We start from the raw sequence: 225,444 nt of genomic DNA, 5'->3' as shown, positions 1-225,444 counted from the left end.
TGAGTGACACGGCGGGACCCTCGACTCGTCAGGCGCTGCGGCTGGTGCCGCTGGAGACGGAACGCGTCGCAATCCGGCCGGAGGCGCCATAGGGCGACACCGCCGCGATCTGCTCGCGGATCGCCTGCATGACGGCCTCGATCCGGCGATTGCTGGCCTCGATCGCCGCGCGCAGCCGCACCAGATTTTCGTCCATCGCCGCGCGCAGCTTCAGGATCCGCTCCAAGAGTTGCTCGCGCAGGATACGATCCGGGACATGCAGGCTGGTTGTGCCCGCGGCGCATTCGGCAACGGTCCGTTCGAACACCTCGGCCAGGCGGTTCTTCTCGTCGACCTGCTTCAGACGCGAGGCCGGCAGGCCCTTGGCGAGCTCCACATTCTCCTCAGCGACAAGCGCGGTCAACGTGTCGATCAGCGTGATCAGAGACTTGATCCGAACGTCGCCGTTCGCGCTGCTCGTCCTGGTGGCTTGGCTCTTGGCTTGAGCTACAGTCATGATCATCGCCTTCTTCTAATTATGCCGTTTGCCGCGGCCGGACTGCGCATTGCGCAAGTAGGCGCCGATCGCGTTTGTTCTGACGGTGGCCTGCCTGATCTCGTCCTCGACTTCGCCACGCTGTTCCAACAGGCCGCGCCGGGTCGCTTCGACGTCGTCGATCAGCGCAAGCAGCTGCTTGCGGTCGCCCCCCTTGACGGTCTCGGCTCGCGTCACCAGCCGGCGCAACCGGCGCAACAGCACTTCTCCGGCCTCCCTGGCTTCTTCGCTCCGCATGGCTCACCTCATCGCCGAGATCAGCGTGTCGTACATCTTGTTGACAGTGGAGATGACCTGGGACGCCGCCGAATAGGCCTGTTGCGCCGAGATCATGCTGGAGAACTGGCTGCTGGTGTCGGTGGTCGAGGACTCCAGCTCGCTGCCGAAGATCGTGCCCGCGCCGTTCTCGCCGGATCCCTGCAACGCGGCATTGCCCGACGTCACCGTCGCCGAATAGATACCGTCGCTGGAGGCAGAGAGCCCGTTGGGAGCGGCGAAGGTCGCCACCGCGATCTTGTAGATCGCGATAGTCTGGCCGTTGGAATAGGTGGCGTTGACCAGGCCGTCATCGCCGATCGCGATGCTGGACAGCTTGCCGTAGGACAGGCCGTCGGAATCGATGCTGGTGACGTTCACGGACGGCGTGGTCTCGCCGGAGGCATATTGGGTCAGCCCATCGGTCTTGCCGACGGTGCCGAGATCCATGGTGACGGTGCTGCTGGCTGCGCCATCGGTCCAGCCTGTGATCGAGACGGTCGCCGGGCTGGGGCTGGTGCTGGCGAGCGAGCCGTCGCTGTTGAAGGTGATGTCGATGGAGCCCGAGGCCGTGCCCGTCGCGGTGGTGGTATCCGAGGTCGAGGTTGGGTTGGCGAAGCTCGCGTTCCAGGTGTTGGTTCCGGTTTTCGTCCAGGTGATCTGCATCGAGTTCGCGGCACCGAGCGAATTGTAGACCGTCATCGAGCTGGTATAGGCATCGCCGGTCGCCGCATCCGACGGCAAATTGGCCGCGACCGTGGTCTTGGTGGTCGCACTGCCGCTGGTCGATGCGACCTGGGTGTTGATCGCCTCGAGATTGCTCGCCGACTCACTGCCGACGACGTTGCCGTCGGCGTCGGTGCGCCATCCCTCGAGATAATAGCCGTTGTTCTGGAGATAGCCGGCATTGTCGGTCGTGAAGGCACCGTTGCGGGTGTAGGCGACGGTGCCGCCCGACGTGGCGCTGGTCACCACGAAAAAGCCGGAGCCCTGGATCGCGACGTCGGTGGCGTTGGAGGTCGCAGCCAGCAGGCCTTGCTGGGTGATGTTGGCGCGGCCCGAGACGGTGACGCCACCCGAGGCATAGGAAGTCGTGTTGCTCGACGCCGTGACGAGCGCGTCAAACATTCCGGACGTCGTCTTGTAGGCGGTCGTGTCGGAATTGGCGATGTTGTCGCTGATCATCGACAGGGACTGACTCTGCGCACTGAGCGCCGAGATCGCCGAGGATAATGCGCCGCTGAGACTCATGATAAAACTCCGGAAGAAATCAGGATGTGACGCCGATGATGTTGGCGGCGCTGACCGAAACGCCGTTCACGGTCAACGACGGTGTCGAGGTCGAGGTGTCGATGCCGGTTACCGTGCCGGTGACGGTCGTGTAGTTCAGGACCGAATTTCCGGAGGAGTTCGTCGCGGTCACCGAGATCGTGTACTGACCGCCGTCGGAGAGCTGGCTGCCGCTGAAATCCTTGCCGTCCCAGGTAAAGCTGTTCGATCCGGCATTCCGGGTACCGGTACCGGTCCACACCGTGTTGCCGGAGGAGTCCTTGACGCTGATCGAAACATCCGAGGCGGCCGACGACAGCGAGTAACCGAACGTCGCCGAGCCATTGCTCAACGTCGATGTGTCCGTCTTCGCCTCGACGGTGTGGCCGATGTAGTTCACGGAATTCAGCGTCACGAGGCTCGAGAACGAACTCGCAAGCGAATTGAGGTTGGTGTTGATCGACTGCTGGGAGGTGAAATTCGCGTAGGAGGTGAGCTGATTGACGAGGTCGGTGGTCGAGGTCGCATCCAGCGGATTCTGGTTCTGGAGCTCACTGACGAGCAGGCTCAGGAAATCGCTGGATGTCAGCGTCGAATTGGACGACGTGCTCGACGACGACGTCGTCGTTGTCGTCGCGGTCGACGCAGAACTCGTTGCGGAAACGGTCATCAGAAGCTCCGGCTTTCCTGCGCTCCCGGCGACTGCGTGTCGATCGGCGGCGCTTGAAATCTGTGTGCTGATGAAACGGGTGGCCGCGTGGATTCAGGCGCGGATTCACGCGCGCGAAAGCGTCATTCGACACGGCAAAATCTGCCGCGTGTGCACGTGCCGGAGGAGCGATGATCTCAAGCTGGTCTATGGTCGCAAAGCTGCGTGCCATTCGCTCGCAGAAAAGCAATCGCATATGAACGCGCACGACCATGACGATGTGAGAGCTTCAACGCCCCAGGCGCCAGCGCGATCGTCTTGTTACAGGGGAGGCGAGGAACGATACGAAGGATGGAAAGGAAGCGTTCAGCTCTCTGCCGTCTCGCCTTCGGTGCGCGGCTCGGCCGTATCGCTCTTCATCTTCATTGCCGTTGCGACGATGCGGTCGGCGAGGCCCGCTGGCGCGCGCACAGCAGGTGCGGCAAGCGCAAGTCGCAAGGCGCGCGCCTCTTCCAGCACGGCCTGCGCAGCTGGCGATTGCGCAAGCAACTCTTCTGCGGGCAAGCGCCGGCCGTCGGGCCAGAGGGAGACATCCTCGCCCAGCCGATTGATCAATTCCTCAAACTCGGTGACGTCCATCGCCCGCCGATCCCGCCTCGATCTGGCCGTCATAAAGCATTGCGGGCGAGGCGGAAACCGGATTTCAGCGGATTCCGGCGCCAAAAGCGCCCGCAGCACTACGGAAATCGGCGAAACGACCGGTCCCGACACCGCTCCTCGCCTTGCGAAGCAACAGGTCGCTTCAGCCCGTCCGGGCCGAATCGGCCTTGCTGCTCCGCAACGTGGCGTCAACGGACTCCCACGCCTCCCGCAGCTCGGTCAGCCCGGCGATGATCCGCCGAAAGCTCTCGCGGGCATGCGGCCGGCCGTAAGACTTGAGGCTCGCCAGGATCAGAGCGTTGTAAGTCTGGAACATCCGTTCCGCCACCACCCCACCCTTGGCGAAATCGAGATTGTGGCTCAGCCCGCGCAGGATCGCCGTCGCCTTCATCAGGTGCTCGTGTCCCTCCTCGAAGCGCCGTCCCTCCTGGGCGTTCAGCGACTTCTGGAGGGAGGTGATCGCGCCGCCAAGCAGCATCGAGACCGCCTTGAGCGGCGGCACGCTCGTTGCCGCCCCCCGATAGGCCTGGTTGGCCATGTACGCCATCGGATTATGCATCATCAGTTACTCGAGCTGGAATTGAGCAGGGCCTTGAGATAGTTGAGCGTGCTATTGGCGCTCTCGATCGCCGCCTGGTACTTCGCGTATTGCGTCTCCAGCTGCGACTTCAGCGTCGACGCTGCGCTGTTGATGTCGTCGACCTTCTGTTGGAGCTCATCGTCGCGGGTCGTCAGACTGGTAATCTGCGTTTGCAGCACGCCGCTCGACGACGAGTAGTCCTTTGCGAGCCGATAGAGCTGCGTTGCGATGCCCGAGGTCGACGTCACCGCGATCGACTGCGAGGTCGAGCCGCTATAGGTGAAGGCCATGCCAGCGTAGATCGAGCCGGAAGCGCCGATGATCGTGGTACCGCTGACCGTGAACAGCGACGAGTCGCCGCCGACCGACGCCGACGTGAGGTTGCCGTCGGAATCGACCGCCAGATCAAGGGTGAAGGATTGCGGCGACGTTCCGGTATTGACGACGCTGAGCTGGCTCGACGACGTCGTCGTCTGCGCCGACAACAGCTTGGTCACGCCGCTGAGATTCGTGCTCAGGATATCCGACAGCGTGCTGGTATCCAGTTCGAGTTCATTGCTCTCGTTGAAGGACAGGCCGAGATCGGCCATGGTCAGGCCGCCCACAGTCGAGTTCAGTGCATTCTGAAGAGCGTCCATGATGTTGCGCATGGTTCCGTCGCCGAACAGCACCGCGCTCGAGTCCGCGGTTCCGTCGGTTGCGGTTTTCTGCTGTGCGATCACCTCGTCGCGAAAAGCGTTGTAGTTGGTGACGAACGTCTCCAGCGTCGACTGGATCTGGCTGGTGTCAGTTTCGATGCTGATGTTCAGTGTCGCTCCGTCCGGCGTCTCCTGGAGCAGGCTGAAGGTGACCCCGCTCAGGACGTCCGAGATGTCGTTGGTGTTGCGGGTCATCGCGATGCCGTCGAGCGTGAATTCGGCGGCCTGCGCCGCCTGGAGCTCGTCGGTGAAGCTCCCCGAATTGTCAGTCACACCGAGCTTGTTGAGAATATCGTCCCCTGACGTGCTCGAATAGGTGATGTCGGCGGCATCCTCCGTGCCCGTCAGCACCATCTGGAACGAGGTGCTGGAGACCTGCACGATCGAGGCCTGGACATTGGTCGTCGAGGTCTGGGCATTGATGGTATCGACGATGTCCTGAAGCGACATCGTGCTGGTGATGGTGACATCGGACGTGCTGCCGCCCTCCAGGCCGATGGAAAACGTGCCGGAGTATCCGAGTTCGTCGGTCTGACTGGATTGCGACGCGCCGGAAACCTTCTGCGCGGTGGCCAGCTGGCTGATCGTCAGCGTATGGTCGCCGATCGCCGCCCCGCTCTTGAGCGTCATGGACAGCGCCGACGAGGCGCTCACGTCGCCGGTGGAACTGATGCTCGCCGCGCGCGTCGCAAATGCGCTGGTGGACAGCGAATTGACCACCGCGGTGGAAAGCGACGCCAGGCCCGAAGATAGCGTCTTCAGATCGGTTTGCAGCGTCTGATAGGCCGATATCTTGGCTTCATTGTTCGTGATCGTGGTCGAGATCGTGTCCGCCTGCGCGGTCTTCGCGTCGACGGCGGACTGGATCAGCGCCGTCCAATCGATGCTGCTCGAATTTGTGGTGCCGCTCGTCGTGATCGACACGCCCGAGGAAGTCGTGCTTGTGCTGCTGGTGCTGGAGCTGACGCTGGCCACTTGGATTAGTCGTCCCTGAAAGAGAGGACCGGGCCGGCATCATGCCGGCCCGGTCAGTTGATCATCAGCCCAGCAACTTGAGCAGATACTGCGGCATCTGATTGGCAGCGGCCAGCGCCGAGACGGCAGCCTGGGTCTTCACTTCCGCGGAGGACAGCTTGGACTGCTCGGCCGCGATATCGACGTCCTTGATCGCCGAGTTCGCAGACTGGAGATTCTGTGTCTGGGTCGAGATCGAATCCGACGAGAAGTTGAACCGCGATTCCTGGGCACCGATCGAGGCGCGCGCGGCGGAGACCGTGTCGATCGCGGTATCGAGGGCGTCGAGCGCCGAGGTCGCGCCGGACTGGGTGCTGACGTCGAGCGAAGTGACCGCGAGCGACGATGCCGTCAGGCTGGTCAGCTTGATGTCGATGGTGTCGGAGCCGTCCGAGCCGACCAGCACGGACACGCCGGACGAGAACACGCTGGATCCGTCGAGCAGGCTCTGGCTGGAATAGCGGGTGCCGGTCGCGATCGAGTCGATTTCGGAGTTGAGCTGCGAGAATTCCGACTGGATGTAGGCGCGGCTCGAATCGGTCGTGGTGCCCGAGGCGGATTCGGAGGCCAGCGACTTCATGCGCGCGAGAATGTCGGAAATGTTCGAGGCGCCGCCGTCAGCTGTCTGCAGGATCGCGGTCGCCTGCGAGGCGTTGGTGGCGGCCTGCTGCAACGTGGTCACATCCGAGGAAATGCGGGTGGAGATCGCAAGGCCGGCGGCGTCATCGGATGCCGAGGTGATGCGCGAACCGCTCGACAGCTTCGAGAGCGAGCTGCTCTCCTGCGCGGAGTTGATGTTGAGATAGCGGACCGCGGCGTTAGCGGCGGTGTTGGTATTGATTGCGGGCATTGGAAGCTCCTGTGCTGATGGGCAAGCGTGCCGCATCGTTGAAATCGACTTACGACGACGCGGACCGCAGCCCCGTCCGTTCGCTCAAACGGCGGAGTGCAATCAGATCAGGCGCGAAAACTTCTGCGCGGCGAATTTTATGGTTAGCAATCGGTAAACGCAGTGCGGATGTCGCGTTCATGTTTTCGCAGCAACTGGCGAAGCTGCTGGCGTCCGCGCTTGAGCAGCGACTCGACGGCCGCCACCGTGGTGTCCATCACCTGGGCGATCTCGCCGTTGCTCATGTTCTCATGGTACGAAAAGATCACCGCGATGCGCTGCTGCTCGGGCAGGCGCTGCATCGCAAGCTCCAGCATACCGTTCAACTCGTTGCGCTCGATGATCTCGACGGCGCCGGGCTGACCGTCGGCAACCTCGGGCACGGTATCGACGTTTTCGTTGCGCGGCTTGCGGCGCAGGTCGATGCAGCGGTTGGAGATGACCCGGTAGAGCCAGGTCGAGAATTTCGCGCGGCCATGCTGCCAACGGCCGCGATGGCTCCAGATCTTGAGCATGGTGTCCTGCACCACGTCTTCGGCATCCGCCGCGTTGCCGACGATGCGTAGCGCAATCGCGTAAGCGCGGTCGATGTGACGCTCGACCAGCATACGGAATGCGACTTCGTCGCCGATGGCGAGCCTGTCGATGAGCTCGCTGTCCTCGTCATAAACGACATCGTCCGCGACCGGTGCGCTGTCCGGTGCGAGCGGCACCGACGGCGCTACGTGTACGATCGCATCATCAGGCATCGTCGTCGTGATCTCGACCTCGGCGGGAGCCCAGACATCAGCAGCGTAACTCATCCCGCAACCTCCAACCCGCAACGCCGGCGGCGCACATGCCACACGGCTTCCAGGCGTTGAACGCGACACCAAAACAATCCAGGCGGAAAAATTTTGTTGTTTTTCAAGATGTTAGCCGGTCACTTTTGCCGGGTATCGGGCAATAATTGCCGACTGCGCGATGGTCCTTCGCGTCAAGCCTGCAATCATCACATCGTCTCGCGCCATGGCTGATCATTCATCCTGAACAGATGTACTCGTGAGAAAACGCTGACATTACGCGGCACTAGGTGATCGGGCGCGACACGCGCAGAGCACGCGAGGAAGCGATTGTTTCCGGGTGTGAACGAACGCGAGACGATCTCTGCACCCGGCAATTTTTTCCGAATCACCTTTTCGAACCTAGCTGTTTTTTTGAATCTGTCAGTCACGACGAACGCGATTTTGAATCGTGCGTGAACTTTTTTCGCATCGATTACGCCTGACACCACGTGCGCGCACGTTAATCGTCAGGGTGGACGGGGAATTGTCGCATGAAGATCGCAACGGCCGGGCTTGAGCCCCGCGCTCAAATTGTTTCTGCCTGGTCATTCGATGTTTTCGATACGTTTCTGCTTCGCGCCTGCACGACGCCCGATGGCGTATTTGAAAGGACTTGCGAGCTTTCCGGCATTTCACGAATTTTGCCGAATGTTTCCGCGAGTTTCGTTCAGCATCGCATTCAGGCCGAATTGCGTGCACGCCGGACCGCGAAGGAGAGGCGTGGTACGAGCGAAGTGCATATCGGCGAAATCTATTCCTATTTTCCGTTCAAGCTGTTCGGTCTCTCGCGAGATGACTTGAACGACCTGATCGAATCGGAGTTCGCCGCCGAGCTGGAGCTATGTCGCGCCAATCCCGACATGATCAGGCAATATCTGGACATGAAGCGCGCCGGCCATCGCGTCGGCTTCATCTCCGACACGTATTGGGACTCCGGTCGACTGGCGCGGCTGCTGCGGGCCTGCCGTCCGGGACTGACGTGGGACTTCCTCTACGCGTCCTGCGATCATGGCAGCAGCAAGAGCGAGGCGCTGTTTGCGACGTATCTGTCGGAGCAAGGCATCGATGCCGCCGCTTCCTTTCACGTCGGCGACAACGAGAAGGCCGATATCAGGGGCGCGCGGCGGCATGGCATTCGCCCGCGCTACTATCCGCAGTCAACGGCACAGCTCGCCTCCAGGCTTCAGCGCGAGACCGCGCTGTTCGAGCTGCTGTGCGCGGGAGCGCCGTCACGGCTCGATCACGGCTCACGCACATTGCGGCGGATGGTCGCCACACGCAGCGCCGAGAAATCTCCTGCCTTCCATTTGGGCCTTACCATCCTCGGCCCGGCCATGACCGCCTTCGACGCCTTCGTGGCGCGGCGCTGCGAGGACGTTGCAGGGCCCGGCCGCAGGGTCGCGCTCGGCTTTCTCGGCCGCGACGGATTTCTGTCGCACCGGATCTGGCAGGAGTTGCACAGTGACACGGCGGCCTATCTCGAGATCAACCGCCGCGTCAGCCTGATCGCCTCGGCCGACACGATGCAGCCGCTGGTCGACCTCCTCAGCAAGGTCTTCAGGATCGACGCGCCGACCTTCGGCGATGTGGTGAAGCTCATGCCGCCGAAGGTCGCGGCGTTCTTCGCCGGCTTTCCCGGCGGTATCGCCTCCGGGGAAGAGCTCGCCGAGGCGCTTCCCGGCCTGATGGATCCCGACGAAATCGTGGAGCTCGCCGCAGGCCTGCGGGCCCGGCTGCTCGCCTATCTGCGCCAGGCCATCCCCGGCTTCGACGACTGCACCGACCTCGTGCTCGCCGATCTCGGCTATTCCGGCAGCGTGCAGAAGGCGCTGCGACGCATCTTCGACCTCGAAGGCATCGAGATGCGCCTGCACGGCGCCTACCTGATGTCGCTCGACGACGCCTTCGACGACATCGCCGAGCGCGACAGCGCGGAGGGCTTCGTCTCCGACCTCGTCGTCACCCCCCATATCAAGCGCATGCTGATCCGCAACGTCGCGGTGCTGGAGCAGATCTGCTGCTCACCCGATGGTTCAGTGCGGGATTACGATGGCGGCGCGGCGCTGCACGAGATCAATCCGCGGCCTGCAAGCCAGATTGCGTTGGCCGCCGAGATCCAGACCGGTGCCCTTGCCTTTGCGGAAAGCGCCGAAGACGTTGCGCTCGACCATGGCCTCGATCCCTATGCGGCGACCGATGTCGCTTCACGCTGGTGTGCGGCGACGCTGGCCCGGCTTCTGCTGCTGCCCGACGAGGACGAACTCGCGCTGCTCGGCGGATTGAAGCATGACGTCAATCTCGGCACGCACGCACTGGCGCCGATGCTCGACGGCGAATTCGTCCGCCGTCAGGTCACGGCGCGCGGCCTCTCTGCCGCCTGTGCATCGGTCGCGCCACCGATGTGGCTGGCGGGCAGCTTTGCCTTGATGTCTCCGTCCCACGCTTATCTCTATACGTTGTTCGGCGCCAACCGCCTGCCAGCCGACGTCTTCGAGGAGAGTCCCTCCGGCACCGTCCAGGTCGGGTTGTTCCGCGGCAATGACGAGGCCACGCTCGAAACGGTGAGCGTCCATCGCACCGGCCTCGGCGAGCTGCGCGTCCGCATTCCGCTCTCGCGCACCATGGGCATCACCATGATCGCGCTGCCGCTGCCGAAATTCGCCGCCGAAGGCCTCCTGCACGGCGTGACCATCCAGACCGCCGACGTCATCCGTGACGCGGCCGAGAGTCAGGACGTGATCGGCATCGCGGCGGAAAGCCTGGTCTATGCCGGAATTCAGAGGAATGGCGACCATTATCGCGCCGAGAGCGAGGACGGCTGCCTGCTGATCCCGGTCGCCAAGATGACTGACGATATCGCGATCTACTCCGTCGCAATCACGTCGCTCGGCTCCAGCCCCAAATAGTGCGCCTGATCGCCCGGCCCGGATCGTTCAAGTCCTGGGATGGGACCGGGGGTACGGAATTGACGGGCAGGACGCACGAAAACCTGGATCGGCTGCTGCAATCCGGCGGCATCAGGCTTGGACGAGCCCAGCGCGACCGCCTGGACTGGCTGGCCGGACAGTACGGCGCGCCGACGTTCGACGATGTCTCGGACACCGGGCGAAAAGGCGTCATCATCCTCAGGGAGCCGCCGAGTGGCGCGGCGGCCGAACTGTTCTACCGTTCGCTCTCGCCCGGCTGTGCCGTCGTCATTCCAACAAGCGAGAATCCGGGCTTCGACTTCCTCAAGTCCAAGCTGACCGAGTTCGGCACCGTCGGCCCATGCGGCGCGGACGGCCCGCATGAGCTGTGGTGGGGCGGCATCGGCTGGTCGAAGTTCCTCACCGCGGCTGACACCTCCATTGTCCGTCCGCGGATCGTCTCCTGCCATCCGCGGGGCGGCGACGCGACCGCGGCCATTTCGCTGCGAAACTCGCTCGAGCGACTTGCTCTTGCCTGCCACATCGAGCCGATCGACACAGAGTTCAGCGACCGTGTCCTCTGCTTCGAGAAGGCCGAGTTCATGGTGCGGATGTGGAACAAGTACCGCGAGCCGCTGCTGTTCGTCGAAGCCGGCGCCATGCTGCGCGAGGCGCCGCTGTTGCCGTCGTTTCTCGGCTGCGATGTCGCGCTCCACAAATGGAACCGCTGGGAGATGTCGGCACGCACCCTCTATCTCGGCCGCACCGAACGCGCCGAGATGCTGTTGCGCGCCTGGCAACAGCTCGCCGCGTCTTATCCCGCGATCTGGGAAGGCTATCTGCTCGACCAGGCCTGGAGCCTGACGTCATCGCATGTGCCGCTCGACACGGTGTGGCTGCCGCGGTCCTATCATGCGCTGAAGGGCGACCTCGGCGCGATGCGCGCCACGGTTCTGCATGACCAGCAAACGACGACGCTGGAGCTCGGGCCGGATCCGGCCTTCGGCGGCATCGTTCGCACGGCCCGTCGCGCCAGCCGGACCGGCGCCCGTGATGCCTTCATGGTGATGACCTCGAATGCCCAAACTGCGAACGGCGTGGCCGTGATCCTGCGCGACATTGCGGCCAGCGACGCCGGCGCGGTGGCCGCCACCGTGGAAGCCCTGACCGGCGCCTATACCGCCAATTGCGGCGGCTACGGCCGGCTCGAACTGTCGCTCTGCGCCTGGCAGGACGATGTCGGCGCCGCACGCGATGCCGCGGCCCTGGCGCGCTACCGCATCCTGGAGATCGCGCCGGGACAGCGCATCGCCAACGATTTCTTCGCTCACCAAGCGGCAGACGACGCAGTCATGACCGCCCGCCATCTCTTTCCCTGACGGACATCACAAGATGCTCAAGACCATCATCCTCCTCACTGACACCGTGCAACAGCAGCAGCCGCTGGCCAATCTGCTCCGCGAGCACAATCGCGACCTCGCTTTCTGTTCGGCACTGCGTGCCCAGGACCTCGGCGCCATCGAGCCGGAGGTGCTGAGCGAAGCGCGGCTGGTGTCCTTTGCCGCCGATGTCGCCGTCCCCGAAAAGCTCCTGCTCCGGCTCGGCTATGGCGCCTACAAATTCTACGCTTTGCCGATGCAATATCCGGGTCTGCCGCCGGCACCCGACGAGAGCGATGACGATCCGCGCTGCTACTCCGTGATCGCACAATCGATGACGATCTGGCCCGATTTCAAGAAAGTGGTCGGCCTGGAAACCGTGACAATCCCGGACGGCACCGTGCCCGCCGAGCGCGAGCGCCTGGTGTTCTCCCGCCTTGCGCATCTGTTCTGGCAGATGTCGGGCATGATCGCCGGCGAGGCCACGGATCTCCCGGGGATCATCGGGGCCGGCGAGAGCCAGCGGCCGACGCTCGCGATGATGAACTGAGTTATCGCGCAGAACGTCTCAGCTGCGCCGACAGAGCATCGCGATGCTCGGGCGCGGCTATCGCGATCAAGCGGCGCGCACGCTCGGCAAGACCGCAGCCGCGCAGCTCGGCAATGCCCCATTCGGTCACGATGGCATCGACATCGGCACGCGGCGTCGTCACGGTCTCGACATGCGTGACGATCCGGCTCGTGCGATCGGACGCCGTTGCCGGCAGCGCGATGATCGCCCGGCCTCCGCGCGATGCATTGGCCCCGCGTACGAAATCGAGCTGCCCGCCGATCGCCCCGATGGTCACGCCATTCAGCGTCTCGGAATTCACGCTGCCGTCGAGCCCGACCTGAAGCGCCGAGTTGATCGCGACCAGCCGGTTGACCCGCGCCAGCACGCCCTGGCCGTGCGTGTAGGACGTCGGCCGCACCGCCACAGCCTTGTTCTCGTGCACGAAGCGGTAAAGCCGCTGCGTGCCGATCACCTGATTGGTGATGGTGATGCCGGCATCGATCTCCTTCTCCGCATTCGTCACCGCGCCGCGCTCGATCAGCTCGACGACAGCGTCGTTGATCAGGCCGGAATGGATGCCCAGATTGCGCACATGGGACAGCGAGGAGAGTATCGCGTCAGGAATGCGCCCCACGCCGAACTGGAGTGTGCTGCCATCCGCAATCAGACCCGCAGCATGCGCGGCGATGCGCCGCGAGACATCGTCGAGCGGCGGCGATGCCAATTCGACCGGCGGACGGCGGGCCAGCACGCGCACATGGATCGGCACGTCCTCGGGCCATTCCGCACCGAACGTAAAGGGCGCATCCGGATTGATCTCGGCGACGACGAGGCGCGCGCGACGCGCGGCATCGATGACATAGTCGTTGGAGAGGCTGGCGCTGAGCCGTCCCCGGGCCTCCGCAAGCTGCACGAGGACGACATCCGCACTGTGGCGACCCGCCGCGAAGTCGGCACAGAAGGCGCTGTAATTGCTCGGGATCATTTCGAGCCGCCCCGCTTTCGCGAGCCGCCGCGCATTGCCGATCACGCCGTAGCTGAGAAACGACACGTTCGCCGCGCTCGCCGCCGAGAACGTCTCCGAGAACACCGGCCCGACTATCATGCGGAAGGGTGGAAGCTGTGCCGCCTGCGCCATCAGCGCTTCGGTCAGGGTGACGGGCTCTGCCGTCGCTTGCCCGCACACGACGAGATCGCCCTCGCGGATCAGGCCGGAGAAGTCGATCGGCGCATCCTCCGACATCGCCGCCTCAGTCCAGCGGCGCGAGGCGCGCGGAAGATTCGCCGAGCAGCGTGCGCAGCTCCGTCTTCACGATCTTGCCATAGCTGTTCTTCGGCAGTTCGCCGGCGAGGTAGTAGTGCTTCGGCCGCTTGAAGCGGGCGATCCAGGCGTTACACATCTGGTCGAGCTCATCCCGCGTGACCGCCCTGCCCGCAACGGGAACGACAATCGCCACGACCTCCTCACCCCAATCCGGATGCGGCCGGCCAATCACCGAGACTTCGGCGACGGCGTCATGCCGCAGCAGCACTTCCTCGACCTCGCGCGGATAGATGTTGGTGCCGCCGGAGATGATGACGTCCTTGGAGCGATCCTTCAGCGTCAGGAACCCATCGGTATCGAACGCGCCCATGTCGCCTGTGTAGAGCCAGCCGCCGCGCAGCGTGCTCGCGGTCGCATCCGGGTTCTGCCAATAGCCGGACATCACGGTATCGCCGCGCACGATGATCTCGCCGATCTCACCAGGTGCAACGTCCTGCCCCGCTTCGTCCACGGTGCGTACTTGCACGACGCCTTGCGCGATGCCGACCGAGGCCAAACGCTCCTCGTGGCGCCGATGCCCGGCATCGGCGTGCATGGATCTCGACAGGTACGTGATGGTCATCGGCGTTTCGCCCTGACCGTAGATCTGTACAAGCTTTGGTCCGAACACGGCGAGCGCCGCGCTGAAATCGGCGACATACATCGGGCCGCCGCCATAGATGATGGTCTTCAGTCCTGGTGCGGTCGCGCCTGCCGCTTCCGCGGCGACCGTCAAGCGCCGCACCATGGTCGGCGCGGCGAAGAAGGAAATGCCGTTTCGCTTCGCCGTCAGCTCCAGGATCTCTTCCGGCTCGAAACGGCCGCTCTCCGGAATGATCTGCGCGCCCATGCCGACCACATGCGGCACCATGTAGAGGCCGGAGCCGTGCGACATCGGCGCGGCGTGGAGCAGCGCCTCCCCGGGGACGACCGGATTGATCTCGGCGAGATAGGTCAGCGACATCGCAAGCAGGTTGCGATGGCTCAGCACTGCCCCCTTGGGCCGGCCGGTGGTACCGCTGGTGTAGAAGATCCAGGCGGGATCGGTGATCGCGACATCGGCGATGGCGATGCCGTCGGCCATCTCCAAGGCGCGATGCTCGGCCGAACCGATCTCGACAATGCGCGGCTTGACTGCCGCGATCGACAACGCTTCTGACGCGACGCTCGCCATGTCCTCGGTCACGAAGACGACTGCCGCACCCGAATTGTCGAGAATGAACGCGACCTCGCGTGGATGCAGCTTCGCGTTGATGGGAACGACCACCAGCCCGGCGTGCCAGCAGGCATAGAGGCAGGCGACATAGTCAGGCACGTTCTTCATCAGCAAGGCGACGCGGTCGCCTTTGATCAAACCAAAGCGCTGCTGCAACGACGCGGCCAGCGAGGCCACCGTCGCGGCGAGCCGGCCGTATTCGGCAACCAGCGTCAACCCCTTGAACAGCGCCGGCGCGGACGCATCCGCTTTGGCGGCGCGCAGGAGATGGTGAGCGAGGTTCATGGCGATCCTCCCCGAGCCCTCCGCCTAGTACGACTTCGCCAGTCCCAGCACCTTTTCCGCGATGAAGCTGAGCGCGAGCTGCGGGCTGACCGGCGCGATGCGCGGGATCAGACTTTCACGCAAATAACGTTCGACGTGAAACTCCTTGGCATAGCCGAAGCCGCCATGAGTCATCACTGACTGCTCGCAAGCCTGGAAGCCGGCTTCGCCCGCGAGATATTTTGCGGCGTTGGCTGCGGCCCCGCACGGCATGCCCTTGTCATACTGCCAGGCAGCCGACATCACCATCAGCCAGGCGGCTTCCAGCTCGACCCAGTTCACCGCCAGCGGATGCTGGATGCCCTGGTTCTTGCCGATCGGACGGTTGAACACGACGCGCGTCTTGGCGTATTCGCTTGCGCGCGACAGCGCGACCTTGCCGAGACCCACCGCTTCCGCCGCGATCAGGATGCGCTCGGGGTTCATGCCTTCGAGAATGTACTGAAAACCCTTGCCCTCTTCGCCGATGCGGTCCTCCATCGGGATCTCGAAATCCTCGAAGAACAGCTCGTTGGAATCGACGATCTTGCGGCCCATCTTCTCGATCTCGTGGACCTTGATCTTCTTGCGGTCGAAATCCGTATAGAACAGGCTGAGACCGCGGGTCGGCGAGCGCACCTCCTCCAGCGGCGTGGTGCGCGCCAGCAGCAGGATTTTGTGCGCGACCTGTGCCGTGGAGATCCACACCTTCTGGCCGTTGACGATGTAGCGATCGTTCTTGGCGACCGCGCGGGTCTTGAGCTGCGTGGTGTTGAGGCCGGTGTTGGGTTCGGTGACGGCGAAGCACGCCTTCTCGCGGCCCTCGACCATCGGCGGAAGCATGCGCTTGCGCTGCTCCTCGGAGCCGAACACCACGACGGGATTGAGTCCAAACACGTTGATGTGCACCGCGGAGGCGCCGGACATGCCGGCACCGGATTCCGCGATGGTGCGCATCATGATGGCGGCCTCGGTAATGCCGAGGCCGGAGCCGCCATATTCCTCCGGCACGCAGATGCCGAGCCAGCCGGCATCTGCCATTGCCTTGTGGAAGTCGTGCGGGAAGCCGCCGTCATGGTCCTTCTTGAGCCAATAGGCGTCAGGAAAGTCCTCGCAAACTTTGGCGATGGCGTCGCGAATGGCTTCCTGCTGATCAGTGAGCGCGAAATCCATGTCTTGATCTCCGTATTGAGAGCCGCGAGAGCTCCGATCCTAGCGCCCCATCTGCGAGGGCAGCCAGAGAATGATGGAGGGAAACGCCACCAGGATCGCGATCGCGATCAGGTGCGCGATGAAATGCGGGAAGGTGCCGTGGAACACTTCGGCGACCGGCCGCTTGGCATAGCGGGCGACGATGAAGCAGTTCAGCCCGACCGGCGGCGTGATCATGCCGACCTCGGCGGTGACGATCTTGATGACACCGAACCAGATCGGATCGAAGCCGAGGGTCTTGATCAGCGGCAGCACGATCGGCACGGTCAGCACCAGGATCGCGATCTGGTCCATGAAGGACCCGAGCACGATATAGCCGAAAAGGATCAGCGCGATGATGACCCAGCGCGAGGTCGGCAGGCTGCCGACCCAGGCGACGAGGTCCTGCGTGACATGCGTGAGCGTGAAGAAGTAACCGAAGATCGAGGCGCCTACGAGGATGGTCGCGATCATGCAGGTACCGTGACAGGCGCTGAGCAGCGCGCGGTAGAGAGTAGCCGGGGTTACCCTGCGCTTGGCGATGGCCAGCAGCAGTGCCCCCGCAGCCCCCAACGCTGACGCTTCGGTCGGCGTCGCAATGCCGAGATAGATGGTGCCGGTGACGAGCGAGAACAGCAGCACCATCGGGCCGACCTGCCACAGCAGCGAGAGTTTCTCGCGCCAGGATACCGGTTCGACGCGCGGGGCCCTCGAAGGATCCTGCCAGACCAGAAAAGAGATCGTCGCCATGATGGTCGCGGTCACGAGCACCGCCGGAAGAATGCCGCCGATCAACAATTGCCCGATGTTGACTTCCGCAAGCAGACCAAAGATCACCAGCGCCACGCTTGGCGGAATCAGCATGGCGAGCGTGCCCGAGATGGCGACGACGCCGGCGGCCATCTTCGGCTCATAACCCTGCTTGATCATCGCAGGAAGGCTCGTCGACGACAGCGTCGCCGCAGATGCCGTAGAGGTACCACAGATCGCCCCGAAGCCGGCGCCCGCCAGAGCGGTCGCCATGCCGAGGCCGCCGGGAACACGACCGATCCAGGCCGACGCCGTCTTGAACATATCGTCGGCGACGCCGGACAACAGGACAAGCTCCGCCATCAACAGGAACATCGGGATCGTGATCAGCTCATAGGACGAGACCGTCGAGAGCGGTGCCGTCTGGAGAATGCCGAAGAGCGTTCCCGTGCCGCCAACCATCAGAAGGCCGACCGAGCCGGCGAAGCCCATGGCGAAGCCGACCGGCGTTCCGATCGCGAGCAGCAGAAACAGCAGGCCGAGTACGAGAATGAGTATCATTTCAGGCTGCTCTTATTCGAAGCTGCGGGTTTCGTCGGTCAGAGGCGGCAATGGGAACAGATCACGCCCAGAGGCGAGACTGAGCACATTGCCCACGAGTTGCAGCGCCAGCCGAAGCACCAGCACGCAGCAGCCGAACGGGACCAGCGCCGCGGAAATCCAGGTCGGCCACGGAATAGCGCCGGCGAGCACGTCGTGCTGCTCGTAGTTCTCCAACGCGCGCTCGAACCCGACCTTCGAGATCAGGATGAAGACGAACAGCCCCGTGAGCGCGGTAACCATTTCCGACAGACGCCGCCCGGCTGGCGACGCGCGCGACAGCAGGATGTCTACGCCGACATGCGCATGCACACGCAAGGTATCCGACAGCGTCAGGAAGAACACGCCGGCCATCAGATAAAGGCCGATCAGGTCGTAGGTGAACGAGAGCGGACTATTCAGGAGGTAGCGCATGAAAACGTCGGCCACCACCAGTGCCATGATCGCGAACAGAGAGATGGCCGCGATCACCGTGAGCGCGCGTTCCAGCACGCCGAGAACATCTGTTGCCCGCTTGATCACCTCTGGTGCCCCCTTTACTTGGCGAGTTACTTGGCACCGCCGGCGGCGAGCAGGCCTTCGAACTCCTTCAGCGCGGCGGATGCCTGCTTGCCGCGGCTGTCGAGACCAGCCGCCCATTCCTGACTGACGCCCTTCAGCTTGTCCTTCATCTCGGCGCGCGTGGCATCCGGCAGCGGATCGAAGCTGACGCCCTGGTCCTTGAGATGCTTCGTGGTCACTTCGCCTTCCTTGTCGACGTCGGCGCAGGCCTTCGGCGTAATCGCCTCCGAGGCTTCGTTCATCGCCTTCTTCACATCGTCGGGCAGCTTGTCCCAGACCGACTGGTTGATGGAATAGGCGACGATGAAGCTGCCGAAGCTGACGCCTTCGGTGGCGTGCTTGACCAGCTTGTCGAGACCGTAGGACACGACGCTGTCCAGCGGAAACAGCAGACCGTCCATCGTGCCGCGCGACAGAGATTCATAGGCATCAGGCGCAGCCATGCGTACCGGCACGGCGTTGAGCGCACGCAGCGTCAGGTCCTGCGCGCCGCCCGTGGTGCGCAGCTTCAGGCCCTGCATGTCCTTGATGGTCTCGACCTTCGACTTGACGGTCCACACCTGGTAGGGCGGCAGCACCACGGCCATCAGCAGCTTGATCTTGTTCGGCGCGTATTCCTGCTTGGCGAGAATGCCTTCACGCGCGGCCTTCCAATAAGCGAGCGTGCCCTGGCAGCTGGTCGCGAACGCGCCCGGCAATTGCGCGACTTCCGACAGCGGCATCTTGTCGGAGACATAGGACGGCCCGATGTAGCCGATATCGACCACGCCGGACTGCGTCAGCCGCAACATGTCGGCCGCCTTGCCGATCTGCTGGTTCGGATAATAGGTGAAGGTCACCGCACCATTGGTGCGCTTGGTGACGTCGTCCATCCAGGGCTTGAGCATCAAGCGGACGAGATAGTGGCCGGCGGGGAAGCTGTCGGCGACCTTGAGCTCCAGCGCCTGCGCCGGAAGCGTCGAGACCGGCAGCGAAAGAGCGAGCACTGCGGCGGCCCAGATCAGGTTCTTCTTCATTTCGTTCTCCTTGACGCGTCCCCACGCCGAAGGCGGCAGCGAAGCGCTGCAACACCGTCCGGCCCTCACTCCACTTCTTGCTTGAGTAAAATGTACATATACGTGAATTTATCTGTCAAGTATATGAACTGTGCATAGGCCTATGCGTCGTATCCGTAGCCATCAGAATTGACACGCAGCTTTTATGAATTCTAACTCCACGCATATGAATTCATCTAACGAGGCCTCATGGGACCGCTCGCCGGCTTCACCATTCTCGACCTGACCTCGGTACTGATGGGCCCTTACGGCACTCAGGTGCTGGCGGACATGGGCGCCGGCGTCATCAAGGTGGAGAGCCCCGAGGGCGACATCGTTCGCCAGATCGGTCCCGGCCGCACGCCCGGCATGGGCGGGATGTTCCACAATGCCAACCGCGGCAAGCGCAGCATCGTGCTCGATCTCAAGAAGCCGGAGGGGCGCAACGCGCTGCTGCGGCTGGCCAAGTGCGCCAACGCGCTCGTCTACAATGTGCGCCCGCAGGCGATGGCGCGACTCGGCCTCGACTACGAGACGCTTCGCTCGGTCAATCCCGCGCTCGTCTATGTCGGCGCCTTCGGCTACGGCCAGTCCGGCCCCTATGCCGCAAAGCCCGCTTACGACGATCTGATCCAGGGCGCGGCCACCATCCCCACGCTGCTCGCGGCCGCCGGCGACGGTACGCCGCGCTACGTGCCCGTCACCATCGCCGACCGCATCGTCGGCCTGATGATGGTCAACGCGATCATGGGCGGACTGATGCACCAGCAACGCACCGGCACCGGGCAGCGCATCGACGTGCCGATGTTCGAGTCCATGACAGAGTTTGTGCTGGTCGATCATCTCGGCGGTCTCACCTATGACCCGCCGCTCGACCATGGCGGCTACGCCCGCCTGCTCTCACGCTATCGAAAACCCTACAAAACAAGCGACGGCTATCTCTGCGTCCTCATCTACAACGACAAGCACTGGCGCAGCTTCTTCGAGGCGATCGAGCGGCCGGAGTTCCTGCAGCAGCCGCGCTTTGCCAACCACGCCGCGCGCACCAGGCATATCGACGAGATCTACGAGGAGATCGGCCAGATCTTCGCGACGCGCACCACCGCGGAATGGCGCGAGCTGCTGGAGCGCGCCGACATTCCCGTGATGCCGATGCACACGCTGGAGACGATCCTCGAGGACCCGCACCTCAAGGCGATCGACTTCTTCAGGACGGTGGATCATCCCGTGGAAGGCCGCATCCGCCAGATGCGCGTGCCCTCGACCTGGAGCGTGACCCAACCGGAACCGGCCGGCCCAGCGCCCACGCTCGGCCAGCACGGCCGCGACATTTTGCGCGAGGCCGGCTTCTCTCCGGACGAGATCGAACATCTCGCAGAGCAAAAGGCAGTTCACCTGGCCGCACCGCCCTAACGGCAGCGCGGGCCAAAATCGCAGAACACAGGGAGGAAACCGCGATGGCCGGACTTTATTTCGAGGACTTTTCCGTGGGCCAGGAGTTCAGGCATCCGCTGACCCGGACCGTCACGGAGATGGACAACACCATGTTCAGCCTGCTGACGCTCAATCCGCAGCCGCTGCATATCGACGCACATTTCTCCGCCCAAACGGAGTTCGGCCAGCGCATTTTCAACAGCCTTTACACCCTCGGCATCATGATCGGCATGACGGTCTATGATACCACCATGGGAACCACCGTCGCCAATCTCGGCATGACCGACGTGACTTTTCCGAAACCGGTCTTCCATGGCGACACCTTGCGGGCGACGACCAAGGTGCTTTCGTTGAGGGAATCCAAATCGCGCCCGAAAGCGGGCATCGTCGAGTTCGAGCACCACGCCTTGAACCAGAACGACGAGGTCGTCGGCAAATGCCGCCGTATGGCGATGATGCACAAGAGGCCGGTCTGATGCGTTCGATGCTGTTCGTGCCGGGGGATTCCCCGCGCAAATTCGAGAAGGCGAGCGAAGGCAATGCCGACGCGCTGATCATCGATCTCGAGGATTCCGTCGTCACCGAGAAGAAAGCGGAGGCGCGCGGGCTGACGCTGGCGATGCTGAAGGGCCGCAGCAAGCCGCATCAGCTCTATGTTCGCGTCAACGCGCTTGACACCGGTATGACGCTGACCGATCTCGCCGCGGTGGTGCCGGGCAAGCCCGACGGCATCGTGCTGCCGAAATCGCAAGGCGGCGACGATGTGCGCCAGATCGCAACCTGGCTCGAGGCTTTGGAAGCGGCGGCCGGCATCACAGTCGGCACGACGCGCATCGTCTGTGTCGCGACGGAGACCGCCAGCTCGATCTTCGGCCTTGGCAGCTACAAGGGCTGCTCCCCTCGCCTCGCCGGCCTGATGTGGGGCGCGGAGGATCTTTCGGCTTCGCTCGGCGCCACCGAAAAAGCGTCAGGCGGCGTATTCCACAGCCCCTATCGCCTCGCGCGCGATCTCTGCCTGATGGCGGCGGCTGCGGCGGAAGTCGCACCGATCGACACGGTCTATACCGACATCGACAACCTCACAGGGCTCGAGCAAGAGACGCGCGCGGCGCGGCGCGACGGGTTTTCGGCGAAGGCGCTGATCCATCCCAAACATGTCGACGTCGTCAACGCGGCGTTCGCGCCGACCGAAGCCGAACGCACATGGGCGGAGAAGGTGATCGCGGCGTTCGCAAGCAATCCGAACTCCGGCACGCTGCGGCTCGACGGCCAGATGATCGACAAGCCGCATCTTCGCGCCGCGAAGAAAATCCTCGGCCAGAACTAGATCGGAACGCCGCCACCATGATCGTTCGCCAAGCCGCCAACGTCCTGGAGATCATGGAATTCTTCGCGCAAACGAAGAAGCCGGCGACGCTTGCCGAGATCGCCGAGCATTTCGGCTGGCCGCGCTCGTCGACCTTCAACCTGCTCGCAACGCTGTCGGAGAAGGGCTATCTCTACGAGCCGCGACCGCGCGCCGGCTTCTATCCGACGCCGCGGTGGCTGGCGATGGCGCGGATGATCTCCGAGGTCGAACCGCTGCCGCCATGGACGCACACGCTGGTGGCCGACCTCTCGGCGGAAACCGGCGAGACCGCGTCGATCGTGGCGCCGGCCGGCGTGATGGCGGTGTTCATCGACGTCGTCGAGTCCCAGGCCGCAATCCGCTATTTCGCCACCATCGGCCACCGCGTGCCGATCCACGCCACCGCGAGCGGCCGCGCGCTGCTGCTGCAATATTCGCCGGAAGAACGCGACTCCGTCTATCGCAAGATCGAATTCAAGCAGTACGGCCCCTCGACGCCGATCAGCATCGAGGCGGTCGAGACCGAGCTGCGCAACTCGATCGCGCGCGGCTATTGCCAGAGCTTTGCCGACTACAGCCGCGACCTCGCCGGTGCGGCGATCCCGCTGCCTATCGGAGATCGCAGGCTCTCGGTCGTCGTCGCAGGGCCGGAATTCCGGATCGGGCCGAAGGTGGCGGAGGTAGCGGCGCTGATCGCCCGGACGGTCGATCGGCTGCGGCCGAAGGCGGCAGCGTAGATTACACGATCTTGATCGACATATCCGGCAGGCCCTCGAGCTTGCAGAGCAGTACGTCGCCCTTCACCACCGGGCCGACATTTTCCGGCGTGCCGGAATAGATGATGTCGCCGGCCTTCAGCTCGAACGCTTCCGACAGCTTTGCGATCTGCTCGGCGACGCTCCAGATCATCTTGCTGAGATCCGAACTCTGCTTCACGGCCCCGTTGATCGCGAGCGAAATGGCACCCTTCTCGAAATGGCCGGTCTTGCTCGCCGGGTGGATCGGACCGATCACCGCGGCATGATCAAAGCTCTTGCCGATCTCCCACGGTTTCTTCTCCGCGGCCATGCCGTTCTGGAGGTCGCGCCGGGTCATGTCGAGGCCGAGCGCGTAGCCGTAGACGTGGTCGAGCGCCTTGTCGGCCGGAATATTGGAGCCGCCGGATTTCAGCGCGGCGACCAGCTCGACCTCGTGGTGATAGTTCTTGGTCAGCGACGGATAGGGATGATCGGCGACTTCGCCGACCGCGACGTTCTGGATCGCATCCGTCGGCTTCTGGAAGAAGAACGGCGGCTCGCGGTTCGGATCCGAACCGCGCTCGATCGCGTGCGCGGCGTAGTTACGGCCGATGCAGTAGATGCGGCGGACCTGGAACACCTGGGTCTCGCCGACGATCGGGATCGAAACCATCGGCACCGGGAAGATCGGCCGCGGGGCTGCCTGCGCCGCAGCCGGCGCCACCTCCGTGAGGCTCGCTGCGGTCATCGCAGCTGCAGCCGTGAGCACGCTGCGTCGCGTGGTCGTTGTCATGGCTTCACTCCCTGATATTTGCCGTTTCTTGTCGAACGGTAGTCATAGAGCCAAACGACGGGCGGGCCAATGACCCGCCCTGTACGTCTTAAGTCGCGACGCGATCGAAGAACGCGCGAACCTTCTGCGCACAGACGTCCGGATCCGTCGCGGCGACGTGATAGGAATCCCCGGGCAGCACTTCCAGCTTCGAGCCCGGAATCATCTCCTGCCATGCCTTCACGGAGGCGACGTCGCCGAGGCCCGAGCCGGTGGTGGTGATCACCAGCGTCGGACGTTTGATCGACGGAAGCTCACCTGTGACATCGACCGTCGGCACCATTTGCAGAAACGCTTCCAGCGTCGAGGCCTTGGTCTTCGACATCAGCTTGATCCACCAGTCCAGCGCCGCCGGCGGCAGCGACGAGCCGAGCCGGCCGGCCGTGGTCTCGCGCACCCAAGGCTCGACGCCCTGCTCACGGATCTGCTTGCGCCAGGTCGGTGCCCGCTCGTTGAACGAGGTTAGCGAAGCCGGCGCGCCGACCGCGGCGACAGCGATCACGCGATCCGGGTGCTTGGCCGTGAGGTGCATCGCCAGCGTGCCGCCAATCTTGCCACCGACCAGGAAGACCCGATCGAGCTTCAGCGCATCCAGCATGCGGATGATGTCATCGCCGAGACCAGCAAAACGATAGACGTAGTCGCCCTGCATCGGCGTCGAATCGCCATAGCCGCGCAAATCGGGGCGCACCACCAGATGATGCGTGGCGAAGTAGGGCACCCAGCGCCGGAACGCCTCGCCGCTTTCGGCGAGGCCGTGCAGCATCACGACCGGCGGCTTGGTGTCCCAGGGCAACAAATAATCGTCGATGCGAACCGCAAGTTCGCAATCGTCGCTGACACCGATCTTCCGCAGTCCGCTAGCCATCAGATACACCTCGTTCCACCGCCATCGACATTGATGCAGGTACCAGTAATGAAGGATGCGCGGTCTGAACAGAGGAACGCGACGATGCCGGACACCTCGTGCGGCTGCCCGACGCGGCCGAGCGGAACCGAGGCGATGGCCGCGGCATTGGTCGCGCCCTGATCCTGCCCCGCGATCGCCGCGCCCTGGGAGATGAGACTGTCCCAGCGGTCGGTCTGCACGGGGCCCGGATTGACGCCGGTCACCAGCACGTTGTCCGGCGCGCATTCCTCTGCCAGCGCCAGCGTGAAGTTCAGCAGCGCCGCGTTGACCGCGCCGCCCGCCATGTAGGCCGCGCGCGGCTGATGTCCGCTGCGGCCGATGATATTAATCACGCGGCCCCAGCGCCGGTCGCGCATCTCCGGCAGCACGTTGCGCGCGCAGCGCATGTAGCCGAGCAGTTTCAGCTCGATCGACTTGGCCCAGGTCGCGTCCGGCGTCTCCGCGATCCGGCCCATCGGCGACGCGCCGGCGTTGTTGACGAGGATGTCGATGCGACCGAAGGCTTCGCGCGCGGTCGCCATGGCGCGGGCGATGTCGTCGGGCTTGGTCATGTCGCCGGCACAGGCGATCACACGCCGGCCGGTGTCCCGCGACATCTCCGCGGCTGCCGCGGCAAGCCGCTCGGCGTCGCGCGCGACGACGACGACATGCGCCTGCTCGCGCGCGAGCTCGGCGGCAATGGCCCGGCCGATGCCGATGCTGCCGCCGGTGACGACGGCAACCTTGCCGCCCAGATTGAGATCCATGACGCGGCCCTAATCCACGGTGGCGCCGGAGGCCTTGACGAGCTTGCCCCACTTCGCGGTTTCGTCGGTCATGAATTGCCCGAAGGCGTCGCCGACAACCGTGCCGGGCTCGGCACCAAGTTCGGCAAGCCGCTTCTTCACATCAGGCATCTTCAGGATGACCTCAAGCTCACTGCTGAGCTTCGCAAGTGCCGGCTGGGCCGTCTTCGCTGGTGCCACCAATCCGAACCAGGACGAGGCCTCGAAGCCGGGGATGGTTTCCGCGACTGTCGGCACGTCGGGCAAGGCGTCGGCGCGCTTCGCGCTGGCGACCGCGATCGCGTTGATGGCCTTGCCCTGAACCTGCGGCAGCACCGCGGGCATGTTGTCGAACATGAACGGGATCTGCCCCGCAAGCAGGTCGTTCATCGCCGGCGCCGCGCCGCGATAGGGCACGTGGACGATATCCACGCCGGCCATGCTCTTGAGCAGCTCGCCGGCGAGATGATTGGTCGAACCGATGCCGGATGAGCCGAAATTCAGCGAGCCCGGCTTGGCCTTGGCCAGCGCGATCAACTCGCCCACGTTCCTGGCCTGCACTGACGGATTGACGACCAGCACGATCGGCACCGAGGCGATCAGCGCCACCGGCGCAAAGGCCTTGGCCGGATCGAACGGCAGCTTCTTGTAGAGGGAGCCGTTGATGGTCAGCGGCGGCGGCGCGGTCAGCAGCAAGGTGTAGCCATCGGCCTCGGCGCTCGCGACCGTCTCCGCGCCGATATTGCCGCCGGCGCCGCCGCGGTTCTCCACCAGGAAGGTCTGGCCGTTCCGCTCGGTCAGCTTCTGCGCGACGATCCGGGCGATGATGTCGTTGGACCCGCCGGCCGGGAACGGCACGATGATCTTGACGGGGCGGGAGGGGTAGTCCTGCGCTAGAGCTGCGCCGGAAAACAGAACGGCCGCGCAGGCGGCCAGAAAGGTGCGTCGCATAACCCCGCGCATGGGCACTTCCTTGATGTTTGTCTTGTTGTTGATTGCATCATTACGCCGTCAGCAATGGCCTCAACTCTCCGGTATCGTCAAGCCGCTCAAGATCGCCGATCTGCGCGATCAGCCTCTCGGTCTTGCACCGCCCTGCATTGATGCGGTCAGGTCTCGCGTCCTCGCGGACACGCCTTCGTTCTCAGTTAGTATCTTGGGAACGCGGAGCGCCGAAAACCTGTAAAAATGGCTGAACCGGTGGCTATTCCTGCGTCAAACCTACGACCACCGCCGCTAGCATGGAACTTGCATAAATTCTGGGCGACATGGACGCCGCATGAACCTCATCAGTCTCGATATCCGCATGCTCCGGTCGCTGATCTCGGTGGTCGAGACCGGCAGCATCACCGAGACCGCGCGACGGCTGGGCCGCACCCAGCCGGCGATCACGCTGCAATTGCAACGGCTGGAGGAGCTCACCGGCAAGCAATTGTTCGAGCATGCCGGCCGAAGGCTGATGCTGACCGAGGACGGCACCACGGTCCTCACCTACGCCAAATCCATCCTGCGGTTGCATGATGAGCTGATTTCGCAGCTTGCGTCGCAGGAGATCGAGGGCCAGGTCGTGCTCGGCACGCCCGATCTCTACGCGGCCTTCATGCTGCCGTCGATCCTCAGCGTGTTCCGGAAATCGTTCCCGCGCATCCAGGTCGAGCTCAACTGCGCGCTGTCGACGCCGCTCGTCGGACTCGTCAAGCGCGGCGACGTCGATATTGCGCTCGTCACCCGCATGAACGATTTCACCGGCGGCCAGGTGGTGCGGCGCGAGCAGCTGGTCTGGATGACCGGCGAGCAATCCGCCGCGCACCAGGAACGCCCGATCCCGCTCGCGCTATTGCCGCCCGGCAACATCTATCGCGACTACGCGATCGATACGCTGGAGCGCGCGAACCTGCGCTGGCGTATTGCCTGCGTCAGCGAGAGCGTCGGCGGGCTGCAGGCCGCAGCCTTCGCCGGCATGGCTGTGACCGTACTTGGCCGCAGCGCCCTGGTGCCGGCGATGCGCGAGGTCGGCCCTAACGAGGGCCTGCCGCCGCTGCCGAAGGTCGAGCTGCTGCTGTACAAATCCAGCGGCGCCACCTCGAAGGCCGCAACCGCGCTGCACGATTATCTCGCGCACTACCTCCGTCTCGACGAAGAGCTCAGCGGCCGTGGCGCGCCGATCGACCTTGGCTAGGCTCGAAAGATCGAAAACAACCCCATGCACAGTAGAACGGCCCTTGATTGCAAAGGGCTTTTTCGCGCGCCGGCGCTCTCTCCTCCAACTAACGCAACGCCACCTGCGGCCAGAACTTCGACCAGGGCTGGGCCTGCTCGAACGCGGCAGCGATGCGGAAGATGGTGGGCTCGTCGAGCCACGGCGCGATGATCTGAAGACCGATCGGAAGGCCGTCGCGATCGAAGCCGCAAGGCAGCGTCGCCGCCGGAAGGCCGGCGAGGTTGATCGGCCAGGTGAAGGGCGACCAGCCGAGGTGCGGATCGACCTTGTTGCCGTCGATCGTGTCCACGCCGATCCGGCCGGCCTCGAATGCGGTCACCGCGACCGTTGGCGTCACCAGCGCATCGACGCGCTCGAACAGTTTTACGAACGCGCTGCGCGCCTGGCCGCGCCGGTAGCCGGCCTCGACATAATCCGTACCGCTGTAGTTGCGGCCGGCGGTGACCACGTCGCGATAATCGGCTTCGGAACTGGCGAGATCGGCCTTGGTCTTGCTCGCGACGGCCGCCGCCTGCTCGGTGAAGGCAATCGGCTTCAGCGTATGCTCCAGAATGCCGGGATCGAGGCCCGGACCATCCATGGTGACCTCTGCACCGCAGGTGTCGAGAATGGCGAGCGCCTTGCCGAACGCCGCAAGCACGTCGGGGCTCACGGCGGCGTAGCCGAGATCGGCGCTGGCGCCGATGCGAATGCCGTTCAACGGTGCGGGGTTGGTATCGAAGCGGCGCGGCGACACCGGCAGGCTGGCGGGATCGCGCAGATCATAGGCAGCGATGATCTCCAGCGTCAGCGCGGCATCCGCGACAGTGCGCGTGATCGGCCCGGTGTGTGCGAGCGAGGCCCAGGACGGCGGCGAAAAACCGGGCGAGCGCGGCACCAGGCCGAACGTCGGCTTCAGCCCGAACACGCCGCAGAAGGAGGCGGGAACACGGATCGAGCCGACGCCGTCGGTGCCGATAGCGATCGGCCCACAGCCGGCGGCAACGCCCGCAGCCGCGCCGCCGCTCGATCCGCCGCTGGTGCGACCCTGATGCCAGGGGTTGCGCGTGGTGCCGGTGACGGGGCTGTCGGCCGTCAGCTTGTAGCCAGACTCGCAGGTCGTGGTCTTGCAGGTGATGATCGCGCCGGCCGCCTTCAGCGCCGACACGACAGCGGCATCGGCCTCGGGCACGAACGCCCTGTTCATCGGCGAACCGCCATAGGCCGGCACGCCCGCGACGAACACGAGATCCTTGATCGTGACAGGCACACCTGCGAGCGGCCCCTTGGCCTCGCCCGCTTTCATCTCCTTGGTGACGCGATCGGCCTCCACCCGCGCCTGCTCGTACATCGGCGTCACCACCGCGTTGCAAGCCTCGTTCGTCGCTTGAAGCGCAACGATGGTGTCGTCGACGACATCGCGCGGTGTGAACGCCTTGCGCCGGTAGCCGGCCATGATCTCGGTTGCAGAAAGCGCGCCGAGGCCAGTCGGCGCCGGCGGAAAGGCCGTTCGGCCGGAACCATCAGTCATCATCAACCCTAAAGAGCTAGCTGAGTGCCGCGTCGATGGCGCGCTTGGCCATGACGGTAACGAGATGCGCGCGGTAGTCGGCTTCGGCGTGGATATCGGAGGTAAGACCCTCCGTGTCGATCCTGATCACCGCAACCGCGGATGGATCGAAATTCGCCGACAGCGCCGCCTCCATCGGCGGCACCCGGAACACGCCCGACCCCGCGCCAGTCACCGCGACGCGGACCTCATCGGCGAATTTCGCGACGAACACGCCGACCAGCGCATAGCGCGACGCCGGCGCCTTGAATTTCGCGTATCCCGCCTTGAGCGGCACCGGAAACCGGATTGCGGTGATGATCTCGCCGGGCGCGAGCGCGGTCTCGAACAGTCCGAGAAAGAACTTGTCAGCTGCGATCTCGCGCGTGCTGGTGACGATGGTGGCGCCAAGACCGAGCACGCCGGCCGGATAGTCCGCGGCCGGATCGTTGTTGGCGACGGAGCCGCCGATGGTGCCCCGGCTGCGCACGGCGGGATCTCCGATCATGGAGGCCAGCGCGGCCAGCCCGGGGATCTTGGTCTGGACCAGCTTCGAGGCGGCGACCACCGCATGCGGCGTCATTGCACCGATTGTGATGCTAGCTCCCTCGTCGATGATGCCCTTCAGGTTTCCGAGCTTCGAAAGATCGACCAGCGCAACGGGACTGGCCAGCCGCTGCTTCAGCGTCGGGATCAAGGTCATGCCGCCGGCAACGAGCTTGCTGTCCTCGATAGAGGTCAGCAGCTTGGCCGCGTCGGGAATTTCGCTCGGCTGATGATAGGCAAACGATTTCATGGATGTCCTCCCTATTCCGCCGCGACCGGCAGCGACGCGTTTTGCAGCAGGCGCCAGATCCGGTTCGGCGTCGCCGGCATGTCGACATGGGTGACGCCCAGATGCGACAGCGCATCGACCACCGCGTTGATGACGGCGGCCGGCGAGCCGATGGTGCCGACCTCGCCGCAGCCCTTCACGCCCATCGGGGTGTGCGTGCACAGCGTGGAATGGGTCGCGACCTTCATCATCGGCATATGGTCGGCGCGCGGCATGCAATAATCCATCAGCGAGCCCGACAGCAACTGGCCAGAGCCCTCGTCATAGACCGCGTTCTCGAACAGCGCCTGACCGACACCCTGCACGATACCGCCGTGCAACTGGCCTTCCACGATCATCGGGTTGATGACCGTGCCAACGTCATCGACGGCCGTGTAGTTGACCAGCGTCACCGTGCCGGTTTCCGGATCGACCTCGACCTCGGCGATGTGGCAGCCACCAGGATAGGTGAAGTTGACTGGATCGTAATAGGCCTGCTCCTCAAGCCCCGGCTCCAACACCTCGAGCGGATAATTATGCGGCACGTAGGCGGCGCCCGCGATTTCCTCGAACGACTTCGTGCGATCCGTGCCCGCGACCGAGAAGTTTCCGGCCTCGAACTGGATGTCGACTTCGGCCGCCTCGAGCAGATGGGCGGCGATCTTCTTGCCCTTCGCGATCACCTTGTCCGTCGCCTTCGACAGCGCGGCACCGCCGACCACCAGCGAGCGCGAACCATACGTACCCATGCCGAACTGCACGCGATCGGTGTCGCCGAACACGATGTCGACATTCTCAAAGGACACGCCGAGCTTCTCTGAGACGATCTGCGCGAACGTCGTCTCATGGCCCTGACCGTGATTGTGGGTGCCGATCATGACCGTCACCTGGCCGGTCGGATGCACGCGCACCGTGGCGCTTTCATAGAGCCCGCCCCGGGCGCCCAGCCGCCCCGCGAAACGCGACGGCGCGAGGCCGCAGGCCTCGACATAGGTCGAATAGCCGAGCCCGCGGAATTTGCCCTTGCTGGCCGAAGCGGCCTTGCGCACGCCGAAATTCTTGACGTCGGCCGCAACCAGCGCGCCGTCGAGGCACCCCATCGGATCACCGGAATCGTACTGCACCAGCACCGGCGTCTGGTACGGATAGGCTTCCTTCGGGATCATGTTGCGGCGACGGATCTCGACGCGGTCGATGCCCATCTCGCTGGCAGCGACGTCGACCATACGCTCCAGCACGAAGGTCGCCTCGGGCCGGCCGGCGCCGCGATAGGCGTCGACAGGCACGGTGTTGGTGAACACGACCTTCACATTGCAGTAGATCGCGGGCGTGGTGTAGACGCCGCCGAGCAGCGGCGCGTAAAGGTTGGTCGGGATATTCGGTCCGAACGTCGAGAGATAGCCGCCCATATTGGCGAGCGTGTTGACGCGAAAGGCGAGAAACTTTCCGGTCTCGTCGAGCGCGAGCTCGGCCTCGGTGACGTGATCGCGGCCGTGGCGATCGGAGACGTAGCCCTCCGAGCGGCTCGCCACCCATTTGATCGGCCGCTTGACGCGCTTGGCCGCCCAGGTAATCACGGCCTCCTCGCCGTAGTGGAACTGCTTGACGCCAAAGCCGCCGCCGACATCGGGCGCAACCACGCGCAGCTTGTGCTGCGGGATGTTCAGCACCAGCGCGCCCATCAGGAAACGCACGACGTGGGGGAACTGGCTGGTGGTCCACAGCGTGAAGCGATCCGTGCCGGGCTCGTATTCCGCGATCGCCGCACGCGGCTCCATCGGGTTGCCTATCAGGCGATTGTTGACGAGGCTCAGCCTGGCGACATGCGCAGCCTTGCGGAACGCGGTCTCGACTGCGGCCTTGTCGCCGAGCTCCCAGTCGCAGCAGATGTTGTTCGGCACGTCATCGAACAATTGCGGTGCGCCGGGCCTGACGGCTTCGAGCACGCCGACCACGGACGGCAGCACCTCGTAGTCGATGGTCAGCAACTCGGCCGCCGCATTCGCCTGCTCCGGCGTCTCCGCGATCACGAAGGCCACCATGTCGCCGACGAAGCGCACCTTGCCCTGCGCCAGCATCGGGAACGGCGGCTCCTTCATCGGCACGCCCTTGGCATCCGAGATGCCCCAGCCACAGGGCAACGAGCCCAGCTTGTCCGCCGCGGCGTCCTCTCCGGTCAGGACCGCGATGACACCAGGCGATGCCAGCGCCGCGCTCTTGTCGACGCCGCGCAACACCGCGTGCCCGTGCGGCGAACGCACGAATACGCCTGCGGTCATGCCGGGGCGCTTGATGTCGGAAACGTAATTGCCGCGGCCGGTCAGGAAGCGCTGGTCCTCCTTGCGCTTCGGTGAGGCGCCGATGCCGATCACATTGCTCATGGTCACTCTCCCTTGGCGGCGTTCATGGCGGCAGCGCCGGCCAAGACCGAGACGACGATATTCTGGTAGCCGGTGCAGCGGCAGATGTTGCCTTCGAGGCCGTGACGGACGTCGGCCTCGGTCAGGTCCGGCTTCTCCGCGGCAAGCGCGACGGCTGTCATGAGCATGCCGGGCGTACAGAAACCGCATTGCAGGCCGTGATGCTCGCGGAACGCCTCCTGCATCGGATGCATCTGGTTCGAACCGGGCGCGCCCTGCAGGCCTTCGATGGTGAGCAGCGTCGCGCCGTCGAGCGCGGGTGCCAGCAGCGTGCAGCTCTTCACGGGAAGACCGTCCAGATGCACCACGCAGGCGCCGCACTGGCTGGTATCGCATCCGATATGCGTGCCGGTGAGGTTGAGCTGCTCGCGCAGCAGCTCGGCGACGAGCGTCGCCGGCTCGACATCGACAGTGGTTGGCCGGCCGTTGAGTGTGAAGGATATCTGCACGGTCATACTCCTGTGCGCGACGGGTCTTAGGCGAGTGGAAGCGCGCTGTCGGTAGCCCATGTGGCCATCACGACATCGCCGACGGTGAAGGGATCCGCGAAGAAGGTCTTTTCCGGCACATAGGCCACGAACTCGTCGTCCGGCACGGTGTCGAGCATGACCTTGACGAAATAGCCCTGGTATTCGATCGCGAGCACGCGGCTCGGCAGCGAATTGGTGCAGCCGGGCGGCAGTTCCCGGCCGGGCCGGACCAGCGCGACGTCGTCGCGGCGCACGGCGATATCGACCTTGTCGCCGACACTCACCGTGGAACGCGCCTGCAGCGGCACCTCGATGCCATCAGGCGCGGCCTGCGCCAGCGTGAAGCTCGCGCCGTTGACCTTTTCGACCCGTCCCGACAGCACGTTCTGGCCGCCCATGAATTCGGCGACGTAACGGTCGTGCGGATGCGCGTAGACGTCGCGTGCGGCACCCGCCTGCTTGATCTTGCCCTGCTCCATCACCACCACGAGATCGGCCAGCGCGATCGCTTCGAGCTGGGTGTGGGTGACATGGATGAAGGTGATGCCGAGCTCCTGCTGCATCCGGCGCAATTCCTGGCGCATCTGGACGCGGAGCTGCTCGTCCAGTGCCGACAGCGGTTCGTCGAGCAGCAGCACGCGCGGCTCGGTGATCGCGGCGCGTGCCAGCGCCACGCGCTGCTGCTGGCCGCCCGACAGCTGCGCCGGAAGACGGTCGGCGAAGTGCGTCAGCCGGACCTTCTCGATCATGGCATCGGCCGCTCGCAGCCGGTCGGCCTTGGACATGCCGCGCACGCGCAGGGCAAAGGCGATGTTGTCGCGCACGGTGAGATGCGGGAACAGCGCGTAGGACTGGAACATCATCGCGGTCCGGCGCTGCACCGGCGCAAGCCCGACGACGTTCTGGCCGCCGATCACGATCTCGCCGGCGGTCGGGTCCTCGTGGCCGGCAATCATGCGCAGGATCGTGGTCTTGCCGCAGCCGGACGGGCCGATGAAGCAGCAATAGGCACCGTCGGCGATCTTCAAATTGACGCCGTCGACCACATTGGTGACGCCGTCAAAGCTCTTGCAGACGCCTGCCAGTTCGATATCGCCCCGATCGCTCTTCATATTCCCAGCTCAGCCCTTTGCACTGCTGCCGCGCTTCTTCTGGATCAGCACGATGCTGCCCAGGCTCGCGCCGATCACGACGAAGGAGACAATGGTCGTCACCGTGCCGAGCGCGTAGAGCGATGGCGAGGTGACATTCAGCGTCATGCTCCAGATTTCGAGCGGCAGCGTGTTCAGCGAGCCCGCCGTCTGCAGGCTGCGCGCGAATTCGTCATAGGAGAGCGTGAACCCGAACAGCGCGACCGCGACGAGGCCGGGCGCGAGCACCGGGATCATGACCAGCCAGATCGACTGCCAGCGGCTGGCGCCGAGATCATAGGCGGCTTCCTCCCAGACGTGGTTGAAGCGCGACATCACCGCGAACATTACCAGCACACCGAACGGCAGCGTCCAGGACAGCTGGGCGCCGAGTGCCGAGGTGTACCAGCTCGCATTCAGCCCGAGCGCCTGGAACAGAAGTCCCGTCCCGAGACCGAGCACGAGGCCGGGCGCCACCAGGCTGCCGATCATCATGTAGAAGACGAAAGTGTCGCCGCGAAATCGTTTGCGGAAGCCGAGACCGGCGAGGAACGAGACCACCACGGTGATGACCGTGACGATGACAGCGAGCTTGATCGAGCGATCGAACGAGCCCTTGACGTCGCCGGTCCGCACTTGCGTGAAGAGGTCGACGAACCAGTGCAGCGAGTGGCCCTTCATCGGGAACACCAGGCCGCCGCGGATGTCCTGGAACGACAGGACGTAGATGCAGAACATCGGGCCATAGAGCGCGATCACGTAGAGCGAGAACAGCGTCGCCAGCACGTAGAACGTCCAGGGACGTCCACCCTTGCTCGGCGCGATCGCCTTGGTGGTCGCGGGCGCGACCGTCTCGGGCATGTCGGCAGCCACCGCGCTCATCGCGTGATCTCCTGCCGGATATCGACGGTGCGCAGGATCAGCGACACGATCGCGACCAGCACCAGCGTCAGCAACACCGCGCTTGCCGCCGCGGTCGGATATTGCAGCACGCCGACGTCCTCGTAGAAGGCGCTGACCACCGAGGCCGAGCCGCCGCCGGACATCACCTTGACCACGAAGAAATCGCCCATCACGATCGAGACCACGAAGATGGTGCCGAGCGCGATTCCGCTCTTGGACATCGGCACAACGACCAGGCGCATGATGTCGAAACGGCTGGCACCCGCATCGATCGCAGCCTCGATCAGCTTCTTGTCGATCCGGGCCATCGAATTGAAGATCGGCACGATCATGAAGATCGTGAGCTGGTGGACATAGGCGATGACGACCGCAAGATCAGAGAACAGCAATACTTCGAGCGGCTGACGGATCACGCCCGTTCCCAGCAGCGCCTGGTTGATCAGGCCTTCCTTGCCGAGCAGCGGGATCCAGGAAATCATCCGGATGATGTTGGAGGTCCAGAACGGCACGGTGCACAGCAGAAACAGGCCGATCGCGAGCAGCTGGTTACGGACGTGGAACACCAGGAAGTAGGCGACGAAGAAGCCGACGATCAGGGTGAAGACCCAGGTCAGCACCGTGAACTTGATGGTCGCCAGATACAGCTTCAGCGTCAGCGCCGAATGCAGCACATCGACGTAGCTCGCCAGCGTGAAGTCGAGCGTCAGCCCGCCAAAGCCGTCAGTGGTGAAGAAGCTCGCCGCCAGCACGACCAGGATCGGCGCCACGAAGAACGGCACGAGCACCAGCACCAGCGGCGAGACGTAGAGCCAGCCGGCAAGATTGGCGCGTGGTGGAGTTTGAGCTGGACTTGGCTGCATATCGGCAATCGCCTCAAAGTCGGTCTTCTCGCACCGGCGCGTGACGGCGCCGGTGCCTCGCAACGTCAGGGAGAGCAGGTTTCACGCCACCTTGAAGTCGTTCCAGCGCTTGTTCATGTAGGCGGCTTCGTCCATCAGCGTGTTCCAGCACGAGATGTTCTTGACGCGATCGAGGAACGAACCGCCATCGCGCTTGGTGCCGGCCTTCTCCATCGGCACGCCGTAGGGATCGTTGATCACCGCGGGCGCCGGCTTGCCGTCGTACCAGAAGTCCCATTCGGCAGCGGTGAGGAATTTCTTGGCCGTCGACGGCACCGGACTGTAGTAGCCGTAGCGGCCGACGAAGCCGCCCTGCCAGCCGGACAGATACCAGTTGAGATATTCGTAGGCGGCATCTAACTTCTTGCCGGAGAGGTGCTTCATCAGGCCCATGCCGTTACACCAGCCACGATAGCCTTCCTTGCCGTTCTTGACGTTGACCGGCGCGTAGACGCAGGGGATTTCCTTCACGCGCACCGCCGCAACCGCCGGCGACCACATCGACTGGATCACCACTTCGCCTGCGGCCATCAGCTGCACCGACTGGTCGAAGGTGGTCCAGGTCGCGCGGAACTGGCCCTGCTTCTTCAGCTCGATCAGCTTGTTGCAGGTGAAGTCGATCTCCTCCTTGGTCATGTTGCCCTTGTTGCCGTACTTGATCAGACCGGCGCTTTCGAAGCACAGCGCAGCGTCCATGATGCCGATCGCGGGCACGTCGAGGATCGCGGCCTTGCCCTTGAATTTCGGGTCGATCAGATCCTTCCATTCGGTCACTTCATGACCGACGAGATCGGGCCGATAGCCGATCGAGTCGGCGTTGTAGACCTGCGGCAGAAATGTCGCCCATTCGGTGACGCCGTCGTGCAGGTCGGTGGAATCAGGCTTGGAGATGTACATCGCCTCGTAGGGCGAGATGCCCTGGCGCGGGATCTTGTGGCCGTCGATCTCGCCCTTGGTGAAGATCGGCAGGATGTTGTCGAACTCCTTGATCTTCTTGACTTCGATGCCCTGGATGACGGAACGCTTGGCGGCGAGCTTGGCCTGCCAGCCCTCGAGGTCGGCGATGTCGACCGTATTAGGCTGACTTATGAAGCGGTTGATGGCGGCGGAGGTGTCGAGGTTCTGCATCGTCACCTTGAAGCCGAGATCCTTGGCCGCCTGGTCACCAATCGCCTTCACCACCGAGTAGGAGACGCCGACATGGCGCAGCTCGATGTCCTTGATCTCCTGCGCCCAGATGGTCGGGAAACCGCGGATCGCATCCGATCCGACAGCTGCGCCCGCAGCGGCTGCCGCACCCTTCAACAGCGTGCGCCGGCTCAGCTTTTTCTCACGCCTAGCTTCCGTTCCCGCCGGATCGAAAGTGGACGTCCCCTTAGCCCCATCAGACATGGCAACCCTCGTTGGTTACGATGAACGTTCGCACCGGTCGCCATTGACCGGCTGCGATGTGATCAATTGCCCGCGAGGCTAGGGGCGGGATCTTGCGAAGTAAAATTGGAAGTAAAAATCCGCCGTATAAACGCGGCTAATGGTTCGCGGTGCTGCATTTGGTTTTGGCAGCATCGCATAAGAAGACGTCAGGACGTGTATGCAAGGCGGCGCGCGGGCCTGCGCAGGCCCGCTCACGCGGCAGGCGTGATCAAGATCATGATGCGGATTGCCGCAAGTTTGTGCGCGGCGTGCGCCCGCGACGAAGCAGCGCGCCCGTCCGATCTCAGGATTTCAGCGCGGCGTGCGCCGTCTCCGGCGCCTTCAGCGTCGCGATGATCGTGATGATCGAGAGCGCGACGATGTAGACCGACACCGGCCAGTACGAACCGGCCCATGCCAGCAGCGCGGTTGCGATCAGCGGCGAGAAGCCGCCGCTCAGCGCGGCCGCGACATTGGCGCCCAGCGATGCGCCGCTATAGCGCACCTGGGTACGGAACAGTTCCGGCATGAACGCCGCCTTCGGTCCGAACAGCAGCGCATGCGTCAGCGTCATCGTCACGACGAGCGCGAAAATGATCAGCGCCGGTTCTTTTGTATCGAGGAACCAGAACAGCGGAAACGCCAGCGCCACGGAGAACACGCCGCCGGCGAGATAAAGCGCCTTGCGGCCGAAGATGTCGGAGAGCCAGCCGGCGAGCGGCAGCGTCGCGAACTCGACGACCGCGGCATAGACCACCGCATCCAGGATCACCTGGCGCGGCAGGCCGAGCTTGGTCGTGGCATAGACCACGGTGAAGACGGTGAGGAGATAGGCGAGCCCCACTTCCGACACCGTGATGCCGATCGCGAGCAAGAAGCTGCGCCAGTCGCGGCGGAGCACTTCCAGCGCCGGCTGCGCCAGCACTTCCCTGCGCTCGACCACCTCCTTGAAATGCGGCGTCTCCGCGAGCTTCAGCCGCACGATGAAGCCGACGCCGACCAGCAGGATGCTGATCAGGAACGGCACACGCCAGCCCCAGCTCAAGAAATCCGCCTCGGGCAACTTCGTCATGAGCGCGAAAATGCCGGTCGACGCGGCGACGCCGACCGGAAAGCCGATCTGCACCAGGCTGCCGTAAAAGCCGCGCCGGTTGCCGGCGTGCTCGATCACCATGACCACCGCGCCGCTCCATTCGCCACCAAGCCCGATGCCCTGGACGAAGCGCAGCACGATGAGCAGGATCGGGGCCCAGACGCCGATCTGGCTGTAGGTCGGCAGGCAACCGATCAGGAAGGTGCCGAGCCCCATCGCGATCATGGTCGCGACCAGCATCTTCTTGCGGCCGAGCCGGTCGCCGTAATGCCCGATGATCGCGCCGCCGATCGGCCGCGCGACGAAGCCGACGGCATAGGTGGAGAACGCCGCCAGCGTGCCGACGAAAGGATCGAAGCTCGGGAAGAACAGCTTGTTCAGCACCAGCGCGGCCGCCGTGCCGTAGATCAGGAAATCGTACCATTCGATCGCGGTGCCGAGCGCGCTCGCCCACACCACATGCGCCGTCGTCGATTTTTCCGCCGCTGCGGACACGCCCGTTGCTGCCGTCATGCCCTGCCCCACGAATTCCTGAAAGCATCATGGCCAATCGTCATGACGGTTGCAATCTGTGGCGGTGCCATCTCTCACAGGATAACTCCGCGAGATTTTGCGCGCCGCTGCTTCAGCACCCGTCATTGCGAGCGCAGCGAGTCAATCCAGACTCTCTCCGCCGAGACAGTCTGGAATCCTCGTCGCATCAGCGCAAAATGGCTGCGCAATTTTGTCGCGAGCTCCTCGCAATGACGGATGTTGAGGCAGTTGCGGCTCCCGGCCGTCCCGTCTGCAAGGAGGAACCCGTCAAGCTCATAATTCGTCATTGACAAACTCATTCGCCAATATCTAATTTACCGTCAGAACAACCGGCCGCGCCAGGCGGCCCATAAAAGAGAGGGAACGACAATGAGAGGGCTTCTGGCCTGCGCCATGTTCGCGGCCACGACTTCGGCTGCGATGACTTCAGCCGCGACCGCGCAAGTCTCCGACGACGCTGTGCGGATCGGCGTGCTGACGGATCTGTCGAGCTGGGGCCGCGACAACAGCGGGCCGGGCTCGGTCGAGGCCGCGAAGATGGCGGTGGAGGAGTTCGGCCCGACCGTGCTCGGCAAGCCGATCGAGATCATCAGCGCCGACCACCAGATGAAGACCGACGTCGGCGTGCAGATCGCCCGCGGCTGGTTCGACAACGGCAAGGTCGACGCGGTCGTCGACATCCCCAATTCCGGCATCGCGATCGCTATCCACAACATGGTGCGCGAGCGCAACAAGATTGCGCTGCTCTCCGGCCCCGGCGCGAGCTCGCTGACCGACGAGCTGTGCAGCCCGAACACCGTGCACTTCACCTACGACACCTATGCCCTGTCGAAGGTGACGGCCTCAGCCGTGATCAAGGAAGGCGGCAAGTCCTGGTATTTCATCACCGCGGACTATGCCTTCGGCCAGCAACTCGAGAAGGACGCCACGCGCTTCATCAACGAGATGGGCGGCAAGGTGCTCGGCGGCGTGAAGCATCCGACCAACACGGCTGACTTCTCCTCCTTCGCACTGCAGGCGCAGAGCTCGAAATCCGACGTCGTCGCCTTCGCCAATGCCGGCCAGGACACCGATAACGCCATCAAGCAGTCCGGCGAGTTCGGCCTCGTCCAGGGCGGCCAGAAGCTGGTCGGCCTGCTGATGTTCGACACCGACGTGCACGCGATCGGCCTGAAGGCCGCGCAGGGCACCTACATGACCACGGCGTCGTACTGGAACATGGACGAGGCGACGCGCGCCTGGTCGAAGAAGTTCTACGAGCGCACCAAGGTGATGCCGACCATGATCCAGACCGGCGTCTACGGCTCGGTGCTGCATTATCTCAAGGGCATCAAGGCCGCCGGCACCGACGATCCCGCCAAGGTGATGGCCAAGATGCGCGAGCTGCCGATCGAGGACGTCTTCGTCCATGGCGGCAAATTGCGCGAGGACGGCCGCGTCATCCGCGACATGTATCTGGCCAAGGTGAAGACGCCCGAGCAGTCCAAGGAGCCCTGGGATTATCTGGAGATCGTCAAGACCGTGAAGGGCGAGGACGCCTTCCGCCCGGTCTCCGAATCCAAATGTCCGCTGCTGAAGAAGTGAGGTTGACATGACCGGCCACGCGCACAACGCAAGCGAAACATACGAGTGCGACGTGCTCGTGGCCGGATCGGGTTGCTCCGGCATGTCGGCCGCGATCACCGCGCGCTATCGCGGCCTCGACGTGCTGATCGTCGAGAAGGAGCCGCGCTTCGGCGGCACCACTGCGCGCTCCGGCGGCTGGCTGTGGATTCCCGGCACCTCGCTGGCGAAGGCCTACGGCATCGAGGAAGGGCCCGAGCAGGCCCGCACCTATCTGCGCCACGAAGCCGGCAACAATTTCGACGCCGCGCGCGTCGATGCGTTCCTGAGTGCCGGTCCTGAAGCGGTCGATTTCTTCACCAGCAAGACCGCGCTGCGCTTCGACATGCCACTGGTGTTTCCCGACTATCACGCCGAGGCCCCCGGCGGCGCGCAAGGCGGCCGCTCGATGGTGACCCGGCCGTTCGACGGCCGCGAGCTCGGCGACCAGATCAAGACGCTCGGCATGCCGCTGCCCGAGCTCACCGTGTTCGGCATGATGCTCGGAAGCGGCAAGGAGATCATCCACTTCATGCGCGTGACGAAGTCGCTGAATTCGGCGGTCTATGTCGCCAAGCGGCTGTCGCGCCATTTGATGGATGTGCTGCGCTATGGCCGCGGCATGACGCTCACCAACGGCAACGCGCTGGCGGGACGCCTCGCAAAATCCGCCCAGGACCTGAAGATTCCGATGTGGCTGTCCTCGCCGGTGCGCGAGTTGACCGTCGAGAACGGCACCGTCACCGGCGCGATCGTCTCGCGCGAAGGCCGTGACGTCCGCATCCGTGCGCGCGCGGGCGTCGTGCTCGCCTGCGGCGGCTTTCCGCATGACGTCGAGCGCCGCAGAAAAATGTTTCCACACGCGCCCACCGGCGTTGAGCATTTCTCACCGGGACCGACCGGCAATACCGGCGACGGCCTGCGCCTGGCTGAGAGCGCCGGCGGACACGTCGAGAATCGGCTGCCGAACGCGGCGGCGTGGGTGCCGGTGTCGCTGACCACGCGCAAGGACGGTTCAAAGGGCGTGATGCCGCATTTCATCGACCGCGCCAAGCCGGGCGTGATCGCGGTGATGCGCGACGGCAGGCGCTTTGCCAATGAGGGCAATTCCTACCACGACTTTGTCCAGGCCATGATCAAGGCCGCAACGCCCGGCGAGGAGATCGCGGCCTATCTCGTCTGCGATCACCCGACGCTGCGCAAGTACGGCCTCGGCTGCGTGCCGCCGTTCCCGATGCCGCTGGGTCATCACCTCGATACCGGCTACCTCATGCGCGGCGACACGCTGGAGGCGCTGGCGGCCAAGGCCGGCATCGATGCGACTGCGTTCATTGAGACTGTCAAGCAGTTCAATGCGACCGCACCGCTAGGACACGACGCCGCCTTCGGCAAGGGCTCGAAGGCCTACAACCGCTACCAGGGCGACGCCATGCACGGCCCCAATCCCTGCATTGCGCCGATCGAGAACGGCCCGTTCTACGCCATCAAGATGGTGATCGGCGATCTCGGCACCTATGCCGGCATCGTCACCGACGAGCACGCCCGCGCGCTGGATGCGGAAGGCCGGGTGATTCCCGGGCTCTATGCCGCCGGCAACGACATGGCGAGCATCATGGGCGGCAATTATCCCGGGGCCGGCATCACGCTTGGGCCGGCGCTGACCTTCGGCTACATTGCCGGCCGTCATCTCGCCGACAGCGCCGCCAAGCGCGACGCGGCGTAAGCGAAGCGCACCGGAGGCGCATGAAGAGAGAGAGTCGCGGCATCCAGTCGATCGAGGTCGGCGGAGAATTGCTCCGCGCGCTCGCCAGAAGCGGCGAGCCGATGATGCTGCGCGATCTCGCCCGCGAGGCCGGCATGACACCGGCCAAGGCACATCCTTATCTGGCCAGTTTCTCCCGCATCGGGCTGATCGAGCAGGACGAGACCACCGGCCGCTACGAGATCGGCGTGCTGGCGCTGGAGCTCGGCCTGATCAGCCTGCGCCGGCTCTCGGGCGTGCGCATTGCGCAGCCCAAAATCGCGGCGCTCGCGAGCCAGATCGGACATGCGGTCTCGCTGGCAGTCTGGGGCACGCATGGCCCGACTGTGGTGCAGCTGGAGGAGCCCGGCCAGCCCATGCACATCGTGATGCGCGCCGGCTCGGTGATGGCGCTGCTGGAGACCGCGACCGGCCGCGCCTTCGCGGCGTTCCTGCCGGAGAAGACGATCAACGCCGCACTCGAGAGCGGCCTCGATCGCCACGGCGTCGGCTACAATCCGAAGCGCGCGGTGAAAGGCGCGAAAGTCGCCGAGATGCTGGCCGAGGTCCGCAAGCACGGCCTCGCCCGCGCGCTCGGCGATCCCCTGCCCGGCGTCAACGCATTCTCCGCGCCTGTGTTCGACCATGCCGGCCATGTCGCGCTGGTTATCACCGCGATGGGACCGGAAGGCACGTTCGACGCCCGCTGGGACAGCCCGATCGCCCATGCCCTGCGCGACTGCGCCGGCGGCATCTCGAAGCGGCTCGGTTACGGCATGACGATCGCGGCGGAGTGAGGCGCGCCTAGATGGGCGATATCAGGACCTGCTCCGCGGAAATCGAGCCGCTGTCGACGACGAGCGCGATCGCACCGCCGGTCAGGGGCAGATCGCCACTATCGTGCACGCTGAACAGCTTCTTGCCGTCGACATAGGCTTCGATGCCGGTGCCGGCCACACGCAGCTCGACCTTGTATTTACGATCGAGCTCCCAGGCGAACCGCTCGCCGGCGAGCACGATCTCGTCGTGCACGCGCTTGACCAGGCGCACGCGCCCACCCTCGGCGCGATCGAACATCAGGGCATAATAGCGCTCACGTCCCTGCACGCGCGCGGCGAGGCCCCAGGCGTTCGCCAGCAGCGGCATGATCTCCGAGGTCACCCGATAATCCTTCCAGTCGCGCGTGCCCTGCGCGACGAAACCAAGCCCATCGCCATTGGTGGCGCGCAGGCCTTCCCACCGCGTCTGGAACTGGCTGACATTGTTGACCCAGGCGTGCTTCCACATTGTGCTGAGATTGTCGTCCGGCCGCTTCAGCACGGTGTCGGCCGCGCCGCTCCAGGTCAGGTAGTCCAGATAGAGCGTGCCATCAACGCCGAGCGGATCGTGCGTCACGATCTCGACGCCGATCTCGAAGATCGGATAGGCGTTGGTCTCCGGTACCTGCCAGCTCAGCACGGCCTGGCTGCCGCCCGCGAGCTCCTGCGCATCGCCATAGATCTGGACTAGCTCGTCGCGCTCGTCATAGACGCTCGCGAAGAGGCGCACTGCGACGGCGCCGCTGTCCGTTTCCGACTCCAACCGGCACTCGACGCGCTGCCCGGAATACAGCGTCGGGCAGGACACCAGCTGGTAGGTCGGCATCGTGAACACCTCCTTGTCGAAGAAGGTGGGGCTGGCGACGCGTGCGACGCGGCCGGGCGCAAGGCGGCGGAAGTCGATCGCAAGGCTGCGCTCGCCATTGCGGCTGTGACCGGCGACGTTGCTGAGCTGCACCTCGTGCAGGCGGGCCGGCGCTCCGCCCTTGGCATGGAAGCCCTGCAGGCTGCCCGGAAAATTGAAGTTGAAACGCGCGCCATTCTTGGCGACGGCCAATGCGGGCGCGCCCGCGAGCACCAGTCCCGCCGCGACCAGCGACTGCGTCTCGATCACAGCATCGGTGATCGCGGCCCCGCCGTCGGCGGTCGAGACGTACATGCGGTCGGCGATCGGCGTGCGGAAATCCGGTCCGGCGTCGAGGCCGGCCAATCCAGTGCGGATGCCGAACAGGCAGCCGACGTTGCCGGCGTTGCAGTCCGTATCCCAGCCGGCCGTGTTGGCGATCCGCATCGCTTCCTGAAAGCTGTTCTCGCCATAGAGCACAGCCAGAATGATCAGCGCGTGGTTGGGGACGACATGGCAGTTGCCGAGGAATTTGTCGTAGCCATAGCGCCCGGCGATCAGCGCACGGGTGCGCTCCCAGTCATTGCTGTTGTCGCCGGCATGCCAGTCGCGAACGTCGTTGACGACGCGCCGGATCAGCGAATCCTTCGGCACGAAACCGAGGCCGACGTCGATCAGCTTCTGCACGTCACGCTCGACGAAGGCCTGCGCTTCCATCGCCGCGAGCAGCTTTGCGGCATGTACGGACACGCCGTCATGGCTGACGCGCCCGGCCTGCTCGGCGAGATAGGCGGCCTGCTCGGGATTGCCCGGGCTCACCATCGCCCAGCCGTCGATGAAGATCTGCGCGCCGATCTGCTCGGCCACGGTTTGGCCGTTCAGCTCGATCGAACCGCTCTGCGGCGCGGGAATGCCGGACTTCAGCCGGAGATAGGCGGTGTGCTCGGTGGAATTGCCGATGCCGCCCCACCACAGGATGGCACGCTCCTCGACGATATAATTCAGCCAGGCCTGACCGACCTGCTTCGCCGTCAGGCGCTTCGGGTAGCCGTTGTCGGAGAGCGCGCGGGGAAACGCAAACGTGCCGGAGACGTCGTCGTCGGTGACGACGAGATGATGCGAACGCAAGGCGACGTCGCGGCGTTCGTTGACATAGTAGTTGATCGGCCCGAGCTCCTTCATGATGCGCTCATAGGTCCAGCCCTCAAAAGGCCGGCCGAGATAGACGCCGATGAGCTTGCCGAGCACGCCGGCATAGACGCGCTCCGCGTAGTCATGAGGAATAGCCGCCACCTGTTTACTCCCATATCCAATTCTTGGCTCGCCGGTCAGACCGACGAGCGCTTCATGATCTCGAATTTCAGCTCATGGCTCCTGCCTGGCGCCTCGAGCCCGCCCGGCTGCAACCGCTTGACCAACGTCTCCGCGGCGAGCGCGCCGAGATCAAACTCCGGCTGCCGCACCGTGGTGAGCCCGAGCAGTTTTGCGACCGGGATGTCGTCGAAGCCGGCGATTGCGATGTCATTCGGAATTGACAGACCGGCACCACGCGCCGCCTCCATCGCACCAAGCGCCAGCACGTCGCTCGCACCGAACACGGCAGTCGGGCGATCGCCCTTTCGTTCGAGCAGACGTCTCATCGCACGCGCACCTGATTCTTCAGAGTATGCGCTGTCGGTGATGAAATCCGGCGATAGCCCAGCCTCCCGCATCACGGCGCCGTAACCATGTGCGCGCCGCTGACTCGGACCGAATTCGGCCTGGATCATGGCGATGCGCCGATGCCCGCGCGCGATCAAAAACCGAGTCATCTCGGCGGCGGCTTCCGCGTTGTCGATATAGACGCTGTCGATCGCGAGCGGCCCGTCCGGCTTGTGCTGGCTTTCCAGCCGCACCAGCGGAATGCCCTTGCGCGCGAGCACGGCAAGCTGCGGCACCCGCAGATGAAAGAACGTCGCGACGACGCCGTCGGCGCGTCCCTGCAACAGCCAGTCGATGGCGCGAGCCTCGCCGTCCGGCCGGCCATCAGTGTCGAAGATCAGGACGTCATAGCCGGCCGGCGCCGCGACCGTCTGCAGCCCACGCACAAGGCCCGGATAGAACGGATTGGTGATGTCAGGGATGACGCAAGCCAGCGTCATGGTCCGCGCGCTGCGCAGCATGCGCGCCGGATGGTTCGGCTGATAGCCCAGTTCCTGCGCGACCTGGAGAATGCGCGTGCGCGTCGCAGGCGGAACGGACGGCGTCTCCGTCTTGTTCAGGACGAGCGACACCGCTGCCTGCGAAACGCCGGCCGCGAGCGCGATATCCTTCTGCGTGGGGCGGGCCGGCGTCGGTCGGTCGCGCCCCTTCCCCCGCTTCGTCCTCGTTGTTGACGTCGCCATTAGGCCTAGTTATACGTATTACTAAGGGAAAATCAACAATCGTCAACAGTACCGAGGAAACCGAGGTTCATCGCCATGACCATGACCCGACGCCAGCTTGTTGCCTCCATTCCCGCCGCAGCCCTTGTGGCAGGCTTGCCGCGGGGCGCCCTCTCCGAGGAGGGACGCAAGGTCGTGACGTTCTGGTTCGGCCAGGCGAACTCGGATGGTCAGGCCGCGCTGCGCAACGATCTGGTCGAGGCCTTCAACGCCTCGCAGGACAAATATCTGCTTCAGCTCGAGGTGAAGGGCGCCGCCGTCAACAATCTGCTGAAGGTCGCCCTCGTCGCCGGCAACGGCCCGGACATCGTACAGACCGCCGGTCCCGCCTATCTCACCGCGATCGCGAATGCCGGGCAGGTGCTGCCGCTCGACGATTTCGCCGAGAAGTACAAATGGAAGGATCGCTTCCTCGCGCCGCTGCTCAACACCAGCGTCTACGGCGGCAAGCTCTATGCGCTGCCGCGCGACTACGAATCGATGCACCTGTTCTACAACAAGGAACTGTTCAAGCAGCACGGCTGGAAGTTGCCGACCAACCGGCAGGAGATGGAAGAGGTCGCCGACGCCGCGCTCGCCAAGGGCATCATCCCCTTCGGCGCCGGCAATGCCGACTGGAAGGGCGTGAACGAGTGGCTGATGACGGTGTTCTTCAACAACGTCGCCGGCCCCGATAATGTCCGCAAGGCGCTCGCCGGCGAATTGCCCTGGACCGCGCCGCCCTTTGTCGAGGCCGTCGAGCTGTCAAAGGCCTGGTACAACAAGGGTTATTTCGGCAAGAACTACTTCTCGCTGACGATCGAGCAGAGCTTCCTCCAGGTCGTCAACGCCAAGGCGGCGATGGCGTTCAGCGGCACCTGGTCGTTCGGTACCAAATCCTACGGCATGTCGAAGCCCGACACGGTGATGGACGTGATGCCGACGCCGACGCTTGGCTCGGCCTTCACGGGATCGCTGGTGCACCTGGCCTGCGGCGCGACGCTGTCGATCGCCAAGACATCGCAGAATGCGGAAGGCGCGGCCGCCGTGTTCGAGTTCATGCTGACGCGCAAGTTCTACGAGACCATGAACCGCGACTGGCCCGGAAAATGGGCCCTGCCGGTCAAGGACCTGCCGCCGGACATGCTCAAGGGCATCGGCTATCCGCTGTTCGAGAAGACCATCGCCAATTTGCACGAAGCCTTCAGCAGGGGGCAGTACGGCTTCACCACCTGGACGTTCTGGCCGGGTGCGACCAACTCCTACTTGATCGAGGGCATCGAGCAGGTCTGGCTCAACAAGATCACACCGGATGCTTACCTGACGCGGATGCAGACGCTGTTCGCCCAGGAAGCGAAGGACGGCAAGGTGCCGCCGCTGCCGCCGCGGACGGCCTGACCTCAAGATGTGGTTGTTCGCGCTCCCGGCGCTGCTGATCAATATCTGCATCATCCTGGTGCCCGCCGTGCTGACATTCACGGCGGCGTTCTTCATGTGGGATGGTGTCGGCAAGCCGGCGTGGGCAGGCCTCGCCAACTTCCAGAACATGTTCGCCGATCCCGTGTTCTGGTCCGCGCTGACCAACAATTTCATTTGGACGGCGATCTTTCTCACCGTGCCGGTCTGCCTTGCCCTGGTGATGGCCGCGGCACTGCTGATGGCGCCGAAGCACGCATCGTCGTGCAGTCCATCATCTTCCTGCCGCGCATCATCGCGGTTGCAGTTACGGGGCGCATCTTCCAGGGCATGATCTTCAGCCCGGCCACCGGCATCGTCGCCTGGTTGAACGAGCGCGGCTTTTCGATCTCCGATCCCCTCGCCGACCCCGATCGTTCGCTCTATGCGGTCGCGGCCGTCGACATCTGGCACTGGTGGGGCTTTCTTGCGGTCGTGTTCCTGTCGGCGATGCGGCAGATCAGCGTCGACCAGATCGAAGCGGCGCGGCTCGACGGCGCGGGCTTCCTTGCGCTGTTCCGCTACGTGTTGATTCCGGGCATTCGCCCGACGCTCACACTCATGCTGATCCTGACCGTGATCTGGTCGTTCCAGGTGTTCGAGTTCATCTTCATCGTCACCCGCGGCGGCCCGGCCTATGGCAGCGAGGTGCTGGCGACGTTTGCTTATCGTCACGCCTTCTTCGAGGGCGACGTTGGCCAGGCCGCTGCCGCCGCCTGCGTCATGAGTTTGTTCGGCCTCTGCGCGACCGGTGTCTATCTCTGGCTCCAGATCACCGACGACGCGCAATCGACATGATCGGGGATCGCTGGAGCAGGACATTCAGCCTCGGGCTGATCGGCGTCGCATCGTTCAGCTCGCTGCTGCCGATCGTGCTCGCCGTGATGAACGCGCTGAAGACGACCGCCGAGATCGGCAGCAACCCGCTCGCGCTGCCGACCCAGTTGCACTGGGAGAACTTCTCCTCGGCCTGGCGCAACGCCCAGCTCGGGCCGAGCCTGCTGCACAGCGCCGAGGTCGCAAGCCTCACCATTTTGATGGTCTGCGTCACCGCGACGCCCTGCGCCTATGTGCTGGCGCGGCAGAAGGGTAAGGTCTGGCGCTTCATCACCTTCTACTTCATGGCCACGATCACCGTGCCCGTGCAGCTCTACCTCTATCCGCTCTATTTCATGTTCGCCAAGCTCGGCCTGGTCAATTCGATCCCCGCCGTGGCGCTGATCTACACCGCGATGTTCTCGCCGTTCGCGATTTTCCTGCTGCGCACCTATGCGCTGGCGATTCCCGTTGCGCTCGAAGAAGCAGCGCAAGTCGATGGCGCAAAACCGTGGCAGATATTCTGGTACGTGATCCTCCCGATGATGCGGCCGGGGCTGTTGACAGTCGCGATCATCGTCGGCCTGAACGCCTGGAACGAGTTCGTCATCGCCGTGACGTTCCTCCAGAACGACAGCAACGTCACGGCGATCGTGCGCTTCTACAATCTGACCGGCCAGTATTCGACCGACTGGGGCGAGATGCTGTCTGCCGCCGTCATCATCGTGCTGCCGATCGTCGTGATCTTCGTCCTGCTCCAGCGCCAGTTCATCGACGGCATGACGTCGGGCGCGGTGAAGTCGTAACGCTTGCTACTTGTCCTTCACCGGCACCGTGTAGTTCAGGATCAGGCGGCCGCCATCGGGATAGATGGTCTGCCCGGTGATGTAGGACGCATCGTCACTGGCGAGGAACGCGACAACGGAGGCCACCTCGCTCGGCTCGCCGCCACGGCCGGCCGGCGTGCGTGACATCACGGTTTTGCGGGCATCCTCCGAGGTGTAGATCGAGGATGCCACCATATCGGTCAGAATCGTGCCCGGCCCGACCGCGACGACGCGGATGTTGTGCGGGGCAAGCGCGACCGCGGCGACCGAGGTCAGCTGCTTCATGCCGCCCTTCGACATGGCGTAGGTCGCCAGCGCCGGGATCGCCAGCAGCGCGTTGACCGAGGACATGTTGATGATGACGCCGCCACCGCCCTGCGCGATCATCTGCCTAGCCGCCGCCTGGACGCCGAAGAACGCGCCCTTCAGGTTGATGCCGATGATTTCGTCGAATTCTTCCTCGGAGATCTCCAGGATGTCCCGGTTGCGGGCGACGCCGGCATTGTTGACCATGATGTCGATCCGGCCGAACTCTTTCACGGCGGTTGCGACGAGTTGATCCACGTCGGCGCGCCTGGCGACATTGCCGACCACGGTACGCAAGGCGTCCGGCCGCCCGAGTTCGGCGGCCGTTGCAGCCAGACCATCGGCATCGACATCCGAGATGACGACCTTGACGCCGTCATCGAGGAATCGCTTTGCACAAGCCTTGCCGATGCCGCGCGCCGCGCCGGTGATGGCGGCGACCTTGCCGGATAGTTTCATGGGTCTCACTCCAGAAGTGCTGCTTGGCGGCCATCCCGGATCAGACTCCGGTTCAGGCCGCCGCAAAGCCGAGATGAGCACGGAACCGGTTTTTGATAAAGACGGCATCGCGCGAGGGCAGCGAACGCGGCGGATTTTCCGCCAGAACTTTGATGACAAAGAGCCGCGGTCCATCGGCCGGTCCTGCGATCTCGGTCGCGAGACGTTTCACCTCCTCGAGCGTCCGCACGGTGCCGGTTGCGGCAAGGCCGCAAGCAACCGCGATCCCCGTGAGATCGACTCCACGACCGGTGTGGCTCGCCTGCATCCCGGTCTCGCCAAAATGCTGGTTGTCGATCACGACAATGTCGAGGTTGCGCGGACGCGCGACGCCGATGGTGGCGAGGCCACCGAGCCCCATCAATTGCTCGCCGTCGCCGGTCAGAGCGAGGACGCGCTTGGCGGGCTGCGCCCGGGCCAGGCCAAGCCCGATCAGCGCGGCGCCGCCCATGGCGCCCCAGAGATAGAAATTGCCGTCGTGGTCGCCGACGGAATGAAGGTCATAGGTGGGCGAGCCGAGACCGGAGACGACCAGCGTATCCTTGCGATCCCGAAGGAGAGCCGCGACGGCGGCACGGCGATCGAGTTGAGAGGCATTCGACATCGACATCACCATTTCTTCTTGCCGATCAGGCGCTGCCCGATCAGGACCGCGATCTGCTGGTCGGAATCGTAGGCGAGCGCTGCGGCCGCTTCGACCGTCTCGACCAGATCCTCCGCCGTCTCCGCACGCATCACCTTCAAGCCGATCGCCTCCAGCGAGGGCTGCGTCGCCCGGCTCATCGGGACCTGCCAGGGGTTGAACTCGGCCCATTCGCCGCGCATCGTCACCAGCATCAAGAGCGGAAAGCGGCCGATCGCCGACAGCGACAGCATGTTGATGCAATTGCCAACCCCGCTCGACTGCATCAGCAGCACGCTGCGCTGGCCGCCGAGCCAGGCGCCCGCGGCAATGGCGATGCCCTCCTCTTCCGTGGTCAGCACGTTGGTGGTGACGTCGCGGTCGGCCGAGAACATGCGGATGAGCTGGCTGTGGCCGGCGTCGGGGACGTAGGACATCTGCCTGACGTCGGCGGCCTTCAGGATGCGATAGAGCTCGGACGGCCAGTCGATTTCGGGGTTGGGCTTGGGGCTATGCACCGCGTGTCTCCGTGAATTTCGAGCGGCACGCTACCGATGTTCGGGCGCGAAAGCGCTGACCGTCTGGGACGATCAGATATCGAGGAATTGTATAGCTGGCTTTTCGCTGTCGGTTGCGGACCGGCAGCGCGGTGCGCATTGCTGCGCCCTCTCCCCTTGCGGGAGAGGGCATCACCGCAGGTTGACACACACTCACTCGGTGAGGGGTTGCCTCCGCGCACTCACGCGCCTCTATATTCGCGGAGCGATACCCCTCATCCGGCGCTTCGCGCCACCTTCTCCCGCAAGGGGAGAAGGGAAGAGGCACTGCCGCTCGGGCTACTTAGTTCGCCGCAGACCTCGCCGCGGCCGGCATGTAGATCTGCGCGTAGCCTTCCTTGATCGCCGACGTAATGCGATCGAGGCGGCGATCGATGTGCTTCTCCAGCACCGAGACGCAGGCCTCTTCGTTCCGCGCCTTCAGCCCTTCGATCACGGCGCGGTGCTCGGCTTGCGTGTTGGAGCGGTTGATGCTGTCCATGTCGATCCAGCGCACGAAGCGGATGCGGGCGTTGACGTTGCGCAGCACGCGCAGCATCTCGGCATTGTTCGACATCCCCATCAGCCGCTCGTGAAAGGTCTCGTCCAGCTCGACAAGTTCCACGGACGAGCGCTCGCCGGGATCGGGGCCGGTGGCTTCGAGAAATTTCAGCAGCGCGTCGATGTCCTCGTCCTTGGCGCGCTTGATGGCGAGGCGGATCGAGGCCACCTCGATCGACTTGCGCAGCTCGTAGAGATCGAAGATCTCGTGCGCGTCGAGCTCGCGGCAGAAGAAGCCCTTGCCCGGCGTGAAGCGCAGGAAACCTTCGGTGTTGAGACGATTGAGCGCTTCGCGCAGCGGCGTGCGGCTGACGCCAAGCCTTTTGGCGAGCTCGCCCTCGTTGAGCCGCTCGCCCGGCTTGAACTCATAGCTCACGGCCATCGCCTTGAGCTGTTCATAGACGCGATCGACGATACTATCGGAGGCCAGTTCCACGTTGCTCTTCATCAACTGCATTCATGCCCGAACACAGTTCAATATACTGGGGCTATCGAGGCGATTGCAATGCAAACGACAGTTGGGGGTCGTTTGTTCAGAGCTTTGCGACTGGACGTCAGGCGAAGGCGCGCGGGCGCAGTCCAGCATGAAACCAGGTGATCATGGAATAGATGTCGTAGACAGGCAACCCGACTTCGGCCTGCAGGGCTGCCGCATAAGGCGGCATGTTGGTGCATTCGAGGACGATGGCACCGACGTCAGGGTTCTTGGCGACAAGCTGCTTGCCGGCCTCCACCACGTCACGCTCGGCCTGGGCGACGTCCATGTCGTCCTTCTCCGCCTTGATCAGGACGCGGAAGAATTCCTTGCCGTGCTCGGTGCCGACCAGCGGCGTATCGAGCGGCACACCGGCACCTTCGAGATGGGCCGGCGTCAGGGTCGAGCCCGACACCGTGACGAGGCCGACGCGCTTGCCGGGCGGCAAGGTCGCCTGCACCCACGGCACCTGCATCAGCGACGAGGTCGCGACGGGAACGCCGACGGCGGCCGCGATCTCCTTCTGGAATAGCGAGAGAAAACCGCAATTGGTGGTGATGGCCTCGGCCCCGAGCCGCACCAGATCCCTGGCCGCATCGATGAAATCAGGCAGCAGGCCAGCCGCGCCCTTCAGCACCACCTTCTCCGGCGATGCGCCGCTCACCACGCGATACAGCACCGGGAACGGCCAGGTCGTGCCATTGCCCATATCGCCGGGAATGCGGGGAAAGCGCGCTTCCAGCATCAGGATGCCGAGCGGCGCGCCATAGATGGCCTTGCCGCCACGGGCGATGCGAGAGGACGAATTGGCTGGAGTGGTCATGGTGCGATCTCAGAGGAAGCGAGTGGGCGCGAACGGCGCGAGCGGAATTTCCGGCTGCTTGTCGCTCAGAAGCTGCGCGACAAGACGGCCGGTGCGGGCCGAGCCAACCAGGCCGATATGGCCGTGGCCGAAGGCATAGATGATGTCGCGCGAGGCCCGCGCATGGCCGATGCAGGGCAATCCGTCCGGCATGCTCGGACGATGGCCGAACCAGGTCTTGATGCGCGAGGCCGGAATGTCCTTCGGCAGTTTCGGGAACATGCTGAGAAGATGATTGCGCAGAATCTCGGCGCGCTTCCAGTTCGGCGCGGCCTCGAGGCCTGCGATCTCGACCGTGCCGGCGGCGCGCAGGCCCTTGTCGGTCCAGTTTACCACCATCTTCGCATCGGACGCCATCATCGAGCTGCGCGGCCCGGACTCAGGGTTCTCGATCATCACGTGATAGCCGCGCTCGGTCTCGAGCGGCAGCGGATCGCCGACCGACGCGGTGAGCCGCCTTGAATGCGCGCCGGCGGCGACGACGGCGGCATCGCAGGGAATCTCGCCGGTCTCGGTGATGACGGCAACGAGCTTGTTGCCGTTCAGCTTGAGACCGGTCGCCCTGGCGCGTACGAGTTTGACACCGCTCGCCAGCGCATGATTGGCGAGCGCCGCGACGTAAGCGCCGGGATCGCGGCAGCGCCCGGCCTCCTCGACCACCACGCCAAACGTGTAGCGCGGATGCAGATCGGGTTCACGCTGACGCATCTCGTCGGCGTTGAGCTCCAGCCATTCGACGCCGACCTTCTTGCGCAGGCGCCAGCCGAGGTCGTTGTCGAAATTGCCGCGCGACGGGAACACATGCATCACGCCGTTGCGCTCGACCAGCTCAGGAACGCCCGCCTCTTCCGCAAGCTTCCGGTGCAGCAGCGGCGCGTCCTTCAGGAGATCGCGCAGCGCGAAGACCGTCTTCGCGACCCGCGCCTCGGTCCAGCCGGAGAGCAGGTACTTGATCAGCCAGGGCAGCGCCTTCGGCAAGTAAGACCAGCGGATCGCCAGCGGCCCGAGCGGGTCCATCAGATAGCCCGGCACCTTCTTCCAGATGCCCGGCTCGGCCGGCGGGATCACCGAATGCGAGGACAGCCAGCCGGCATTGCCGTAGCTTGCCGCCTGTTCGCCACCGGGCTCACCCGGATCGATCAGCGTGACGCGATGACCATCGCGCAGCGCCTCGATGGCGCTGATCACGCCGACCGCGCCGGCTCCGATGATGGCGACGTGGCGGCCCTGCTGCATCGCTTACGCCTTCACCGCGGGCGTGAAATCCTTGCCGACCGAGATCGCGCGTGGATCAATGATGCAATGGAGGATCGACGGCTTGCCCGAGGCGAGCGCACGTTCGAACGCCGGCGCGAACTCCTCGGTACGCTCGACGCGTTCGCCATGACCGCCGAACGCCTTGGCATACATCGCGAAGTCAGGGTTCTTGAGCTGGGTCCCGACCACGCGGCCGGGATAGTCGCGCTCCTGGTGCATACGGATGGTGCCGTATTGCGAATTGTCGACGACGATGACGACCAGCGGCACGTCGTATTGCACAGCGGTCGCGAACTCCTGGCCGTTCATCAGGAAGCAGCCGTCGCCGGCAAACGCGATGACGGTGCGATCCGGAAATTGCCGTTTCGCGAGCACCGCCGCCGGACGCCATAGCCCATCGAGCCCGAGGTCGGCGCAAGCTGCGAGGCAAAGCTGTGGAAGCGGTGATGGCGATGGATCCAGCCGGCGTAGTTGCCGGCGCCGTTGCAGACGATCGCGTCCTTCGGCAAGCGATCGCGCAGCCACGTCATGACCTGGCCATACTGGAACGTGCCCGGCAATTCGCGCGCCTTGTCGGTCCAGGCGAGGTAATCGGCATGCGCCTTGGCGGCCTCGCCCTTCCAGGCGACAGCGCCTGAAGGCTTCAGCGTCTCGACGGCGGCGGCGAAGGCGGCGGGGCTCGCCTGGATCGCCAGTTCCGGCTGATAGACGCGGCCGAGCTCTTCCGAGCCCGGATGCACATGGATCAGCTTCTGCCGCGGCGTCGGAATGTCGAACAGCGTGTAGGACGAGGACGGCATCTCCGACATGCGCCCGCCGATGAGAAGAATGACATCGGCGTTGTCGATGCGCACCTTCAGGCCCGGGCTCGGCCCGATGCCGAGATCGCCGGCATAATGCGAATGGTCGGCGTCGATCAGCGACGCCCGGCGGAACGAGGTCGCGACCGGCAGGTCGAAGCGCTCGGCGAAGCGCGCGATGCTCCTGGTGGCTTCATCGGTCCAGCGCGAGCCGCCGAGAATGACGAGTGGCGCCTTGGCGCTTGCGAGCATCGCACCGACGCGCTCGACATCGGAAGGCGCCGGCCAGCTCACCGCCGGCTCGATGCGCATGGCGTCGGCAACAGCCGCGGTCTCGGTCAGCATGTTCTCCGGCAGCGCGATCACGACCGGACCGGGACGGCCCTGCATGGCAACGCGGAAGGCGCGCGCGACCAGCTCCGGGATACGATCGGGACGATCGATCTCGACCGCCCATTTCGCCATGGTGCCGAACACCGCCTTGTAGTCGAGCTCCTGGAACGCCTCGCGCTCGCGCATGCCGGTGTCGACCTGGCCGACGAACAGGATCATCGGGGTCGAATCCTGCATCGCGATGTGGACGCCATGGCTGGCATTGGTGGCGCCGGGGCCGCGGGTGACGAAGCAGACGCCGGGGCGACCGGTGAGTTTGCCATAGGCTTCCGCCATCATCGCGGCGCCGCCTTCGGCGCGGCAGATCACGACGTCGATCGGGCTGTCATGCAGCGCATCGAGCGCCGCCAGATAGCTTTCGCCCGGCACGCAGGTGACGCGGTCGACGCCCTGGGCGACCAGCTGATCGATCAGGATCTGGCCCCCGGTGCGGGTGTTACGAATGGTCATGACAGCTCCCTGCAGGCTTTGGCGATGCGCATCACGGCTTCGCGCAAGTTTTGTTCCGAGGTGGCGTAGGACAGGCGGAAATAAGGTGCAAGGCCGAAACAGCTGCCCGGCACCACGGCCACGTCATGCCTCTCCAGCAGAAAGCGGCAGAACGCGGCATCGCTGTCGATCGTGACGCCATCCGGCGTGCGGCGGCCGATCAGGCCGGCGCAGCTCGCATAGGTATAGAACGCGCCTTCCGGCCGGCGGCAGATGACGCCGTCGATCGCGTTGAGCGCGTCGACCACGATGTCGCGGCGACGCTGGAATGCGGCGCGGCGTTCGACCAGCAGATCCTGCGGCCCGGTCAGCGCGGCAATCGCGGCGGCCTGGCTCACCGAGCAGGGGTTGGTCGTGCTCTGGCTCTGCACCACGGCCATCGCTGCGATCAATTCGCGCGGGCCGCCGCCATAGCCGACGCGCCAGCCGGTCATGGCATAGGCCTTGGACACGCCATTCACCGTCAGCGTGCGCGATTTCAGGCTCGGCTCCAGCGCCGCCGCTGTCACGAACGGCATGCCGTCATAGATCAGGTGCTCGTAGATGTCGTCGGCGATCAGCCAGACATGCGGATGGCGCTTGAGCACATCCAGGATCGGGCGCAGCTGCGCCGCGGAGTAGGCCGCACCGGTCGGATTGGACGGCGCGTTCAGCAGCAGCCAGCGCGTCTTCGGCGTGATCGCGCGCTCGAGATCGGCGGCATCGAGGCGAAAGCCGTTGTCCTCGCGGCAGAGCACGTCGACCGGCGTGCCGTCGGCAATGCGCACCATGTCGGCATAGCTGGTCCAATAGGGCGCGGCGAGGATGACCTCGTCGCCGGGGCTGAGCGTTGCCATGAAGGCGTTGTGGATTACCTGTTTGGCGCCCGCACCGGCGGTAATCTCGTCGGCGGCGTAGACGAGATCGTTCTCGCGCCGGAATTTCTGCGCGATGGCGGCCTTCAATTCCGGCGTGCCGTCCAGAATGGTGTATTTGGTCTGGCCGGCGCGAATGGCGCGCATCGCGGCGTCCTTGACATGGTCGGGCGTATCGAAATCAGGCTCGCCTGCGCCGAGCACGATCACCGGCCGTCCCTCGCGCTTCAGCCGTTGCGCGACCGCGCCGATCTTGAGGATCTCGGAGACGCCGATCGCGCCGATGCGCCGGGCGGGGCGGAAGGTCGATGCGGGAGCCTGGACAGTCACGGCCGAGCCTTTACTTGCGCGCGGCGATCGCGATCACTTCGATGAGGAAGGCGGGATCGGCGAGCTCGACCTTGCCGCAGGCGCGGGTCGGGGTATCGCCCGGCACGACCCAGCCATCATAGACCGCGTTCATGGCGTCGAAATCCTCCATGGTCTTGAGCCAGACCTGCACGCTGAGCAGGCGCGACTTGTCGGTGCCGGCGCGCGCCAGCATGTCGTCAACCTTCGCCAGCGCCTCCTTGGTCTGCTGGGTGATGTCGGCGGTCTTGGTGTCAGCCACTTGTCCTGCGAGGAAAACGAGATCGCCGAACACTGAAGCGCGGCTGCGGCGGGCGTTCTGGTCGATGCGGGTGATGTCAGACATGGAATGACCTTATTCTTTACTTGCCGGTGGCGATGATGCGGCGGCAGTGATCGAGCGCCGCGCCGATGAGATTGTCGCTCGCCTCGGGCGTGCGGAACGCCGAATGCGCCGACAGCGTCACATTCGGCAGCTTTGTCACGGGGTGTCCTGCCGGCAGCGGCTCGATGGTGAAGACGTCGAGGCCGGCATGGGCGATGTGCCCAGAGCGCAGCGCGTCGAGCATCGCATCCTCGTCGACGACCGCGCCCCGCGCGGTGTTGATCAGGATGCTCCCCTTGCGCATCTGCGCGATGCGCTCGCGCGACAAAAAGCCTTTGGTCTCGTCGGTGAGCAGCAGATGCAGCGAGACGACGTGGCTGTCGGCCAGCAGTTTCTCCAGCGGAACGAATTCGACGCCGGGATGCGTCTTCGGCGTCCTGTTCCAGGCGATCACCTTCATGCCGCAGCCCGCCGCCATCCGCGCGGCTTCCGCCGCGATGCCGCCGAAGCCGATCAGGCCGAGCGTCTTTCCGGTGAGCTGCATCGCGTCACGGCGCAGCCAGTTGCCCTCGCGCATGGCGCGATCCATCTCACCAAAATTTCGGGCGGAGGCCCACATCAGCGCGATCGCGCATTCTGCTACCGCCGTGTCGCCATAGCCCTTGATGGTATGGACGGCGATGCCGCGCTCAGCGAGCTCTTCCGGATTCATGTAGCTGCGTGCGCCGGTGCCGAGGAAGACGACATGCTTCAGCTTCGCGCACTTCTCGGCGATCGCTGATGGCACCGCGGTGTGGTCGACGATCATGATCTCGGCATCGCCGAGCAGGCCAGGCAGATCATCGGGCTTGATGGAGGGGTTGCGATTGATGCTGACCGGCAGCTTCTGCGAGGCCAGCAACTTGTCGGTCACCGCCGCCAGGGTCTGGTTCGCATCGACGAATAGGGCGCGCACAGGCCTCTCCTTCAGATCACTTCCATATTGCGTTCAGTCTTGTATTCAGAGTTGAATGCGATTTACAACCCCTCACCGTGGGGAATTTTGCGCAATCCTGCCAAGATAATTGGGCTCATCTCTGCCTTGCCGCACAAATGGTCAGCAAATCGAAATACCGTATTGCATTTTACTCTGAATACAGAAATAGTCCAGAGGCCGGACACGATCCGACCCAAATTCCAGGAGGCAACAAGCCATGAATCGCAGGGATGCACTCACCACCGTCGCGCTGGCAGGCGCCGCGATTGCCGCCGCGAGCAGCGCAGCCAAGGCCGACACCGCACCGACCTCCACGCTCGACCGCATCAAGAAGAATGGCGTGCTGCGCGTTGCCGTCATCGTGGGCCAGGAGCCCTACTTCCATAAGGATCTCGCCACCGGCACATGGTCCGGCGCCTGCATCGACATGGCCAACGACATCGCCAGCAAGCTCGGGGCCAAGGTCGAGACGCTGGAATCGACCTGGGGCAACCAGATCCTGGACCTGCAGGCCGACAAGGTCGACCTCGCCTTTGCCGTGAACCCGACGCCAGAGCGCGCGCTGGTCATCGACTTCTCGACACCGATCCTGGTGCACTCCTTCACCGTCATCACCAAGAAGGGCTTTGCCAAGCCGCAGACCTGGGCCGAGCTGAACAAGCCCGAGGTCAAGATCGCCGTCGACATCGGGTCCACGCACGAGACGATCGCGCGCCGCTACTGCCCGAAGGCGACCATCCTCGGCTTCAAGAACCGCGACGAGGCCATCCTTGCCGTCGCCACCGGCCGCGCCGACTGCAACGTCTCGCTGGCGGTGCTCTCGGTCTCGACCCTGAAGAAGAATCCGAACCTCGGTGACCTCGCCATCCCGCGCCCGCTGCTGACGCTGCCGACCAACATGGGCATCCGCGCCGAGAGCGACCGTCGCTACAAGGACTTCCTCAGCGCCTGGGCCGATTACAACCGTGCGATGGGCCAGACCCGCGAATGGATGCTGAAGGGTTTCCAGGCAGTCGGGCTCACCCCCGACGATCTCCCGCCAGAAGTGCAGTTCTGACGGCCATCCGACGATGTATGTCTGGGAGTTCGCGGCGCTCAAGCCGTATTGGGGCCTGATCTGGCAAGGGCTCCTGGTCACCTTGTTCTACACGGTGACCACGGTGGCCGCGGGCCTCACGATCGGACTGGTCGTCGGCATCCTGCGTACGACGGCACCGCGCTGGGTCTCGGTGCCGCTGCGTCTCTACATCGAGGTGTTCCGCTGCACGCCGCTGCTCGTGCAGTTGGTCTGGATGTACTACGCCCTGCCTGTTCTGATCGGCGTCGACATGTCGCCGGCGATGGCCTGCTTCATCGCGCTGTCGCTCTATGCCGGCTCGTTCTACGCCGAGATTTTTCGTGGCGGCATCGAGGCGGTCGATGTCGGCCAATGGGAGGCCGGACGCGCCATCGGCATGCGGCGTGGCAAGATCTTCCGCCGCATCGTGCTGCCGCAGGCCACCCAGGTGATGATCCCCTCCTTCATCAACCAGACCATCATGCAGTTGAAAAACACCTCGCTGGTGTCGGTGGTCGCGGTCGGCGACCTGCTTTACCAAGGCTCGGTGATCACGGCGACGAGCTACAAGCCGCTCGAGGTCTACACCACGATCGCCGTGCTCTATTTCGTCGTGCTGTTCCCGCTGACGCTGGTCGCCGACCGGGTCGAGCTCAGGATGGGAGCGCACCGATGAGCGCCCTGATCGCGGACAACATCCACAAGGCATTCGGCGACCATAAGGTGCTCAAGGGCGTCTCGCTCTCGGTCGCGCGCGGCGAGGTCGTCACCCTGATCGGCGCCTCCGGCTCCGGCAAGTCGACTTTCCTGCGCTGCCTGAACCTGCTCGAAATGCCGCAACAGGGCGAGCTTGCGATCGGATCGCATAGGTTTGCGTTCGGCAAAGGCCCTCGCGCGCCAAAGGACGCGCAACTGGCGCAACTGCGCGAACATGTCGGCATGGTGTTCCAGCACTTCAATCTGTTCCCGCACATGTCGGTGCTCGCCAATGTCACCGAAGGGCCGGTGCAGGTGAAGGGCATGGCGCGCGCCGACGCCGACGCGCTCGGCCGCGACCTACTCGCCAAGGTCGGCCTCGCCGACAAGGCCGATGCCTTTCCGAGCCGCCTGTCCGGCGGCCAGAAGCAGCGCGTCGCGATCGCCCGCGCGCTGGCGATGAAGCCCGAGGTGATGCTGTTCGACGAACCGACCTCGGCGCTCGATCCCGAACTCGTCGGTGAAGTGCTCGCCGTCATCCGCAGCCTCGCCGCCGAAGGCATGACCATGGTGCTGGTCACGCACGAGATGGCCTTCGCGGCCGACGTCTCCACCCGCGTCGGTTTCATGAACGACGGCATCATGGCCGAGATCGGCACGCCGGAAGAGACCATCCGCCAGCCGCGCAGCGAACGGCTGAAGGCGTTCCTGGCCCGGTTTCACGAGACGCATTAGGGGCGTTCGCGCTACCGCACGGTCAGCCGGCTACAAGCGGAAGATATCGCCCAGACTGGTGGCAAACATCACCGGCCCACGCCGGCTGCTGGAAAATGCCGCGGCGCTCAGCGGGCCGCCAAAACATGCGCCGGTGTCCAAATTCAATCGATTGGCCCGCAGATCGGGGCGCCCGGATGTCACCGGCGTATGCCCGTGCACGACGAGCAGCCCGTGATCGTCGGCGGACGAGAGGAAGGGCTCCCTGATCCAGAGCAGATCCTCCTGCGACTGAAGAGACAGCGGCACGCCGGGACGAATGCCGGCATGGACGAACAGGCGATGCCGGTCCTTGTGCACCAACGGAAGCCGTCGAAGCCATGCCAGGTGCTCGGCAGGCAAATCGCTGGGATCATCGGCGCCGTAGCTTTCGAGGGTCCGCTCGCCGCCATTCCCCCACCAGCTCATCAGATCGCGATCCGCGCGATGCCTGCCCGCAGCGCGGATCAGCATCTCCTCATGATTGCCGCGCAGGCAGATGAAACGACCCTCCTGATCCGACTGCCGACCGATAAGGAAATCCACGACCTGACGGCTGTCGGGGCCCCTGTCGATATAATCGCCGACAAAAATGAACCGAGCGCCCTCTTCCCGGCACGCAAGATCGCATACTGCAAGCAGCGTGAGCAGTTCGTCGAAGCATCCGTGAATATCGCCAATGGCGAACGTAAATGAATGCGCCAGGGTTCACTCCACGCGCGGCTTGATCAGACGTTCTGCGGATTCGCGGCAGTCTGGGCTAACCCGCAAGCTGCATCAGCAATGCCCTGAACTTGCCGAGATCGAGCATGCACGCATCGTGCATTCCATACCCCGCAAAGCTGGCGGCGAAGAAGCGAAGGTCGAAATCTTTCGGCTCCACGATCTCGTCGACGATGTTCAATAGCTTCCTGCTGCGCGGGTTGTGGTTCGCGATCAGAAAAATCACTTCAGGCCGACCGGAAACGATGGCACGGCTGTAGTTCGCATGCTTGTTGAAACCGACGAGCTTCAGCTGCAGCAGTTGATCGAATTGGTCCGCAATCGTCTTGTTGAGACCTTCACGCTTGACAGGATTGGCCAGGATGCCTTCGAGATCCGCGATGTGCTTTGCGATACCGGCGGCGCCATCGTAGGATCCCGTACCGTACTTCATCTCGACGAGAACCGGCTTGCACTTGGTCTCGTCCTTGCGCAGACCGCTCGGCCATTTGAGCCCAACCATGTCGAGCTTGGCCCCCTGATCGCGGTCGGCGAACTCGATGTCCGTGATGAAGTATTCGGTGTCGTTGGATATGACGGACCTGTTGTTCTCCCACGCGGCAAGTTGCTGAAACTCGCGCTCGGATTTCCGTTTCGTCGCGAAGTGCGCGTTCATCGTTTCCTTGAGTTTCGGCAGCACCGCCACCCAGTTCGAACAATCTCCGGCTGCTTGAATGGTGGCAGCAGGCAAAGCAACGACTTCCTCCTCAAAATAGCTGGCGTCAAACTTCGCAGCGTACCCGTTGGCCTGTTCCGAAATGTGCAGGATGCTTCCGCCGCGATAGTAGACGTTGATGTAGTGACCGCGAAGCGCCAGCATCAGCGTGTCGTCGCTTTGGATCTTCTTCGTCAGTTCGGACAGCAGTCCTCCGTCCTGCAGATCCCTGATGAATTTGTCGGAGATTGCGCTTCCCATTTTTACTCCCCCTTTGCGGTCTCAAAAACAATTGCCTTAGACATCCCACCACTCGCCGTCCGCGCGGCGGGTGACGTTGTCGAAATAGTCGGAGAAACGATCGCCGTGGAACGTGTGGATGGGCACGAGCCGCTCCGGATTGAGCGCGCTTGCCAGTCGTTTGAGGTCGGCGATGCTGGCGTGCCCCGACGTGTGGACGACCGCGAGCGGGATCCCGCGCTCCAGCAGATCGTCCTTGAGTTTCGCACCGGGGCCGGCCTGCAAATATCCGTCCCATTGGGACCAGATCGCTCTCGCGTTGTCCCATAAATGACCGAGGTCGAGATCGCGCGCCATTGCGGGCCGAAACAGCATGACAGCCTTGTCGGCGATCTCCGCGATATGCTCGCGAAAGATGCGCGCCGACTTGTAGGGTTCGAGAAGATCGAAGCGCTGGTTCCTGGCTATGTGGCGCCGTTGGTATTCCGGGACGTAGACCGACAGGTTCGGCCAACCGATATCGGGGAGGTTCGGATTGCCGGTGGCCCTCAGGATCTCCATCGCATAGAGATCAAGCAGTAGCGTTCGTCCCGTCCGCTTGCAGGCACGGTAGATGCTGACCAGCCGGTCGATGTTCTGCGCCGATGCCGAGATCAATACAAATCCCGGCCGGCCGAAGCTCTCGGCCAGCCTGGCCTCGATTGCATCTTCGTTCTCGAAACGGTCGTGCTCGTTCAAACGACCAAGGCTCGAGCCTTCCATCAGCATCGTGTCGATGCGTTCGGGCGGCTTGCTCACCAATCGCTCGAACAACGCTGCCTTTCGACCGTGAGCGCGGATATCGCCGCTATAGAACAGATGACGCCCACAAGCCTCGATCTGGAGGGCGTAAGCGTCGTAGGCCGAATGGTCGACGAGATACGGCGTAATCCGGAAGGGGCCGATCTGCAGGACAGTCCGGTCGCTGAGGTGCTGCGAGACGCTCGGGACGAAGGAGTTCGGTACGAATGGGGCGGCCGCGCTCAAGATGCGCGCCGTTGCCGCTCCCATGACCACCGGAATCCCCGGCCTGCACACCGGCAGCAACCCCCAGTGATCGCCATGCCCGTGCGAGATGACAATCGCGTTCAAGCCCGGATGGTCGCTGCGCAGCCCTTCCACGTCAGGCAGCAGAGCGTCCGAGACGTCGGCGGCGTCGAGAGGCAAGCCCAGATCGAGCAGTATCCTTTGGCCGCCTGCTTCCAGCTCGATGCAGGACCCGCCAATTTGTTGCGCGCCGCGATGTATCCGCGCGCGGAAAGCGCCCGACGATTCACTTTGCATCTGCGGGTCCCCGAATTCGGCCTAGCGAAGCGGCCGCAGATGAAACTGGCTCTCGCGCCTGTCCCGCTGCCCCGGCGCGTGCCGATCGAAGCCCCGTTCGGGAGAATTGGAGTTGTCGTGGTCGTTCAGTGGTCCAGGATTCATTGGGCAACAACTCCGAGATTGGCAATCATCTCTCTATATTCAAACGAGGGCCCGAGAAATTGCGCCTTTAGACCAAAAAAAATCCTACGTTGCCCTCGCGCAACACTTCGAAGCCCCAGTCTGGTTTCCTCGAACTCAGGTTCATCGGCAATCGCCGGCCAAAGGCAGCATCATTTGCCGGCCCGTTGCACCCACCCCGTCGCAATTGCGCTCGCCCAGGTCAGCATACCCTTGGTGCGCGCCAGTGCGGCCATGGCCGTGGTGTCATACGGCACGTAACGGAGCGTCGCGGACCAACCTGCTCTGCCGCCCTCCAGGATCGCGTAGCACGCATGCGGCGTGCCGACCTCGACCACGTAGGGCACAGGCAGCTTCCCGTCGTAGCCGGGCAATCCCACACTGCCGGGATTGACGACCAGCCGGCCATCCCCCAGCCGCACCACGCGCGGAATGTGCGTGTGGGCGCACAGGATGATCTCGGCGTCGATCCCCTCCGCCCCAGCCTCGATGAAATCGATCCTGCTCGGATGCGCGCAGCCGTCGTCGGCGATGTGGTCGAGCCAGAACGCGGCATCATCGCCTGGCGATCCGTGGCACAGGAACACCCGCTCTCGATATGTAAGCGTGGACGGCATGCTGGCCATCCAGTCGAAGTGCCTGCGCCCGAGCTCGCGAAAATCGCTGCGTGTCGAGCCGCCGGCCTGCCAGAGCTCCACAAGGATTCGATCCTGATCGCCCCTGATTGACGGAAAGCCTCGCTCCATCAGCAGATCGGCGGTCCGGGCCGCTTCGAGCGGGCCGCTGACATGGTCACCCAGGTTCACGATATCAATGATTCCAAGCGCGGCTATGTCCGCAAGAACGGCTTCAAGTGCCGGACGATTTCCGTGAACGTCCGCGATGGCAGCAAATCTCATATGGCCCTCCCCATTCGGAATGGCCGATCGGTTTCGCTATGCGGGAGAATGCAGGACTGACAGGTCTCTTTGGTAGAGTCTTTTCAGTCAGGTCTCTTTAGCTGCATTTGGTAAAGCGCCCGCAAGCTGAGGATCAAATCGGCGCTGACAGAAAGAATACACAATCGAGTTGGCCGATCAAGCGACGCGAGTACGAACTGTCACGGCAATGCCGGCGTGACCTCGGGAAAATAACGCGCTACGCTTCCCGGACAAGAACAAGAGGAAACGCCAATCGTGTACGACTACATCATCGTGGGCGGCGGCTCGGCGGGGTCCGTGCTGGCCCACCGGCTCTCCGCGAAGAGCGCCAACAAGGTCCTGCTGTGCGAGGCCGGACAGGACACGCCGCCGGGCAACGAGCCGGCCGAGATCAGGGACAGCTATCCGGGCACCGCCTATTTCGACCCGCGCTTCCACTGGACCGAGCTCAAGGTCACGACCCAGGTCGTCAGCCACAACAATCCGAACGAAAGCCGGCCGCCCCTGCGCAAATACGAGCAGGCGCGCGTACTGGGTGGCGGCTCGTCGATCAACGGCCAGATGGCCAATCGCGGCGCACCGACCGACTACGACGAATGGAACGCGCGTGGTGCCGAGGGCTGGACCTGGAACGACGTGCTGCCCTTCTTCAAGAAGGTCGAGCGCGACCTCGATTTCGATGGGCCCTATCACGGCAAGGACGGCAGAATTCCGGTACGCAGAATTCCGCGAGAGCACTGGACACGGCATTCGCAGGCCTTCGCCGAGGCCTTCCAGCAGGCCGGCCATCAGTTCCTGCCGGACCAGAACGGCGAGTTCGTCGACGGCTTCTTCCCGGTGACGCACTCCAACCAGGCCGAGCAGCGCGTCTCGGCCGCGATGGGCTATCTCGATCGTGACACGCGCAAGCGCGCCAATTTGACAATCTCCACCAACACGCAAGTTCGAGAACTGCTGTTCGAAGGCACGCAATGCGTCGGCGTGAAGGCCATCGTGGATGGTCGCGAGCAGGAATTCCGCGGCCGCGAAATCATCCTCTCCAGCGGCGCGATTCATTCGCCGGCGCATCTGCTGCGTGCCGGCATCGGCCCGGTCGGTCACCTCAAGGATATGGGAATTCCCGTCCTGATGGGGCTGGCGGGCGTCGGCCAGCGCCTGATGGATCATCCCTCGATCTCGCTGTCGTCCTTTGTCCGCCGCGGCGCCCGCATGAACGAGCATACCAGGCGCCACATGCAACTCGGCCTGCGCTACTCGTCGGAGCTGCCGGGCGTGCCCAGGGGCGACATGTTCGTCGTCCTGCTCAGCAAGTCGGCCTGGCACGCGGTGGGAGAGCAGATCGGCTCACTGCTCACCTTCGTCAACAAGACCTATTCCGAGACCGGACAGGTCAAGCTCGCCTCGCGCGATCCTGCTGCCGAGCCGATCGTCGAGTTCAACCTGTTGTCCGACCGGCGCGACCTCGATCGCCTGATGAGCGGCTTCCGCAAGATGGCGGCAGTGCAGATGAGCGACGTGGTCAAGGCGGTGACGGACAAGCCGTTCCCGGCCTCCTATACCGACCGCGTGCGCAAGATCGGCGTGGTCAACAACACCAACAGGATCCTGACGAAGATCGCCGCGACCCTGATGGACGGACCGGCGGCGCTGCGTCACTACATGATCGACAATTTCGTGGTCGAAGGCTTTACCTTCGACGACGTCATCAACGACGACGAAGCGCTGGAAGCCTTCGTGCGCAAGGCGACCATCGGCGTGTGGCACGCCTCGTGTTCATGCCGCATGGGCCGCGCCGATGATCCGATGGCGGTGGTCGATAATCAAGGCCGCGTCAAGGGCATCCAGGGCCTGCGCGTCGTCGACGCCTCGATCTTCCCGGTGGTGCCATGCGCCAACACCAATTTTCCGGTGCTGATGTCGGCGGAGAAGATCGCTGCAGCGATGATGCAGTGAACGCGAACGACGGCCGGGCGGATGGTGGAATCAATGGAATCCACCACCCACCCGGCACGTGAGGACAACGACGGCTAAGCCAGCGCGATCATCCAGCGTGCGTTGCGCGAGACGAATGCCGAGGCCTATACGGACAATATCCTCAAAAGGGTCGACCACAGCTTCAGTCCGGGTGCCGTTCTGGAAATGGCCATGCCAACATTGCAAGCTCTATGACGCGGCGAAGCTCGCTTATTGTCGCGCCAGCCTGCGGCAGATTCATGATTGCATGCAACACACCGAGGTAGTGCCACGCCAAACCGTCGATGTCAGCCGTCGACGCCAGTTCTCTATTTGCGACCGCCTCGCGTAAGATGCCGTCGAGGACCGCGCGCTGCCGCGTAAGCCCCCGCCGCGCGACCGACTGCCCTGCTGGAGGCAGGTCGACCATCTCAGCGCACGACCGGGCCAGCATGCATCCAGCGGGCCGAGCCGCCCTGCCTTCTCTGGGCAGGAATTCGTGCAACAGCGCCTCGAGCTGTTGGCGCTTCGTATCACCTCGAACGGAGTTCATCCGCCGCACGACGCGCTCGACATAAGTCGAAAGGACTTCCTCGAACAGACCGTCCTTGTCTCGAAATCGCTTGTACAGGCTGGACCGCGACAGACCCATCGCCGTTGCCAGTTGATCGATCGATGAGGCCGAATAGCCGTGCCGCCAAAACACATCCATCGCGGAATTGATCACGGCATCGTCATCGAATTGGGGTTTTCCGCTCATCGTATTTCCGCTTGACATCTTGGAACGATCGTTCCAACTATCTTGAACCGATCGTTCCAAAATACGGAAGGTTATCCGGATGTTCAACCCCTCCAAGCATAGCGCCGGCCGTCCACGCATTGCGGTCGCGGGAGCCACAGGTCGCGTGGGCTCCGCTTTGATCTCGAAACTGGTCACCGAACCGTTCGACGTTGTGGCGTTGACCCGCACGTCGGACGCTGAACGTCTGCCGTCCGGAGTTTCCCTTGCGACCGTGGACTTCGATGCGCCATCAACTTTGGACAATGCGATGCGCGGGGTTGACCGTCTGTTCCTCGCCCACGGAACGTCGCCCCGGCAAGTCGCCAACGAAATTGCGTTGATCGACGCAGCCGTGGCTGAAGGTGTAAGCCACATCGTTAAATTGTCCGTTTTGGGACCACCGTCTCGGCTACATCCGTTCGACTGGCATGCGCAGATTGAGGCGCATCTTGCGACCTGCGACATAGGCTTCACTGTTTTGCGTCCATCGAGTTTCGTCGATATCCTGGCGCGGGCTGGCGCTCCAGTTGCCCAGGACACGTGGGGCGGGGCAGCGGGCAATGGATTGGTCAATTTGATTGACACACGCGATGTGGCAGACTCGGCTTTCGCCGCCCTTCTCGACGACGCGCACGTAACTTCTCAGCGCGCCTATCATCTGACCGGGCCGAAAGCGGTAAGCATGCCTGAGATAGCAAACGAGCTTTCTGGATTGCTTGAACGCGTGGTCACATATCAGCATCGAAGCCCTGCGGAGCATCGTGAGAAGCTGCTCGCGTCGGGGCTTAACGAATTTGTCGCCGACCTGCTGCTCGGTCTGGACCGCCTTTTCTACGAATCGGTGCTCGCAGAAACCACCTCAACTGTTCGCTCGTTGACGGGCCATGCTCCGCGCCCTGTAACCGATTGGCTAAGCGACAACATCTCGGTATTTCAAAAATAGCTGCGTCGCCAACCGCCACACGTTCGGCGCGCTGTTCGATCGCGACCTCAGCGAGCCCAGGGTGCTGGCAAGGAGTCGGACGCAGATCGTGGAGATGATTTTGGCGTGGCTGGCGGCGCAAGGGCACCGAGACGGTGAAGCTGTCGGTCTCCTCCGCCTTCACCACGCACCGGCTGATGCCGCGCGTCGACAAGCTGCAGCGGCAGTTTCCAAAAGTGGATCTGCGCTTCCAGCTCATCTCCGGCGCATTGCGCGGTCCGGTGGAGAATATCGACCTCGGCATGCGTTTTCGCGATCGCGACGAGTCGTCGTCGGGCGGGACGCTGGTCATGAAGGAAGTCACAGATGCAAAGCGAGATCGCCGCGATCGACCGGCTCTATCCGAAGCTCGGCGCGATGGCGGCGTGTTATTGAGCGGGAGTGAGCTTCAAGAGAGGCCGTTATGCCCGGGCTTGTCCCGGCCATGACGCTATTGAAGCTTCCGCGACTCTCACCGCACCACCGTCACCGATGCTCGATCGCCCGGATCGCACCGCGCAGCTCGGCGAGGCCCCGGAGGCGGCCGATCGCGGTGTAGCCGGGATTGGTGCGCTTGGTGGCGGCGAGATCGTCCAGCATGCGGTGACCGTGATCGGGGCGGAAGACGATTCTCTTGTCGGGCGAACGCCGCGCGTTCTCCTTCAAGAGCGCCTTGAGCACCGCGACCATGTCGACGTCGCCGTCGAGATGATCGGACTCGTAGAACGACAGGCCGTCTGCCTCGCGCTTGGTCGCGCGCAGATGCGCAAAGGCGATGCGCGGACCGAAGCGCTCCGCCATCGCGGGCAGATTGTTCTCAGGCCGCACGCCGAGCGATCCCGTGCACAAGCAAATGCCGTTGGCCTTCGACGGCACCGCATCGAACAGCGCCTGATAATCATCGGCGCTGGACGCGATCCGCGGCAGACCGAACAACGGGCGCGGCGGATCGTCGGGATGCAGCGTCAGCGACACGCCGAGCTGCTCGGCGACGGGTGCAACGCGGCCCAGGAACTCGGCGAGATGCTGCCGCAGGATCTTCGGCGTGATCTCGCGATAGGTCTCCAGCCGGTCACGGAATTGCGGGATCGTCATCGGTTCGGTGGTCGAGCCCGGCAGCGCGCTGGCGATCACCATGACGAGATAGTCGATATCCGCCTGGCTCATCTGATCGAACAGCTTCTTCGCGCGCGCCTGCTGCTCGGGCGAATAGTCCTGCACGGCGGCGGGCCGCTTCAGGATATGCAGCTCGAACGCCGCAAAGCGGTCCTGGTCGAAGCGCATCGCGCGGGCGCCGTTCGGCAGCTCCCATTCCAGATCGGTGCGGCACCAGTCGACCACCGGCATGAAATTGTAGCAGATGATCTTGATGCCTGAGGCGGCCACCGCCTCCAGGCTCGCGATCCACGCCTCGATCGACTGCGTCGCCTTGCCGCCGAGACGCTTGACGTCGTCGGGGATCGGAATCGATTCCACCACCGACCAGGTCAATTGCGAACGGCCGGGCTGGCCGTTCTCGATGAAGTTCTTGCGCTCCTCGACCGCCTTGCGCGTCCAGGCCTCGCCGATCGGCACCTGATGCAGCGCCGAGACGATATCGCTCGCCCCGGCCTGCCTGACATCGTCGAGCGAGACGGGATCATCGGGCCCGTACCAACGCCAACCTTCCAGCATCATGGATGTCTCCGATCAATTCGCGGTCAGCACGACCTTGACGCTCTGCGAGCGGTCGAGCGCCAGCCGCAGCGCGTCCGGCGCCGTGGACAGCGGCCGTTCAGCCGTGACCAGCGACAGCACGTCGACGCTGCCGGCGCCGATCAGCTCCACCGCCGTCATGAATTCGAGCCCGAAGCGGAACGAGCCGCGCAGGTCGATCTCCTTCGCCATCACCGCATTGGCCGGCACCGGAATCTGGCCGCCCGGCAGATTGCCGATCTGCACCACGATGCCGCCGCGCCTCACAATCCCGATCGCACTCGCAAGGCCCGCAGCCGTGCCCGAGACTTCGAACGCGACATCGTAAGGACGCGATGCGGCCTGCGCCTTCAGACCCTCCTCGCCTGCCGAGACGTTCTCGACATGAGAAGCCCCAAGCCGCGTCGCAAAGGCGAGCGGCGCCGGCGCGATATCCGCCACCGTGATATCGGTCATGCCGGCGCGGTGCGCGGCGAGCATGGTCAGAAGCCCGATCGGGCCGGCACCGAAGATGATGCCGCGCTTGCCCTCGATATTGCCGGCGCGGGCGACCGCGTGCAGGCAGACCGCGAGCGGCTCGGCCAGCGCTGCGGCCTGATAGGACACGTGGTTCGGGATCTTCACGCACTGCGCGGGGATCGCGTCGAAGTAGTTGGCGAACCCGCCCTGCATGTGCGGCGTCTTCGATGCCGAGCCCATGAAGTAGATGTTCTCGCAGAGATTGGGCCTTCCCTCGCGGCAGGCGACGCAATGGCCGCACCAGCGCGAGGGGTTGACGGCGACGCGGTCGCCGACTTTCAGGTTCGCTGCGGAGCCCGATATCTCCACGACTTCGCCGGAGATCTCGTGGCCGAGCACCAGCGGCGACTTCACCACGAAATCGCCGGTGCGGGCATGACGGAAGTAATGCATGTCCGAACCGCAGATGCCGCCAGCACCGAAGCGGATACGCACCATGCCGTCGGCGAGCTTGTCGAGCGGATGCTCGATCATGCGGAGATCTTCGGGGCCGAACAGTGTTGCGGCGAGAGAGGTCGAGGTCATTTGGAAAGTCCCATGTATTTCGGCAGCCAGAGGGTGAGTTCGGGAATGTAGGTGATTGCGATCAGCGCGAGCATCAGCGGCACCAGCCAGGGCAGGATCGCGACCGTCGTGCGCTCGACCGAGAGCTTGGCCACGCGGGCAAGCACGAACAGCACCATGCCGAGCGGCGGATGCAGCAGGCCGATCATCAGGTTCAGCGTCATGATCAGACCGAAATGAATCGGATCGATGCCGAGCTTGAGCACGATCGGCAGCAGGATCGGCACCAGAATGGTGATCGCCGCCGTGGTGTCGATGAAGCAGCCGACGAACAGGATCAGGACGTTGACCATCGCAAGGAACACCCATTTGTTGTGGGTGATGCTGAGCATCCAGTCCGACAGCATCTGCGCTGCCTGCGACACCGTGAGCAGCCAGGCGAAGATCGAGGCGGCCGTGACGATGAACAGAACCGAAGCGGTGGTCTCGATGGTGTCGAAGGTCGCCTTCGCCACCGTCTTCAGCGTCATGGTGCGGTAGCGGACGAGGCCGAGGAACAGCGACCAGATTACGGCGGCAACGGCAGCCTCCGTCGGGGTGAACCAGCCCAGCGTCATGCCACCGATCAGGATCACCGGCGCCATCAGCGCCATCACCGCCGAGAAGTCGAAATACCAGTCGATGATCAGCAGCGTGCCGAGGCCGATGACCACCGCCATGTTGACCGACATGCCGGCAAGCACCATCAGCCAGATCGCCATCGGGAAAGCCAGCACGATGGCGATCTCGAGGCCAGCGGAGCCGAGTTGCGGCCAGGAGAACGCCGTGTCACTGCCCCATTTGTTCTTGCGGGCGAAATAGGTCACGGTCCCCATCATCAGCAGCGTCATGACGATGCCCGGGATGACGCCGGCCAGGAACAGTGCGCCGATCGATACGTTCGCCATCATGCCGTAGATCACGAAGGGCAGCGACGGCGGAATGATGGGTCCAAGCGTCGCGGAGGCCGCGGTGACACCGACGGAAAACTCCGTGGAGTAGCCGTGGTCCTTCATCGCCTTGATCTCGATGGTGCCGAGACCGGCGGCATCCGCGATCGCGGTGCCGGACATGCCGGAGAAGATCACCGAGCCGATGATGTTGACGTGGCCGAGACCGCCGCGCATCCAGCCGACCAGCGCGACCGCGAATTTGTAGATGCGGCCGGTAACGCCGGCGATGTTCATGAGATTGCCGGCCAGGATGAAGAACGGCACGGCGAGCAGCGGAAAGCTCTCGACGCCGGCGATCATGCGCTGCGCCAGCGTGACATCGGGCGTCACGCCGCTGACCAGGATGTAGAGCAGCGACGACGCGGCCATGGCAATCGCCACGGGAACGCCGAGCAGCATCAGGATGAGGAACCCTCCAAGCAACAGCAGCATGACTTTATCCTTCAAAACCGTCGTAGGCGCCGGGACGTTCGAGGATCGAGTAACCCTGTCGCAGATGTTGAACCGCCACCTGCACCGATCGCGCGAACATCAGCACGAAGCCGGCCAGCACGGCATAGTAGACGTAGTCCTTGGGAAGATTGATCGTCGTCATCGACTCGTCGCCGATGATCTGGATGTAGACCCAGACCAGCTTGATGGCGTAGCCGAAGAAGGCGATCCGGATCAGATCGATCACGGTCGAGAGCACCCGCGCCGCGAGGTGCGGCACATAGCGATAGATCAGGTCGACCTGGATGTGCCGCGACAGCCGCACGCACATCGAGGAGCCGATGAAGACGACGCCGATCAGGCAGTAGGTCGCGATCTCCTCGGTCCAGGCATAGCTGTCATTGAGTACGTAGCGGGTGAAGAACTGGAGGAAGACGGCAAGCGCCATCACCCAGAAAATCGCCAGCGCCACCCAGTCCTCGAAGGCATAGACCCCGAGATCGACCTTCGGCGCCGACTCCTCCTCGAAGGTATGGGCAATCTCGTCCGCGGTGATCTGCCGGTGCGTTTCGGCGGGGGACATGGGGGGACTCCTCAAGCGTCTCGATCGTCTTTCCGGGGCGGCTCGACGAGCCGAACCCGGAATCTCGATTTTAGTCTTGCTGCACCACCTCGCTCCGCCCTCATCCTGAGGAGCTTGCGAAGCAAGCGTCTCGAAGGATGGCCCCGGGCGACACCTGAGTGACACCCGGGCCTTCATGGTTCGAGACGCGCTTCGCGCTCCTCACCATGAGGGTCTCGCAGCGAGACCGGCGCCAGTTATTTCACCGCCTGGATGCGTTCCCAGTCGGCCTTGCGATAGCCGAAGGTCTCGAACGGAACGTTCTTCAGCACGATGTCGCGGAACTCGTTCTTGTCGACCTCGGTCACGGTCAGGCCCTTCTCCTTGAAGAAGGCGACGAGCTTGGCCTCGTTCTGCTTGATCTCCGCGGTCGCCTTGGCGGCGGCTTCCTGCGCGACGTCGGTGAATATCTTCTTGTCCTCGTCGCTGAGCTTCTTCCAGAGCGCGCCCGCCACCACCGTGTTGAGGTGGTCGACGATGTGTCCGGTCAGCACGATGTGCTTCTGCACCTCGTAGAACTTCTTGGCCTCGATCGTGGTCAGCGGGTTCTCCTGCGCCTCGACGGTGCCGTTCTGGAGGGCGAGATAGACTTCGGCGAACGCGATCGGCGCGGTGTTGGCGCCGCAGGCGCGCGGCATCGCGAGGTAAGCCGGAACGTCGGGCACGCGCATCTTCAGGCCCTTGAGGTCGGCGCAGGTCTTGATCGGCTTGTTCGACGAGGTCTGGCGCACGCCGTAATAGGTCACGGCGACGATGTGGTGCCCGCTCTTGTCCTCATACCCCTTGGCGAGCTCCCTAAAGATGTCGCTCTTGGTATAAGCGAGGAGGTGGTCGGCATCGCGGAAAGTGTAGGGATAGTAGGTCACGCCGATCGGCGGGAAGCTCTTGGCCGCGAAGCTCGAGCCGGAGATGATGATATCGACCGAACCGAGCGAGAGGCCCTGGTTGATGTCGGCTTCCTTGCCGAGCTGCGAGGCCGGATAGACGTCGACCGTGTAGCGCCCGTTGGTGCGCTTGCCGATCTCCTGCGCGGCCCAGACCGAGGCGGTGTGGAACGGCTCCGAGGTCTCGTAGACATGGGCCCATTTGAGCTTGGTCTGTGCCATACCGGGATTGGCCGTTGCAAACATCGCCGCGACCGAAGTCGCCAGTACCATCGTCATCTTCTTCAACACTGACTTATCCTCCACTGACTAAAGTCTGCTTCTTGTTCGCCCGCTCCGAAGCGGAGACGGGCCGCCCAATCTCATCGTCGCCGCGCGCTGCCGCCTTTGGCCTGCGTCTTCGGCGCTCTCGCCGGCTTTGCCTGATTTGCCTGATTTTCCGCCGTCCGGACTCGCCCCGCGGGCGATCCTGCTGCGCTCTCGACGCCGAAATTCTGCGCGAAACGCTCCTGAGAGCACACCAGATGAGCGCGCATGGCATCGCGCGCGGCGTCCGGATCATGCGCCGCAATGGCGTCGCGCACGGCGCGATGCTCGTCGAGCGCAGTACGCCACGTGCCCGGGCTCTCGAAATAATGCGCAAGCTGCGCGAAATAGGGATTGAGACGCTGGTCGAACAGCTCGCCGACCACGCGCACCAGAACCGCATTGCCGAGGCTTCCGGCGATCGCGACGTGAAACGCACGGTCATGGACCATCGAGGCTTCGCCGGGATGCGCGACATTCTCCATCGCGTCGAGGGCGGCGTCGATGCGGGCGACATCGTCCTTCGTCGCTACGCGCGCGGCCTGCTCGGCAATGGCGCTTTCGAGAAATTCGCGGGCTCGCAGCAGCTCGAACGGGCCCTCGATGACCGCGGCGGCGGGCACGGCCATCGCCGGGGCAGCAGGCTCGATCACGTAGATGCCCGAACCGACGCGGATACGGACGCGGCACTCGACTTCGAGCGCGATCAGGGCTTCGCGCACCGTCGGCCGCGACACCTTGAGCTGCTCGGCGAGTTCGCGCTCGGTCGGCAAGCGGCTGCCGACCGCGTACTCGCCGCTGTCGATCAGGCTTCGCAATTGATCGGCGACCTGGCGATAGAGCCGTCTCGCCTCCACAGCTTCCAGCGGCACGCTGGTCCTCCCCGATAGAGCGCACCGGGTTCATCCCGGCGGCCCGCCAATTTTGGAAAATTGGTCTTACCAATTGACCGGAGCATTGACCGAGGATGGAGGCCATGTCAAGCAGCGGCCAAAGCAACAGGGAGAGACGACCATGCGGCTCGGCCGCGCCCAACTCGACCGGCTGCCGCCGGCCATCCGCCGTCCCGCCTATGACCGGTCGCGCGTCACGCCCGGCATCGTGCATCTTGGTCTCGGCGCGTTTCATCGCGCCCATCAGGCCGTCGTCATCGACGATTGCCTCGCCGCAGGCAGCATGTCCTGGGGCATCGTCGGCGCGAGCCTGCGCAGTCCGGAGACGCGCGACGCCCTCGCCCCGCAGGATCATCTTTATACGGTCGCGATACGTGCCGCCGAAGGCACCGAGCACCGCGTCGTCGGCGCGCTGCTCGACAGCGTCGTCGCGCGCGAGAAGCCGGCCGCGCTGGTCGAGCGGATGGCCGACCCCGCCATTCGCATCGTCTCGCTGACGGTCACCGAGAAGGGCTATTGCCACACGCCGCAGACCGGTGATCTCGACGAGCGGCATCCTGATGTCGTGCATGATCTCAACAATATCGACGCGCCGCGCTCGGCGCCCGGCTTCATCGTGGCTGCGCTGGCGCGCCGGCGGGCGCAGGGGCTGGCGCCGTTCACCGTGCTGAGCTGCGACAACCTCGCCGCCAACGGCCACACCGTGCAGCGGATCGTGACGCAGTTCGCGGCGCTTCGCTCCAGGGACCTCGGCAAGTGGATCGCTGATGGCACCGCCTTCCCCTCGACCATGGTCGACCGCATCGTGCCGGAAACAACCGATGCCGACCGTGACGCGGTGTCGTCCGCGCTCGGCCTGCGCGACGCATGGCCGGTGATGACCGAGCCGTTCACGCAATGGGTGGTCGAGGATCGTTTCACGGCAGGCCGGCCCGATCTCGCCGCAGCGGGCGTCGAGCTCGTCACCGACGTCAAGCCGTTCGAGTTGATGAAGCTGCGGCTGCTCAATGCCAGTCACTCCGCGCTGGCCTATCTCGGCTATCTCGCGGGATACAAGACCATCGCCGACACCATGGTCGATCCGCATTTCGCGCGCCTCGCCGCGCAGGTGATGGAAGAGGCAGCGGTGACGCTGACGATGCCATCAGGCACTGATCTTTCCGCCTATCGCGCCTCGCTGCTGAAGCGGTTCGCCAATCCGGCGCTGCATCACCGCACCTGGCAGATCGCGATGGACGGCTCGCAGAAGCTGCCGCAGCGCCTGCTCGGCGCGATGCAGGATCGCCTGCACAAGAACCTGCCGATCGCAACGCATGCGCTCGCAGTAGCCGGCTGGATGCGCTACGTCACCGCGCTCGACGAGCAGGGCCGCGCCATCGACGTGCGCGATCCGCTCGCCGGCGAGTTCGCGGCGCAGGCGCGCGAAGCAGGCCCCGTCGCTGAACGACTCGCGCCAGCACTGCTCGGCGTCGAAAAAGTATTCGGACCACTGGGCGCCGAGCCGCGCCTGCGCGAGGCCGTCACCACGGCGCTCGGCCAACTCTATGCAAAGGGTGCGCGGCAGGCGGTGGAGACGCTCGTCGCGGCGTGACTACAAAGCAGGCAGCCATGCTGCACTGCGGTCAAAACGAACGCAAAATCGAACGGAAGTCGCGCTTGATTTTTGCCTGTCATTGCCTCACCCGGGAGCCATGGCAGACGACAGCAAGGTCATCGCCGCGAACGCGGCCTTCTACGCCGCCTTTTCGAGGGGCGACTTCGACGGCATGGAACAGATGTGGGCAGATGACGACGCCATCTCCTGCATCCATCCCGGCTGGCCGGCGATCATCGGCCGCGCCACCGTGATCGGAAGCTGGCGCGATATCCTGCAAAATCCGGAGCGACCGCAGATCGTTTGTGCCGAACCGCAGGCCATCGTCGACGGCGACAGCGCCCGTGTGCTCTGCATCGAGATCGTCGACGGCACCGCCTTGGCCGCCGCGAACCATTTTCGCCGCGTCGGCGACGGTTGGCGCCTGGTTCACCATCAGTCGAGCCCGATTGCGCAGATTGTCGAGCAGGCAGAGGACGATAGAACGAGTCACCGCGTCCATTGACCGCGCCAGGCCCGGCGGCACGTTCTACTGTGCATGGGGTTGTTTTTCGCTTTTTGTTTGGACCCCGAGTTCCGACAGATCATTCAGCACCACCCGCGCCTCGCTGAAATCATCGTCCCGGAAGAACATGCTGCGGGTGATGAGAACCGGAATATTCGCGCGTGAGGCCGCGATCAGGCCATTGGCGGAATCCTCGATCGCGATGCAGTCCGATGCATCCAGCTTCAGCCGCGCCAGGACTTCCAGATAGACGTCCGGCGCCGGCTTCTTGTGGCGGACATCCTCGCCGGCAACAATCGCATCAAAATGCGCGGCCCAGCGGCTCCCCAGCGCCCGCGACAGCAGCGCATCGATATTGCCGTGCGACGTCGTGGTCGCAATCGCAAGCCGCTGGCCGCGCGCTTTCGCGGCTGTGAGGAGATCCGTCACGCCCGGCCGCAACGGGCAGCAGCCGGTCTCGATCAGCTCGGCATAATGCGCGGTCTTGATGCGATGGAGCGCGGCGATGTCCGCGTCCGACAATGGCAAGGCGATCCGCCGCCCGTCCTGGTAGGCGCGGATGCGCTCCTTGCCGCCGGTGACCCGCAGCAGCTCCCTGTAGATCGCACGGTCCCAGTGCCAATCGAGGCCGCGGCGGATGAACGCTTCGTTGAAGGCCTGCCGATGCAGTTCCTCGGTTTCCGCCAGGGTGCCGTCGACATCGAAGATCAGGGCGGCAGCGCGCCGGATCAGCTCTGCGGCGCTGGACCGCGCGATGGTGGCCGCCCTGACCTGCATGATCGACGCTCCGCCCATGACGTCCCTGTGACGGGCGACCATCGCTTGCGCTGGCGGGCGAGTAAAATCGCAATATCTTTTGCCGGACCCAAAAATCCCTTATGAGCGGAAGCGCGCGGTGATGCGGTTGGAACCTTCATCGGCACGGGAGACGCATGCGGCTGTTCATCCTTGGCCTTGGCTATAGTGCCCGGCACTTCGTCCGCAAGTTCGGCGGCACCTTCTCGCACGTCGCCGGCACGGTGCGCGATCCCGCCAGGCGGGACGAGCTTTCCGGCATCGAGCTGCATGCCTTTTCCGGCGACCCCACGCGCGAGACGATTGGACACCTCCGCAACGCCGACGTCCTTGTCGTGTCGATCCCGCCCGGCAGCACGGGCGATCCCGCCATCGCGGCGTTTGGCGACGCGTTGGCGGCTGGCCGCCGCAAGGTCATCTATCTCTCGACCATCGGCGTCTATGGCGATCACGCCGGCGGATGGGTCGACGAGAGCACGCCGCCACAGGCCATTCTCGACCGCACGCGGATGCGGCTGACGGCCGAGCAGGCCTGGACCGACACGACGCGTGGCGATGCCGCGATCCTGCGGCTCGCGGGCATCTACGGCCCCGGCCGCAACGCGCTGGCGACGCTGCGCGCTGGCACGGCCCGGCGGATCATCAAGCCCGGCCAGGTCTTCAACCGCATCCATGTCGACGACATTGCAAGCGCGATCATGGCCGCGATACGCCATCAGGGTGGCGGCACGTGGAACGTCTGCGACGATGAGCCAGCGCCGCCCCAGGACGTGATCACCTACGCCGCGGGGCTCATCGGCATCGCCCCGCCGGAAGAAGAAGCGTTCGCGACGGCCGAGATGTCGGCAATGGCGCGCAGCTTCTATTCCAGCAGCGCCCGCGTCTCCAACGCGAGATTGAAGAACGAGCTCGGCGTCACGCTCGACTACCCGACCTATCGGCACGGTCTCGACGCGCTGTTGCGCGCCGGAGAGGGACGATAGGGTTCCGGCATCTCCGGCGCGTCCCAGACATGCCCTGCCCGCGCTTGACTTCGTTCTCGCGCGGACGTGATCTAGGCATCGCGCGAGCCACTCGCATAACGAGCTCGCCTTGGGAGGATGCAATGAACAAGACGATCGTCATGATCGCGGCGGCGGCTGCCGTCATCACGTTCGCTACAGCGCGCGCCGCCCCGCTGCCCGAAGCCAGTCCCGACGACGCCGGTTTTTCGAAGCAGGGTCTCACCCGGCTCGACGATTTCTTCGCCCGCGAGACCGCCGCAAAGCGCGTTCCGGGCGCGGTCGTCGCGGTGGCGCGCGACGGCAAGCTCGTCCACTACAAGGCCTACGGCATGCTCGATCCGGACAAGGGCACGCCGATGCCCGTCGACGCGATCTTTGCACTGGCCTCGATGACCAAGCCGATGGCGGCAGTTGCTGGCCTCACTTTGATGGAGAAAGGCCGGCTGCCGCTCCAGACCAAGCTCTCCGACTACTATCCGGGCTTCGCCGACATGAAGGTCGGCGTGACCCAGGCCGACGGTTCGCTCAAGCTCGAGCCGCAGGCTTCGCCGATCTTCATCCACGATCTCTACCGGCATACGTCCGGATTGATGTATGGCGGCCGCCCGGACAGCTCCAGCCCGGTGGCGCGGCAATATCCCGACGGCATCGCGCCCGCGGTGGAAGGCGACACCCAGGCTTTCATCGACCGCATCACGAGGCTGCCGCTGGCGCATCAGCCCTCGACGGAGTTCGAGTACGGTTTTTCGATCGACGTGCTCGGCGCCGTGGTCGAGAAGGTGAGCGAGCAGAAGCTCGGCGAGTATCTCGCCAGCAATGTGTGGCAGCCACTCGGCATGAAGGACGCGACCTTCCATCCCACCGACGCGCAGCGCCCGCGGCTCGCCCGTCCGTTCCCCAGCGATCCGCTGACCGGCAAGCCGCAAGCCATCAAGCTGCTGGACACGCCGACCAAGTTCGATTGCGGCGGCGCCTGTTCGTTTGCGACGGTCGGCGACTACATCCGCTTCGGACAGATGCTGCTCAACGGCGGCGAGCTCGACGGCCAGCGCATCCTCTCCCCGAAAACCGTGCATCACATGACGACCAACCACCTTGGTCCCGAGATCAAGAACAACGTGGCGACCATCGAGCCGCATCGCGCCGGCTTCGGCTTTGGCCTGTCGGTCGCGGTCCGCACCAGCGAAGGCCTGTCGTCAGTTCCCGGCAATCCCGGCGAGTTCACCTGGAATGGTGCGTTCGGAACGCAGTTCTTCTGCGATCCGAAGGAACGTCTCGTGGTGGTGGTGGGAACCGCGGCGCCGGGCGAGCTGCGCAAATACTATCGCGAGCAGGTCCAGGACATCGTCTACGGCGCGATGGTGAAGTGAGACTCGCACCCTGAAATGAAGAGGGCGGCCGCTCGGGCCGCCCTGCGAAATTCGGCGTCAGCAATTCGGCGTCAGTTCAGGACGCCGTACTTCTTGAACCAGGCCTCCGCCTGCTTCCAGGCATCTTCCGCCGCATCCTTGCGGTAGCTGCCGCGGTAGTCGGCATGGAAGCCGTGCGGCGCTTCCGGATAGATCTTGAACTCGGCCGTCTTCTTGTTCTCCGCGAGCGCCGCTTTCATCTGCTCGACCTGGGCGACGGGAATGCCGGTGTCGGCGCCGCCATAGAGGCCGAGCACCGGCGCCTTCATTTCGGGAGCCAGTTGCATCGGGCTCTTCGGCCACAGCGGATTGGCGGGGTCGACCACCGTTCCGTAGAAGGCGACGCCCGCCTTGAGCGCGCAGCTATGGGCGGCATATTCCCAGACGGTGCGCCCGCCGCGGCAGAAGCCGATGATGCCGAGCCTGGCGGTGTCGCCGCCTTGCGATCCTGCCCAGGCCACGGTCGCGTCGAGGTCGGACAGCAACTCGGCGTCCGGCTTGGCATTGACGACCGGCAGCAGGTCCTTGATCTCGCCGATCTTGGTGAGATCGACGCCCTTGCGGAAGTAATAGTCGGGTGCGATCGCGAATGCGCCGAGCTTGGCCAGGCGCCGCGTCACGTCCTTGATGTATTCGTGCAGGCCGAAGATCTCCATCGCCACGATGATCACGGGCGCCTTGGTGTTGCCGGCCGGGCGGGCGAAGTAGACGGGCATCTCTTCGGAGCCGACCTTGATCTTGGCTTCGCCAGCCTGGAGGCCGCTGGTGTCGGTCGCGATCGCCTCGGCGCGGACCGGTCCGGCCGCGAGCGTGTAGCCGGCGGCAACGGCCGCGGTGGCGCTCATGAATCCGCGGCGCGAGACCGGAGCGACTTTCGTCAGCCCGACGACGTCGGATGTCATGGTGGTTTCAATGCTCATCGGTCTATCCTTCCTGATGCTTGGCCCTGTTCCTTCAGGCGACGCATTCGCCAATGATTGCAGGCCAAACGCAAATCACCAGCCTGCGAGCGCATGCCCTGACGCGAAGCACGCCAGAGCTGATCGGCGAACGACGATCTGAAGCCCGTTGCCGACGGCGATGCGATACCCGGGATCGGTGAGGCATGGCGGTCCTCGTTGCCTGGCCCGATCGTGCTTTGGATTTAACCGTCTAGGTACATCGCAGCGCAACATCCATTAACCGAAAATGGCGGTTCTCCCGTCGTCATTCGCGTTACCCGAGTTGCAGGCACCTCACCCGTCCGCGCGATTCGAAACATCATGCGGCAACAAATGGGCTCCGCAGTGGCTGCTGCGACACATCATGTTGCTCGGATACCGCGCGCTATCGGAATCTTGCACACGAACCCCGGTCATTTGACTGAAATTTTCAGAAGAGTTGAGCCGTACTATTTACTCGAACTTTCTTTGTGACGCTCTAGTTCCACATCCGAACCTTCGATCTCCAGAACGGAGAAGCGTCTTCCAAGCGCGGCCAGTCGTCCCGTTTCGAGTGAAGCATCGCTCGACAGCTTCATTCTCGCCCGCCCGGATCGCACGACCAAAGACCCAATTGAATATGGCTTTATCCGATCCGGACTTGAGATGATTTTAGCTCGCGAAGCGATTGAATTATTGGGGCAGATGGCCCGCATCCTGTGGTTCGAAGGCACCAAGCATGGCCTGCGCGACCGCGAATGGATGGCCCTGCGCTTCCTCTCCCGCGCCAACCGTTTCTCGCGGACGCCCTCGGCGCTCGCGAGCTATGTCGGCACCACGCGCGGCACCGCCTCTTTCATCATCGGCGAACTCGAACGGCTCGGTTATATCGAGCGCAAGCGCTCCGCCACGGACAAGCGCTCGGTGTTGCTCAGCGTCACGCAGCAGGGCAAGAAGTTCCTGGTGCGCGACCCCGTCAACGTGCTCGTCGAGGCGATCGCCGTTCTCGACGACGACGGCAAGACCCGCTTTCGCGACACACTCCGGCACGTGTTGGATCAGTCGGACGCGGCGGAGCAGCGGCACCATACTGATGTTTGCAAGCGATGCATCTTCCTGCGCGAAGATCGTACCGCTGCGGACGGCAAGGCGACGGTCGATTTCAGCTGCCGCCTGTTCCGCGCACCGATCGCGGAGCCGGAAATCGACCTGCTATGTACCAGCTTCGAGCATCACCGCCAGTAGAAGGCTCCCCTCGTCAGGGCGCTGCCTTGCGTGACGAGTAGATGACGCCGCCGCTGGCTTCCACTACCAGACGGCCGTTCTCGCTTCTGATCTCCTCGATGCGGCCAAGGCCGGGCACCTGCTGTCCCAGCACGGCCTCTATGACGCCGTTCGGACTTTGCAGGATCGCAATCCCCTCATAGGCCTGGCGAACCGACCAGCCCTTGATCACCTTGCGCGGCGCCGTCATGCGCTCGGATGGAGCCACCGAACCCGTGGTCTCGGGCGCGGTGACCGAGGCCATCACCGGCATCGGCTGCTGCGGTTGTGTGGCCACGGGCGTCGGAGCCTGGGCCTGCGCCTGCGCGAGCTTGTCGAGCTTCACCGTCGAGGACGAGCTCACTCGTTCGATACGATCCAGGTTCTCGGCGAAACGGCCAAAACGGTCGTTGGTCGCCTTGCTCGATTGATCGACCGCGGTGCGCAGGCCGTCGAGATTTTCGGACACGCCCGAGACTTGCTTACGCAGCTGCGCGACGGTCTCGCGCAGATTCCTGATCTCCGTATTGGCCGCGACGTTGTTCTGGGCGGGCTGCGTGGTGAGATAGGCGATCACACCGGTGCAGGCGCAGACAACGAGAATAGCGGCCACCGCCAATGTCGCGAGCGGCGCGACCCAGGTCGGACGGGGCGGCGGCGGCTTGGCCACGATCGTCGCGGGCTTCATCACGACCGGCGCAGGCTTGGGTATCGCCATCTTGTCGAGGCGCGCCTTTGCACGAATACGCTTCAGACCCTCGAGCGCTTCCTTCGCCAGGGTTTCATCGCTCGCCGCAGCCGACGCTCGCCTCGAGCTCGCAGCAGGCTTGGTCGCTCGCGCCGCATTGTCCTTGTTATCGCGCGCTTCCGAAGCCGGCTTCGCTGCCGCGGAAACATCAGCGGTCTCGCTGGGACGAGCTTGTCCATCGGACAACATGTGAAAATGCTCCGTTCGGTTCGGTCTATCGAACGGTGAAGCTAGTTGCCGAAGCTTGCCTGAAACGTGCGCACCGAAAACCTCTCATCACGCGCAATGCGACGCGACATGAGTCCAAAGCGTCATGCACGTGGCGATAGTGCGACTCGAAAGACACACACTCGCCAAGATTTCGCCAAGCTGGAGTCGCGACTCCGTACATGAGTCGAATTGTCGCATGTGGATAAACAGACCCGAGAGTCAATTCGGGGTTGAAAACCCCTCCATGCACGTCACTGGCGGCACTACCCAAAATAGCTGTGATTATACGGAGATGCGGAACTTTACGACCGCCAAGGTGCAAAACTAGTTCGGATTTCAAATCAACTGATGCGATTGAATATACAAAGAAACAACCCGAAACGAATCAACAGCATCAAACACACATAGCAATCGCTTTGTTGCGCGCGCTTGATCGGAAATCGGCAATTGTTACGGTCCTATTCAAGTGATTCTCGCCAGTTGGCGAGGGGATCGACAGAGTTCAGTAGCGTTCGAATAAGCAACTTGGCGCAACTGTTCTAGGTCGCTGTCTCAATCCGCTCCGCGAGGTGATCCGTAAGACACCCGCCGGGCCTCACAGTAAGCGTTCAGTATCGAGTCGAAGTAGCAGGCCTGTGCAAGCAGGCACTGAATGCGTAGGGCTGCCCGCGAATATCGAAGCCATAATAACGGTACGCGGGAAAGGAATGTCGTCAAACAGCATCGTTGCCGAGCCGGGGCATCACAACAACCAGCCGGCCGCAACAAGTGCGAAACAGGGGCGAAGACTGATGTATATTATCGTTGATGATCGCGAGAGCGTCACGAACAGCTACGTTGCAGGGCTTGTTCGCGAAGGCGTATCGTCGATCGGATTCTCATCCGGAGAATTCTGGGAATGGCTGCAATCTGCGAGTGAATCGGATCTGGCGGCGGTCGACGCGTTCCTCCTCGGGGATTGCGATTCCCGCGGAAGCCTGCCGCGGGCGATGCGCAAGCGCTCTTCGGCTCCCATCATCGCCATGAGCAGCCAGAAAATGCTCAAGAACACGCTTGAGCTGTTCGAATCAGGCGTCGACGACGTCGTGCACGTGCCGATTCACCTGCGCGAGATCCTCGCCCGAACGGCCGCCATCGCGCGCCGCCGGGTAGGAGAGCTGCCGAGGCCCTGCGAGACCAGGATCCAGGTCTTCTTCAACGGACGCGACCCCGAGATCGCGGGCCACGCCCTCACCCTGCCCCGCCGCGAGCTGCGCATTCTCGAATATATGGTCAGCAACCACGGCAAGTGGATCACCAAGACGCAGATCTTCAACGCGGTCTATGGCATCTTCGAGTCGACCTTCGACGAGAGCGTGATCGAGAGCCACGTCAGCAAGCTGCGCAAGAAACTCCGCGACCGCCTCGGCTTCGATGCGATCGTGGCCCGACGCTACGTCGGATACCGCATCAACATCCCGGCTGGCGAGACCATCGATGTGCCAATGCAGGACCTCGACGAAGTCGGCATCCTCCTGAACAGGGCGCATGCCGCGCCGACGGCGTACCCGGCCGGAAACTGACGCGGCAGGGCACCGACACGAACTGACAACAACGGCCTCTGCGGAGTACCCTTCGCAGAGGCCGTTGCACGTTCAGCAGCAGACACGGCAGAACACCGCTACCGCCCTGTCGCGGTAGCCGCCACGGCTCCAGAGACTCGTCCTGACGCGTCTTGAAGCGAACCGGTATCCGCCTCGCTCGAAAGCGCTTCAGGGCTTCTGCTGGAATTCTTCCTTCGAAACGTAGTTGAAGTCCTCGATCAAAACGTCCTGGACGACGTCGGCCTGCATCCGCTCGTTCACGCGCTGCTTGATGGCAGTCGTGAGGATGGAGAGGTCGTAGCGGGCGAGCTTTCTGAAATCGAGGCGATCGTCAGCATAGATCCTGCGGAAGGCCTCGTCGACGACGAACGGCTCCGGCGGAACGCTGAGCTGGTGCATGGTCCGCGCCTCGACGGTGTAGACGAAGCGCGCCACGATATAACCCTGCACACCGCCGCCCTCGACCATGGGCACGCTCAGCGCGCGTGTTTTCTGGTACTGAAGTCCGTCGAGAAATTCGTCCTTTGCCGGCAGCAGGGTGCGTTTTCCTTCCAATAGGCCACGCCATAGCTCGTGCCCGCGGTGAGGATGCATACCCAGAGCCCGGCCAGCACGAGTCTGATCATTTTCCGTCCTGCGTTGTACGACCCGTGTAGGTACCGTCCGATTCGGCGTCCTTGATCGCCCTGACGATGATGGTCGCGACCTCGCGCACCGCATCGTAATGCATTTCGAGGATGGAACGATTTCGCTCGAGCTTCTCGCGCAGCCGCTGTATCTCCTCGGTGATCTCGACCTCGCTGCCGAGATGCATCCGCGCCCGCATCAGGCGGACGAATTCGAGCATGCTGCGGCTCTTCCGCGCGCTGAAGTCGTCGAAATCGACCTTCTTGCCCGTCGCGAGTGCGGCCGTCTCCTCCTCGACGATGCTCTCGAGCCGGCGGATCGCCGCCAGCAGGCCGCGCATCTCGTCGAATCTCGCCCCGTCGGCGCCATCGATCTCCGCCTCTTTGCCGACATTCGGCAGCAGCACGGGCAGCAACGCATCACTCGATGCGGCCTCCGTCGTCATCGCCTCGGTATCCCCGACCGGCTGCTCCATCATCACGGCCGCCGCGCCTTCTAGTGCCTGCATTGGAAATTCACCCCTCAACTTCTGTCGCCCATTTCCGGATCATGATCCGACCTTGCCCGTAACATCCGGACCCGCCGGATGCGCAGCGGCGAGCTGCTTGGCAATGCCGATGCCCTTGCCCTTCGCGAGCTGAGCACCAAGCTGTTCCGCCAGCATCGACTTCCAGACGCCGCCGGCCGTGCCCTTGCCGAAGACCTCCTCCGATTCCTTCGGCAGCATGGTCTCGACGAAGGTCTGCAGGATGAACGCCTCGAACTTCCGGTACACCTCTCCGGACGCCGGTGCCTTGATCACCTGCACGGGCGGCCCGTTGACCGCACCCGACTGCGCTTCGGCAAGCTTCGCCGCGGCTTGATCGCCGGTCGCTGCCTTGGCTTTGCCGACCTCGGCATCCATCGTGGCGGCGAAATCGGTGTCGGATGATTTCAGCGCATCGAGCTTCGCAGTCGCTGCGCGCTGCGTCACGGGATCGGCGGCATCGAGGACGTCGAGGACGAGGTCGGGCGTCGCTGTCACGATCATGTCTTGTTCCGGTTGGCTGGCCGCAGCGTCCACTCGCGCACGGCAGGGCTTATTCCCGTCATCTCCTCGAGCGAGCGCTTCTCCGCGTCGCGAAGCTTGTCGGCGAGCGCCGCCTTCGCGACCTGCTCGAGCTGTTTCACACGACGGCTCTCCGAGCGGACCTGGTCGAGCTGCTGCGATGCCTGCGCCTGAACCGCGCGCGCACCAACGCTCGTCCTGTTCAGGCGGCGTGCGATCGATTCGCTCGACGAGCCCGCCGGCGGATTCCCCTCGTTCAGCGTACCGACCAGCCATTCCTGCTCGTCCTGCAAGCTGCGCTCCTGCTGCCGCAATTGCGCCAGCTGCCACTCGGACAGCCGGAGCTGGAGCTTCACGAGCGAGACCATCCGGCCGAGCTTGTCCGCGCGCGACGTCATGGCCGTCACTCCGCCAGCCACGACGAGACGCCGAGCATGAATTGCGTCAATAACTCGTCGCTGGTGAGGTAGATCAGCAGGAATCCACCAAACAGCACGAAGGGCACCGAGATGAAATAGACCGGAATTGCCGGCGTCAGCTTGTTGATCAGGCCGACCGCCAGGTTGACGATGACCGAGTAGACGATGAAGGGGCTGGTGATGCGCAGCGTCAGAACGAACGCCTCCGACAGGCGACTGACGAGCAGATCGAGCGCCATGCTTCCGCCGAGCCTGCTGCCGGGATGCCAGACGTCATATGAGTTCATCAGCCCCCGCAGGACCTGCCAGTGCTGGTCGGTGATGAAGAACAGGGTGGTGACGGACGCCATGATCAGCGGCACCAGGGCCGGCGCCGGATCGGTGTCGCCGACCGGCGTACCCGGGATGTTGCTGAGCCCGATCGCGCTCGCCATCACGGTCGCCATGGTCTGGAGCGCGAGGAAGAACACACGCCCACCAAGCCCGATGACGCTACCGACCACGATTTCGGAGCAGATCAGGAGCGCGAGCGTCAGCGGCGCAGCGTTGTCCGTGAGAGGTTTCAGGATTGCGATCAGGATCGGCGTCAGCGCGAACGTCGTGACGAGCGCGACGAACAGGCGGATCTGCGCCGGAACGTTGACGCTGGAATAGCCGGGCACGAGCATCAGGCAGGCACCGATGCGACAGAACACGATGAACGTCACCAGCACGCTGTCGGCAAGGCCGCTGATCACGATATCGCTCCGAGAGCTCTGATCTCGGCGCTGCGCGCGACCTCGACATGCGACAGGATCGGCAAGGTCGGGAACACCCGCTCCAGGATCATCCGGACATAGGGGCGGGCTTCGGGCGTCACCGCCAGAACGACACTGGTGCCGTTCTCGGTAAACTTGCGGATCGCAGCACTGGCCTCGGTGGCGAACTGTTCGATCAGGCGCGGATCGGCGTCGAATTCGACGACGTCGCCCTTGGCGTCGCGCTTCAAGCTCTGGTGGAACGCCAGGTCCCAGCGGTTGCCGAGACGGATGACATTCAGCACACCGTTGTCGGAGAGATCGCCGCAGATCTGCTGCGCAAGACGCGTCCGCACGTGCTCTGCGACCTGCTCGGACCGCCGCACATGGGGAGCGATCTCAGCAATGGCCTCGAGGATCAGATGAAGGTTGCGGATCGACACGCGCTCGGCCAGCAGGATCTTCAGGATCGCCAACAGACCCGAATAGGAGATCTGCGAGGGGCAGAGATCCTCGATCAGGCGCTTGTATTCGGGATCAAGCCGGTCGAGCAGCCCGCGCATGTCCTTGTAGGACAATAGCTGCGAGAGATTCGCCCGGATCACTTCGCTGAGATGCGTGAGCAGCACCGACAGGTTGTCGACCGGCTTGCAGCCCTGGCGCTTGACCTCGTCGGTGAAGGCCTCCGTCACCCAAAGCGCCTTCATGCCGAAAGCAGGCTCAATCACCTCTTCGCCGGGCACGTCGGGCTTGCCGTCCTTGTCGACGAGCACCAGCACCTCGCCGAGCCGCAGCTCGCCATGGGCGATGCGCGTGTCGTGGATCCGGATCTGATATCCCTTGGGATCCATCGACAGATTGTCGGTCAGCTTGATCTCGGGAATGACAAAGCCATACTGCTTGGCGAACTTCTTGCGGATCTTGCTGACCCGATGCGCAAGCTCGTTACGCGAGCCCAGGAGATGGACCGAAAGATGACCGCCGAGCGCCAGTTCGATCTCCGCGGTCTTGAGCGATTCCTTGACCGATTCCTTTGCATCGGCCTGGGCGCGCTCGTCGGCTTTGCGCGCATGCTCCTTCTTCTCCCGCGCCGCCTGCCGCCTCGGCAGCGAGTAACCGACGAAGGCCATGACGCCGCCCAGCAGCACGAACGGCGCCATCGGCAGCCCCGGCATCAAGGCGAGCACGAACATCATCAACGACGCCGCCGACACCGCGCGCGGATAGCCGCCGAGCTGCCGCAGCACGGCCTGCTCCGCCGACCCCCTGGTGCCGCCCTTGGAGACCAGAAGGCCCGCCGACAGCGACACGATCAGTGCCGGCATCTGCGTTACGAGGCCGTCGCCGACGGAGAGTTTGGTGTAGACGTCGGCGGCGCGCGACAGCGTCAGACCGTGATGCGTGACGCCGATGATGATGCCGCCGAAGATGTTGATCGCGGTGATGATCAGGCCGGCGATGGCATCGCCGCGGACGAATTTCGAGGCACCGTCCATCGCGCCGAAAAAGGAGCTTTCCTCTTCGAGCTCCCGGCGCCGGCGCTGGGCTTCCTTGTCGTCGATCAGGCCCGCGGACAGGTCCGCGTCGATCGCCATCTGCTTGCCGGGAATCGCATCCAGGGTGAAGCGGGCGCCGACTTCGGCGATACGCGTCGCACCCTTGGTGATCACGACGAAGTTCACCGTGACCAGGATCGCGAAGATGATCAGACCAATGACGAAGTCGCCGCCCATGACGAACTTCGAGAAGCCGGCAACGACGTGGCCCGCGGCGGTTTCCCCCTCCCCGCCTCGCGACAGGATCAGGCGTGTCGTCGCGACGTTGAGCGCCAGACGCAGGATCGTTGCGATCAGCAGCACGGTCGGAAAGGCGGAGAAATCGAGCGGCCGCTGGATCCACAACGCGACCATCAGGATCAACGCCGACAACGCGATCGAGACCGCGAGGCCGAGATCGATCAGGATCGGCGGTATGGGCAGGAACAGGATCGTGAGCATGGCCACGATCCCGCCGGCGAAAAAGGCATCCGCCCCGAAGCGGCGCGGGCTTGGCAGGCTAGCAGCTAACGTATCGGCCATGGTTCACCGGCAGAGGGTCCGACCCGCAATCTGCCGTGCAAAGCTTACGCGAGGGTGGTGGCCGATGACCTGAAGGATCAGAAGCCGCGCTCGATATGCGAATAGACCATCTCGGTGAAGGTCGAGAGATGCGCGCCGATGAAGGAGCCGGAGACGGCGACGACCACGAGAATGACGATGATCTTCGGGACGAAGGTCAGCGTCACTTCCTGAATCTGGGTCAGGGCCTGGATCAGCGCAATGAGGGTGCCGACCAGCATCGCCGCTCCGACCGCGGGGCCGGAGGCGACGATGATGGTCCAGATCGCAGCCTGGACGATGTCGAGGGCATCCCTCTCGTTCATGACTGGCTGATCGTGAGCCCGGGCCCGACCGCCACCTTCGTGCCGTCCTGGAGGGTCGCGACGGAGCCGTCGCTGTTGATGGAGATCGAAACGACCTTGCCGGAGAAAGTTTTCCCGGTCGAGTCGGTGAAGCTGACCGTCTTTCCGATCAGCCCGTCGGCCTGCGACAGCGACTGCGAGGACAGTAGCGCATCCAGCTTGGTATTGGTCTGCATCGCCTGCTCGACCGTCGAGAGCTGGGCGAACTGGCTCATATATTGCGACGTATCCATCGGATTGGTCGGATCCTGATTCTTCATCTCGGCGACGAGGAGCTGAAGAAACGTATTGTAATCCACGGAGTTGCTCGCCGTGGTCGTGGTGGAGCCGGTCGAACTGGACTTGTTGGTGCTATCGGTTGCGCTGGTGACGTTCATATTGCCTCTCCGCTGTCAGGCAGCCTCGAATGGGATTTCGGCGGTGGCGCCGGCCAGGTCGGCCAGAATTGCCTCCTCAACCGGAAACAGCGCCCGGATCCGCTTGAGCGCCTCGAAATACCGGGTCGTCTTGACCAGTTCGTCGATCGCGGCGAGCCCGTCGAGCATCTCGCGGCTCTCGCAAACCGCGAGCAGCGCCGCATGATGCTCGCCATAGAGCGCGGCCGCGGCGACAACGTCCGTCGGATTCATCAGCATGAGCTGGACGATGAAGTAGAGCTGCCGCAGCGCCGTGGTGGCGTCCGAGGCCTGCATGACCTGCCCTTCGAGCAGGAACATCACGTCGTTGACGAGCTCGACGGAGACCTTGCGGTCCACGCGCAGCACCGCGCCGTTGATGTAGATGCGTTCGCCGGCCCGCAGGGATATCTTCATTAAAGCGCGTCTCGGATCAGGCGGTTGATTTCGATCAGCTGCACCACGTCGTTCGACCTCTCCTCGCGAAGCCGATCGGCTTCCTTGACCACCCAAAGGCCAATCGAGATGATGTCGGCACGCAGCTTCTCCGGAAGTCCGTTCTCCGGATGCGCGAGATCTTCGATGAAGATCGTCCACAGCCGCCGCACGTAGAGCAGGCTCTCGACCAGGTCCTCGAAGCTGAAGCGCCCCTTCTGGAGCCGCTCGAGCCGGTCGATGCCGAGGCTGAGCGCCTGCCGCTCGCGGCCCCGCGCCTCATAGCCGCTATCGTCGACAACCGATCCATAGGCTTCAAACGTCATCAGAACCACTCTGCGCAGGAGACCGAACAACACGACAAAGGTTACGAGCCTTACGAATGGAGCCGAGGCTCAGAGATAGTTGACTAGGCTGATCTGCTGGAGCTGCGAGGTGAGCGCGAGCGCCGTCTTGATCTGGGTCTGCAGGGTATTGACCCGGACCGAGGCCTCGGTCGGGTCGACCGCCTCCATCTTGACGATCTGATTGTTCAGAATGTCCTGCTGAATCTTGAGCTTTTCGGTGGCGCCGGTGACCCGCTGCTGGACCGTGCCGACGCTGCCGCCGAGCGTAGCGAGGTCGGTGATGGCGTTACCGACGAGGCCGATGGCCTTGTCCACGACGACCTGGAACGTCGCCTGGTCCAGGTTCGCGTTCCCGAGATCGGCCATCATGGTGTAGGCCTCGGCGAGCTTGCGGAAGCCGGTCTGGTTGGCGCTCACGGAGGTATCGGCGATCTCCGTCGTGGAGATGCGGCTCTGCATGACCTGGTCGGTGGCCGTTGACCAATTGGTGTTCCATGCCGGGCTCGCGAACTCGGCATCAAACGTGGTGTTGAGGAAGGTCTGCATCTGGGCCGGCGTGATGGTGCTCACGGCCGGCGAAGACTGCGAAAAGCCGAATGCCGCGAGGAAATCCGCATCCACCTGATTTTTGCTGGCCGAGCCCGCGGTGTAGGCCGTGATCGGCGTGTTCTGCGTGTTGATGCCCGAGAAAAGATACGAGCCGTTATAGGAGACGTTCAGCGCGCCGATCAGATCCTGCAGGTTGGAGGACGCAGGCGGCAGGATGATCCGCCCGCCACCGTCGGTACTGCGGGCCGCGATCAGGTCCTTGAGAAAATCCGTAGCGGTCGAGCCGAGCTGGGTGATGCGGCTCTGCGTTATGTCCAGCCGTCCGGAGACGAGCCCGTTGGTATCGACGAGCTGATCGGCGAAGCTCAGGTCTGCCCGCAGGGTGACGTCGCTTCCCGTCGTGGCACCAAGCTGGAGGCCGACATCGGCGAAGCGGCCGGTGGTGGCTTCCTTGGAGGCCTTGCTCAACGCGGCCTGATTGTTCGTGATCGAGGACCTCAACGACGAAGACAACATCAAGGTCGAGATGTAGTTGGCGCTCATCATGACTTAATTCCCCACGGCGGCCAGCAGGCTCTGCAACATTTGGTCGACGGTCGAGATGATCTTCGACGACGCCGAGTAGGTACGTTCGACCTGGAGCATCAAGGACATCTCGTCGTCCATGTTGACGCCGCTGACGTTCGACAGCGCCGCGTTGCTGCGGTCGAGCAGCGTGTTCTGGTAGGTGGCGTTATCGTCCGCGGCCTTGCGCTGGTTCTCGATCCAGCTGGTCGACGACGCCGCATAGTCGATCAGGTTGCCGTTCGGCTTGCCTTGCGTTGTTGCGTCGAACGGCTGCGATGCGTCCATGCCGCCGATGAGCTGCTGCAGCCGGGTCGAGAAACCGCCGCTGCCGGCGGTGTTGTATTGGTATGCGACGTTGCCGCTGATCGCGCCATCGCGCAGGAGATTGGGGTTGCCGCCCTGCGCCGGATCGACCGATGCGGCGACACTGATCAGGCCGGCAAGGCCGACCGAGACGGTGGCGCTCGCGGGCATCGCCGGCGCTCCCGGATAGGTGAAAAGACCGGGCACGTCCGGCAGCGCCGCACCGGACTGGTCGACCTCCTTGAAGGTTTCGACCAGGCCGCGCGCAATTTCGTCGAGCTGGCTCTGATACGTCACCGTGGCGTTGTCGCGCAGCTCGGAGAGACCCGCGAGCTTGCCGGTCTTGATCGGCATCACGGAATTGGCGCCGGTGACCGGGACGCCGTCGATATAGACGGCGTTGCCGGTGGTCCCGGGCGAGTAGATGTTGGTCGCGGCGAAGCTGACCGAGCGCGCCTGCTTGTCGAACAGCACGACGCCGCTGTCGGTATAGAGCGCCGCGTCGCCGTTGGCGCGAAGCGTCATCGAGACGCCAACCTCCTGCGACAGCTTCGAGACGATGGTGTCGCGCTGGTCGAGATAATCGGTGACGTCGTCACCGGTGATCGTTCCCTTCACGATCGCGTTGTTGACCTTGTCGAACTGGGTGAGCAGCTGATTGATATTCGCGACCGAGGTCGCCATGTCGGCGTCCGCTCCCTCGCGCACCGTCTGCACGGTCTTGGTGGCTTGGTTGAGCGCCGTCGCCATGTCCTTGGCGGAGGTGACCGCCGCCTGTGCCAGCGTGGTGTTGTCCGGGGCGTTGGCATATTGCTGGAGCGCCTGCTTCAGCTTGTTGAGCTGGGCGGTCGGCGACTGCCCGGTTTCGGGATCGTCCACGGTCGAGGCGGATATCGTCTGAAGACCGTTCAGGATCGCATTCTGCTTGGCGGACGCAGACGTCGCGATCAAGACGTTGTTGTAGAGACCGGAGCTCGCGGCGCGCTGGATGGCCGCCACGTAGACGCCGGCCCCGGGAAGATTGTCCAGCACCGCGATCTTGCGCGAATAGCCGGCAGCGCTGGCGCCGGCGATGTTGCGCGAGATGGTCGACGACTGGATGCCCGACGCCATGAGCGACGCGCGAGCGGAGTCGAGAGCAGCGGTGAGGGACATGATCTACTCTTGAGCGGGATGAACGTTGAAGGATTCAGCGCTTCAGGTTGACGACGACGTCGAGCAGGTCGGCGCCGGTCTGGAACGATTTCGAGTTGGCGGTGAAGCCGCGCTGCGCCTCGATCATCCCGGTGAGTTCGTCCGCGAGGTCGACGTTGGAGTCTTCCAGCGAGCCGGACTGAATCGTGCCGAGCCCGCCAGTGCCGGCATTTCCTGCTTGCGCATTGCCCGAGTTCTGGTTGGTCGAATAGACGTTACCCGGCTCTGGCGTCAGATTGTCGGGGCTCGCGACATCGGCGAGCATGAGCGTATACAGAGTCAGCTGCTGCCCGTTCTTGAGAACGGCGGTCACGTGGCCCGCCTCATCAACATCGACCTTGTCGATGGCCGAAGGCGTGCTGCCGTTGACGGTCGCCTTGAAGCTGAAGTCAGTACCGACTTGTGTCATGTTCGACAGGTCCATGGTCAACGCCGCACCGCCGGGGACGTTCACGGTGAGACCTGTCGGGCTCGCCGCGTCCAGCGCGCCCTTACCGGTTGCTGTGGTGTCGAAGGTGAAAGTGGTGGCGGGGGCGAGCGAGGTACCGGTCGCGGAGTCATAGACCTGGACCTGCCAGGTGTCCAAGCCCGCCGCCGTCGCGGTGTGGGACATATAGACGTCGAGCGTCACGGCCTGGCCGATATTGTTGTAGGCCACGATCGAGCTCTTTGATGAATATGCGCCTGGGCCGGGCGGACCGGCAATGACGGCCGCTTTCGGGTCAAGGTTGCCGGTCGTGAGCGTCCCCGCCGTCGACGGCACGGGCACTTGCGAGACCTGGGCGATGTTCACGATCTGCATTCCCGCCAGGCTGTTCTGCGAGAAATTGGTCACTAGGCCCGGCTGACCGAGCAGGTAGTAGCCGGCAGCATTGACCAGATTGCCCTGACTGTCGGGCACGAACGAGCCGGCGCGCGTCAGGTACTGCTGTGTGTTGGTTGCGTTCGATACCACGAAGAAGCCGTTACCCTGAACGGAGAGGTCCGTGCTCGACGTGGTGAACTGCGTATGCCCGGCGTCGCTGATGGCGTAGCGGACGGTCGTCTCGACAGCGCCGGAATCGTAATTGCCCGAGCCACTCTTCAGGATGAGCGAGGAGAATTCGGTCGAAGCCCGCTTGTAGCCGGTGGTGTTGACGTTCGCGATATTGTCCGAGACCGTCGACAGCTTGTTGGACTGCGCGGCCATCCCGGAAACGCCGGTGCGCATAATGCCGTAGAGGCTCATCGAGAGGGCTCCTTTGGAAGGTTGTAGTTACAATGAGGGTTCTTGCTTGCGCGGGGCTGATGGTTTGGAACCATGCACAACTTCATGTGGTCACGTCGTTTTCGGCTGACAGAACGAGCGCGCCTTGTCGGTCCAGGCGCCGAAGCCGCTCGAGACGAGATGCGCAACGATGTGGCAGACGTAGCGTTTCTGCGCTGGCTGGTTGTTCGGGCCTGCGTTGTAGCGGGCGACTGCCATCGTCCAGCTTCCCTCGCGCTGCTTGAGCTCTTTCAGGAAGCGCGCGGCATATTCCACGTTCTTGGCGGGATCGAACATCGCCCGCACCGACGCGAACTTGTCGCCGTGATAATAGTGGTTGATCTGCATGCAGCCGAGATCGATCAGCTTGATCCCCTTGCTCCGCATCGACTCGAAATTCGCGATCGCGTCGTTCATGTCCTTGGCGAACACGGTCTGGCCGTCGGCACCGAGCGCATAGGGATAGAGTGCACCGCGCCGCCCGGTCTCGGTGAGGCCGACGGCATAGAGAATGCCGAGCGGAATCCCGTGCTGCTGGGACGCACGCGCCATCTCGCGCTCGCAGGGGCGTGCATTGTCGGTCGCCGCTGCCGCAGCGCCCGCGTTACAGATAAACAGGGCCGCGACGAATCTGCGGGCCCACGTCCTGGTCATGACGCGTCTCCTGGTTGGACTGGGGCTCCTGCCGGGCCTGCCTCGCACCGCCGTCCGATTGGCCGGACGAATTGCTCGCGCCATCGAACGAGCCTTGCGACTGTGACGACGGTTGCTGCTGCTGGCCCGCGAGCTGCGGCTGCGACTGCCCGGAACCGCTCTGGAATCCGTCCAGCGAACCGTGCTGGACCGGAGCGACGTCGGCGACATAGCCTGCGGAGTGCATGAGATCGCGGATCGAGTCGCGCTGCTGATCCAGCATCAGGCTGGTGTCCTTGCGCTCGGCCGCGAGGTGGACGGAAACCTCCGAGCCAACCAGGCGAAGCCGGACGGTGACATTTCCGAGCGACGGCGGCTCGAGATTGATGGTCAGTATCTTCAGCGGCTCAGGCGCGTTGGTCTGCGACGTGGCGAGATCTGCAGCGGCCGACGCCGTCGGCGCGGACGATTCCTTGAGCTCGGTGACGACCGCGTTGGCGATCTGCTGCGTGGGGCCGAACTGCGCCGGCGGCAGATGGGTTTCCTGCTGGACCACGGTGACCTTGGTCGTCTCGGGCAAGGTATCCCGTGCCGAGGCTTTGACAGCGCGCTCGACATTGGCGGTAACGGCTTCGAAACCCTGCGTCGCGGGCATTGCTTTTGACGAAACCTCGTTGTCCGGCAGCGCGGTTGCCGGCGCCTGCGCAGCCGCGGTCGATGGGCGCGCACCCGGCGCGGAATCGGCGGTGGCAACCTTCGCCATGCCTGTCGCCTGAACCTCACGCGTCGGCGTCGACGAGCGTGCGTCGCGCGCGGGCGCGTCTTTCCTGTCCGCGCCCGTCGATTGCGTCTGCGGCTTCGCCACCGGTATGGCGGCCAGCTCCTGCCCGACAATCGCGGGAATGCTCGACCTGTTCGAAACGTCCGCCTTCGGGGCGGAGTCGACCGGACCTGGCGTTTGCGACGCTTCGTCGACCTTCTGGTCGGACGATTTATGACCGGTTTTGGGCTCGTCGGCGGTCTCGGTGCGCTCGTTCACCGTCTCGTCGTTCGTCTTGTCCTTCCCGGTCGGGTGCGCCAGGCGCGTCCGCAAGGATGCCGCCTTCACGCCCGTGTCGCCGCCGTCGTCCTTCAGCGCCCGCTTCGCGAGGTTCGAGACGGTGTGGAGCAGATCGTTGAACGATGAATCCGCCGACGACTTCGCTCCGGCGCTCTTGCCGGATCGCGACGTGCCACGAATATTGAGGCCTTCGGCCAACCCCGAAAAGACCTGTCCCGAGGTTCCACTGAGCTTCGTCATGGACGGCGATCCTTGGTGAGGCGTTCGAGTTCGCCCAACTGCTTCTGCGCGCGGGCGAGTGTCGCGGTCGACGACGCGAGATCGAGACGCGCCGGCGTGACCGGAGGCTTGTCGGCTGTGGCGGCGGATCCACCCGCGAACGGCTTGCGCATGTCGAGCGCAAGCTGGACCGTTGCATTCAGCAGAGGAATATCGCGCTCGGGCAGCTTCGACCGGTCGAGCGCCTTCAGCTCGGCGAGGCCACCGTCGTACTCGTCGGTGAGCACCCGCGCGACCCCGCGGAAGAAATGCGCACGCTCGCGATCCGCGGAAGCATCGGCGCTGAGCACCAGCGCGCGCTCGCCGGCAAGCTCGGTCACGGCCAGCCGTCCACGCAGCATCGCGCTGCGCGCGATCGCGAAATAGAGCTTGAGGCGGCTGGCGCGGTCGATCTGCTCCAGCAGGGTGACGATCCGCGCAAAGCGGCGCTCGTCGAGCGCGAGGCTCGATTGCGTCAGGCCCGAAGAAAAGCGCTGCCAGAAGTCCCCGGCATAGACCGAGTTGCGGTAATGGCGGATATAGGCAAGCGTCAAGAACTCGAACTTGTCGAAATCCTCGGCCTGCCCGATCAGCAGGATCTCGCGCCGCAGTGCCGCCTCCTCCACCAGCGTACCCGGCAACAGCAGGCGCGCATCGTCCAGGCGCTCGATCGCGAGCGTTGCCTCGGAGCGTGCGAACAGCGCGCCCTGGACCAGCGCCACCTGTCCACCCAGGCCCGACGGCAGCGTGCGCGGCTTGACGTCCTTGAGCAGCTCGCGCGCCTCGTCCTGGCGGCCCTCGACATAGGCGAGCGCACCATTGAACAGCCGCTCGTCGACGTTCGGCTTGGGCAGCTTGCGGACCAGCTGTGGTCCGCCGCCGCTGAGCAAATAGATGACGACGGCCTGGCCGTTCTGCGCATTGCTCCACACGCTGGCGTCGGCGGCGAGAAATTTCTCGCCGATCTGCCGGATCAGCGCGACGTGGCCGCTATGCGCCGCCATGTCGCCATTGGCTATGCCGTCCTGAACCGCCTGCAATGTGCGCACCAGCTCATACGGCTCGCCCGCGCCTGGCGCCGGAGCCGGGGCTGGGGCCGGATCGGCGAATGCACGGACTGCCGTGAGCGGCAGCAACAACAGCAGTGCGGCACGGCGGAGCAGCCTGATCAAGGGCGCTTCTCCCGGATCAGGATTTCAATCCGGCGATTCTGCGCGGCGGCCGGATCGTTCTGCAGCTTCGGCCGCCGATCGGCGTAACCTTCGACATGCTCGATCCGCTGTGCATCGACGCCGGAGCGGACCAGCATGTAATAGGCCATCTGCGCGCGGGCGGTCGACAGCCGCCAATTGTCGTAATTCTCCGACTTGTACGGCCGATTATCGGTGTGACCGCGGACGATGATCATGCCGGGATGCTTCGCCAGCAGCGGCCCGATCTTGTCGATCACGCGGATGAGCTCGGGCCGCGGTTCGGCCGAGCCGACCGCGAACATGCCGAAGCTCGCGTCGTCGGTCAGGCTGATCAGAAGACCTTCCTCGACCTGACGCACCTCGGCCACCGGTCCCGCGCCGGCCTTGATGTCCGACAGTGCATCCGCGATCGCGGACTGAAGCTGCTTGACGGTCGGCTGCTGGGTCTGCGCGGAGTCGCGCTGTTCGGACTCCTTCGCCGCATCGCCGGGACGCGACTGCGTGGCGGCATTGGCCTGGGCGCCGGCTTGAGCGCCCGGCTGCGCGTTCGCCTGGGCACTGCCGTCGCGTTGAGCCTGCGACGGCGCAGGTCCCGGCGGCAGCAGGGGCGACAGGTTTGCTGACGACGCATCGGCGTTCTGAGCCACGCTTCCGCCGGCATCGTCCTGCGTGGCGCGGCGAGCCTGCGGCTCGCCCTGCCCCGTTCCGGACGCGTTGTCGCGCGCGGAAGCGTTCGGCTTCGGCTCGCTGTCGACGAAACGGTCCGCGTCCTTGGACGTCTGCGGCGCCAGCTTCCAATAGCCGGGGTCGAACGGGTCGCGATAGGCATCGCCTCCCTTGAGACCTTCCTCTTCGGCAGAGGTCAGCGCGCCGGCGCGACGCTGGCCCGAGGCCTGGTTCGCGCTGTTCGAGATCTCCGCAAGGGTCGCATAGGGATCGCGGAACAGGATCTTCTCTTCGTAGGAGGCCGGCTTCTCGGCCGTCGGGGAATCGCCGCGACGCTCCTCGTTCGGCCCGGCCGGCTGGCGCTTGCCATCCTGGCCTTCGGTCGTGGACGGCTCCTTCTTGGTGAGATCCTTGAGGCCCTTCGGGGCGGGCGCGTTCTCCGCGAGCTTGATCGGATTGAAATAGCTCGCAACCACCTGCTTCTGGTCCTGGTTGAGCGCATTCAGCAACCACATGACCAGGAAGAACGCCATCATCGCGGTCATGAAGTCCGCATAAGCGATCTTCCAGACGCCGCCGTGATGCGGCTCCTCGGCGAAGGCGCTGCGCCGGCGGATGATCACCAGCTCTTGCTTGACCTCATTCATGGCGGGCTACCGGCGCGCCTCGTTCAGGCGTTCGCTCCAGGCCGAGATCTGCGTCTCGATCACGGTCTGGTCGGCCACGACCCGAACCTCGAACGTCTCAGCGGCCTCGTACTGGATGCCCGTTCGCCTGCTGGCCTCGAGTTGCGTCCGCACGAGGTCGAGCAGTTCGCCCGGACCGGTGACCTTGAACACCGGCACCGGCGAATTGCCGGTCAGAGCCGCAATCTGTTCGACCAGCGATTCGATCGCCTTGTCGCGGACCGCGTCAGCGAGGAAGGGCAGCAAGATCCGTGCGACGGAGCTCGCGATGTTGGTCTCGATTTCGCGGCAGGCCGTCTCGAACCCGTTGACGATCGCGACCGCCTGCTGGTCGGACCATTTGGAACGCTCCTCGCCGAGCCGGATCGCGCTGCGGACGCGCTCCTCGGCAACCCTGGAATCGCCTTCCGCGATGCCGGCGGCATGGCCGCGACGATAGGCATCTTCGAGAAGGTTGGCTGACGGAGCTTCCGCCTCTGGCGCTGGAGGCTGCGCTTGAGCCTGACGCTGCGGCTGGGCCTGAGGCTGCGGCTGAGGCTCACGCCGGACCTCCTTCGGCCTTGTCAGCACGTCCTGTACCTTCGGCGGCGGCGGTGGCGCCTTGGCCCGACCGTTGGCGTCGAACTGCGTCAGAAGTTTTCCGATAGCCGCGTTCATGCCGCCTCCTCGCGTCGCATCCAGTCTTTAAGGATCGCTGCCGCCTGCGCCTGATCGAGCCGGACAATCTGCTCCAGCCGCTTCTGCGGTGTTCGTTGCATCTTGCCTTCGAGGTCCTCCACGAGGTTGAGCTCGGGGTCCTGACTGTCGCCCAAGGCAAGGGCCGCCGCAGCTTCAAGCTCCGCGGCCTCGGCCGCCTCGGTCTGCTCCTGCTGGGCACGGTGGGTGAGGATGCCATTGACCGCGGGACGTAGGCCGAACCAGACCAGCATCGACGCAACCGCTAGGATCGTCACAGCGTTGATGACGCTGCCGAGCTGCTTGTTGATCATCTCGACGAAGCTGATCGGCGGCACCGGGGCCAGTTCGCGCGAGCCTTCGATGAAGTCGACGGCCGTGACCTGGATCTGGTCGCCGCGCGTCTTGTCCAGCCCGCCGGCCGTCGCCGCGAGCTGGCTGATCTCGGCGAGCTTGCTGTCGACGATGGCCTGGTTGCTCTTGTCGCCGAGATCGGCGACGAGCCGGGTGCGATTGACCAGGACCGCGATGAAGAGCTTCTTGACGGAATAGCCGTCGCTTACCGTCGTCGTGGTCTTGGATGACACCTCGAAATTGGTGACGTCCTCGCGGCGGGTCTTGTCCTCGCTGGAATTCTTGGTGCCGCCGGAATTCACCTGCTGGTCCGGCAGATTCTGCTGCACCGTGGTCGGCGTGGAGCGATCCGCGTTTTGTGACTTCTCGTTTTCGCGGACGTTGCGGACCGAGCGCTCGGCGCGGCTTTCCGGATCGTAGACGGTCTCGTTCGTCTGCCGCTTGTCGGTGGAGAGCTGCGATGCGACGCTGACCTCGAAATTGTCGAGGCCCAGATACGGCGTCAGCGCCTTGCGGATGTTCTCCTGCACCATGCCGCCGACCGTCTTCTGAAGGCTTGCCATCTTGGTCGGAGCGGCAGTGGCCTCGTCCTCCTCGGCGAGCAGCATCGAACCATCGGCATCCAGCACCGTTACCTTGTCTTTGCTCATGCCCGGAATGGCCGCGGCAACGAGGTGGCGGATCGACTGGGCCGTTCGCGCCTCGATCGCACCGTCAGTGCGCAGCACGACCGACGCCGAGGGCGGTTGCTGCGTCGCGCGGAACGAGCCGCGCACCGGCAGCACGATATGGACCCGCGCCGCCTTCACGCCCTTCATCAGTTGCACCGTGCGCGCGATCTCGCCTTCGAGCGCCCGGAGCTTGGTGACCTCCTGCATGAACGAGGTCAGGCCGAGCGAGCCAATCTTGTCGAACAGCTCGTAGCCGGAATTGGCGCTGGTCGGCAGCCCCTTCTCGGCCAGCAGCATTCGCGCCTGCATGGTCTGACTCGGGCGCACCGAGACTGCGTCGCCGGCCGTATTGACGTCGAAAGTGATGTTCTGCTCGCGCAAAGCAGCGCCCATGCGCGTCACGTCTTCGCGGCTGAGGCCCGTGTAGAGCGTCTCGAACTCAGGCCGACTCAGATAGTACGCGCCGCCGACGACGGTGACGAGAACGGCGAAGCCAATCAGTCCCAAGGCCATCAGGCGTCGCGGCCCAAGCTCCAGCAGATTATTGAGCAGTTGCTGTACCTGCGCACGACTGAGCAGCATATGACCTCATACCAATGCGAACGTATGCGACACTCCGCTGCCAACCTTGTCTGAAGGTTGCGCGCAAACGCGAATGTGGCAGTTCGCAGGCGAGGCGTTGTAATTTTACAAGAATCTTATTGACGCGATTGGTCCGGCAGCGACACGTGGTCGTGCGAGCGCAAGGCAGCGCGATCGGCTGCGGCGTGTCGTATGGGGCCTGGCGTCAGGAGATCGAATACGGGCACATCATGTGCCGTCACATCCGCCGTTCACGGCGGGGCCGTGCTCCCAAGGGAGCACGGTCGTTCTCAAGGCCGACGCTTACTTGAACAGCGAGAGGATGCTCTGGCTGTTCTGGTTGGCGATCGAGAGCGCCTGCACGCCGAGCTGCTGCTGGGTCTGGAGAGCCTGAAGGCGGGTCGATTCCGCATTCATGTCAGCGTCGACGAGCTGACCGATACCGCGGTCCACCGAATCCATCAGGGTCTTGACGAACTCGGCGTTGGTCGAGATGCGGTTCTTGACGGCGCCGAGATCGGCGGCGGCGGAGGCCACCGAGTTCAGCACAGTGGTGACCTGCGCGATGTAGCCGTCGAGCGTGGTCATGTCGGCCGGAACGTTGTCCTGCAGCGCGGAGATGTCGATCGTGTCGATCGATGCAGTGCCGCTCACCTTGTCCAGAATACCTGTGTTTCCGGCCGTGTTGTAGAGCGTGTAGTTCGCGATCGTCAGGGTGATCGTTCCGACAGTGGGCGTGCCGCCCACGCGCGAGAACGACGACACCAGGTCGACGGTGCCCGTCGCTGCGGTCGCGCTCAGCCAGTTCACGCCGTTGAAGGTCGCCGCATCGGCGGTGGCCTTCATCTGCTGCTGGATCTGGGTGATGTCGGCCTGGATCTTGACGCGATCGATACCGGCGGTCTTGGCTTCCACCAGCAGCGCCTGGAGCTTGGTCAGGCCGCCGGTCTTGTCGCCCACAACCGAGGTCAGAGCGGTGTATTCCGTATCGACGGTCGCGGCCGACAGACCGAGCGAGTCGGAGACGGCGGAGAGCGCGGCGTTGTCGGCGCGCATCGAGGTTGCGATCGACCAGTAGGCCGCGTTGTCCGACGCCGTCGAGACGCGCATGCCGGTCGAGATCCGGTTCTGCGTGGTCGCGAGCTGCGAACTGATGCCCCGGAGGGTCTGCAGCGCGGTCATTGCAGACGAGTTGGTGAGCAGACTAGAACTCATTTTTTTGACGTCCCCTTGAAACAGATTGAAATTTGGGACATACCGGGCTTGCACCGGTACGACAGGGCGGCCTCATGCCTTTGGGCGGCAGAAAAAGCAGGCCCAACCTGTCGTGCGGCGACAATAACGCACGTAGGCTGTGCGAGGCTTGCGGCTTTGTGACCGGACCACAACAGATTGAGCCGGGCCGAGCTCATGGCCCGCCCGCGCGTACATCATAAAAATGAAAAGGCCGCGCTTCGCGGGAAGCGCGGCCCTCCTCAGATGGTTTTGAGACTTAGCGGAACAGCGACAGGATGCTCTGGCTGTTCTGGTTGGCGATCGAGAGCGCCTGGACGCCGAGCTGCTGCTGGGTCTGGAGCGCCTGCAGGCGGGTGGATTCCGCGTTCATGTCGGCGTCGACGAGCTGTCCGATACCGCGATCAACCGAGTCCATCAGGGTCTTGACGAACTCGGTGTTGGTCGAAATGCGGTTCTTGACGGCGCCGAGGTCGGCGGCAGCGCTGGCGACCGTGTTGATCGCAGTGGTGACCTGCGCGATGTAGCCATCGAGCGTGGTCATGTCGGCCGGGACGGTGTCCTGCAGCGCGGAGATGTCGATCGTGTCGATCGACGCCGTGCCGCTCACCTTATCCAGGATACCGGTGTTGCCGGCGCTGTTGTAGAGCGTGTAGTTCGCGATCGTCAGGGTGATCTTGCCGACGGTGGGCGTGCCGCCGACACGCGAGAACGACGACACCAGGTCGACGGTACCCGTCGCGGCGGTCGCGCTCAGCCAGTTCACGCCGTTGAAGGTCGCCGCATCGGCGGTGGCCTTCATCTGCTGCTGTATCTGGGTGATGTCGGACTGGATCTTGACACGATCGATACCGGCGGTCTTGGCTTCGACCAGCAGCGCCTGGAGCTTGGTCAGGCCGCCGGTCTTGTCGCCGACGACCGAGGTCAGAGCGGTATATTCGGTGTCCACGGTCGCGGCCGACAGACCGAGCGAGTCGGAGACGGCGGAGAGCGCAGCGTTGTCGGCGCGCATCGAGGTTGCGATCGACCAGTAGGCAGCGTTGTCCGAAGCGGTCGAAACACGCATGCCGGTCGAGATCCGGTTCTGCGTGGTAGAGAGCTGCGAGCTGATGGACCGCAGGGTCTGGAGCGCGGTCATGGCAGACGAGTTGGTGAGAAGGCTAGAACCCATTTTGATGTCCCTTTGAAGCTTGATTTGAGTTGGGGACATACCGGACTTGCACCGGTACGACAGGGCGGCATCATGCCTTTGGGCGGCGCGAATGCGGTTAGGCCCAACCTGTCGTAGCAGCCAGGTTAGCGCGTGAAGCTTGTGCGAGGCTTGTGGCTCTGTGGCCCGGCTGCAACAGGGCAGGCGAAATTGCGGCGGGCGCGCCGCGCCACGCCAAACGAAAGGGCCGCGCTTCGCGAGAAGCGCGGCCCCTCCCCAGATTGTCGTGAGGCTTAGCGGAACAGCGACAGGATGCTCTGGCTGCTGTTGTTGGCGATCGAGAGCGCCTGCACGCCGAGCTGCTGCTGAACCTGGAGCGCCGCCAGACGGGTGGACTCCTGGTTCATGTCGGCATCGACGAGCTGGCCGATACCGCGATCAACCGAGTCCATCAGCGACTTCACGAAGTCCGTGTTGGTCGAGATGCGGTTCTTGACGGCGCCGAGGTCGGCGGCAGCGCTGGCGACCGTGTTGATCGCAGCGGTGACCTGCGCGATGTAGCCATCGAGCTTGGTCATGTCGGCCGGAACGCTGTCCTGCAGCGCGGAGATGTCGATCGTGTCGACCGAATCAGTACCGCTCACCTTGTCCAGGATACCGGTGTTGCCGGCGCTGTTGTAGAGCGTGTAGTTGGCGATCGTCAGGGTGATCTTGCCTACGGTAGGCGTGCCGCCGACGCGCGAGTACGACGACACCAGGTCGACGGTACCCGTCGCGGCGGTCGCACTCAGCCAGTTCACGCCGTTGAAGGTTGCCGCATCGGCGGTGCTCTTCATCTGCTGCTGGATCTGCGTGACGTCGGACTGGATCTTGACACGGTCGATACCGGCGGTCTTGGCTTCGACCAGCAGCGCCTGGAGCTTGGTCAAGCCACCGTTCTTGTCGCCGACGACCGTGGTCAGAGCGGTGTATTCCGTGTCGACGGTCGCGGCCGACAGACCGAGCGAGTCGGAGACGGCGGAGAGCGCGGCGTTGTCGGCGCGCATCGACGTTGCGATCGACCAGTAGGCGGCGTTGTCCGAAGCGGTGGAGACACGCTGGCCGGTCGAGATCCGGTTCTGCGTGGTGGAGAGCTGCGAGCTGACAGACCGCAGGGTCTGGAGCGCGGTCATGGCGGTCGAGTTCGTAAGCAGGCTTGACATTGCGAATGTCCCTTTATGTACGCGTTACATTTTCACGAGGGGACATACCGGGCTTTCACCGGTACGGAGGGGCGGCATCATGCCTTTGGACTGATGTGGGTGGGGTCCAACCCGCCGTGCCGCATTGCTAGCACGTCGAATCTTGCGCGCGGATTAAGATCGGCTTGAATTACGCTGTAATATCAGATGGTTAACATTACCCAACGCTAACCATGCCGCGGTACTTCCCGCTAACCATAAGCAGCCGGCCGGCCGTCGATCCTACGAGAACGAGCGCACCAGGCCCGAGGCCAGCAGATTCCAGCCGTCGATCAGCACGAAGAACAGCATCTTGAACGGCAGCGCGAGGATCGTCGGCGGCATCATCATCATGCCCATCGACATCGTCAGCGTCGCCACGATCATGTCGATGACGAGGAACGGCAGCATGATCAGGAACCCGATCTCGAACGAGCGCCTGAGCTCGGAGATCATGAAGGCCGGGATGATGACGCGTAGATCGATGCGCTTGTCGTCGAACTTCTTCCGAAAGCTCTCTGCGGCCAGGGACTCGAAGGTCTGGAGATCCTTGTCGCGAACGTGAGCCAGCATGAAATCGCGGAACGGATCGGTGATCTTCACGTAAGCCTCTTCCTCCGAGATCTCGTTCTTCATCAGAGGCTGGACGCCGGTTTCCCAGGCGCGATCGAAGGTCGGAGCCATCACGTAGAAGGTCATGAACAGCGCAAGGCTGATCAGAACGAGATTGGCCGGCGTGGTCTGCAGGCCGAGACCGGAGCGCAGGAACGACAGCGCCACCGCAAATCGCGTGAAGCTCGTCACCATGATGAGCAGACCCGGCGCCACCGACAGCACCGTGATCAGCGCCATCAGCTGGATGATGCGGCCGCTGGTCGAACCGTTTCCGGGCGGCAGAAGCGAGTTGAGGTCCGGAATCTGGGCCAGCGCCACTTCGGGCAGGACGACCAGAATCAACGCGAGCAGCAGGACTTTCACTCTCACTGAATCACCAGCGTCTCAATGATCAATTCGCGGACCTTGCCCGACGAGCGGATGTTGGCGCGTTCGGCGAGGTCGTCGCGCAGATGCTGCAGCCCGCGCGATCCCTCGAATTGGCCAACCGTCGCCGACCGCAGATAGGTCACGATGTCCTCGCTGATGTGGGCGGCCAGGATGCCTGCGTCCTCGTCACTCATGCTGTCGGTCACCATGGAAGCTTCGACACGGGCCCAGTTGTTGGCCGGCGCGGCGAGATTGGTCACGATCGGGGACAGCTTCCTCAGCCGCGCGCTGCCGGCGTAGCTCGAGGCAAGGGGCGGCGGCGGCGCGGTCTTCTTCGCGTCCGCGACGCGCTCGGCAGCCGCAAACAGATGCAGGCCGGCAAGCGTACCCGCGCCGATCGCGACGAGGGTCAGCGCCAGAATGGCCGCAATCAGACGCATCACGTCCCCTGCCCTCGCGAAGCGGCCCGACGGCTGCGAATCTCAGAATGGTGCCACGGCGTCATAGATCCGATGTCCCCATCCAGGCTGCTGCACGTCAGACAGATTTCCGCGACCACCGTAGGAGACGCGCGCTTCGGCGATCTTCTCGTAGGAGATCGTGTTGGTGCGCGAGATATCGCGCGGACGCACGATGCCGCCGACATTGAGCACGCGCATCTCGGTATTGACCTTGAATTCCTGCGACCCGCTGATCATCATATTGCCGTTCGGCAAGACGTCGGTGACGATTGCGGCGATCGACAGCTTGATGTCCTCGGTGCGATCGATCTGGCCGTTGCCCTTGATCTGCGTATTGGTGTTGAGATTGGCGCTGGTCGAGCCTTTGTCCTGCCATCCGGCGACGTCCATCAGCCAGTCGAGGCCGAACTTGATCTGCGAATCGCGCGAGCGGTCGGTCTTATTGTCCAGCTTGGCCTTGTCCTGCATCGAGATGATCACCGTCACGACGTCGCCGGTACGACGGGCGCGAGGATCGCGGTAAAGGTCGGTGCCGTCGTCCCAGGTGGAACGGTAGCTGACGGGCGAGCGCAGCCGCGGCGTCACCGGGATCGGATCGGCCTGCGTCCTCAGGCCGGTGCCCACGGGTGACAGGCGCGGACCAGTCAGGACATCTGCGGGATCGCCAACGCATCCGGCAAGCATCAGCAGCGACAGGATGAGGATGAGATACTTCATCTATTTGGTCTTTCCGTCGTCCACGCGACGCATTCCGCCGAGCAGGTCGGCAAGGTGCGCCGCGCGCGCCGTCTCCATCTCGTTGAAGATCGCGCTCGAATTCCTCGGGCTGAGCTTGGCGAGCACGGCTGCGGCGGTCTCGTCCGCCATGCCGGCGATCTGGGTCGCCGCGGCGTCCGGCTTCATGCGCGAATAGATCTCGACGACCTGCGCCTCGGCCTTTTTCAGGAAATCGTCGCGCAGCGCCATCCACTTCTCGTATTCGGCGCGTTTGGCCTCGACCTCGGCGATCCGTTCGCGAAGCAGGGTCTCGGCCTTTTCCAGCTCCTTGAGCTGCCAGGCCAGTCTCGCATCGACGGCTGGGTCGGCGACGTTGCTGCAGAACAGGGCAGCGTCGCTGTCCGCAGGCGCAGCCGCCTGCGCGGGCTTCGGCGGGACCGGGACGCTGGCGGGCTTGGCCGTGCGCACAGGCGCGGCTGCGGGCACAGGGGCCTGTGCACGCGTTTCGGACGCCGGCACCGCGCCGGTGATCGCAGGTCCGGAGTCTTCAGCCGCCCACGCCGTCGCCCGGATCGACGCGTTGTCACCTGGTACCGGCGTGACCGGCGAGGACGGCTTTTGCGGTCCGGCCGCGCGGGCACGCGCGAAGGACAGCAGGTTGAGCGGCTTGGTCGGCTTGGCCTCGTCCAGCGCGAGCACGGGCGAAGCGCTCGCGAGCGCAGACACAGCGATCAGGAGGAGGAGTTTGGCTTTGTGATCCAGCTTCAGCATCGGGCCGCGTGCGATTCTCGGTCAAGACCAGAGCATTGAGCGACCAAGCTTGCTCGACGCTTGCGCATCATTGCACGATGACGTCGGCCTGGAGCGCGCCGGCCGTCTTGATCGCCTGGAGGATCGCGATGATGCCGGACGGCTTCAGGCCGATCTGGTTCAGTCCACGCACCAGGCGCTGGAGATCGACGCCGCTCAGAATCGCCACCTGCGATCCGGCCTCGTTGGCTTCGACGACGGTCTGGGGAACGACCACGGTCTGGCCCTGCGAGAACGGTGCCGGCTGTGACACCACGGGAAGCTCGGTGACACGAACCGTCAGATTGCCGTGCGTCACGGCGACGGTCGAGATGCGTACGTCACGCCCGATCACCACCGTGCCGGTGCGCTCGTTGATCACCACCCGCGCCGGCGTGTCCGGCTCGACCGTCAGCTCGCCGATTTCAGCCAGAAAACGGACCGGGCCGATATGGCGCGGCTTCGACAGCACTATGGTGCGGAAATCGCGTTCGAATGCGATCTGCGCGCGATAGCGGCCGCCGGCGAAGCGATTGATGGCATCGAGGATGCGCGTCGCGGTGACGAAATCGGGGTTCTTGAGCTCCAGCACCAGGAATTCCATCTCGTGGAGGCTTCCCTGCACCTCGCGCTCGACCAGCGCACCGTTCGGGATGCGCCCCGCGGTCGGCGTGCCCTGGCTGACGTTCTGAGCCTGGCCGCCGACGCTGTAGCCCGCGACCGTGACCGCGCCCTGCGCCACCGCGTAGACCGCTCCGTCTGCCGCGCGCAGCGAGGTCATCACCAGCGTGCCCCCGAGCAGCGACGTCGCATCGCCAAGGGACGACACGGTCACGTCCATGCGCTCACCCGCCCCTATCGAGGGCTGCAGGTCCGCGGTCACCATCACGGCCGCGACGTTGCGCGTGCGCAGCGTGGTCGGACGCGGGGGATTGTTGGTGCTCGTGGTCTCGTTCCTGACATTGATGCCCATGTTCTCCAGCATCGACTGCAGGGATTGCTCCGTGAACGGAGCGTTGCGGAGCGTGTCGCCGGTGCCGTTCAGGCCGATGACGAGGCCGTAGCCCACGATCTGGTTTTCACGCAGTCCCTTGATGTCCGCGATGTCCTTGATACGGACTGCGGCCTGGGCGCTGGCGGCAAAGACGAGGAGGACGAGCGCAAGCAGGACTCTGGTCATGATCCGTCCACGACCTTGACGGTGCCGTCCGGCTGGACGACGCCCCTGATGATCACGCCGGTGTCCGTGTTTCGGATCGGGATGAGCGCGCCGGGCGCGCCCGACTGCATGGCCGAGCCGTAGGTCACGATAGACAGGCCGCTATCCTCGACCACAACCTTGACCATGGCACCGCGCGCGACAGTCCAGGGGTCCTCCACCGAATTGCTCGGGATCGGCTGACCCGGCAGCAGCGTGCGCCGTGCCATGCGTCCGACCAGGACCTGGCGTCCTTCGATGAACATGGCGACGCCAAGCGCGTTCGGCGCGAAGGCGCGTTCCGTGATCATGTCGTCCCGGATCAGCTCGCCGGCGCGGATCGACACGGCCGGCACGGGAAGCCGCTTCTCCTCGGCCGCAGCAAGGCGCGCCGAGACCAGAACCAGCAGCACGGCGGCCAACCCGCGCACCATCAAGCCCACCCTGTTCAACATCGAGACACCGGAACTAGCGCATGCCCTTCGAGACCGTCTGGGCCATTTCATCCGAGGCCTGGATGACCTTGGCGTTCATTTCGTAGGCGCGCTGCGCCGAGATCAACTCGGTGATTTCCTTGACCGGATCGACGTTCGAGGCTTCGAGATATTTCTGGTTGATCTTGCCGTAACCGGAATCGCCCGGGAGTCCGACGACTGGCGTGCCGGACGCCGTGGTCTCGCGATAGAGATTGCTGCCCAGCGGCTCGAGGCCCGCCTCGTTGGCGAAATTGGCGAGGTTGAGCTGGCCGATCTGCCGCGCATTGATTTCGGTGTCCAGCTTGGCGAACACCTGTCCGGTCTGGTTGACCGTGACCTCGACGGTTCCCTGCGGCACCGTGATGGCGGGATCCAGCAGATAGCCGTCGATCGTGACGAGCTGGCCGTTAGCGTTGGTGTTGAACGAACCTGCGCGGGTGTATTGCACTTCGTTGTTCGGGCCGAGCACCTGAAACCAGCCCCGGCCGTTGATGGCCATGTCGTAAGGGTTGCCGGTCTGCGTCAGCGCGCCCTGAATGTGAAGCTTGCGGATGGCCGCCGACTTGACGCCAAGTCCGAGATTGGCGCCTTCCGGAATCGGCGACGAGCCGTTGACGTTCGTGACGCCCTGCATGCGATCCATCTGATAGAACAGATCGGTGAACTCCGCACGAGCCCGCTTGTACGACGTCGAGTTGATGTTCGCGATGTTGTTCGCAATAACTTCGATGTTGGTCTGCTGGGCATTCATGCCCGTGGCCGCAATGGCGAGCGATTTCACAGTGTCATTCCCTCAGGTCAAATCGACATACGAACGACTTCTTGGTAGGCCTGCACGACCTTGTCGCGAACCGCGACCGCCGTCTGCAAGGCCTGCTCGGCGGACATCAGCGCCTCCACGACGCGACGCGTCGATTCCTTGCCCTGCATCGCCGAGATTGACGCCGCTTCGCCCGCCTTCAGCGTTCCGATCGCGTCCGTCGTCACCTGCTTCATCACCGATTCGAATCCGACGTCGTCGGTGGACTGGATCGCGGTCGGCGCGGCGGGCGCGATGGCCTGCGCCTCGGTTGCGCGGGACGCCGCATGGCCCGCGGAAATCGCCGTGGATGAAATTGCCTCAAGCATTGTCAGCTCCTCAGCAGGTCGATGGTCATGCCCAGCATCGACCTCACCTGTTTCACGACCTGTAGATTGGCTTCATAGGACCGGTTGACTTCCCGCATGTCGGCCATCTCGATCATCATGTTGACGTTCGGCAGCTTGACGTAGCCGGCCTTGTCGGCGGCGGGATGCCCAGGATCGTACTCGACGCGGTACGGCGTGGTATCGACGCCGATCTCCTTGACTTTCGCGAGCTGCGCGCCCGAGGCGCGATCCAGCGCGGCGTCGAACGTGATGGTCTTGCGTTGATAGGGGTCGGCGCCGGCAGTGCGCCCCGTCGACGTCGCGTTGGCGAGGTTTTCCGAAACGATGCGCATGCGCGTCGACTGCGATTCGAGCCCGGAGCTCGCGACCGTCAATGACGCTTGCAGGGAGTCCAGCATTTCAATCCACCTCAGCTCTTCGCGCTCGACAGCAGCATGCGGTGAAACGACCGCACGATCGCCGAGTTCATCGAGTAGTCACGACTGACGTCGCTACCCTTGATCATCTCCTGCTCGAGACTGACCGAGTTGCCGGAGTGAACCACATCCCAGCTGTCCTTCTTCCCGGTCTTCCGCGTGTCGGTCTCGGCCGCAGACAATTGCATGTGCGAGGGCGACGTCGTCGCAAGCCTGACCGGCGTGTTGTCGAGCACCTTGTTGAAGGGCTCGACGTCGCGCGCCTTGAAGCCCGGCGTATTGGCGTTGGCAACGTTGGTGGCAATGGTCGACTGGCGGAGCTCGAGATACCGCGCCTGCGACGATGCGAGTTCGAAGAGATACAGCGGTCCCACGACAGCCCCATTCTGGTCCATTGGTAGAGAAGCTTAGGGGCGCAAGCTTTCGTCAGGCTGATGGAGCGGACGCAGTCCTCGGAAATCTACTGAACGTTCTCGGGCCGCGGCGCCTGCTTGGACTGCAGGAAATAGATGAGCTCGGCGACGGGCCGGAAGAATTCCGCGGGAATCACCTGGTCGACCTGCACCGCTTCATAGAGCGCGCGCGCGAGTGCCTTGTTCTCGATCACCGGGATCCGGTTTTTCTCGGCGACCTCGCGGATCTTCAGCGCGAGCACGTCCATGCCCTTGGCGACGACGACCGGCGCCGCGTTTTCCTCGCGCTTGTAGCGCAGCGCGATCGCAAAGTGCGTCGGGTTCGCGATCACCAGCGTCGCGCGCGAGGCGGAGGCGATCATCCGCTGGCGCGAACGATCGCGCGCCAGCGAGCGCAGGCGCGCCTTGATCAGCGGATCTCCTTCCGCCTGCTTGTGCTCGTCCTTGATCTCCTGCTTGGTCATGCGCAGCTCGCGCCGCCAGTGGAAGCGCGCCCAGGCGAGATCGATCGCGACCAGGACGATCGTGGCGATGCAGATCGCCGAGACGATCCGCATCGCGATGTTGAGAATCATTTCCGGAAGCGCGACCGGGTCGGTATACATCGCCTCGAACGCCTTTGCTTCGGACGAGCGGAGCACGAACGCGACGACGACGGTCACCGAGGCGAGCTTGAACAGCGACTTTGCGAACTCGACGAGGCCCTGCGTTCCGAACAGCCGGCTCCAGCCGCTGGCAGGAGAGATTCGCGAAAGATCCGGCATGATGCGCTGGAGCACCAGAGTGGGCGCGTTCTGCAGCAGCGACGCCGCCAGCCCGAACGCGACCAGGACGACGACCAGGGGAACCAGAAATCGAAACGCCTCGAGTCCCACCACGGTGAGGAGATTCAGCGCGTCCGCCCCGTTGCTGAGGGGGAAGCCGTCGGGATCGTCGAGAAGGCTTTTCAGCGTCGGCGTCAGCTGTTGTACGCCCTGGCTGATCAGGAACATCTGAATCACCATCAGCGCCGCCATCGACGCGAAGATGGACGCCTCCCGAGAGACCGGAATTTTGCCCTCTTCGAGCGCATCGCGGACTTTCTTCTCGGTCGGCTCTTCTGTTTTGCTCTCCTGGTCGGATTCTGCCATGCCGGTTCAGCGGTCAGCGGAAGACCAGCTCATCCTCCTGCTCGGGGTTGAGCTCGATTTCGCCCTTTTCCGCCAGGTCGAGCGCGAGGTCGGTGATGACACGCCGCGCCTCCAGCACGTCGCGCTGGTTCGACGGCTCGCCGATGGCGAGTTCGTGCTCCACGACGCGACGGACGCGCGAGGCGACCGAGGACAGGATCAGTTCGCGGAAGTGCTTGTCGGTCCCCTTCAGCGCGACGACGATGCGATCGGTCGGCACCTGGTCGAAGATCATGGTGCGCGCCTTCGGCGTCAGGTGGATCACGTCGTCGAAGGTGAACAGCAGTTCCTTGAGAACTTCGGCCGATTTCGGCCGCTTCTCAGAGAGGCTCTTCAGCATGTCCTCGATGTGGCCGCGCTCCATCTTGTTGATGATGTCGGCGACGCGGGCATAGGTGTCCGCGCCGAGGTTGCGGGCGAAATTCAGCGTCAGGTCTTCGTGCAGCGTCTTCTCGAGCACCTTCATCGCATCGTCGACGATCGGCTTGAGGCTGAGCACGCGCCGCATCAGCTCGTTGCGCAGGCTCGACGGCAGCTGGCTCATCACCTTGGCCGCGCAGGCCGGCTTGACCTTGGACAGGATGAGCGCCGCGGTCTGCGGATGCTCCTTGGAAAGGTAGGTCGCGAGCGAATTTTCAGACACCGACGAGACGCGATCCCACACCGACCGGCTCGAATTGCCGAGCAGGTCCGACATGATCGCCGAGACCTGGTCGGCCGGAAGCACGTCGCCGAGCACGGCCTCGAGCCCGCCGATCGTACCGAGGATGTTGGCGCCCATCGAGAACTGCTGGGCGAACTCCTCGACGATCCCCTCCAGTTCCTGTGCCGTGATCGGCCGCAGCTCGGCTGCGGCCTTGGTGACGATCCGGATATCCTGCGGCTCGAACTGCTGAAGCACGCTCGCGGCCGCCTGACGGCCCATGGCCAGCAGGAGCGCCGCGACCTTGTCCGTTCCGCGCAACGTGGCAACGCCTCGCTGCTTGATGGGAGCGATGCCGACCTGTGCCGCCATGGTCAGGTATCACCCTGCCCCAGCGGCCCGACGATCTCGGTGAGCGAAACGCCGAAGCGGGAATTGTCCTCTTCGACCACGACCACCTCGCCGCGGGCAACCACGCGGCCGTTGACCACGACGTCAACGGGCTCGCCGACGCGGTGATCCAGCGGCACCACGGCGCCGCGGCCCAGCTTCATCAGGTTCGCCACCGGAATGGTGGCCGAACCGAGCACCACCTGCATGGTGACGGGAATGCGCAGGATCGCATCGACGTTGGCGAACTTGCCGGTCTCCTCCGCGGTGCGCGCGGCAATTTCCGCCAACCGCTCCAGCGGAGACGTTTCGGCATCTTCCGTTGCAGATGCAGCTTCATAGTCGAAGGATTGCGCCATTTGGTCTCGCCTCTTGGTATTTCCGGTCCCGGTGCGTCTCAGCGCCCCGGTCGTGCGTGTTCGATCCGTCTCGGTTTCAATGCTTGTTCGCTTCAGGACCGCTCACGGTCGCGGCGGATTGGAGCCCGCTCCGCGCATCGAGCGCGGCGATCGCCTCGTGGGCCTGATCGATCTTCGTGCTCAGCACGTTGGCGAGCCGGCCCAGATTTGCAGTCGAATCGTGCGCCGCGGTGATGACCGTATCGAAGGCGCCCGCCGTCTCTTGGACGATGGTCGAGAACTCGCCCTGGTAACTGCGCAGCCGTGCCAATTCGCGGTGCATCTTCGTCACCCTCATGCTGGTGAAGGCCAGCGCAATCAGCAGCACGGCATCAACGAGATAGGATATCATCGACGAACTCCCTCTTCTGGTCGACCGGATCCGCCACCTGCATGGCGTAATAGCCATCAAGCTGGCCGATCTGACACCAGAACAGCACCTGGTTGTTGCTCTCGAGCCGCGCCAGCGTGCGCGGCGTGGCTTCGAGCTCGATCACCTGTCCGACATGGAACTTCACGACGTCGTCGAGGGATATCATCTTCTCGTCGAGCACCGCGCTCAGCGTGACCTCGGTCCGGTGAACCTCGCTCTCCATCTGCTCGCGCCAGCGCGGATCGGCCGCACGGCCATCGCTGACGACGACGTGTGCGAGCTTCTGCCTGAGCGGATTGAGCGCGGAGTGCGGAATGATGAGGAACATCTGGCCGCCGCGGTAGAGCGCCTGCAGCATGATGTTCGCGCAAATCGACATGTTGCCGCTGCGGCCGATCGCGAGCGATGCCATGGCGGTCTCGACCCGCTCGACGCGGAAGGTGACGTTGGACGTGCCGGCGAAGGCGGATTGCAGCGCCTTGGCGAACCGTTCGAACAGCGCCTGGACCAGGCGGATCTCGATGTTCGAGAACGTGCGCTCGACATCGAGCGGCGGCTCGGCGCCGTCGGACCCGAACATCGCCTCGACCATCGTGAACACGAAATCGCGGTCGAGCATGATGATGATACGGGAGTCCCACTGCTCGGCATAGAGCACGGCCGCGACCGCGTTGGCCTCGTAGTCCTTGATGATGTCACCGACGCGATCATTGGTGATGCCGTTGACGGAGAAGTAGCAGGGCGTTCCGGCGATCGGCTGAAGACTGTCGGTACAGGATGCCGCCATGCGATCGAAGATCACATTGAGCATCGGCATGCGCTCGATCGAGATGCCGGCCGCATCCAGCAGGTAGTTCGGCAGCTGCTTCCGTTGATCGACGTCGACGTTTTCCATCATCATGCGCGGGCAGCCTTCGGTTCAGCATCGGTCACGACGGCCTTGGGACCCGCAATCGTCTCGTTCTCGACGACGTCGATTGAGGGACGCTCGTTGCTCGAGATCATCTTGCGGCCGTGCTCGACCGCGATCTGCGGCATGGCGCCGTTCATGAAGGCCAGCAGCGTCTGCTTGACGATGATGTAGGGCCGGCAGCGCTTCTCGCGTGTCATCTTGATCTTGATCGCGAAGGGCGAAATGATGCCGTAAGACAGGAAGATGCCGGCGAAGGTGCCGACAAGCGCCGCACCGATGAAGCCGCCGAGCAACTTCGGCGACTGGTCGAGCGCGCCCATCGCCTTGATGACGCCGAGCACCGCGGCGACGATGCCGAGCGCCGGCAGCGCTTCGGACACCGTCACCAGCGAATGGTAGGGCGCCAGCTTGCTCTTCACGATGGTGTGGATCTCCTCGTCCATCAGCGCTTCGATTTCGTGAGTGCGCGCGTTGCCCATGATGATGAGGCGGACATAGTCGCAGATGAACTGGAGGAGCGAGGGGTCGCCGAGCACGCTCGGGAACGCCTTGAAGATCTCGGAGGACGCGGGATCGTCGATATGCGCCTCGACCTCGTTGCGGCCCTTGCCGCGCAGCTCGCGCATCAGGGCGTGGAGGGCTCCCAGCAGGTCGAGATAATAGCGCTCGCCCGGCACGGCACCGGTGACGGCCTGGACGCAAGCAAGCCCGGTATCAACGACCGTCTTCCATGGATTGGCCATGATGAAGGTGCCGGCCGCGGTCCCCATGATGATCACGAATTCCCACGGCTGCATCAGCACGCCAAGATGCCCGCCCATGGCGGCAAATCCGCCAAGCAGCGCCGCTACCGTGATGACAACCCCCACGAAACTGCCCAACGCGCCGCTCCATCGTCGATCCCATCGGGAATACCTATTCGGCGACGCTTGCGCGAGGCTGGCTTGCCGTTCGTCAGCTTCGCGCAAGCAATTCACGGCAGCTTGGGATGGTGTCGCAAGTGCGGCCAGAGAGGCGCGGGTCATGCTATCCACCATCGCGGACTACACCAGACTGACCAAGGACATGGGTAAGTCGCTGACGCAGGTCGCGACGGAGCCGGATGTCAGCCGCGAGACGGATTACTTCCTGAGCCATATCGGCAACGTGAAGACCGTCGACGATTTCCTGAAGGACTATCGCCTCTATTCCTACGCGATGAAGGCCTATGGCCTCAGCGACATGACCTATGCCAAGGCGTTCATGCGCAAGGTTCTGACCGAGGGCGTCTCGGACAAGGATGCCTTCGCCAACAAGCTGTCCGACACCCGCTACCGGCAATTCACCACCGCCTTCAATTTCGCCGCCCTCGGCGACAAGGCGACCCAGGCGACCGCGGCGACGACCGGCACGGCGACCCAATACGTCACGCAGACGATGGAGGAGAAGGCCGGCGACCAGAACGAGGGTCTGCGGCTGGCGCTCTATTTCACCCGCAAGGCCTCCACCATCACCACCGCCTATCAGATCCTCGCCGACAAGGCGCTGACCCAGGTGGTCCAGACCGCAATGGGCTGGTCGTCGACGATCAGCTCGTCCGACATCGATGCCCAGGCCAAGATGATCACGAACAAGATCGATCTCACCGATTTCCAGGACCCGGCCAAGGTCGACAAGTTCGTGCAGCGCTTTGCGGCGATGTGGGACGCGACCCAGGCCCAGAGCGACACCTCGACCAACCCCGCGCTGGTCCTGATTGCCGGCGCGTCGTCGACGTCGGTCAGCCTGGACACCGACATGCTAACGAAGCTTCAGTCCATCCGGCTCGGAAAGTAACTCATGCAATCGGCTCTCTATGTGGGATTGTCGGCGCAGGTCGCCCTCGAAAAGCGCCTCCAGACGATCGCCAACAACGTCGCCAACGTCAACACGGCGGCATTCCGCACCGACGTGGTGAAGTTCGAGACCGTTCTGTCCAAGGCGGGCGCGAACCCGGTCGCCTTCTCCTCGCCCGGCGACAACATCATTTCGCGCGAAGTCGGCAGCATTACCGAGAGCGGCAACCCGCTCGACGTCGCGGTGGTCGGACAGGGCTGGATCGCCTTCGCCGGCCCGAACGGCACCGTCTATACGCGCGACGGCCGCCTCCAGATCGCCCCCAACGGCGATCTTCAGACGGTGTCCGGCTTTCCCGTCATCGATGCCGGGGGCGCGCAGATCACGCTCGACCCGAACGGCGGACCGGTCGCGATCGCGCGCAGCGGTGCGATCACCCAGGACAACAACGAGATCGGCTCCATCGGACTGTTCAACATTCCCGCCGACGCCAATCTCGAGCGTTACGGCAATTCCGGCGTCACGCCGGACCGGCCCGCGACCGCCATCGCCGACTTCTCACGCGACGGCTTCAAGCAGGGCTATGTCGAGGGCTCCGGCGCCAATCCGATGATGGAATTGACGAAGCTGATCGCAGCCTCGCGCGCCTTCGACGGCACCAATTCGATGATCGAGGGCACCGAGAGCTCGCTCCAGAATGCAATCCGGACGCTGGGCGAGCCCGGCAAGTAAAGTGCGCCTCGCGCGCAATGAGGGTGGACAGTTTCCTTGAACGCTCTTCGGCAACTCGAGTGGGCGCTGCTGGAGCTTCAGCAGAGCACTCCCCTGGCAAGCGTCAGCGGCGCGATCTCCGAGATCGCGCCGACGCATTTCCGCGTTTCCGGCCTGTCGCGCTTCGTCAGGCTTGGCGAACTGATCGGCGTCAACTCCGGCGGCAAGCCCCAGATCGGCGAAGTGATCAGGATCGACAGCGAGGGCATCGTCGCCAAGCCGTTCGACCGGCAATTCGCCGGCGGCCTCGGCTCGGTCGCCTACCGGATGCCGCCCCTGTCCTTCGCGCCCGATCCGAGCTGGAAGGGCCGCGTCATCAACGCGCTCGGCGCGCCGCTGGACGGACAGGGTCCCCTCACGCCCGGGTCCCGGCCGGTGTCGGCGGAGGCCGAGGCGCCATCGGCGATGAAGCGCGCACGCGTCCACAAGCCGCTGCGGACCGGCGTACGCGTCATCGACCTGTTTGCCCCGATCTGCGCCGGCCAGCGCGTCGGCATATTTGCCGGCTCCGGGGTCGGCAAATCGACGCTGCTGGCGATGCTGGCGCGCAGCCAGGGCTTCGACACCGTCGTGCTGGCGCTCGTCGGCGAGCGCGGCCGCGAGGTGCGCGAATTCATCGAGGACGTGCTCGGGGCCAACCGCAGCCGCGCCATCACCATCGTATCGACGGGAGATGAAAGCCCGATGATGCGGCGGCTGGCGCCGAAGACCGCCATGGCGGTCGCCGAATATTTCCGCGACCGGGGCGAATCGGTCCTGCTCGTGGTCGATTCGATCACCCGCTTCGCCCACGCCGCCCGCGAGGTCGCGCTCGCCGCCGGCGAGCCTGCGGTCGCGCGCGGCTATGCGCCGACGGTCTTCACCGACCTGCCGCGCCTTCTGGAGCGCGCCGGGCCCGGCGAAGAGGGATCCGGGACGATCACCGGCATTTTCTCCGTGCTGGTCGACGGCGACGACCACAACGAGCCGATCGCGGACACCATCCGCAGCACTCTCGATGGCCACATCGTGCTCTCCCGGCACATCGCCGACCAGGCGCGCTATCCGGCCGTGGACGTCCTGGCCTCGGTCTCCCGCCTCGCTCACAACGTCTGGGACCCCGAGGAGCGCGAATTGGTGAGCAAGCTGCGCACCATGATGTCCAAATACGAGGACACGCGCGACCTTCGGCTGATGGGCGGATATCAGGCGGGGCGTGATTCGGGGCTCGACCAGGCCGTCGATCTGGTCCCGCGAATCTACAGCGCGATGCGGCAGGACGCCTCGGCGCCGCCCAGCGCCGATCCATTCCGCGAGCTCCGGGACATGCTCAAGGGCGACTAGGTCGTGGACTCATAAGCTCGGAGCCAAAGTCTCGTTGATGCCAGCAGAACAGCGGCGAGGAAGTTTCTAGCGAGTTTGTCGAAGCGCGTAGCGACGCGGCGGAAGTGTTTGAGTTTGCAGAAGAAGCGCTCGATCATATTGCGCTGGCGATAAAGACCCGGATCGACCGAGCGCTGAACTTTACGGTCCCGCTGGGTCGGGATGTGCGCCTCGCTGCCGCGCTGGCGAACCAGTTCGACGATGGCCTGAGCGTCGTAGCCGCGATCGGCAATGAGCGCGCGGGCCGGCGGCAGTCCCTCAAGCAGGGCTGCCACGGCGGCCTTGTCAGATGCCTGTCCGGCGGAGAGCACGATCCGCAATGGAAGGCCATTCTCATCCACGACGGCGTTGATCTTGGTGCTCAGTCCTCCACGAGAACGGCCAATGGCGTGATCCGGGCCCCCTTTTTACCGCCGGCTGCATGCTGGTGAGCGCGAATGATCGAAGAGTCTATGAGGTGCAGGGATCCGGGTGATTGCGCCGCAAGTGTCTCGAAAATCCGCAGCCAGACGCCAGCCTTCGACCAGCGGTTATAACGATTATAGGCGGTCGTATAAGGCCCGTAGCGACTGGGCAGATCGCGCCAGGGCGAGCCCGTCCTCAAAACATAAAAGATCGCATTGATGATGCGTCGGTCGTCCACCCGTGCCACGCCCCGCGGTTTGTTGGGCAGCAGCGGTGCGATCAAACGCCACTCGGTCTCCGAAACATCGTACCGGGCCATGATCAAGGTCCTCCTGGGACCTTGAATCACGACAAACCCAAACGCTCAATGGTTATGGGTACAGAACCTAGCCGGACGGGGCGGCGGCGCGGCCCCCGCCCGTGGTCGCAGCCTTGCTGATTATCGCGATAGTTGACCACGCGCGCCGCCCGCGTCCTGGGCCTGCGCGCCCATCGCCGCCGGCCGTTTCCACCGCCGGCGCATCAACCGCTCGGTGGAGTAGCGCGCGGCCAGGTCGCATCCGGTCGAACCGACCCATCCCGCCGCCGTTGCGGTGGCAACCGTGACGTGCAATCCTAACGAGTTCCCTTGGCGATTCCCTGAAGGATCGCGGAAGTTGTGGATGACGCGCCGATGAGCGCCATCGTCATGCACAAGCTTCCATCAGTTTGCATCAACGTCGGACAGCAACGCGCTGTGCAATCAAACCGTCGCACAATTGCGTGCAAATAGCTTGTTGCGCTGCATATTGCGATCACCATCATGTGTCCCGAAGAGCGCGATTGTCTTGAACGTTACACTCGTCTGCAGCGACATCCAGTCTCGGAGAGCGTCTCTACTTGATTTTGTTGAGAAGCTCATTCATCGTTTCAACGGTACATAAGAAACGTCTGCGTGTGACTTGAACTCAGGGGCTTCGGGTGAACAACTCCGATCCATCGTCCGATCGTGGCGGCAACTCGGGCTTTCGTTCGACGACGCAACGACTGGCATGCCAACGGCGGCATCGCTTTTCGCCCCGCACCTTGCAGTGCCCATCAGTCCAGGTCGGATGCCGAGTAGTCCGTGCTTTCGCGCGAGAATCGGGCACGGCGGACGCGTCGGGCATTGCGGGTAGTAGGGCTTCTCGCGAAAGATTCGTGCACAACGGCGGAAGGCGACTTCGGGGCGCCGCAGACGTGATTCCCGGGGCGAGGTAGGAATTCATGCCGTTGGCACGTGAAGCTGTCGAGCTGCTGGTTCAGGCGGCGAGAGCTTGGTATTTCGAAGGCAACCAGCATGGACTGCGCGACCGGGAATGGATGGCGTTGCGTTTTCTCGGCCGCGCCAACAGATTCTCGCGCACCCCCTCGGCACTCGCCGGCTTCATCGGCGCGACCAGGGCGACGGCATCGCAGATCGTGAAGACGCTGGAGGGCAAGTCCTTCCTGGTGCGAAAGCCATCGCACGAGGACAAGCGCTCCGTGGTGCTCCACGTCACGGCGCAAGGCGAGAAATGCCTGAGCCAGCACGACCCGATCAACCACGTGGTGAACGCAGTCACGGCGCTCGGAACCGACGAGTGCATCAGGCTCCGCGACTCGCTCCGCGAGATCCTCAACCACCTCGACACGGCGCACCAGCGACTCGATGCCAGCATCTGCCGCGATTGCATGTTTCTCGCCGAACGCAGTCCAGCTACTGGCAAGGGACGCTCCACCGCGGAATTCATGTGCCGACTGTATCGCGCGCCTGTCTCGCTCGAGGAGACCGAACTGCTTTGCACGAGCTTCGAGCGCACCCGCGACCGCCCGAAGATCGAGGGGCATCTCGACCGCGCGCGTGTGGCGAGCCAGGGCTAGAGCGAAGATCCGCGCCGTGACGAAACCGCAACTTCCGCGCGGATGGCGGCGCCAGAGCTTACGCAAAATTTCACGACGATATCGTTCCTTGAAACGCGTATAGGCGTCCGCGTCCTCATCGTCGTTGCTGTGCAAGTTGCGAGCGCAATGACGGAGCAAAGTGCACCGCGCCGCTCACTCTCGCGTCCCGGACAAGCTGCAACGCGTATGCCGCGTGGAGGACGCGCGTGAACGCGCTTATGGCGTTGCGGCGCTGCGTCCGGGGCACGAAAAGCGAGTGAGGCCGCACTCTCTCAACTTCGTCATTGCGAGCGCAGCGAAGTAATCCAGAGTCTTTCCGCGGAGGGATTCTGGATTGCCTCGCTGTGCTCGCAATGACGGAGCTTGGAGCCACGGCTGCGTCTCCAAATACCACTGTCTTTCCCCGCCACCGGGTCTCGCCTTCGGCGAGCCCGATGACAGGCTCCGGCGGGGGATCGAGTACGCCGCGGCCTCTCGACTCCATCACGATCGCCTCGGGGCTACTGGATCGTCCGGTCAAGCCGGACGATGACAGCGAGTGTGTGGTTGCAGACACGACTTCGCAGCCTCGCGGCTGATCTCGCCCGAGCTCTGCTTGATCTCTCCACCCCTCCAATCCAGGAGGGCGCAGGGAAGACCGGGTGCCGGCGTGCACCCGCGGTCTGCTGCGCGAAAGGTAGCGCAAAGAGACCGCACAGCAGCATACAGGTGTCGCCGATCACTCGGCCTTCCCTGCGCGATGGTCGGACGGCTTATGCCGTGCTCTCCCGGGAGCCGAGTTCCCTCTGGCCTCCCTCGCCCCGCGAATTGACGATGCCGTCCGCCCGGTTGGGCTCGCGCACATCTCCGCTGAAGGCTTGACCGTAGCAACGACGGCCAGGACCACACGGTTTTGCCGTACGCATCAGCGCCGCTCGTCCGCACGCGGCCACGGGCTCACAGGGACTACCCGCCCTGCCCGCACCTCTCGCGCACGACGCTGCCGCGTCCACCGCAGGCCCGGCTCGCATATCGTGACGACGTACGATCGCCCCTCAAGGATGAGCCGGGATGGGCGCCATATACGATAATTCCGAATTTCGATAAAGCGGAATATTTTTGCAAGAAAGGGGTGACCGAGAGTTTGGGCGTTTTGCCCGTCGGGCAGCGCAAGGCCTAGTAGCGCTCCATCCGGTCTGCGAATCTTCAACCAACAAAAAAACACCCGGCGGTTTCCCGCCGGGTGTTCGATTCCAGTCTTGCGACAGGTGTTACCAGTTGCGCTGAGCGCGGAGGAGCAGGGTGATGCTGTCCTGATCCTTCAGCTCGTACACGGCAGCCGGCTTGGCGGTCGCGCCGGATCCGGAGTAGCCGACAGTGCCGGCGTACTTCTGGTCGAGGTGCGTCCAGTTCAGGTCGGCCGAGAACGTCAGGTTCTTGACCGGGGTCCAGCGGGTGATCAGGCCGATCTGGCCGATGGCGAAGTCCGGGTTACACGAGGTAACGCCAGCCTGAGCCACACCCGTGACGAACACGCCGCCGACGCCGCAAAGTGCGTTCTTGGCGAGCGAGCCGTACTGAGCCTGAGCGTAGGCACCGTACAGCGCGGTGTTCCAGTAGGGATCCCAGTTGTGGGTGTAAGCACCGCGGAAGCCCCAGGTCTTGACGGTCTCCTGCGAGCTGCCCGTGATGTACACGGTATCAGGAGCATTGGCGAAGCCGACGCTCTGGTAGGCAACGCCCGAGCTGCCGAACATCGAGTAGGAGCTGCCCGCCAGGTTCTGGAAGTTGTAGCGGGTCGCACCGTCGGTGTAGACGGCCGACACGTTGATCACGTCACCCGCACCGGTCGGGATGTTCTTGATCGACAGAGCGAGCTGAACCGCCCAACCCCACTTGTCGTCGGGGTGGCCAGTGGCTTCGTTCGCGCCGTAGTAGGCAACGTGGTTGTCATGCGCGGCAACCGACGCCTGGAAGAGACCCCAAGCCTGGTCGACACGAACCATACCAACGAGGTTCGGCGAGCGCGTGCCGCCAATCGCGTTGGTGCCGTAGCTGCCACCGATCATGCCACCAGCGGTCGCGCCGGTGAGGTTCTGGTTGCCAGCCTGATAATAGGCCGAGGTATCTTCAGCCGAGAAAGCTGCCGTCACGCCCTGACCGAAATCAGCGGTGTAGGTGAACTGGGTGACGCCAGTGACCGTGCCGCTGCCGCCGACGAGACCGTCGAAGTTGTTGCCGGGATAGTTGGTCCAGGGCGCGTCGAACTGCGACACGGCCTTACCCATGGTGAAGCCAGCGAACTGGATGAAGGCGTAGTACACGCCGAGCGAACCGGCCGAGGTGTTGCCGTCGGTGCCGTTGATCGAAGAACCAACCAGCGCCGGGGTCGCACCCGAGGTGTTGAGGCCGAGCGAGCCGGTGTAGACGGTGCCACCGGTGGCGGAGCCCGAACCCTGATAACCGCCGGAGGTCCAGGAGAACACGCCGTCGAAGAAGGTACGGACGACGCCGTATTCGGTCGCGGTGCGCGTGTCGATGTTGAGGTCTTCACGAGCGCGCATGGTGTAGTAGTTGCTCAGGCGGTTGTGCGCACCGGCGGGGGAGCCGTTGGCAGCGCCGTAGACGCTGTTGGTGCCCAGCGCGACTTCAGCGCGCAGGTAACCACCCAGCTTGATGCAGGTGTCGGTGCCCGGGATGTAGTAGAAGCCGGCGCCGTACAGCGAGCAGATCTTCACGTATTCGACCGCTTTGGCCTTCACGGGAAGATCGGCTGCGAACGCACCGGAGGCGGCCATCAGGCCGGCTGCCGAGCCGAGAAGAAGCGTCTTCGTAAACTTCATTAGTAAACCTCCAGGTCGGTTCAGGGGGCTCGGCTCCTCGTCGGAGGCCGCTTTACCCACTTCAATTTCCGTTCAATTCAGGCCCGCACTGAAAGTCCGGACTGAAACGACAGTGAGGTGCCCCCCCTCCGTCGTGGCTTCACGTATAGTTTATAAAAACAATCGCCTCAATTCATTGATTTAATGAAGCGTAACTTCCGGGGGAGTTGTTGCTGGAGGGCAACAGGGAGGCCCGCAATGCCAGATAAGCCTGTGGCTTAAAAGTAAAAAGCCCTCAGGGGGCATCCCGAGGGCTTTCTTGGAGGTCTCACATTACTGGCTCATTGAGACGGTCAAGAGCAGCAAAGATTGAGTGGAGCGAGACATAATTTAATTAATTGATTTTTGCAAGCACTAAACAACCGGGCCGTTACCGTCGCGCGGTATCCGCTACTATCGTCGGTGCGCGATACCCGAGACGCCTCCCAGATATCCCATTAAAAGAATGATCCAGGGGAAACGGGGGAGCCACATGATCGAGAAAAAACTCGACAGGGCGATTACGGACTTCATCTGGAATGTCGTCGAGATTCACTCTCAGATGGAGAACATCCACACCAGCTGGGCCGGACTGCTGGGCATTACCGAGCCGCAGTGGCTGATCCTGATGGCCATCACCGAGCTGGACCAGGGCGGAGGCGTCGCCGGCATCGATATCGCAAACAAGCTGCGGGTCCACCCGGCCTTCGTCACCAACCAGACCAAGGCCCTCGAGAAAGCCGGCTTCCTGTCGCGGCGGCCGGGCGCAGACGACGCGCGCTTCGTCCTGATGTCGCTGACGGCAAAGGCGACGGCGGAGATCGAGAAACTGTCCAAGCGAAAGCTCGCCTTGAACTCGACCATGTTCAACGAGGTCGACGAGAAGACCCTGGCCGATCTGAACATTGCGCTCGCAACGATTGCCAAGAATGCCCGGCTGGCCGCACGTTTGCTGGCCATCGACGTTTCGTGATCCGCTGACGCCGGGGCGCAGGCTGCGGAAGGTGCTCGGCCTGCATGGTTCGAGACCCGCGTTTCGAAGGATGGGCCGCAGGCAAGCTATATGCGCTGGCCCCGCCGATTAAAGGCAAGTCACGGGATCAAGCTGGCGGACGATTCCAAGCTTGTTGGCGAGCCATTCGAAAATGACATCGTCCACGGCGACGAAGTTCTCGACCTCGCCCAGCGGGTGCGGGATGCAGTTCGGCACGACGGTCGAGCAATCGGCTTCGGCCTGCCGATAGAAGGCTTGCAGCTCGAGAGCATCCTCCTCCGAGACCATCGAACGAGTCCCGGCGACCACGAGCAGCGGGCAAGGGATTCGGTGCGACGGCAACGACGAACCCGCCGGGGTCCCGTCACGAACGCCCGGCTGAGCGCCGATCATCCAGCGCAGCGATGCGCGGCGCATGATCGGCGCCACGATGCCGCCGTCGCACACGGCGGCAGCCGTCCTGCGATCCAGCAAGGCAAGGCCGGACGCATGACTGGCGGCCGCCCCTTCGCCATAGACCGCGATCCGCCGCGAATCGACGTCCGGGCGAGCCTCCAGATAGTCCAGCCAGCATTGAAGAACATGCTCCGGCTTGACCGGGCGGCGAACGGACGAATGGCCGGCATCGATGAACAGGAGCGACATGTTCCGGCGACGTGAGGCCGGCAACAGCCTGCTCATCATCGAGCCGAGGGTGACGTCCTCGTCACTGACGCAGATCACCACGGGCGCGGAAGGCCCGTCACGGAACGCCGGCAGAAAGTAGCCGGCAAGCGAGCCTTGATCGAACCCATCGATCTTCACGCGCTCGATCGCCGGACCGGCGTCCTCCTCGAGGCCTTTCAGGTTGATTCCGACCTTGTCTGCGAGGTCGGTACTCGCGGGGTCTCCGGGACAGGACACGTTTCTCGCGACTTCAAGAGCCGTCAGCGAGCACAGCCACGCTTCCCGCGCCACCTGAATGGAGCCGTCTCCGCGCGCGGATTCGGCGAACGCCCGGTACTCGTCCGCGATCCTCGACCAGTCCGAAACCCACAGATTCCTGTGCGACTCGCGCACGAGCTCTGCGACGGACAGACCTTCGAAAAATTCGGATGCGCGTTTCCGCAAATCTGAAAGGCTACGACCGGCGCCGTCGCAGGAGCCGTGAGGCCAATGATCACCTTCCATTTCAGTCCCCGAACGGCGAGGTCGCAGACCCCGCGTTCGATCCACCTTCTGGCGTAACGAGATCAGGCCCGACGATCGCCCCATCTTCGCCTTGCTCGGCGAAGGCATTGCGCGAAACGGTCTGTATTGCAAGCGAGCCGGCTTCGATTGAAACTCCAAGCCGACTCAACTCAATCGTCACGTCCCCGCTCCGTTGCTGATCCACAGTCATTCATGCGCCCACTCTGCCACTTTTGCGCCGCCGGCTTTGTAGTTTTTTGTTGCGGTTGACGGCGAAAAAATACTTCATTTGCCGGCGGATGAGGCATCCTTGTGTAGGCCGTCACTGTGAATGCGCGATAACGCAAGGAATGCGGCGAATCGCCGCTTCATCGATGCGGAATGTCGATCTGGCGAGAAAAAATCGCGAAGCGAATCCTCAGTGCCGCTCATCTGTCCGCGCGGAACGTGACGATGTACGATAGCACCTCTCAGCGCGTCCGAATGAGATAAATCCGAATTTCTGCCAACCGGAAGCGTCTGTGCACGCAGGGCCGTGGCATGGGTGGAGCCCAGCGAAATAAGGGGCTCCCACCGCCCTTATGGACCTCCCCGCATCACGCTCTGTTTTAATCCGGGTCACGGAATATTCGGGGCTTCCTTGTATGCATTATCCCAGTTGCCATCCAGGGGCAGTTCGCTTTAGATGCCGGCAATTCGCCCCTGGATGACGGCCGGGGCCCAAAAAATCAGCACAATTTCTCAAAGGGACGAAACATGGCGCGCAACATCCTGATTCTCGGGGCTTCCTACGGCTCGCTGCTGGGCACGAAGCTCCTGATGGCGGGGCACAACGTGACCCTGGTCTGCCGCGCCAAGACCGCGGAGCTGATCAATCGCGATGGTACCGAGGTGCGCATCAAGTTGCGCGATGAAGCCGTGCACCGCGCCATCTTCTCGCGCGACCTGCCCGGCAAGCTCGACGCCGTGACGCCGGTCGATGTCGACCTGTCCCGTTACGACATGGTCGGCCTTGCGATGCAGGAGCCGCAATACACCAACCACACGGTCCGCGTTCTCATGATCAAGATCGCCGCGGCGAAGCTGCCGTGCCTGTCGATCATGAACATGCCGCCACTGCCCTATCTGAAGCGAATCCCGTCGCTCGCAGGCATGGACCTCGAAGAGGCCTACACCAATGCGCAGGTGTGGGAGCGGTTCGAGCCGGGGCTGGTGACGCTGTGCTCGCCCGACCCGCAGGCATTCCGTCCGCCGGAGGAGGCCGCGAACGTGCTCCATGTCGGCCTGCCCACCAACTTCAAGGCATCGGTATTCGCCGACGAGAAGCACAACAAGGTGCTGCGTGAGCTCGAAGCCGATATCGACGCGGTGACGCTCGACGGCCACGACGTGCCGGTGAAGCTGAAAGTTTTCGACTCGCTGTTCGTGCCGCTGGCGAAATGGTCGATGCTCCTCACCGGCAACTACCGCTGCATCACGCCGCACGAGCCGCAATCGATCCGCGACGCCGTGCACGGCGATCTCAAGCGCTCGCAGACGATCTACGAGCATGTCGACGCGATCGCCCGGCGGCTCGGCGCCGATCCGCAGGACCAGGTGCCGTTCGCCAAATACGCCAAGGCCGCCGAAAGCCTGCTCAAGCCGTCATCGGCCGCGCGCGCGGTCGCGAGCGGCGCGCCCTTCATCGAGCGCGTCGACCTGCTGGTGAAGCTGATCTCGCATCAGCTCGGCGTGCCCAATGCCGAGATCGACCGCACGGTCGAGACCGTGGACCTGAAGCTGAACGAGAAGATCGTGCAAGGCGGATCGGGCGCGCAGTAGCGCGAGCTCCGTTCCTGGCGAAAAGCGCCGGCGCTCACGCGCTGAGGAACGATTGAATCCAGATCAGGCCGGTGACCGCGACCAGCGTGACCGCGCCGATCCGCGTCACGATCTCGGGGTGCCCAAGCCGGCGCGCGCCGCGGCCGAGTGTTGCGCCCAGTGTGATCCACGCCGCCCCGGCCGTGAGGATCTGAAGCGCGATCACCCCGAGCCACGGCAGCAGTTCGAGCGGCCCGACCTGGAGCGGCAGAAGCAGGAAGGCGAAGACCAGCGCCTTCGGGTTCAACAGGGTCGTCAGCAGCACCTGGCCGAACGTCACCGCAGCACCGTCACGCAGCTCGCGTGTATTGACGCGCCAGAGCATGACGGCGAGGCACAGGATGTAGATCGTCACCGCGACGCGGAGCACGATAGCCGCAAGCGGAATATCGCTGACGATGGGACCGAGCGCCGTCCGCAGCAGCACAATCGACAGCAGATAGCCACACAGCTCCGCCGCAAGCAGGTGAAGCGAGCGCGCGACGCCGATCCCTGCGCCCGATGTCGCGAGCAAGGTGTTGGTCGGCCCAGGCAATGCCAGCAGGAAATAGGTCGCCGCCAAGAAGGTGAGAAAACTCATACGATCAGATAGCAGGCTCCCGGCCGACCGCCTTTGATCTGTGTCATGCGACGAGGCCGCAGACAGTTCCCGGTGTGACGCGCAAGCAACGCGCCATGCGTTGCTCTTCCGCCCGCGCTTCGATCACGCGAACGTGTCGCGTGCGCGCGACTGCTGCGCTCCATCGCAAATATCACGACTGCGTGAGACGAATGCATGTTGCTCGTCATATCTCGACGCGAGGCAACGCGAAAACGGCGTGTTCGCGCGCGAATTGAACAGGGCGCGCGTGACTGAGCTTCGTCGCGGGCGAGAATCAAGTCTCACGCCTCGGGCGTGATCCTGCATTTGCGCAAGCGCCGCATGCGTGCGTGGCAGGCGCGTTGTGTTGCCTCCCGGAAACACGCGAGCAACATGCGCCTGCCGAATGATCCCTCGACGCAACGTGATCTGGATGCCGTTCCGCGGCGGATGAATTGCAGAGCCGGAGTTCGGCAGCCAGCAAAAACACCGAAGAAGCCCAAGACCGACAAACAAGAACAACAAGAATGGACCAGGCGATGCTGAGCGTCGTCCGCGCGGTTGAGGCAGGCGCGACGACGATGAAGGGCGTGATCGACGCCACCGGACTGTCCCGTCTCAAGATCGAGCGTGCGCTGGGCGCGCTGGAGAAGCAGAAGCTGCTGGTCCGCGACAGCCAGGGTTTTCGCGCGACCGGCCTGCCGAAGACGGCGCCCAATACGAGGCAATGCGGATCGTGCAACGCCTGCTGCGATGTTCTGGAGGTGGCCGCCGTCGACAAGCCGGTGAACCAGCTCTGCCAGCATTGGCAGACGGGCACCGGCTGCACCATCTACGACCGCCGTCCGCAGATGTGCAGGTCGTTCGTCTGCGCCTGGCTGCAGGGCCATCTCGACGACGAGTGGTTTCCGGCAACATCGGGCATCATCGTGCATTTCAGCCAGGACGCGGTCAACGTCACCGTCGACGATCACTGCCCAGACCGCTGGCGCGAGGAGCCGTATTTCAGCAAGCTCGCCGAATGGTCGCTGAACGGGATCAGGCGAATCGGCAATCGCGGCTACGCGACCCTCATCGTAACAGGCGCCAACAGGTTCCTGCTGCTCGGACGCACCGTCGTTCCAGAGCCGACGCTGTTCGGCACCGCGTTCCTGCCGCTCACGGCCGACACGTTCCGGTTCTGGAAGGCGACGTCGCAGGACCATCTGCAGCGGCTGCACGAGCGCATCGCCGAAATCGAACGGATCAGGCAGGAGTTCGGGTCCTGCGTCATCCCCGGGAACGAGGACGACGATCCGCAAGCCCCCTACCGGCCCGCGCTTCTACGGTTGTCTGGTCAGGCCTGAATGCCACGGTGGGCAACGCGTCCTGATTCGCGCTGTTGTGCTCGACGCGCCCCGGCCGGGTTGATAAGCCCCTGTCCGCGAATGATGGGGCCTTGAGTCGGGACATGACGGTTGCGATCGAGATGGGGCAGACCACGGCGGGCGCCGTGGCGGCCATGGACCTCGAGGAACTGCTGGCGACCCGCCTCCTGGTGCAGGGCAATTCGGGCTCCGGAAAATCGCATCTGCTGCGGCGGCTGATGGAGCAGAGCGCGCCCTGGGTGCAGCAGGCCATCATCGACCCCGAAGGCGATTTCGTCACGCTGGCCGAGCGTTTCGGCCATCTGGTGATCGAGGCCGAGGATCACACCGAGCGCGGCCTTCAGGTCGCCGGCGAGCGCGCCCGGCTGCATCGCGTCTCCACCGTGCTCAATCTCGAGGGTCTCGACGCCGAGAACCAGATGCGGCGCGCGGCGGCCTTCCTCGGCGGCCTGTTCGACGTCGACCGCGACCATTGGTATCCGATGCTGGTGGTGGTGGACGAGGCGCAGCTGTTCGCGCCGGCCGTCGCAGGCGAAGTGTCGGACGAAGCGCGAAAGCTGTCGCTCGGCGCGATGACCAATCTGATGTGCCGCGGCCGCAAGCGCGGGCTCGCCGGCATCATCGCGACCCAGCGCCTCGCCAAGCTCGCCAAGAACGTCGCGGCGGAAGCCTCCAACTTCCTGATGGGCCGCACCTTCCTCGACATCGACATGGCGCGCGCCGCCGACCTGCTCGGCATGGAGCGGCGGCAGGCGGAAGCGTTTCGCGATCTCGAGCGCGGACAGTTCATGGCGCTGGGACCTGCGCTGTCGCGCCGTCCGCTGCGTTTGCATATCGGCCCGACCGACACCCATGCGCGCAACTCGACGCCGCGGCTGATGCCGCTGCCGGAGGCGCTCGAGGACATGCGCGCCGTGATCCTGGCCGCGCCGCCGCCCGATGCCAGCCGGCCGCAGCGCCGGCCCGCGCCGGATCTGCTCGAACAGCTCCGCGCCGCGAAGGCGGCCGCGCCGGAGATCGAGCCCGCGGTGGTTGAAGTGCCTGTAAGTGCCGAGGAGCTCGCCGAGCGACGCGAGCGGGTGGATCGGACGCTCCGTGCGGTGCTCGCCGAGCCCGATGCCGGCTTCCGCGCCGTCGGCGTGCTCTACCAGGAGTTCGTGGTCCGCTGCCGCATCGAGGGTCTCGGCTCGGCGGTGCCCGACCTCACCGAATTCCGCCGCATGCTGACACGCGCGCGCGCCGGGCTCGGCGCCGAGCATGCCGAGGACGACGCCTGGCAGGACGTCTCGCTGCGCGCATCGATCCTGCCCGACGACATGCAGGGCGTGTTCATGATGATCGCGCGCGCGGCGAAGGAAGGCTGGCCCTGCCCCGGCGATGCCGCGATCGCCCGCGCCTACGGCTCGCACTCGCTGCGCCGGGCGCAGCGTTTGCTCGGCTACATGGAGGAGCAGGGGCTGATCGTCTGCCAGCTCGATGGCGCAGGCCGCAGGTTCGTGACGCTGGTGGAGCTCGCCTGGGCCACTGCGCCGGGCGATCCCAATGGCGACGATCTGCCGGCGGAGCCGGCCCAAAGCAGCGCTTCGGCCTAGAGCATGTTGTTTTTTACCGGAATCGGGATTCCCAGGGGAGCCGATTTCTGATTCAAAGTTCATGCTGGAGGACGGAGGCCAGCATGGATGACGCGACCCTATTCGGAAGACCTTCGTGAACGGGCTCTGGCGCGGGCTGACGCAGGGGAGACGGTTCGCTCGATTGCAGAGGCGCTTGAGATCAGCCCGTCCTGTGTAACGAAGTGGAAGAATCTGAGGCGGGAGACTGGAGGCGTTTCGCCTGGCAAGATTGGTGGTCACAAGAAGCCGGTTCTATCCGGTGCCCATGCCGACTGGCTACGCAAGCGCGTTCTCTCTGGGCCATTCACCTTACGGAAGCTGACACAGGAGTTGGCAGCACGCGGGATCAAGACAGATGTGCGGGCCGTGTGGACGTTTGTGCATGCCGAAGGGCTGAGCTTCAAAAAAAACGATCCTGCCGGCCGAACAAGATCGCCCCGATATCGCTCGTAAACGGACGCGCTGGAAGGCCCATCAAGGCAAGATTGACGCTTCACGCCTGATCTTTATCGATGAGACCTGGATCAAGACCAACATGGCACCACTGCGCGGCTGGGGTCCGAGTGGACAGCGGCTCCAGGCATCCGCGCCTTTCGGTCATTGGAAGACCATGACTTTCATTGCAGCGCTGCGGCACGACCAGATCAGCGCACCTTGGGTCATCGACGGCCCCATCAATGGGGAACTCTTCACCCTCTATGTCGAGAAGGTTCTGGTGCCAACGCTGGCAAAAGGCGAGGTCGTCATCCTCGATAATCTCGGCAGTCACAAAGGCAAGTCCGCCCGCAATGCCATCCGCGCCGCCGGAGCGCATCTGCTCTTCCTGCCGCCCTACAGTCCCGACCTCAATCCGATCGAACAGGTCTTCGCCAAGCTCAAACATCTGATGCGAGCTGCAGAGCCGCGTGACGTCGAGGCAACCTGGCGCAAGGTCGGTGAACTGCTCGACCTCTTCTCCGCGCAGGAATGCGCCAACTATCTCAAAAATTCAGGCTATGTTTCCGTATAAAAACAGCACGCTCTAGAACACCCCGGCCACCGTCAGACGGAACGTCAGCGGCTCGACCGGGTGCAGCACGTAGTCCATCACGCCGTTCTGGCAGACCGATGCCGGCGCGACGCCGCCGGTGCAGAGATTGTACAGCGTGTCGGTCTTGAGCAGCGAACCGTAGGCGTAGGTGATCTGGTTCGCCTTCGTGTTGAAGAGATTGAGCACGTCGAGCTGGATGCGCCAGCCGTTGTCGATGCGATAGCCGAGGCGGCCGTTGAAGATGCTGGTCGCGGACGAGCGAAACGCATTGTCTTCCGTCAGCGGGCTCGACGCCAGATAGCGCCAGCGCAAGGACCCGAACCAGCCGGTCTTCTCGCCGAGCGTGACACCGGCCGAGGCCACCATCGCCGGCGCATTCGGGATGTAATTGCCGGGCGCATTGCCGATCTGCGCTTCCGGATAGCCGGCCAGCGAGGCGTAGATCTCTCCCTGCTCGCTGTCGGTGCCGCGAAAGCGCGCATGCGTCATGGCGAGATCGGCGTCGATGTCGATCCACGATCGCGGGCGATAATGGCTGGACCATTCGAAACCATAGCGGCGGCTGGCGCGGGTCGCCGAGGTGTCGCCGGCATCACCTGAGAACAGGATCTCGGAATCCTGGTCGAGGATAAACAGGCTGAGCGAGCTGTCGAGGCCGGGAACGATTTTGCTGCGGACGCCGACCTCCGCGCCACGCGTGCGCACCAGCAGCGGCGACGGAGTCAGCCTTGTGGAGGGATCGCTCGGGTCTTCCGTCGTGGTCGCGCCGCGCGCGTCGTTGGAATGCATGCCGGTGCCGGCGCCGAGAAAGAATTCGGTCTGGTTAAAGGGGCCGAGCACCATCCGGAATTTCGGGCTGCCGAGCGCGGCGTCGGCACGGCCGGAATTGCCGACGTTGAACAGCGAGGTGACATCGGCGGCGTAGTAATCGCCGCGGAAGCCGATCGTGGTCCTGAGCCAGTCGGTCCAGCGCACGGTGTTTTCGGCATAGAGGCCGACGCTGCCCTCGCCGACCTTGTCGCTGCGGATGTTGGCGAGGACGCCGCGCTGGAACGTATTGGTCAGCGCGAGATCGATCGCGTCATAGCGCGATTGCAGGCCGATCGTGGTCTGCATCGGGAACCCTGCGAGCGAGCCGTTCAGCGTGCGCGAGATGTTGGCACCTAGCATCAGGCGGTCGTCGTGCTGGTGAAACTGATCGCCGAACACGGGATCGCTGAGATAGTAGGTAAAATTGTTGAAGAGATCGAGCTGGCTCTTCACGACATAGGCGTTGGCCTTCCACGAGCCGAGATCGTCGCTCTGCGCGACGCGGGCCGAGAGCGCGAAGCGGTTGGTGTTGCCGCCATCGCTCGGATCTTCCGAGCCGAAGCGGTCGAGCAGGCCGCTAGTGATCGCGCGCTGCGGCACCTGGTCAGTCGAATTCCATTTATTGACATAGGCCATGCCGGTGATGGAGACTCCATCGGTCGCAGTACCCTGGCTGTAGCGCACGAGGCCGTTGAGCTTTCGAACGTTGTCCGGATTGTCCCAGGGACCGTTATAGGTACCGAGTTCGCCGGCGACGAGCAGCGAGCCATCGCCGACTTTCGCGGAGTCCATGCCGAGCAGGCGGCGATAGCCAAAGCTGCCGGCGGTCAACTGCGCGAGACCCTTTTCGGTTCGGTCGATCAGGCCGATACGCACGCTGCCGACGGAGGCGAAGTCTCCCTCGTCGGCGAAATACGGCCCCTTGCGCACGTCCATCGCGGCGACGGTTTCCGGAATCAGCCAGTTCAGATCGGCATAGCCCTGGCCGTGCGCGTGGGTCCGCATGTTGACGGGGACGTCGTCGACCGTGATCGCGAGATCGGTGCCGTGATCGAGATTATAGCCGCGCAGAAAATACTGGTTGGCTTTGCCCTCGCCGGAATGCTGGGTCACGATCAGCCCCGGCACGGCTTCGAGCGCCTCGCCCGGCCGGGTGAAGGGACGCGCGTTGACCGCCTCGCCGGAGACGGTGAGCTCGCTCGCCATGCCGGGCGCGCCTTTCGCGCCGGAGGCTACGCCGGCGACATCCGCTGGCGGCGTTGGCGCCGCCCGAGCGACGCTGCTGCCGTCCGCCGCCGGTTTGCCGGCGCGTCGCGGCACAGGCGGCTTCTTGTGACGCGGCGTCTCGCCGCCAGTGACCTGGATCGGGGGCAGCTCGCGCGAGGCACCGTTGCTCTGCGCGAAGGCCCTGTCGCAATCCGCGAGAAGGACGAAGGCCGGGAGTGCCGTCAGCGCGCCGCAGCGACGACCGAGATCAGGCCGCCTCGGTCGCATCGGTGCATTCCAGGACCCTTGGCGCGGCGCGGTGCCGATCGCCTGCAAACACACGGCGATAGAGCATGACCGAGACGAGCCAGGCGACAACGAACAGCGCAATCACGGCGAAGCCGACATTCGCAAGCGACTCGTTCAGGTGATCGACCAGCGTCCACACGCCGCCGGACAGGCCGAGGCGATCCGCGATCAGGCCAAGCGCCTCGATGCCGCCGATCAACAGCGCCACCGCGACGGAGGCGCCGGTGATGGTGAGGTTGTACCAGAGCTTTCGCAAGGGATCGACGAAGGCCCAGCGATAGGCGCTGACCATCAGCGCGGAATCGGCGGTGTCGACCAGCGCCATGCCGGCCGCGAACAGCGCGGGAAAGACCAGGATATCGGCGAACGAAGCGCCGCGCGCGGCTTCACCGGCGGAGATGCTGAGCAGGCCGATCTCGGTCGCGGTATCGAAACCGAGCCCGAACAGAAATCCCAGCGGATACATGTGCCGCGGCTTTGTCACCAGACGGAACATGGGGCCGAGCAGCCGTGCGAGGAAGCCGCGGCTGGCAAGTAGCGTTTCGAGGCCTTCCGGGTCGTGAACGCCCTGCTGGCGCGCGAGGCGAAATGCCCGCCACAGGCTGACGAAGATGGCGAGATTGATGGCCGCGATCACCAGCAGGAACAGCGCCGACACCGAGGTGCCGATGAAGCCGCCGATTTCCCGCAGCAGGCTGTCGCCGCCGAAGCTCACCACGCCCAGCGCAAGCAGCATGGTCGCGACCACGACCACGGTGGAATGCCCGAGCGCGAAATAAAGGCCAACGCTGCGCGGCGCGCCGCCCGCCTGCATCAGCTTGCGAACGACATTGTCGATGGCGGCGATGTGGTCGGCATCGACGGCGTGGCGCAGGCCGAACACCCAGGCGAGCAGCGCGGTCGCCATCACCGTCGGCCGGTCACCGAACGCAGCGAAGGCCCATATCCACGCTGCGATGTTGGCGGCGATGAGCCCGCCGAACAGCAGCACCAAACCGGGCTCGACCGCCCGCAAGGACAATTTCGACATCATTCCGTCCGCCGCGCGCTCCATCGCGCCAAGGGTATGATCTTTTCATAGAATGATCACACTGGCTAGTCCCGGGAGACGTCAGCGCACTGCCTTACGCCGCTTCAGAGCCGCCGAGATAGGCGTCGCGGATGCGAGGGTCGTCCTTCAACGCGCGCGCCGGTCCGGAGAGCACGATCTTGCCGGTCTGGAGCACATAGGCCTCGTGCGCGATCTCGAGCGCGAGGCTGGCGTTCTGCTCGACCATGAAGACCGAGACGCCTTCCTGGTTGATGGTGCGGATCAGCTCCAGCACGCGATCGACGTAGAGCGGCGACAGCCCCATGGTCGGCTCGTCCATCACGATCATCCGGGGACGGCTCATCAGCGCGCGCGCCATCGCGACCATCTGCTGTTCGCCGCCGGAAAGCGAGCCGGCGCGCTGCGACAGCCGCTGGCCGAGCTTGGGAAACAGCCCGAGCATCTTGTCGAGATCCTGCGCGATCGCCTCACGGTCGTTGCGCACGAATGCGCCCATCAGGATGTTCTCGCGGACGCTCATGTCCGCAAACAGTCGCCGCGCCTCGGGCACGGAGGCGATGCCGCGCCGGACGATCTGCGGCGTGGTCAGCCCCAGCAGCGAGGCGCCATCGAACGTCACGTCACCGGATCGCGGCTTCACGAGACCCAGAATGATCTTCATCGTGGTCGATTTCCCGCTGGCGTTGCCGCCGAGCAGGCAAACGATGTGGCCGCGGCCGACCGTGATCGACAGATCGAAATGCACCTGCGCCTGGCCGTAGAAGGTATTGACGTTGGACAGCGCCAGCAGCGGCTCGGATGCGCCCGTCGTCATGCCGCACTCTCCTGCTCCGCCGTCCCCGACAGGCCGTGGCCGAGATAGGCCTCGATCACCTTAGGATCACCACGTACTTCCTCGCCCGGGCCTTCCGCGATCTTCTTGCCCTCGTCCATGACGATGACGCGGTCGGAGAGGCGCATCACCATCTCCAGCTTGTGCTCGATCAGGAGGATGGTCAGCCCCTCCGCCTTCAGCTCAGCGACGAGGCCCTGCATCTCCGTTGTCTCAGTCGGGTTCATGCCGGCGGTCGGCTCGTCCAGCAGCAGCAGGCGCGGCTTCAGCGCCAGCGCGCGCGCGATCTCGACGCGGCGGCGGTTGGCGTAGGAGAGGCTGTAGGCCGGCTGGTCGATCCGCGGCAGCAGCCGCTCGCCGAAGCGCGCGAGAATGGCCTTCACCTCCTCGCGCAGCCGCTCTTCTTCCGCCCTGACACTGGCGGGACGCAGCAGCGCCAATCCCAGCTCAAGCAGCGAGCCGATCAGCGGCACCGCCGGCTTCACCGCGCGCAGCCGCGTATGCGCGCCGATCAGGACGTTGTCTATGACGCTGAGATTGCCGAAGACTCGGCCGAGCTGGAAGGTGCGCGCGATCCCCCCGGCCGCAAGCCGTTCCGGCGACAGACCCGTGATGTCCTGGCCTTCGAAGCGGACCTCGCCAGCGTCAGGCCGGTCGAGCCCGGTGACGAGATTGAACAGCGTGGTCTTGCCGGCGCCGTTCGGGCCGATGATGCTGACGAGCTGGCCCTTCGCGAGATCGAGATCAATCGCATTGACGGCGGTGAGGCCGCCGAAGCGGCGCGTCAGCCCGCGCAGGGACAGCATGGTCGTGTGCTGCTCCGCCATCACATCGTCCCCAACAGGCCCTGCGGCCTGAACCGCACCAGCAGCAGCAGCACGATTCCGTAGATCAGGATGCGGTACTCCGCCGCGATCCGGAACACTTCCGGCAGGCCGACCAGCGCCACCGATCCAACGATGGCACCGACGACGTTACCGAGACCGCCGAGGATCACGACCGTCAGCGCCAGGATCGATTGCTGCGTGTTGAAGGTCTCGTGGTTGATGTAGGAATAGAGATGCGCGGCGATGCCGCCGCTAACGCCGGCGGCGAACCCGCCGAAGATGAAGGCCAGCGACTTGTAGCGGTTCAGGCTGAGGCCATAGGCGCGCGCGGCGATGTCGTCGTCGCGAATGGCGCGAAAGCTGCGGCCAAGATGCGAGCCGAGCAGCCGCCCCTGCAGCAGCGCCAGCACGACCATCACCACGAAGCTGAACCAGTAGATCGAAGTCGGGCTGACCAGCTCATGGCCGAACAGCGACAGCGGCGGGATGCCGGAGATGCCGATCGGGCCGCGCGTGACGCTCTCCCAGTTCAGGATCACCAGCGACACGATCTCGCCGATGGCGAGCGTCGCGATCGACACATAGTGCCCGCGCAGGCGGAACGACGGCGAAATCAACAGCGTACCGAGCGCGGCGCTCATCAGGCCGCCGCCGATGACGGCGAGGCCGACCGGGACGGCGAAGGTGAGCGACAGCAGCGCGGACGTATAAGCGCCGATCGCGAGCAGCGCGGCGTGACCGAGCGAGACCTGGCCGATCGTACCCGCCACCAGCGTCAGGCTGAGCGCGAGCATGCCGAGCAGCCAGGCGTTGATCAGGGTCTGGAGCACGTAGAAGGACACCGGGAACAGCGGCAGGATCGCGAACGCGGCGGCCGCCACCAGCAGCGCCCAGCGCGGAATCCGCACGGGTCGGCTCGGCGCTATGAAGGTGCCGGTGAGCGGCTCGGGCGGCGCCTGCCGTGCGCTCGCGAACAATCCGTTCGGGCGCAGGACGAGCACGACGACCAGCAGCAGGAATGCGAACAGATTGCGGTAGCTGGTGCCGAACACGGCGACGCCGTAGCTCTCCACCAGCCCCAGTAGCAGGCTGCCGATGACCGCACCGGGCACGTTGCCTGCACCGCCGACCACTTCGGCGACGACGCCCTTGAGCGTCGCTTGCAGGCTCATCGCGGTGTCGATCTGGTTGTAGTACATGCCGACCAGCAGGCCGGAGACGCCGCCGAGCGATGCCGCGATGCCGAACACTGCCTGATTGACACGGTTGACGTCGACGCCCATCTGCATCGCCGCATCGCGGTCCTGCGCGGTGGCGCGCACGGCCCAACCGAGCTTGCTGTAGCGCAGGAACACGAACAGCAGAATCGCGCTGCTGAGGCCGACGCCGGCGATCAACAGATCGAGCGGGCCAATCGTGCCGCCGCCCACCTGGAAGCGCACATCGGGCAACTGGCTCGGCAGCGCGCGCGGATTGGGCGAGAAGGTCAGCATCACGAGCTGATCGAGCACGAAACTGATGCCGATGGTCGCGAGCAGCGGCGCGATGCGCACCGAGTTCTGCAGCGGACGCAGGCCGAACCGCTCGATGATCAACCCGACCAGCGCGGCGGCTACCGCGACGACGATGATGGTGAGCGGCAGCGGCGTATGGAGCTGCACCACCGCGACCCAGCCGATATAGGCGCCGACGAGATAGATCGACCCTTGCGCAAAGTTGATCAGCCGGCTGACGCCGAAGATCAGCGCAAGCCCGACCGCAACCAGGGCGTAGACGTTACCAACGATCAGCCCGTTGATCGTGTAGTCGAGCCAGGAAGACAAGCGATGGTCCCCGCGAGAAAAGAGAAGACGGCTGGAGCTCCGAAGCGCGATGAGATCGTCGCGCTTCAGTTTGTTTTGTGCATGATCTTTTCGGAAAACCGCTTCACACTTTTCCGGATCATGCGTCCAGCCATCATGTCAGGTCGGCTTGCCGTCCCACAGCGCGAACTGGCCCTTGCGCACGACGAGCTCGGCGTTCATGGCGCCCTTGACGCGGCGGCTCTCGACGTCGAACGTCGCGGTCCCGAAGATGACGCTCGAGACATCCTTCACTTTCGTGAAGGCATCGCGGACGGCGCGGCGATCGGTGCCGCCGATCTTCACCACGGCCGCCGCCATGTTCATGGCATCGTAGGCATAGGCATTGAAGGCGTCGGGCTCCAGCCCGTTGTATTTCTTCTTGAAGCCCGCGATGAATTTCTGCACCTCGGGCCGCGGGTCTTCCGGGAAGTAGCGCGTGCCGACATGAACGTCCTCGACCGCGTCGCCCCCGAGCTCGATGAACTTCGGCGAATAGACTGAGCTTGCGGCACAGATGACCTGCTTCAAGCCGACCTGGCGGGCCTGACGCGCGATCAGCGCGCCGTCGGAATAATAGGAGATCAGGATCAATCCATCCGGACTGGAGTCGCGGACGCGCACCAGCGTGGAACGGAAATCACGCTCCTCCGCGATGTAGCCTTCGGTAACCGCGATCTCGGCGCCGTACTCCTTCGCCGCCTTGACGAAATAGTCGCGGCTGGTGCGGCCCCAATCGGTGTTGAGGTGCAGCACCGCCAGCTTCTTCAGACCAAGACGTTTCACGGCATAGGCCGCCAGCAGCGGCTGCTCGTCGGCCTGGCTCACGGACGTGCTCCACATGAAGTCGCCGCCCTTGGTGAAATCAGGGTGCGAATTGGTAAAGCCGAACTGCACCAGCCCCGCCCGCTGATAGATCGGGGAAGCCGCCATCGAGGCCGGGCTGGAGAAGTCGCCGAGCTCCATGACGATGCGGGGATCGGAGACAAACTTCTGGGCGATCGCCACCGACTGGCGCGGGTCGCTCTGGCTGTCCTCGAAATTGTAGGCGAGCTTGCGGCCGTTGATGCCGCCTGCGGCGAGGATCTCGTCAAGCGCGAGATCGAAGCCCTGTTTCCATTGCGTGCCATATTGCGCGTTCGGCCCGGTCAAGGGACCGCTGACACCGAGCAGGATCGGCTCGGAGGTATCAGCGAAGGCGCCCCGCGAGAAGGCGGCTCCCGCCATCATGGCGGCAAGCGAGCCCTTGACCAGGGTACGACGATCGATGTTGCTCATGCTCGGCTCCATCCATTCCATGTTGAAACAAGCAGCAATTTCCATGCCGCCGAGGGTTGCCTATTTCGAGGGCTCGCCGAGCGACAGCATCAGCCGGTTCGCCCAGTTGAAGAACGAAGCGCCGTTGATGACGTCGACGATCTCGGCATCGTCGAGGCCGGCGCGGCGCAGCTCCTCGATAGTGTCGGGGCCGAACGCGATCGGCGTTGCGGCCAGCGCCACCGACGCCTTGACGACGGCGTTCCAGCGCTCGTCGAGATCGACGCCGATGCCTTCGTCGAGCAGGCGCTGCACGTCGTCTCGGCGCTTGGAGTAGGTGCTGGCGAAGCGCGCATGCACGGAGGCACAATAGATGCAGCCGTTGTAGCGCGACGTCGCGGCGGCCGCCAGCTCGCGCTCGGCGCGCGGCAGGCCATCGGCAACATTGTAGAAGATGTCCTTGTCGGTCTTGGTGCGGGCTTCCAACACCTCGGGATCGCGCACCAGCAGGCGGAAATATTCGGACTTGGCACGGGAGCGGTCGACGAGACCGGCGAAATGCCGCTCGGTCAGCTCGGCCTCCGGCAGCGGATCGATCCACGACACCCAGCCAAGCTCGTCCTGGGTGAAGACGACGGGCGGATTGACAGTGTTCGCAGCGCTCATGATTGTGGTCTCCTTACGCGCCGGCCGCGGCGTTCGCGGTGCGCCCAAGCGAGGCACCGAGCACGCGCAGCCCCGTGACGACACGTACCTGGAACGAAAGGAACGCAACGAGTTGAGAGAACGTGACGATGCCGGTGTTCGACCAGCCGACGGCCAGCAGCGCCTTCATGTCGGCGGCCGCCGCATCGCGCGGGCGGAACACCAGGAGGTGCGCATGGTCCAGCGCCGCGACGAGCCGCGCGCCAAGCACCGGCTTCCGATCCGCGCTGACGCGGTAGATCAAGCCGGTCTTGTCCTCGGCCGACAACGGGCCGGCCGGATACGCGCCATACGGGCCCGATGTCTTGCCGCGCGCAATCTCGGCCTTGATCGCCTCGAGCAGCGCCGCTCCGTCCGCAGTCGCCGCGAGCTTCTCGCGATAGAAGGCCGCGACGGGGGACTCGCCATGGAGGCCGATCACGAAGGCTGCGACGGCGGCACGCTCAACAAGCGAAAAATCGCTGGCGTCGATCGGCTCGAACAGCGACAGATAACTCTTCTGCGCGTTGTCGCGCGCCTGAATGCGCTTCGCGCGGATGGCATCCAGAGCCGAGCCCGGCTCGATCCCGGCCAGCGTGTCGATGATATCTTTCGTACTCATCATTGAGCCTCGTGTCACGCGATCACATTCATTTCGACTAGCCCGCCAAGGCGACGTCAGCAGCGGCCGTCCGGGTCCAGCCCAGCGCCGGCGCGACCTTCTCGGCGACCAGCTCGATCGAGCGCAGGACGTAAGGGTGCGGGGCGTCGACCGAATGCACCTGGAAGACCAGATCGGTCACGCGCTCCAGCGTCGCGTCGGCCCGAAGCGAGGCGATGACCTCGTCGGCCGCGCCGACATGGGTGTCGAACGCAATGATCATCTCCTCCAGCGTCTCGCCCGGCTTGGCGTGACCGCCCTTGAGGAACTGCGGCAGCGCGCGGCGCAGCCCGATATCCGCGAGCCGCAACGCCTCGGCATGGTCGTCTGCGACGAACACGCTGCGCGAAGCCATGATGCGCGGCTCGCATCCCGGCGGCAGCGCTTCGAGATAGGCGTCGATCACCGGATTCTGGATCTCGGCGAGCGTGGCCTTTGGCGCCTCCTTCGTGCGAGGCTGGGTGCGCGACAGCAGCAGGCCATCGCCCGCCTTGCCGGCACGAGCACCGCCGGCGACCGAGAAGGTCGCCTGCCAGATCCGCTTGTCCAGTTCGGGCCGTTGCGGATAGATCGTGTCACCTCCGGCGAGCGGCTTGCCGACCAGCGCTGTGCGAACGACCTCGAGGTTGCGTGCGAAGATCTCGTTGCGCTGGGCGCTGTCGAGGCCGAACGCGGCAAAGGCTGCCGGATTGCCGCCGGTGCCGACGCCGAGTTCGAAGCGGCCATTGCACATGAGATCGAGCACCGCGGCGTCCTCCGCCACCCGCACCGCATTCTCCATCGGCAGCGTCACGATGCCGGTGCCGAGGCGGATGCGCGAGGTCTTCGCCGCGACATAGCCGAGGAAGGTGAAGGGCGACGGCAATCCGCCCTCGCGCTCGTGGAAATGGTGCTGCGCGATCCACGCGGAATCGAGGCCGGCCTTCTCGGCGCGCACGATCTGCTCGGCCGCAAAGCGATATCGCTCGGCGGGCGGCGCCTCGTCGAGAAGCCGCGTGAAAAATCCAAGTCTCTTCAGCTTTGCGAACCGTTTCATGCGACCCCTGTCGGGCGAGGATTGCCGGGCCCCCGATGATGTCGGTTACCGCCGCTCCACACAAGCGGGCTTTGCGCAGGGCTAGTACGCAAGGCTGCTCGTTCGGTTCGCCCTGTGCTGGCCCCTGGTTGGGCAGACTGCCTACCAGCTCGGCAGTACCGCGCCCTTGAACTTGGTCAGGACGAACTCCTTGACCTCCGGCGTGTGATAGCTGTCGACGAGGATCTTGACCCAGGGCTTGTCCTTGTCGGCCGTGCGAATGGCGATGAGGTTGACGTAGGGGCCCTTTGGGTCCTCGCGCAGGATCGGATCCTTGACCGGATCGAGCCCCGCCTGGGTTGCATAATTGGTGTTGATCGCGGCGGCGTCGACATCGTCGAGCGCGCGCGGCGCCTGCGCGGCATCGACCTCGACGAACTTCAGCTTCCTGGGATTCTCGGTGACGTCGAGCACCGTCGGCTTGAAACCGACACTGTCCTTGAGCTTGATCACGCCCTTGTCGCGGAGCAGCAGCAGCACGCGTCCGCCATTGGTCGGATCGTTCGGAATCGAGACCTTGCCGCCCTCGGGGATGTCGGCGAAGGCCTTGTGCTTCTTCGAATAGACGCCGATCGGGAAGTTCACGGTCAGGCCGACGGCCTCGATCTTGTAGCCACGGTCGGTCTTCTGGTTGTCCAGATAAGGCTGGTTCTGAAACGAATTGGCCTGGATCTCGCCGGCATCGAGCGCGGCGTTCGGCACCACGTAGTCGGAGAATTCGATGAGCTGGATGTCGAGGCCCTGCCTGGCCGCGATCGGCTTCACGGCCTCGAAGATCTGGGCATGCGGACCCGGCGTCACGCCGATCTTGATGGTCTCGGTTGCGGCTGCGGCCGACCAGACGGCGAGCACGGATGCGAGGATCAGAGCGGGGCGAAACGACATCTTGGTCTCCATGAATCTGCGGCAATGATTGGAACCGTATTCGCTTCTCCGCAGGGTGAAATCAATGAAATGGAAATTCATATTGGCCGCCCGAGGCGAGCGACACTTTCTCCATTCGGCGCCAAACATGAAACGAATTCGCGGCCGCCAAGGCGCACTCCAAATCCGCGCTCCAAAGGCGCGCTCCGCAAGCGTGAGGCGCATCACGGCAAGACGGCTTCCGGCGCGCGAGACTGGCGGCAGGTCCAGCACGGAGTTTGGCCATGATCGCCCTCGCAGCCTCCAGGCTCGCAAACCGCAACCGCCTCGAATGTCTTGCGCTCTACGCGCTGCTCCAGGGCGTTCCGCTCTATTCCGGCGTCGCGCTGATGATAATGCTGATCAACGCGTCGGAATTCGCCGACCAGCGCTATGGCGCAGCCATTTTCATTGCGATGACATCGACCCTCCATGCCCTGGTGAATCCGTGGCTCGGGCCAAAGTTTCCGCACTTCTTCAGGCACAGCCATGAGCCGCTGTTCGCCGATCCGGCGCTGTCCTTCGCCGAGAAGGTTTCGCGCTGGCTGGCGCAGCCGAAGACGGCGCTGCAATTGCTGACCAACTTGCTGCTGCTGTCGACGCTGGCGGTCGGCGTTGCCAGCATCCGGCGATGCACTCGATCTCGCGCGGCTCATCTGTGGCAATTTCCCGACTGCTGCAATGAAACTCCGGCCGGAGCAACATCGCGAAACTTGAAGCCTTTGCGCGTGGTGGGTTAGCGTCCTGTCGCGGCCTTAGAACTTCCCCAAGTTCACCGAGTTCGCACTGGATCGCCGTTCGAACGTTTCGGACGGCGATCCAGCACCGGCTTCGCTGCACAACGCTGGTTCCGTCATCCTGAGGCGCGAGGGGCGTAATGCAGATGCATTGCGACGCGAGCCTCGAAGGATGAACCGCCGGGATGCAACCGGGCCATCGCCCTCCGAGGCTTGCAGTGGCTGCGCCGCAGCGCGCGCACCTCGGGGTGACGATGATAGAGTTGCAGCCCCTGCGGCGTTTCACCGCAAGAACTCCCTTCAAACTCGGCAATCCTGTCTTTTACTCTACACGGCCCGACGTCCTTGGATTAGTGTGCACGGTACTTGCATGCTGGTGACGACTTTTCTTTGAGAAGGTGGAGGTCATCCGATGGACGAGAACGACATTCGCGGCCTGGTCGCGGGAGTGAAGCAGGGGACGCTGTCGCGACGCTCGTTCATCCGGACACTGGCTGCGGTGGGAATCACGGCGCCGATCGCGAGCCAGATCCTGCTCTGGAACGACGTCGCGATGGCGGACGCCACGCTGGAGTACAAGCCGACCAAGGCCGGCGGCGGCGGCCCGCTCAAGCTCCTGGTCTGGCAGGCGCCGACGCTGCTCAATCCGCATTTCGCCGTCGGCACCAAGGACCAGATCGCCTCGCGCATCTTCTTCGAGCCGCTCGCCGGCTGGGACAAGGAGGGCAACCTCTTCCCCTGCCTCGCCGCCGAGATTCCGACCAAGGCGAACGGCGGCCTTGCGGCTGATGGCACCAGCGTGACCTGGAAGCTGAAGCAGGGCGTGAAATGGCACGACGGCAAGCCGTTCACCGCCGACGATGTCGTCTTCACCTGGACCTACGCCTCGGACCTTGCGACGGCCGCCTACACCACCGGGTCCTACAAGGACATCAAGGTCCAGAAGATCGACGACCACACCGTGAAAGTGATCTTCAAGGACCCCACCCCGTTCTGGGCCGACGCCTTCGTCGGCTCGGTCGGCCCGATCCTGCCGAAGCATCATTTCGGCGACTATGCCGGCGCCAAGTCGCGCGATGCGCCGGGCAATCTGAAGCCGGTCGGCACCGGTCCCTACAGATTCGTCGAGTTCAAGCCCGGCGACCTGATCAAGGCCGAGCGCAACCCCGACTACCACGTCAAGAACCAGCCGCATTTCGACACGCTTGAGGTCAAGGGCGGCGGCGACGCGGTCTCCGCCGCGCGCGCGGTGCTGCAGACCGGCGAATACGACTTTGCCTGGAACCTGCTGGTGGAGGACGAGGTCCTCAAGCGCATGGAGACCAGCGGCAAGGGCAGGATCGACGTCCAGCCCTCCGGCAACGTCGAGTTCATGATCCTCAACACCACGGACCCCTGGACCGAGGTCGACGGCGAACGCTCCAACGCCAAGACGAAGCACCCTTCGCTGTCCGATCCGGCCGTCCGCAAGGCGATCAACCTCCTGATCGACCGCGAGTCGATCCAGAAATACATCTACGGCCGCGGCGGCACCGCCACGGCGAGCTTCGTCAACGAGCCCAAACGGTTCAAGTCGAGCAAGCTCGCCTACGAGTTCAACCTCGACAAGGCGAACAAGATTCTGGACGAGGCCGGCTGGAAGATGGGCGCGGACGGCGTCCGCGAGAAGGACGGCAAGAAGCTCAAATACGTCTTCCAGACTTCGACCAACGCGCCGCGCCAGAAGACGCAGGCCATCATCAAGCAGGCCTGCCAGAAGGCCGGAATCGAGCTCGAGCTCAAGTCGGTCACCGCGTCGGTGTTCTTCTCCTCGGATGTCGGCAATCCCGACACCTACACGAAATTCTACTGCGACATGGAGATGTACGCCACGACGCAGCCGCAGCCCGACCCCGAGCGCTTCCTGAACCAGTGCGTCTCCTGGGAGATCGCGACCAAGGACAACAAATGGCTCGGCCGCAACGTCTCGCGCTGGTCCGATCCCGAGGCGGACAAGGCCTACAAGGCCGCGCAGAAGGAGCTCGATCCGGCCAAGCGCGCCGCACTGCTGATCAAGGTCAACGAGATCTTCTGCGAGGCCAACATCCTCGTGCCGCTGCTCTCGCGCACCAATGTCGGCGGCTGCCTCAACAACCTCATGGCCGACCTCTCGGGATGGGACGTGACGACGTGGAATCTGGGGAGCTGGTACCGGAGCTGAGGGCACGCGCACTCTCCTCCTCGTCATGGCGAGCTTGCAGACACGCCCTCGCATTCTCGCGGCGCATTTCGCCCGAGCTTTGCCTGGTCGCTCCACCCTCCAATCCAAGAGGGCGCAGGGAAGGCCGGGTGCTGACCTCGCACCCGCGGTCCGCTGCGCGAAAGGAGCGCAAGGAAACCGCACAGCAGCATACAGGTGGTGCCAATCACTCGGCCTTCCCTGCGCGATGGTCGGACGGCTTATGCCGTGCTCTCCCGGGAGCCGAACTTTCCTTCTGGCCTCCCTCGCTCCCGCGAATTGACGATGCTGTCCGCCCGGTTGGGCTCGCACACACCTCCGCGACAGCTTGACCGTAGCAACGACGGCCAGGACCACACGGTTTTGCCGTACGCACGGCCGCCATTTCGCCGCAGTTTTCCCGGCCCTGTCGACGCAGCCGGAAACTTGCAGACGAGACGAACCTGACAGCGCCGCTCGTCCGCACGCGGTCGCGAGCTCACAGGGACTACCCGCCCTGCCCGCGCCTCTCATGCCGACGCTGCCGCGTCCACCGCAAGCCCGGCTCGCAACTCGTGACGACGTACGATCGCCCCTCAAGGATGAGCCGGGATGGGCGAGACATACGATACTTCCGAATTTCGGTAAAGCGGAATATTTTTGCGGGGACGGGTTGACGGGGTGGCGAAACAGGGCGGGGTTTGTCCGATGGGCGAACTGACTGCGCTCCGGTGCCTGGCAGCCCGGCCAAGCAAGGGAACTAACCTACGAGGACAACATGCTGAAAGGACGACATGCCTGACCGTCTCCGCAATTCACGGATCATCTGACCAGCCATCGCCCCTTGTGGATATCGAACTTCACCGAGCCTTCGTCTCGCATTTTCAACAGAAGAGACTGGCAAGCTTCCTCGTTCGCGACATTGGCGCGCTTCATGATCTCGTAGACCTTGAGCGGCTTCTCTCGAAGCGCAATCAGAATATTTTCCCGATCATTCAGCACGACCAAACTCCCTCTGCCAGCAAGCGCGCGAGATCACTGAAAGTACGACAGCTGCTCTTCCGTCACGACTCGCTCGACGTTCCCCGACTTGCTCTTGATGCGATATCGAAGACGTCCATCTGCCTCGATGGGCATACATTGAACGATGGTGTAAATCATGGCTGGATCAATTGCCGCACGTCCTTGTGGACCTTGGGGCTGGTGGCGAACGTCTTCATTCAGCTTGTAGGCATATGACATGGACTTACCTCTCAAGTCATCTCCGACTGCTCTAGCGTAGAGCATGCCCTGACGCAATTAACCATTGCCCCTCCGGCCCGGACCCATGACAGCAGAAACGGCGCTGCGCGGTCCGCGCCGGGTGCGACGATGTCCTCGGGTTCGGGCCGGGTCTGTCGCCGCTGGCAATCTCCCCACGGCAAGCGTTCGTGGCAGCTTCGCCGGGGCGCCTGGACCGTTGGGCTTGACGCCCCTAACTTTTGAGATCGCCGCCCGGGCGACGACCGGCTAATATAGTTCCCGGGAATCATCTGGATGCTTCTGGAACAACCCGCAGGTGCAGGGATCGGGCAATGATCAAACGGAAACGCTCCGCCGAGCAACAGGTCGCGGATGAAGCGGAGCGAAAGGCACAAAATCCAATCGGGGCGCGGCAAACGATAGCGGACAGCCACGCCGATCCGGAGTTTCAGGAAAACCACAAGCGTCTCAGGGCGGAGCGCCTGGCGCGGGACGCCGGGCCGACAAGCAAGAACTGACCCGACTTTCGCGAAGCGTTTGGATCGAGAACAGATGACAAAAACAAGTGGTGAATACCAGCCGCCGAAGCCGATCAGCAAGGCGGAGCGCGAAGCACGCAAGGCCTTTCGCGAGGTCGATGCGGTGAAGGCGATGTCCGAGCACGCGCTCGCCGAGAAGGCCTTCGCCCAGAATCGAGAGCGGCTGAAGGCAGAGCGCCTGGCGCGGGAAGCCGCAGCGGGCCCGGCGCCAAAAAAGCAATCCAAGGCGAAGAGCAAGTAACCGCCCCCCCCAATCAGCGGAGCTTGTTCGCGGCGGCAGTTTTGGGAATCATGCTGACGAGACGAACCTGACAGCGCCGCTCGTCCGCACGCGGCCGCGAGCTCACGGGGACTACCCGCCCGGTCCACACCTCTCATGCCGACGCTGCCGCGTCCACCGCAAGCCCGGCTCGCGAACAAGACGACATGAGATCGCCCGCTCAAGGATAAGCCGAGATCGGGCGAGGCATACGATATTTCCGAATTTCGGTAGGGAGGGTTGGAGCGGGTGGCGGAACTGGGGGGCACATGGTCGTGATGAGCCCGATCAGGGCAACCTCCATCACCACCGCTGCAGACATTCACTGACTGCACTATTTGAGCAGTATCGCATCGCGACCGTTGGGCAGCGCCCTTTGGCACGGCTTGCCTCAGGACTTGGTTTGCCGGCGACGCACTTCCTCTGCCGCGCGACCCACATCACAACGCCGCGACAGAAGTTGAAGGCGAGGCGTCCATAGAGAAGGCCGCTCCCCGGCTCCGAAGCAGCCAGGCGGTACGAATTGCCGAGCGCGCGAACAAGCTCGATCGCCTCCATGAGTTCATGATGCGTGAGCATCAAATGAAGGCTCGCGAGTGGGAGCAGCAGGGCCTGAATGCCAATATTGCTCATGACGGCCCCGCTCCCACGCGCGGCAGCGGCATGAATTGCGCAAGATGAGCGCTCCGCCACTGATACGGCGTATCGCCGACAAAGCGCTTGAACACCGTGGTGAAATGCGCCTGGGTCTGGAAGCCTACCGTCAAGGCGATATCGACCAGAGCGAGTTCGGCCTGCTTGAGCAGCTCCTGGGCGCGTTCGATCCGTCGCCGCAGCAGGTATTCGTGCGGCCGGACGCCGGTGGCTGCGCGGAACTGTGCGGCGAAGTGCATCCTGCTCAGGCCCGCGACCGCGGCCATGTCCTGAAGCGTGATCTTGCCCGTCAAGTTCTTGTCGACATATTGCATCACGCGCTTGAGGCGCCAGTTCTGCAGCGACCGCACGGGCCGGCCAACATCCTCCTCGCGAACGCCGTCAGCCGGGTCAAGCTCGGCCGGGACGCGAAGTGCCTGCCGGCTGAACGTCCGGGCGAGGATCGCAAGCCGCAGCGCGTCGGCCATGATAGCGGAATGGTCATCGTGCGTGGCTTCGGTCGCCGCCAGCGCATCCGACAGGCGCCGCATGACCGGATCGGTGAGTTCTCCCGCGAACTCCCGTTCGCTCCCGGGAGACGCCTCCGCAAGGAGTTTTGCGGAGACCCTGAAGCCAGGTCCGCGAGCGGCGGATCGTTCGACGTCCGCGGCAGGCGTTTCGACCGCCAGGGCCACGTCCAGATGGACGAAGGACATTGTCGTTCCGTCTTCGCCGAAGCGGTCGGGAAGTTTCGACAGCCCGAGCCGATCGCGATCGATCGCAGAGAAGTCGATCGCGTGAACGCGATGATCCTTGACCGTCTGTGAGCGTGACATCTGCAGCGACATCGTCGAATCTCCTTGTCCTGTTTTCGATCCGGCATCGCCTGACTGGCTTGTCCGAATGTCATGGGAACAGAGTAGTTCGGCGGTCCGCGCGATCCATTCTACGCGCGGGTGCATCGATAGGTTCTCGGGTTAACCGAGTCATACCTAGGTATGATCGCAGCATGTTCGTCCGGGGGGACGCCGCCGCGAGACCTCGCCGGCGTCGCCGGTGCGGACGGGACCGGCGGCGGGCGGTACATGCGGTAAGTTGACGCGCTTTTTGCACGCATGTGCCGGTGGAATGACGCAAGCTGGCCGGTTTTTCCGGGGAATGCCGCCTGCCGGCGAATTGGCAGGGTTGCGTGGCGCGCAGGTCTTCCACGAGAGCACGAAAATCACGCCGCCAGATGTTGTGGACGCGATCAAATCGCGGCATCAACGCTGCCGATATGAGAAGAACGACTGCCAGCGACGATGACGACTCATGATCCGACCACGGATTCAGCCATGAGCCGCGCCGGTTTGCGGTTCTGGTCCACTGTCCTCGCCGTCGCGGTTTTCCTGGTCGACGTGCTGACGCCGCTCGAGGGCGCGGTCGCGGTTCTCTACGTCGTGGCGATCCTGCTTGCGGCGAGGACCAGTCGGCGCAACGACATCATCGTCGCAGCGGCCGGCTGCGTCGTCCTGACGATAACGGCCTATCTGCTCTCGCATGATCTGGAGAGCATCGCCTCGCCCGCCCTCCGCGCGCTGGTGAGCCTGGCGGCGATCGGGATCACGACCCTGCTGGCGCTGCAAAACCACGCGGCAACGACGCACCTCGCGGCGCAGGCGCGCCTGCTCAACCTCTCGCACGACATGATTTTCGCCAGGAATCGCGGCGGCGTAATCACCTTCTGGAACAAGACGGCCGAGCAAGCCTATGGCTGGTCGGCCGACGAGGCGCTCGGGCAGCTCGCCGACAAGCTGCTGCAAACCACATATCCGGACCGGCGCGAAATCATCGAAACCGACCTGCTCGACACCGGCCGGTGGGAAGGCCGCGTGCAGCAGCGGACGAAAGACGGCGCCGCGCTCACCGTCGATGCCCGATGGGCCCTGCAGCACGACCGTCTCGGCAAGCCCGTCGGGGTCCTTGAAACGCACACCGACGTCACCGATCGCGTGGCCGCACACAGCGCGCTGGTGCGGAGCGAGCAGCGATACCGCCGCATGTTCGACGCAAGCCGGATCGGGGTGATCGAAGAGGACTGGAGCGAACTCCGAACCGCGCTGCAATCGCTGGAAACCGCAGGAGCAGGCTTGCGCGACCATCTGGCACAACATCCGGATTTCGTCCGGCATGCCCGCCGGCTCGCCAGAATCACCGACGTCAATCCGGCCCTGCAAAAGATGGCAGGTGCAAACGGCGCCTCGCCCCTTATCGAGAACGTGGACCTGCTTCTTGCCGAGAACGACCGAAGTTTCCTCGGCGCATTGATCGCCTTTGCAGAAGGCGAGCCGTTCTACGAGGGCGAGACCGAGCTCGTCAGGCTTGACGGACGCAAGGTTCCGGTGCTGTTCACGATCACCTTTCCGTCTGGACCCGACGGCGATCGCAACGTGCTCGCCTTCGTCGTCGACATCACCGAGCGCAAGCAGGCCCAGGATGCATTGCTCGCGGCGCAGGCGGAGCTCGCCCATGCCGCGCGGGTCGCCACCCTCGGTGAGCTCAGCGCCTCGATTGCCCACGAGGTCAACCAGCCGCTGGCGGCGATCGTCACCAGCGGCGAGGCCGGACTGCGCTGGCTGCGGCGCGATGTGCCCGATCTGAAGGAGGTCGCGGCCACGATCGTTCACGTCGTCGCGGAAGGCCGCCGGGCCAGCGAGGTCGTGGCCCGCGTCCGCACCTTCCTGAAGAAGGCGCCTGCCCAGCAGGACAGTCTCGATATCGCCGAGATCATCCAGGAAGCGGCCCTTCTGGTCGCGCGGGAGCTGGCCAATGACGACGTTGCGCTCACCGTCGAGACCGAACATGGCCTGAGGCCCATCCGCGGTGACCGGATCCAGCTTCAGCAGGTGCTCGTCAACCTGCTGGTCAATGCCGGCCAGGCCATGTCGGACCAGCGCGGTTCCCGCACCATCACGCTGCGCGCCAGCGCCGTCGACGGCGAGAGACTCGCCATCACGGTGCAGGACAGCGGCCCCGGCATCCGGCCCGAGGACATGCCGCGCCTGTTCGATGCGTTCTTCACGACGAAGCGCGGCGGAATGGGCATGGGACTTGCGATCTGCCGAACGACGGTGGAAGCTCACGGCGGACACTTGTCGGCCGAAAGCACCCCGGGCGCGGGAGCCACGTTCCGCCTGACACTGCCCTACAGCCAAGAACACGCCCGACCATGACACGACCAGACCAAGCGCAACCGCCTGCCCGATCCCTCAACTCGGTCGTCATCATCGTTGATGACGACGCAGGGATCCGCGCCTCGCTCGACAGCCTGTTCCGGTCCGTCGGCCTCGAGACGCGCCTGTTCGCGTCGCCCGCCGAACTGCTCGGCGGGGCGCTGCCCGACGGCCCCGGGTGCATCGTGCTGGACGTCCGCCTGCCCGGCGTGAGCGGGCTCGATCTGCAGAGCCAGCTGGTCCGGCAGGGCATCAGCCATCCGATCATCTTCATGACCGGCCATGGCGACATTCCGATGTCCGTGCGTGCCATGAAGGCGGGCGCGGTCGATTTCCTCGCAAAACCGTTTCGCGACCAGGACATGCTCGATGCGGTGACGGCGGCACTCGAGCGCGATGCGCAGCACCGTACCGAAGCGGCGACCAGGGACGATATCCGCGCCCAGTATGAGACGCTGACGGCGCGTGAGCGCGAGGTGATGGGCCATGTCACCGCCGGCCTGATGAACAAGCAGGTCGCCGCCCTGATCGGCCTCAGCGAGATCACGGTCAAGATCCACCGCGGGAACGTCATGCGCAAGATGGGGGTCCGGTCGTTCGCCGACCTCGTTCGCAAGGCCGAGGCGCTCGGCGTTTCCCAGACCCGCAGGACTACGGACCAAACCTGAGTATAATTCCGGCAGGACTGCCCAGGGTGCATAAGGGCGCCATCGGCCGCGCAAAGGGAGATGCTCTCCTTGCGGAACACCGCGGTCAGGAATGTGCGACCATGGCCAAGACCCCGGTGATTGCGATCGTGGACGACGACGAAGGCGTTCGCGCGTCGCTGGCGAGCCTCGTGCGTTCGGCCGGCTACGAGGCCCAGGCCTACGAATCCGGTGAGGATTTCCTGCGGCAGGCGCCGGGAGACGATCCCGCATGCATGATCGCCGACATCCAGATGCCGGTCATCACCGGCGATGAGATGCAGGCCCGACTGGTTGCCGCGGGCCGCCATATTCCGATCATCTTCATGACGGCGTTTCCGAGCGAAACCGTGCGCCGGCGCGTCATGGCCGCAGGCGCGCATTGCTATCTCGGCAAGCCCTCCAGCGGTGACGAGATCATCCGCTGCCTCGAAGAGGCGCTGGCAGGCCAAACGCCGTAGTCCGCAGGACGGCCTTTCAACCCGATCCCGACGTGCGTTCCGACAACCTGGTTGACGGAGCGGAAATACCGGCAAGCCCGGCAAGCCTCATATTCGACGCAGATTTCGCGAGGTAGGCCGAGCCGCATGCTCTGCCGGGGACGGATGAAGCACCATGCCAGTGAACGCCACCAGTGCTGCGGCGCCGCGCCCGCTGCTCCTTGCGGGCCTTCCGGCGAGCTCCTGGGCCTTCGCACTGCGGATATGGCTGGCGATGCTGCTCGCCCTCTATGTGAGCTTTTGGCTCGAGCTCGAATCCCCGTCATCGGCGGCATTGACCGTAGCCATCCTGGCGCTGCCGACACGCGGCCAGGGCATGGAAAAGGCCGGCTACCGGCTGCTCGCAACTGCCATCGGCGTCATCGGCTCGATTGCGATCGCCGGGATGTTTTCCCAGACCGGCGGCCTTCTGCTGGCGGTGCTGGGCATCTGGGTCGGGCTTTGCGCCTATATGGCCGGCATGCTGGACGGCAATCGCGCCTATGCGGCAGCACTCTGCTGCATCACGGTCGCCCTGATCGCGGTCGAGCAGATCGACACGCCGCTGCAGGTGTTCCCGACCGGCGTCGCGCGTGGGGCGGCTATCGGCATCGGGGTGCTTGCGGTGGCGCTCGTCAATGAGGTCTTGGCCGCGCCGGACTATCATCCCGTTTTGGCGAGCCGTATCGAGACACTGCATCGCCGGGTCGCCGAATTCGCGCAAGGTGCCGAGCGCGGCCAGTCTCCATCCGCAGCCGCTGCGGCGAGCCTGTTGCATGATATCGCGGCCGTGCGTCCGGAGATCGCCAGCCTCACGACGGAATCGAGCATCGGCACCGCAAGAACGGCGGCCGCGCGTTCCGCACTGGTCGATCTCGTCAGCGCGTTGTCTCTCGGCCGCATGCTCGCAGCGCTCTCCGCTAAATCCGCCTCGGCCCCGGATGCGGCCGGGCTGACCGCGATGTCCCGGTCCTGGGTCCGGACCGAAATCAGCCGAAAGAACGCGCAGGTGCGCAGCAGCCTCGATGCGCTGCGTGAAGGGACGCGCCCGTATCGCGCATGGAGTGCGCCGCTCTATCGCTCGCGCCGCATCGCCGCCGAAACCGGCGCACGGGCCGGGATCTCGTTCACGCTGATTGCCATCTTCTTCGCGCTGACGGGCTGGCCGACCACCGAGCTCTGCCTCGCGCTCGTCGCGGTGATCATCGGCCTCGGCTCGACGTCGCCCTCACCTCGCAGCTTCACGATGGTGGCGATAATGGCGTCGCCGATCGCCTGCGCGCTGGGCGGTATCCTGAAATACCTCGTCTTCAACGGTGTGTCCGAATTTCAGTTGCTGGCGATCGGCCTTGCGCCTGTCGTCATCGGTCTCGCGCTGCTGATCTCGCTGCCGAACCCGATGCTGTCTTCCCTCAGCCGCCTCGTGCTGGTGTTCACCCTCGCCGTGCTCGCGCCGACCAATCCGCAGAGCTACGACCCCGAAGTGTTTCTCGTGACGAGCCTGTTTGTCTGCCTGTCGTCCACGCTCGTCTTCGCGGTCCAGATTCTGCTGCCACCCTTGTCGGGCGACCGGCGCGTTCGGCTGCTGCTGGGAGAGGCCCGGCGCGAGCTGAGCCACCCCGACGGCGGGCGAGCCCGTCATTTCGCGCCGGAGGAAGCCGCCTTTCGCGACGCCGCGCGGATCGAGCAGATTTTGACCGCAAGCGGTCCCTCCGCAATCAACGATCAGATCGCCGACGAAGCGATGCGCTGTTTCGACCAGGCCGAAGCCCTGCGGCGTTGCTGCGCCGAACTGGACCTGGCGGGACGGGGTCCGCTCGCCGAAGCGGCGCAGGCCGCGCGTGAGGCCCTCGCCCGGCAGAACAGCGGCGCGATCCTCGCTGCGGCCGAGGCGCTGCGCCATGCGGCCGCGCGAAGCAACATGTCGGCCAGTGCGGCGATAGCGGCCCTTGTTGCGGCAAGCGCGGCGTTCGCACCGTCACAATCCCCGACCGATCTCAGCCAAGGGAAGCGGCCATGACGAACACTTATCGGGAGCTCATCATCGGCGGCGTGCTCATCGCCCCCATCGTCTCCTATGCGGCCATCGCGCTGCTCGCGTTCCTGATGCTCCGTCCGCTGCTGCGCTTCGTCGGCTTCGCGAAAGCCTTCAGCAACCCGTCGCTGGCCGAACTCTGCCTCTACGTGGCGATGTTCGGCATGCTCGCACTGTTCTTCTAGGGAGAAGAGTCATGGAAGCTACCCTGCCCCGCAATGTCGCCCCGCTTCATGCCGAACCGCCTGCCCAGGCACCGGTCGATGCCGCAGATATCATGGATGGTTCAAACCTAACGGACACCGTGGCACGCGACACCAGCGATCGCGCGCCGGACGGCGCCAGATCTCCGGCACAGGTGATGCCGCCCACAAGGACGCTGCACCAGGCAGCCGGCCGGCTCATGCTCCGTGCCGGCAAGCATCTGGCGACCCTCGGCATCGCACTGGTTGCCGTCTTGATCTCGGTTGCGACATGGCAGCACTACGTCACCGCGCCCTGGACGCGGAACGGCAGTGTGCGCGTCCAGGTCGCCAGCGTCGCGCCGCAAATTCCGGGCAAGATCGTAGAGCTGCGGGTGGCCGACAACCAGTTCGTCCACAAGGGCGACGTCCTCTATGTCATCGACCCCTTCGACTTCGAGGTGGCCGTCCGCGTCGGCAAGGCGCTCCTCGACCAGCGGGCCGCGGACCTCGAGGTGAAGCAGGCCGAATTCGACCGGCGCAAGCATCTGTCCAATCTCGCGACGACACCCGAAGAGCAGCAGATCTTTGCAGGCAACGCGGCGCAAGCGAAGGCCGCCTACGAGGCGGCAGCGCACCAGCTTGCACAGGCGGAACTGAACCTGAAACGAACCAGCGTGACCAGTCCCGTCGATGGCTACGTCACCAATCTTCTGCTGCGCGCAGGAGACTATGCCGTCACCGGCGTCAGCAATATTTCGATCCTCGACTCCAACAGTTTCTGGATCGACGGCTATTTCGAGGAAACCAAGATGGCCCGCGTCTGCGTCGGCGATCGCGCCGAGGCGCAACTGGTCGGTTACGCGAAGCCGATTCTCGGGCATGTCAAGACCGTGACGCGCGGCATCAGCGTGTCGAACGCCGCCGCGGGCACGCAGGGCTTACCCAATGTCGATCCGATCTACACCTGGGTACGACTTGCGCAGCGCGTGCCGGTTCGCGTCGCCATCGACACGGTGCCGCCGGATGTGCCGCTGGTCTCCGGCATGACGGCAACTGTCACGATCCGGCAGCCCTCTGCGGGCGATCACCAGAGCTCGTTCGGCCAGTTCCGCGCGAACTTCATCGATCCCGTCGCCGATCTGTTCGGCGCAGGCCAACCGCCGCGTGCGAACTGCCTGCAGGCAACATCCCAGCAGCGCCCCGAGGTGGAAGCGGTTCCCTATTCACGCGAGCCCGCGGTTCCGCCGGCAGACAGGATCGCACCCGGACTCACACCCGGCGTCGACGCTTCGCCGCGCCTGCCCTGAGTTGGACGAGCAAGCCCCGACCGGATGAGCGTGCGGCCCGCGGACGTCTCGTGAATCATGCGAAATGGGAAATAGAGGGGGTTCGTGAAATACTCTGGCCGCGCGATCGGCGATGTTGTGGATGTTAGGTGACTGAGACCCCCAAGTGAGACCCCCAAGTCACGGCTCGAGCCTCCTCCTCCCTGGGCATACGAGCATTTTGGGGCCGTCCTCCCCCAAAGGACGGCCCCTTTTTTCACCGCGCAGCGCGATCAACGCTATCGTTGCTTCAGAACTTGCCGGCGCTAGGCGCCGAGGTGACGGGCAGCCCAGGCGCGGACGCCCTGAAGACTCCTGAAATCGTCCAGCGAGCGAGCCGGAAGCCCGGGCTCGATCTCCGCAACCATTCTGCTGAGCGCATGTCCCGGCCCCAGCTCGAGAAACCCCGTCGCGCCCGCTTCGACGCAGGCTTGCAGGCAATCCGCCCATTGCACGGTTTGCGAGATCTGCGCGGCAAGTTTGTCCAGACCGCTCTCGAGCGAGACGACCGGAGCGGCATCTATTCCGCTCAGAATGCGCGCACCGGTCCTCGGCGGGAATACCGCCGGTACCAGGCGCAAGGTCTCACGAAATCCAGCAGACGCCGCGGCGAGCCGTTTGGTGTGGGAGGCAACCTCGACCGGCAACGCGACGATCCTTGCGCCGTGCAGCGCCCGCGCGTCTGCGGCAATTCCGCTCAGCGCCTCTCGGCCGCCGCCGATGACGAAGGCATCGCCGGGATTGACGATAGCGATCGCTGCGCCGTGACGCTCGCAAAGGCGGCCGACCTCGTCTGGCGAAGGACCGCGGACGAAGATCAACCCGTCGCCGGCGCGCGTGGCCGCATCCATGGCCTCTGCGCGGCGCGCCACGAGATCGAGCGTCGCTGTCGCATCGAACACGCCACCGACACCCCAGGCCGCAACTTCGCCGACACTATAGCCGGCAATGATGACGCCACGCGGAATGACATCCGCAAGCGCGCACGCCGCGGCGAGCGGCTGCAAGGTGCAGAGAATCTGGCCGGCACGGTTGCGGTGCAGGGCCTCATCGGGCTCGTGGCGGACGAAATCGCGCGGATCCCTGCCACCGAGCAACATCGCCGCATGCGTAAACAGGTACGCGGCTTCCGGCGCGTTGCCCGTGAGGGCGAACATGTCCCGATGCTGGCCTCCTTGACCCGGGCAGAGGATCGCGAGCGTCATGGTGGCGGCCTATTGAGGAAAGAACATTGCGATCACAACCGCCAGGGTCACGACGCTGAATGCGGTGCTGGCGATGACCATCGACCCCGCCCTTGCAGAATCCAGCCCGTAGTTGACCGCGAACAGAATTCCGAAGAAGCCCGAGGGAACGGCGGCGAGCAGAATGGCCGTCTTCGCGGCATCCTGCGCGATCGGAACGACGCGAATGACCGCAACGGCCAACAGCGGGCGGACGATGTCCGAGGCCACCGTTGCAGCGGTGATCTTCCAATCCAGACGAAACGATTGCGCCGACAGAATGGCTCCGGTGAGGAACAAGGCGACGCCGGCAGCCGAACTTCCGATCAGCGCGAGGCTCGCATGGGCCAGGGCGTCGAGACTCACATCCGACAACGAGAACACAATGCCAAGCGCGGGCGCGAGCACCACCGGCTTGGTGATCGCACGCCGGACTGCCGTCAGGACCTGCCGCGTCGCCATTCCCTCGCCGCGAGCCTTGGCGGCGCCCATCTCCGCCATGATCAGGGTCAGCGGACTGATGAGGATCGAGCCAGCCGCCAATGCGACGGCAACCGGGACGGTGCCGGCTGGCCCCACCACGGACGTCATGATCGGAAGACCTACGCCCGCGAGATTCGGAAAGCCGATCGTCAACGCCTGCAGCGACGCCTCCGACCGGGAAACCTTGAAGAACCGGCGCGCGGCAAGATACCAGACGAGATAGAGCAGCAGCATCGTCACGCCGAGCACCAGGAAGAGCGGCACCTGCTCGATCATCTCACGGCGCGGCGCCGAGGCGGTCGCCGCGAAAAGCGAGGCCGGCAGCGCAAAATCCATCACCAGTGCGTTGAGAGCGTCGACATGGAGATTGTCGACGACATGAAACTTGCCGGCGGCGTATCCCAACAGCAGGACGAAGAAGACCGGCACCAGCGCCATCATGATTGCATTGGACATCATCAGCCTGGCCTTTCATGGGCGTCGACAAACAGCGTCATGGCAAGCAGGTCGGCCGATCCACCCGGGCTGAGACGGCGGGCGACGAAGCTGTCGTGGATCGATTGCGCCCGCGCACGCCAGCCGGGCGCACGGACGCCGCCGGCATCAATGAAGCCTTGTGCCGCGTCATGTGCGAAGCGAAGGCCCTCGAGCCCGCCGCGATGCAGGAGGTTGGTGTCTTCGACGGATGCGATCAGGGCAAAGCACGCCTCGACCCGGGCGGCTTCCATATCCTCCGGCACGACAGGCGCCGTCCTCCGCAAGGCCGGCAAGCCGATTCCGTAGATGCTGGGAAATCCGTTCGCGGCCTCGATCCGCGCACCGCCCGCGCGAAACCGGCGGCGCGCCGCGCTGCCATGGCTGTGCAGCAGCACCGGACCGTCGAGGATGCTGTTGCCCCACAGGCGCGCCACGACATCGCCGAGCGGGAGCGCGGGATCGACCAGGCCGCCGGCTTTCGCACCGGCCGCCGCGCACAGCAGGCCGAGCCCGAAGATCGCGCCACGGTGGGTGTTGACCCCCGACGTCGCCGCGAGCATGGCGCGCTCCGCCTCAAGGCCGATGATCCGCAGCCGACCCATGCCGAAGCCGAGCGCACCCGCATCGGCCAGGCCTTGCAGATACGGCCTGATGGCCGTGGCGCTGCGACGAAACGTGGCCGCGTCCATGTCGTCGTGACTGCCATTGTCGACATGACTGACGAGCCCCGGCTTCGGCCAGGTTTCCAGCTCCCGGACGAGGCAATCCGCGGCGACGGCGCCGATGGCTGAGACATCGGGCGCGATCTGCGCCCGGCGCAGAACCGGCCGTTCCACGCCTCTTGCGGCCGTGGTGATCATGATCCCATAGCTCCCGAGATGAATTGATGCCTGCCGAGCAGGGCCACGCGCTCGATGCTCTTGACCAGAAGCTCGCTCGCGCCGCCGTGGACTTCGCGCCAGTTCACCGCATCGCTGTCGGCGCCCATCAGCTCGCCATCAATCCGCATCGGCGCATCGGCCTCGATCGCGGCGACATCGGCTACGAGACGATCGATGTCGGTTTCGCCTTGAAACTCGAACAGGACATCGAGATCGGAGCGGTTGGTGACGTAGTCGAGCCCGGTCAACGACTGCCAGGCGAGGCTGCCGAACACGCGCGCGTTCACCGCATGGCGAAGCGCCAACGCATCGAGTCGGTCGAGCGTCGACCACCAGTTAAGCGGCGCGTAAGCCCGCGCCTGCCGCAGTAGCGGCGGCCTCGCGATGGAGGCGACGTGGCCGACATCAACCAGCAGGGAAATCCGTCTCTTTCCGGCAGAGGGTGGCAAGGGCAGGCCCAAGGCGAGTCCGGTTGCCTCGCCAGGCAAGGCGCGCCGCCTGATCGTCGGCCATCGCATTTTGGGCCAGTGCGCGAGAAGGGTCTCGGCCGCGAGATCGTCGCGCGCGTCCAACATCGCGCGCCACCCCGCGGGACTCACGAAGACGAGGTCGTGACGACCCGGCGGACGTTCACCGTGCTTGCAGGGCCAGGTCACGAACACGCTCCGCGATCTCGGCGGCCTTCAGCCGGCCGCCACGCTCCTTGCCGAGCGCATCCCGCCGGTCCTGCGCGGCCGGCATATCAGCGAGCAACGCCGCCAACTGGTCGGCGAGCGAGGTGGCATTGCTCCATGTCATGTGAACGGCGCCCATCTGCGCGAGATTGGACAGGCCCGGCGCAAACACCGGCGTCGACTTCGCCTTCTCCTGGAGTGCCTCCATCGAAAGCTTGGTGACCTTTGCCATCGACGGCAGGTCCATCACCGCGGGATCGGCCCCGGGCAATCCGACCAGCACGCGTGTTGCAAGGCCCGTCGCAAGCAGCGCGCCCGCAGCCGAGTGGCCGTAGAGAAGGCCGATGGTCGGCCGGCCGTTGATGTCCGCGTGGATCAGCACCTTCGCCAGATGCGCGAGGAATTCATTCAGCCCGAGCAGCTCGTCGCGCTTGCTCATGCGCTGGCTGTCGCTGTCGACGAGCACCAGGATCGGCCCGGAGTCCCGGCCGATCGACTCCAGGACATGGCCGGACAATTTGATCGCCTCGTCGACGCCAAGCGCGGTCCGGTCTGCAACGCCGAGCACGAGCATCCGGCCGCCGGATCGCAGCGGCGCCGAGCCGAGGATGACGCCCCTGTCGTTGCCCACCTCATGGCCGTCGGGAAAGAGCGAGGCGATGATATCATCGAGCGTCACGGCTGGTCCTCCCGATCTGGTTGGCAAGGGCAATGAACTGGTCGGTCGGCAACTCGGGAACGGCTTGAGCGTCGGCGACGCCTTCCGCCGTCCAGACGTCGACAGCATCCGCGCAGGCGCCGAAGTGGCTGAGTTGGCCGGCAAGCCGCTCCTGCTCGGCCTTCAGCTTGTCGAGACCGAAAGGTCCGGCGAGGCCGAGCAGCTCCAACGCGGCCTCGCGAAAATCCTGCACATTATCGTCGGCAAAGACATCGGCTGCGCCGAGCAGGCGGCGGTGCTTGCCGCCCATGGTGCGCCAGACCAAGGCGCGGTCGCGCGAGTCGAACTCTTCGACGCCGCGATTGGTCTCGATGACCTCGGGGCCCGACACCGCGATGCGTCCCTGCTCCGAGACGGCGAGCGCGGAGCAACAGCCCGCGATCAGGCCGCCGCCGCCATAGCATCCGGACCTGCCGCCGATCAGACCGATGACCTTCACGCCGGCGGTACGCGCCTCCATCACCGCGCGCATGATCTCGGCGATGGCAAGCTCGCCGGCATTTGCCTCCTGCAACCGCACGCCGCCGGTGTCGAACAGGATCAGGACGGGGATCGAGCCGATCTGGCGCGCCGCACGGAGCAACCCCGTCAGCTTGGCGCCGTGCACCTCGCCGAAGGCGCCGCCCATGAAGCGGCCCTCCTGCGCGGCGACGAACACCGATGAGCCGTCGAAGCGGCCGTGACCGACGACGATGCCGTCGTCGAACTGCTCGGGAAGATCGAATATCTTCAAGTGAGGACTGACCTCGCGCTGCTCCGGCCCGATCAACTCGACGAAGCTGCCGGCATCGAGCAGCAGCTCCAGCCGCGCACGGGCCGACGCCTCGTAGAAGCTCGTACTGCGGGCCCGTTCGGCCGGGGTGATGTCCTTGAGCGGAGCGGTCATTGGCCGGCCTCCGAGATCAATCGCACCGCCTGGGCGAGCCGCAGCGAAACCGTATCGGGACGCGCACCGCCGTCGTTGATCGAGAATCTGAGCCCGCCAGGCGAATAGCGCTCGACGAAATCGCCGATCACGGCACTCCAGACCTCGCCGAAGCCGATGGCCGCGGTCTTGATGTCGACGGCGCACTCCGCATCCGGCAGGACGCGCTCCACCAGCACTTCCAGATTGCCCGAGGCCACCACACCGACTATCGCGCTTCGCCTGGTACCACGCGCGCGAGCGCGAGCCGGATGTCGAAAGCTGATATCTTCCATGGCGCGTCCTCACCAGTTCCGGAATTTCGACGGGGGTGCGTACAAGCCGCCGGACCAACGCACCAGATCCTTGATCGAGCGCGCCGCCAGCAGGCTGCGATCCGCATCAAGCGGATTGATGCCGAGATCTTCCGGCCTGCGGATTACGCCGCGCTCGCGCAGGCGTGAGACCATGCCGTGGTCCCGCCGACGGCCGACGTCGGTGTAGCCGGCAACGCCGCGGATGGCCTGTTCGCGCTCCTGCGCGGTGCGGCAGAGCAACAGGTTGGCCACGCCCTCCTCGGTGACGACGTGCGTGACGTCGTCGCCGTAGATCATGACCGGCGCAAGATCGAGCTTCAGCTTCTCGGCGAGCTCGATCGCATCGAGCCTTTCGACGAACAGCGGCACGTTCTTATCTCCGAACGTCTCGCCGATCTGCACGACCAGCTTACGGCCACGGCGCATCAGTGCCGAGCCGTCGGGATCGGCCTCCGCTCCAGCCTTCAGCCAAGGCTCGCTCGGATGACGCCGCCCGCGGGCATCCGCCCCCATGTTCGGGGCGCCGCCAAAACCTGCAATGCGCGAGGTGGTGATGGTTGACGAATTTCCCTGCAGATCGATCTGCAACGTCGAGCCGATGAACATATCGCAGGCATAGAGCCCGGCGGTCTGACAGAAAGCGCGGTTGGAGCGCAACGAGCCGTCGGGACCGGTGAAGTAAATGTCGGATCGCGCTCGGATGTAGTCATCCATGCCAACCTCCGATCCGAACGAATGGATCTGCCGCACCCAGCCGGACTCGATCGCGGGAATGAGCGCGGGATGCGGATTCAACGCGAAGTGCGTCGCGATCCTGCCTTTCAGCCCCAGCTTCTCGCCAAATGTCGGCAACAGGAGCTCGATCGCGGCCGTGCTGAAGCCTATGCCGTGATTGAGCCGCTGCACGCCATAGGGTGCATAGACACCCTTGATCGCCAGCATCGCGGTGAGGATCTGGCCTTCCGTGATCGCGGCCGGGTCGCGCGTGAACAACGGCTCGACGAAGAACGGCTTGTCGGCCTTGACGATGAAGTGGACGCGATCCGCCGGGATATCGACCCGCGGAACGGTCTCGACGATCTCGTTGACCTGTGCGATCACGACGCCGTCCTTGAACGCCGTCGCCTCGACCACGGTCGGCGTGTCCTCGGTGTTCGGGCCGGTGTAGAGATTCCCCTCGCGGTCGGCACTGACGGCGGCGATCAGTGCGACCTGCGGCGTGAGATCGATGAAGTAGCGGGCAAACAGCTCGAGATAGGTATGAACTGCGCCCAGCTCGATCTTGCCACCGAACAGCATGCGCGCGATGCGCGCCGATTGCGGGCCGGAATAGGCGTAGTCGAGCCGCTTGGCGACGCCGCGATCGAACAGGTCCAGATGTTCGGGCAGAACGACGCCCGACTGCACCATGTGCAGGTCGTTGACCCTGGACAGATCTACCGCAAGCAGCGCGCGGCTCAACAGATCCGCCTGCTTCTGGTTGTCGCCCTCCAGGCAAACCCGGTCGCCCGGCCGGATCACGGCCTCCAGCAGGCGCGTGACGTCCTGTGCTTCGACCAACTTGCCGCGGGCGAGGACAGCTCCAGCCGCAATGCGGGCATCACGCGCGGCGCGGTTGTTCTGCCAGCTCGTCATGACTTCTGTCCCGTTTCCGGCCTTGGCCCGCCCCAGAGCGGCGCTGGTCGTCTCGGTGACGTTCATGGGAATTCTCCGGATTGACCGTCGGGCCGGCGGGAGTGCTGTCACTCCCGCCGTCCTTCCTTCTGCCGGCCGTGCGTCAGGGCCGGCGAAAACGATCGTCAGCGCGTGACCGGCTGCTGGATACTGCGCGCGGCGCGGGTGATGACCGCCGCCACTTCCTTCGGACGGGACTCGTAGACCGAGTGGCTGGCGCCCGGGATCACGGTGGTCTGGCTCTTGGCGCGCTCGTAGTACCAGCGCTCCAGGTCCGGATTGATGATCTGGTCGTTGCCGGCGACGATTCCCCAGCTCGGCTTGGTTTTCCACGCCGCCGCCGTCAAGGGCGTGCTGAACACCTGGGTCGCGGCCGGGACCTGCGACCGCGCGACGAACTCGGCCCGCTCACGCGGCAGATCCGGCGCGAACAGTTTCGGGAATTGCACGGGATCGAGATAGGTGAACTTGTCGGGCGTCACCTTGATGACCCCCTCGGTCTTTCCGAGCACGCTCGGCGTCTTCTTGCCCAGCGCCGATTCGTCCTCGCCGACGTCGGGCGCGTGCGCGGCGACGTAGACGAGGCCGACGACGTTGGGATGAACGCCGGCCTCGGTAATGATTGAGCCGCCGTAGCTATGGCCGACGAGAAGCGTCGGACCGTCCTGAAGATCGAGAATGCGCTTAGTCGCCGTGACGTCGTCGGCGAACGAAGTCTCGGGCTCCTGCACCATGGTGACGCGAAAACCTTCCTTGGTCAGGATCTCGTAGACCGGCTTCCAGCCGGACCCATCCACCCAGGCGCCGTGCACCAGGACAATGTTCTTCAGGGGCTCTGCGCTCGCGGGAGCGGCGGTCGATAACAAGGAGAGAGCGGCGGCGAAGGCGAGGCCTGCGTTGAGGTGTTTCATGTCGGGATCACTCCGGGTTGGAATGACGCGACACTAGTTTCGAGGCTTGCCCCCGTATTTCCGCAAACAACTGTCCTTGCCACTTCGCACGCCGGAGCCATCGCCACTCACACATCCTTCGCATCCGGCTCGGCCGAAGGCGCATCTTAGGCGGAGGCCCACGTCATGCACACTGACATTCGTGACAATGATCTCTCGCAACCGTGAACGGCCGGCGTTCATACGCGAAAGACGATCCATGCGTGCCCTGTCATTCACGACAACGTTCCTGATCTCACTCGAACTCCAAGCATAGGATTGACCAATGACCTCCGCCGCGAAATGCCGGATCGCCGTCTTCATCCTGCTATGCGCAACGGTGCCGGCCCATGCCGGCACCTGCGCGGATGGCATCGCGCAAACCCAGGCCCAGCTGGATCTCGCCATCGAGAAGGACGCGGGCTCCCACGGCTGGAAGCCGGAGCGCCTCAGTGCATTGCGCAACCATCAGCCGACACCTCGCTCGCTCGCGAAGGCGGAAGGCAACAACGGCATCGACTTCACCGACGCGCTCGATTCGCTCGATCGCGCGCGCACGGCCGATCGGACCGGCGACATCGCCGCATGCAGCCGCGAGATCGCACACGCGCGGGCTGTCCTGAGATAGCGCAAGCAGCTTCGGGGCCAGACGAGGCGACGTGTCAACGTCGTCGTGCAGCCCGGGAGCAGGACGTGCGTTCTGGAAATACCCGCGCTCGCGCACCTTTTTAATGTCGATGCAGTCAGGCGGAGGCCTTCACCATGCGAAAACAGCATTCAGCGGACAACGACGGCGCACGTCGCGTCGGATCGCGCGGGGTATTCTCGATACATCTCGGCGCGATGCTTTCGGCCGGCATCCTGCTGCTGATCTCTGGCGCGGCCTTTGCTCAAACGACGATGCCGGGACTGCAGCCTCCCACCGGTATGCTTGTGACCTCGCCGCTCAACCCGCAATCCACCCGGCCCGTAGGCATTCCGCTGGGGTCCACCGAGATCACGACGCCGCCCGGCATCTCGCCGATCAATCCCATGCAAAGCGCGACGGGCTGCGTCGGATCAAGCAATTCCTCATCGTCCGGAGCATTGTTCGACGGCGGCGGGCTATCCGGCACTTCATCGACCAATTGCGCCGGCAGCACCGCAGCGATCTCGTCCATACCTTCGACATCGACGGTCGGTCGCGTCGGAATTCCGCTGGGCTCAACCGAGATCGGCGGCGCCGGTATCAGTCCGACCGTACCGGTGCCAGGCCCCAGCTCCACAGTCGGCACGCCTTCGATCGACGGCTCCGGCAATCCCTGAGATCACAAGGATCATCACCGTGAAACGGAACCTCACCATTGCGCTCGTTACTCTCGCCGCGATCCTGGCCTGCGCAGGCCTCTGGTTCTTCGGCACGGACCGAAAACCGGCCGTGGCAGCCGCGCCCGTGCCCGCCGCCGTGCCGGTGGTCGCCGCCAGCGTCACCGGCAAGGACGTTCCGATCTATCTGCGCGGCATCGGCACGGTGATTGCCTACAACACCGACGTCGTGCGCAGCCAGATTCAGGGACAGATCGTCAGTATCGCCTTCACGGAGGGACAGACCGTCAAGGCCGGCGACCTTCTCGCGCAGATCGATCCGCGTCCTTACGAGGCCCAAATCGAACAGCTCACGGCCAATCGCGACAGGGACCAGGCGCAGCTCACCAATGCCGAAGCCAATCTCTCCCGCTACAACCAGCTCGGCGACAAGGGCTACGCGACCCCGCAACTCATCGAGACGCAGACGGCGCAGGTGGCACAGCTCAAGGCCGCCGTGAAGGCGGACCAGGCCCAGATCGACGAGGCCAACGTCCAGCTCAGCTATACGCGCCTGACGTCCGCCGTTCCCGGCATCACCGGCGTCCGCCAGATCGATGTCGGCAACGTCATTCATCCGACCGATCCCAACGGTCTCGTCGTCGTCACCCAGATCGAGCCGATCTCGCTGCTGTTCACCCTGCCGCAGGCGGACCTGCCCGTGATCCAGGAGCACGCTGCAAAGGGCGCACTGAAGGTCATCGCCTACAGCCAGGACAACAAGATGAAGCTCGACGAGGGCACGCTGCTGCTGGTCAACAACGAAATCGCGGGAGCGACCGGCACCGTGCAGCTGAAGGCCGTGTTCCCGAACCATGAGCACCGGCTGTGGCCGGGCCAGCTGGTGAACGCGCGCCTGCTGCTCGAGATCCAGAAGGATGCGATTACTGTCGCCGGCTCGGCCGTGCAGCAGGGACCGAACGGCAGCTATGTCTATGTCGTGACCGACGGCCAGACGGCCGCCCTGCGTCCCGTTCACATCGTACAGATCAGCGACGGCCAGGCTCTGATCGACCAGGGACTGAAATCAGGCGACGTCGTCGTGATCGACGGCCAGTACCGGCTCACGGAAGGCAGCCACGTTCGCGAGCTGCACGGCAAGGCCGCGCGTGAAGCCGACCTGCAGAGCGCCGTGCAGGATGCCATCCCATGAACATCTCCGCACCCTTCATCCTGCGGCCGATCGCGACCGCCCTGCTGATGGCGGGTTTGCTGCTGTGCGGCCTTGCGGCCTATCCGCTCCTGCCGGTCGGCGCATTGCCGAACGTCAACTACCCGACCATCCAGATCTCGGCGCAATTGCCCGGCGCCGACCCGGGAACGATCGCCTCTTCGCTGGCGACGCCGCTCGAGCAGCAGCTCAGCCAGATCCCCGGCGTCACCCAGCTCACCTCGTCCAGCGCGCTCGGCGTCGCCCAGCTCACGGTGCAGTTCGAACTGTCGCGCACGGTGGACAGCGCGGCGGTGGACGTGTTGGCCGCGATCAATGCCGCAAGCCCGTTCCTGCCGCCGAACATTCCCTACCCGCCGACGATCAGAAAGGTGAATCCGGCGGAGACGCCGATCATGCTGATCGCGCTGACGTCGGACTCGCTGCCGCTGACCACTGTCGACGCCTATGCGGAAAACATCCTGTTGCCGAAGATTTCGCAGGTGCAGGGCGTGGGCCTCGTCGGAATCGGCGGCCAGCAGAAGCCCGCGATCCGTGTTCGCGTCGATCCACAGGCGCTTGCCGCGCGCGGCATCGGCCTCGAAGACGTCCGCAGCGTGATCGCCGGCGCCAACGTCGATTTGCCGAAGGGCACGCTCAACAGCCCGCGCGTCACCTATACGCTGAATACGAACGATCAGTTGCTCAAGCCCGCCGCCTATGAAGACCTCATCATCGCCTATCGCAATGGCTCGCCGGTACGTATCCGCGACATCGGCACGGCGATCGAGGGGCCCGAGAACGACCTCCTCGCCGGCTGGTACGGCAAGGAACGCGCCATCATCCTGGCGGTCCAGCGCGTTCCCGGCGCCAACGTCATCCAGACCGTCGACCGCATCAAGAAGCTGCTGCCGCAACTGCAGGCCTCCGTTCCGCCCGCGATCAAGGTGACGATTGCCGCCGACCGGACCGCCACCATTCGTGCCGCGGTCTCCGACGTTCAATTCACGCTGATGCTGACGGTCGCGCTCGTCGTGATGGTCATATTCCTGTTCCTGCGGAATTTCTGGGCCACCATCATCCCGGCGATCACGGTTCCCCTGTCGCTGGTCGGCACGTTCGCGGTGCTTTACGTGCTCGGCTACAGCCTGGACAACCTCTCGCTGATGGCGCTGTCGATCGCGGTCGGCTTCGTGGTCGACGATGCCGTCGTCGTCATCGAGAACATCGTGCGCCATCTCGAGCAGGGCATGACGCCGATGGAGGCCGCGCTCAAGGGGTCCGGCGAAATCGGCTTCACCATCGTCTCCATTACGCTGTCGCTGATCGCGGTGTTCATCCCGCTATTCCTGATGGGCGGATACGTCGGAAAGCTGTTCCAGGAGTTCGCCATCACGATCACCGCCGCCCTGCTGCTGTCGCTGGTCATCTCGCTCACGCTGACGCCGATGATGTGTGCGCGGCTCCTGAAGGACGACTCGCGCAAGAAGCACGGCCGACTGTATCTCGTCTTCGAACGTGGTTTCGACGCGCTGCTTGCCCTCTATGCCAGCGGCCTGCGGATCGTGCTGCGCCATCGCTTCGCGACGCTGCTGGTGATGCTCTCGACCGTCGCGCTGACCGGCTATCTATACGTGATCATTCCGAAAGGTTTCTTCCCGCAACAGGACACCGGGCAGATCGTCGGCATCACCGAAGCCGCACAGGACATCTCGTTCCCGGCCATGTCGGAGCGTCAGCAGGCGATCGTCGACATCCTCTCGAAGGACCCGGCGGTCCAGTCGGTGGCGAGCTATATCGGCCCGGGCGGCCCGACCGCGACGCTCAACCAGGGACGCATCTTCATCGTCCTGAAGCCGAAGCCCGAGCGCAAGGCCAGCGCCGATCAGGTGATCGAGCGGCTGGGACCCCGGCTGGCCCACATCCAGGGCATCAGGCTTTACATGCAGGCCGCACAGGACATCACCATCGGCGCGCGCCTGTCGAAGACGCAATATCAGTACACGCTGACGGATGCCGATTCCAACGAGCTCACCAACTGGTCGGCAATCTTCCTGGAGAAGCTCCGCGCGCTCGACCTCATCACCGATGTCGCGAGCGACCAGGCCAATGCCGGCCCCAGGCTGGAGGTCACCGTCAATCGCGAGGTCGCATCGAGCTTCGGCATCCTGCCCACGACGATCGACAACGCCCTCGACGATGCGTTCGGCCAGCGCATCGTCTCCACCATGTTCACCTCGCTGAACCAGTATCATGTCGTGATGGAGGTCGATCCGCGTTTCCAGTACGGGCCGGAAGCGCTCAAGGACATCTACCTGAACTCCTCCACCGGCCAGCAGGTTCCCCTGAGCACGCTGGTTCACAGCGTCATCAAGCCCGCGCCGATCCTGATCAATCACCAGAGCCTGTTTCCCTCGGTGACGATCTCGTTCAACCTGAAGCCCGGCGTCGCATTGGGCGATGCGGTGACGGCGATCCAGAACATCGAGAAGAGCACCGGCAAGCCCGCATCGCTATCGACCACGTTCCAGGGCAATGCGCAGGCGTTCCAGTCTTCCCTGTCAGGCACGCCGCTCCTGATCGGCGCGGCGCTGATCGTGATCTACATCATCCTCGGCGTGCTCTATGAGAGCCTGATCCATCCGATCACAATCCTGTCGACGCTGCCGTCGGCCGGCATCGGCGCGCTGCTGCTGCTGCTGGCTGTCCACATGGATCTCAGCGTCATCGCCATCATCGGCATCATCCTGCTGATCGGCATCGTCAAGAAGAACGGCATCATGCTGGTCGATTTCGCCCTCCAGGTGGAGCGCCAGCACGGGCTCAGCCCGGAAGAGGCGATCTACCAGGCCTGCACGCTGCGCTTCCGCCCGATCCTGATGACGACGATGGCGGCACTGCTGGGCGGCGTCCCGCTGATGATCGGCTCCGGCACCGGCGCCGAGCTGCGCCAGCCGCTCGGCTATACGATCGTCGGCGGCCTGATGCTGTCGCAGGTCCTGACGCTCTACACCACGCCCGTTGTCTATCTCTATCTCGACCGGCTCGGCAATTGGCTCACCGGGCGCAAGCCGCGGCCGGCCGAGACATCCACTCCATCCACGACCGAAGCAGATGCGGGATTGCGCCATGAATCCACTTGAGAAGGTGACCGCCGGCACGACGGCGGAGAAGCTCGTGACCGTAACGCCCGAGATGACGGTCGGCCATGTGGTGCCGGGAATGCCTGAAGTCTACGGCACGCCGATGATGATCCTGCACATGGAGATGGCCTAAGGCCGCAAGCATCGGGCCTGATCGCGGCTACGTGCGTTTTGACAAAGCGCTCGCGAAACCAAGAAGACCGCTCTTCGGCATCGCAATAGACCTCTCGTATGACGCTCGACCGCCTAGATGGCGCTAATCCCGTACAGCCCCAGCGATGGTGGCGCCGCCTGCTTCCAGACTGGGCCATGAAGGATCGCGCCTCACTATGGGCCCGGGGGAGCGTGGCCATCAGCCTGTTGTCATTGGCCTGTTCGCTGTTCGGATTCAATTCCGCCACCATCGTTCTTGCCGCCGCTCTCGCCATTTCCCTCGCGGTGATCAGTCTGAGCAGGCGGCCAGGCGAGCATGGCCACCAGGCTGTCTATCTCGCCGAAGCGCAGAAGCTCAGCCAGACCGGTAGCTTCGGCTGGAACGTCGCGACTGGAGAGCTGTTCTGGTCGGATGAAACGTTCAGGATCTTCGATCTCGTGCCGACATCGCGCCCGTCGCTCGACCTGGTCCTGAAGCGCACCCATCCCGACGACGTCAGCGCCGTCCGTGAGGCCATTGACCGAGCGGTGAATGAAAGGGGCGACTTCTCTCACGAAAACCGGTTGATGCTGGAGGACGGTACGGTCCGGACCATCCGCGTGGTCGCCCGCGGAATGACGAACGGCCGGGGCCAGTTCGAGTTCGTCGGTGCAGTGATGGACATCACCGCCCAGAAGAGAGCCCATACCGAGCTGGAGCGGAGCGAGCTGCGTTATCGCCATCTGTTCACCCGCATGCCGATCGCGTTCCGGCAGCTCGATGCCAGCAGGCTGGTCGTGCTGTTCCGGAAATTGCGCGCCGAGGGCGTCAAGGACCTCGGCGCTTATTTCGACAGCCATCCCGAGTTCTTGCGGACCTGCATGGACGCGCTCTCGTTTCAGGAGGCCAACGAACGGGCCATCCAGATGTTCGGAGGCGGCGTCGAGGATTATATCGGACGTTCCATGGCCGACACCTGGAAGGAACGCCCCGATACGTTCCGGCGAGCCATGGAATCCCGTTATCGCGGCGAGACGAACTTCGAGGAAGAGACCAGGATGGTCACGTGGGACGGCCGCGTCGTCGATGTTCTCTTCACGACGGCCCGGGTCGGTCCCATCAACGATCTCGAAGTCAGCCTGGTCGGCACCATCGACATCTCACAGCGTGTTCGCGCCCAGCAGAAGCTGCAGCAGGTGCAGGCCGAGTTCGCGCATGCCGCGCGCGTCTCGATGCTCGGCGAGCTCACCGCATCGATCGCGCACGAGGTCAACCAGCCGCTCGCCGCCATCGCCACCAATGCCGCCGCCGGGCTGCGATGGTTGAACAGGCCCAATCCCGATGTCGTCGAAATCCGCAACACCATCGAGAACATCGTCGTGGATACCCGGCGCGCCGCGAACATCGTGGCGCGCGTTCACGGCATGGCCTCGCGGAAGGCCCCCGAACGGGCCTCGCTATCGTTCGACGAGATCGTTCGCGAAGCGCTTCTCTTCCTTCGCCACGAGATGGAATCCCGCAACGTCACGATCCTGCACCGGCCCGATCCGAGCGCGCCGCAGGTGCTCGGTGACCGCACCCAGCTCCAGCAGGTGATCGTCAACCTTGCGATCAATGCGGTGCAGGCGATGGCGCAGGCGGGATACGACGATCGCAGGATCGTCATCAGCACGGTCACATCGGACGCGGCGACGCTGTGCTGCTCCGTGGAGGACAACGGCCCGGGCATCTCCGCCGAACATGTCGATCGGCTGTTCGAGAGCTTTTTCACGACCAAGGACAGCGGGATGGGCATGGGGCTGCCGATCTGCCGGTCGATCGTCGAAGCGCATGGAGGCCGGATCGGCGCCGAAGGTCACGGCACCAATGGCGGCGCCCGCTTCTGGTTCACGCTGCCGATCGCCGTCCCCGCGGATTCGTCCCGCTGCGACCTCCCGGCCGAAACGTGACCGCGATCCTTCCAGCGCTGCCGCTATTCCGCGGGAGCGGCCGCGCGCACCAGGCGGATCGGGACGCCCTTGTATGACGGCGTGAAGCTGAGGGGATCGCGGGCATAGAGCGGCACCAGCGGATTGGTCTCCGGGTAGTATGCCGCACAACAGCCGGCCGGAAAGGAATAGGCCACGACGCGGAAGTTGCGCACGATCCGCTCGGCGCCGTCGGTCGAGTCGGTGATCAGGTCGACGCGATCGCCGTCAGCAAGCCCGCGCTTCTCCAGCTCGTAGTCGTTCAGGAAAACCACGTCGCGTTGGCCGAACACGCCGCGATAGCGATCGGACATCGAGTAGAGCGTGGTGTTGTACTGGTCGTGGCTGCGGATGGTGGTGAGCCACAGGGAATCCGGATCGGTCTGCGGCGGGTCCTCGCCGCAACCCGGAAAGACCAGGAAGTTCGCCTTGCCCGACGGCGTCGCCCAGATGCGCTCGCGTGCCGTCGAGGTGAGGTGGAAGCCGCCGGGGACGCGGATGCGGGCGTTGTAGCCCTGGAAGATCGGAAACACCGCCTCGATAGCATCGCGGATGCGGTCGTAATCGGCAACGAAGCTGTCCCAATCCACCACCGTGCGCCCGCCCAGCGTCGCCTTGGCGACGCCGGCGATGATCGCGACTTCGCTGAGCAGATGCTCCGATGCCGGCTTGTTGCGGCCGCCGGATGCATGCACCATCGACATCGAATCCTCCACCGTGATCGACTGCGGCCCCGACGCCTGAATATCGATCTCGGTGCGTCCGAGGCAGGGCAGGATCAGGGCGGCGCGACCATGGATCAGGTGACTGCGGTTGAGCTTGGTCGAGACGTGGACGGTCAGATCGAGCTTGCCAAGCGCTGCCTGGGTCGCCTGCCAATCCGGAATAGCCGCGGCAAAATTGCCACCCATCGCGAAGAAGGCCTTCACCTCGCCGCGGATCATCGCCTCCAGCGCAGTCACCACGTTGTGCCCCGGCGCGACCGGAGGCTTGAAGCCAAAGCGTTGCGCCAGGCGCTCGAGGAACTCCGCCTTGGGGACCTCCGTGATCCCCACCGTCCGATCGCCCTGCACGTTGGAATGACCGCGAACCGGGCAGACGCCGGCGCCTTCGCGCCCGACATTGCCGCGCAACAATGCGAGGTTGGCGATCTGCTGGACGTTGTTCGCGCCGCGCCAGTGCTGGGTGATGCCCATTCCGTACACGAGGATGGCGCGCTCGGCCTTCATATAGGCGCCCGCCGCATATTCCATGTCCTCGCGCGTCAGGCCGGACTGACGTTCGATATCAGGCCATTGCGTGCGCTTGAGATCGTCGATCAGTTCGTCGACGCCGACGGTGTGGCCGCGAATAAAATCCCAGTCCAGGATCTCCGGCTGCTCGGCGCCACGGGCGACCTCGTCGGCCTCCACCAGGATCTTCATGATTCCCTTGAGGACGGCGACATCACCGCCGACGCGCACCTGGAACAGCTTCGAGCTGATCGTCGTCGACGACAGCGTGATCATCTCGACCGGGCTCTGCGGCGCCTGGAAACGCTCCAGCGCCCGCTCGCGGAACGGGTTGAACGAGATGATGGAGGCGCCGCGGCGGGCAGCATTGCGCAGGCTTGTCATCATCCGCGGGCTGTTGGTGCCCGGATTCTGGCCGAAGATGAAGATGCAGTCGGCCTTGTCGAAATCCTCCAGCAGCACGGTGCCCTTGCCGACGCCGAGCGAGTACGGCAGGCCGACGCTGGTCGCCTCGTGGCACATGTTCGAGCAATCAGGGAAATTGTTGGTGCCGTATTCCCGCACGAACAGCTGATAGAGGAAGGCAGCCTCGCTCGAGGTCCGTCCGGACGTGTAGAACTCCGCCATGTTCGGATCCGGCAAGGCCCGGAGCGCGCGACCGATCATGTCGAACGCATCGCTCCACTCCACCGGGAGATAACGGTCGGATGCGGAATCGTAAGCCACCGGATGGGTGAGCCGGCCGACCATTTCGAGATCGTAATCGTTCCAGCTCGCGAGCTCGGAAACGGTATGCTCGGCGAAGAATTCGGGCGTGCAGCGTTTCGATGTCGTCTCCCAGGCGATCGCCTTGCCGCCGTTCTCACAGAATTCGAACGACGAGGTGTGCTTCGGATCGGGCCAGGCGCAGCCGGGGCAGTCAAAACCTTCAGGCTGATTCATCCGGCTCAGCGTCGCTGCACCTTTCAGCGGCGCGCGCTGCACCAGAAGCGCCTCACTGAGCGCCTTGAGTGCACCCCAGCCGCCAGCGGGTTCATGGTAGGGACGAACCGATTTCGTGGTCATCTCGATATCTCTCGATTTGGCAATTCTCTGGTCCAGTTAAGGATCGCGCGGGCAGAGCAGTCTTTTCAAAACGAAGCCGAATTTCGCAATTGCACACGTTCGAACCGGGCCGGCCAGTCGCAGTGGCCATGCATTCCGGCAAAAACAGCGCCGTTCGCGGAAGCTGAAACGGCAACCGCAAACTAGGTTCGTCGACTGGAGCCCCGTCGCTACGGAGGGCTTTCGACATTTTTCAGGAGCTATCCCAGATGTTTTCACGACGTGATTTGCTGGCCATGTCCGCGGCAGGCGCCGCCATGGTCGGTTCCAGCGCGCAGGCCGCAACCTTCGGCAACCCGAACGAGCCGCCGCAAGGCGCCATCAACGCCAAGAGCCCCGGAAGTCTGACCGATCCCGGTCCGCAAAATCCTGAATTGGCCAGGCAATTCCCTTCCGCACAGACCCCGCCCGCGACCGACGTCGGCGGCCTGCCGATGGATTGGGCCTCGTTCAACAATGCGCCGAGGCGCATCCAGAATGGCGGCTGGGCACGGCAGGTCACCGTCGAGGACTTCGCCATCTCGAAGGAAATCTCCGGCGTCAACATGCGGCTTTCCGCCGGCGGCATCCGCGAGCTGCATTGGCATCAGGCCGCCGAATGGGCGATCATGACCTACGGCAGTTGCCGCATCACCGTGCTCGACACGCAAGGGCACCCCTATGTCGGCGATCTCAAGGCCGGCGACCTCTGGTATTTCCCGTCGGGTGCGCCGCATTCGCTGCAGGGACTGGGTCCCGACGGCTGCGAATTCGTGATCTGCTTTGACGACGGCCACGCCAATGAGTTCAACACGCTGCTGGTTACCGACTGGCTCGCCCATACGCCGCCCGAGGTGCTGGCGAAGAACTTTGGCGTGCCGGCCGACGCCTTCGCCAAGATCCCGCTGAACAATCTCTGGATCTTCCAGGGGACGGTGCCCGGCGATCTCGCTGCCGATCGCGCCGCAGTCGCCAAACATGCGGAGGCACCGCCCTATCCGTTCATTCATTCGCTCGGCAGCTCGACGCCGGTCAAGGAGAGCTCCGCCGGCAGCATTCGCGTCGCCGACAGCAGCAACTTCAAGGTGGCGACCACCGTCGCCTCGGCGCTGGTGACAATGCCGCCGGGAGCGGTCCGGGAAATGCACTGGCATCCGAATGCTGACGAATGGCAGTACTACATCAAGGGCAAGGCGCGGATGACGGTGTTCGACACCGGCCCCAACGCGCGGACGACGGATTTTTCGGCCGGCGACATCGGCTATGTCCGGCGCAATCTCGGCCACTATGTCGAGAATGTCGGCGACACCGAATTGCAGTTCGTAGGCGTGTTTCGCGCGCCGCGCTACGAGGAGGTGTCGCTCTCCAACTGGCTGACGCACACGCCGCCCAGGATGGTCGCCCAGCATTTCAACATCGACGAGAAGCTGATCGCCCAATGGCCGGACAACGGCCCCGGAGTCATGCCCAAATCGTGAAGCACGGCCATATAGGATCCTGAACGAGAAAGGCGCCCAAGCGGCGCCTTTCTTTTGTCCATCGCAACTCACGGCAACTTCGCGCCGTGCAGCCGTCAGTAGTGATCGGCAGCAGGGTTCGTCTTGCCGCGGAAGACGCGATAGCCGACGGCGACATAGAGCAGCATCAGCGGAAAAACGAACAGGCCGGCGCCCCAGAACATGAATGCGAGACTTGCATGAGGGGCCGCCGCCTCGTCGATCGTGACGACGAACGGAATCATGTAAGGCCAGAACGACAGAGCGAGCGTGGCGAAGGCCGCCACGAAGATCAGCGCGACCATATGGAACGGCCAATAATCGTCGTGGCGCAGGATGCTCTTGGCCAACACCGCGGCCGCGCCGGCGCCGATCGCAGGAAACACGAACAGATAGGGCCGGTCGGTCCAGCGCTGCAGAATCGGAAGATGTTCGGCAAGCGCATAGGCAAAGACGGTGACCAGGAACACCAGGACGCCGATCGCCATCGGCGGGATCAGGCGCCGTGCGTCGTCCCGAACGGGACCATCGCTCTTCCGCACCAGCCAGCAGGCACCGAGCAGCGCGTAGCCGAAGCAGAGCCCGATCCCGCAGAGGGCGGAAAAAGTGGTCAGCCAGCCGAACGTTCCGCCAGTATAATCGCCATTGGAGAACTGGAGTCCTTCGACGAGAGCGCCGACCATCGCGCCCTGCATGAAACTGGCGGCAAACGAGCCCGCGACGAAGCTGACGTCCCAGATCCAGCGCGAACGGAGCGCCTTGCCGCGAAACTCGAACGCCACGCCGCGCAGGATCAATCCGAGCAGCATCACGACGACGGGAATATAGAAGGCCGACATCACCATGGCGTAGACCACGGGAAAAGAGCCCCACATGATCACGCCCGTGACGACCAGCCAGGTCTCATTGCCGTCCCAGACCGGGGCGACCGTGCCCAGCATGGCATTCCGCTTCGCCTCGTCACCGGCCACGCCGAACAGCATGCCGACGCCGAGATCGAACCCGTCGAGGAGGAGATAGATCAGAATGCTGATGGCAAGAAGGGCAACCCAGTACATCACCATGTCTATTCTCCCGCCTCGATATGGGTGCGTGCGGCCGGCATCTGATCGGCGAGCGACATCGGCCGGTTGGGCACGGGAACGTCGAGCGGCTTGCCGCCGAGTCCCGCCGGGCCGGCACGCAGCAGACGATAGATGTAATATGTTCCGAACGAGAAGATGAAGGCGTAGACCGCGACGAACAGGATCAGGGAAGTCATCGCAGCCGACGCCGTCAGGAACGGCGTCACGGCGTCCGCAGTGCGCAATACGCCATAGACCGTCCATGGCTGGCGCCCCACTTCCGCGGTGTACCAGCCGGTGAGGATCGCGATCCAGGGCAGCGGGAAACTTAGAAAGATGCCCCACAGCAGCAGGCGGCTCCGTTCGAGCCGATGCTTGAGACCGAGCCAGCTCCCGAACCAGGCCAGCCCCAGCATCACGAAGCCACAGCCGACCATGATGCGGAAAGCGAAGAACGGGATCGCCACCGGCGGCCGGTCCTGCGGCGCGAAACTGGTGAGGCCGACCTCCTTCGACGTGAAGCTCATGCTGCCGATGATGCTTCCGAGCACGGGAATCGATATCGCGTATTTGTTCGACTCAGTGCTCGAATCGGGAATTGCGATCAGCACCTCCGAGGCCGGCTGCTCGTCATGCCAGCGCGCCTCGATCGCGGCGAACTTGGCCGGCTGGTAGTCGTGAACGTAGTCGCCGACGAGATGCCCGATGAAGGGCTGGATCGGCAACAGCACCGCCGCAAGCGCAAGCCCCATCCGCAGCATCACATGCGCCTCGGCGCGATAGGTCCGCCGCAGCAGATACCACGCGCCGGTTGCGGCCACGCAGAACGCGCCGGTCAGATAGGACGCGAGCAGCATATGCGGAAACCGGACCCAGACCACGCGATTGAAGATGATCTGTACCCAGTCGTCGGGGACGAACTGGCCGTTCTGCAGGACGTATCCGGTCGGCACCTGCATCCAGCTGTTGTTGACCATGATCCAGAACGCCGAAAGCGTCGTTCCGAGCGCGACCATCGCGGTCGAGAACAGGTAGAACCACGGCGGCACCCGGGGCCGACCGAAGATGAGGATGCCGAAAAAGCCCGCCTCCAGCATGAACGCGGTGAATGTCTCGTAGGAGAGAAGCGGGCCCTGGATCGGGCCCGACATCTTCGAGAGCACGCTCCAGTTCGTTCCGAACTGAAACGCCATCACCACGCCGGACACGACGCCCATGCCGAAGGCGACGCCGAAGATCTTCAGCCAGAATTCGAACAGGGTCCGGTAGACCAGCTTGCCGCTGTACTGGTGCATCGCTTCCAGCACGGTGAGCCAGGCGGCAAGCCCGATCGTGAACGCGGGAAAGATGATGTGGAACGAGATGGTGAAGGCAAATTGCAGCCGCGACAGAAGAAGCGCCGTCGGATCCATCGGACAATCTCCCGTTCGCTCAGGCGCGGTTCGCGGCCGCTGGCGCCTGAGCGGCCGGCTGCGGAACATTATCGACCTTGAGGACCACGGCCACATCCCGGAGCCTGCCCGCGGGAAGGTTCACTTCACCCAGGCTCTCTGTCTCTTTGCGGAGGTCGTTCATCCTTGCCTCTCCTGGCAGCCGTGTCGGAAGCGCCCTTGTGGCACTGATCGAAACTCTACGGACAGCACGGTGCGCACGCTTCCGCGAACGAACGTCCTTTTACCGAATGGCATGGCGGGCGCCTCAGCCCGCAACGAGCGAGCGCGATGTCAACGCGGATGATTTCGCCGGCGACAGAGCCAGAGAACGCACATCGACGAGGCGATCGGCAGTGCGAGGCTCCATGTTCCCAGCCATTTGGTCACGCAGCCGCCGGCGGCGGCGCCCAACAGGAACGTCAGGCAGAGCGTGAGCATGGTACCGGCGCCCGACGCCGCATCCGGATCGGACGCATCAACGAACTGATCGATAGCCCGTAGCATGTTTCCGGTGACGGTGACCGAGAGATACTTCCAGCGCCCGACCTGCCTGAAACTCGCCGATTGCAGCGCGACGCCGAAGGAGATTCCGAGGATCACGATCTGATCGGGAGCACGATGGAGCAGCAGCAGCGCCGCTGTCAGGCAGACGATCCCTCCGACGAGACAGCCCCGTACCGCCCGGGTGCGGACCGCCACCACCGCTCCCAAGACGAAGGCCGCCAGCGGAAGGAGATGGTGGAGCGCCCGCTGCCATTGCCCGGACAGGGCGTAGACCCCGAGGAAAACGACATTGCCGGTTTGGGAACTGGCGAAGACCCCGAGCGATAGCCATGTGAAGGCGTCGAGGAAACCTCCCGACATGCTCAGGATAGAGGCCACCAGCAGCGATCGTTCCGGAGCGTAGACCTCGACTCCTGCCTTGGCCGAAGGCTCCGTTAATGCAGCTTGCATCGCCATGTTCGCAGGTCCGCGACGTCAGCAGCCGGCGCGCGGCGCGGCTTCTTCCGGCAGCAGAACGCGGCGCGGATGCGTGAATACGCCGTATCCGTCATCGCGGGCGATCGCCAGCAGCGTAATCCCCGCCTCATCCGCAGTCCGGATTGCGAGTGCGGTCGGCGCGGAAACGGCCACGATGACCGGTGCCCCGATCATCGCTGCCTTCTGCACCATCTCGACCGAAACGCGGCTCGTCAGCAGCACCGCGCCATCGCAGGCCGATCTTCCCTCGCTGACGATTGCACCGGCGAGCTTGTCGAGCGCATTGTGCCGGCCGACATCCTCCCTGACCAGAGTAATGCCGGCGCGAGGATGCCAGAAGGCTGCCGCGTGAACGGAGCGTGTGTGCTGATTCAATATCTGGAGAGGAGATAACGCCTGCATGGCGTGCAGCAGATCCCGCGCGTGAAAGGCAAGGCCGGGGCCCTCGACGCGCGACGGCGCGCGACACGCCTGTTCGAGGCTTTCGATGCCGCATAACCCGCACCCGACCGGGCCGCTGATGGCGCGGCGGCGCGCGGCCAAGGTCGCCGCACGATCGCCATCGAGCCACATTCGCACTTCCATGCCGAGTTCGTTCGAGATCAGCTCGATGCTCCCGATCTCGCTTGCCCGGGCGATGATTCCTTCGGTGAGGCTGAAGCCGACACCGAAATCCTCCAGATCGGCGGGCGTCCCCATCATGACCGCATGGGTCGACCCGTTGTAGGTGAGCGCGATGGCGCTCTCCTCGGCGACCAATCGCGATGTCGAACTCGTGCGGCCGCCGCGCCAGGCGATCTCCCGGTGCCTCGTGTACGTCGACTCCATCATCATGGCTTCCACCGTTGCCGGCTGGGCCGCATGCCCCATTTCCCGACGATCGCGTGAATGGCCCTTCCGAGCGACGCCTTCGCGTTCGGCATATCCGTCATGGCTTGCCTCTTGAACATATGACCGTCCAGCCGGTCATGGATGCGGGCAAGCGTACAGAGATCCGCTTCCAGTCATCTTTCCAGGATGCAGCGATGTTGTTTATCCGCACGCTCGCCGCGCCGGCGTGCGAAGCGTTCACTCCACCGGCGTCCTGTCCCGCAACGGCAGGAGTGCGATCGCATCGAATACGCCGTCGCGCCGGATCAAGGCATGGAACAGCCCGGCGGCCAAATGCAGCAGCACGAGGGCAAAGAACGCAAGGCCCAGATAAAAGTGAGCATTCCACAGCAGCGTGTGCACGAGGTCGCTCTGCGGCAGCAATGCCGGAATTCGAATCCCGTCATACAGAACGACTGGATAGGCCGCAGCCCAAAGCATGCCGAGCCCCAGCAAAGGCATGACGATCATGAAGCCATAGAGGGCCAGGTGCGACAATCTCGCTCCCAGCTTCATCGCCGGCGGAAGATCAGCCGGCAACGGTGGCGCGCCGTAATGGAGCCGCAGAGCCAGCCTGATCACGACGAGAACCAGAAGGGTGACGCCGAGCGTCTTGTGGATCAGGATCAGGGGCAGATATGTCTGCGCCACGGTGGACACCATGCCGACGCCGATGAAGAGCATGGCGATGATGCAAGCTGCCATCAGCCAGTGCAGGAGCCGCTGGATCAGGGCGAAACGATGAGGAGCATTGCTCATGGCCTGGCGGTCCCGGTTCGCGGATAGTCGCTGGCTTCGGCTGCACGAAGATCGTAGGACTTGCGGTAGACTGACGAGCGCGCGGCGGGGAACGGATCGTCCGACACTCGAACTCCCTTCGGTAGCACGGTCGGATCGAAGTTGATGTCACGGCAGGGCCCATCCCGCTCCTGTTCGATCCGCTGCACGACGAGCGTTCCGACCTGCACCGTACGGCGGCCCTCGGGCCAGGCCTTGCTCGGGTCCGCGGTCGGATCGCCGGGACCGGCGACAGTCGTGACCATGGTCCAGCGCTGCGGACCGGCGGTCCTGACCCGCTCCACTATCTCCTGCTCGAGAAAATCCGGGCCGCGCTTATCCAGCTCGGCTTGTGATATCGGAACGACGTTCGCCGTCGGCAGCAGCGACCATCGAACCGCGCGGTCGCCGCCCTTCGCGTCCGTGAAGATGAAACTGTTGAGCCCGTGGTAAGGCTCTTCCGCGTAGCTGGCGGTCCAGGGCGCCGTCTTGGCCCAGTCCGCGAAGGCGGTGAATTCCGGATTTGCCTGGATGAACGTCTTCATCGCCTCCGGATCCTTCTTGCCGGACGCGATCAGCAGGTCATGAAATGCTTGCGGCGTCGACACTGCAAAGACCGGCGGGTTGATCAGCGCCATCCGCCACTCTTCGCCGTCCGCCGCTGCAATCTGCAAACCCAAACCGCGCACACGGACAGTTGCATCCACGGCGTTCGGATCGGCGGTGCCTAGATTGAAGCGGCCGAGCGCCGGATACGAGCCTCGCTCGAAGACCTTGGCCCTCGAGAGCTCCACGCCGTTTCCGTTCGCCTCGAAGACGCCGGTGAAGCAGATTCCCTTGGCATGATTTCGCCGGTGCCCGAGCGCTGCACCGCTCGGAGGCGCCAGCGCCGCGATCATCTGCTCCGGCGACAGGCGCCCGGGCGAGAACCAGCCTGCAGTGTATGCGAACGCGGCCGCGCTGCCTCCGAGAACGGCCGCGATCAACACCAACGATCCAAGTCCCGAACGCGGCACGTTGCCTGACTGGTTCATCGCGTCTCCTTGCCACCATCGAGCTTCTCGCAGACCGGCCACACCGCCCGTTCTGTCGAGCGGTTCGCGTTCCTTGTATTAGCCGCGGCCACGGCCACGATCTTCTGAAACCCAACGCCAATTTCGCGAAGGCACGTTCAGGCCTGCCGGCGAGTGGAGGCTCGTCCTGCCCCCTTCGGGCTTTCTCGAGATATTTCGTGCGATCTGAAAATCAGCCGCGGGGGCTCGAAAGATCCGTCTCGCGCCAAGCGCGTATTGCGGAGGCAGTTCGCGCAAGGCCGGCGGATGCACGCGCTTCAGCAACCGCGGCAAACCGATCCTTCCAGCATCTTCTCGAGCCGGGCGTCGTCGTTGTCGATGGTCGGGTCCGTGCCGAGCAACGGCCCCTTCGTCGCATGACCGCCGCCGTCCGACGACGGAAGCGCGGTCCCCAGCGAGTTCGTTCCTGGCGTGGCGGCGCTCGTGCCAAGCGTACCGCCGCCACCCATCGACATATGCGATCCCATACCACCGCGGGCGGACGCAATGCCCGACAGCGCAATACAGACGCCGACACAAACGACAGGGAGTAATCTCATTGCTCACACTCCAGATGTTCACGCGATCCGCTGCTTGGAAACGAATACCGGCCACTTTTGGTCGCGCACAATCTCGCGAGCACTCTGACAACCATGATAGAATCTTCTCGCAAGAGTGATGCACATACGCCGCGACTCTTCGACCGGACTACCTACATAACCCCCAACAGAACAATTCCGGAAACGCCATCAGCCGAGCAGCGATCATCGCCAAGCGCCTCTTCGCACAGAGCAAGCAATGGAGAATCGCTATGAGTGCATTCAAGGTCATGATCGCCGCAGCGCTGATCTCGACAGCGACGATATCGTCCGCATCAGCAGCCTGGTCTTTCGCCGACCAGGAGCCGGCAGCCTTTGCATCGATGTACCCCGATCGCGACGTGCTGAATGGTGGCGCGCTGACGCCAGCCGGGCGAATGGGTCTCGAGCGTCCGGGTGGCGCCGCGCCCGTATTCGCCCCCAGCCATCTTCACGGCCAGTACGGGGGTCGATGACCAGACGCCGCAAACAAGCATCATCCGTCCTGCCGCCCCCTCAGCATCCCGGCGGCAGGATCGGCGACACGCCCGGCGTCGGGGCCGCGCCTGAGGCGTTGGCCGGCAGCATCGTCGCAGGCTCCGCCAGGTTCATCGAAACTCCTTCCATGCAAGCCGAGCTGTTCGGGCTGGGCACGACGGCGGCATTCGGGTCTATGCCCGTGCCGCCGGCGGCGCTGGTATCCGCGGGGATCGTGCCGGGCGCGGGGCTTGCGGGCACTTGCGAAATCGAGAGTGGCAGAGACGCAGCGCTCGTCACCTGTCCTCCCGGCGTTGAGCTGCATGCCACCGCCGCACCCGTTCCCGCCGGCGCAGCCGCGGAGATCGTTCCGATGGAGCTGATGTTCTGCCCCGTAACCGGCAGGATCGGAGCAGCGATGCCCGATGACGCAAGGCCCGTGGGCGATACGGTCGGGGTCGCCGGTACCGGCGTTGGCGATGACGACGGTGGCGCGCAAACCACCACCGTCCCTGGCGTGGTCGGGTCCGACGCGAGCGGAACGGGCGCCAACGTCGTATCCGGAGCACCCAGCACGGTCGTTGCGGAAAACGGCCCCGGACTGTTGAGCGGCGAGATCACGATCGCGCCCGGCACCGTCGGCAGATCCATTGCCGTGCTGCCTGTCGTTGCGACCTGTGCCTGAACAGGAGATCCGCCGAGCAGCAGAGCCATCACCGTTGCGAATGCAATCCGCATCATCTCTGCGCCCCTAGCTCACTTCGGCCTTGCGAACGGTGACCGTGCTGCCTTCAGCCAGATTGACCGCAGGATTGAGCACGACCTGATCGCCGGGCTGAACACCGTCGCGCACTTCCACCGTGGTGCCGAAGTCTCTGGAGATCGAGACCTGCTGCAGATGAACCGTCCCGTTCCGCACGACCGCGACATGAAGACCGTTCTGATCGAAGACGAGTGCATCGGAGGGGATGGTCATAGACGGCGTCCTGCGCGGGATCGATAATTCGACCGTGCAATAGATGCCCGGACTGAGCTGGCCATCAGGGTTGGGCACGTCGATCTCGGTCAGCAGCGTCCGGCTCCCAGGCTGCAGCGCGGTGGCGATCCGCGTGACCTTGCCCGCAAACGTCCGCCCCGGAATCTCGGGGACGCGGATCTCAGCATCGACGCCGGGTCCGACTCCGAAGGCCTCGTCCTGCGGCACGAAGACCTGGGTTCGGATCACGTTGGAATGCATCAGCGTGAACATGAAGGTCGACCCGGCTTGCACCAGGCTGCCATTGTCCACGTTGCGCTGCGTGACCACGCCGTCGAACGGTGCCACCACACGCTGATACGCCTTCTCCTGCTGGAGGACGCGAATCTGCGCTTCCTGCGCCGTGATGTTCGACTGCGCGATGCCCACTGCGCCCTGCTGCGCGCGCAGGGTGAGACGATCGTTGTCGCCCTGTTGTGCCGTCAACCAGCCTTGCTTGACGAGATTGCTGTCGCGCGAATTGGTGACGTCGGCCAGTTCCCGGCTCGCCTGCGCCTGCTGAAGCGCCGCCTGATCCTGCGCCAGTGTAGCCTGCGCCTGCGCGATTTGCTGGTCCAGTTCGGGCGCGGTGATTTCCGCGAGGAGGTCGCCCTTCTTGACCCGATCGCCGATATCGACGTGGCGCTTCTCGATATAGCCGCTGGTCCGCGCGAAGATGTTGGCCGCCTCGAACGCAGTCGTCGTCGCCGGCAAGCTCACCTTCAGGATGTCGCCGCTGGGCCGGACCGTCGCCACCCGAACCTCGGGAACGTTGGTTCGGACCTGTTCTGCCACCGCGGCCACGTCACGCGCAGCCTCGTAGTGCCGCCAACCGCCAATGCCGAGACCGCCCGCAAGCAGCAGGAGCACGCCTCCTCCGAGCAGCGCACCGCCGTAACGGCGCCCGGATCGAGCGCCCTTGCCCGGCAGCTCCACGACCCGGAGGTTTTCTGCCCGGGGGCGGTCTCTCGCCCCCCCGTCATCGGTCCTTGCGCGAACGTCACTCATTCCGGTTGCTCCTCGAATACGCCGTGGTGAGGCTTGCCGTCATTGCCCTTGCGCAGCATGGCGAAGAGATAAGGCACGATCAGCAAGGTGGTCGGGGTTGCGAACAGCAGGCCGCCGATGACCGCCCGCGCGAGCGCGGCATTCTGCTCCTCGCCCGGCCCGCCGATCGCCATCGGGATCATGCCCACGATCATCGCGGCCGCAGTCATCAGCACAGGCCTGATCCTCGTCCGGCCGGCGCTGAGTGCCGCCTGGAACGCGGAGTGTCCCTTCAACTGCTCGTCGCGCGCGAAAGTTACGAGCAGGATGGAATTTGCCGAGGCAACGCCGATCGCCATGATGGCTCCCATCAGCGATGGCACGTTCAGCGTCGTTCCGGTGATGAAAAGCATCGTCACGATGCCGCAGAATGTCGCCGGGAGCGCCATGATGACGACGAAGGGATCGCCGAAGTTCTGGTAGTTCACGACCATCAGCAGGTAAACCAGGATGGCTGCGAACATCAGACCGATCCCGAGATCACGGAACGACTGATGCATGCTCTGGATCTGTCCCAGGACTTGAATCGAATTGCCCGGTTGCAGCTGCTTCTGCAGGGTGGACGTCACCTTCTCGATGTCGGCCGCGACGCTGCCGAGATCGCGACCCTGCACGCTCGCATAGACGTCGTACACCGGCTGGACATTGGCCTGGTTCGAATTGGTGGGAACGGTGCCCCGCTTGAAGGTGGCGACATTGCTGAGCAAGCCGGGAACCGGCTGCCCGCTTGCGGCAAGCGAGGCCGACACCGGAGTGTTTCCCAGGGCATTCAGCGAATTGGCCCTGTATTCCGGTGTTTGTACCGCCAGGTAATAGGGGATGCCCGACGTTGGATCCGTCCAGAAATTCGGCGAGACCTGCGCGGACGAACTGAGGCTGACATTGATATTGGTCGCCACTGTGCTCGCGTTGAGGCCGAGTTGCGCGGCGCGGGTGCGGTCGATGTCGGCGTAGAACGCGGGAGCATCGACTTCCTGCTGTAGATGCGCATCAACTACGCCGGGGATCGCGGCGAGGCTCTTCTGCAGCTCCTTGGCGACGGCGAGGTTGTTGTTACCGTAACCGACCGTGCGGACATCGACCTGCGCCGGAAGTCCAAAATTCAGGATCTGCGTGACGATATCCGCCGCCTGGAAATAGAACGTGTCCTCCGGGAACGCCGATGGCAGCACCTCCCGCAGCTTCTTGACGTAATCCGCAGTCGGCTTGTGCCCGTCCTTCAGCGACACCAGGATGACGCCGTCGTTCACCCCGATGGTCGAGCCGTCCGTGAATGCGAGATTGTAGGCGCGCGCCGGCAGGCCGATATTGTCGACGATCAGCGCCCGGTCGCGCTCCGGAATGACTTCGCGGATCTTGTCCTCGACCGCCTGGAAAATCGCTTCCGTCCGCTCGATCCGCGTGCCCGCGGGCGCGCGAACGTGCAGCTGGATCTGGCCCCCGTCGATGAGGGGATAGAAGTCCCTTCCCACATAGGCGAACATGGTGGCGCCGAGCGCCAGCACCAGCGTGGCGACGACGGGAACGATGACGCGATGTCGTAGCAGTCTGTCGAGGAGATCGGAATATCCGTCGCGCAGGCGCTCGAAGCCGCGCTCGAACGCCGCGGAGGCGCGCGCGAAGATGTTCGACGGGCGCTCGCCCTCGCCATGGCGCCGCTCGCCTTTCAGCAGCAGGCCGATCGTGATCGGCGTGAGCGTCCGCGACAGCCCGTAGGACGCCAGCATCGCGAACACCACGGCGAGGCCGAGCGGCGTAAAGAGGTACTTGGCCGGGCCCTCCAGAAACACGACCGAGGTGAACACGCAACTGATCGCGAGCGTCGAGACCAGCGTCGGCACCGCGATCTCAGCGGCTCCGTGCAGGGTCGCTTCCGACAACGGCATGCCTTGCTCGGTCCAGAGCCGATGCGTGTTCTCGATCGTCACCGTCGAATCGTCGACGAGGATACCGACCGCGAGGGCAAGCCCGCCGAGCGTCATCGTGTTGAGGGTCTCGCCGAGGAAATACAGGACGATCAGCGAGGACAGCATTGCCAGCGGGATTGAGATCAGGACAACCAGCGTCGATCGCCATGACCCCAGAAACACCAGGATCATCAGCGCCGTGAGCCCGGCCGCGATCGCGCCTTCGCGCAGCACGCCATCGACCGAATGGGTGACGAATATCGACTGGTCGAACAGCTCGCTGATCTTCAGCCCCGCCGGAGCCGACGCGCGGATCGACGTCAAAGCCGCCTTCACGCCGTTGACGACAGCGAGCGTGGATGCGTTTCCGTTCTTGATGACGCTGAGCAGGACGGCGCGGTGACCGTCCTCGCGCACGATGTTCTGCTGGACCTGGGCGCCGTCGCGGACCTGGGCGACGTCCTTCAGAAAGATCGTGGCCCCGTTCACGAACTTGACCGGGATCATGTTGAGATCCTGGATCGTGGCCGGCGTCGCATTGGTTCGAACGGTGTACTGGGTGTCGCCGATCTTCGTCGTGCCGGTCGGCAGCGTCAGATTCTGGGTATTCACCGCATTGACGATGTCGAGCGGCGTCAATCCGCGCGACAGCAGCTTGTTCGGATCGAGGTCGACCATGATCTGACGGTATTTGCCGCCAGCAGGCGTGGGCAACGTCACGCCCGGAACGGGAGCCAGCTGCTGGCGGACGCGGTAAATGCCGAAATCGTAGAGCTGCTGCTCGTTCAGGCTGTTCGACTCGAGACTGAGCTGCAGCACCGGCACGCTCGAGGCGTTGAACTGCACGATGATCGGCGGCTGGATGCCCGGCGGCATCAGGGCGCGGATCGCGTTGGTGGCCGAGACGATCTGCGAGATCGCAAGATCGAGATTGACGTCCGGCTGGAAGTAGATCTTCTGAACCGACAGACCGTTGAGGGTCTGCGCTTCGATATTCTTGATGCCGCTGACATTGGCGCTGATCGAATACTGGCTGTAGGTGCTGACGCGCTGCTCCATCTCCGGCGTGGAAAGGCCGGTGTAGCTCCAGATGACCGTGACGACGGGAATCTGGATCTCCGGAAAAATATCTGTCGGCATCGAGCGGATCGCGATGCCGCCGAGGAACAGGATCAGCGCCGCAAGCACATAGAATGTGTGCGGAAGCCGGAGCGCGAAGCGAACAATTCCCATGATGGTCTGCCTGAAGCGGGTTATGCGTAATCGTCGGACAGGTGAGGACTGTCGGTTCCCCGTTCAAATGAAATCGAATTCAGCCGACGCACGCGGCGGCGCGTGGCGCATCCTGTGCGGCGAGCATGACCGCCCGCTTCACCTTGCCGAAGGCGCGAATCTCGATCTGCCTGACACGTTCGCTGGAGATCGCTAGCTCGCGGGCGAGCTGATCGAGCGTCACGGGACGTTCCGTCAGCCGCCGTGCCTCGAAGATCCGACGCTCCCGCGCCGCGAGCCCGCCCAGCGCGGCACGCAGGGCCCTGGTGCGATGCTCCGACAGCTCGTGATCGGCGAGCGTCGTCTCCGCGTCGGCCGCCCCGTCGACCAGCAAGGCTTCCAGCTCGGTTCCACTGTCCTCATCGCCGACACGGGCGTTCAACGACATGTCGCCATTGAGCCGCGCGTCCATCTCGATCACCTCACGCGCCGTCACCTCGAGCTTCCCGGCGATCAATTCGACGACGTCAGGTGTGAGCCCTGTCATCACGTTGCCGGTGGCTTTCCTGATCTCGCTGCGGAGCTTGAAGAACAGCCTCTTCTGGGCGGCCGTCGTCCCGATCTTGACCAGGGACCATGAGCGCAGGATGTACTCGTGAATCGCCGCCTTGATCCACCAGACTGCATAGCTGGAGAATCGCGCGCCGCGGCCGGGTTCGAAGCGTGACGCCGCGATCACGAGGCCGAGATTCGCTTCCGCGATCAGATCGACCAGCGGAAGTCCGTATCCCTTGTAACCGCGCGCCAGCTTGGCGGCGAGCCGGAGATGGCTGGTGACGAGCGCGTCCGCCGCACTCCGGTCCCGCGTCTCCTGCCAGCGCCTTGCCAGCTGCTGCTCCTGCTCCGGCTCAAGCAGGTCGAAACGCCTGATGGTTGCCGAATATGCGCTGAGGAACGGTGGCGACACCGCTGCGGGCGGCATGGCAACGGGATCGCGCCTCGCTAGTTCGTGGCTAGTCTGCATTTGTCACTCCTCTGGTCCAGGCCGGCTGGTTGATCTCGAAAGCATCGTCCATGGTCTGGTCATCCCATCCGGCTCGCGTCTGCATGCAGCAATGTCCGCGACCGGCGCGTGATGGGCATGCCCGCCTTCCCGGTCCAGGCGAGGATCTCGATCCGCCCTCCGGGAGCGGGGCCAATGATCAGCCGGAAGCCGTGCAGCTTGACGATTGCGGCCACCAGGCTCAGTCCGAGCCCGACGCCGGGCGTGTTGCGCATCTTGTCGGAGCGATAGAACCGCCGCAGCACCGCCTCGCGCTCCTGCTCGCTGATGCCGGGCCCGGTGTCGCTCACGCGCACGAGCGCGGTGTCGTCCTCCGCTTCCAGCGCGAGTTCCACCCGTCCGCCTGACGGCGTGAACTTGACGGCATTGTCGACGAGATTAGCGACCGCCTCGAACAGCAGGTCGCGGTCGCCCCACACCCGCACATTGCGCTCGATGACGACCCCGAGCCCGATGCGCTTGTCTTCGGCGATGGGCTCGTAGACGTCGCACACCTCCCGCAGGATCTCGTCGAGCGCGACGTCGCCAAAACCGGCCATGCGGCGGTTGTTCTCGATTTCGGTCAGACGCAGCAGGGCCGTGACGATCGCAAGCGACTGGTCGATGCCGGCGATGGCCTTGTCCGAGACGTCCTGGAGCTCTTCCAGCGTTGCCGCATGCGTTCGACCGCGCTCCAGCGCCAGACGGACGCGCGTCAGCGGCGTCCTGAGATCATGAGCGATGTCGTTGCCGACGCCGGCCAGCGCATTGATCATGGTCTCCATCTCGTCGAGCATGCCGTTGACGATTCCAGCCAGCCGCGCGAAGGAATCGTCCGTACTGCCCTCCGGGAGCCGCTCGCGCAGCTCGCCGGCCACGATGCGCTGGACCCGCTGGTTGACCTCCTCCACGCGCCTCTGGGCGCGGACGCTCAGCCAGACACCGGCCAACAGGCAGAGGCTGAAGGCCGGCAGCAGGCCGAGGGCCAGGGCCTCCCCCACGACGCTCGATATCTCGCGCGTCTCGTCGACGTTCCGTCCCATTACCAGGATATCGCCATCGTCGAGGCGCCTGCCGACCGCCCTGACCACCGGAACATGCGCCGCGGCCTTTTCCACCGGGTCGAGCGGCACACCCTGCACCGCTCCGCCGAGTCCGAGTTCGCGCGGCAGGCGATCGATGTTGCCGGCAAGGCGGGCGCCGGCGGCATCGAACAGTGCCGCGTATTGCACGCCCCTGGAGTCCTGCGCCAGATGATCTGCGATGGCGCTGACGCGGCGCGCCGGCGGCAGGTCCGCAACGAAGTGGATCTGCGTGGTGATCATGCGATCGGAGCGCGCGACCAGATAGTCGTCGAGCTTCCAGTAGATGAACGCGAACAGCGCGACCACGAACAGCGCGAAGCCCGCCGCCACGGCCAGGGCCCAGAGGAATGTGCCGGAGCGGATCAACCGGATCTGGTGCATTGCCCGCCCCCTATTGCCGCGAGCGCAGAACGAAGCCGGAGCCCCGGACGTTGTGGATCAGCGGCGTCTCTCCGGGGCCGTCGACCTTGTGGCGAAGCCGGCCCATATGGACGTCGATCAAATTCGTGGTCGCCGGAACGAACTTGTAGTTCCAGACCTCTTCGAGCAGCATGGCGCGCGTCAGCAGCTGGTCGTTCCGGCGCATCATGTATTCGAGCAGGCGGAATTCGCGCGGCAGCAGGTCGAGCTCGCGCTCGCCACGCCGCGCGGTCCGCTCGATCAGGTCGAGCTTGAGCGGCCCAGCATGCAGAATGGTCTCGCGGCTGTCGCCGGGACGGCGCAGCAGCGCCTCGATCCGCGCGACCAGTTCGACCAGCGCGAACGGCTTGGTGAGATAGTCGTCTCCGCCCATACGCAATCCGCGCACCCGGTCATCCACAGCGCCGAGTGCACTGAGCACCAGCACGGGCGTCGTGACCTGATCCTTGCGCAGCGCCTCTATGACGGTGAGCCCGTCCATGCCGGGCAGCATGCGGTCGACGATCATGGCATCCGGGCTCGACGCGCGAGCCCGGTCGAGACCATCGACGCCGTCGCCGGCCCATTGCACTTCGAAGCCGCGATCGGCGAGTTCGGCCACGATCGCCTCGGCGGTCTCGGCGTCGTCCTCGATCAGGAGAATCCGGTTCATGATCTTCGCTCCACCTTTCGCGCGGCGTCCTGGCGCGCGGTGAGGAAGCGTGCGTTCAGCAGCGCGCGGTGTCATGTCCGTTGTCCGCGCGCACCGACCCCGCGGCCTTGACGCCGTCCGATGCCGGCCACTCGCTGTGGTGCGAGATAGGCCCGCGGCGCGAGCGCTGCCATTGAATTCCAGTTCATGCTCCGGGCGGCTCGCCTCACGAGCAGCACCCATGCAAGGACGAGGCGTGTTGCCAATATCGTGATCATCTTGCGGGCTCCGCTTTCGAACTGCACTGGATCGAACATACGCCCTCAACGCACGCGCTGTAGTTTCAGGGGCCACGGATGTTATGCATTCGCACGATCGTGGTTGTGACGCCGCATCGGCTCACAGGCGGTTGAATTGCGGTGAGCAAATCGTGCGTTTGAATCGCGCCCGATCGTTCTCACCTCGATGACGAGCCGGCTTGGTTCCGGCCCGATGTCATCAATGGAGAGAGCGAATGACCACGTCCAAATTATTGTCGATGGGATTGATCGCAGCCGCCATGCTGGGCGGACCCGTCATGGCGCGCGAGCATCATCGCGTCGTGCAGCAGCCCGCGGTGAAAGCCGATACGGTCGCAATGAACGCGCCGTTCTACTATCCGGGCGAGCGCGCCTGCATTCCGGCGCCGCGCGTCGGCGCCTTCGCCACCGCGCCGTGGACCGGCAACAACGTGCCGTGCGAGCCGGGCACCGGCAGCTACTGAGCGCGCCGGCCCGCCTGCGCGGATGACGCCGCGGGCCGCCGTACATCGAATGACAGGGAGCGGGCTGATCCATTCAGCCCGCTTTCTCGCGTTTGCGCGACCCTGCGCGGCGGTTTCACCTTGGCGAGTGGCGCGACTGATGTATGACGCCGAATTCAGTTGGATTGCCGCGCATCGCTCCTACCTCTCCTGCATCACAGGCCCAATCATCAGCGCCTCGCGCGCGTAGCGCGATGCGTCAGCGGCTTCGGGATGGCCGGGCCGCTCAACACGAGAGGAGTTTTCCATGAGGTTTTCCATGCAACGAGCGATCATGATTCTTGCGACAGCAGCGCTAGCCTCGACACTCGCCATCGGCGCGGCCAGCGCGCACGGCGGTGGTGGTGGTGGCGGCCACGGCGGCTTTGGTGGCGGCGGCTTCGGCGGCGGACATGGGGGCTTCGGCGGCGGCGCGCATTTCGGCGGCATGGGGCATGAGGGCGGCTTCGGCGGCGGCGCCCGGTTCGGGGGCGAGCACCTCGGCTTCGGCGGTCATGCCGGCGGTCTCCGCCAGCACGCATTTCACCGCTTCGGACGGCCCGGATATGGATTCTACGGCGCCTATCCGGATTGCTATGACTGGTACGAGCTGCATCCCGGCCAACCGTTGCCGCTGAGCTGCAGCTAGATCAGCGCGCATCACACCCATCGGTCCGGAACGCGCAACGTCACGGTCCGGGCCGCTTATGCCGTGCAGCCAGAGTGAAGGGGCTGTGTTGAGCGCCAGCTCTCATCTAGATTCCTCAATCTCCCTCGACCGCTCAAATACTTCGTCGTTTTCCATTTCGCACGACAATCTGCTGAGCCTAAGGATAGAGTACTGGCCTGCGGCCGACGCAATACAGGATTGCGATTGATGTTCGGGACTGAACTCGGATAACCTGTCGGCGGGCTAACCCGAAACGGGAGTGTGCTTCGTTGAAGAGTGACCCTCCGCGAAAGCTTCTTCGACGTGACCTGCTCAAGCTGACGATTGTTGGCGTCGGCGTAGTCAGCGCTAGCGAGCTATTGCCGTCCCCGGTTTCTGCAAAGCCGGTCGACCTGGATCAGAAGCGCAAGGCTCGCTATCGACCTGACTCACAGGAAGTCAGAAATTTCTACCGCGTCAACGGCTATCCCACCGCTCGATAGGAGACCTCCGTGCTGATCAGGAAGTCCGAGCGTCGTCCGGAACGTGCCAGGCCCTCCAATGCGGAAGCCGCGCCACCTTCGTCGGGCTTGGACCGGCGAGCTTTCCTGAAGCGCTCGGGCGTCACCGCGGGCGCATTGGTCGCCGTCGGTGAAATCGCGCTGCACGGCGTGCGGAAGGCCGAGGCTGGTCCACCATCGCCTGTCGGTGCACCGGTCACGACCCGGAAGAATATCTGCACGCACTGCTCGGTCGGCTGCTCGGTGATCGCCAAGGTCGCCAACGGGGTATGGATCGGACAGGAGCCCGACTACGACAGTCCGATCAATCGCGGTTCGCATTGCTGCAAGGGCGCCGCAGTTCGCGACGACGTGTTGAACGAGCGGCGTCTGCGCTATCCCGTCAAACTCGTCAACGGACAGTGGACGCGCATCTCCTGGGAGAAGGCGATCGACGAGATCGGCGACAAGCTGCTGGATATTCGCCAGAAGGCCGGCCCCGACTCGGTTTATTGGCTCGGCTCTGCCAAGTTCACCAATGAAGCCGCTTATCTCAATCGCAAGCTCGCGGCGTTCTGGGGCACCAACAATTCCGACCATCAGGCGCGGATCTGTCACTCGACGACGGTCACCGGCGTAGCCAATACCTGGGGCTACGGTGCGATGACCAACAGCTACAACGACATCCGCAACGCCAAGACGATCCTGCTGATGGGCGGCAATCCCGCCGAGGCCCATCCGGTTTCCCTGCAGCACATTCTCGAAGGCAAGGAGCTCAATCGCGCCAACATGATCGTGGTCGATCCCCGGATGACGCGGACCGCTGCGCACGCAACCGAGTACGTCCGGGTTCGTCCCGGCACGCACATTGCCACGATCTACGGCATGCTGTGGCACATCTTCGAGAACGGCTGGGAAGACAAGGAATTCCTCAGCCAGCGCGTCTACGGCCTGGACGAGGTGCGAAAGGAAATTGCGAAGTGGCCTCCCAAGGAGGTCGAGCGCGTGACCGGCTTGCCCGAAGCGCAGGTCAAACACGTCGCCCAGGTGTTCGCGACGCAGAAGCCTGCCACCCTGATCTGGGCGATGGGGCAGACTCAATTCACCACCGGCACTGCCAATGTCCGCGCCAGCTGCCTGTTGCTGCTCGCCACCGGCAACATGGGGCAGCCCGGAACCGGCGCCAACATCTTCCGCGGCCACACCAACGTGCAGGGTGCAACCGATCTCGGTCTCGATGTCACCTCGCTGCCTTTGTATTACGGTCTCGCCGAGGAGGCCTGGCGGCATTGGTGCCGGGTCTGGGAGGTCGATTACGACTGGATGAAGTCGCGTTTCCCCGAGAAGAAGCTGATGGAAACGCCGGGCATTCCCAGCACGCGCTGGTTTGACGCGACCTTGTTGCCGAAGGAGCAGATCAGCCAACCCAATCCGGTGCAGGCCATGTTCATCATGGGGCACGGCGTCAACACCATCACCCGGATGCCGGAGGCGGTGAAAGGCATCGAGAAGCTCGAGCTGCTGGTTGTCTGCGATCCCTATCCGACCGCGTGGTCGGTGCTGTCGGAGCGCAAGAACGGCACTTACCTGCTGCCGGCCTGCACGAGCTTCGAGATGGAAGGCTCGCGCACCAACTCCAACCGGTCGCTGCAATGGGGTGAAAAAATCGTCGATCCGGTCTTCGAGGCGAAGAACGATTACGACATGATGTACATGTTCGCCCGCAAGTTTGGATTTGCCGACCTGATGTTCAAGAACATCAAGGTCGAGAACGGCGCGGTTTCGGCGGAGGACATCCTGCGCGAAATCAACCGCGGCGGATGGTCGACCGGATATTGCGGGCAGTCGCCGGAGCGGCTCAAGGCCCACATGAGGAACCAGCACAAGTTCGATCTGGTGACATTGCGGGCGCCGAAGGACGATCCCGAGGTTGGCGGGGAATATTACGGCCTGCCATGGCCGTGCTGGGGTACGCCGGAATTCAAGCATCCGGGCACGCCGATCCTCTACAACACCAATCTTCCGGTGAAAGAGGGCGGCGGCACCTTTCGTGCACGCTTCGGCGTCGAACGCGTCGTGAAACGCAAGGTGATGGAGAACGGGCAGGAAGTGGAGCGGGAAGATCACGACAATCTTCTTGCCGAAGGCTCATACTCCGTCGGTTCGGAGATCAAGGACGGGTATCCCGAGTTCACCCTTGGCGTGCTGAAGAAACTCGGCTGGGACAAGGATCTCACCGCGCAGGAACGCGAGACGATCGACCGCATCAATCCGGCCGATCCGGACAAGGTGTCATGGTCGACCGATCTTTCCGGCGGGATCCAGCGGGTCGCGATCGAACACGGGTGTTCGCCTTACGGAAACGCCAAGGCCCGCATGATTGCGTGGAATCTGCCCGACCCGGTTCCAGTGCATCGCGAACCGATCTACACGCCGCGTCCCGATCTCGTTGCCGACTATCCGACCTTGCCGGACGCGAAGCAATTTCGCGTGCCCAATATCGGATTCTCCGTGCAGAAGGCCGCCGTCGACCGCGCGATCGCGAAGCAGTTCCCGCTGATCCTGAGTTCGGGCCGTTTGGTCGAATACGAAGGCGGCGGCGAGGAAACGCGGTCCAATAAATGGCTCGCCGAACTGAAGCAACACATGTACGTCGAGATCAATCCGGCGGACGCAGCTGAGCGCGGCATCGTCGACGGCGGCTGGGTTTGGGTGACCGGTGCAGAGAACAGCTCACGGGCCCGGATGAAGGCGCAGGTGACTGAACGCGTCGGCAAGGGCGTTGCCTGGATGCCCTTCCATTTCGCCGGCTGGTACGAGGGCGCCGATCTCCGCGCGAAATATCCGGCGGGAGCCGATCCCATCGTGCTGGGTGAGAGCGTCAATACGCTGACGACCTATGGCTATGATCCTGCCACCGGCATGCAGGAACCGAAAGCCACGCTTTGTCAGATCAGAGCCGCATGAGAGGTCAGACCAATGGCACGCATGAAATTCCTCTGTGATGCGGATCGTTGCATCGACTGCAATGCCTGCGTGACCGCCTGCAAGAACGAGAACGAGGTGCCGTGGGGCATCAACCGACGTCGCGTCGTCACCATCAATGACGGCAAGCCCGGCGAGCGGTCGGTGTCGATGGCCTGCATGCACTGTACCGATGCGCCTTGCGCGTCGGTGTGTCCGGTCAAATGCATCTATCCGACCGAAGACGGCATCGTCCTGCACAACAAGGATTTGTGCATCGGCTGCGGCTATTGCTTCTATGCCTGTCCGTTCGGGGCGCCGCAATATCCGCAGGTGGGCAATTTCGGCTCGCGGGGCAAGATGGACAAGTGCACCTATTGCGCGGGCGGCGGCGGCCCCGAAGCGCCGGGCAGTGCCGAGGAATATGCGAAGTACGGCTCGAACCGGTTTGGTGAAGGGAAGCTGCCGATGTGCGCCGAGATGTGCTCGACCAAGTCGCTGCTCGCAGGCGATGGCGATATCATCGCGCAACTCTACGAGGAGCGCGTCGAGACGCGCGGCTATGGCTCTGGAGCCTGGGGCTGGACAACCGCCTATCACGAGGACGTCAAGTCATAAGGCGACCTGCGTTTACCGCCAATGAGAGCGCGACGATCAGGGACGAAGATTGGGTATCCGTCATGACGGCTTTCGCACGCATACGCTTCGCAGCGCTTCTGTTGGTGCTGTTCTGTCTCACGACAGCCTCGGTGCTCGCCCAGAAGCTCGGTCCCGATGGGGCGCCCAATCCGACCGCCAGTGTGACCAACCAGAAAACGCTTCTGGAGCAAGCACCGCGCATCCAGGGCCGGATCGACATTCCCGATGTCAAAGCCGGCGTGTTGATGCAGCCGGCCGGACGGACCTGGGATTATTTCCACGAGGTCCTGCTGCACTGGGGTGCCGCGCTGATAATCGTGGGCATGCTTGCGGTGCTTGCGCTCGCCTATCTGATCATGGGTCGGCTTCGCATCGAGGCGGGCCGCTCCGGCCAGACGATCGTCCGCTTCGAGGCCTTCGAGCGGTTCGCGCATTGGCTGACGGCGGTCTCTTTCGTGCTGCTCGGATTGACCGGCCTGAACGTCACCTTCGGCAAGGTCCTGCTGCGACCGCTCGTCGGTCCGGATGCCTTCTCCGACATCTCCCAGATCGCGAAGTACATACACAATTTCACGAGCTTTGCCTTCGTGGCGGGCCTCGTTCTGATCACGGTGCTTTTCTTCAGGGACAATCTCTTCAAGAGGATCGATATTGACTGGGTCAAGCAGGGTGGCGGCTTCATCAAGTCGAAGCATGCGCCGGCCGGACGCTTCAATCTCGGTGAGAAAATGGTCTACTGGCTGTCGGTCGCAGCCGGCATTGCGGTATCAGCATCGGGATTCGTGCTATTGTTTCCATTCTACGGCACCAACATTGCGGACATGCAGATCGCCCAGGTCGCTCACGCCGTCATTGCGATCCTTTTCATCGCGCTGATCCTGGGACACATCTATATCGGCACGCTCGGCATGGAAGGCGCGTTCGAAGCGATGGGAACGGGTGAGGTGGATATCAATTGGGCGAGAGAGCATCACGACCGCTGGCTCGCCGAAAAGCTCGAAGCGGAAGGCCGGCAGGCTTCCGCAACACCGGCTGAATAGAGCGATCCCGCGCAGGCTTGCCTGAACCAGACAAGTCAGTTGGCGCGGTCGTCCGGATCTCGCTTCGCGTCCCGGTCACGCAGGTAGTCGTCCGTCGTGCGGACGGTCGGGCCAGGTGCGCCATAAGATTCAAAACCTTGCTCGGCGACGAAATTGACGCGGCAATCGCCGCACATCTTGATTGCGTCCAGCCTCTGCTTCGAGCCCGAATACATCCAGTGCTGGCCCTCGAGCTTCGCGACCACGCGCTCGATGCTGCTCTTGACACCGAACGGCTTGCTGCAGCGGATGCAGCAAAACGGCTCCTCCTCCTTGAGAACCCGCGTTGGCGCCCGGCTCGCGCGGAAGTCAATTTGCGGGACCAGCGTGATGACCTTTTCCGGACACGTCGTCCGGCACAGACCGCACTGAACGCAGGAGTCTTCGACAAAACGCAATGCCGGGCGCTCGGGGTCGTCGCGCAGGGCACTCGTCGGACAGACCGACACACAGGACAGGCAAAGTGTGCAGCCCGCTGTATCGACCTCGACTGCGCCGAACGGCGCCCCGTCGGGTAACGGAACGACATCGACGGGAACAGGTGCTGCGCGATGCAGTTCGGCCAGCGCAAAGCGAAGCACATCGCGTTTGCGGCCCACCGGGCGGAAGCTTGCCGGGCGCGAAACCGGTGCGTGCGTCGGCGCCGCGCGGAGCGCCCTGACCAAGTAGTCCGGATCGTCGGTCTCTATCACCGAAAGCCGGTCCGGGCCAAAGCCAAGGCCGGTCAGAATCGGATCAGCCAGTGCGATCGTCCGCGTCAACCCGGAGACGTCATGGCGCGGCTTGGCCCGGAGCAGGAAGCGCACGGCCGACGCGCCATAGGCAAAAGCTGCGGCGATGCTCTCCAACCCGACCTGCGTGACCTCGTTGACGGCAAACGGCAGCACGTTCGCGGGCAAGCCGCCGCCGAACCGCGCCAGCGCATCGATCAGCGGCGAACCATGGACCTCGTCGTGCACGAGCATGACAGCCCGCTCACCGCCCGCCTGGTGGTACGCGATCAACATGGCGCGCAGCTTTCTGACCAGCGCATCTTCGGGCGGCATTGCATAGGATGCGGCGCCCGTGGGACAGGCCGTCGCGCATTGACCGCAGCCCGCGCAGATGTCGGCATCGATTGCCACATGGTCGCCCGCGGGCGTAATCGCGCCGGCAGGGCAGGAATCGAGGCAGCGGGTGCAGCCGGTTTGCTTCGAGCGCGAATGGGCGCAAAGCCCGGCGTCAAAGGTGATGTAACGCGGCTTCTCGAAGGTACCGACGAGGTCGCGCGCCTTCAGTACGGCCTGGAGAATAGCTGCGGGACTGCCGGGATCCGCACGCAGATAGCCGTCGCGCAAATCGGCTGGAAGCAGCGCCGGCCCGCCGGTCAAGTCGAGGACGATGTCGCAGGTCGAACGAGCATTGCTGCGCGATGGGCCGAACGTCAGCACGCGGCGCGAGGAGGGCGCCGCTTCGGCAAACTCGTCGACCACCAAATCGAACGCACCCAGATGTCCTTTGACGCTGCTTATCCGGCCTTTGGCAATCGGATAGTCGGAGTGACGTGGCGGCGCGATCACGGCTGGTGGCGCAATCAGCACGGTGACGTCGAGGTGCTCCTTCAGCAAATCGCCAGCCTCGATCGCTGCCTCGTCGCGGCCGTAGACCAGGATGATTCCGTCGCTCTCCAGCCGAACCATCGGCGCGGGTTCAGCGACTTCGGCCGCTGCGGCCAGCAGCGCGGCCATCTTCGGCCCCGCGCGGTCGGCATCGCCAGACCATCCCGCGGTCTCGCGAACATTGGCAAACTGTATCGAATTCGCACGATTATTTTCGGTTGCAACCTGCGAAAACTGCGCCGCCTGCTGGGTGCAGGCTACAGTAAGTGGAGTATCTTCGGCTGCGACAGCCTTGAACAGGCCAAGTTCGGTACCGCAAAGTTGCGTCGCTGCCGTCACTTTGCCATGACAACCGCGGCCGATCGCATCGGCATCGAGCGGCATCGACCCTTCGCATGAGCAGATCAGGAAGCGCCTGCCGGTTTGAGGTTCGACACTCACGATATACCTCGGATGCCAAGATAGAGCGGCCACCTACTGGCCGGATCATTTTCGGAGTATATACTCCGCATGTCGCAAAAGGCGACCCCGTATCGGAGACCGCACGTCGATTGGAGACCAGAAATTGATATCGACAAGTCTTACAAGCATTGCCGTCGGTGTCGCAATCGAACGACGCAAAGCGAAGAGTGAGTGGGCCAATTTTCTGTGGCGGCCCGTGTCGGTCTTTGCCGGAGAGCCGTCTGCGAAACCTTGGACTCCAATTGGCGGCGAAGGCGAGGCCACACTGTTCTATGCAGGTGACGCCGTGATCGAACTGCATCGCACCGAAACCACGAACTATCGCGAAAATCTCACATCAGGTTCGCCCACACTATGGGTCAATCTGCGTCCCACCGGCTCCGAACCGCCTTATGAACTGCTCGCTGTCACGGCCGACCCGGCCGAGGGCGAGGCATTCACCGACGCGGGCAGCAATCTGGTTGAAGCAGTCCCGATGCCGATTGGCATCTGCGAGATCATCGGCCGTTTCGTTGCCGAGCATCATGTTGAGCGCCCATTCGTCAAACGGCAGCGCAATCGTTAGCAACCTCAGTGCATGACACGAGACTGAACAGTGCCAGACAATAACGTCTTTCTCCGCTGGGCGCGTCTCAAGCAGGCATCGAAAAGCGCCGATGCTGATCCGGCCGGCAACAGGCAAACCGTGCAGCCGTCCGCGGGGGACGACGAGGCCGACCGCCCCTTCGATCTCGCCAGTCTGCCGTCGATCGAGTCGATTACCGCTCACACCGACATTGTTACGTTCCTGAACACCGGCGTTCCGGTGGAATTGACCCGCGCAGCATTGCGCCGAGCCTGGGCAGTCGATCCTGCGATTCGCGACTTCATAGGGATCGCGGAGAACCAGTGGGACTTCAATGACCCCAACGCTATTCCGGGATTCGGTCCGCTCGATTCGACCGACAAAATTGCCGACCTGGTCGCGCAGGTCTCGAAGGGTATGGAGCAGGTCCAGGACGTGCTCGCGGACGCGCCACCACCGATCAACCCGGTTCGGCAGGGCCTCGTCAATTCCGAACAGCCCGCCCTCGAACCAACGGCCCTGGCAGTTGGGTCGTCACCAGATGATGCCGCAACACCGACCACCGAGGACCTGGACGCAGGCGAGCAACCTGATGGCCTTGCTGCAACGGTGTTGCCCTCTCCGCGACGACGACGTCACGGCAGCGCATTGCCGCGCTAGCAGCCTCAAGGATCGCTTCAGTGCGTATTGTCGACGACTTCGACTTCGCCCGATCGCAGGAATACGCGCTGTTGGCAACGTTGCTGACGCGCAGCCCGGACGGGGATCTACTGAGCCGCATCTCCGCATTGCGCGGCGATGCCAGCCCAATGGGAGTGGCGCACAATGCGCTGGCGGAGGCGGCACGCCGGACAAACGAGCAGGCCGCGGCGCGCGAGTTCTTTGCCCTCTTCGCAGGATTGGGCAAGGGGGCCCTGCTGCCTTATGCGTCGCACTATTTGTCCGAGACCCTGTATGGCCGTCCGCTCGCGCGGTTACGGGACACTCTCGGGGATCTCGGCCTCGAAAAGGCTCCGGAACGTACGGAGCCCGAAGATCACGCGGGGTTTCTCTGCGAGATCATGGCCGGCTTCGCCGGCGGAACCATTCCGGCGCCAGCGCCCCTCGAGAGGCTATTCTTTGAAGAGCATGTCTCACGCTGGATGAGACGCTTTTTCGCGGACCTTGAGCAGGCGAACCCGGCTGACTTTTATGCCGCCGTTGGCGCACTTGGACGAACGTTCATCGAGATCGAGGTGCAGGCTTTCGCACTCCAAATCTAAACACGGCCTTTCGTGCGGGACATGCACAGATTCTCTTGGAACTGTGCTAGAGTGCAATCTTAAGGACAAAGAGCATGCGCGTTTTCATATTTTCCTGCCTGTTTGTGGCCGCTATCGCACTAGGTGCCGCGGGCATCCTCGACACTTTCGTGCAGGAGTCCGCCACATCGGCGTTCGCTGAATCGAGCGCCCGAACTTAGCGCCAATCTTTCTGCTAACCGTTTCTTCTCCACATTCGAAATGGGAGACGTTACATGAAGCTGTTCTTGATAACCTCTTTCGTTGTTCTGCCATTGGTTGTGGCTGCCGCCTTGGTCTTGAGAAGCCAGCCTCGCTTGGTCGCGTTTTCCGCCGCGGCCATGCCGTCCCTAGCAGAACTGCACGTCATGGCAGGCGTCCATCGCCTTCCCGACGAGGAGATCGACGACCAGTCACTCGTTTTCTCCGCCAAGGCAAAGCAATAGCTCGCCGTCGCAGCCGGCGACGCAGAGGGCACTCGAGACCTTGTCGATACGGTCACGGTGTTCCGGCCCCCCAGCGTCGCCGCGCGACCATCACCAAGGGAAGATTTGCGCATCTATTTTCCAAGCGAGCAATCAATCGACGGCAATTTCAAGGTCGGCCACGTCGAGTCAGCCCTTAATTCAGTCTCACTCGTTCGAGAACAGGACGTCGAAGGAATGAAAGGCCATCTTCGTCGAGCGGGATTAATCATCGACATTCGTGATCGTTGTCGAACAGGCGCAGGCAATTCACCAAGGTTTAGCCAACGCCGAATGCAAGTGTGTCACCGCAATTGTTGCCGACAAGGATTTGATGCAGCGCAAGGTGAGGGCCTCTTGCCCTGATAGCCTAATCGACCATCACTTGGGGTCGCGCAAATGAGGCTTCGGAATTGGTGTTTGGTTCTGGCGATTTCTGCGAGTGCGATGACATCCGCGCTTGCACAGTCTGAATTCGAACCCTCGCCGAACGCGAGACAGACCGGCGTGTGACCAAGATGACGCAGCCTCCGCAAACGCAGTCCTTTGATCTTCACGTCACCCGCTTGGAAGGCGCCATAGAAGGCGTTTCGCTACGAAATAGGCAGCTCGTTTCCTTTCACGCGCCGTTGACGCTTCTGCTGGTGTCGCTGGTCACCATCGCTGTGGTCTGGTGGTGGCTTGGCCTGCCGGCCGATTTGGTGCGGGCGCCCATCGATCCGAACGATAAGCTTCAGTGCTTATCATACGCTCCTTTCCGCAACCATCAGACATCGCTTTCGCAGGCGACACAGGTCTCACGTGAGCAGATCGCCGAAGATCTCGCCCAGCTGGCGAATATCTCCAGCTGCGTCAGGACCTATGCGACCGATCTCGGGCTCGATCAAATCCCTGAGCTTGCGGCCGGACTGGGGCTGAAAGTCATTCAGGGCATTTTTCTTGACAAGAATCGGCAAAAGAATGCGACGCAGATATCAACGGCAGTCCGCCTCGCGAGGCAATACCCCGGGACGATTATCGCGCTCGTCGTCGGAAACGAGACCTTGCTGCGCAAGGACATAACGGCTTCTGATCTCGCGGCCACAATACGATCGGTCAAGGCGCAGGTCACCGTACCCGTTACTTATGCCGACGTCTGGGAATTCTGGCTGAGCAACCGCGAACTTTATGACGCCGTCGATTTCGTCACGGTGCACATCCTGCCCTACTGGGAGAATATCCCGATCCGCGCAGAAGCTGCAGCCACTCATGTCGACGTCATTCGTCGCGAGATAGCATCGGCATTTCCAGGGAAGGAGATCCTGATCGGGGAAATAGGCTGGCCGAGTGCGGGGCGAATGCGCGAGTCGGCCTTGCCGTCACCGGTCAACCAGGCTCGGGTGGTCTCTGAAATCCTCGACTTGGCTCGGCGTGAGAATTTCCGTGTCAACCTGTTCGAGGCATATGATGAATCGTGGAAACGGGAAATCGAGGGCACGGTTGGCGGATCTTGGGGGCTCTTTGACGCCGCGCAGCGCAGCCTGAAATACCCGCCGGGGGTGCCCATCAGCAATTTTCCAATGTGGAAGCTGCAGATGGGCGGCGGGATGGGACTGGCAGTCCTGATATTCGGCGCGGCATGGTTGACGTTGCGTCGTAGCTCCGGGAAGCCTCGGCTCATCGCGTGGCTCGCGGTTGCAATATCGGCGACGACGTCGGGAATCCTGTTTGGAGTAGCCGCCCAAAAGATGGTCCATGAGAGCTACGGAGCGAGCGGCTGGCTGCTCTGGGGTTCGCTTCTTCTGGCGGCAACCGTTTCGCCGCTGTTTGGGGCCGCGGCCCTCATGTCGGGACGTCCATCGCCCACCCTTCTGGAATTGCTGGGCCCGAAGCTCCACCGAACACGATCGACGCTGGCGATCCTGCACGGAGCAGCCTGGATCGCGACAATCGTGATCGGCACAGCGACGGCGCTCGGTCTTGTATTTGACCCGCGCTTTGTGGATTTTCCTTATGCGGCTCTGACGATGGCAACGGTGCCCTTCGTGGGCGTTATGCTGGTTAATCCAGTCAAGGACGGGATCCGCCCCATGGCGGAGTCAATATACGCAGGCGTATTCTTGTTTGCGGCGATCTATGTCGGGTTCAACGAAGGACCGTCGAACTGGCAGTCACTCTGGACTTGCGCAGCGTATCTCCTGCTTGCCGCAACGCTCTGGCGAGTGAAAATTCGACAAGGACATCTGCAGCCAGCAGGCAACAGGTCGCGCAAGCGGCATCCGTCCGCGACTCCTTTGCCGCAGGCACACCGGAACGGCAGGACGCGGAACGGCACTTGATCCATCTTGAGAATGTTCACACATGGCTCGATGACTTTTGCCACCGCTTGCGAAGCAAGGTCTGGCCGCGCCGGGATTGAGAGCGAACGAGACGGTTGGCTCTGACACGTGACGCCTTTGATGGACATCAATTTCCGCCACAGGCTGGCAGCTATGGTGAGCAAGAATAGGAGCTCACCATGATCGGGATCACACCAACAGCGGACCAGATTTGCAACGCACCAATCGAGGTACGACGCTGGATCGAGCGTGAAGTCATCACCGGCCTTCGCTTGGCACCGGGAGCTTCGGCTCCGTCGGAGGTACATTCCAGCCGCCTGTGGCATGACGTCGTGATCAGCCAACAACCGGTGGATGCTCGTCGTGATCCCTTGATGCGCGCCGTGGGCTGAAGCTTCGGGCGCGTTCCTACGGCCACCGAAATCTGCCGCGCGAGGTCACGCGGCAGAAAATCCCTCAAGCAGCCGGACGGCGCTCATGCGGCGACCGGCTGTTTTGTTTCGGCGCTCTTCGCAAGCAGCGGAGAAAACTGCTCCGCAGTCACCGTTTCATTGGCGATCAATAGTTCAACGCCAGCATCGAGATCGGAACGCCGCCGTTCCAAGATATCGCGGGCGCGGCGATCCCCTTCCTCAATCAGATTTCGGACCGCGAGATCGATCTCCCGGCCGGTGGCTTCGGAGGCGGCGACGACCGCATCCTGAGCCGCGAGGAATGCTTGAGGCTTTGGCGCATAGGTGCGCTGTCCGACCACCTCGTCCATGCCGTACTTGGTGACCATCTCTATGGCGACTTCGGTCGCGCGTTGAAGATCGTCGGCCGCCCCGGTCGAAATCGCGCCGTCGAAAATCAAGCGCTCCGACGCCCGCCCGCCCATCAGCACCGCGATACGGTTCTTCAGCTCCCCTATCGTCAGCAGGAACCTGTCCTCGGTAGGGCGCTGTATCGTATACCCGAGGGCGCCGATCCCGCGCGGTATGATCGAAACCTTCTGCACCGGATCGACGCCAGGCAGGCTGGCGGCCACGAGGGCATGGCCCATCTCGTGATAAGCGACCCTGCGTCGCTCGTCCTTGCCAAGAACTCTGCTCTTCTTCTCGACGCCGGCAACGATCCGCTCTATCGCGGTGACGAAATCTCCGAACGATACCTCGTTACCGCCCCGCCGAGTCGCGGCGATCGCAGCCTCGTTGACGAGATTGGCGATGTCAGCTCCCGTGAAACCGGTCGTGAGGCCCGCCACCTTGTCGAGATCGACCTCCCCCATGCGAATCTTGCGGACGTGCACCTTGAGGATGGCAGCGCGCCCGATCTTGTCCGGCCGATCGACGAGAACCTGCCGGTCGAACCTCCCGGCGCGCAGCAGCGCGGGATCCAGGATTTCGGGCCGGTTGGTGGCCGCCAGCAGGATGACGCCGGCGCTCGGGTCGAAGCCGTCAAGCTCCGACAGGAGCTGATTGAGGGTCTGCTCCTTCTCATCGTGGCTCGAGAACGACAGCGGCCCGCGGCTGCGTCCCAGCGCATCTAGCTCGTCTACGAAAATGATGCACGGAGCGGCCTTGCGGGCCTGCTCGAAGAGATCGCGGACGCGTGCCGCGCCCACCCCGACAAACATTTCGACGAATTCAGAACCCGAGATCGAGAAGAACGGGACCCCAGCCTCTCCGGCCACGGCGCGGGCAAGCAGGGTCTTTCCCGTTCCTGGCGGACCCACCAGCAAGATCCCCTTGGGCACATGCGCTCCCAAGCGGCCATAACTCGCGGGGTCCCTCAGAAACGAGACCACTTCCTGAAGCTCGAATTTCGCCTCGTCGACGCCGGCGACATCGGCGAAAGTGACCTTGATGTCCTTTTCGACATAGACTTTGGCGCGGGACTTCCCGATCGCCATCAGACCGCCGAAGCCCTGCCGGCCGCCCATGCTGCGTCCTGCCCAGTACCAGATCACGAAGAAGACGACGACCGGGAAGATCCAGGACAGGAGGCCTTGAACGAGGCCGCTTCCCGGAACGCCAATTACGCTGACGCCCTTTTCCGCCAGCTTCTCGGCCAAGGCCATATCAACCCGTGCCGTCACAAATGCCGATTTTCCACCGGGAAGCGGCTCTTTCAGTTTCCCTTGGATCGTATCAGGACCAACCGAAACTTCGGCCACCTTATCCTGGGCGAGCAACTGCTCGAACTGACTATAGGGGATGGTTTCGATTGAGTTGTAAGTCGTAGCAATGAATTGCAGGACGATGAGCAGCATGCTCCCCGCGAAGATGACGGCCATCACTATCTTCTGCTTGCGCGAGATCTGATTGGAGTCCACGTCCACCTCCGGTCCGGGTCAACTGTTGAAAATGGTAGTTTGACCGCACGGTCTGAGGTTGATCCAGGTCAACGCAGCTATTGCGAAAGCTCGCCTGACATTGAACGTTCGTCGAACGATGCTTTGCGGGTCCGGGCTCGCGATCAGGACATTCTGCTTCAGCTCACGTCGGCGACGCTGCCGCAGGTGGCACAGAGCAGCCTCCGCTCGGTCAAACGGACAAGAGACAAAAGCTATCGCAAACTGGCTGCCGGCCTGGAACTCCGTCTCGCTGCGTCAGGTCAAGTCTCGATCTGCCACTTCTTCACCGGCCGGCTCAATAACCTCCGCCCCAGGTTGACCAAGATCAAGCTGAGCCGGACGCAGTCGTAACAAAGTCGCCCGCAGTCACGCCAACGACGGCACGCCTCGAGGCAATTGAAATGGCACAAACAAGTCCTGTTCCATTCAGCAGCCCGCGAGAAGGTCTTGCGCGGTGCATCTCTCTCCTTGCCGACGCAGTGCGCGTGACGCTCGGCCCGAAGTCGAAATCCGTGCTGATCCAGAAGGCATGGGGAGCGCCAATCGTCTGCAACGACGGGGTCACCATCGCCAAGGAATTTGACCTGAAGGATGCCGAAGAGAATCTCGGCGCCCAGGTGCTGCGTCAGGCCGCCGAAAAGACCGGCGACGTCGTCGGCGATGGCACAAGCACATCCACCATCCTTGCACATGCCATCCTGTCGGATGCTCGAAAGCGAGGGCAACATCGGCTTCGATGCCGCCCGCAAGGTGTATGTCGATCTCGTCGAGGCTGGCATCGTCGATCCGGTAAAGGTCGTACGGACGGCCCTCGAAAATGCGGTGTCCGTCGCAAGCGTGCTCCTCTTGACCGAAGCGACGATGACTGAAATCCCGGAGCAGAAACGCGAGCGGCTGCCCGAAGCGGACATGGCGATGCCATAGCGGCTTATTCAGTATCGAATTTGGGGGAGACACGAACGTGCCTTATCGGTCCAACGATGATCTTCCCGCGAGATTACGACGTCACTTGCCCTCTCACGCCTTGGACATCTACAGGGAGGCGTTCAACCACGCCTTTGCCTCGCATGCCGGCGACATTCGCCAGGAAGAGATAGCACATAGAACGGCCTGGTTCGCCGTCAAGCGCTCTTACGTGAAACTCGCTGACCGCTGGGTGCCAAAATCAGCGGCATAGCGACGAACCCAGCAACCGCTTTGACATCGAAGAACGTCTGCCTCACTGCCGCATCATCGCACTGAAGAATGCAGGGCAAGTTCGCAGCACATTTCGTTTGCAACTCCAATAGCGCCCCTCGAATTTCGAGGTCGCCGGATCGAAGAACGTCCAGAGCTCATTAACTCCAGCTTGAGCGAAATCAACGTTCCAACCGACGACCGTGGCTACTCTTATTCGACCGAGATGGTCAAACCTCGAAGGAGAGTGATCATGGCAACCGAGACCAAACTGCCCGCTACGAAATCCTCCACTCCTCCCGCTGTCGCGGGTGAGCCTTGGCGGCCCTTTCAGGCATTGAGAAGCGAAATCGACCAGATTTTCGACGATTTCGGGAATGGCTTCTGGAACCGGCCGTTCCGTTCGCTCGCACGGCTCGAGCGCGACTTCTCGAAGTCGATTTCTGCGCCGGCCGTGGACGTCGCCGAGAGCGACAAGGCATTTGAGATTACGGCCGAGCTTCCGGGACTCGACGAGAAGAACATCGACGTCAAGGTCGCCAATGGCGGTCTCACGATCAAGGGCGAGAAGCGCGAGGAGACCGAGGAAAAGAAGAAGGATTACTACGTCTCCGAGCGCCGCTACGGCAGCTTCGAGCGCTATTTCACCCTGCCGGAGGGCGTCAACGCCGACAAAATCGAGGCGACCTTCAAGAACGGCGTGCTGAAGGTCGTGCTTCCAAAAACCGAGGAAGCCCAGAAGCCGGCCAAGACGATCAACGTGAAGGCGGCTTGAAAGCCTGTCAGGGCGAGGCTGCATCGCAGCCTCGCCCGCAGTTGCAACTGCGCGCTATCGGGGGCACATGCGCGCACTTCATGTAATGACCAGAGACGTCGTCGCCGTGACGCCTCATACGACGATCGAAGAAGCGGCCAAGGTCATGCTCCAGATGCACTTCAGCGGCCTGCCTGCGGGGTCTCTCCTTCATCTTGATAGTCGTTAGCCCAACAGGGGCCGGAGCCGGCCACCAAGAGCAGACCACATACAAAGATACCGATCCATCCCAGACGTCGGCGAGATTTGCGGCTTCGCATGGGGCACCTCAGGCAGTCCAAGTGAGGTTGCCTAAACAGCCTAATGAACGGGATCAGATGCGATTTGAGGATTCGCAAATTGCCCCGCGTCCTCTCAAAATCAGGCCTCCGGAAACATACTTAGGTGACGCCCCTGAATTTTGATTGCCTGCCTGATGCGGTAGGAACACTTCGCCATACAGTCTTCGGCTCGTTGCCAACGGAGCCCGCGATGAACCACTCAATTTACACGGCGGATAAGGCAACTCATTTGAAGGTGGTCGTAGCTGCCCTGCTCGCAAGCATCGCTATCGTGACGACGACGCTGTGCATTCGGCTGGCTCCTCCGGAAATGAATGCGCAGGTGATGGCAACGCAGACCATCTACAAGCCCCGCCCGAGCCATCCGCTCGCCGAAGTGGCTCGAACTGAGAGGCATCCGATCTAGTCGATTGACGGAGGGCACGGCCATGACGAACGAATTCATCAAGGTTTTGGTACTATTCTCGCTCTACGCGGCACTTGAAATTGCGCTGTTCTCATCGCCCATCGGGAGACTGATTTTTCGGGCAGTCCGCTCGTCGGAACATCGCAACGCACACCGCAAGTCCGTCGGACGGCCCCCAAGGGATCAGGACGCTCAGCCGGCCGAATAGAATACATCGGCTCTCCCAGTTGCCTCCTGCACAGGTGCTACAGCGGTTCGTCATCGAGAGTGGAAGGTTCCATCTGAAGCGAAACGAAATCGCCTCCACCGTAATCGTCCTCCGGGTCGGGATGAGTGGATTGGACGCAGAGGCGGTCATCCACTCGCAGAACACCGGGAACGTTCTCGCAAGTCACAATCACAGCCCGGTGGGCATTTTCGCCTCCGATGACGCCACGGAGCGTCACCGCACCATCCTTCACGCTGACGTTCAGGCCGATTGGCTGCCAAGGTGTCCTGGCCAGCGCCGCGAGAACCGACCGACGCAGATGGTTGTCGTTTCCAGAATAGCCTAAAGCGCCTGTCAATGGTCCAGCAACAGCCGAAAGGAAATCGGAGCGTGTGATGATGCCGACAATGCGGTCATCGCGCATGACGGGAATGTGATTCAGGTGCCGGCGCTCCATCATGTCCGCCACCTCATCGAGCGGTGCCTGCTCGTTGACGGTCACAGGTTGACGGGTCATCACCTGCTCTACCTTGCGCCCATGCTCCTTCACGAACTCACTGGCGACCCGCTCCCTGCCGAGCAGCATGGAAAGCAGCCGGTTTCGCTCGTGCTCGGTCCTGATCTCGCTCCGCCTGAGAAAATCGCTTTCGCACAGGATACCTACGAGATTTCCCGCCGCATCGACGACCGGTAGACCACTGATATGATGCTCGAGCATCGATTTGACCGCATCGGCGACCGCAGCCTCGGGCCGTATCGTCATGACTCGACGGGACATGATTTGGTGCGCGCGCATATCGTTCGCTCCTGAAGGGCCCAAGAGGTATTTCCTGCGCCCAATGGCGTCTTGATGGAGATCAACGCCGGGACGGGCGGAGATGCCAATTTGGTTGGAAACATCGGGAAAGCTCGATCATGCGCCCGCGAACCCTTTTATTGGTCGCAATTCTTGCAACGCTGTCGGCCTCGAGCGCCGGGGCACCGGTTGACGTGTCTGCAACGCTGTCCGATCTCATGAACAGGCTTCAGCTTCAGCATGCAAAGCTATGGTTTGCCGGCAAGTTGAGCAATTGGGACCTGGCCAACTACGAAATTCAACAGATCGAAGCCAACCTTGAAGCTACTGGCAAGTTGCTGGCTGATCCATCACGAGCCGACCGCGCCAGGCAACAACTTCGGACGGTACGCCAGGCGCTCCAGTCCAAGGACTTGCCCGCGTTCATGACGTCGTATGCCGCCATGACCAACGAGTGTAACGGCTGTCACCGCAGCAGCGGGTATGCCGCAATCGCGATCCAGATCCCGCTCACCTTGCCGGTCCCCAATCAATTGTTCGTCGACCAGGTTGCGGAGGGCCGATCTCTTGCCCACTCATCTTGCGGGACCTGCCATGTCGTCGCCGACGCGGCACGGGAAGCGCCCGCACCGCGCCCATCGGCGCCAGGCTTCCGGGAGATCGTCAGCCGGCCGTCATTCTCTGCCGACGGGCTCCGAAAATTTCTGGCGTCAAACCATCGTCGTCTCGGACCGGACCAGGCGATGCCCAATCCGAGGCTCTCAGAAAACCAGATCGAGGCGATCGTCGCCTATTTGGAGACGATAGTTGCGGACCAGCCGCGCTGACGTACGCATTGCGAAGCCTTGTCTTTGCTTGGATTTTTCGGGCTGCATCATCGTCCTGAGGCTGCGAGAGGCGCTCGAGCAGAGCCCATCGTCGTTCCCAGGCACCGAGGGCTCGCGGATCGACTGCTTGCCGTGAAGCTCTCAAGCGTTGCTCGAGCGCCGCGAGCATCTGCACAGGACGGCAAGCTGCGGGTCAGGTCGCCTGACATGCCCCACGCGACGAAGGCGACGACCGGCGTCACCGGCAGCTGTCGCGAGGGCTGCGCGACTTGATCCCGATCAAACCGGCCGATCCGCGATTCGGCAGAATTAGTAGAATTAGACGAGATCGATCGAATGAGGTCTGTCATGCAAGCACGAGACGTAATGGTATCCCCTGTTGTTACGGTCGGACCAAACGCGACCGTCCGCCAGGTCGCGCAGATCCTTATGGAACGGCGGATCAGTGCCGTGCCGGTCGTCGATGCCGACAACAGGATTCTCGGTATCGTGAGTGAAGGAGATCTGATGCACAGGGCGGAAAGCGGGACTGAACGCTCCTCCTCCTGGTGGCTGCGCCTTTTGACCGGCGACGCGCAACTCGCGACCGACTACGTCAAGTCGCACTCTGCCAAAGTGCAGGACATGATGACCCGGGATGTCGCCACCGCGACACCCGAGATGCCTTTGGCCGAGATCGCGATGCTGCTCGAAGAGCGCCAGATCAAGCGCGTTCCGATCGTTGACAAGCAAGGTCAGCTTGTCGGGATTGTGAGCCGGGCCAACCTGCTTCAGGCCATCGCGAGCGCCAAGCCGAAGCTCGTGATCACCCCTCCCGATTCCACCATCAGGAAGAGGTTCTTCGAGGAGCTCAGGAAGCAGCCCTGGGCTCACACGTTCAACGTGAACGCGACCGTGCAGGACGGCGTGGTCGATATCTGGGGCTTCGCGCCTTCGCTCGCCGAACGTACGGCGATTCGCGTTGCCGCGGAGGCAATTCCTGGAGTTGTGACGGTGAATGATCACCTTCTGGAAACGCCGGTCTTCGTCTATTGACGCGTACCTCAGCGCCAGCATGGGAGACGAGGCGCTCATAGCAAGCCGCCGACAAGTCGCCGCGCTTGACTCCTGTCCCTTTCAGTCCAAGGTCACCAAGCGATGATGAAGTGAAAGAGCTCCCAGCCGAACGTGATCAGTATCGCACCGATGATGAGTATCTTGCCGTACCAGGAAACCGCGGGCCCGGTACGCGTGCGCTTCCGCAAACGCTGCTCCAGGGTTTCCGGTCGGGGGCTGGCCGACGCTCGCAGTTCGGACGCCGCTTCGTTCGGAGTTAATGTCCTACGCTCTGAGAGTATCGGTTCCATGGTTCAACCATTATCGATGCGGAATGTGGAGCATCTGACATCGACCAAGCGACCATCGATGGAGTTCTTGCCGCGATTTCCGCGCGAACAAACGTCTATCCGCCGGCACCAGAATCTGCGGTGGTTTCGCACCATCAAGAATGTGTGACAAAATTAAGCGCCCGGACGCTGGGCGCTGCTTTGCGCACATCAAGCAGACGCTTGTCATCTGTCCATCCGCGCTCAGTTGATCGGAACTGCCACGAAATTCGTAGCGTTGGCGCGTCTGATATGGGTCAGCAGCGTTCGCTTCGCCTGCGCCCGGGCTTCGCCTACCATTCGGTTGAAGTCGGTCACGGTGGCGACGGGCCGGCCCACGACGCTGAGCACGATATCACCGATCTGAAGACCGCTGTCGGCCGCCTCACTTTCGGGATTGATCTCCAAGACTACGACACCACTGACGCCTGCGCCCGGAACCAAGATTGCCGGGGCGAGAGTGAGGCCGAACGCCGTCCGCTCTCCCAGGCCTGCGTGCTTGTCGGAAGGGTCCTTCGTTGCCTCCGAAAGGTCGCCCGCCGTCACCATCAAAGGGTGGGCCTGACCATTTCTCAAGACGCGGAGATTGACAGCGGAGCCGGGCGCTATCGCCGCCATCGTTCGGGCGAAATCGCGGGGGCTTGTCACGTTATGCTCGTTCAGGAGCACGATCACGTCGCCGACTTCAACGCCTTGCCTTGCGGCCGGCCCGCCCGGGTCCAGCTGGGCAACGAGAGCTCCCTGCGCCTTCTTCATGTCCAGTGCGTCCGCGATCCTCGGCGTAATCTCCTGAAGGTACACGCCAACCCAGCCGCGCGTGACCCGCCCCTTCTCCCGGAGTTGTTGCACGACGAGGCTTACGGTTTCGGCTGGGATGTCGAACGCCACCCCTACCGAGCCGCCGGATGGAGAATAAATGACCGTGTTGACCCCGACGACCTCGCCCCTCATGTTGAACGTGGGACCGCCCGAATTTCCCTTGTTGACCGGCGCGTCGATCTGAATGAAATCGCTATAGGGTTCCTCACCGATATCGCGTCCGCGCGCCGATACGATACCCGCAGTAACTGTGCCGCCAAATCCGAATGGGTTGCCGATCGGGAGCACCCATTCACCGATCCGGGGCTCCGTCGCGGCCAGACGGACATATGACAGGTCCCCAGCGGCGGCGATCTTGATCAAGGCGAGATCAGTTTGCGGATCAGCGCCTATGAGCTTGCCTGAGTAGGTTTTTCCGTCATCCATCGTCACTTCGATGTCTATGCCGCCCCCTACGACATGCTCGTTCGTGACGATGTAGCCGTCCCCAGAGATCAGGAATCCCGCGCCTACCAATATGTCGGATCCAGGGTCTTGATCCGGAGTCATCTGGATGCCGAACTGCCGAAAAAGCCGGTCCAGCAGCGACCCTTGTGGGATCGGCCGGGCGCGCGGGACATCAGACGTTCGCTGGTTCGTCTTCACACGAATGCCGACGACCGCCGGTCTCACGCGCTCGACGATCTCGGCGAACCCGGTTGGAGCGATGACACCGACCGCATCGACCTCTGCGGCAAGCGATCGGCTGACTTCGCCGGGCAACAGTGGCGCCCCCATCATCGCAGCGAACAAGGTGAAGACAACCACCTTGCCGGCGTGAGCGGCCGCAACGACACGGGACCTACGGTCTCCAAGCATCATCTCGTACCCAATCAGATGAAAATGCTAAGCAAGCCTGACCCACTTGCGCTGCGTCATCTTGATTTGCGTCAATCGGCGCGCTTGTCGTCCGCGTCCCGACCGCTCCTGCCAGGATCGAGACCGACAAACCTCGGCGGACGCACTCAGGCCGCCGACTTTCGGCGCAGCGTTGCAAGCACGGCGGCAATCAATCGATCCACCGGGCTTGCCGGGAGCCTTGCCCGCACGCCTGCGTTCTGTCACGCAAAGCCGTCAGCTTACGTGATCACACTCCGAACGGATAAGTGTCCGGAAGCCCGGCGATCTCGGCCGTATTCAGCGGGGTTACCGCCCGGGTGTCGTCAAACCAGAAGTATTCGTCGAACTGCTGTGGCAAACTGGCCTGGAAGTAGTGGCTCGCAAGTTCGGTTTCGGGCCTGTAGATCACGCCGATGGCCCGCTCAAGCCGTTCCTTGCCAAGACCCTTCGGACCGCAGAGTTCGCCGCGACCGCGCAGGCCGAGCATGAAGCGTGGAAGGCCCACTGCGTGACACAGCTGTTCGTAGCTGTTGGGAAGCGACGGGCGGACGGTCTTGATCTCCATCAAGCCGCCCCAATCGGATGCCGCGGCGACCGTGCCGCTGTGGGTGCCGAAGCCAACCAGATACGCCTGGTCACCAAACTGCTTACGGCAAAGCTGGCCGATATTGTGCTCGCCGCGGGCGGCCATCTCAGTCGCCGACGCGTCGCCGACATGCGAGTTATGCGCCCATACCACCGCCTTGCTGTCCGGCCCATGAAATGCCAGCAGGTTGTTCAAGGTGTCGAACATGTGACTGTCGCGCAGGTTCCATGACGCGCGCGAGCCGTAATACATGATCCGGTAATAGCGCTCGGCGTTGGCCACAAGACGCGCATTCTGTTCGGCATCGAGGAAGCGCTCGCCATCGTGCTCGGCATATGCCCGGCGCTTGGCCAAGAGATCGGTGAGCGCGCGCGCCACGTCGGATTCGCAAGTCGGATAGGATCCCGTCAACGCCGCATGTCCGTACGTGGCGGGATCGCGCTGCCACGGCGTCAGGCAACCATAGCGTTCGCGGGCCACACGCGCGGACGCGGGATCCACGTCGTCGAGATAGTTCAGGATCGACCGAATTGAATCGTAGAGGCTGTAGAGATCGAGGCCGTGAAACGCGACGCGCCTGCTCTTCTCTACCGTGCCGTTGTGCTTGCGTAACCAGCTGACGAAATCGCGCACCTCGGTGTTTCGCCACATCCAGGTCGGAAACCGTGCGAACGCCGTCCACTCCGACGGCGGATATTCGAAATGCCGCACATAGTGGTCGACACGAGCGGCATCCGGCCAGTCCGCCTCGATCGCCACGAAGCCAAAACCCTTCTTGACGATCAGATCCCGAGTGATACGTTCGCGCATCCGGTAAAACTCGGAAGTACCATGGGTTGCCTCGCCGAGCAGCACGACGCGCGCCGACCCGATACGCTCCATCAGCGGGCCGAGATCGGCCGCCTCGATGGATGGAAACGATTCAGCGGCGTCGGCGAGATTACGGACCAACGCTTCCTCATCCGGCGCGACCGGCCGAAGCGCTCGTCGCACGGTCGCGCTGGTCTCGCCTTTTGCAGTCGCCCACCCCTCCTCTCCGATCAATGGAACGAAGCGGACATCGGCAATGTCTTCGTTGCGATACTCGTCCTTCGAAACGCGGATGACGCGTACCAATTCCTGGCTATGCTGATCGGCGCCGACCGGAATCACCAACCTGCCGCCGATCTTTAACTGCTCCTTGAGCGCCTTTGGAACCTGCGGACCGCCGGCGGCGACCACGATGGCGTCGTAGGGCGCATGTTCGGGCCAGCCTTTGGTGCCGTCACCATGCAGAACGTGGACGTTATCGTAACCGAGTTCGGCGAGCGTGACTGCCGCCTTTTCCGCGAGGGGACCGAGGCGCTCGACCGTGTAGACATTGGCCGCGATCTCCGACAGCACCGCGGCCGCGTAACCGGAGCCGGCCCCGATTTCGAGCACCTTTTCGTCGCCGTTGAGCATGAGGGCCTCCGCCATGAAAGCAACGATGTAGGGCTGAGAAATCGTCTGCTCCCCGGCGATCGGGAGCGGCGAATCTTCGTAGGCGAATTCGCGAAGCCTCTCCGGCAGGAACAACTCGCGCGGCACCTTGCCGATTGCCTCGAGAACGAGCTCGTCCCGCACACCGCGCGCGGCGATATTGTGCTTGACCATCTCGGCCCGGAGCGCGGGAAACGACTTCACCTCATCAGAGCGATCCGAATTCTGCGCTAACGATCCCATGATCATGGCTCCCGCATCTTGCTTACGTTGAGTGCGCCCGCAAACGCCTCGCTATCTGCATAGTGCCGTCGACCGTCGCGTCCCAAATATGTCCCGCTGATCGGATCGAACGACCGAAAACCTGCGTAACGTTGAAGCCGGCCGACGATGTTATTGCGGTTGTCGCTGGAGCCAGCGGCGCAACGGCCACCGAGCCCAGGCCGACGGAGCCCAAAAGGGCGACGACAACGATCGCAGTACGAAGTGCAGTGCGTCCATGCATGATGAACCTCCAACACCAGCTCAACCTAGGATCACTGCGCCTCCACCGATTTGATCGACATCAAACCGAGAAATGACGGGTGCGTCAGGATTAGTTGGATGCAAATGGAGATTGCCATGGATCTCAAAGAAGCCATCTATAGTCGGCGCGCGGTACGCGAATTCACCTCGCAGCCGGTGGACGAGGAGGTGTTGCGGCAACTCATCGATGCTGCGATCCAGGCGCCTAGCGCCGTCAATCAACAGCCATGGCTGTTTACGGTCGTGCGTGACAAAGCACTACTCGCGCGCATTTCGCGCGAGGCAAAGGCCCATGTGCTCAAGACCTCGGCCGCGGCGTTGGCATCGCATCACTTCCAAAGCATTCTCGAAAATCCCGATTTCGACATACTCTATCACGCTCCAGCATTGATTGTGATCTCGGCACCCGAGGGGCCATGGGTCGTTGAGGATTGTGCTCTCGCGGCGGAGAATCTGATGCTGGCGGCCTGCGCCGCCGGGTTGGGAACATGTTGGATCGGATTTGCACAGGGCTGGCTTGGAACGTCGGAGGGGAAGTCGTCGCTCAAGCTTTCCGGCACGACCGTGCCAGCCGCTCCCATCATCGTAGGGCATCCCAAAACAGCGGTGGCGCCGGTACCCAGAAAGGCCGCAAGAATTGACTGGATTTCGTAGACCTTCGGGATCAGGTGAATGAAAGACCCTTACGAAACGCTTGGCGTAACTCGATCCGCGACCGACAAGGAGGTCAAGAGCGCCTTCAAGAAACTGGCGCGCAAATTTCACCCTGACCTCCATCCGGGCGACAAGGAGGCAGAGGCCAAGTTCAAGGCAATCTCGGCCGCCAACGATCTGCTCAAAGACAAGGAGAAGCGGCGGCGGTTTGACGCGGGCGAGATCGACGCCAGCGGCGCAGAGCGACCGCAGGAGCGGTTCTATCGCGACTTCGCGGACGGGCCCGCCTACACCTCGCACGCCGCGCAGGATGGATTTGACAGCAACGAAGATCTGGAAGAGTTCCTGGCAAAAGCGTTTGGTGGCAGAGGGCAACGATCGGAGAGGGCATTCCGGGCGCGCGGCCAGGATGTGAGCTATGTGTTGCCGGTGGCCTTCGTGGACGCCGCCAGCGGCGGCACTCAAACCATCATGCTGCCGGACGGCAAGACCCTTGAGGTGATTGTTCCCGAGGGCGCCGAGGACCGGCAGATGCTGCGGCTGAAAGGCCAGGGAATGCCTGGCTATGGCGGCGGGCCGTCAGGCGATGCCTATGTCGAGTTGCACATCCAGCCGCATCCGTTCTTCCACCGAAAGGATGACAACATCCATGTCGAAATACCCGTAACCCTGCGCGAGGCGGTGCTGGGAGGCAGGATCGAGGTGCCGACAATCACTCAACCGGTGACGGTGACAGTCCCGAAGGGTTCGAATTCCGGCACCACGCTGCGGCTGCGCGAAAGAGGTATCCGCAACCGAAAGTCCGGGCAGCGCGGACATCAATTGATCACGCTGAAGGTGATCCTTCCCACGGTCGAAGAACCCGAACTGATACAGTTTCTGGAAGCATGGCATCCAAAAAGCCCTCAGGATCCACGCAAGGAGATGGAGCCATGATGGCTGTCGACGATCTTTTGGCGACCATCTCCGCGCTCCAGCGCAGCGATCTCGAACGTTGGGTCAGCGAAGAGCTGGTAGTGCCGGAACAGGACAGAGGGTCTCTGACGTTCTCGGACATGGAATGCGCGCGGATCCGTCTCATCTGTACGCTGACCTATCAACTCGACGTTGATGACAGCGCGCTACCGGTGGTGCTGTCGCTGCTCGATCAGCTTTATGACACCCGCCAACGGTTGTTTTCCCTGACCCGAGCCATCAAGACGCAGGACGAAACCGTTCAACTCGCTATCGCAGCCGCGACATCGGCGGAAGGCAAGTTCAAATCCTGACCTTAATGCGTTGCAGCGATCAGATCACAGCCGGGACGGCAGCGGCATGAATGCGTTCTGCAGCGGCATTGACCCTTGTCATGGTCGTCGTCAGCTCGTCATAGACTTGGTCGTCGACGGTCACCGTGCCGAAATTCGAATCCTCACCGTCAAAACGTCCCTGCGCTGGCTGATCGGCATGCTCGAACCAGTGATAGCCAACGACATTCGGCTTGCTGAGAGCGGTTGCAACATAGCCCTCGAAAGCCCGAGCGCGCTCGGTCTGGGTCGCCACACGCGGTCCTGCCCCTTGGGAATTTGGAAGACCTGCATCATCGCCGCGGAAGGCGAATTCGGAAATCAGGCATGGCTTACCGGTGGCAGCATAAGCGTCAATAATCGGACCGGGGTCGAATTCGTAGCAATTGAAGGAGATCACATCGAGATGGCGACCTGCCGCAGCGATCACGCCCCGCGGCGGCTGCCAGCCGAACCGGGAGCCGATCACGAGATGATGCGGGTCTGCCGTCTTGATTGCCGAGACGCACACTTCGAAATACTTGTCGGCCACGACGGCTACAAAGGCATCGCAATCTGCTGAAAAGGCCTCGCGCGCGTCATCGGCGAGATTGGCCTTGGTCTCGATCGCGTCGTTCAAGCCTCCCGGCGGGAGTCTGACGAACGGCGCCGCAACATGTTCGATCCTGCCAAGCTCCTCCCAGGAGCGCGCCGGTGTCCGCCATACCGCATTGAACCGATAGATATCCCGATAATGCGCCTGCAGACTCGAAATGGCAGCAAGCCGACCAGGACGATGAGATGGCAGATTCAGGAACAGCGTCATCAGCTCATCGGGCCCTCGCGCATCAGTCGACCAGTAGAGTTCGTTATCGATAAAGGTGCCGAGCAAGCCGGGATCATTGCGACGAAGCGTGCAACGCTCCCTGGCACTTGTGCGGATATGCGCTGAGAATTCCGGATCGAAGACATCCGGAAATATCTGGTCGCGTCGGTGCAAGCGAAAAGATGCGCCGAGTTCCCTGATCGGCGTGATCGCCAGCAATTGCGATCCCGCACGGGCGACGCCTTCGTCCGACCAGCAGCCGACCGTGTTGAACTGCCAGCTTGCCAGCCGGTCGGAAGCAGCGGCGCGCCAGGCTTGTAGGCTCCCGTATTTCGCTCGGCAGGCCTCGGCATAGGGCACGCGCTCAGTCCGGCCGATGCGGTCTTGATCGAAGCGGACCGTATTGATCCCCTTCGAGATAAAGCGGCCACCATCGGGATCGACGAACCAGAATATGCCATTGCGCTCGGCGATGCGGAAGAAGCAGCTTGCCTCAAGGCCGTCGTCGACGACTCCTCCCCATCTGGTTCTTCGCAAGCGCGCCCCCGGCAACAGTCTGAAGATGCCGTCCATCGCACGGCTAAACCAGGGGTCCTTGACCTATCTCAAAACCATCCGGACCACCGTAATTACCATTTTCAGAGGGAGTCCGGGACGACGGGTCTGACGGCGCGGTCGTTATGGCGGATCAAGCTGGGCATCCGCCAGCCTCGTGCGATGCCAGGGCGGCTTCCAGAACCAGATTATCCAGCCGAAGCCGCGGTGCGCCAGGTCCGCTCCAACGGCGAGATCAAATGGCGTGGCGATCTCATCCACATCTCCAGCGCACTCATCGGTGAATCAGTTGCCGTCGAGGAAACCGAGGACGGGCACTGGCAAGTGCGCTTCTTCGACGTACCGATCGGCATCATCGACCAGAAAACACGCAAGCTGCGGCGCTGCGCCGCAGCGGACCGAACCATGAACGACTGTCACCCACCGCGCCAATCGTAGCGATAAGGCGGGCTGCCCCTCGATGCGCCTCGTAGGCGCATGCCCCTCAGAAAGGTGGTACGAAGCGTGGTACGAAAGAAATGGACGTCAAGCAATTTGGCGAAAATTGCCTATTATTTCTTGGTAGCGGGAGAGGGACTCGAACCCCCGACCCCAGGATTATGATGCCGGTGCTCAGCAGCCACAGGCCCTTCAGGTTAACCAAACTGGCATTTTTGCGGGGAAATACCCTCCAGAATCGATACTGATCGATCGACAGGCGGCGGTTTGACTCCATCGCATGCTACGGATTTGCTACGGATCCTTGAGGGGGCGTAGCGTGCCGAGCGTTCGAGTAGACATCACCGCCGAGGTCGTGAAGACGGCGTCCGACATGGCGAAGGCGTCCAAGGATTCGGACGCGATCTGCGACTGGTTCGACGTCCGCCAGCATTACCTGCAGCTGCGCCAGCGCGGGAAGCAAGTGACCTGGTTCGTCCGGGCCCGGGGCCGGTCGCAGAAGATCGGCGTCGCCAACGCCATCCGGGGCGAGTATGAGCGCGGCTACCTCTCCATCAAACAGGCCCGCGACCGGGCTGCCGAGGTCTACGCCGGCATCGAGGCGCCGCCGAAGCCGGTCTCTGCCGGTGATCCGCCGCCCGCCTGGCTGTGGTCGGACCTCGACAGGGAATATCAGGCGAGCCTGAAGGAGCCGCGCTGGCGGGCCGGCCGGGTGAAGCCGCCGTCGCGGGGCACCCAGGACGACGTCCGCCTCGCCTTCGCCAAGCCGCCGGTCGCCGCCCTGGCGGCCAGGCCGCTTACCGCCCTCACCTCGCTAGACCTGACGCGTGCGATCGAGAAGGTGCACGAGGAGAACGGCCACCGCGCTGCCTGCAAGACGCTGGCGTACGTGAAGAGCGCGCTCACCTGGGCGCTGTCGAAGCGCGGCGAGAAGAGCGGCCTGCACGGCACGATGCCGTGGTGGACGGCGATGCGCCCGCCGGATCCCACCGGCGACGAGATCGTCGAGATGCAGGCGCGCCGGCGCACGCTGACGCAGGCCAAGGTCGCGT

General features: G+C 63.8%; 216 protein-coding genes and 4 pseudogenes (2 of these 220 cut by a window edge). 79 read left to right on the top strand and 141 right to left on the bottom strand.

The features are described from left to right. The 8 genes from flgK (WHZ77_RS07220) to fliD form a co-directional block, all read right to left on the bottom strand. Nucleotides 1–10, bottom strand: partial view of a flagellar hook-associated protein FlgK gene (gene flgK, locus WHZ77_RS07220; protein WP_375313045.1) — the 5' portion only. Its footprint begins 1,766 nt before the window's first position; only the first 10 of its 1,776 coding nucleotides appear in the window; the start codon lies at nucleotides 8–10; its stop codon lies off the left edge, out of view. A gap of 18 nt (nucleotides 11–28) precedes the next feature. Further along, nucleotides 29–502 (bottom strand): flagellar protein FlgN, encoded by a 474-nt coding sequence (locus WHZ77_RS07215; protein ID WP_375313044.1) that lies wholly within the window; start codon nucleotides 500–502, stop codon nucleotides 29–31. Between the two features lie 9 nt (nucleotides 503–511). Next, the gene (locus WHZ77_RS07210; protein WP_375313043.1) at nucleotides 512–772 is read right to left on the bottom strand and encodes a hypothetical protein; all 261 of its coding nucleotides are present in this window, start codon (nucleotides 770–772) and stop codon (nucleotides 512–514) included. A 3-nt stretch (nucleotides 773–775) separates the two neighbouring features. Further along, the gene (flgE, locus tag WHZ77_RS07205; RefSeq protein ID WP_375313042.1) at nucleotides 776–2,041 is read right to left on the bottom strand and encodes a flagellar hook protein FlgE; all 1,266 of its coding nucleotides are present in this window, start codon (nucleotides 2,039–2,041) and stop codon (nucleotides 776–778) included. A gap of 19 nt (nucleotides 2,042–2,060) precedes the next feature. Continuing rightward, complete coding sequence (locus WHZ77_RS07200) at nucleotides 2,061–2,729, bottom strand: flagellar hook assembly protein FlgD (RefSeq protein WP_375313041.1); 669 nt, start codon at nucleotides 2,727–2,729, stop codon at nucleotides 2,061–2,063. A gap of 345 nt (nucleotides 2,730–3,074) precedes the next feature. Further along, nucleotides 3,075–3,347, bottom strand: a complete 273-nt coding sequence (locus tag WHZ77_RS07195) for a hypothetical protein (RefSeq protein ID WP_143841471.1) — start codon at nucleotides 3,345–3,347, stop codon at nucleotides 3,075–3,077. 163 nt (nucleotides 3,348–3,510) lie between these two features. After that, a complete protein-coding gene (gene fliS / locus WHZ77_RS07190; RefSeq protein WP_375313040.1) occupies nucleotides 3,511–3,930 on the bottom strand; it encodes a flagellar export chaperone FliS in 420 nt (139 codons plus the stop codon). Next, nucleotides 3,930–5,531: a flagellar filament capping protein FliD gene (gene fliD / locus WHZ77_RS07185; RefSeq protein ID WP_375314672.1), complete on the bottom strand. Its 1,602-nt coding sequence runs from the start codon at nucleotides 5,529–5,531 to the stop codon at nucleotides 3,930–3,932. The genes fliS and fliD overlap by 1 nt, the downstream gene beginning before the upstream one ends. On the opposite strand from fliD, the gene WHZ77_RS07180 reads away from it, so the two are divergent. Continuing rightward, nucleotides 5,440–5,640, top strand: coding sequence for a hypothetical protein (locus WHZ77_RS07180; protein ID WP_375314887.1), 201 nt, complete (start codon nucleotides 5,440–5,442; stop codon nucleotides 5,638–5,640). The genes fliD and WHZ77_RS07180 overlap by 92 nt on opposite strands. A gap of 45 nt (nucleotides 5,641–5,685) precedes the next feature. Here the strand turns inward: WHZ77_RS07180 and WHZ77_RS07175 are convergent, their stop codons facing one another. Both WHZ77_RS07175 and WHZ77_RS07170 read right to left on the bottom strand, forming a co-directional pair. Further along, nucleotides 5,686–6,510, bottom strand: a complete 825-nt coding sequence (locus WHZ77_RS07175; protein WP_015684060.1) for a flagellin — start codon at nucleotides 6,508–6,510, stop codon at nucleotides 5,686–5,688. A 143-nt stretch (nucleotides 6,511–6,653) separates the two neighbouring features. Further along, nucleotides 6,654–7,352 carry an RNA polymerase sigma factor gene (locus WHZ77_RS07170; RefSeq protein WP_375313039.1) on the bottom strand — a complete coding sequence of 233 codons (699 nt, stop codon included), beginning with the start codon at nucleotides 7,350–7,352 and terminating at the stop codon, nucleotides 6,654–6,656. 512 nt (nucleotides 7,353–7,864) lie between these two features. Here WHZ77_RS07170 and WHZ77_RS07165 point away from each other — a divergent pair. The 3 genes from WHZ77_RS07165 to WHZ77_RS07155 are packed head-to-tail and all read left to right on the top strand — an operon-like array spanning nucleotide 7,865 to nucleotide 12,208. Further along, nucleotides 7,865–10,279, top strand: coding sequence for a hypothetical protein (locus WHZ77_RS07165; protein ID WP_375313038.1), 2,415 nt, complete (start codon nucleotides 7,865–7,867; stop codon nucleotides 10,277–10,279). 59 nt (nucleotides 10,280–10,338) lie between these two features. Further along, entirely contained in the window at nucleotides 10,339–11,658 is a 1,320-nt protein-coding gene (locus tag WHZ77_RS07160) for a hypothetical protein (RefSeq protein ID WP_375313037.1), read from the top strand. Between the two features lie 13 nt (nucleotides 11,659–11,671). Next, nucleotides 11,672–12,208 carry a hypothetical protein gene (locus WHZ77_RS07155; RefSeq protein WP_375313036.1) on the top strand — a complete coding sequence of 179 codons (537 nt, stop codon included), beginning with the start codon at nucleotides 11,672–11,674 and terminating at the stop codon, nucleotides 12,206–12,208. A gap of 1 nt (nucleotide 12,209) precedes the next feature. Here WHZ77_RS07155 and WHZ77_RS07150 read toward each other — a convergent pair whose 3' ends face one another. From WHZ77_RS07150 to dctP, 6 genes are read right to left on the bottom strand one after another with little or no spacing between them, the layout of a single operon-like run. Then, complete coding sequence (locus tag WHZ77_RS07150) at nucleotides 12,210–13,454, bottom strand: acetyl-CoA hydrolase/transferase family protein (RefSeq protein WP_375313035.1); 1,245 nt, start codon at nucleotides 13,452–13,454, stop codon at nucleotides 12,210–12,212. 7 nt (nucleotides 13,455–13,461) lie between these two features. Next, nucleotides 13,462–15,015 carry an AMP-binding protein gene (locus WHZ77_RS07145; protein ID WP_375313034.1) on the bottom strand — a complete coding sequence of 518 codons (1,554 nt, stop codon included), beginning with the start codon at nucleotides 15,013–15,015 and terminating at the stop codon, nucleotides 13,462–13,464. 24 nt (nucleotides 15,016–15,039) lie between these two features. Next, nucleotides 15,040–16,206, bottom strand: a complete 1,167-nt coding sequence (locus WHZ77_RS07140; RefSeq protein ID WP_375313033.1) for an acyl-CoA dehydrogenase family protein — start codon at nucleotides 16,204–16,206, stop codon at nucleotides 15,040–15,042. Between the two features lie 39 nt (nucleotides 16,207–16,245). Beyond that, the gene (locus tag WHZ77_RS07135; protein ID WP_375313032.1) at nucleotides 16,246–17,535 is read right to left on the bottom strand and encodes a TRAP transporter large permease; all 1,290 of its coding nucleotides are present in this window, start codon (nucleotides 17,533–17,535) and stop codon (nucleotides 16,246–16,248) included. Nucleotides 17,536–17,547: 12 nt separating this feature from the next. Next, a complete protein-coding gene (locus tag WHZ77_RS07130; protein ID WP_375313031.1) occupies nucleotides 17,548–18,096 on the bottom strand; it encodes a TRAP transporter small permease subunit in 549 nt (182 codons plus the stop codon). Between the two features lie 26 nt (nucleotides 18,097–18,122). Further along, nucleotides 18,123–19,151 carry a TRAP transporter substrate-binding protein DctP gene (gene dctP, locus WHZ77_RS07125; RefSeq protein ID WP_375313030.1) on the bottom strand — a complete coding sequence of 343 codons (1,029 nt, stop codon included), beginning with the start codon at nucleotides 19,149–19,151 and terminating at the stop codon, nucleotides 18,123–18,125. 228 nt (nucleotides 19,152–19,379) lie between these two features. Here dctP and WHZ77_RS07120 point away from each other — a divergent pair, with 228 nt between their 5' ends. Genes WHZ77_RS07120 through WHZ77_RS07105 form a run of 4 tightly spaced genes read left to right on the top strand, consistent with a single transcriptional unit; the run spans nucleotide 19,380 to nucleotide 22,688 of the window. After that, entirely contained in the window at nucleotides 19,380–20,582 is a 1,203-nt protein-coding gene (locus WHZ77_RS07120) for a CaiB/BaiF CoA transferase family protein (RefSeq protein ID WP_375313029.1), read from the top strand. Between the two features lie 44 nt (nucleotides 20,583–20,626). Next, nucleotides 20,627–21,079 (top strand): MaoC family dehydratase, encoded by a 453-nt coding sequence (locus WHZ77_RS07115; RefSeq protein WP_375313028.1) that lies wholly within the window; start codon nucleotides 20,627–20,629, stop codon nucleotides 21,077–21,079. After that, nucleotides 21,079–21,930, top strand: a complete 852-nt coding sequence (locus WHZ77_RS07110; protein ID WP_375313027.1) for an HpcH/HpaI aldolase/citrate lyase family protein — start codon at nucleotides 21,079–21,081, stop codon at nucleotides 21,928–21,930. Before WHZ77_RS07115 ends, WHZ77_RS07110 begins: the two co-directional genes overlap by 1 nt. A 17-nt stretch (nucleotides 21,931–21,947) precedes the next feature. After that, entirely contained in the window at nucleotides 21,948–22,688 is a 741-nt protein-coding gene (locus tag WHZ77_RS07105) for an IclR family transcriptional regulator (RefSeq protein ID WP_375313026.1), read from the top strand. A 1-nt stretch (nucleotide 22,689) separates the two neighbouring features. Here the strand turns inward: WHZ77_RS07105 and WHZ77_RS07100 are convergent, their stop codons facing one another. The 4 genes from WHZ77_RS07100 to WHZ77_RS07085 all read right to left on the bottom strand — a co-directional run bounded on the left by WHZ77_RS07100 (nucleotide 22,690) and on the right by WHZ77_RS07085 (nucleotide 26,157). Next, nucleotides 22,690–23,481, bottom strand: coding sequence for a fumarylacetoacetate hydrolase family protein (locus WHZ77_RS07100; protein ID WP_143841485.1), 792 nt, complete (start codon nucleotides 23,479–23,481; stop codon nucleotides 22,690–22,692). Between the two features lie 88 nt (nucleotides 23,482–23,569). Beyond that, the gene (locus tag WHZ77_RS07095; RefSeq protein WP_375313025.1) at nucleotides 23,570–24,388 is read right to left on the bottom strand and encodes an alpha/beta fold hydrolase; all 819 of its coding nucleotides are present in this window, start codon (nucleotides 24,386–24,388) and stop codon (nucleotides 23,570–23,572) included. Then, nucleotides 24,388–25,176 (bottom strand): SDR family NAD(P)-dependent oxidoreductase, encoded by a 789-nt coding sequence (locus tag WHZ77_RS07090; RefSeq protein ID WP_375313024.1) that lies wholly within the window; start codon nucleotides 25,174–25,176, stop codon nucleotides 24,388–24,390. The genes WHZ77_RS07095 and WHZ77_RS07090 overlap by 1 nt, the downstream gene beginning before the upstream one ends. Before the next feature lie 9 nt (nucleotides 25,177–25,185). Further along, complete coding sequence (locus WHZ77_RS07085; protein WP_375313023.1) at nucleotides 25,186–26,157, bottom strand: Bug family tripartite tricarboxylate transporter substrate binding protein; 972 nt, start codon at nucleotides 26,155–26,157, stop codon at nucleotides 25,186–25,188. 316 nt (nucleotides 26,158–26,473) lie between these two features. Here WHZ77_RS07085 and WHZ77_RS07080 point away from each other — a divergent pair, with 316 nt between their 5' ends. Further along, the gene (locus tag WHZ77_RS07080) at nucleotides 26,474–27,373 is read left to right on the top strand and encodes a LysR substrate-binding domain-containing protein (protein WP_014440106.1); all 900 of its coding nucleotides are present in this window, start codon (nucleotides 26,474–26,476) and stop codon (nucleotides 27,371–27,373) included. Nucleotides 27,374–27,461: 88 nt separating this feature from the next. On the opposite strand, the gene WHZ77_RS07075 is transcribed toward WHZ77_RS07080, so the two are convergent. The 9 genes from WHZ77_RS07075 to WHZ77_RS07035 form a co-directional block, all read right to left on the bottom strand. Continuing rightward, nucleotides 27,462–28,925, bottom strand: coding sequence for an amidase (locus WHZ77_RS07075; protein ID WP_375313022.1), 1,464 nt, complete (start codon nucleotides 28,923–28,925; stop codon nucleotides 27,462–27,464). 16 nt (nucleotides 28,926–28,941) lie between these two features. Continuing rightward, entirely contained in the window at nucleotides 28,942–29,739 is a 798-nt protein-coding gene (locus WHZ77_RS07070) for an FAD binding domain-containing protein (RefSeq protein WP_375313021.1), read from the bottom strand. Between the two features lie 11 nt (nucleotides 29,740–29,750). Further along, entirely contained in the window at nucleotides 29,751–32,138 is a 2,388-nt protein-coding gene (locus WHZ77_RS07065) for a xanthine dehydrogenase family protein molybdopterin-binding subunit (protein WP_375313020.1), read from the bottom strand. Between the two features lie 2 nt (nucleotides 32,139–32,140). Continuing rightward, the gene (locus tag WHZ77_RS07060) at nucleotides 32,141–32,632 is read right to left on the bottom strand and encodes a (2Fe-2S)-binding protein (protein WP_375313019.1); all 492 of its coding nucleotides are present in this window, start codon (nucleotides 32,630–32,632) and stop codon (nucleotides 32,141–32,143) included. A 20-nt stretch (nucleotides 32,633–32,652) separates the two neighbouring features. Then, nucleotides 32,653–33,759, bottom strand: coding sequence for an ABC transporter ATP-binding protein (locus WHZ77_RS07055; RefSeq protein WP_375313018.1), 1,107 nt, complete (start codon nucleotides 33,757–33,759; stop codon nucleotides 32,653–32,655). Nucleotides 33,760–33,768: 9 nt separating this feature from the next. Continuing rightward, nucleotides 33,769–34,659, bottom strand: coding sequence for an ABC transporter permease (locus tag WHZ77_RS07050; RefSeq protein ID WP_375313017.1), 891 nt, complete (start codon nucleotides 34,657–34,659; stop codon nucleotides 33,769–33,771). Next, nucleotides 34,656–35,540, bottom strand: coding sequence for an ABC transporter permease (locus tag WHZ77_RS07045; protein WP_375313016.1), 885 nt, complete (start codon nucleotides 35,538–35,540; stop codon nucleotides 34,656–34,658). Before WHZ77_RS07045 ends, WHZ77_RS07050 begins: the two co-directional genes overlap by 4 nt. Nucleotides 35,541–35,621: 81 nt before the next feature. After that, nucleotides 35,622–36,971, bottom strand: coding sequence for a PotD/PotF family extracellular solute-binding protein (locus WHZ77_RS07040; RefSeq protein WP_375313015.1), 1,350 nt, complete (start codon nucleotides 36,969–36,971; stop codon nucleotides 35,622–35,624). A 325-nt stretch (nucleotides 36,972–37,296) separates the two neighbouring features. Continuing rightward, nucleotides 37,297–38,598: an MFS transporter gene (locus WHZ77_RS07035; protein WP_375313014.1), complete on the bottom strand. Its 1,302-nt coding sequence runs from the start codon at nucleotides 38,596–38,598 to the stop codon at nucleotides 37,297–37,299. A 390-nt stretch (nucleotides 38,599–38,988) separates the two neighbouring features. On the opposite strand from WHZ77_RS07035, the gene WHZ77_RS07030 reads away from it, so the two are divergent. From WHZ77_RS07030 to WHZ77_RS07020, 3 genes are read left to right on the top strand one after another with little or no spacing between them, the layout of a single operon-like run. Then, nucleotides 38,989–40,203 carry an ABC transporter substrate-binding protein gene (locus tag WHZ77_RS07030; RefSeq protein WP_375313013.1) on the top strand — a complete coding sequence of 405 codons (1,215 nt, stop codon included), beginning with the start codon at nucleotides 38,989–38,991 and terminating at the stop codon, nucleotides 40,201–40,203. A gap of 7 nt (nucleotides 40,204–40,210) precedes the next feature. Further along, nucleotides 40,211–41,944, top strand: coding sequence for an FAD-dependent oxidoreductase (locus WHZ77_RS07025; RefSeq protein WP_375313012.1), 1,734 nt, complete (start codon nucleotides 40,211–40,213; stop codon nucleotides 41,942–41,944). A gap of 20 nt (nucleotides 41,945–41,964) precedes the next feature. After that, nucleotides 41,965–42,759, top strand: a complete 795-nt coding sequence (locus tag WHZ77_RS07020; RefSeq protein WP_014440094.1) for an IclR family transcriptional regulator — start codon at nucleotides 41,965–41,967, stop codon at nucleotides 42,757–42,759. 7 nt (nucleotides 42,760–42,766) lie between these two features. On the opposite strand, the gene WHZ77_RS07015 is transcribed toward WHZ77_RS07020, so the two are convergent. Together WHZ77_RS07015 and WHZ77_RS07010 are read right to left on the bottom strand one after the other, a co-directional pair. Continuing rightward, nucleotides 42,767–44,917, bottom strand: coding sequence for an ADP-ribosylglycohydrolase family protein (locus WHZ77_RS07015; RefSeq protein ID WP_375313011.1), 2,151 nt, complete (start codon nucleotides 44,915–44,917; stop codon nucleotides 42,767–42,769). A 35-nt stretch (nucleotides 44,918–44,952) separates the two neighbouring features. Beyond that, the gene (locus tag WHZ77_RS07010) at nucleotides 44,953–45,897 is read right to left on the bottom strand and encodes a LacI family DNA-binding transcriptional regulator (protein WP_375313010.1); all 945 of its coding nucleotides are present in this window, start codon (nucleotides 45,895–45,897) and stop codon (nucleotides 44,953–44,955) included. A 186-nt stretch (nucleotides 45,898–46,083) separates the two neighbouring features. Between WHZ77_RS07010 and WHZ77_RS07005 the strand changes: the two genes are divergently transcribed. The 4 genes from WHZ77_RS07005 to WHZ77_RS06990 are packed head-to-tail and all read left to right on the top strand — an operon-like array spanning nucleotide 46,084 to nucleotide 49,103. Further along, nucleotides 46,084–47,424: an ABC transporter substrate-binding protein gene (locus tag WHZ77_RS07005; protein WP_375313009.1), complete on the top strand. Its 1,341-nt coding sequence runs from the start codon at nucleotides 46,084–46,086 to the stop codon at nucleotides 47,422–47,424. Between the two features lie 7 nt (nucleotides 47,425–47,431). After that, a complete protein-coding gene (locus tag WHZ77_RS07000; protein WP_375313008.1) occupies nucleotides 47,432–47,776 on the top strand; it encodes a hypothetical protein in 345 nt (114 codons plus the stop codon). Then, nucleotides 47,707–48,279 (top strand): carbohydrate ABC transporter permease, encoded by a 573-nt coding sequence (locus WHZ77_RS06995; RefSeq protein ID WP_375313007.1) that lies wholly within the window; start codon nucleotides 47,707–47,709, stop codon nucleotides 48,277–48,279. Before WHZ77_RS07000 ends, WHZ77_RS06995 begins: the two co-directional genes overlap by 70 nt. Then, entirely contained in the window at nucleotides 48,276–49,103 is an 828-nt protein-coding gene (locus WHZ77_RS06990; protein ID WP_375313006.1) for a carbohydrate ABC transporter permease, read from the top strand. Before WHZ77_RS06995 ends, WHZ77_RS06990 begins: the two co-directional genes overlap by 4 nt. Nucleotides 49,104–49,109: 6 nt before the next feature. Here WHZ77_RS06990 and WHZ77_RS06985 read toward each other — a convergent pair whose 3' ends face one another. The 10 genes and pseudogenes from WHZ77_RS06985 to WHZ77_RS06940 form a co-directional block, all read right to left on the bottom strand. Further along, nucleotides 49,110–49,889: an SDR family NAD(P)-dependent oxidoreductase gene (locus WHZ77_RS06985; RefSeq protein ID WP_375313005.1), complete on the bottom strand. Its 780-nt coding sequence runs from the start codon at nucleotides 49,887–49,889 to the stop codon at nucleotides 49,110–49,112. A 52-nt stretch (nucleotides 49,890–49,941) separates the two neighbouring features. Continuing rightward, nucleotides 49,942–50,532, bottom strand: a complete 591-nt coding sequence (locus WHZ77_RS06980; protein WP_375314671.1) for a thiamine pyrophosphate-dependent enzyme — start codon at nucleotides 50,530–50,532, stop codon at nucleotides 49,942–49,944. A gap of 5 nt (nucleotides 50,533–50,537) precedes the next feature. Further along, nucleotides 50,538–51,068, bottom strand: coding sequence for a thiamine pyrophosphate-binding protein (locus tag WHZ77_RS06975; protein ID WP_375313004.1), 531 nt, complete (start codon nucleotides 51,066–51,068; stop codon nucleotides 50,538–50,540). 322 nt (nucleotides 51,069–51,390) lie between these two features. Further along, nucleotides 51,391–52,095 carry a GntR family transcriptional regulator gene (locus WHZ77_RS06970; RefSeq protein ID WP_375313003.1) on the bottom strand — a complete coding sequence of 235 codons (705 nt, stop codon included), beginning with the start codon at nucleotides 52,093–52,095 and terminating at the stop codon, nucleotides 51,391–51,393. Nucleotides 52,096–52,201: 106 nt separating this feature from the next. Then, a complete protein-coding gene (locus WHZ77_RS06965; protein ID WP_375313002.1) occupies nucleotides 52,202–52,945 on the bottom strand; it encodes an aspartate/glutamate racemase family protein in 744 nt (247 codons plus the stop codon). Nucleotides 52,946–52,954: 9 nt separating this feature from the next. Further along, complete coding sequence (locus WHZ77_RS06960) at nucleotides 52,955–54,220, bottom strand: NAD(P)/FAD-dependent oxidoreductase (RefSeq protein WP_375313001.1); 1,266 nt, start codon at nucleotides 54,218–54,220, stop codon at nucleotides 52,955–52,957. Nucleotides 54,221–54,223: 3 nt separating this feature from the next. After that, nucleotides 54,224–55,884, bottom strand: a pseudogene (locus tag WHZ77_RS06955) (thiamine pyrophosphate-binding protein). After that, nucleotides 55,881–57,107 carry a pyridoxal phosphate-dependent aminotransferase gene (locus tag WHZ77_RS06950; RefSeq protein WP_375313000.1) on the bottom strand — a complete coding sequence of 409 codons (1,227 nt, stop codon included), beginning with the start codon at nucleotides 57,105–57,107 and terminating at the stop codon, nucleotides 55,881–55,883. The pseudogene WHZ77_RS06955 and the gene WHZ77_RS06950 overlap by 4 nt, the downstream one beginning before the upstream one ends. 10 nt (nucleotides 57,108–57,117) lie before the next feature. After that, a complete protein-coding gene (locus WHZ77_RS06945) occupies nucleotides 57,118–57,471 on the bottom strand; it encodes a RidA family protein (RefSeq protein WP_375312999.1) in 354 nt (117 codons plus the stop codon). A gap of 16 nt (nucleotides 57,472–57,487) precedes the next feature. Continuing rightward, complete coding sequence (locus tag WHZ77_RS06940; protein ID WP_375312998.1) at nucleotides 57,488–58,405, bottom strand: NAD(P)-dependent oxidoreductase; 918 nt, start codon at nucleotides 58,403–58,405, stop codon at nucleotides 57,488–57,490. 238 nt (nucleotides 58,406–58,643) lie between these two features. Between WHZ77_RS06940 and WHZ77_RS06935 the strand changes: the two genes are divergently transcribed. From WHZ77_RS06935 to WHZ77_RS06925, 3 genes are read left to right on the top strand one after another with little or no spacing between them, the layout of a single operon-like run. Next, entirely contained in the window at nucleotides 58,644–59,483 is an 840-nt protein-coding gene (locus WHZ77_RS06935) for a transporter substrate-binding domain-containing protein (protein WP_375312997.1), read from the top strand. Nucleotides 59,484–59,496: 13 nt separating this feature from the next. Next, the gene (locus WHZ77_RS06930; RefSeq protein WP_375312996.1) at nucleotides 59,497–60,159 is read left to right on the top strand and encodes an amino acid ABC transporter permease; all 663 of its coding nucleotides are present in this window, start codon (nucleotides 59,497–59,499) and stop codon (nucleotides 60,157–60,159) included. Continuing rightward, nucleotides 60,156–60,914 (top strand): amino acid ABC transporter ATP-binding protein, encoded by a 759-nt coding sequence (locus WHZ77_RS06925; protein ID WP_375312995.1) that lies wholly within the window; start codon nucleotides 60,156–60,158, stop codon nucleotides 60,912–60,914. Before WHZ77_RS06930 ends, WHZ77_RS06925 begins: the two co-directional genes overlap by 4 nt. A 30-nt stretch (nucleotides 60,915–60,944) precedes the next feature. On the opposite strand, the gene WHZ77_RS06920 is transcribed toward WHZ77_RS06925, so the two are convergent. From WHZ77_RS06920 to WHZ77_RS06905, 4 genes are all read right to left on the bottom strand, one after another. Further along, on the bottom strand, nucleotides 60,945–61,574 hold the full coding sequence (locus WHZ77_RS06920; protein WP_375314670.1) for a metallophosphoesterase family protein: 630 nt from the start codon (nucleotides 61,572–61,574) through the stop codon (nucleotides 60,945–60,947). 118 nt (nucleotides 61,575–61,692) lie between these two features. Further along, a complete protein-coding gene (locus WHZ77_RS06915) occupies nucleotides 61,693–62,610 on the bottom strand; it encodes a hypothetical protein (RefSeq protein ID WP_375312994.1) in 918 nt (305 codons plus the stop codon). 36 nt (nucleotides 62,611–62,646) lie between these two features. Next, nucleotides 62,647–63,912 (bottom strand): MBL fold metallo-hydrolase, encoded by a 1,266-nt coding sequence (locus tag WHZ77_RS06910; RefSeq protein WP_375312993.1) that lies wholly within the window; start codon nucleotides 63,910–63,912, stop codon nucleotides 62,647–62,649. A gap of 314 nt (nucleotides 63,913–64,226) precedes the next feature. Continuing rightward, on the bottom strand, nucleotides 64,227–64,973 hold the full coding sequence (locus WHZ77_RS06905; RefSeq protein WP_375312992.1) for a metallophosphoesterase family protein: 747 nt from the start codon (nucleotides 64,971–64,973) through the stop codon (nucleotides 64,227–64,229). A 276-nt stretch (nucleotides 64,974–65,249) separates the two neighbouring features. Here WHZ77_RS06905 and WHZ77_RS06900 point away from each other — a divergent pair, with 276 nt between their 5' ends. Continuing rightward, nucleotides 65,250–66,947, top strand: a complete 1,698-nt coding sequence (locus tag WHZ77_RS06900; RefSeq protein WP_375312991.1) for a GMC family oxidoreductase — start codon at nucleotides 65,250–65,252, stop codon at nucleotides 66,945–66,947. 163 nt (nucleotides 66,948–67,110) lie between these two features. Here the strand turns inward: WHZ77_RS06900 and WHZ77_RS06895 are convergent, their stop codons facing one another. Then, on the bottom strand, nucleotides 67,111–67,707 hold the full coding sequence (locus WHZ77_RS06895) for a TetR/AcrR family transcriptional regulator (protein ID WP_375312990.1): 597 nt from the start codon (nucleotides 67,705–67,707) through the stop codon (nucleotides 67,111–67,113). 79 nt (nucleotides 67,708–67,786) lie between these two features. Between WHZ77_RS06895 and WHZ77_RS06890 the strand changes: the two genes are divergently transcribed. Together WHZ77_RS06890 and WHZ77_RS06885 are read left to right on the top strand one after the other, a co-directional pair. Then, nucleotides 67,787–68,671, top strand: coding sequence for an NmrA family NAD(P)-binding protein (locus tag WHZ77_RS06890; protein ID WP_375312989.1), 885 nt, complete (start codon nucleotides 67,787–67,789; stop codon nucleotides 68,669–68,671). A 134-nt stretch (nucleotides 68,672–68,805) separates the two neighbouring features. Beyond that, nucleotides 68,806–69,138: a hypothetical protein gene (locus WHZ77_RS06885; protein WP_375312988.1), complete on the top strand. Its 333-nt coding sequence runs from the start codon at nucleotides 68,806–68,808 to the stop codon at nucleotides 69,136–69,138. Nucleotides 69,139–69,175: 37 nt separating this feature from the next. On the opposite strand, the gene uxuA is transcribed toward WHZ77_RS06885, so the two are convergent. The 6 genes from uxuA to WHZ77_RS06855 form a co-directional block, all read right to left on the bottom strand. Next, entirely contained in the window at nucleotides 69,176–70,366 is a 1,191-nt protein-coding gene (gene uxuA, locus WHZ77_RS06880; RefSeq protein WP_375312987.1) for a mannonate dehydratase, read from the bottom strand. Nucleotides 70,367–70,378: 12 nt separating this feature from the next. After that, the gene (locus tag WHZ77_RS06875) at nucleotides 70,379–71,428 is read right to left on the bottom strand and encodes an L-idonate 5-dehydrogenase (protein WP_375312986.1); all 1,050 of its coding nucleotides are present in this window, start codon (nucleotides 71,426–71,428) and stop codon (nucleotides 70,379–70,381) included. Next, entirely contained in the window at nucleotides 71,425–72,831 is a 1,407-nt protein-coding gene (locus WHZ77_RS06870) for a TRAP transporter large permease (RefSeq protein ID WP_375312985.1), read from the bottom strand. The genes WHZ77_RS06875 and WHZ77_RS06870 overlap by 4 nt, the downstream gene beginning before the upstream one ends. Nucleotides 72,832–72,835: 4 nt before the next feature. Continuing rightward, nucleotides 72,836–73,414 (bottom strand): TRAP transporter small permease, encoded by a 579-nt coding sequence (locus tag WHZ77_RS06865; RefSeq protein WP_375312984.1) that lies wholly within the window; start codon nucleotides 73,412–73,414, stop codon nucleotides 72,836–72,838. 236 nt (nucleotides 73,415–73,650) lie between these two features. Beyond that, entirely contained in the window at nucleotides 73,651–74,610 is a 960-nt protein-coding gene (locus WHZ77_RS06860; protein ID WP_375314669.1) for a sialic acid TRAP transporter substrate-binding protein SiaP, read from the bottom strand. 89 nt (nucleotides 74,611–74,699) lie between these two features. Further along, a complete protein-coding gene (locus WHZ77_RS06855; protein WP_375312983.1) occupies nucleotides 74,700–75,515 on the bottom strand; it encodes a FadR/GntR family transcriptional regulator in 816 nt (271 codons plus the stop codon). Between the two features lie 142 nt (nucleotides 75,516–75,657). Between WHZ77_RS06855 and WHZ77_RS06850 the strand changes: the two genes are divergently transcribed. Further along, entirely contained in the window at nucleotides 75,658–77,127 is a 1,470-nt protein-coding gene (locus tag WHZ77_RS06850; protein WP_375312982.1) for a mannitol dehydrogenase family protein, read from the top strand. 100 nt (nucleotides 77,128–77,227) lie between these two features. Next, nucleotides 77,228–77,635, top strand: a complete 408-nt coding sequence (locus tag WHZ77_RS06845) for a nuclear transport factor 2 family protein (RefSeq protein WP_375312981.1) — start codon at nucleotides 77,228–77,230, stop codon at nucleotides 77,633–77,635. Nucleotides 77,636–77,659: 24 nt separating this feature from the next. On the opposite strand, the gene WHZ77_RS06840 is transcribed toward WHZ77_RS06845, so the two are convergent. Then, on the bottom strand, nucleotides 77,660–78,412 hold the full coding sequence (locus tag WHZ77_RS06840; protein ID WP_375312980.1) for an HAD family hydrolase: 753 nt from the start codon (nucleotides 78,410–78,412) through the stop codon (nucleotides 77,660–77,662). Between the two features lie 155 nt (nucleotides 78,413–78,567). On the opposite strand from WHZ77_RS06840, the gene WHZ77_RS06835 reads away from it, so the two are divergent. Both WHZ77_RS06835 and WHZ77_RS06830 read left to right on the top strand, forming a co-directional pair. Further along, nucleotides 78,568–79,413 carry an SDR family oxidoreductase gene (locus WHZ77_RS06835; protein WP_375312979.1) on the top strand — a complete coding sequence of 282 codons (846 nt, stop codon included), beginning with the start codon at nucleotides 78,568–78,570 and terminating at the stop codon, nucleotides 79,411–79,413. 122 nt (nucleotides 79,414–79,535) lie between these two features. After that, nucleotides 79,536–80,804 (top strand): serine hydrolase domain-containing protein, encoded by a 1,269-nt coding sequence (locus tag WHZ77_RS06830; protein ID WP_375312978.1) that lies wholly within the window; start codon nucleotides 79,536–79,538, stop codon nucleotides 80,802–80,804. Between the two features lie 71 nt (nucleotides 80,805–80,875). Here the strand turns inward: WHZ77_RS06830 and WHZ77_RS06825 are convergent, their stop codons facing one another. Then, entirely contained in the window at nucleotides 80,876–81,763 is an 888-nt protein-coding gene (locus tag WHZ77_RS06825; RefSeq protein ID WP_375312977.1) for a dienelactone hydrolase family protein, read from the bottom strand. 666 nt (nucleotides 81,764–82,429) lie between these two features. Here WHZ77_RS06825 and WHZ77_RS06820 point away from each other — a divergent pair. Continuing rightward, nucleotides 82,430–83,008, top strand: a complete 579-nt coding sequence (locus WHZ77_RS06820) for a MarR family winged helix-turn-helix transcriptional regulator (protein WP_375312976.1) — start codon at nucleotides 82,430–82,432, stop codon at nucleotides 83,006–83,008. 13 nt (nucleotides 83,009–83,021) lie between these two features. Here WHZ77_RS06820 and WHZ77_RS06815 read toward each other — a convergent pair whose 3' ends face one another. Further along, nucleotides 83,022–83,963 (bottom strand): hypothetical protein, encoded by a 942-nt coding sequence (locus WHZ77_RS06815; protein ID WP_375312975.1) that lies wholly within the window; start codon nucleotides 83,961–83,963, stop codon nucleotides 83,022–83,024. A gap of 812 nt (nucleotides 83,964–84,775) precedes the next feature. Here WHZ77_RS06815 and WHZ77_RS06810 point away from each other — a divergent pair. Beyond that, the gene (locus WHZ77_RS06810) at nucleotides 84,776–85,546 is read left to right on the top strand and encodes a response regulator transcription factor (protein ID WP_375314668.1); all 771 of its coding nucleotides are present in this window, start codon (nucleotides 84,776–84,778) and stop codon (nucleotides 85,544–85,546) included. Between the two features lie 189 nt (nucleotides 85,547–85,735). Here WHZ77_RS06810 and WHZ77_RS06805 read toward each other — a convergent pair. From WHZ77_RS06805 to motA, 38 genes and pseudogenes are all read right to left on the bottom strand, one after another. Then, nucleotides 85,736–86,193: pseudogene (locus tag WHZ77_RS06805) on the bottom strand (hypothetical protein). Next, on the bottom strand, nucleotides 86,190–86,702 hold the full coding sequence (locus WHZ77_RS06800) for a flagellar biosynthesis protein FlgN (protein ID WP_375312974.1): 513 nt from the start codon (nucleotides 86,700–86,702) through the stop codon (nucleotides 86,190–86,192). Before WHZ77_RS06800 ends, WHZ77_RS06805 begins: the two are co-directional and overlap by 4 nt. 39 nt (nucleotides 86,703–86,741) lie before the next feature. Continuing rightward, nucleotides 86,742–87,224, bottom strand: a complete 483-nt coding sequence (locus tag WHZ77_RS06795) for a rod-binding protein (protein WP_375312973.1) — start codon at nucleotides 87,222–87,224, stop codon at nucleotides 86,742–86,744. Next, on the bottom strand, nucleotides 87,221–87,640 hold the full coding sequence (locus tag WHZ77_RS06790) for a hypothetical protein (RefSeq protein WP_375312972.1): 420 nt from the start codon (nucleotides 87,638–87,640) through the stop codon (nucleotides 87,221–87,223). The genes WHZ77_RS06795 and WHZ77_RS06790 overlap by 4 nt, the downstream gene beginning before the upstream one ends. A 5-nt stretch (nucleotides 87,641–87,645) precedes the next feature. Then, the gene (fliR, locus tag WHZ77_RS06785; protein ID WP_375312971.1) at nucleotides 87,646–88,398 is read right to left on the bottom strand and encodes a flagellar biosynthesis protein FliR; all 753 of its coding nucleotides are present in this window, start codon (nucleotides 88,396–88,398) and stop codon (nucleotides 87,646–87,648) included. After that, nucleotides 88,395–90,476 carry a flagellar biosynthesis protein FlhA gene (gene flhA / locus WHZ77_RS06780; RefSeq protein ID WP_375312970.1) on the bottom strand — a complete coding sequence of 694 codons (2,082 nt, stop codon included), beginning with the start codon at nucleotides 90,474–90,476 and terminating at the stop codon, nucleotides 88,395–88,397. The genes fliR and flhA overlap by 4 nt, the downstream gene beginning before the upstream one ends. 77 nt (nucleotides 90,477–90,553) lie before the next feature. Then, nucleotides 90,554–90,820 carry a flagellar biosynthesis protein FliQ gene (fliQ, locus tag WHZ77_RS06775; RefSeq protein WP_375312969.1) on the bottom strand — a complete coding sequence of 89 codons (267 nt, stop codon included), beginning with the start codon at nucleotides 90,818–90,820 and terminating at the stop codon, nucleotides 90,554–90,556. Beyond that, nucleotides 90,817–91,236, bottom strand: coding sequence for a flagellar hook assembly protein FlgD (gene flgD, locus WHZ77_RS06770; RefSeq protein WP_375312968.1), 420 nt, complete (start codon nucleotides 91,234–91,236; stop codon nucleotides 90,817–90,819). Before flgD ends, fliQ begins: the two co-directional genes overlap by 4 nt. Before the next feature lie 15 nt (nucleotides 91,237–91,251). Next, nucleotides 91,252–91,671 (bottom strand): flagellar biosynthesis repressor FlbT, encoded by a 420-nt coding sequence (gene flbT / locus WHZ77_RS06765; RefSeq protein WP_375312967.1) that lies wholly within the window; start codon nucleotides 91,669–91,671, stop codon nucleotides 91,252–91,254. Beyond that, nucleotides 91,671–92,015: a flagellar biosynthesis regulator FlaF gene (gene flaF, locus WHZ77_RS06760; protein WP_168213321.1), complete on the bottom strand. Its 345-nt coding sequence runs from the start codon at nucleotides 92,013–92,015 to the stop codon at nucleotides 91,671–91,673. Before flaF ends, flbT begins: the two co-directional genes overlap by 1 nt. Nucleotides 92,016–92,084: 69 nt before the next feature. Then, the gene (locus WHZ77_RS06755; protein ID WP_375312966.1) at nucleotides 92,085–93,131 is read right to left on the bottom strand and encodes a flagellar hook-associated family protein; all 1,047 of its coding nucleotides are present in this window, start codon (nucleotides 93,129–93,131) and stop codon (nucleotides 92,085–92,087) included. A gap of 3 nt (nucleotides 93,132–93,134) precedes the next feature. After that, nucleotides 93,135–94,610: a flagellar hook-associated protein FlgK gene (gene flgK, locus WHZ77_RS06750; RefSeq protein WP_375312965.1), complete on the bottom strand. Its 1,476-nt coding sequence runs from the start codon at nucleotides 94,608–94,610 to the stop codon at nucleotides 93,135–93,137. Between the two features lie 34 nt (nucleotides 94,611–94,644). After that, the gene (locus WHZ77_RS06745; protein ID WP_375312964.1) at nucleotides 94,645–95,877 is read right to left on the bottom strand and encodes a flagellar hook protein FlgE; all 1,233 of its coding nucleotides are present in this window, start codon (nucleotides 95,875–95,877) and stop codon (nucleotides 94,645–94,647) included. A 90-nt stretch (nucleotides 95,878–95,967) separates the two neighbouring features. After that, nucleotides 95,968–96,549 (bottom strand): transglycosylase SLT domain-containing protein, encoded by a 582-nt coding sequence (locus WHZ77_RS06740; protein WP_375312963.1) that lies wholly within the window; start codon nucleotides 96,547–96,549, stop codon nucleotides 95,968–95,970. Then, a complete protein-coding gene (locus tag WHZ77_RS06735; protein ID WP_375312962.1) occupies nucleotides 96,500–97,828 on the bottom strand; it encodes a flagellar hook-length control protein FliK in 1,329 nt (442 codons plus the stop codon). Before WHZ77_RS06735 ends, WHZ77_RS06740 begins: the two co-directional genes overlap by 50 nt. After that, a complete protein-coding gene (locus WHZ77_RS06730; RefSeq protein ID WP_375312961.1) occupies nucleotides 97,825–99,018 on the bottom strand; it encodes a chemotaxis protein in 1,194 nt (397 codons plus the stop codon). The genes WHZ77_RS06735 and WHZ77_RS06730 overlap by 4 nt, the downstream gene beginning before the upstream one ends. Beyond that, a complete protein-coding gene (locus WHZ77_RS06725) occupies nucleotides 99,015–100,352 on the bottom strand; it encodes a MotB family protein (protein ID WP_375312960.1) in 1,338 nt (445 codons plus the stop codon). Before WHZ77_RS06725 ends, WHZ77_RS06730 begins: the two co-directional genes overlap by 4 nt. A 6-nt stretch (nucleotides 100,353–100,358) precedes the next feature. After that, nucleotides 100,359–101,048: a hypothetical protein gene (locus WHZ77_RS06720; RefSeq protein ID WP_375312959.1), complete on the bottom strand. Its 690-nt coding sequence runs from the start codon at nucleotides 101,046–101,048 to the stop codon at nucleotides 100,359–100,361. After that, on the bottom strand, nucleotides 101,045–102,673 hold the full coding sequence (gene fliF, locus WHZ77_RS06715; RefSeq protein ID WP_375312958.1) for a flagellar basal-body MS-ring/collar protein FliF: 1,629 nt from the start codon (nucleotides 102,671–102,673) through the stop codon (nucleotides 101,045–101,047). The genes WHZ77_RS06720 and fliF overlap by 4 nt, the downstream gene beginning before the upstream one ends. 303 nt (nucleotides 102,674–102,976) lie before the next feature. Then, nucleotides 102,977–103,888, bottom strand: a complete 912-nt coding sequence (locus tag WHZ77_RS06710; RefSeq protein WP_375312957.1) for a flagellin — start codon at nucleotides 103,886–103,888, stop codon at nucleotides 102,977–102,979. Nucleotides 103,889–104,165: 277 nt separating this feature from the next. Then, nucleotides 104,166–105,077, bottom strand: coding sequence for a flagellin (locus tag WHZ77_RS06705; protein WP_375312956.1), 912 nt, complete (start codon nucleotides 105,075–105,077; stop codon nucleotides 104,166–104,168). 272 nt (nucleotides 105,078–105,349) lie between these two features. Next, nucleotides 105,350–106,258 carry a flagellin gene (locus WHZ77_RS06700; protein WP_375312955.1) on the bottom strand — a complete coding sequence of 303 codons (909 nt, stop codon included), beginning with the start codon at nucleotides 106,256–106,258 and terminating at the stop codon, nucleotides 105,350–105,352. A gap of 261 nt (nucleotides 106,259–106,519) precedes the next feature. Next, nucleotides 106,520–107,260 (bottom strand): flagellar type III secretion system pore protein FliP, encoded by a 741-nt coding sequence (fliP, locus tag WHZ77_RS06695; RefSeq protein WP_014440021.1) that lies wholly within the window; start codon nucleotides 107,258–107,260, stop codon nucleotides 106,520–106,522. Beyond that, nucleotides 107,257–107,700 carry a flagellar basal body-associated FliL family protein gene (locus tag WHZ77_RS06690; RefSeq protein WP_375312954.1) on the bottom strand — a complete coding sequence of 148 codons (444 nt, stop codon included), beginning with the start codon at nucleotides 107,698–107,700 and terminating at the stop codon, nucleotides 107,257–107,259. Before WHZ77_RS06690 ends, fliP begins: the two co-directional genes overlap by 4 nt. Nucleotides 107,701–107,742: 42 nt before the next feature. Beyond that, nucleotides 107,743–108,438, bottom strand: coding sequence for a flagellar basal body L-ring protein FlgH (gene flgH / locus WHZ77_RS06685; protein ID WP_375312953.1), 696 nt, complete (start codon nucleotides 108,436–108,438; stop codon nucleotides 107,743–107,745). Continuing rightward, entirely contained in the window at nucleotides 108,439–109,209 is a 771-nt protein-coding gene (locus WHZ77_RS06680) for a MotE family protein (RefSeq protein ID WP_375312952.1), read from the bottom strand. A gap of 67 nt (nucleotides 109,210–109,276) precedes the next feature. Continuing rightward, on the bottom strand, nucleotides 109,277–110,407 hold the full coding sequence (flgI, locus tag WHZ77_RS06675; protein WP_375312951.1) for a flagellar basal body P-ring protein FlgI: 1,131 nt from the start codon (nucleotides 110,405–110,407) through the stop codon (nucleotides 109,277–109,279). Further along, nucleotides 110,404–110,859, bottom strand: coding sequence for a flagellar basal body P-ring formation chaperone FlgA (flgA, locus tag WHZ77_RS06670; RefSeq protein ID WP_375312950.1), 456 nt, complete (start codon nucleotides 110,857–110,859; stop codon nucleotides 110,404–110,406). The genes flgI and flgA overlap by 4 nt, the downstream gene beginning before the upstream one ends. Before the next feature lie 34 nt (nucleotides 110,860–110,893). Beyond that, on the bottom strand, nucleotides 110,894–111,682 hold the full coding sequence (gene flgG, locus WHZ77_RS06665; RefSeq protein WP_014440015.1) for a flagellar basal-body rod protein FlgG: 789 nt from the start codon (nucleotides 111,680–111,682) through the stop codon (nucleotides 110,894–110,896). Nucleotides 111,683–111,699: 17 nt separating this feature from the next. Next, the gene (locus WHZ77_RS06660; protein WP_375312949.1) at nucleotides 111,700–112,029 is read right to left on the bottom strand and encodes a flagellar hook-basal body complex protein FliE; all 330 of its coding nucleotides are present in this window, start codon (nucleotides 112,027–112,029) and stop codon (nucleotides 111,700–111,702) included. Between the two features lie 2 nt (nucleotides 112,030–112,031). Beyond that, nucleotides 112,032–112,448: a flagellar basal body rod protein FlgC gene (gene flgC, locus WHZ77_RS06655; RefSeq protein WP_143841560.1), complete on the bottom strand. Its 417-nt coding sequence runs from the start codon at nucleotides 112,446–112,448 to the stop codon at nucleotides 112,032–112,034. Between the two features lie 11 nt (nucleotides 112,449–112,459). Further along, entirely contained in the window at nucleotides 112,460–112,861 is a 402-nt protein-coding gene (gene flgB / locus WHZ77_RS06650) for a flagellar basal body rod protein FlgB (protein WP_375312948.1), read from the bottom strand. A gap of 65 nt (nucleotides 112,862–112,926) precedes the next feature. Beyond that, the gene (gene flhB / locus WHZ77_RS06645; RefSeq protein WP_375312947.1) at nucleotides 112,927–114,009 is read right to left on the bottom strand and encodes a flagellar biosynthesis protein FlhB; all 1,083 of its coding nucleotides are present in this window, start codon (nucleotides 114,007–114,009) and stop codon (nucleotides 112,927–112,929) included. Nucleotides 114,010–114,022: 13 nt separating this feature from the next. After that, nucleotides 114,023–115,063, bottom strand: a complete 1,041-nt coding sequence (locus tag WHZ77_RS06640) for a flagellar motor switch protein FliG (protein WP_014440010.1) — start codon at nucleotides 115,061–115,063, stop codon at nucleotides 114,023–114,025. Nucleotides 115,064–115,065: 2 nt separating this feature from the next. Then, the gene (gene fliN / locus WHZ77_RS06635) at nucleotides 115,066–115,440 is read right to left on the bottom strand and encodes a flagellar motor switch protein FliN (protein WP_211375466.1); all 375 of its coding nucleotides are present in this window, start codon (nucleotides 115,438–115,440) and stop codon (nucleotides 115,066–115,068) included. A gap of 76 nt (nucleotides 115,441–115,516) precedes the next feature. Continuing rightward, nucleotides 115,517–115,831 carry a hypothetical protein gene (locus WHZ77_RS06630; RefSeq protein ID WP_375312946.1) on the bottom strand — a complete coding sequence of 105 codons (315 nt, stop codon included), beginning with the start codon at nucleotides 115,829–115,831 and terminating at the stop codon, nucleotides 115,517–115,519. Further along, on the bottom strand, nucleotides 115,812–116,753 hold the full coding sequence (locus tag WHZ77_RS06625) for a flagellar motor switch protein FliM (protein ID WP_151647925.1): 942 nt from the start codon (nucleotides 116,751–116,753) through the stop codon (nucleotides 115,812–115,814). Before WHZ77_RS06625 ends, WHZ77_RS06630 begins: the two co-directional genes overlap by 20 nt. After that, entirely contained in the window at nucleotides 116,750–117,646 is an 897-nt protein-coding gene (motA, locus tag WHZ77_RS06620) for a flagellar motor stator protein MotA (RefSeq protein ID WP_162006165.1), read from the bottom strand. The genes WHZ77_RS06625 and motA overlap by 4 nt, the downstream gene beginning before the upstream one ends. A 142-nt stretch (nucleotides 117,647–117,788) precedes the next feature. Here motA and WHZ77_RS06615 point away from each other — a divergent pair, with 142 nt between their 5' ends. The 3 genes from WHZ77_RS06615 to fliI are packed head-to-tail and all read left to right on the top strand — an operon-like array spanning nucleotide 117,789 to nucleotide 120,674. Further along, nucleotides 117,789–118,580 (top strand): DUF1217 domain-containing protein, encoded by a 792-nt coding sequence (locus WHZ77_RS06615; RefSeq protein WP_375312945.1) that lies wholly within the window; start codon nucleotides 117,789–117,791, stop codon nucleotides 118,578–118,580. Between the two features lie 3 nt (nucleotides 118,581–118,583). Next, a complete protein-coding gene (gene flgF, locus WHZ77_RS06610; protein WP_375312944.1) occupies nucleotides 118,584–119,312 on the top strand; it encodes a flagellar basal-body rod protein FlgF in 729 nt (242 codons plus the stop codon). Between the two features lie 36 nt (nucleotides 119,313–119,348). Continuing rightward, nucleotides 119,349–120,674: a flagellar protein export ATPase FliI gene (gene fliI, locus WHZ77_RS06605; protein WP_375312943.1), complete on the top strand. Its 1,326-nt coding sequence runs from the start codon at nucleotides 119,349–119,351 to the stop codon at nucleotides 120,672–120,674. On the opposite strand, the gene WHZ77_RS06600 is transcribed toward fliI, so the two are convergent. Then, nucleotides 120,671–121,437 (bottom strand): IS5 family transposase gene (locus WHZ77_RS06600; protein ID WP_339026611.1). Its coding sequence is split into 2 segments (ribosomal slippage): nucleotides 120,671–121,113 and nucleotides 121,113–121,437, totalling 768 coding nucleotides; the frame shifts between segments, so codons are not numbered across the junction. The two genes, fliI and WHZ77_RS06600, sit on opposite strands and share 4 nt — an antisense overlap. Before the next feature lie 926 nt (nucleotides 121,438–122,363). On the opposite strand from WHZ77_RS06600, the gene WHZ77_RS06595 reads away from it, so the two are divergent. After that, entirely contained in the window at nucleotides 122,364–122,999 is a 636-nt protein-coding gene (locus WHZ77_RS06595; protein ID WP_375312942.1) for a MarR family winged helix-turn-helix transcriptional regulator, read from the top strand. Nucleotides 123,000–124,270: 1,271 nt separating this feature from the next. Here the strand turns inward: WHZ77_RS06595 and WHZ77_RS06590 are convergent. Continuing rightward, a complete protein-coding gene (locus tag WHZ77_RS06590) occupies nucleotides 124,271–125,842 on the bottom strand; it encodes a porin (RefSeq protein WP_375312941.1) in 1,572 nt (523 codons plus the stop codon). Between the two features lie 511 nt (nucleotides 125,843–126,353). On the opposite strand from WHZ77_RS06590, the gene WHZ77_RS06585 reads away from it, so the two are divergent. Beyond that, entirely contained in the window at nucleotides 126,354–126,833 is a 480-nt protein-coding gene (locus tag WHZ77_RS06585) for a MarR family winged helix-turn-helix transcriptional regulator (protein WP_375312940.1), read from the top strand. A gap of 108 nt (nucleotides 126,834–126,941) precedes the next feature. On the opposite strand, the gene WHZ77_RS06580 is transcribed toward WHZ77_RS06585, so the two are convergent. Beyond that, the gene (locus WHZ77_RS06580) at nucleotides 126,942–128,024 is read right to left on the bottom strand and encodes an alpha/beta hydrolase family protein (RefSeq protein WP_375312939.1); all 1,083 of its coding nucleotides are present in this window, start codon (nucleotides 128,022–128,024) and stop codon (nucleotides 126,942–126,944) included. A gap of 756 nt (nucleotides 128,025–128,780) precedes the next feature. Here WHZ77_RS06580 and WHZ77_RS06575 point away from each other — a divergent pair. Next, a complete protein-coding gene (locus WHZ77_RS06575) occupies nucleotides 128,781–129,845 on the top strand; it encodes a ketopantoate reductase family protein (protein ID WP_014439998.1) in 1,065 nt (354 codons plus the stop codon). 34 nt (nucleotides 129,846–129,879) lie between these two features. Here WHZ77_RS06575 and WHZ77_RS06570 read toward each other — a convergent pair whose 3' ends face one another. Then, a complete protein-coding gene (locus tag WHZ77_RS06570) occupies nucleotides 129,880–130,464 on the bottom strand; it encodes a LysE family translocator (RefSeq protein ID WP_375312938.1) in 585 nt (194 codons plus the stop codon). 527 nt (nucleotides 130,465–130,991) lie between these two features. On the opposite strand from WHZ77_RS06570, the gene WHZ77_RS06565 reads away from it, so the two are divergent. From WHZ77_RS06565 to WHZ77_RS06555, 3 genes are all read left to right on the top strand, one after another. After that, on the top strand, nucleotides 130,992–131,810 hold the full coding sequence (locus WHZ77_RS06565; protein WP_375312937.1) for a YkgJ family cysteine cluster protein: 819 nt from the start codon (nucleotides 130,992–130,994) through the stop codon (nucleotides 131,808–131,810). 104 nt (nucleotides 131,811–131,914) lie between these two features. Further along, nucleotides 131,915–133,423, top strand: coding sequence for a helicase HerA domain-containing protein (locus WHZ77_RS06560; RefSeq protein ID WP_375312936.1), 1,509 nt, complete (start codon nucleotides 131,915–131,917; stop codon nucleotides 133,421–133,423). An 87-nt stretch (nucleotides 133,424–133,510) separates the two neighbouring features. Continuing rightward, nucleotides 133,511–134,453, top strand: a protein-coding gene (locus WHZ77_RS06555) for an IS630 family transposase (RefSeq protein WP_375309090.1) whose coding sequence is annotated in 2 segments (ribosomal slippage) — nucleotides 133,511–133,846 and nucleotides 133,848–134,453 — 942 coding nt in all. Because the reading frame shifts where the segments join, the coding sequence is not laid out codon by codon here. Between the two features lie 12 nt (nucleotides 134,454–134,465). Here the strand turns inward: WHZ77_RS06555 and WHZ77_RS06550 are convergent. The 10 genes from WHZ77_RS06550 to WHZ77_RS06505 all read right to left on the bottom strand — a co-directional run bounded on the left by WHZ77_RS06550 (nucleotide 134,466) and on the right by WHZ77_RS06505 (nucleotide 145,924). Beyond that, nucleotides 134,466–136,778, bottom strand: a complete 2,313-nt coding sequence (locus WHZ77_RS06550) for a TonB-dependent receptor domain-containing protein (protein ID WP_375312935.1) — start codon at nucleotides 136,776–136,778, stop codon at nucleotides 134,466–134,468. Beyond that, nucleotides 136,759–137,829, bottom strand: coding sequence for a HoxN/HupN/NixA family nickel/cobalt transporter (locus WHZ77_RS06545; protein ID WP_375312934.1), 1,071 nt, complete (start codon nucleotides 137,827–137,829; stop codon nucleotides 136,759–136,761). The genes WHZ77_RS06550 and WHZ77_RS06545 overlap by 20 nt, the downstream gene beginning before the upstream one ends. Nucleotides 137,830–137,923: 94 nt before the next feature. Beyond that, nucleotides 137,924–138,664: an ABC transporter ATP-binding protein gene (locus WHZ77_RS06540; protein ID WP_375312933.1), complete on the bottom strand. Its 741-nt coding sequence runs from the start codon at nucleotides 138,662–138,664 to the stop codon at nucleotides 137,924–137,926. Then, nucleotides 138,661–139,509, bottom strand: a complete 849-nt coding sequence (locus WHZ77_RS06535; protein ID WP_375312932.1) for an ABC transporter ATP-binding protein — start codon at nucleotides 139,507–139,509, stop codon at nucleotides 138,661–138,663. Before WHZ77_RS06535 ends, WHZ77_RS06540 begins: the two co-directional genes overlap by 4 nt. Next, on the bottom strand, nucleotides 139,509–141,332 hold the full coding sequence (locus WHZ77_RS06530; RefSeq protein ID WP_375312931.1) for an ABC transporter permease: 1,824 nt from the start codon (nucleotides 141,330–141,332) through the stop codon (nucleotides 139,509–139,511). The genes WHZ77_RS06535 and WHZ77_RS06530 overlap by 1 nt, the downstream gene beginning before the upstream one ends. Before the next feature lie 138 nt (nucleotides 141,333–141,470). Then, a complete protein-coding gene (locus WHZ77_RS06525; RefSeq protein WP_375312930.1) occupies nucleotides 141,471–142,628 on the bottom strand; it encodes an ABC transporter substrate-binding protein in 1,158 nt (385 codons plus the stop codon). A gap of 60 nt (nucleotides 142,629–142,688) precedes the next feature. Continuing rightward, nucleotides 142,689–143,273 (bottom strand): alkylhydroperoxidase domain protein, encoded by a 585-nt coding sequence (locus WHZ77_RS06520; protein WP_375312929.1) that lies wholly within the window; start codon nucleotides 143,271–143,273, stop codon nucleotides 142,689–142,691. A gap of 13 nt (nucleotides 143,274–143,286) precedes the next feature. Next, nucleotides 143,287–143,913, bottom strand: coding sequence for a CMD domain protein (locus WHZ77_RS06515; RefSeq protein WP_375312928.1), 627 nt, complete (start codon nucleotides 143,911–143,913; stop codon nucleotides 143,287–143,289). A 37-nt stretch (nucleotides 143,914–143,950) separates the two neighbouring features. Continuing rightward, a complete protein-coding gene (locus tag WHZ77_RS06510) occupies nucleotides 143,951–144,988 on the bottom strand; it encodes a putative FMN-dependent luciferase-like monooxygenase (protein ID WP_375312927.1) in 1,038 nt (345 codons plus the stop codon). Between the two features lie 141 nt (nucleotides 144,989–145,129). Next, nucleotides 145,130–145,924 carry a MetQ/NlpA family ABC transporter substrate-binding protein gene (locus tag WHZ77_RS06505; protein WP_375312926.1) on the bottom strand — a complete coding sequence of 265 codons (795 nt, stop codon included), beginning with the start codon at nucleotides 145,922–145,924 and terminating at the stop codon, nucleotides 145,130–145,132. Nucleotides 145,925–146,175: 251 nt separating this feature from the next. On the opposite strand from WHZ77_RS06505, the gene WHZ77_RS06500 reads away from it, so the two are divergent. Together WHZ77_RS06500 and WHZ77_RS06495 are read left to right on the top strand one after the other, a co-directional pair. After that, a complete protein-coding gene (locus tag WHZ77_RS06500) occupies nucleotides 146,176–146,670 on the top strand; it encodes a hypothetical protein (protein WP_375312925.1) in 495 nt (164 codons plus the stop codon). Between the two features lie 409 nt (nucleotides 146,671–147,079). Further along, on the top strand, nucleotides 147,080–148,867 hold the full coding sequence (locus WHZ77_RS06495; protein WP_375312924.1) for a peptide ABC transporter substrate-binding protein: 1,788 nt from the start codon (nucleotides 147,080–147,082) through the stop codon (nucleotides 148,865–148,867). Between the two features lie 819 nt (nucleotides 148,868–149,686). On the opposite strand, the gene WHZ77_RS06490 is transcribed toward WHZ77_RS06495, so the two are convergent. Beyond that, on the bottom strand, nucleotides 149,687–149,866 hold the full coding sequence (locus tag WHZ77_RS06490; RefSeq protein ID WP_375314886.1) for a hypothetical protein: 180 nt from the start codon (nucleotides 149,864–149,866) through the stop codon (nucleotides 149,687–149,689). Between the two features lie 33 nt (nucleotides 149,867–149,899). Continuing rightward, on the bottom strand, nucleotides 149,900–150,106 hold the full coding sequence (locus tag WHZ77_RS06485; protein ID WP_375312923.1) for a hypothetical protein: 207 nt from the start codon (nucleotides 150,104–150,106) through the stop codon (nucleotides 149,900–149,902). Between the two features lie 552 nt (nucleotides 150,107–150,658). On the opposite strand from WHZ77_RS06485, the gene WHZ77_RS06480 reads away from it, so the two are divergent. After that, nucleotides 150,659–150,886 (top strand): hypothetical protein, encoded by a 228-nt coding sequence (locus WHZ77_RS06480; protein ID WP_375312922.1) that lies wholly within the window; start codon nucleotides 150,659–150,661, stop codon nucleotides 150,884–150,886. 321 nt (nucleotides 150,887–151,207) lie between these two features. On the opposite strand, the gene WHZ77_RS06475 is transcribed toward WHZ77_RS06480, so the two are convergent. Both WHZ77_RS06475 and WHZ77_RS06470 read right to left on the bottom strand, forming a co-directional pair. After that, nucleotides 151,208–151,537, bottom strand: a complete 330-nt coding sequence (locus WHZ77_RS06475; RefSeq protein ID WP_375312921.1) for a hypothetical protein — start codon at nucleotides 151,535–151,537, stop codon at nucleotides 151,208–151,210. Then, nucleotides 151,534–152,025 (bottom strand): helix-turn-helix domain-containing protein, encoded by a 492-nt coding sequence (locus WHZ77_RS06470; protein WP_375312920.1) that lies wholly within the window; start codon nucleotides 152,023–152,025, stop codon nucleotides 151,534–151,536. The genes WHZ77_RS06475 and WHZ77_RS06470 overlap by 4 nt, the downstream gene beginning before the upstream one ends. 9 nt (nucleotides 152,026–152,034) lie before the next feature. Between WHZ77_RS06470 and WHZ77_RS06465 the strand changes: the two genes are divergently transcribed. The 7 genes from WHZ77_RS06465 (at nucleotide 152,035) to WHZ77_RS06435 (ending at nucleotide 159,441) form a co-directional block, all read left to right on the top strand. Continuing rightward, a complete protein-coding gene (locus WHZ77_RS06465; RefSeq protein ID WP_375312919.1) occupies nucleotides 152,035–152,364 on the top strand; it encodes a hypothetical protein in 330 nt (109 codons plus the stop codon). 507 nt (nucleotides 152,365–152,871) lie between these two features. Beyond that, a complete protein-coding gene (locus WHZ77_RS06460) occupies nucleotides 152,872–154,749 on the top strand; it encodes an ATP-binding protein (RefSeq protein ID WP_375312918.1) in 1,878 nt (625 codons plus the stop codon). Further along, complete coding sequence (locus WHZ77_RS06455) at nucleotides 154,746–155,417, top strand: response regulator transcription factor (protein WP_375312917.1); 672 nt, start codon at nucleotides 154,746–154,748, stop codon at nucleotides 155,415–155,417. Before WHZ77_RS06460 ends, WHZ77_RS06455 begins: the two co-directional genes overlap by 4 nt. A gap of 101 nt (nucleotides 155,418–155,518) precedes the next feature. Further along, nucleotides 155,519–155,896, top strand: a complete 378-nt coding sequence (locus WHZ77_RS06450; protein WP_375312916.1) for a response regulator transcription factor — start codon at nucleotides 155,519–155,521, stop codon at nucleotides 155,894–155,896. A gap of 154 nt (nucleotides 155,897–156,050) precedes the next feature. After that, on the top strand, nucleotides 156,051–157,934 hold the full coding sequence (locus WHZ77_RS06445) for an FUSC family protein (RefSeq protein ID WP_375312915.1): 1,884 nt from the start codon (nucleotides 156,051–156,053) through the stop codon (nucleotides 157,932–157,934). Beyond that, complete coding sequence (locus WHZ77_RS06440; RefSeq protein WP_375312914.1) at nucleotides 157,931–158,134, top strand: DUF1656 domain-containing protein; 204 nt, start codon at nucleotides 157,931–157,933, stop codon at nucleotides 158,132–158,134. Before WHZ77_RS06445 ends, WHZ77_RS06440 begins: the two co-directional genes overlap by 4 nt. 11 nt (nucleotides 158,135–158,145) lie before the next feature. Beyond that, entirely contained in the window at nucleotides 158,146–159,441 is a 1,296-nt protein-coding gene (locus WHZ77_RS06435; RefSeq protein ID WP_375312913.1) for a biotin/lipoyl-binding protein, read from the top strand. Between the two features lie 284 nt (nucleotides 159,442–159,725). Here the strand turns inward: WHZ77_RS06435 and WHZ77_RS06430 are convergent, their stop codons facing one another. From WHZ77_RS06430 to WHZ77_RS06390, 9 genes are all read right to left on the bottom strand, one after another. Continuing rightward, nucleotides 159,726–160,664: a malonate decarboxylase subunit epsilon gene (locus WHZ77_RS06430; protein ID WP_375312912.1), complete on the bottom strand. Its 939-nt coding sequence runs from the start codon at nucleotides 160,662–160,664 to the stop codon at nucleotides 159,726–159,728. A 9-nt stretch (nucleotides 160,665–160,673) separates the two neighbouring features. After that, the gene (locus tag WHZ77_RS06425) at nucleotides 160,674–161,624 is read right to left on the bottom strand and encodes an AEC family transporter (RefSeq protein ID WP_375312911.1); all 951 of its coding nucleotides are present in this window, start codon (nucleotides 161,622–161,624) and stop codon (nucleotides 160,674–160,676) included. Continuing rightward, a complete protein-coding gene (mdcB, locus tag WHZ77_RS06420) occupies nucleotides 161,624–162,502 on the bottom strand; it encodes a triphosphoribosyl-dephospho-CoA synthase MdcB (RefSeq protein WP_375312910.1) in 879 nt (292 codons plus the stop codon). The genes WHZ77_RS06425 and mdcB overlap by 1 nt, the downstream gene beginning before the upstream one ends. Continuing rightward, nucleotides 162,499–163,179 carry a malonate decarboxylase holo-[acyl-carrier-protein] synthase gene (mdcG, locus tag WHZ77_RS06415; RefSeq protein WP_375312909.1) on the bottom strand — a complete coding sequence of 227 codons (681 nt, stop codon included), beginning with the start codon at nucleotides 163,177–163,179 and terminating at the stop codon, nucleotides 162,499–162,501. The genes mdcB and mdcG overlap by 4 nt, the downstream gene beginning before the upstream one ends. After that, entirely contained in the window at nucleotides 163,154–163,876 is a 723-nt protein-coding gene (gene mdcE / locus WHZ77_RS06410; RefSeq protein ID WP_375312908.1) for a biotin-independent malonate decarboxylase subunit gamma, read from the bottom strand. The genes mdcG and mdcE overlap by 26 nt, the downstream gene beginning before the upstream one ends. Continuing rightward, on the bottom strand, nucleotides 163,863–164,801 hold the full coding sequence (locus WHZ77_RS06405) for a biotin-independent malonate decarboxylase subunit beta (RefSeq protein WP_375312907.1): 939 nt from the start codon (nucleotides 164,799–164,801) through the stop codon (nucleotides 163,863–163,865). Before WHZ77_RS06405 ends, mdcE begins: the two co-directional genes overlap by 14 nt. Beyond that, entirely contained in the window at nucleotides 164,798–165,115 is a 318-nt protein-coding gene (gene mdcC, locus WHZ77_RS06400) for a malonate decarboxylase acyl carrier protein (RefSeq protein WP_375312906.1), read from the bottom strand. The genes WHZ77_RS06405 and mdcC overlap by 4 nt, the downstream gene beginning before the upstream one ends. 9 nt (nucleotides 165,116–165,124) lie before the next feature. Next, nucleotides 165,125–166,771: a malonate decarboxylase subunit alpha gene (gene mdcA, locus WHZ77_RS06395; protein ID WP_375314667.1), complete on the bottom strand. Its 1,647-nt coding sequence runs from the start codon at nucleotides 166,769–166,771 to the stop codon at nucleotides 165,125–165,127. Between the two features lie 164 nt (nucleotides 166,772–166,935). After that, nucleotides 166,936–167,721, bottom strand: a complete 786-nt coding sequence (locus tag WHZ77_RS06390) for an alpha/beta hydrolase (RefSeq protein WP_375312905.1) — start codon at nucleotides 167,719–167,721, stop codon at nucleotides 166,936–166,938. A 304-nt stretch (nucleotides 167,722–168,025) separates the two neighbouring features. Between WHZ77_RS06390 and WHZ77_RS06385 the strand changes: the two genes are divergently transcribed. Then, a complete protein-coding gene (locus tag WHZ77_RS06385; protein WP_375312904.1) occupies nucleotides 168,026–168,367 on the top strand; it encodes a hypothetical protein in 342 nt (113 codons plus the stop codon). 262 nt (nucleotides 168,368–168,629) lie between these two features. On the opposite strand, the gene WHZ77_RS06380 is transcribed toward WHZ77_RS06385, so the two are convergent. After that, complete coding sequence (locus WHZ77_RS06380; protein WP_375312903.1) at nucleotides 168,630–169,037, bottom strand: hypothetical protein; 408 nt, start codon at nucleotides 169,035–169,037, stop codon at nucleotides 168,630–168,632. 26 nt (nucleotides 169,038–169,063) lie between these two features. On the opposite strand from WHZ77_RS06380, the gene WHZ77_RS06375 reads away from it, so the two are divergent. From WHZ77_RS06375 to WHZ77_RS06360, 4 genes and pseudogenes are all read left to right on the top strand, one after another. Continuing rightward, the gene (locus WHZ77_RS06375) at nucleotides 169,064–170,236 is read left to right on the top strand and encodes an efflux RND transporter periplasmic adaptor subunit (protein WP_375312902.1); all 1,173 of its coding nucleotides are present in this window, start codon (nucleotides 169,064–169,066) and stop codon (nucleotides 170,234–170,236) included. Beyond that, the gene (locus WHZ77_RS06370; RefSeq protein ID WP_375312901.1) at nucleotides 170,233–173,376 is read left to right on the top strand and encodes an efflux RND transporter permease subunit; all 3,144 of its coding nucleotides are present in this window, start codon (nucleotides 170,233–170,235) and stop codon (nucleotides 173,374–173,376) included. Before WHZ77_RS06375 ends, WHZ77_RS06370 begins: the two co-directional genes overlap by 4 nt. Beyond that, nucleotides 173,363–173,506 (top strand): annotated as a pseudogene (locus WHZ77_RS06365) (thioesterase); the annotation flags it as partial. The gene WHZ77_RS06370 and the pseudogene WHZ77_RS06365, both read left to right, overlap by 14 nt. Nucleotides 173,507–173,685: 179 nt before the next feature. Next, a complete protein-coding gene (locus WHZ77_RS06360) occupies nucleotides 173,686–175,458 on the top strand; it encodes an ATP-binding protein (RefSeq protein ID WP_375312900.1) in 1,773 nt (590 codons plus the stop codon). 23 nt (nucleotides 175,459–175,481) lie between these two features. On the opposite strand, the gene WHZ77_RS06355 is transcribed toward WHZ77_RS06360, so the two are convergent. Beyond that, nucleotides 175,482–177,773, bottom strand: coding sequence for an FdhF/YdeP family oxidoreductase (locus WHZ77_RS06355; protein ID WP_375312899.1), 2,292 nt, complete (start codon nucleotides 177,771–177,773; stop codon nucleotides 175,482–175,484). Nucleotides 177,774–178,021: 248 nt separating this feature from the next. On the opposite strand from WHZ77_RS06355, the gene WHZ77_RS06350 reads away from it, so the two are divergent. Continuing rightward, on the top strand, nucleotides 178,022–179,269 hold the full coding sequence (locus tag WHZ77_RS06350; RefSeq protein ID WP_375312898.1) for an oxalate decarboxylase family bicupin: 1,248 nt from the start codon (nucleotides 178,022–178,024) through the stop codon (nucleotides 179,267–179,269). 95 nt (nucleotides 179,270–179,364) lie between these two features. On the opposite strand, the gene cydB is transcribed toward WHZ77_RS06350, so the two are convergent. From cydB to WHZ77_RS06310, 8 genes are all read right to left on the bottom strand, one after another. Beyond that, on the bottom strand, nucleotides 179,365–180,351 hold the full coding sequence (gene cydB / locus WHZ77_RS06345) for a cytochrome d ubiquinol oxidase subunit II (protein WP_375312897.1): 987 nt from the start codon (nucleotides 180,349–180,351) through the stop codon (nucleotides 179,365–179,367). 2 nt (nucleotides 180,352–180,353) lie between these two features. Further along, a complete protein-coding gene (locus WHZ77_RS06340; protein ID WP_375312896.1) occupies nucleotides 180,354–181,763 on the bottom strand; it encodes a cytochrome ubiquinol oxidase subunit I in 1,410 nt (469 codons plus the stop codon). A 19-nt stretch (nucleotides 181,764–181,782) separates the two neighbouring features. After that, a complete protein-coding gene (locus tag WHZ77_RS06335; RefSeq protein ID WP_375312895.1) occupies nucleotides 181,783–181,926 on the bottom strand; it encodes a hypothetical protein in 144 nt (47 codons plus the stop codon). A gap of 149 nt (nucleotides 181,927–182,075) precedes the next feature. After that, nucleotides 182,076–182,744 carry a YoaK family protein gene (locus WHZ77_RS06330; protein ID WP_375312894.1) on the bottom strand — a complete coding sequence of 223 codons (669 nt, stop codon included), beginning with the start codon at nucleotides 182,742–182,744 and terminating at the stop codon, nucleotides 182,076–182,078. An 18-nt stretch (nucleotides 182,745–182,762) separates the two neighbouring features. Next, nucleotides 182,763–183,599, bottom strand: a complete 837-nt coding sequence (gene fdhD, locus WHZ77_RS06325) for a formate dehydrogenase accessory sulfurtransferase FdhD (RefSeq protein WP_375312893.1) — start codon at nucleotides 183,597–183,599, stop codon at nucleotides 182,763–182,765. A 234-nt stretch (nucleotides 183,600–183,833) separates the two neighbouring features. After that, the gene (locus WHZ77_RS06320) at nucleotides 183,834–184,394 is read right to left on the bottom strand and encodes a cytochrome b (RefSeq protein ID WP_375312892.1); all 561 of its coding nucleotides are present in this window, start codon (nucleotides 184,392–184,394) and stop codon (nucleotides 183,834–183,836) included. Then, on the bottom strand, nucleotides 184,391–185,446 hold the full coding sequence (locus WHZ77_RS06315; RefSeq protein ID WP_375312891.1) for a catalase family peroxidase: 1,056 nt from the start codon (nucleotides 185,444–185,446) through the stop codon (nucleotides 184,391–184,393). Before WHZ77_RS06315 ends, WHZ77_RS06320 begins: the two co-directional genes overlap by 4 nt. Nucleotides 185,447–185,742: 296 nt before the next feature. After that, nucleotides 185,743–186,024 carry a hypothetical protein gene (locus tag WHZ77_RS06310; RefSeq protein ID WP_375312890.1) on the bottom strand — a complete coding sequence of 94 codons (282 nt, stop codon included), beginning with the start codon at nucleotides 186,022–186,024 and terminating at the stop codon, nucleotides 185,743–185,745. Between the two features lie 251 nt (nucleotides 186,025–186,275). Between WHZ77_RS06310 and WHZ77_RS06305 the strand changes: the two genes are divergently transcribed. Both WHZ77_RS06305 and WHZ77_RS06300 read left to right on the top strand, forming a co-directional pair. Continuing rightward, nucleotides 186,276–186,518 carry a hypothetical protein gene (locus WHZ77_RS06305; protein ID WP_375312889.1) on the top strand — a complete coding sequence of 81 codons (243 nt, stop codon included), beginning with the start codon at nucleotides 186,276–186,278 and terminating at the stop codon, nucleotides 186,516–186,518. Beyond that, the gene (locus tag WHZ77_RS06300; protein WP_375312888.1) at nucleotides 186,515–187,204 is read left to right on the top strand and encodes a hypothetical protein; all 690 of its coding nucleotides are present in this window, start codon (nucleotides 186,515–186,517) and stop codon (nucleotides 187,202–187,204) included. The genes WHZ77_RS06305 and WHZ77_RS06300 overlap by 4 nt, the downstream gene beginning before the upstream one ends. Nucleotides 187,205–187,270: 66 nt before the next feature. Here WHZ77_RS06300 and WHZ77_RS06295 read toward each other — a convergent pair whose 3' ends face one another. From WHZ77_RS06295 to WHZ77_RS06275, 5 genes are all read right to left on the bottom strand, one after another. After that, on the bottom strand, nucleotides 187,271–188,542 hold the full coding sequence (locus WHZ77_RS06295; protein ID WP_375312887.1) for an efflux RND transporter periplasmic adaptor subunit: 1,272 nt from the start codon (nucleotides 188,540–188,542) through the stop codon (nucleotides 187,271–187,273). Continuing rightward, a complete protein-coding gene (locus tag WHZ77_RS06290) occupies nucleotides 188,539–191,721 on the bottom strand; it encodes an efflux RND transporter permease subunit (RefSeq protein WP_375312886.1) in 3,183 nt (1,060 codons plus the stop codon). The genes WHZ77_RS06295 and WHZ77_RS06290 overlap by 4 nt, the downstream gene beginning before the upstream one ends. A 79-nt stretch (nucleotides 191,722–191,800) precedes the next feature. Then, entirely contained in the window at nucleotides 191,801–192,724 is a 924-nt protein-coding gene (gene rpoH, locus WHZ77_RS06285) for an RNA polymerase sigma factor RpoH (RefSeq protein WP_375312885.1), read from the bottom strand. 59 nt (nucleotides 192,725–192,783) lie between these two features. Further along, nucleotides 192,784–194,208: an ATP-binding protein gene (locus WHZ77_RS06280; RefSeq protein ID WP_375312884.1), complete on the bottom strand. Its 1,425-nt coding sequence runs from the start codon at nucleotides 194,206–194,208 to the stop codon at nucleotides 192,784–192,786. Nucleotides 194,209–194,218: 10 nt separating this feature from the next. After that, entirely contained in the window at nucleotides 194,219–194,899 is a 681-nt protein-coding gene (locus WHZ77_RS06275; RefSeq protein ID WP_375312883.1) for a response regulator transcription factor, read from the bottom strand. A gap of 493 nt (nucleotides 194,900–195,392) precedes the next feature. Between WHZ77_RS06275 and WHZ77_RS06270 the strand changes: the two genes are divergently transcribed. The 5 genes from WHZ77_RS06270 to WHZ77_RS06250 all read left to right on the top strand — a co-directional run bounded on the left by WHZ77_RS06270 (nucleotide 195,393) and on the right by WHZ77_RS06250 (nucleotide 201,451). Then, on the top strand, nucleotides 195,393–195,641 hold the full coding sequence (locus tag WHZ77_RS06270) for a hypothetical protein (protein ID WP_375312882.1): 249 nt from the start codon (nucleotides 195,393–195,395) through the stop codon (nucleotides 195,639–195,641). A gap of 286 nt (nucleotides 195,642–195,927) precedes the next feature. Then, complete coding sequence (locus WHZ77_RS06265) at nucleotides 195,928–196,308, top strand: hypothetical protein (protein WP_375312881.1); 381 nt, start codon at nucleotides 195,928–195,930, stop codon at nucleotides 196,306–196,308. 512 nt (nucleotides 196,309–196,820) lie between these two features. Further along, on the top strand, nucleotides 196,821–199,775 hold the full coding sequence (locus tag WHZ77_RS06260) for a formate dehydrogenase subunit alpha (RefSeq protein WP_375312880.1): 2,955 nt from the start codon (nucleotides 196,821–196,823) through the stop codon (nucleotides 199,773–199,775). Nucleotides 199,776–199,787: 12 nt separating this feature from the next. Next, the gene (fdh3B, locus tag WHZ77_RS06255; protein ID WP_375312879.1) at nucleotides 199,788–200,390 is read left to right on the top strand and encodes a formate dehydrogenase FDH3 subunit beta; all 603 of its coding nucleotides are present in this window, start codon (nucleotides 199,788–199,790) and stop codon (nucleotides 200,388–200,390) included. Between the two features lie 62 nt (nucleotides 200,391–200,452). Beyond that, entirely contained in the window at nucleotides 200,453–201,451 is a 999-nt protein-coding gene (locus WHZ77_RS06250) for a formate dehydrogenase subunit gamma (protein ID WP_375312878.1), read from the top strand. A 35-nt stretch (nucleotides 201,452–201,486) separates the two neighbouring features. On the opposite strand, the gene WHZ77_RS06245 is transcribed toward WHZ77_RS06250, so the two are convergent. Next, a complete protein-coding gene (locus tag WHZ77_RS06245) occupies nucleotides 201,487–203,472 on the bottom strand; it encodes a 4Fe-4S binding protein (protein WP_375312877.1) in 1,986 nt (661 codons plus the stop codon). Between the two features lie 181 nt (nucleotides 203,473–203,653). Here WHZ77_RS06245 and WHZ77_RS06240 point away from each other — a divergent pair, with 181 nt between their 5' ends. From WHZ77_RS06240 to WHZ77_RS06215, 6 genes are all read left to right on the top strand, one after another. Then, entirely contained in the window at nucleotides 203,654–204,115 is a 462-nt protein-coding gene (locus WHZ77_RS06240) for a DUF3305 domain-containing protein (protein ID WP_375312876.1), read from the top strand. 30 nt (nucleotides 204,116–204,145) lie between these two features. Beyond that, nucleotides 204,146–204,775, top strand: coding sequence for a DUF3306 domain-containing protein (locus WHZ77_RS06235; RefSeq protein ID WP_375312875.1), 630 nt, complete (start codon nucleotides 204,146–204,148; stop codon nucleotides 204,773–204,775). A gap of 20 nt (nucleotides 204,776–204,795) precedes the next feature. Next, nucleotides 204,796–205,377 (top strand): molecular chaperone, encoded by a 582-nt coding sequence (locus tag WHZ77_RS06230; protein WP_375312874.1) that lies wholly within the window; start codon nucleotides 204,796–204,798, stop codon nucleotides 205,375–205,377. Nucleotides 205,378–205,631: 254 nt separating this feature from the next. Beyond that, entirely contained in the window at nucleotides 205,632–205,841 is a 210-nt protein-coding gene (locus WHZ77_RS06225; protein WP_375312873.1) for a hypothetical protein, read from the top strand. Between the two features lie 536 nt (nucleotides 205,842–206,377). Beyond that, complete coding sequence (locus WHZ77_RS06220) at nucleotides 206,378–208,177, top strand: beta-(1-6) glucans synthase (protein WP_375314666.1); 1,800 nt, start codon at nucleotides 206,378–206,380, stop codon at nucleotides 208,175–208,177. A gap of 179 nt (nucleotides 208,178–208,356) precedes the next feature. Beyond that, nucleotides 208,357–208,569, top strand: coding sequence for a hypothetical protein (locus WHZ77_RS06215; protein ID WP_375312872.1), 213 nt, complete (start codon nucleotides 208,357–208,359; stop codon nucleotides 208,567–208,569). 83 nt (nucleotides 208,570–208,652) lie between these two features. Here WHZ77_RS06215 and ftsH read toward each other — a convergent pair whose 3' ends face one another. After that, nucleotides 208,653–210,491 carry an ATP-dependent zinc metalloprotease FtsH gene (ftsH, locus tag WHZ77_RS06210; RefSeq protein WP_375312871.1) on the bottom strand — a complete coding sequence of 613 codons (1,839 nt, stop codon included), beginning with the start codon at nucleotides 210,489–210,491 and terminating at the stop codon, nucleotides 208,653–208,655. Between the two features lie 417 nt (nucleotides 210,492–210,908). Between ftsH and WHZ77_RS06205 the strand changes: the two are divergent. From WHZ77_RS06205 to WHZ77_RS06180, 6 genes and pseudogenes are all read left to right on the top strand, one after another. Beyond that, nucleotides 210,909–211,219, top strand: a pseudogene (locus WHZ77_RS06205) (TCP-1/cpn60 chaperonin family protein); the annotation flags it as partial. Beyond that, nucleotides 211,218–211,436: a molecular chaperone gene (locus WHZ77_RS06200; protein ID WP_375312870.1), complete on the top strand. Its 219-nt coding sequence runs from the start codon at nucleotides 211,218–211,220 to the stop codon at nucleotides 211,434–211,436. The pseudogene WHZ77_RS06205 and the gene WHZ77_RS06200, both read left to right, overlap by 2 nt. 37 nt (nucleotides 211,437–211,473) lie before the next feature. Next, nucleotides 211,474–211,689, top strand: coding sequence for a ChaB family protein (locus WHZ77_RS06195; RefSeq protein WP_375312869.1), 216 nt, complete (start codon nucleotides 211,474–211,476; stop codon nucleotides 211,687–211,689). 252 nt (nucleotides 211,690–211,941) lie between these two features. Beyond that, nucleotides 211,942–212,463, top strand: a complete 522-nt coding sequence (locus WHZ77_RS06190) for an Hsp20/alpha crystallin family protein (RefSeq protein ID WP_375312868.1) — start codon at nucleotides 211,942–211,944, stop codon at nucleotides 212,461–212,463. 67 nt (nucleotides 212,464–212,530) lie between these two features. Continuing rightward, nucleotides 212,531–212,671, top strand: coding sequence for a CBS domain-containing protein (locus tag WHZ77_RS06185; protein ID WP_375312867.1), 141 nt, complete (start codon nucleotides 212,531–212,533; stop codon nucleotides 212,669–212,671). 302 nt (nucleotides 212,672–212,973) lie between these two features. Continuing rightward, nucleotides 212,974–213,189: a hypothetical protein gene (locus WHZ77_RS06180; protein ID WP_375312866.1), complete on the top strand. Its 216-nt coding sequence runs from the start codon at nucleotides 212,974–212,976 to the stop codon at nucleotides 213,187–213,189. Between the two features lie 245 nt (nucleotides 213,190–213,434). On the opposite strand, the gene WHZ77_RS06175 is transcribed toward WHZ77_RS06180, so the two are convergent. After that, on the bottom strand, nucleotides 213,435–214,193 hold the full coding sequence (locus tag WHZ77_RS06175) for a CBS domain-containing protein (protein WP_375312865.1): 759 nt from the start codon (nucleotides 214,191–214,193) through the stop codon (nucleotides 213,435–213,437). Between the two features lie 119 nt (nucleotides 214,194–214,312). On the opposite strand from WHZ77_RS06175, the gene WHZ77_RS06170 reads away from it, so the two are divergent. Further along, complete coding sequence (locus tag WHZ77_RS06170) at nucleotides 214,313–215,020, top strand: c-type cytochrome (protein ID WP_375312864.1); 708 nt, start codon at nucleotides 214,313–214,315, stop codon at nucleotides 215,018–215,020. A gap of 348 nt (nucleotides 215,021–215,368) precedes the next feature. After that, nucleotides 215,369–216,055: a CBS domain-containing protein gene (locus tag WHZ77_RS06165; protein WP_375312863.1), complete on the top strand. Its 687-nt coding sequence runs from the start codon at nucleotides 215,369–215,371 to the stop codon at nucleotides 216,053–216,055. A gap of 533 nt (nucleotides 216,056–216,588) precedes the next feature. On the opposite strand, the gene WHZ77_RS06160 is transcribed toward WHZ77_RS06165, so the two are convergent. Next, entirely contained in the window at nucleotides 216,589–218,064 is a 1,476-nt protein-coding gene (locus WHZ77_RS06160; protein WP_375312862.1) for a trypsin-like peptidase domain-containing protein, read from the bottom strand. 265 nt (nucleotides 218,065–218,329) lie between these two features. Beyond that, nucleotides 218,330–220,372 (bottom strand): protein-L-isoaspartate(D-aspartate) O-methyltransferase, encoded by a 2,043-nt coding sequence (locus tag WHZ77_RS06155; protein ID WP_375314665.1) that lies wholly within the window; start codon nucleotides 220,370–220,372, stop codon nucleotides 218,330–218,332. 378 nt (nucleotides 220,373–220,750) lie between these two features. Between WHZ77_RS06155 and WHZ77_RS06150 the strand changes: the two genes are divergently transcribed. Genes WHZ77_RS06150 through WHZ77_RS06140 form a run of 3 tightly spaced genes read left to right on the top strand, consistent with a single transcriptional unit; the run spans nucleotide 220,751 to nucleotide 222,576 of the window. After that, entirely contained in the window at nucleotides 220,751–221,308 is a 558-nt protein-coding gene (locus WHZ77_RS06150; RefSeq protein ID WP_375312861.1) for a nitroreductase, read from the top strand. Between the two features lie 18 nt (nucleotides 221,309–221,326). Beyond that, nucleotides 221,327–222,244, top strand: a complete 918-nt coding sequence (locus tag WHZ77_RS06145) for a DnaJ C-terminal domain-containing protein (protein WP_375312860.1) — start codon at nucleotides 221,327–221,329, stop codon at nucleotides 222,242–222,244. Beyond that, on the top strand, nucleotides 222,241–222,576 hold the full coding sequence (locus WHZ77_RS06140; protein ID WP_375312859.1) for a MerR family transcriptional regulator: 336 nt from the start codon (nucleotides 222,241–222,243) through the stop codon (nucleotides 222,574–222,576). Before WHZ77_RS06145 ends, WHZ77_RS06140 begins: the two co-directional genes overlap by 4 nt. A gap of 19 nt (nucleotides 222,577–222,595) precedes the next feature. On the opposite strand, the gene WHZ77_RS06135 is transcribed toward WHZ77_RS06140, so the two are convergent. Next, nucleotides 222,596–223,759, bottom strand: a complete 1,164-nt coding sequence (locus WHZ77_RS06135) for an agarase (protein WP_375312858.1) — start codon at nucleotides 223,757–223,759, stop codon at nucleotides 222,596–222,598. Nucleotides 223,760–223,783: 24 nt separating this feature from the next. On the opposite strand from WHZ77_RS06135, the gene WHZ77_RS06130 reads away from it, so the two are divergent. Both WHZ77_RS06130 and WHZ77_RS06125 read left to right on the top strand, forming a co-directional pair. Beyond that, nucleotides 223,784–224,392 (top strand): hypothetical protein, encoded by a 609-nt coding sequence (locus WHZ77_RS06130; protein WP_375312857.1) that lies wholly within the window; start codon nucleotides 223,784–223,786, stop codon nucleotides 224,390–224,392. 319 nt (nucleotides 224,393–224,711) lie between these two features. Further along, nucleotides 224,712–225,444 carry the start of a hypothetical protein gene (locus WHZ77_RS06125; RefSeq protein ID WP_375312856.1) on the top strand. It continues 773 nt past the right edge of the window, so only the first 733 of its 1,506 coding nucleotides appear in the window; the start codon lies at nucleotides 224,712–224,714; its stop codon lies beyond the right edge, outside the window.

The organism is Bradyrhizobium sp. A5, assembly GCF_042076515.1.
In the GTDB taxonomy this organism is placed as follows: Bacteria; Pseudomonadota; Alphaproteobacteria; order Rhizobiales; family Xanthobacteraceae; genus Bradyrhizobium; species Bradyrhizobium cosmicum.
This window is presented reverse-complemented; position numbering and strand designations above follow the sequence as displayed.

Excerpts from the sequence above, each read along its gene's own strand:
- WHZ77_RS06175 (WP_375312865.1), bottom strand. The coding sequence starts at position 214,193 with ATGCGCGCGCACCAAATCATGTCCCGTCGAGTCATGACGATACGGCCC.
- WHZ77_RS06710 (WP_375312957.1), bottom strand. The coding sequence starts at position 103,888 with ATGAGTTCTAGTCTGCTCACCAACTCGTCTGCAATGACCGCGCTGCAG.
- flgA (WP_375312950.1), bottom strand. The coding sequence starts at position 110,859 with ATGGTGCGCGGGTTGGCCGCCGTGCTGCTGGTTCTGGTCTCGGCGCGC.
- fliS (WP_375313040.1), bottom strand. The coding sequence starts at position 3,930 with ATGATGCATAATCCGATGGCGTACATGGCCAACCAGGCCTATCGGGGG.
- WHZ77_RS07090 (WP_375313024.1), bottom strand. The coding sequence starts at position 25,176 with ATGGATCTCAATCTGGGCGGCAAGGTTGCCGTCGTCACCGGCGGCAGC.
- WHZ77_RS07170 (WP_375313039.1), bottom strand. The coding sequence starts at position 7,352 with ATGAGTTACGCTGCTGATGTCTGGGCTCCCGCCGAGGTCGAGATCACG.
- mdcA (WP_375314667.1), bottom strand. The coding sequence starts at position 166,771 with ATGACGAGCTGGCAGAACAACCGCGCCGCGCGTGATGCCCGCATTGCG.
- WHZ77_RS06525 (WP_375312930.1), bottom strand. The coding sequence starts at position 142,628 with ATGAGCAACATCGATCGTCGTACCCTGGTCAAGGGCTCGCTTGCCGCC.
- flhA (WP_375312970.1), bottom strand. The coding sequence starts at position 90,476 with ATGGCCGATACGTTAGCTGCTAGCCTGCCAAGCCCGCGCCGCTTCGGG.
- WHZ77_RS06330 (WP_375312894.1), bottom strand. The coding sequence starts at position 182,744 with ATGGCGATGCAAGCTGCATTAACGGAGCCTTCGGCCAAGGCAGGAGTC.
- WHZ77_RS06590 (WP_375312941.1), bottom strand. The coding sequence starts at position 125,842 with ATGAAGTTTACGAAGACGCTTCTTCTCGGCTCGGCAGCCGGCCTGATG.
- mdcB (WP_375312910.1), bottom strand. The coding sequence starts at position 162,502 with ATGATCACCACGGCCGCAAGAGGCGTGGAACGGCCGGTTCTGCGCCGG.
- WHZ77_RS06720 (WP_375312959.1), bottom strand. The coding sequence starts at position 101,048 with ATGAACGCGGCTATCGGAAAACTTCTGACGCAGTTCGACGCCAACGGT.
- fliQ (WP_375312969.1), bottom strand. The coding sequence starts at position 90,820 with ATGAACGAGAGGGATGCCCTCGACATCGTCCAGGCTGCGATCTGGACC.
- WHZ77_RS06470 (WP_375312920.1), bottom strand. The coding sequence starts at position 152,025 with ATGGCCGACGCGCTGCGGCTTGCGATCCTCGCCCGGACGTTCAGCCGG.
- flhB (WP_375312947.1), bottom strand. The coding sequence starts at position 114,009 with ATGGCAGAATCCGACCAGGAGAGCAAAACAGAAGAGCCGACCGAGAAG.
- WHZ77_RS06535 (WP_375312932.1), bottom strand. The coding sequence starts at position 139,509 with ATGGCGGAGCAGCACACGACCATGCTGTCCCTGCGCGGGCTGACGCGC.
- WHZ77_RS06915 (WP_375312994.1), bottom strand. The coding sequence starts at position 62,610 with ATGGGAAGCGCAATCTCCGACAAATTCATCAGGGATCTGCAGGACGGA.
- WHZ77_RS06925 (WP_375312995.1), top strand. The coding sequence starts at position 60,156 with ATGAGCGCCCTGATCGCGGACAACATCCACAAGGCATTCGGCGACCAT.
- WHZ77_RS06830 (WP_375312978.1), top strand. The coding sequence starts at position 79,536 with ATGAACAAGACGATCGTCATGATCGCGGCGGCGGCTGCCGTCATCACG.
- WHZ77_RS06275 (WP_375312883.1), bottom strand. The coding sequence starts at position 194,899 with ATGAACCGGATTCTCCTGATCGAGGACGACGCCGAGACCGCCGAGGCG.
- WHZ77_RS06465 (WP_375312919.1), top strand. The coding sequence starts at position 152,035 with ATGGTCATCGTGCGTGGCTTCGGTCGCCGCCAGCGCATCCGACAGGCG.
- WHZ77_RS06625 (WP_151647925.1), bottom strand. The coding sequence starts at position 116,753 with ATGATGATGGAAAACGTCGACGTCGATCAACGGAAGCAGCTGCCGAAC.
- WHZ77_RS06445 (WP_375312915.1), top strand. The coding sequence starts at position 156,051 with ATGCCAGTGAACGCCACCAGTGCTGCGGCGCCGCGCCCGCTGCTCCTT.
- WHZ77_RS07100 (WP_143841485.1), bottom strand. The coding sequence starts at position 23,481 with ATGACAACGACCACGCGACGCAGCGTGCTCACGGCTGCAGCTGCGATG.
- WHZ77_RS06245 (WP_375312877.1), bottom strand. The coding sequence starts at position 203,472 with ATGCCGCTCGATGCCGATGCGATCGGCCGCGGTTGTCATGGCAAAGTG.
- WHZ77_RS06215 (WP_375312872.1), top strand. The coding sequence starts at position 208,357 with ATGATCGGGATCACACCAACAGCGGACCAGATTTGCAACGCACCAATC.
- WHZ77_RS06455 (WP_375312917.1), top strand. The coding sequence starts at position 154,746 with ATGACACGACCAGACCAAGCGCAACCGCCTGCCCGATCCCTCAACTCG.
- WHZ77_RS06435 (WP_375312913.1), top strand. The coding sequence starts at position 158,146 with ATGGAAGCTACCCTGCCCCGCAATGTCGCCCCGCTTCATGCCGAACCG.
- WHZ77_RS06540 (WP_375312933.1), bottom strand. The coding sequence starts at position 138,664 with ATGACGACGGGCGCATCCGAGCCGCTGCTGGCGCTGTCCAACGTCAAT.
- WHZ77_RS06355 (WP_375312899.1), bottom strand. The coding sequence starts at position 177,773 with ATGACCACGAAATCGGTTCGTCCCTACCATGAACCCGCTGGCGGCTGG.
- WHZ77_RS07195 (WP_143841471.1), bottom strand. The coding sequence starts at position 3,347 with ATGGACGTCACCGAGTTTGAGGAATTGATCAATCGGCTGGGCGAGGAT.
- WHZ77_RS06155 (WP_375314665.1), bottom strand. The coding sequence starts at position 220,372 with ATGGGATCGTTAGCGCAGAATTCGGATCGCTCTGATGAGGTGAAGTCG.
- WHZ77_RS06290 (WP_375312886.1), bottom strand. The coding sequence starts at position 191,721 with ATGGGAATTGTTCGCTTCGCGCTCCGGCTTCCGCACACATTCTATGTG.
- WHZ77_RS06350 (WP_375312898.1), top strand. The coding sequence starts at position 178,022 with ATGTTTTCACGACGTGATTTGCTGGCCATGTCCGCGGCAGGCGCCGCC.
- WHZ77_RS06335 (WP_375312895.1), bottom strand. The coding sequence starts at position 181,926 with ATGAACGACCTCCGCAAAGAGACAGAGAGCCTGGGTGAAGTGAACCTT.
- WHZ77_RS06475 (WP_375312921.1), bottom strand. The coding sequence starts at position 151,537 with ATGAGCAATATTGGCATTCAGGCCCTGCTGCTCCCACTCGCGAGCCTT.
- WHZ77_RS06890 (WP_375312989.1), top strand. The coding sequence starts at position 67,787 with ATGTTCAACCCCTCCAAGCATAGCGCCGGCCGTCCACGCATTGCGGTC.
- WHZ77_RS06895 (WP_375312990.1), bottom strand. The coding sequence starts at position 67,707 with ATGAGCGGAAAACCCCAATTCGATGACGATGCCGTGATCAATTCCGCG.
- WHZ77_RS06295 (WP_375312887.1), bottom strand. The coding sequence starts at position 188,542 with ATGAGTGACGTTCGCGCAAGGACCGATGACGGGGGGGCGAGAGACCGC.
- WHZ77_RS06450 (WP_375312916.1), top strand. The coding sequence starts at position 155,519 with ATGGCCAAGACCCCGGTGATTGCGATCGTGGACGACGACGAAGGCGTT.
- WHZ77_RS06820 (WP_375312976.1), top strand. The coding sequence starts at position 82,430 with ATGATTTTAGCTCGCGAAGCGATTGAATTATTGGGGCAGATGGCCCGC.
- WHZ77_RS07210 (WP_375313043.1), bottom strand. The coding sequence starts at position 772 with ATGCGGAGCGAAGAAGCCAGGGAGGCCGGAGAAGTGCTGTTGCGCCGG.
- WHZ77_RS06755 (WP_375312966.1), bottom strand. The coding sequence starts at position 93,131 with ATGATGAGCGCCAACTACATCTCGACCTTGATGTTGTCTTCGTCGTTG.
- WHZ77_RS06630 (WP_375312946.1), bottom strand. The coding sequence starts at position 115,831 with ATGATATCCTATCTCGTTGATGCCGTGCTGCTGATTGCGCTGGCCTTC.
- WHZ77_RS07115 (WP_375313028.1), top strand. The coding sequence starts at position 20,627 with ATGGCCGGACTTTATTTCGAGGACTTTTCCGTGGGCCAGGAGTTCAGG.
- flgH (WP_375312953.1), bottom strand. The coding sequence starts at position 108,438 with ATGAAGTATCTCATCCTCATCCTGTCGCTGCTGATGCTTGCCGGATGC.
- flbT (WP_375312967.1), bottom strand. The coding sequence starts at position 91,671 with ATGAAGATATCCCTGCGGGCCGGCGAACGCATCTACATCAACGGCGCG.
- WHZ77_RS07005 (WP_375313009.1), top strand. The coding sequence starts at position 46,084 with ATGACCATGACCCGACGCCAGCTTGTTGCCTCCATTCCCGCCGCAGCC.
- WHZ77_RS06575 (WP_014439998.1), top strand. The coding sequence starts at position 128,781 with ATGGCGCGCAACATCCTGATTCTCGGGGCTTCCTACGGCTCGCTGCTG.
- WHZ77_RS07135 (WP_375313032.1), bottom strand. The coding sequence starts at position 17,535 with ATGATACTCATTCTCGTACTCGGCCTGCTGTTTCTGCTGCTCGCGATC.
- WHZ77_RS06150 (WP_375312861.1), top strand. The coding sequence starts at position 220,751 with ATGGATCTCAAAGAAGCCATCTATAGTCGGCGCGCGGTACGCGAATTC.
- WHZ77_RS06570 (WP_375312938.1), bottom strand. The coding sequence starts at position 130,464 with ATGAGTTTTCTCACCTTCTTGGCGGCGACCTATTTCCTGCTGGCATTG.
- WHZ77_RS06725 (WP_375312960.1), bottom strand. The coding sequence starts at position 100,352 with ATGAATGAGGTCAAGCAAGAGCTGGTGATCATCCGCCGGCGCAGCGCC.
- WHZ77_RS06615 (WP_375312945.1), top strand. The coding sequence starts at position 117,789 with ATGCTATCCACCATCGCGGACTACACCAGACTGACCAAGGACATGGGT.
- WHZ77_RS06835 (WP_375312979.1), top strand. The coding sequence starts at position 78,568 with ATGCGGCTGTTCATCCTTGGCCTTGGCTATAGTGCCCGGCACTTCGTC.
- WHZ77_RS06220 (WP_375314666.1), top strand. The coding sequence starts at position 206,378 with ATGACGCAGCCTCCGCAAACGCAGTCCTTTGATCTTCACGTCACCCGC.
- WHZ77_RS06180 (WP_375312866.1), top strand. The coding sequence starts at position 212,974 with ATGAACCACTCAATTTACACGGCGGATAAGGCAACTCATTTGAAGGTG.
- WHZ77_RS06840 (WP_375312980.1), bottom strand. The coding sequence starts at position 78,412 with ATGCAGGTCAGGGCGGCCACCATCGCGCGGTCCAGCGCCGCAGAGCTG.
- flgB (WP_375312948.1), bottom strand. The coding sequence starts at position 112,861 with ATGGACCAGAATGGGGCTGTCGTGGGACCGCTGTATCTCTTCGAACTC.
- WHZ77_RS07060 (WP_375313019.1), bottom strand. The coding sequence starts at position 32,632 with ATGACCGTGCAGATATCCTTCACACTCAACGGCCGGCCAACCACTGTC.
- WHZ77_RS06960 (WP_375313001.1), bottom strand. The coding sequence starts at position 54,220 with ATGCAGCAGGGCCGCCACGTCGCCATCATCGGAGCCGGCGCGGTCGGC.
- WHZ77_RS06425 (WP_375312911.1), bottom strand. The coding sequence starts at position 161,624 with ATGATGTCCAATGCAATCATGATGGCGCTGGTGCCGGTCTTCTTCGTC.
- WHZ77_RS06970 (WP_375313003.1), bottom strand. The coding sequence starts at position 52,095 with ATGAAGAGCAACGTGGAACTGGCCTCCGATAGTATCGTCGATCGCGTC.
- WHZ77_RS06505 (WP_375312926.1), bottom strand. The coding sequence starts at position 145,924 with ATGGAGACCAAGATGTCGTTTCGCCCCGCTCTGATCCTCGCATCCGTG.
- WHZ77_RS07200 (WP_375313041.1), bottom strand. The coding sequence starts at position 2,729 with ATGACCGTTTCCGCAACGAGTTCTGCGTCGACCGCGACGACAACGACG.
- WHZ77_RS06430 (WP_375312912.1), bottom strand. The coding sequence starts at position 160,664 with ATGACGCTCGCGATCCTCTGCCCGGGTCAAGGAGGCCAGCATCGGGAC.
- uxuA (WP_375312987.1), bottom strand. The coding sequence starts at position 70,366 with ATGATGCTGGAAGGTTGGCGTTGGTACGGGCCCGATGATCCCGTCTCG.
- WHZ77_RS06875 (WP_375312986.1), bottom strand. The coding sequence starts at position 71,428 with ATGACCTCGACCTCTCTCGCCGCAACACTGTTCGGCCCCGAAGATCTC.
- WHZ77_RS06735 (WP_375312962.1), bottom strand. The coding sequence starts at position 97,828 with ATGACGAAGCTCAGTGGAACCTCGGGACAGGTCTTTTCGGGGTTGGCC.
- WHZ77_RS07070 (WP_375313021.1), bottom strand. The coding sequence starts at position 29,739 with ATGAAATCGTTTGCCTATCATCAGCCGAGCGAAATTCCCGACGCGGCC.
- WHZ77_RS06845 (WP_375312981.1), top strand. The coding sequence starts at position 77,228 with ATGGCAGACGACAGCAAGGTCATCGCCGCGAACGCGGCCTTCTACGCC.
- WHZ77_RS06945 (WP_375312999.1), bottom strand. The coding sequence starts at position 57,471 with ATGTCTGACATCACCCGCATCGACCAGAACGCCCGCCGCAGCCGCGCT.
- fdhD (WP_375312893.1), bottom strand. The coding sequence starts at position 183,599 with ATGATGATGGAGTCGACGTACACGAGGCACCGGGAGATCGCCTGGCGC.
- cydB (WP_375312897.1), bottom strand. The coding sequence starts at position 180,351 with ATGGTGATGTACTGGGTTGCCCTTCTTGCCATCAGCATTCTGATCTAT.
- WHZ77_RS06320 (WP_375312892.1), bottom strand. The coding sequence starts at position 184,394 with ATGAGCAATGCTCCTCATCGTTTCGCCCTGATCCAGCGGCTCCTGCAC.
- flgD (WP_375312968.1), bottom strand. The coding sequence starts at position 91,236 with ATGAACGTCACCAGCGCAACCGATAGCACCAACAAGTCCAGTTCGACC.
- WHZ77_RS07085 (WP_375313023.1), bottom strand. The coding sequence starts at position 26,157 with ATGCGCGGGGTTATGCGACGCACCTTTCTGGCCGCCTGCGCGGCCGTT.
- WHZ77_RS06190 (WP_375312868.1), top strand. The coding sequence starts at position 211,942 with ATGGCAACCGAGACCAAACTGCCCGCTACGAAATCCTCCACTCCTCCC.
- WHZ77_RS07175 (WP_015684060.1), bottom strand. The coding sequence starts at position 6,510 with ATGCCCGCAATCAATACCAACACCGCCGCTAACGCCGCGGTCCGCTAT.
- WHZ77_RS06745 (WP_375312964.1), bottom strand. The coding sequence starts at position 95,877 with ATGAGCCTCTACGGCATTATGCGCACCGGCGTTTCCGGGATGGCCGCG.
- WHZ77_RS07145 (WP_375313034.1), bottom strand. The coding sequence starts at position 15,015 with ATGAACCTCGCTCACCATCTCCTGCGCGCCGCCAAAGCGGATGCGTCC.
- WHZ77_RS06340 (WP_375312896.1), bottom strand. The coding sequence starts at position 181,763 with ATGGATCCGACGGCGCTTCTTCTGTCGCGGCTGCAATTTGCCTTCACC.
- WHZ77_RS06870 (WP_375312985.1), bottom strand. The coding sequence starts at position 72,831 with ATGCTGCTGTTGCTTGGAGGGTTCCTCATCCTGATGCTGCTCGGCGTT.
- WHZ77_RS07140 (WP_375313033.1), bottom strand. The coding sequence starts at position 16,206 with ATGGATTTCGCGCTCACTGATCAGCAGGAAGCCATTCGCGACGCCATC.
- WHZ77_RS06565 (WP_375312937.1), top strand. The coding sequence starts at position 130,992 with ATGGACCAGGCGATGCTGAGCGTCGTCCGCGCGGTTGAGGCAGGCGCG.
- WHZ77_RS06560 (WP_375312936.1), top strand. The coding sequence starts at position 131,915 with ATGACGGTTGCGATCGAGATGGGGCAGACCACGGCGGGCGCCGTGGCG.
- WHZ77_RS06500 (WP_375312925.1), top strand. The coding sequence starts at position 146,176 with ATGATCGCCCTCGCAGCCTCCAGGCTCGCAAACCGCAACCGCCTCGAA.
- WHZ77_RS07050 (WP_375313017.1), bottom strand. The coding sequence starts at position 34,659 with ATGAGCGCGGTGGCTGCCGACATGCCCGAGACGGTCGCGCCCGCGACC.
- WHZ77_RS06515 (WP_375312928.1), bottom strand. The coding sequence starts at position 143,913 with ATGAGTACGAAAGATATCATCGACACGCTGGCCGGGATCGAGCCGGGC.
- WHZ77_RS07000 (WP_375313008.1), top strand. The coding sequence starts at position 47,432 with ATGTGGTTGTTCGCGCTCCCGGCGCTGCTGATCAATATCTGCATCATC.
- WHZ77_RS06170 (WP_375312864.1), top strand. The coding sequence starts at position 214,313 with ATGCGCCCGCGAACCCTTTTATTGGTCGCAATTCTTGCAACGCTGTCG.
- WHZ77_RS06935 (WP_375312997.1), top strand. The coding sequence starts at position 58,644 with ATGAATCGCAGGGATGCACTCACCACCGTCGCGCTGGCAGGCGCCGCG.
- WHZ77_RS06640 (WP_014440010.1), bottom strand. The coding sequence starts at position 115,063 with ATGGCGGCACAGGTCGGCATCGCTCCCATCAAGCAGCGAGGCGTTGCC.
- WHZ77_RS06680 (WP_375312952.1), bottom strand. The coding sequence starts at position 109,209 with ATGCTGAAGCTGGATCACAAAGCCAAACTCCTCCTCCTGATCGCTGTG.
- WHZ77_RS06495 (WP_375312924.1), top strand. The coding sequence starts at position 147,080 with ATGGACGAGAACGACATTCGCGGCCTGGTCGCGGGAGTGAAGCAGGGG.
- WHZ77_RS07045 (WP_375313016.1), bottom strand. The coding sequence starts at position 35,540 with ATGCAGCCAAGTCCAGCTCAAACTCCACCACGCGCCAATCTTGCCGGC.
- rpoH (WP_375312885.1), bottom strand. The coding sequence starts at position 192,724 with ATGCAGACTAGCCACGAACTAGCGAGGCGCGATCCCGTTGCCATGCCG.
- WHZ77_RS06850 (WP_375312982.1), top strand. The coding sequence starts at position 75,658 with ATGCGGCTCGGCCGCGCCCAACTCGACCGGCTGCCGCCGGCCATCCGC.
- WHZ77_RS07110 (WP_375313027.1), top strand. The coding sequence starts at position 21,079 with ATGCGTTCGATGCTGTTCGTGCCGGGGGATTCCCCGCGCAAATTCGAG.
- flgE (WP_375313042.1), bottom strand. The coding sequence starts at position 2,041 with ATGAGTCTCAGCGGCGCATTATCCTCGGCGATCTCGGCGCTCAGTGCG.
- fliN (WP_211375466.1), bottom strand. The coding sequence starts at position 115,440 with ATGGCGCAATCCTTCGACTATGAAGCTGCATCTGCAACGGAAGATGCC.
- WHZ77_RS06800 (WP_375312974.1), bottom strand. The coding sequence starts at position 86,702 with ATGCAGGCACTAGAAGGCGCGGCGGCCGTGATGATGGAGCAGCCGGTC.
- WHZ77_RS06440 (WP_375312914.1), top strand. The coding sequence starts at position 157,931 with ATGACGAACACTTATCGGGAGCTCATCATCGGCGGCGTGCTCATCGCC.
- WHZ77_RS06165 (WP_375312863.1), top strand. The coding sequence starts at position 215,369 with ATGCAAGCACGAGACGTAATGGTATCCCCTGTTGTTACGGTCGGACCA.
- WHZ77_RS06815 (WP_375312975.1), bottom strand. The coding sequence starts at position 83,963 with ATGTTGTCCGATGGACAAGCTCGTCCCAGCGAGACCGCTGATGTTTCC.
- WHZ77_RS06930 (WP_375312996.1), top strand. The coding sequence starts at position 59,497 with ATGTATGTCTGGGAGTTCGCGGCGCTCAAGCCGTATTGGGGCCTGATC.
- WHZ77_RS06660 (WP_375312949.1), bottom strand. The coding sequence starts at position 112,029 with ATGCTTGAGGCAATTTCATCCACGGCGATTTCCGCGGGCCATGCGGCG.
- WHZ77_RS07105 (WP_375313026.1), top strand. The coding sequence starts at position 21,948 with ATGATCGTTCGCCAAGCCGCCAACGTCCTGGAGATCATGGAATTCTTC.
- WHZ77_RS07025 (WP_375313012.1), top strand. The coding sequence starts at position 40,211 with ATGACCGGCCACGCGCACAACGCAAGCGAAACATACGAGTGCGACGTG.
- flgI (WP_375312951.1), bottom strand. The coding sequence starts at position 110,407 with ATGACCAGAGTCCTGCTTGCGCTCGTCCTCCTCGTCTTTGCCGCCAGC.
- WHZ77_RS06250 (WP_375312878.1), top strand. The coding sequence starts at position 200,453 with ATGACGGCTTTCGCACGCATACGCTTCGCAGCGCTTCTGTTGGTGCTG.
- flgF (WP_375312944.1), top strand. The coding sequence starts at position 118,584 with ATGCAATCGGCTCTCTATGTGGGATTGTCGGCGCAGGTCGCCCTCGAA.
- WHZ77_RS06740 (WP_375312963.1), bottom strand. The coding sequence starts at position 96,549 with ATGACCAGGACGTGGGCCCGCAGATTCGTCGCGGCCCTGTTTATCTGT.
- WHZ77_RS06825 (WP_375312977.1), bottom strand. The coding sequence starts at position 81,763 with ATGAGCATTGAAACCACCATGACATCCGACGTCGTCGGGCTGACGAAA.
- WHZ77_RS06580 (WP_375312939.1), bottom strand. The coding sequence starts at position 128,024 with ATGGAAGGTGATCATTGGCCTCACGGCTCCTGCGACGGCGCCGGTCGT.
- WHZ77_RS06270 (WP_375312882.1), top strand. The coding sequence starts at position 195,393 with ATGACCACGTCCAAATTATTGTCGATGGGATTGATCGCAGCCGCCATG.
- WHZ77_RS06305 (WP_375312889.1), top strand. The coding sequence starts at position 186,276 with ATGAGTGCATTCAAGGTCATGATCGCCGCAGCGCTGATCTCGACAGCG.
- WHZ77_RS06585 (WP_375312940.1), top strand. The coding sequence starts at position 126,354 with ATGATCGAGAAAAAACTCGACAGGGCGATTACGGACTTCATCTGGAAT.
- WHZ77_RS06965 (WP_375313002.1), bottom strand. The coding sequence starts at position 52,945 with ATGACCACTCCAGCCAATTCGTCCTCTCGCATCGCCCGTGGCGGCAAG.
- WHZ77_RS07155 (WP_375313036.1), top strand. The coding sequence starts at position 11,672 with ATGCTCAAGACCATCATCCTCCTCACTGACACCGTGCAACAGCAGCAG.
- WHZ77_RS06910 (WP_375312993.1), bottom strand. The coding sequence starts at position 63,912 with ATGCAAAGTGAATCGTCGGGCGCTTTCCGCGCGCGGATACATCGCGGC.
- WHZ77_RS06225 (WP_375312873.1), top strand. The coding sequence starts at position 205,632 with ATGAAGCTGTTCTTGATAACCTCTTTCGTTGTTCTGCCATTGGTTGTG.
- WHZ77_RS06200 (WP_375312870.1), top strand. The coding sequence starts at position 211,218 with ATGCTCGAAAGCGAGGGCAACATCGGCTTCGATGCCGCCCGCAAGGTG.
- WHZ77_RS06480 (WP_375312922.1), top strand. The coding sequence starts at position 150,659 with ATGACAAAAACAAGTGGTGAATACCAGCCGCCGAAGCCGATCAGCAAG.
- WHZ77_RS06160 (WP_375312862.1), bottom strand. The coding sequence starts at position 218,064 with ATGATGCTTGGAGACCGTAGGTCCCGTGTCGTTGCGGCCGCTCACGCC.
- flgK (WP_375312965.1), bottom strand. The coding sequence starts at position 94,610 with ATGTCCCTCACCGCTGCTCTCGACTCCGCTCGCGCGTCGCTCATGGCG.
- WHZ77_RS07035 (WP_375313014.1), bottom strand. The coding sequence starts at position 38,598 with ATGACGGCAGCAACGGGCGTGTCCGCAGCGGCGGAAAAATCGACGACG.
- WHZ77_RS07165 (WP_375313038.1), top strand. The coding sequence starts at position 7,865 with ATGAAGATCGCAACGGCCGGGCTTGAGCCCCGCGCTCAAATTGTTTCT.
- fdh3B (WP_375312879.1), top strand. The coding sequence starts at position 199,788 with ATGGCACGCATGAAATTCCTCTGTGATGCGGATCGTTGCATCGACTGC.
- WHZ77_RS06460 (WP_375312918.1), top strand. The coding sequence starts at position 152,872 with ATGAGCCGCGCCGGTTTGCGGTTCTGGTCCACTGTCCTCGCCGTCGCG.
- WHZ77_RS06405 (WP_375312907.1), bottom strand. The coding sequence starts at position 164,801 with ATGACCGCTCCGCTCAAGGACATCACCCCGGCCGAACGGGCCCGCAGT.
- WHZ77_RS06795 (WP_375312973.1), bottom strand. The coding sequence starts at position 87,224 with ATGATCGTGACAGCGACGCCCGACCTCGTCCTCGACGTCCTCGATGCC.
- WHZ77_RS06905 (WP_375312992.1), bottom strand. The coding sequence starts at position 64,973 with ATGAGATTTGCTGCCATCGCGGACGTTCACGGAAATCGTCCGGCACTT.
- WHZ77_RS06140 (WP_375312859.1), top strand. The coding sequence starts at position 222,241 with ATGATGGCTGTCGACGATCTTTTGGCGACCATCTCCGCGCTCCAGCGC.
- WHZ77_RS07040 (WP_375313015.1), bottom strand. The coding sequence starts at position 36,971 with ATGTCTGATGGGGCTAAGGGGACGTCCACTTTCGATCCGGCGGGAACG.
- mdcC (WP_375312906.1), bottom strand. The coding sequence starts at position 165,115 with ATGGAAGATATCAGCTTTCGACATCCGGCTCGCGCTCGCGCGCGTGGT.
- WHZ77_RS06510 (WP_375312927.1), bottom strand. The coding sequence starts at position 144,988 with ATGAAACGGTTCGCAAAGCTGAAGAGACTTGGATTTTTCACGCGGCTT.
- WHZ77_RS06810 (WP_375314668.1), top strand. The coding sequence starts at position 84,776 with ATGTATATTATCGTTGATGATCGCGAGAGCGTCACGAACAGCTACGTT.
- WHZ77_RS06485 (WP_375312923.1), bottom strand. The coding sequence starts at position 150,106 with ATGTCATATGCCTACAAGCTGAATGAAGACGTTCGCCACCAGCCCCAA.
- flaF (WP_168213321.1), bottom strand. The coding sequence starts at position 92,015 with ATGACGTTTGAAGCCTATGGATCGGTTGTCGACGATAGCGGCTATGAG.
- WHZ77_RS06265 (WP_375312881.1), top strand. The coding sequence starts at position 195,928 with ATGAGGTTTTCCATGCAACGAGCGATCATGATTCTTGCGACAGCAGCG.
- WHZ77_RS06300 (WP_375312888.1), top strand. The coding sequence starts at position 186,515 with ATGACCAGACGCCGCAAACAAGCATCATCCGTCCTGCCGCCCCCTCAG.
- WHZ77_RS06185 (WP_375312867.1), top strand. The coding sequence starts at position 212,531 with ATGCGCGCACTTCATGTAATGACCAGAGACGTCGTCGCCGTGACGCCT.
- WHZ77_RS07075 (WP_375313022.1), bottom strand. The coding sequence starts at position 28,925 with ATGACTGATGGTTCCGGCCGAACGGCCTTTCCGCCGGCGCCGACTGGC.
- WHZ77_RS06145 (WP_375312860.1), top strand. The coding sequence starts at position 221,327 with ATGAAAGACCCTTACGAAACGCTTGGCGTAACTCGATCCGCGACCGAC.
- WHZ77_RS06545 (WP_375312934.1), bottom strand. The coding sequence starts at position 137,829 with ATGTCGAAATTGTCCTTGCGGGCGGTCGAGCCCGGTTTGGTGCTGCTG.
- WHZ77_RS06985 (WP_375313005.1), bottom strand. The coding sequence starts at position 49,889 with ATGAAACTATCCGGCAAGGTCGCCGCCATCACCGGCGCGGCGCGCGGC.
- WHZ77_RS07095 (WP_375313025.1), bottom strand. The coding sequence starts at position 24,388 with ATGGCTAGCGGACTGCGGAAGATCGGTGTCAGCGACGATTGCGAACTT.
- WHZ77_RS06860 (WP_375314669.1), bottom strand. The coding sequence starts at position 74,610 with ATGGTACTGGCGACTTCGGTCGCGGCGATGTTTGCAACGGCCAATCCC.
- WHZ77_RS07150 (WP_375313035.1), bottom strand. The coding sequence starts at position 13,454 with ATGTCGGAGGATGCGCCGATCGACTTCTCCGGCCTGATCCGCGAGGGC.
- WHZ77_RS06385 (WP_375312904.1), top strand. The coding sequence starts at position 168,026 with ATGACCTCCGCCGCGAAATGCCGGATCGCCGTCTTCATCCTGCTATGC.
- WHZ77_RS07065 (WP_375313020.1), bottom strand. The coding sequence starts at position 32,138 with ATGAGCAATGTGATCGGCATCGGCGCCTCACCGAAGCGCAAGGAGGAC.
- WHZ77_RS06310 (WP_375312890.1), bottom strand. The coding sequence starts at position 186,024 with ATGAGATTACTCCCTGTCGTTTGTGTCGGCGTCTGTATTGCGCTGTCG.
- WHZ77_RS06790 (WP_375312972.1), bottom strand. The coding sequence starts at position 87,640 with ATGACGTCGCGCGCGGACAAGCTCGGCCGGATGGTCTCGCTCGTGAAG.
- WHZ77_RS06315 (WP_375312891.1), bottom strand. The coding sequence starts at position 185,446 with ATGAACCAGTCAGGCAACGTGCCGCGTTCGGGACTTGGATCGTTGGTG.
- WHZ77_RS06550 (WP_375312935.1), bottom strand. The coding sequence starts at position 136,778 with ATGCGACCGAGGCGGCCTGATCTCGGTCGTCGCTGCGGCGCGCTGACG.
- WHZ77_RS06390 (WP_375312905.1), bottom strand. The coding sequence starts at position 167,721 with ATGAAACACCTCAACGCAGGCCTCGCCTTCGCCGCCGCTCTCTCCTTG.
- WHZ77_RS07215 (WP_375313044.1), bottom strand. The coding sequence starts at position 502 with ATGATCATGACTGTAGCTCAAGCCAAGAGCCAAGCCACCAGGACGAGC.
- WHZ77_RS06700 (WP_375312955.1), bottom strand. The coding sequence starts at position 106,258 with ATGTCAAGCCTGCTTACGAACTCGACCGCCATGACCGCGCTCCAGACC.
- WHZ77_RS06595 (WP_375312942.1), top strand. The coding sequence starts at position 122,364 with ATGCCGTTGGCACGTGAAGCTGTCGAGCTGCTGGTTCAGGCGGCGAGA.
- WHZ77_RS07020 (WP_014440094.1), top strand. The coding sequence starts at position 41,965 with ATGAAGAGAGAGAGTCGCGGCATCCAGTCGATCGAGGTCGGCGGAGAA.
- WHZ77_RS07030 (WP_375313013.1), top strand. The coding sequence starts at position 38,989 with ATGAGAGGGCTTCTGGCCTGCGCCATGTTCGCGGCCACGACTTCGGCT.
- WHZ77_RS06370 (WP_375312901.1), top strand. The coding sequence starts at position 170,233 with ATGAACATCTCCGCACCCTTCATCCTGCGGCCGATCGCGACCGCCCTG.
- WHZ77_RS06360 (WP_375312900.1), top strand. The coding sequence starts at position 173,686 with ATGAAGGATCGCGCCTCACTATGGGCCCGGGGGAGCGTGGCCATCAGC.
- WHZ77_RS06520 (WP_375312929.1), bottom strand. The coding sequence starts at position 143,273 with ATGAGCGCTGCGAACACTGTCAATCCGCCCGTCGTCTTCACCCAGGAC.
- WHZ77_RS06705 (WP_375312956.1), bottom strand. The coding sequence starts at position 105,077 with ATGGGTTCTAGCCTTCTCACCAACTCGTCTGCCATGACCGCGCTCCAG.
- WHZ77_RS06980 (WP_375314671.1), bottom strand. The coding sequence starts at position 50,532 with ATGTCGAATGCCTCTCAACTCGATCGCCGTGCCGCCGTCGCGGCTCTC.
- flgC (WP_143841560.1), bottom strand. The coding sequence starts at position 112,448 with ATGCTGGACTCCCTGCAAGCGTCATTGACGGTCGCGAGCTCCGGGCTC.
- fliF (WP_375312958.1), bottom strand. The coding sequence starts at position 102,673 with ATGCTGCTCAGTCGTGCGCAGGTACAGCAACTGCTCAATAATCTGCTG.
- WHZ77_RS07080 (WP_014440106.1), top strand. The coding sequence starts at position 26,474 with ATGAACCTCATCAGTCTCGATATCCGCATGCTCCGGTCGCTGATCTCG.
- WHZ77_RS06690 (WP_375312954.1), bottom strand. The coding sequence starts at position 107,700 with ATGCGTCTGATTGCGGCCATTCTGGCGCTGACCCTCGTCGCGATCGGC.
- WHZ77_RS06990 (WP_375313006.1), top strand. The coding sequence starts at position 48,276 with ATGATCGGGGATCGCTGGAGCAGGACATTCAGCCTCGGGCTGATCGGC.
- WHZ77_RS07120 (WP_375313029.1), top strand. The coding sequence starts at position 19,380 with ATGGGACCGCTCGCCGGCTTCACCATTCTCGACCTGACCTCGGTACTG.
- dctP (WP_375313030.1), bottom strand. The coding sequence starts at position 19,151 with ATGAAGAAGAACCTGATCTGGGCCGCCGCAGTGCTCGCTCTTTCGCTG.
- WHZ77_RS06865 (WP_375312984.1), bottom strand. The coding sequence starts at position 73,414 with ATGTCCCCCGCCGAAACGCACCGGCAGATCACCGCGGACGAGATTGCC.
- WHZ77_RS07055 (WP_375313018.1), bottom strand. The coding sequence starts at position 33,759 with ATGAAGAGCGATCGGGGCGATATCGAACTGGCAGGCGTCTGCAAGAGC.
- WHZ77_RS06280 (WP_375312884.1), bottom strand. The coding sequence starts at position 194,208 with ATGCACCAGATCCGGTTGATCCGCTCCGGCACATTCCTCTGGGCCCTG.